This window comes from Pseudomonas versuta (genome assembly GCF_001294575.1).
Taxonomy (GTDB): Bacteria; Pseudomonadota; Gammaproteobacteria; order Pseudomonadales; family Pseudomonadaceae; genus Aquipseudomonas; species Aquipseudomonas versuta.
In genome coordinates, this window is sequence record NZ_CP012676.1 from 3,047,672 (window position 1) to 3,278,357 (window position 230,686).

General features: G+C 57.2%; 207 protein-coding genes, 10 tRNA genes, 4 pseudogenes and 1 riboswitch (2 of these 222 cut by a window edge). Of the genes and pseudogenes, 97 read left to right on the forward strand and 124 right to left on the reverse strand.

What is annotated here, in order from left to right:
- Nucleotides 1-607, reverse strand: the 5' portion of a protein-coding gene (locus AOC04_RS13570) for a Glu/Leu/Phe/Val dehydrogenase dimerization domain-containing protein (RefSeq protein WP_060694177.1). The gene continues 446 nt to the left of window position 1, outside the view; 607 of the gene's 1,053 nt are visible here — the first part of the coding sequence; it begins with the start codon at nucleotides 605-607; its stop codon lies off the left edge, out of view.
- Nucleotides 608-789: 182 nt separating this feature from the next.
- On the opposite strand from AOC04_RS13570, the gene AOC04_RS13575 reads away from it, so the two are divergent.
- The 3 genes and pseudogenes from AOC04_RS13575 (at nucleotide 790) to AOC04_RS13585 (ending at nucleotide 4,349) form a co-directional block, all read left to right on the forward strand.
- Nucleotides 790-1,257: an Lrp/AsnC family transcriptional regulator gene (locus AOC04_RS13575; RefSeq protein WP_016782348.1), complete on the forward strand. Its 468-nt coding sequence runs from the start codon at nucleotides 790-792 to the stop codon at nucleotides 1,255-1,257.
- Nucleotides 1,258-1,803: 546 nt separating this feature from the next.
- Entirely contained in the window at nucleotides 1,804-2,955 is a 1,152-nt protein-coding gene (locus tag AOC04_RS13580) for a M14 family metallopeptidase (RefSeq protein WP_060694179.1), read from the forward strand.
- An 84-nt stretch (nucleotides 2,956-3,039) separates the two neighbouring features.
- Nucleotides 3,040-4,349: pseudogene (locus tag AOC04_RS13585) on the forward strand (protein kinase).
- 109 nt (nucleotides 4,350-4,458) lie between these two features.
- Here the strand turns inward: AOC04_RS13585 and AOC04_RS13590 are convergent.
- The 3 genes from AOC04_RS13590 to AOC04_RS13600 form a co-directional block, all read right to left on the reverse strand.
- The gene (locus AOC04_RS13590) at nucleotides 4,459-5,163 is read right to left on the reverse strand and encodes a YebC/PmpR family DNA-binding transcriptional regulator (protein WP_060694185.1); all 705 of its coding nucleotides are present in this window, start codon (nucleotides 5,161-5,163) and stop codon (nucleotides 4,459-4,461) included.
- 107 nt (nucleotides 5,164-5,270) lie between these two features.
- On the reverse strand, nucleotides 5,271-6,662 hold the full coding sequence (locus AOC04_RS13595; protein WP_060694188.1) for an FAD-dependent oxidoreductase: 1,392 nt from the start codon (nucleotides 6,660-6,662) through the stop codon (nucleotides 5,271-5,273).
- Nucleotides 6,663-6,677: 15 nt separating this feature from the next.
- On the reverse strand, nucleotides 6,678-8,003 hold the full coding sequence (locus tag AOC04_RS13600; protein WP_060696958.1) for an MFS transporter: 1,326 nt from the start codon (nucleotides 8,001-8,003) through the stop codon (nucleotides 6,678-6,680).
- Nucleotides 8,004-8,289: 286 nt separating this feature from the next.
- Between AOC04_RS13600 and AOC04_RS13605 the strand changes: the two genes are divergently transcribed.
- Nucleotides 8,290-9,159 carry a LysR substrate-binding domain-containing protein gene (locus tag AOC04_RS13605; RefSeq protein WP_060694190.1) on the forward strand — a complete coding sequence of 290 codons (870 nt, stop codon included), beginning with the start codon at nucleotides 8,290-8,292 and terminating at the stop codon, nucleotides 9,157-9,159.
- A gap of 119 nt (nucleotides 9,160-9,278) precedes the next feature.
- Here the strand turns inward: AOC04_RS13605 and AOC04_RS13610 are convergent, their stop codons facing one another.
- The gene (locus tag AOC04_RS13610) at nucleotides 9,279-10,151 is read right to left on the reverse strand and encodes a LysR substrate-binding domain-containing protein (protein WP_060694192.1); all 873 of its coding nucleotides are present in this window, start codon (nucleotides 10,149-10,151) and stop codon (nucleotides 9,279-9,281) included.
- Between the two features lie 116 nt (nucleotides 10,152-10,267).
- On the opposite strand from AOC04_RS13610, the gene AOC04_RS13615 reads away from it, so the two are divergent.
- Both AOC04_RS13615 and phnX read left to right on the forward strand, forming a co-directional pair.
- The gene (locus AOC04_RS13615; protein WP_060694196.1) at nucleotides 10,268-11,377 is read left to right on the forward strand and encodes a 2-aminoethylphosphonate--pyruvate transaminase; all 1,110 of its coding nucleotides are present in this window, start codon (nucleotides 10,268-10,270) and stop codon (nucleotides 11,375-11,377) included.
- Nucleotides 11,378-11,446: 69 nt separating this feature from the next.
- Nucleotides 11,447-12,274: a phosphonoacetaldehyde hydrolase gene (gene phnX, locus AOC04_RS13620; protein ID WP_060694198.1), complete on the forward strand. Its 828-nt coding sequence runs from the start codon at nucleotides 11,447-11,449 to the stop codon at nucleotides 12,272-12,274.
- 72 nt (nucleotides 12,275-12,346) lie between these two features.
- Here the strand turns inward: phnX and AOC04_RS13625 are convergent, their stop codons facing one another.
- On the reverse strand, nucleotides 12,347-12,907 hold the full coding sequence (locus AOC04_RS13625) for an NADPH-dependent FMN reductase (RefSeq protein WP_060694200.1): 561 nt from the start codon (nucleotides 12,905-12,907) through the stop codon (nucleotides 12,347-12,349).
- Between the two features lie 196 nt (nucleotides 12,908-13,103).
- Between AOC04_RS13625 and AOC04_RS13630 the strand changes: the two genes are divergently transcribed.
- Both AOC04_RS13630 and AOC04_RS13635 read left to right on the forward strand, forming a co-directional pair.
- Complete coding sequence (locus AOC04_RS13630; RefSeq protein ID WP_060694202.1) at nucleotides 13,104-13,343, forward strand: hypothetical protein; 240 nt, start codon at nucleotides 13,104-13,106, stop codon at nucleotides 13,341-13,343.
- A 95-nt stretch (nucleotides 13,344-13,438) separates the two neighbouring features.
- Nucleotides 13,439-14,350, forward strand: coding sequence for a LysR family transcriptional regulator (locus tag AOC04_RS13635; protein WP_060694204.1), 912 nt, complete (start codon nucleotides 13,439-13,441; stop codon nucleotides 14,348-14,350).
- A gap of 52 nt (nucleotides 14,351-14,402) precedes the next feature.
- On the opposite strand, the gene AOC04_RS13640 is transcribed toward AOC04_RS13635, so the two are convergent.
- The 4 genes from AOC04_RS13640 to AOC04_RS13655 all read right to left on the reverse strand — a co-directional run bounded on the left by AOC04_RS13640 (nucleotide 14,403) and on the right by AOC04_RS13655 (nucleotide 17,067).
- Nucleotides 14,403-14,975, reverse strand: coding sequence for a GNAT family N-acetyltransferase (locus AOC04_RS13640; protein ID WP_060694206.1), 573 nt, complete (start codon nucleotides 14,973-14,975; stop codon nucleotides 14,403-14,405).
- A gap of 44 nt (nucleotides 14,976-15,019) precedes the next feature.
- Nucleotides 15,020-15,778 carry a DNA polymerase III subunit epsilon gene (gene dnaQ, locus AOC04_RS13645; protein WP_060694208.1) on the reverse strand — a complete coding sequence of 253 codons (759 nt, stop codon included), beginning with the start codon at nucleotides 15,776-15,778 and terminating at the stop codon, nucleotides 15,020-15,022.
- Entirely contained in the window at nucleotides 15,771-16,223 is a 453-nt protein-coding gene (rnhA, locus tag AOC04_RS13650; protein WP_003441387.1) for a ribonuclease HI, read from the reverse strand. Before rnhA ends, dnaQ begins: the two co-directional genes overlap by 8 nt.
- Nucleotides 16,224-16,308: 85 nt before the next feature.
- Entirely contained in the window at nucleotides 16,309-17,067 is a 759-nt protein-coding gene (locus AOC04_RS13655) for a methyltransferase domain-containing protein (protein ID WP_060694210.1), read from the reverse strand.
- A 122-nt stretch (nucleotides 17,068-17,189) separates the two neighbouring features.
- On the opposite strand from AOC04_RS13655, the gene gloB reads away from it, so the two are divergent.
- From gloB to AOC04_RS13705, 10 genes are all read left to right on the forward strand, one after another.
- Complete coding sequence (gene gloB / locus AOC04_RS13660) at nucleotides 17,190-17,969, forward strand: hydroxyacylglutathione hydrolase (protein WP_060694212.1); 780 nt, start codon at nucleotides 17,190-17,192, stop codon at nucleotides 17,967-17,969.
- A 98-nt stretch (nucleotides 17,970-18,067) separates the two neighbouring features.
- A complete protein-coding gene (locus tag AOC04_RS13665) occupies nucleotides 18,068-19,468 on the forward strand; it encodes a transglycosylase SLT domain-containing protein (RefSeq protein WP_060694214.1) in 1,401 nt (466 codons plus the stop codon).
- A 156-nt stretch (nucleotides 19,469-19,624) separates the two neighbouring features.
- Complete coding sequence (locus tag AOC04_RS13670) at nucleotides 19,625-21,454, forward strand: extracellular solute-binding protein (protein WP_060694216.1); 1,830 nt, start codon at nucleotides 19,625-19,627, stop codon at nucleotides 21,452-21,454.
- Nucleotides 21,451-23,292, forward strand: coding sequence for an extracellular solute-binding protein (locus AOC04_RS13675; protein ID WP_060694217.1), 1,842 nt, complete (start codon nucleotides 21,451-21,453; stop codon nucleotides 23,290-23,292). The genes AOC04_RS13670 and AOC04_RS13675 overlap by 4 nt, the downstream gene beginning before the upstream one ends.
- A complete protein-coding gene (locus AOC04_RS13680; RefSeq protein WP_060694218.1) occupies nucleotides 23,293-24,366 on the forward strand; it encodes a microcin C ABC transporter permease YejB in 1,074 nt (357 codons plus the stop codon).
- 1 nt (nucleotide 24,367) lies between these two features.
- A complete protein-coding gene (locus AOC04_RS13685) occupies nucleotides 24,368-25,387 on the forward strand; it encodes an ABC transporter permease (protein WP_060694222.1) in 1,020 nt (339 codons plus the stop codon).
- A gap of 1 nt (nucleotide 25,388) precedes the next feature.
- Nucleotides 25,389-26,999, forward strand: a complete 1,611-nt coding sequence (locus tag AOC04_RS13690; protein ID WP_060694225.1) for an ABC transporter ATP-binding protein — start codon at nucleotides 25,389-25,391, stop codon at nucleotides 26,997-26,999.
- A gap of 19 nt (nucleotides 27,000-27,018) precedes the next feature.
- The gene (fabI, locus tag AOC04_RS13695) at nucleotides 27,019-27,813 is read left to right on the forward strand and encodes an enoyl-ACP reductase FabI (RefSeq protein ID WP_003441378.1); all 795 of its coding nucleotides are present in this window, start codon (nucleotides 27,019-27,021) and stop codon (nucleotides 27,811-27,813) included.
- A 233-nt stretch (nucleotides 27,814-28,046) separates the two neighbouring features.
- Nucleotides 28,047-29,204 (forward strand): cytochrome P450, encoded by a 1,158-nt coding sequence (locus AOC04_RS13700; RefSeq protein WP_060694227.1) that lies wholly within the window; start codon nucleotides 28,047-28,049, stop codon nucleotides 29,202-29,204.
- On the forward strand, nucleotides 29,201-29,545 hold the full coding sequence (locus AOC04_RS13705; RefSeq protein ID WP_060694229.1) for an antibiotic biosynthesis monooxygenase family protein: 345 nt from the start codon (nucleotides 29,201-29,203) through the stop codon (nucleotides 29,543-29,545). Before AOC04_RS13700 ends, AOC04_RS13705 begins: the two co-directional genes overlap by 4 nt.
- A gap of 85 nt (nucleotides 29,546-29,630) precedes the next feature.
- Here AOC04_RS13705 and AOC04_RS13710 read toward each other — a convergent pair whose 3' ends face one another.
- The 10 genes from AOC04_RS13710 to AOC04_RS13755 all read right to left on the reverse strand — a co-directional run bounded on the left by AOC04_RS13710 (nucleotide 29,631) and on the right by AOC04_RS13755 (nucleotide 39,050).
- Nucleotides 29,631-31,502 (reverse strand): SurA N-terminal domain-containing protein, encoded by a 1,872-nt coding sequence (locus AOC04_RS13710; protein ID WP_060694231.1) that lies wholly within the window; start codon nucleotides 31,500-31,502, stop codon nucleotides 29,631-29,633.
- A gap of 228 nt (nucleotides 31,503-31,730) precedes the next feature.
- Nucleotides 31,731-32,003 (reverse strand): HU family DNA-binding protein, encoded by a 273-nt coding sequence (locus AOC04_RS13715; protein WP_003183171.1) that lies wholly within the window; start codon nucleotides 32,001-32,003, stop codon nucleotides 31,731-31,733.
- Nucleotides 32,004-32,153: 150 nt separating this feature from the next.
- Nucleotides 32,154-34,550, reverse strand: a complete 2,397-nt coding sequence (gene lon, locus AOC04_RS13720) for an endopeptidase La (RefSeq protein WP_060694232.1) — start codon at nucleotides 34,548-34,550, stop codon at nucleotides 32,154-32,156.
- A gap of 153 nt (nucleotides 34,551-34,703) precedes the next feature.
- On the reverse strand, nucleotides 34,704-35,987 hold the full coding sequence (clpX, locus tag AOC04_RS13725; protein WP_060694234.1) for an ATP-dependent Clp protease ATP-binding subunit ClpX: 1,284 nt from the start codon (nucleotides 35,985-35,987) through the stop codon (nucleotides 34,704-34,706).
- Nucleotides 35,988-36,093: 106 nt separating this feature from the next.
- On the reverse strand, nucleotides 36,094-36,735 hold the full coding sequence (gene clpP / locus AOC04_RS13730; protein WP_060694236.1) for an ATP-dependent Clp endopeptidase proteolytic subunit ClpP: 642 nt from the start codon (nucleotides 36,733-36,735) through the stop codon (nucleotides 36,094-36,096).
- Nucleotides 36,736-36,826: 91 nt separating this feature from the next.
- A complete protein-coding gene (tig, locus tag AOC04_RS13735) occupies nucleotides 36,827-38,137 on the reverse strand; it encodes a trigger factor (RefSeq protein WP_060694239.1) in 1,311 nt (436 codons plus the stop codon).
- A gap of 369 nt (nucleotides 38,138-38,506) precedes the next feature.
- Nucleotides 38,507-38,582 (reverse strand) — tRNA-His (locus tag AOC04_RS13740).
- A gap of 134 nt (nucleotides 38,583-38,716) precedes the next feature.
- Nucleotides 38,717-38,801 (reverse strand) — tRNA-Leu (locus AOC04_RS13745).
- Nucleotides 38,802-38,856: 55 nt separating this feature from the next.
- Nucleotides 38,857-38,932: transfer RNA gene (locus tag AOC04_RS13750), tRNA-His, on the reverse strand.
- Between the two features lie 41 nt (nucleotides 38,933-38,973).
- Nucleotides 38,974-39,050: transfer RNA gene (locus AOC04_RS13755), tRNA-Arg, on the reverse strand.
- Nucleotides 39,051-39,330: 280 nt separating this feature from the next.
- On the opposite strand from AOC04_RS13755, the gene folD reads away from it, so the two are divergent.
- A complete protein-coding gene (gene folD, locus AOC04_RS13760; protein ID WP_060694241.1) occupies nucleotides 39,331-40,185 on the forward strand; it encodes a bifunctional methylenetetrahydrofolate dehydrogenase/methenyltetrahydrofolate cyclohydrolase FolD in 855 nt (284 codons plus the stop codon).
- 116 nt (nucleotides 40,186-40,301) lie between these two features.
- On the opposite strand, the gene cysS is transcribed toward folD, so the two are convergent.
- Nucleotides 40,302-41,684, reverse strand: coding sequence for a cysteine--tRNA ligase (cysS, locus tag AOC04_RS13765; protein ID WP_060694243.1), 1,383 nt, complete (start codon nucleotides 41,682-41,684; stop codon nucleotides 40,302-40,304).
- A 21-nt stretch (nucleotides 41,685-41,705) separates the two neighbouring features.
- The gene (locus tag AOC04_RS13770) at nucleotides 41,706-43,403 is read right to left on the reverse strand and encodes a glutamine--tRNA ligase/YqeY domain fusion protein (RefSeq protein WP_060694245.1); all 1,698 of its coding nucleotides are present in this window, start codon (nucleotides 43,401-43,403) and stop codon (nucleotides 41,706-41,708) included.
- Between the two features lie 278 nt (nucleotides 43,404-43,681).
- Here AOC04_RS13770 and AOC04_RS13775 point away from each other — a divergent pair, with 278 nt between their 5' ends.
- Both AOC04_RS13775 and lpxH read left to right on the forward strand, forming a co-directional pair.
- Complete coding sequence (locus tag AOC04_RS13775) at nucleotides 43,682-44,185, forward strand: peptidylprolyl isomerase (RefSeq protein ID WP_060694247.1); 504 nt, start codon at nucleotides 43,682-43,684, stop codon at nucleotides 44,183-44,185.
- Nucleotides 44,182-44,934, forward strand: coding sequence for a UDP-2,3-diacylglucosamine diphosphatase (gene lpxH / locus AOC04_RS13780; protein WP_060694249.1), 753 nt, complete (start codon nucleotides 44,182-44,184; stop codon nucleotides 44,932-44,934). Before AOC04_RS13775 ends, lpxH begins: the two co-directional genes overlap by 4 nt.
- A gap of 110 nt (nucleotides 44,935-45,044) precedes the next feature.
- Here lpxH and AOC04_RS13785 read toward each other — a convergent pair whose 3' ends face one another.
- The 5 genes from AOC04_RS13785 to AOC04_RS13805 all read right to left on the reverse strand — a co-directional run bounded on the left by AOC04_RS13785 (nucleotide 45,045) and on the right by AOC04_RS13805 (nucleotide 50,655).
- Nucleotides 45,045-46,574, reverse strand: a complete 1,530-nt coding sequence (locus AOC04_RS13785) for a DHA2 family efflux MFS transporter permease subunit (protein ID WP_060694251.1) — start codon at nucleotides 46,572-46,574, stop codon at nucleotides 45,045-45,047.
- Nucleotides 46,575-46,636: 62 nt separating this feature from the next.
- The gene (locus AOC04_RS13790) at nucleotides 46,637-47,842 is read right to left on the reverse strand and encodes an HlyD/EmrA/EmrK family protein (RefSeq protein WP_060694253.1); all 1,206 of its coding nucleotides are present in this window, start codon (nucleotides 47,840-47,842) and stop codon (nucleotides 46,637-46,639) included.
- 15 nt (nucleotides 47,843-47,857) lie between these two features.
- Nucleotides 47,858-49,327 carry an efflux transporter outer membrane subunit gene (locus AOC04_RS13795; RefSeq protein WP_060694255.1) on the reverse strand — a complete coding sequence of 490 codons (1,470 nt, stop codon included), beginning with the start codon at nucleotides 49,325-49,327 and terminating at the stop codon, nucleotides 47,858-47,860.
- On the reverse strand, nucleotides 49,324-49,797 hold the full coding sequence (locus AOC04_RS13800) for a MarR family winged helix-turn-helix transcriptional regulator (RefSeq protein ID WP_060694257.1): 474 nt from the start codon (nucleotides 49,795-49,797) through the stop codon (nucleotides 49,324-49,326). Before AOC04_RS13800 ends, AOC04_RS13795 begins: the two co-directional genes overlap by 4 nt.
- A 249-nt stretch (nucleotides 49,798-50,046) precedes the next feature.
- Nucleotides 50,047-50,655, reverse strand: coding sequence for a MiaE family protein (locus AOC04_RS13805; RefSeq protein ID WP_060694259.1), 609 nt, complete (start codon nucleotides 50,653-50,655; stop codon nucleotides 50,047-50,049).
- A 221-nt stretch (nucleotides 50,656-50,876) separates the two neighbouring features.
- On the opposite strand from AOC04_RS13805, the gene AOC04_RS13810 reads away from it, so the two are divergent.
- Nucleotides 50,877-51,740, forward strand: a complete 864-nt coding sequence (locus AOC04_RS13810; RefSeq protein WP_060694260.1) for a universal stress protein — start codon at nucleotides 50,877-50,879, stop codon at nucleotides 51,738-51,740.
- 82 nt (nucleotides 51,741-51,822) lie between these two features.
- On the opposite strand, the gene AOC04_RS13815 is transcribed toward AOC04_RS13810, so the two are convergent.
- On the reverse strand, nucleotides 51,823-52,293 hold the full coding sequence (locus tag AOC04_RS13815; RefSeq protein ID WP_060696959.1) for a DUF1289 domain-containing protein: 471 nt from the start codon (nucleotides 52,291-52,293) through the stop codon (nucleotides 51,823-51,825).
- Between the two features lie 406 nt (nucleotides 52,294-52,699).
- Between AOC04_RS13815 and acnB the strand changes: the two genes are divergently transcribed.
- On the forward strand, nucleotides 52,700-55,300 hold the full coding sequence (gene acnB / locus AOC04_RS13820) for a bifunctional aconitate hydratase 2/2-methylisocitrate dehydratase (protein WP_060694262.1): 2,601 nt from the start codon (nucleotides 52,700-52,702) through the stop codon (nucleotides 55,298-55,300).
- 67 nt (nucleotides 55,301-55,367) lie between these two features.
- On the opposite strand, the gene AOC04_RS13825 is transcribed toward acnB, so the two are convergent.
- Both AOC04_RS13825 and AOC04_RS13830 read right to left on the reverse strand, forming a co-directional pair.
- Nucleotides 55,368-56,438: an AI-2E family transporter gene (locus tag AOC04_RS13825; RefSeq protein ID WP_060694264.1), complete on the reverse strand. Its 1,071-nt coding sequence runs from the start codon at nucleotides 56,436-56,438 to the stop codon at nucleotides 55,368-55,370.
- A 28-nt stretch (nucleotides 56,439-56,466) separates the two neighbouring features.
- The gene (locus AOC04_RS13830; RefSeq protein WP_060694266.1) at nucleotides 56,467-56,706 is read right to left on the reverse strand and encodes a sulfurtransferase TusA family protein; all 240 of its coding nucleotides are present in this window, start codon (nucleotides 56,704-56,706) and stop codon (nucleotides 56,467-56,469) included.
- 119 nt (nucleotides 56,707-56,825) lie between these two features.
- Between AOC04_RS13830 and AOC04_RS13835 the strand changes: the two genes are divergently transcribed.
- A complete protein-coding gene (locus AOC04_RS13835) occupies nucleotides 56,826-58,256 on the forward strand; it encodes a M48 family metalloprotease (RefSeq protein ID WP_060694268.1) in 1,431 nt (476 codons plus the stop codon).
- A gap of 126 nt (nucleotides 58,257-58,382) precedes the next feature.
- On the opposite strand, the gene nadA is transcribed toward AOC04_RS13835, so the two are convergent.
- The 5 genes from nadA to AOC04_RS13860 form a co-directional block, all read right to left on the reverse strand.
- Nucleotides 58,383-59,441 (reverse strand): quinolinate synthase NadA, encoded by a 1,059-nt coding sequence (nadA, locus tag AOC04_RS13840; RefSeq protein ID WP_060694270.1) that lies wholly within the window; start codon nucleotides 59,439-59,441, stop codon nucleotides 58,383-58,385.
- A 209-nt stretch (nucleotides 59,442-59,650) separates the two neighbouring features.
- Nucleotides 59,651-60,337 (reverse strand): type 1 glutamine amidotransferase domain-containing protein, encoded by a 687-nt coding sequence (locus AOC04_RS13845; protein ID WP_060694272.1) that lies wholly within the window; start codon nucleotides 60,335-60,337, stop codon nucleotides 59,651-59,653.
- A 190-nt stretch (nucleotides 60,338-60,527) separates the two neighbouring features.
- Entirely contained in the window at nucleotides 60,528-60,845 is a 318-nt protein-coding gene (locus tag AOC04_RS13850) for a hypothetical protein (protein ID WP_060694274.1), read from the reverse strand.
- Nucleotides 60,846-60,871: 26 nt separating this feature from the next.
- On the reverse strand, nucleotides 60,872-61,450 hold the full coding sequence (locus tag AOC04_RS13855; protein WP_060694276.1) for a hypothetical protein: 579 nt from the start codon (nucleotides 61,448-61,450) through the stop codon (nucleotides 60,872-60,874).
- Between the two features lie 73 nt (nucleotides 61,451-61,523).
- Nucleotides 61,524-62,024 (reverse strand): GNAT family N-acetyltransferase, encoded by a 501-nt coding sequence (locus tag AOC04_RS13860; RefSeq protein WP_060694278.1) that lies wholly within the window; start codon nucleotides 62,022-62,024, stop codon nucleotides 61,524-61,526.
- Between the two features lie 303 nt (nucleotides 62,025-62,327).
- Here AOC04_RS13860 and AOC04_RS13865 point away from each other — a divergent pair, with 303 nt between their 5' ends.
- Nucleotides 62,328-62,864 (forward strand): cysteine hydrolase family protein, encoded by a 537-nt coding sequence (locus tag AOC04_RS13865; RefSeq protein WP_060694279.1) that lies wholly within the window; start codon nucleotides 62,328-62,330, stop codon nucleotides 62,862-62,864.
- Between the two features lie 42 nt (nucleotides 62,865-62,906).
- Nucleotides 62,907-63,344, forward strand: a complete 438-nt coding sequence (locus AOC04_RS13870; protein WP_060694281.1) for a GNAT family N-acetyltransferase — start codon at nucleotides 62,907-62,909, stop codon at nucleotides 63,342-63,344.
- Between the two features lie 208 nt (nucleotides 63,345-63,552).
- Here AOC04_RS13870 and AOC04_RS13875 read toward each other — a convergent pair.
- The 16 genes from AOC04_RS13875 to AOC04_RS13950 form a co-directional block, all read right to left on the reverse strand.
- Nucleotides 63,553-63,628, reverse strand: a tRNA-Lys gene (locus AOC04_RS13875).
- A 74-nt stretch (nucleotides 63,629-63,702) separates the two neighbouring features.
- Nucleotides 63,703-64,395 carry a 7-cyano-7-deazaguanine synthase QueC gene (gene queC / locus AOC04_RS13880; RefSeq protein WP_060694283.1) on the reverse strand — a complete coding sequence of 231 codons (693 nt, stop codon included), beginning with the start codon at nucleotides 64,393-64,395 and terminating at the stop codon, nucleotides 63,703-63,705.
- Between the two features lies 1 nt (nucleotide 64,396).
- The gene (queE, locus tag AOC04_RS13885; protein WP_060694285.1) at nucleotides 64,397-65,044 is read right to left on the reverse strand and encodes a 7-carboxy-7-deazaguanine synthase QueE; all 648 of its coding nucleotides are present in this window, start codon (nucleotides 65,042-65,044) and stop codon (nucleotides 64,397-64,399) included.
- Between the two features lie 163 nt (nucleotides 65,045-65,207).
- A complete protein-coding gene (gene ybgF / locus AOC04_RS13890; RefSeq protein WP_060694287.1) occupies nucleotides 65,208-66,026 on the reverse strand; it encodes a tol-pal system protein YbgF in 819 nt (272 codons plus the stop codon).
- A 6-nt stretch (nucleotides 66,027-66,032) separates the two neighbouring features.
- A complete protein-coding gene (gene pal, locus AOC04_RS13895; RefSeq protein WP_003441254.1) occupies nucleotides 66,033-66,533 on the reverse strand; it encodes a peptidoglycan-associated lipoprotein Pal in 501 nt (166 codons plus the stop codon).
- Nucleotides 66,534-66,588: 55 nt separating this feature from the next.
- Nucleotides 66,589-67,839 carry a Tol-Pal system beta propeller repeat protein TolB gene (gene tolB / locus AOC04_RS13900; protein ID WP_060694289.1) on the reverse strand — a complete coding sequence of 417 codons (1,251 nt, stop codon included), beginning with the start codon at nucleotides 67,837-67,839 and terminating at the stop codon, nucleotides 66,589-66,591.
- Nucleotides 67,840-67,886: 47 nt separating this feature from the next.
- Nucleotides 67,887-68,981 carry a cell envelope integrity protein TolA gene (gene tolA / locus AOC04_RS13905; protein WP_003441249.1) on the reverse strand — a complete coding sequence of 365 codons (1,095 nt, stop codon included), beginning with the start codon at nucleotides 68,979-68,981 and terminating at the stop codon, nucleotides 67,887-67,889.
- The gene (gene tolR / locus AOC04_RS13910; RefSeq protein ID WP_162207799.1) at nucleotides 68,981-69,433 is read right to left on the reverse strand and encodes a protein TolR; all 453 of its coding nucleotides are present in this window, start codon (nucleotides 69,431-69,433) and stop codon (nucleotides 68,981-68,983) included. Before tolR ends, tolA begins: the two co-directional genes overlap by 1 nt.
- A 23-nt stretch (nucleotides 69,434-69,456) precedes the next feature.
- Entirely contained in the window at nucleotides 69,457-70,152 is a 696-nt protein-coding gene (gene tolQ / locus AOC04_RS13915; RefSeq protein ID WP_060694291.1) for a protein TolQ, read from the reverse strand.
- The gene (gene ybgC, locus AOC04_RS13920) at nucleotides 70,142-70,609 is read right to left on the reverse strand and encodes a tol-pal system-associated acyl-CoA thioesterase (protein WP_060694293.1); all 468 of its coding nucleotides are present in this window, start codon (nucleotides 70,607-70,609) and stop codon (nucleotides 70,142-70,144) included. The genes tolQ and ybgC overlap by 11 nt, the downstream gene beginning before the upstream one ends.
- A 138-nt stretch (nucleotides 70,610-70,747) precedes the next feature.
- The gene (ruvB, locus tag AOC04_RS13925; RefSeq protein WP_060694297.1) at nucleotides 70,748-71,806 is read right to left on the reverse strand and encodes a Holliday junction branch migration DNA helicase RuvB; all 1,059 of its coding nucleotides are present in this window, start codon (nucleotides 71,804-71,806) and stop codon (nucleotides 70,748-70,750) included.
- On the reverse strand, nucleotides 71,807-72,415 hold the full coding sequence (gene ruvA, locus AOC04_RS13930; RefSeq protein ID WP_060694300.1) for a Holliday junction branch migration protein RuvA: 609 nt from the start codon (nucleotides 72,413-72,415) through the stop codon (nucleotides 71,807-71,809).
- 111 nt (nucleotides 72,416-72,526) lie between these two features.
- Nucleotides 72,527-73,051, reverse strand: a complete 525-nt coding sequence (gene ruvC, locus AOC04_RS13935) for a crossover junction endodeoxyribonuclease RuvC (RefSeq protein ID WP_003441230.1) — start codon at nucleotides 73,049-73,051, stop codon at nucleotides 72,527-72,529.
- Nucleotides 73,052-73,179: 128 nt separating this feature from the next.
- Nucleotides 73,180-73,926 (reverse strand): YebC/PmpR family DNA-binding transcriptional regulator, encoded by a 747-nt coding sequence (locus tag AOC04_RS13940; protein ID WP_003441226.1) that lies wholly within the window; start codon nucleotides 73,924-73,926, stop codon nucleotides 73,180-73,182.
- A gap of 120 nt (nucleotides 73,927-74,046) precedes the next feature.
- Complete coding sequence (gene aspS / locus AOC04_RS13945; protein WP_060694303.1) at nucleotides 74,047-75,822, reverse strand: aspartate--tRNA ligase; 1,776 nt, start codon at nucleotides 75,820-75,822, stop codon at nucleotides 74,047-74,049.
- Nucleotides 75,823-75,931: 109 nt separating this feature from the next.
- Nucleotides 75,932-76,153 carry an FmdB family zinc ribbon protein gene (locus AOC04_RS13950; RefSeq protein ID WP_003441220.1) on the reverse strand — a complete coding sequence of 74 codons (222 nt, stop codon included), beginning with the start codon at nucleotides 76,151-76,153 and terminating at the stop codon, nucleotides 75,932-75,934.
- Between the two features lie 1,346 nt (nucleotides 76,154-77,499).
- Between AOC04_RS13950 and AOC04_RS24360 the strand changes: the two genes are divergently transcribed.
- Nucleotides 77,500-78,102 (forward strand): cold-shock protein, encoded by a 603-nt coding sequence (locus tag AOC04_RS24360; protein WP_060694305.1) that lies wholly within the window; start codon nucleotides 77,500-77,502, stop codon nucleotides 78,100-78,102.
- 66 nt (nucleotides 78,103-78,168) lie between these two features.
- Here the strand turns inward: AOC04_RS24360 and AOC04_RS13960 are convergent, their stop codons facing one another.
- Both AOC04_RS13960 and AOC04_RS13965 read right to left on the reverse strand, forming a co-directional pair.
- Complete coding sequence (locus AOC04_RS13960) at nucleotides 78,169-78,375, reverse strand: SlyX family protein (protein WP_003441212.1); 207 nt, start codon at nucleotides 78,373-78,375, stop codon at nucleotides 78,169-78,171.
- Nucleotides 78,372-78,803, reverse strand: coding sequence for an HIT domain-containing protein (locus AOC04_RS13965; RefSeq protein WP_060694308.1), 432 nt, complete (start codon nucleotides 78,801-78,803; stop codon nucleotides 78,372-78,374). Before AOC04_RS13965 ends, AOC04_RS13960 begins: the two co-directional genes overlap by 4 nt.
- A gap of 777 nt (nucleotides 78,804-79,580) precedes the next feature.
- On the opposite strand from AOC04_RS13965, the gene AOC04_RS13970 reads away from it, so the two are divergent.
- Nucleotides 79,581-80,864, forward strand: a complete 1,284-nt coding sequence (locus AOC04_RS13970; protein ID WP_060694311.1) for an OprD family porin — start codon at nucleotides 79,581-79,583, stop codon at nucleotides 80,862-80,864.
- A gap of 255 nt (nucleotides 80,865-81,119) precedes the next feature.
- Here the strand turns inward: AOC04_RS13970 and AOC04_RS13975 are convergent, their stop codons facing one another.
- A complete protein-coding gene (locus tag AOC04_RS13975; RefSeq protein WP_060694313.1) occupies nucleotides 81,120-81,962 on the reverse strand; it encodes a mechanosensitive ion channel family protein in 843 nt (280 codons plus the stop codon).
- Nucleotides 81,963-82,086: 124 nt separating this feature from the next.
- Nucleotides 82,087-82,572: a YajQ family cyclic di-GMP-binding protein gene (locus AOC04_RS13980; RefSeq protein WP_060694315.1), complete on the reverse strand. Its 486-nt coding sequence runs from the start codon at nucleotides 82,570-82,572 to the stop codon at nucleotides 82,087-82,089.
- Nucleotides 82,573-82,778: 206 nt separating this feature from the next.
- On the opposite strand from AOC04_RS13980, the gene AOC04_RS13985 reads away from it, so the two are divergent.
- From AOC04_RS13985 to AOC04_RS13995, 3 genes are read left to right on the forward strand one after another with little or no spacing between them, the layout of a single operon-like run.
- Nucleotides 82,779-83,648, forward strand: coding sequence for a putative 2-dehydropantoate 2-reductase (locus tag AOC04_RS13985; RefSeq protein WP_060694318.1), 870 nt, complete (start codon nucleotides 82,779-82,781; stop codon nucleotides 83,646-83,648).
- 46 nt (nucleotides 83,649-83,694) lie between these two features.
- Nucleotides 83,695-85,731 carry a sensor histidine kinase gene (locus AOC04_RS13990; RefSeq protein ID WP_060694320.1) on the forward strand — a complete coding sequence of 679 codons (2,037 nt, stop codon included), beginning with the start codon at nucleotides 83,695-83,697 and terminating at the stop codon, nucleotides 85,729-85,731.
- A gap of 2 nt (nucleotides 85,732-85,733) precedes the next feature.
- Complete coding sequence (locus AOC04_RS13995) at nucleotides 85,734-86,315, forward strand: cob(I)yrinic acid a,c-diamide adenosyltransferase (RefSeq protein WP_060694322.1); 582 nt, start codon at nucleotides 85,734-85,736, stop codon at nucleotides 86,313-86,315.
- A gap of 156 nt (nucleotides 86,316-86,471) precedes the next feature.
- On the opposite strand, the gene AOC04_RS14000 is transcribed toward AOC04_RS13995, so the two are convergent.
- Nucleotides 86,472-86,816, reverse strand: a complete 345-nt coding sequence (locus AOC04_RS14000; RefSeq protein ID WP_003441192.1) for a YggL family protein — start codon at nucleotides 86,814-86,816, stop codon at nucleotides 86,472-86,474.
- Between the two features lie 232 nt (nucleotides 86,817-87,048).
- Between AOC04_RS14000 and dacB the strand changes: the two genes are divergently transcribed.
- Entirely contained in the window at nucleotides 87,049-88,515 is a 1,467-nt protein-coding gene (gene dacB / locus AOC04_RS14005; protein ID WP_060694324.1) for a D-alanyl-D-alanine carboxypeptidase/D-alanyl-D-alanine endopeptidase, read from the forward strand.
- Between the two features lie 108 nt (nucleotides 88,516-88,623).
- On the opposite strand, the gene rlmKL is transcribed toward dacB, so the two are convergent.
- Nucleotides 88,624-90,894: a bifunctional 23S rRNA (guanine(2069)-N(7))-methyltransferase RlmK/23S rRNA (guanine(2445)-N(2))-methyltransferase RlmL gene (rlmKL, locus tag AOC04_RS14010; RefSeq protein ID WP_060694326.1), complete on the reverse strand. Its 2,271-nt coding sequence runs from the start codon at nucleotides 90,892-90,894 to the stop codon at nucleotides 88,624-88,626.
- 541 nt (nucleotides 90,895-91,435) lie between these two features.
- Here rlmKL and rmf point away from each other — a divergent pair.
- Entirely contained in the window at nucleotides 91,436-91,651 is a 216-nt protein-coding gene (gene rmf, locus AOC04_RS23560) for a ribosome modulation factor (RefSeq protein ID WP_019827662.1), read from the forward strand.
- A gap of 143 nt (nucleotides 91,652-91,794) precedes the next feature.
- On the opposite strand, the gene AOC04_RS14015 is transcribed toward rmf, so the two are convergent.
- From AOC04_RS14015 to ppsA, 9 genes and pseudogenes are all read right to left on the reverse strand, one after another.
- The gene (locus tag AOC04_RS14015; protein ID WP_060694328.1) at nucleotides 91,795-92,820 is read right to left on the reverse strand and encodes a quinone-dependent dihydroorotate dehydrogenase; all 1,026 of its coding nucleotides are present in this window, start codon (nucleotides 92,818-92,820) and stop codon (nucleotides 91,795-91,797) included.
- A gap of 163 nt (nucleotides 92,821-92,983) precedes the next feature.
- Nucleotides 92,984-93,961, reverse strand: coding sequence for an OmpA family protein (locus tag AOC04_RS14020; protein WP_060694330.1), 978 nt, complete (start codon nucleotides 93,959-93,961; stop codon nucleotides 92,984-92,986).
- Between the two features lie 106 nt (nucleotides 93,962-94,067).
- Nucleotides 94,068-94,658: an RNA polymerase sigma factor SigX gene (gene sigX / locus AOC04_RS14025; RefSeq protein ID WP_029612359.1), complete on the reverse strand. Its 591-nt coding sequence runs from the start codon at nucleotides 94,656-94,658 to the stop codon at nucleotides 94,068-94,070.
- Between the two features lie 90 nt (nucleotides 94,659-94,748).
- Nucleotides 94,749-95,573 carry a mechanosensitive ion channel family protein gene (locus AOC04_RS14030; protein WP_003441169.1) on the reverse strand — a complete coding sequence of 275 codons (825 nt, stop codon included), beginning with the start codon at nucleotides 95,571-95,573 and terminating at the stop codon, nucleotides 94,749-94,751.
- Between the two features lie 2 nt (nucleotides 95,574-95,575).
- Entirely contained in the window at nucleotides 95,576-95,821 is a 246-nt protein-coding gene (locus tag AOC04_RS14035; protein ID WP_060694332.1) for a hypothetical protein, read from the reverse strand.
- A gap of 63 nt (nucleotides 95,822-95,884) precedes the next feature.
- A complete protein-coding gene (locus AOC04_RS14040; RefSeq protein WP_060694334.1) occupies nucleotides 95,885-96,880 on the reverse strand; it encodes a CorA family divalent cation transporter in 996 nt (331 codons plus the stop codon).
- Between the two features lie 24 nt (nucleotides 96,881-96,904).
- A complete protein-coding gene (gene rraA / locus AOC04_RS14045) occupies nucleotides 96,905-97,396 on the reverse strand; it encodes a ribonuclease E activity regulator RraA (RefSeq protein ID WP_060694336.1) in 492 nt (163 codons plus the stop codon).
- 196 nt (nucleotides 97,397-97,592) lie between these two features.
- On the reverse strand, nucleotides 97,593-98,582 hold the full coding sequence (locus AOC04_RS14050) for an alpha/beta fold hydrolase (protein WP_060694338.1): 990 nt from the start codon (nucleotides 98,580-98,582) through the stop codon (nucleotides 97,593-97,595).
- Between the two features lie 104 nt (nucleotides 98,583-98,686).
- A pseudogene (ppsA, locus tag AOC04_RS14055) lies at nucleotides 98,687-101,062 on the reverse strand (phosphoenolpyruvate synthase).
- Nucleotides 101,063-101,239: 177 nt separating this feature from the next.
- On the opposite strand from ppsA, the gene ppsR reads away from it, so the two are divergent.
- Entirely contained in the window at nucleotides 101,240-102,058 is an 819-nt protein-coding gene (gene ppsR / locus AOC04_RS14060; RefSeq protein WP_060694339.1) for a posphoenolpyruvate synthetase regulatory kinase/phosphorylase PpsR, read from the forward strand.
- A gap of 128 nt (nucleotides 102,059-102,186) precedes the next feature.
- Here ppsR and prpD read toward each other — a convergent pair whose 3' ends face one another.
- Both prpD and AOC04_RS14070 read right to left on the reverse strand, forming a co-directional pair.
- Nucleotides 102,187-103,671: a 2-methylcitrate dehydratase gene (prpD, locus tag AOC04_RS14065; protein ID WP_060694341.1), complete on the reverse strand. Its 1,485-nt coding sequence runs from the start codon at nucleotides 103,669-103,671 to the stop codon at nucleotides 102,187-102,189.
- A 143-nt stretch (nucleotides 103,672-103,814) separates the two neighbouring features.
- On the reverse strand, nucleotides 103,815-104,753 hold the full coding sequence (locus AOC04_RS14070) for an iron-sulfur-binding ferredoxin reductase (protein WP_060694343.1): 939 nt from the start codon (nucleotides 104,751-104,753) through the stop codon (nucleotides 103,815-103,817).
- A gap of 352 nt (nucleotides 104,754-105,105) precedes the next feature.
- On the opposite strand from AOC04_RS14070, the gene AOC04_RS14075 reads away from it, so the two are divergent.
- Entirely contained in the window at nucleotides 105,106-106,629 is a 1,524-nt protein-coding gene (locus AOC04_RS14075) for a fumarate hydratase (protein WP_060694345.1), read from the forward strand.
- Nucleotides 106,630-106,762: 133 nt separating this feature from the next.
- On the opposite strand, the gene yiaY is transcribed toward AOC04_RS14075, so the two are convergent.
- Nucleotides 106,763-107,911 (reverse strand): L-threonine dehydrogenase, encoded by a 1,149-nt coding sequence (yiaY, locus tag AOC04_RS14080; protein ID WP_060694347.1) that lies wholly within the window; start codon nucleotides 107,909-107,911, stop codon nucleotides 106,763-106,765.
- A gap of 150 nt (nucleotides 107,912-108,061) precedes the next feature.
- Between yiaY and AOC04_RS14085 the strand changes: the two genes are divergently transcribed.
- Nucleotides 108,062-109,087: a DUF4917 family protein gene (locus AOC04_RS14085; protein ID WP_060694348.1), complete on the forward strand. Its 1,026-nt coding sequence runs from the start codon at nucleotides 108,062-108,064 to the stop codon at nucleotides 109,085-109,087.
- A 71-nt stretch (nucleotides 109,088-109,158) separates the two neighbouring features.
- On the opposite strand, the gene AOC04_RS14090 is transcribed toward AOC04_RS14085, so the two are convergent.
- Nucleotides 109,159-109,491: a YegP family protein gene (locus AOC04_RS14090; protein ID WP_060694350.1), complete on the reverse strand. Its 333-nt coding sequence runs from the start codon at nucleotides 109,489-109,491 to the stop codon at nucleotides 109,159-109,161.
- A gap of 174 nt (nucleotides 109,492-109,665) precedes the next feature.
- Here AOC04_RS14090 and AOC04_RS14095 point away from each other — a divergent pair, with 174 nt between their 5' ends.
- From AOC04_RS14095 to AOC04_RS14105, 3 genes are all read left to right on the forward strand, one after another.
- Nucleotides 109,666-110,202, forward strand: a complete 537-nt coding sequence (locus AOC04_RS14095) for an RNA polymerase sigma factor (protein ID WP_060694351.1) — start codon at nucleotides 109,666-109,668, stop codon at nucleotides 110,200-110,202.
- Nucleotides 110,199-111,137 carry a FecR family protein gene (locus tag AOC04_RS14100; RefSeq protein ID WP_060694353.1) on the forward strand — a complete coding sequence of 313 codons (939 nt, stop codon included), beginning with the start codon at nucleotides 110,199-110,201 and terminating at the stop codon, nucleotides 111,135-111,137. The genes AOC04_RS14095 and AOC04_RS14100 overlap by 4 nt, the downstream gene beginning before the upstream one ends.
- A gap of 114 nt (nucleotides 111,138-111,251) precedes the next feature.
- Nucleotides 111,252-113,801: a TonB-dependent receptor gene (locus tag AOC04_RS14105; RefSeq protein WP_060694355.1), complete on the forward strand. Its 2,550-nt coding sequence runs from the start codon at nucleotides 111,252-111,254 to the stop codon at nucleotides 113,799-113,801.
- Between the two features lie 56 nt (nucleotides 113,802-113,857).
- Here the strand turns inward: AOC04_RS14105 and AOC04_RS14110 are convergent, their stop codons facing one another.
- The 6 genes from AOC04_RS14110 to AOC04_RS14135 form a co-directional block, all read right to left on the reverse strand.
- Nucleotides 113,858-114,163: a ribbon-helix-helix domain-containing protein gene (locus tag AOC04_RS14110; protein ID WP_060694357.1), complete on the reverse strand. Its 306-nt coding sequence runs from the start codon at nucleotides 114,161-114,163 to the stop codon at nucleotides 113,858-113,860.
- Between the two features lie 15 nt (nucleotides 114,164-114,178).
- Nucleotides 114,179-114,760, reverse strand: a complete 582-nt coding sequence (locus AOC04_RS14115) for a DJ-1/PfpI family protein (RefSeq protein WP_060694359.1) — start codon at nucleotides 114,758-114,760, stop codon at nucleotides 114,179-114,181.
- Between the two features lie 115 nt (nucleotides 114,761-114,875).
- Nucleotides 114,876-116,093, reverse strand: coding sequence for a class I SAM-dependent methyltransferase (locus AOC04_RS14120; RefSeq protein WP_060694362.1), 1,218 nt, complete (start codon nucleotides 116,091-116,093; stop codon nucleotides 114,876-114,878).
- A 107-nt stretch (nucleotides 116,094-116,200) separates the two neighbouring features.
- Complete coding sequence (locus tag AOC04_RS14125; RefSeq protein WP_060694364.1) at nucleotides 116,201-116,815, reverse strand: TPM domain-containing protein; 615 nt, start codon at nucleotides 116,813-116,815, stop codon at nucleotides 116,201-116,203.
- 31 nt (nucleotides 116,816-116,846) lie between these two features.
- Nucleotides 116,847-117,590, reverse strand: coding sequence for a TPM domain-containing protein (locus AOC04_RS24355; RefSeq protein WP_060696960.1), 744 nt, complete (start codon nucleotides 117,588-117,590; stop codon nucleotides 116,847-116,849).
- A 124-nt stretch (nucleotides 117,591-117,714) separates the two neighbouring features.
- Nucleotides 117,715-118,323: a LemA family protein gene (locus AOC04_RS14135; RefSeq protein ID WP_060694366.1), complete on the reverse strand. Its 609-nt coding sequence runs from the start codon at nucleotides 118,321-118,323 to the stop codon at nucleotides 117,715-117,717.
- Between the two features lie 266 nt (nucleotides 118,324-118,589).
- On the opposite strand from AOC04_RS14135, the gene bglX reads away from it, so the two are divergent.
- From bglX to codA, 5 genes are all read left to right on the forward strand, one after another.
- Nucleotides 118,590-120,881, forward strand: a complete 2,292-nt coding sequence (gene bglX / locus AOC04_RS14140; protein ID WP_060694368.1) for a beta-glucosidase BglX — start codon at nucleotides 118,590-118,592, stop codon at nucleotides 120,879-120,881.
- Nucleotides 120,882-121,579: 698 nt separating this feature from the next.
- Nucleotides 121,580-124,453, forward strand: coding sequence for a ribonucleoside-diphosphate reductase subunit alpha (locus tag AOC04_RS14145; RefSeq protein ID WP_060694371.1), 2,874 nt, complete (start codon nucleotides 121,580-121,582; stop codon nucleotides 124,451-124,453).
- A gap of 429 nt (nucleotides 124,454-124,882) precedes the next feature.
- Entirely contained in the window at nucleotides 124,883-126,148 is a 1,266-nt protein-coding gene (codB, locus tag AOC04_RS14150) for a cytosine permease (RefSeq protein WP_060694373.1), read from the forward strand.
- A complete protein-coding gene (locus tag AOC04_RS14155; RefSeq protein WP_060694376.1) occupies nucleotides 126,145-127,368 on the forward strand; it encodes a PucR family transcriptional regulator in 1,224 nt (407 codons plus the stop codon). The genes codB and AOC04_RS14155 overlap by 4 nt, the downstream gene beginning before the upstream one ends.
- Nucleotides 127,365-128,606, forward strand: coding sequence for a cytosine deaminase (gene codA / locus AOC04_RS14160; RefSeq protein ID WP_060694378.1), 1,242 nt, complete (start codon nucleotides 127,365-127,367; stop codon nucleotides 128,604-128,606). The genes AOC04_RS14155 and codA overlap by 4 nt, the downstream gene beginning before the upstream one ends.
- Nucleotides 128,607-128,781: 175 nt before the next feature.
- Here codA and flgE read toward each other — a convergent pair whose 3' ends face one another.
- The 6 genes from flgE to AOC04_RS14190 all read right to left on the reverse strand — a co-directional run bounded on the left by flgE (nucleotide 128,782) and on the right by AOC04_RS14190 (nucleotide 133,834).
- Nucleotides 128,782-130,110, reverse strand: a complete 1,329-nt coding sequence (gene flgE / locus AOC04_RS14165) for a flagellar hook protein FlgE (RefSeq protein ID WP_060694381.1) — start codon at nucleotides 130,108-130,110, stop codon at nucleotides 128,782-128,784.
- Between the two features lie 20 nt (nucleotides 130,111-130,130).
- The gene (gene flgD / locus AOC04_RS14170; protein ID WP_060694383.1) at nucleotides 130,131-130,856 is read right to left on the reverse strand and encodes a flagellar hook assembly protein FlgD; all 726 of its coding nucleotides are present in this window, start codon (nucleotides 130,854-130,856) and stop codon (nucleotides 130,131-130,133) included.
- Between the two features lie 15 nt (nucleotides 130,857-130,871).
- Entirely contained in the window at nucleotides 130,872-131,315 is a 444-nt protein-coding gene (gene flgC, locus AOC04_RS14175) for a flagellar basal body rod protein FlgC (RefSeq protein ID WP_060694385.1), read from the reverse strand.
- Between the two features lie 3 nt (nucleotides 131,316-131,318).
- A complete protein-coding gene (gene flgB / locus AOC04_RS14180) occupies nucleotides 131,319-131,726 on the reverse strand; it encodes a flagellar basal body rod protein FlgB (RefSeq protein WP_060694387.1) in 408 nt (135 codons plus the stop codon).
- A 304-nt stretch (nucleotides 131,727-132,030) separates the two neighbouring features.
- The gene (gene cheR, locus AOC04_RS14185) at nucleotides 132,031-132,858 is read right to left on the reverse strand and encodes a protein-glutamate O-methyltransferase CheR (protein WP_060694389.1); all 828 of its coding nucleotides are present in this window, start codon (nucleotides 132,856-132,858) and stop codon (nucleotides 132,031-132,033) included.
- Between the two features lie 13 nt (nucleotides 132,859-132,871).
- Nucleotides 132,872-133,834: a chemotaxis protein CheV gene (locus AOC04_RS14190; RefSeq protein WP_060694391.1), complete on the reverse strand. Its 963-nt coding sequence runs from the start codon at nucleotides 133,832-133,834 to the stop codon at nucleotides 132,872-132,874.
- A gap of 76 nt (nucleotides 133,835-133,910) precedes the next feature.
- On the opposite strand from AOC04_RS14190, the gene flgA reads away from it, so the two are divergent.
- From flgA to AOC04_RS14210, 4 genes are all read left to right on the forward strand, one after another.
- The gene (gene flgA, locus AOC04_RS14195) at nucleotides 133,911-134,663 is read left to right on the forward strand and encodes a flagellar basal body P-ring formation chaperone FlgA (RefSeq protein ID WP_060694392.1); all 753 of its coding nucleotides are present in this window, start codon (nucleotides 133,911-133,913) and stop codon (nucleotides 134,661-134,663) included.
- A 149-nt stretch (nucleotides 134,664-134,812) separates the two neighbouring features.
- A complete protein-coding gene (flgM, locus tag AOC04_RS14200) occupies nucleotides 134,813-135,139 on the forward strand; it encodes a flagellar biosynthesis anti-sigma factor FlgM (protein ID WP_060694394.1) in 327 nt (108 codons plus the stop codon).
- Nucleotides 135,140-135,189: 50 nt separating this feature from the next.
- Nucleotides 135,190-135,657: a flagella synthesis protein FlgN gene (locus AOC04_RS14205; protein ID WP_060694395.1), complete on the forward strand. Its 468-nt coding sequence runs from the start codon at nucleotides 135,190-135,192 to the stop codon at nucleotides 135,655-135,657.
- 92 nt (nucleotides 135,658-135,749) lie between these two features.
- Entirely contained in the window at nucleotides 135,750-136,487 is a 738-nt protein-coding gene (locus AOC04_RS14210; RefSeq protein WP_060694397.1) for a flagellar brake protein, read from the forward strand.
- 84 nt (nucleotides 136,488-136,571) lie between these two features.
- Here AOC04_RS14210 and AOC04_RS14215 read toward each other — a convergent pair whose 3' ends face one another.
- Together AOC04_RS14215 and AOC04_RS14220 are read right to left on the reverse strand one after the other, a co-directional pair.
- A complete protein-coding gene (locus tag AOC04_RS14215; RefSeq protein WP_060694399.1) occupies nucleotides 136,572-137,891 on the reverse strand; it encodes an MFS transporter in 1,320 nt (439 codons plus the stop codon).
- 102 nt (nucleotides 137,892-137,993) lie between these two features.
- On the reverse strand, nucleotides 137,994-139,235 hold the full coding sequence (locus AOC04_RS14220) for a glutamine synthetase family protein (protein WP_162232804.1): 1,242 nt from the start codon (nucleotides 139,233-139,235) through the stop codon (nucleotides 137,994-137,996).
- A gap of 402 nt (nucleotides 139,236-139,637) precedes the next feature.
- Here AOC04_RS14220 and AOC04_RS14225 point away from each other — a divergent pair, with 402 nt between their 5' ends.
- The 11 genes from AOC04_RS14225 (at nucleotide 139,638) to AOC04_RS14275 (ending at nucleotide 152,321) form a co-directional block, all read left to right on the forward strand.
- Nucleotides 139,638-140,648, forward strand: a complete 1,011-nt coding sequence (locus AOC04_RS14225; protein WP_060694404.1) for a LacI family DNA-binding transcriptional regulator — start codon at nucleotides 139,638-139,640, stop codon at nucleotides 140,646-140,648.
- 149 nt (nucleotides 140,649-140,797) lie between these two features.
- Entirely contained in the window at nucleotides 140,798-141,640 is an 843-nt protein-coding gene (locus tag AOC04_RS14230; RefSeq protein WP_060694406.1) for an inositol monophosphatase family protein, read from the forward strand.
- A gap of 83 nt (nucleotides 141,641-141,723) precedes the next feature.
- Complete coding sequence (locus AOC04_RS14235; protein ID WP_060694408.1) at nucleotides 141,724-143,100, forward strand: MFS transporter; 1,377 nt, start codon at nucleotides 141,724-141,726, stop codon at nucleotides 143,098-143,100.
- A gap of 149 nt (nucleotides 143,101-143,249) precedes the next feature.
- On the forward strand, nucleotides 143,250-144,035 hold the full coding sequence (locus AOC04_RS14240; RefSeq protein ID WP_060694410.1) for an oligogalacturonate-specific porin KdgM family protein: 786 nt from the start codon (nucleotides 143,250-143,252) through the stop codon (nucleotides 144,033-144,035).
- 38 nt (nucleotides 144,036-144,073) lie between these two features.
- A complete protein-coding gene (locus AOC04_RS14245) occupies nucleotides 144,074-145,378 on the forward strand; it encodes a histidine-type phosphatase (RefSeq protein WP_060694412.1) in 1,305 nt (434 codons plus the stop codon).
- Between the two features lie 169 nt (nucleotides 145,379-145,547).
- Nucleotides 145,548-146,840: a histidine-type phosphatase gene (locus tag AOC04_RS14250; protein WP_060694414.1), complete on the forward strand. Its 1,293-nt coding sequence runs from the start codon at nucleotides 145,548-145,550 to the stop codon at nucleotides 146,838-146,840.
- 116 nt (nucleotides 146,841-146,956) lie between these two features.
- Complete coding sequence (locus AOC04_RS14255) at nucleotides 146,957-147,892, forward strand: LysR family transcriptional regulator (protein ID WP_060694416.1); 936 nt, start codon at nucleotides 146,957-146,959, stop codon at nucleotides 147,890-147,892.
- 141 nt (nucleotides 147,893-148,033) lie between these two features.
- Complete coding sequence (gene tcuA, locus AOC04_RS14260) at nucleotides 148,034-149,488, forward strand: FAD-dependent tricarballylate dehydrogenase TcuA (RefSeq protein WP_060694418.1); 1,455 nt, start codon at nucleotides 148,034-148,036, stop codon at nucleotides 149,486-149,488.
- Nucleotides 149,475-150,632, forward strand: coding sequence for a tricarballylate utilization 4Fe-4S protein TcuB (tcuB, locus tag AOC04_RS14265; RefSeq protein WP_060694421.1), 1,158 nt, complete (start codon nucleotides 149,475-149,477; stop codon nucleotides 150,630-150,632). Before tcuA ends, tcuB begins: the two co-directional genes overlap by 14 nt.
- 46 nt (nucleotides 150,633-150,678) lie before the next feature.
- Nucleotides 150,679-151,980 (forward strand): MFS transporter, encoded by a 1,302-nt coding sequence (tcuC, locus tag AOC04_RS14270; RefSeq protein WP_060694424.1) that lies wholly within the window; start codon nucleotides 150,679-150,681, stop codon nucleotides 151,978-151,980.
- A gap of 86 nt (nucleotides 151,981-152,066) precedes the next feature.
- Nucleotides 152,067-152,321 carry a hypothetical protein gene (locus AOC04_RS14275; protein WP_060694427.1) on the forward strand — a complete coding sequence of 85 codons (255 nt, stop codon included), beginning with the start codon at nucleotides 152,067-152,069 and terminating at the stop codon, nucleotides 152,319-152,321.
- 10 nt (nucleotides 152,322-152,331) lie between these two features.
- Here AOC04_RS14275 and AOC04_RS14280 read toward each other — a convergent pair whose 3' ends face one another.
- The gene (locus AOC04_RS14280; protein WP_060694430.1) at nucleotides 152,332-153,093 is read right to left on the reverse strand and encodes a FadR/GntR family transcriptional regulator; all 762 of its coding nucleotides are present in this window, start codon (nucleotides 153,091-153,093) and stop codon (nucleotides 152,332-152,334) included.
- 238 nt (nucleotides 153,094-153,331) lie between these two features.
- On the opposite strand from AOC04_RS14280, the gene AOC04_RS14285 reads away from it, so the two are divergent.
- From AOC04_RS14285 to AOC04_RS14320, 8 genes are all read left to right on the forward strand, one after another.
- Nucleotides 153,332-154,072 carry an SDR family oxidoreductase gene (locus tag AOC04_RS14285; RefSeq protein ID WP_060694433.1) on the forward strand — a complete coding sequence of 247 codons (741 nt, stop codon included), beginning with the start codon at nucleotides 153,332-153,334 and terminating at the stop codon, nucleotides 154,070-154,072.
- A 97-nt stretch (nucleotides 154,073-154,169) separates the two neighbouring features.
- Complete coding sequence (locus AOC04_RS14290; protein WP_060694435.1) at nucleotides 154,170-155,018, forward strand: fumarylacetoacetate hydrolase family protein; 849 nt, start codon at nucleotides 154,170-154,172, stop codon at nucleotides 155,016-155,018.
- A gap of 14 nt (nucleotides 155,019-155,032) precedes the next feature.
- Nucleotides 155,033-156,310: an L-fuconate dehydratase gene (locus AOC04_RS14295; protein WP_060694437.1), complete on the forward strand. Its 1,278-nt coding sequence runs from the start codon at nucleotides 155,033-155,035 to the stop codon at nucleotides 156,308-156,310.
- Nucleotides 156,311-156,334: 24 nt separating this feature from the next.
- Nucleotides 156,335-157,192, forward strand: a complete 858-nt coding sequence (locus tag AOC04_RS14300; RefSeq protein WP_060694439.1) for an amidohydrolase family protein — start codon at nucleotides 156,335-156,337, stop codon at nucleotides 157,190-157,192.
- Nucleotides 157,189-157,965, forward strand: a complete 777-nt coding sequence (locus AOC04_RS14305) for an L-fucose dehydrogenase (RefSeq protein WP_060694441.1) — start codon at nucleotides 157,189-157,191, stop codon at nucleotides 157,963-157,965. The genes AOC04_RS14300 and AOC04_RS14305 overlap by 4 nt, the downstream gene beginning before the upstream one ends.
- Nucleotides 157,962-158,294 (forward strand): L-rhamnose mutarotase, encoded by a 333-nt coding sequence (locus AOC04_RS14310; protein WP_060694443.1) that lies wholly within the window; start codon nucleotides 157,962-157,964, stop codon nucleotides 158,292-158,294. The genes AOC04_RS14305 and AOC04_RS14310 overlap by 4 nt, the downstream gene beginning before the upstream one ends.
- 132 nt (nucleotides 158,295-158,426) lie before the next feature.
- Complete coding sequence (locus AOC04_RS14315) at nucleotides 158,427-159,653, forward strand: sugar MFS transporter (RefSeq protein ID WP_060694445.1); 1,227 nt, start codon at nucleotides 158,427-158,429, stop codon at nucleotides 159,651-159,653.
- A 51-nt stretch (nucleotides 159,654-159,704) separates the two neighbouring features.
- The gene (locus tag AOC04_RS14320) at nucleotides 159,705-161,012 is read left to right on the forward strand and encodes an MFS transporter (RefSeq protein ID WP_060694447.1); all 1,308 of its coding nucleotides are present in this window, start codon (nucleotides 159,705-159,707) and stop codon (nucleotides 161,010-161,012) included.
- A gap of 115 nt (nucleotides 161,013-161,127) precedes the next feature.
- Here the strand turns inward: AOC04_RS14320 and AOC04_RS14325 are convergent, their stop codons facing one another.
- Nucleotides 161,128-162,408 carry an MFS transporter gene (locus AOC04_RS14325; RefSeq protein ID WP_060694448.1) on the reverse strand — a complete coding sequence of 427 codons (1,281 nt, stop codon included), beginning with the start codon at nucleotides 162,406-162,408 and terminating at the stop codon, nucleotides 161,128-161,130.
- Between the two features lie 116 nt (nucleotides 162,409-162,524).
- On the reverse strand, nucleotides 162,525-163,481 hold the full coding sequence (locus AOC04_RS14330; protein ID WP_060694450.1) for a LysR family transcriptional regulator: 957 nt from the start codon (nucleotides 163,479-163,481) through the stop codon (nucleotides 162,525-162,527).
- Between the two features lie 106 nt (nucleotides 163,482-163,587).
- Here AOC04_RS14330 and AOC04_RS14335 point away from each other — a divergent pair, with 106 nt between their 5' ends.
- From AOC04_RS14335 to nhaA, 8 genes are all read left to right on the forward strand, one after another.
- Nucleotides 163,588-164,328 (forward strand): SDR family oxidoreductase, encoded by a 741-nt coding sequence (locus tag AOC04_RS14335; protein WP_060694452.1) that lies wholly within the window; start codon nucleotides 163,588-163,590, stop codon nucleotides 164,326-164,328.
- 77 nt (nucleotides 164,329-164,405) lie between these two features.
- Entirely contained in the window at nucleotides 164,406-165,254 is an 849-nt protein-coding gene (locus tag AOC04_RS14340; RefSeq protein WP_060694454.1) for an ureidoglycolate lyase, read from the forward strand.
- Between the two features lie 45 nt (nucleotides 165,255-165,299).
- A complete protein-coding gene (denD, locus tag AOC04_RS14345) occupies nucleotides 165,300-166,274 on the forward strand; it encodes a D-erythronate dehydrogenase (RefSeq protein ID WP_060694455.1) in 975 nt (324 codons plus the stop codon).
- Between the two features lie 133 nt (nucleotides 166,275-166,407).
- Nucleotides 166,408-167,778, forward strand: coding sequence for an MFS transporter (locus tag AOC04_RS14350; RefSeq protein ID WP_060694457.1), 1,371 nt, complete (start codon nucleotides 166,408-166,410; stop codon nucleotides 167,776-167,778).
- Entirely contained in the window at nucleotides 167,775-168,659 is an 885-nt protein-coding gene (locus tag AOC04_RS14355; RefSeq protein WP_060694459.1) for an NAD(P)-dependent oxidoreductase, read from the forward strand. The genes AOC04_RS14350 and AOC04_RS14355 overlap by 4 nt, the downstream gene beginning before the upstream one ends.
- Before the next feature lie 16 nt (nucleotides 168,660-168,675).
- Entirely contained in the window at nucleotides 168,676-170,460 is a 1,785-nt protein-coding gene (locus AOC04_RS14360) for an IlvD/Edd family dehydratase (RefSeq protein ID WP_060694461.1), read from the forward strand.
- Between the two features lie 139 nt (nucleotides 170,461-170,599).
- Entirely contained in the window at nucleotides 170,600-171,781 is a 1,182-nt protein-coding gene (locus tag AOC04_RS14365) for a fumarylacetoacetate hydrolase family protein (protein ID WP_060694464.1), read from the forward strand.
- A gap of 184 nt (nucleotides 171,782-171,965) precedes the next feature.
- A complete protein-coding gene (gene nhaA, locus AOC04_RS14370; protein WP_060694466.1) occupies nucleotides 171,966-173,174 on the forward strand; it encodes a Na+/H+ antiporter NhaA in 1,209 nt (402 codons plus the stop codon).
- 182 nt (nucleotides 173,175-173,356) lie between these two features.
- On the opposite strand, the gene AOC04_RS14375 is transcribed toward nhaA, so the two are convergent.
- Nucleotides 173,357-173,433 (reverse strand) — tRNA-Arg (locus AOC04_RS14375).
- 651 nt (nucleotides 173,434-174,084) lie between these two features.
- On the opposite strand from AOC04_RS14375, the gene AOC04_RS14380 reads away from it, so the two are divergent.
- The 3 genes from AOC04_RS14380 to AOC04_RS14390 all read left to right on the forward strand — a co-directional run bounded on the left by AOC04_RS14380 (nucleotide 174,085) and on the right by AOC04_RS14390 (nucleotide 176,935).
- A complete protein-coding gene (locus AOC04_RS14380; RefSeq protein ID WP_060694468.1) occupies nucleotides 174,085-175,623 on the forward strand; it encodes an NCS1 family nucleobase:cation symporter-1 in 1,539 nt (512 codons plus the stop codon).
- 54 nt (nucleotides 175,624-175,677) lie between these two features.
- Entirely contained in the window at nucleotides 175,678-176,406 is a 729-nt protein-coding gene (locus AOC04_RS14385) for an aspartate/glutamate racemase family protein (RefSeq protein WP_060694470.1), read from the forward strand.
- Nucleotides 176,407-176,698: 292 nt separating this feature from the next.
- Nucleotides 176,699-176,935 (forward strand): hypothetical protein, encoded by a 237-nt coding sequence (locus AOC04_RS14390; RefSeq protein WP_060696961.1) that lies wholly within the window; start codon nucleotides 176,699-176,701, stop codon nucleotides 176,933-176,935.
- A 27-nt stretch (nucleotides 176,936-176,962) separates the two neighbouring features.
- On the opposite strand, the gene phnN is transcribed toward AOC04_RS14390, so the two are convergent.
- Nucleotides 176,963-177,544: a phosphonate metabolism protein/1,5-bisphosphokinase (PRPP-forming) PhnN gene (phnN, locus tag AOC04_RS14395; protein WP_060694473.1), complete on the reverse strand. Its 582-nt coding sequence runs from the start codon at nucleotides 177,542-177,544 to the stop codon at nucleotides 176,963-176,965.
- 368 nt (nucleotides 177,545-177,912) lie between these two features.
- On the opposite strand from phnN, the gene AOC04_RS14400 reads away from it, so the two are divergent.
- Nucleotides 177,913-178,239: an Arc family DNA-binding protein gene (locus AOC04_RS14400; RefSeq protein WP_060694475.1), complete on the forward strand. Its 327-nt coding sequence runs from the start codon at nucleotides 177,913-177,915 to the stop codon at nucleotides 178,237-178,239.
- Nucleotides 178,240-178,346: 107 nt separating this feature from the next.
- Here the strand turns inward: AOC04_RS14400 and mgtE are convergent, their stop codons facing one another.
- The 9 genes from mgtE to ltaE all read right to left on the reverse strand — a co-directional run bounded on the left by mgtE (nucleotide 178,347) and on the right by ltaE (nucleotide 186,296).
- On the reverse strand, nucleotides 178,347-179,789 hold the full coding sequence (gene mgtE, locus AOC04_RS14405) for a magnesium transporter (RefSeq protein ID WP_060694477.1): 1,443 nt from the start codon (nucleotides 179,787-179,789) through the stop codon (nucleotides 178,347-178,349).
- A gap of 413 nt (nucleotides 179,790-180,202) precedes the next feature.
- Nucleotides 180,203-180,279 (reverse strand) — tRNA-Arg (locus AOC04_RS14410).
- Nucleotides 180,280-180,349: 70 nt separating this feature from the next.
- Nucleotides 180,350-180,426: transfer RNA gene (locus AOC04_RS14415), tRNA-Arg, on the reverse strand.
- A 72-nt stretch (nucleotides 180,427-180,498) separates the two neighbouring features.
- A tRNA-Arg gene (locus AOC04_RS14420) sits at nucleotides 180,499-180,575 on the reverse strand.
- 108 nt (nucleotides 180,576-180,683) lie between these two features.
- A tRNA-Ser gene (locus AOC04_RS14425) sits at nucleotides 180,684-180,774 on the reverse strand.
- Nucleotides 180,775-180,835: 61 nt separating this feature from the next.
- Complete coding sequence (gene csrA, locus AOC04_RS14430; protein WP_003175645.1) at nucleotides 180,836-181,024, reverse strand: carbon storage regulator CsrA; 189 nt, start codon at nucleotides 181,022-181,024, stop codon at nucleotides 180,836-180,838.
- Nucleotides 181,025-181,211: 187 nt separating this feature from the next.
- Entirely contained in the window at nucleotides 181,212-182,447 is a 1,236-nt protein-coding gene (locus AOC04_RS14435; protein WP_060694479.1) for an aspartate kinase, read from the reverse strand.
- Nucleotides 182,448-182,526: 79 nt separating this feature from the next.
- Complete coding sequence (gene alaS / locus AOC04_RS14440) at nucleotides 182,527-185,145, reverse strand: alanine--tRNA ligase (protein ID WP_060696962.1); 2,619 nt, start codon at nucleotides 185,143-185,145, stop codon at nucleotides 182,527-182,529.
- A 146-nt stretch (nucleotides 185,146-185,291) separates the two neighbouring features.
- On the reverse strand, nucleotides 185,292-186,296 hold the full coding sequence (gene ltaE, locus AOC04_RS14445) for a low-specificity L-threonine aldolase (RefSeq protein ID WP_060694481.1): 1,005 nt from the start codon (nucleotides 186,294-186,296) through the stop codon (nucleotides 185,292-185,294).
- A 216-nt stretch (nucleotides 186,297-186,512) separates the two neighbouring features.
- Nucleotides 186,513-186,683, forward strand: a riboswitch (FMN riboswitch).
- 130 nt (nucleotides 186,684-186,813) lie between these two features.
- On the opposite strand from ltaE, the gene AOC04_RS14450 reads away from it, so the two are divergent.
- Nucleotides 186,814-187,308, forward strand: coding sequence for a 6,7-dimethyl-8-ribityllumazine synthase (locus tag AOC04_RS14450; protein ID WP_060694482.1), 495 nt, complete (start codon nucleotides 186,814-186,816; stop codon nucleotides 187,306-187,308).
- Nucleotides 187,309-187,366: 58 nt separating this feature from the next.
- Here the strand turns inward: AOC04_RS14450 and astE are convergent, their stop codons facing one another.
- The 14 genes from astE to acs form a co-directional block, all read right to left on the reverse strand.
- The gene (gene astE, locus AOC04_RS14455; protein ID WP_060694484.1) at nucleotides 187,367-188,377 is read right to left on the reverse strand and encodes a succinylglutamate desuccinylase; all 1,011 of its coding nucleotides are present in this window, start codon (nucleotides 188,375-188,377) and stop codon (nucleotides 187,367-187,369) included.
- Nucleotides 188,378-188,391: 14 nt separating this feature from the next.
- Nucleotides 188,392-188,679: a hypothetical protein gene (locus AOC04_RS14460; RefSeq protein WP_003440880.1), complete on the reverse strand. Its 288-nt coding sequence runs from the start codon at nucleotides 188,677-188,679 to the stop codon at nucleotides 188,392-188,394.
- A 66-nt stretch (nucleotides 188,680-188,745) separates the two neighbouring features.
- On the reverse strand, nucleotides 188,746-190,092 hold the full coding sequence (astB, locus tag AOC04_RS14465; RefSeq protein WP_060694486.1) for an N-succinylarginine dihydrolase: 1,347 nt from the start codon (nucleotides 190,090-190,092) through the stop codon (nucleotides 188,746-188,748).
- Between the two features lie 83 nt (nucleotides 190,093-190,175).
- Nucleotides 190,176-191,645, reverse strand: coding sequence for a succinylglutamate-semialdehyde dehydrogenase (astD, locus tag AOC04_RS14470; protein ID WP_171970612.1), 1,470 nt, complete (start codon nucleotides 191,643-191,645; stop codon nucleotides 190,176-190,178).
- Nucleotides 191,642-192,679 (reverse strand): arginine N-succinyltransferase, encoded by a 1,038-nt coding sequence (astA, locus tag AOC04_RS14475; RefSeq protein WP_060694490.1) that lies wholly within the window; start codon nucleotides 192,677-192,679, stop codon nucleotides 191,642-191,644. The genes astD and astA overlap by 4 nt, the downstream gene beginning before the upstream one ends.
- 54 nt (nucleotides 192,680-192,733) lie before the next feature.
- Nucleotides 192,734-193,753 carry an arginine/ornithine succinyltransferase subunit alpha gene (gene aruF / locus AOC04_RS14480; RefSeq protein ID WP_060694493.1) on the reverse strand — a complete coding sequence of 340 codons (1,020 nt, stop codon included), beginning with the start codon at nucleotides 193,751-193,753 and terminating at the stop codon, nucleotides 192,734-192,736.
- 174 nt (nucleotides 193,754-193,927) lie between these two features.
- Nucleotides 193,928-195,148, reverse strand: coding sequence for an aspartate aminotransferase family protein (locus AOC04_RS14485; RefSeq protein WP_060694496.1), 1,221 nt, complete (start codon nucleotides 195,146-195,148; stop codon nucleotides 193,928-193,930).
- Between the two features lie 259 nt (nucleotides 195,149-195,407).
- The gene (gene argR, locus AOC04_RS14490) at nucleotides 195,408-196,388 is read right to left on the reverse strand and encodes a transcriptional regulator ArgR (protein WP_060694498.1); all 981 of its coding nucleotides are present in this window, start codon (nucleotides 196,386-196,388) and stop codon (nucleotides 195,408-195,410) included.
- Between the two features lie 122 nt (nucleotides 196,389-196,510).
- Nucleotides 196,511-197,275, reverse strand: a complete 765-nt coding sequence (locus AOC04_RS14495; protein WP_060694501.1) for an ABC transporter ATP-binding protein — start codon at nucleotides 197,273-197,275, stop codon at nucleotides 196,511-196,513.
- Between the two features lie 23 nt (nucleotides 197,276-197,298).
- Complete coding sequence (locus AOC04_RS14500; RefSeq protein ID WP_060694504.1) at nucleotides 197,299-198,411, reverse strand: succinylglutamate desuccinylase/aspartoacylase family protein; 1,113 nt, start codon at nucleotides 198,409-198,411, stop codon at nucleotides 197,299-197,301.
- A gap of 3 nt (nucleotides 198,412-198,414) precedes the next feature.
- Nucleotides 198,415-199,113 carry an ABC transporter permease gene (locus tag AOC04_RS14505; RefSeq protein WP_060694506.1) on the reverse strand — a complete coding sequence of 233 codons (699 nt, stop codon included), beginning with the start codon at nucleotides 199,111-199,113 and terminating at the stop codon, nucleotides 198,415-198,417.
- Nucleotides 199,110-199,799, reverse strand: a complete 690-nt coding sequence (locus tag AOC04_RS14510) for an ABC transporter permease (RefSeq protein WP_060694509.1) — start codon at nucleotides 199,797-199,799, stop codon at nucleotides 199,110-199,112. Before AOC04_RS14510 ends, AOC04_RS14505 begins: the two co-directional genes overlap by 4 nt.
- A gap of 91 nt (nucleotides 199,800-199,890) precedes the next feature.
- Complete coding sequence (locus tag AOC04_RS14515) at nucleotides 199,891-200,676, reverse strand: ABC transporter substrate-binding protein (protein ID WP_060694511.1); 786 nt, start codon at nucleotides 200,674-200,676, stop codon at nucleotides 199,891-199,893.
- 511 nt (nucleotides 200,677-201,187) lie between these two features.
- On the reverse strand, nucleotides 201,188-203,143 hold the full coding sequence (gene acs, locus AOC04_RS14525; protein WP_060694515.1) for an acetate--CoA ligase: 1,956 nt from the start codon (nucleotides 203,141-203,143) through the stop codon (nucleotides 201,188-201,190).
- 406 nt (nucleotides 203,144-203,549) lie between these two features.
- Here acs and AOC04_RS14530 point away from each other — a divergent pair, with 406 nt between their 5' ends.
- From AOC04_RS14530 to AOC04_RS14545, 4 genes are all read left to right on the forward strand, one after another.
- Nucleotides 203,550-203,813 carry a DUF2790 domain-containing protein gene (locus tag AOC04_RS14530; protein WP_060694518.1) on the forward strand — a complete coding sequence of 88 codons (264 nt, stop codon included), beginning with the start codon at nucleotides 203,550-203,552 and terminating at the stop codon, nucleotides 203,811-203,813.
- Nucleotides 203,814-203,948: 135 nt separating this feature from the next.
- Nucleotides 203,949-204,284, forward strand: coding sequence for a hypothetical protein (locus AOC04_RS14535; RefSeq protein ID WP_060694520.1), 336 nt, complete (start codon nucleotides 203,949-203,951; stop codon nucleotides 204,282-204,284).
- Between the two features lie 495 nt (nucleotides 204,285-204,779).
- Entirely contained in the window at nucleotides 204,780-206,030 is a 1,251-nt protein-coding gene (locus AOC04_RS14540; protein WP_060694522.1) for a ribonucleotide-diphosphate reductase subunit beta, read from the forward strand.
- A 249-nt stretch (nucleotides 206,031-206,279) separates the two neighbouring features.
- A complete protein-coding gene (locus AOC04_RS14545; RefSeq protein ID WP_060694524.1) occupies nucleotides 206,280-206,597 on the forward strand; it encodes a helix-turn-helix domain-containing protein in 318 nt (105 codons plus the stop codon).
- Between the two features lie 2 nt (nucleotides 206,598-206,599).
- Here the strand turns inward: AOC04_RS14545 and AOC04_RS14550 are convergent.
- Nucleotides 206,600-207,645 (reverse strand): annotated as a pseudogene (locus tag AOC04_RS14550) (MBL fold metallo-hydrolase).
- Between the two features lie 207 nt (nucleotides 207,646-207,852).
- Between AOC04_RS14550 and AOC04_RS14555 the strand changes: the two are divergent.
- Both AOC04_RS14555 and AOC04_RS14560 read left to right on the forward strand, forming a co-directional pair.
- Nucleotides 207,853-208,926 carry a diguanylate cyclase gene (locus AOC04_RS14555; protein ID WP_060694526.1) on the forward strand — a complete coding sequence of 358 codons (1,074 nt, stop codon included), beginning with the start codon at nucleotides 207,853-207,855 and terminating at the stop codon, nucleotides 208,924-208,926.
- 11 nt (nucleotides 208,927-208,937) lie between these two features.
- Entirely contained in the window at nucleotides 208,938-209,486 is a 549-nt protein-coding gene (locus AOC04_RS14560) for a DUF1003 domain-containing protein (RefSeq protein ID WP_073514980.1), read from the forward strand.
- On the opposite strand, the gene AOC04_RS14565 is transcribed toward AOC04_RS14560, so the two are convergent.
- On the reverse strand, nucleotides 209,483-209,806 hold the full coding sequence (locus tag AOC04_RS14565; protein WP_060694531.1) for a DUF2025 family protein: 324 nt from the start codon (nucleotides 209,804-209,806) through the stop codon (nucleotides 209,483-209,485). The genes AOC04_RS14560 and AOC04_RS14565 overlap by 4 nt on opposite strands.
- 136 nt (nucleotides 209,807-209,942) lie before the next feature.
- On the opposite strand from AOC04_RS14565, the gene AOC04_RS14570 reads away from it, so the two are divergent.
- The 5 genes from AOC04_RS14570 (at nucleotide 209,943) to AOC04_RS14590 (ending at nucleotide 214,449) form a co-directional block, all read left to right on the forward strand.
- Nucleotides 209,943-211,076 (forward strand): glycerophosphodiester phosphodiesterase, encoded by a 1,134-nt coding sequence (locus AOC04_RS14570; RefSeq protein ID WP_060694533.1) that lies wholly within the window; start codon nucleotides 209,943-209,945, stop codon nucleotides 211,074-211,076.
- 97 nt (nucleotides 211,077-211,173) lie between these two features.
- Nucleotides 211,174-211,479, forward strand: a complete 306-nt coding sequence (locus AOC04_RS14575; RefSeq protein WP_060694535.1) for a PepSY domain-containing protein — start codon at nucleotides 211,174-211,176, stop codon at nucleotides 211,477-211,479.
- A 153-nt stretch (nucleotides 211,480-211,632) separates the two neighbouring features.
- The gene (locus tag AOC04_RS14580; RefSeq protein ID WP_060694537.1) at nucleotides 211,633-212,820 is read left to right on the forward strand and encodes a GAF domain-containing sensor histidine kinase; all 1,188 of its coding nucleotides are present in this window, start codon (nucleotides 211,633-211,635) and stop codon (nucleotides 212,818-212,820) included.
- A gap of 156 nt (nucleotides 212,821-212,976) precedes the next feature.
- On the forward strand, nucleotides 212,977-213,765 hold the full coding sequence (gene mddA / locus AOC04_RS14585) for a methanethiol S-methyltransferase (protein ID WP_060694539.1): 789 nt from the start codon (nucleotides 212,977-212,979) through the stop codon (nucleotides 213,763-213,765).
- A gap of 114 nt (nucleotides 213,766-213,879) precedes the next feature.
- Nucleotides 213,880-214,449, forward strand: coding sequence for a GNAT family N-acetyltransferase (locus AOC04_RS14590; protein ID WP_082363712.1), 570 nt, complete (start codon nucleotides 213,880-213,882; stop codon nucleotides 214,447-214,449).
- Here AOC04_RS14590 and AOC04_RS14595 read toward each other — a convergent pair.
- Nucleotides 214,433-214,924, reverse strand: coding sequence for a GyrI-like domain-containing protein (locus tag AOC04_RS14595; RefSeq protein WP_060694541.1), 492 nt, complete (start codon nucleotides 214,922-214,924; stop codon nucleotides 214,433-214,435). The genes AOC04_RS14590 and AOC04_RS14595 overlap by 17 nt on opposite strands.
- A 188-nt stretch (nucleotides 214,925-215,112) precedes the next feature.
- Here AOC04_RS14595 and alaC point away from each other — a divergent pair, with 188 nt between their 5' ends.
- Entirely contained in the window at nucleotides 215,113-216,321 is a 1,209-nt protein-coding gene (alaC, locus tag AOC04_RS14600; RefSeq protein ID WP_060694543.1) for an alanine transaminase, read from the forward strand.
- 56 nt (nucleotides 216,322-216,377) lie between these two features.
- Here alaC and AOC04_RS14605 read toward each other — a convergent pair whose 3' ends face one another.
- On the reverse strand, nucleotides 216,378-217,730 hold the full coding sequence (locus tag AOC04_RS14605; protein ID WP_060694545.1) for a GntP family permease: 1,353 nt from the start codon (nucleotides 217,728-217,730) through the stop codon (nucleotides 216,378-216,380).
- 85 nt (nucleotides 217,731-217,815) lie between these two features.
- Complete coding sequence (locus AOC04_RS14610) at nucleotides 217,816-218,349, reverse strand: gluconokinase (protein ID WP_060694547.1); 534 nt, start codon at nucleotides 218,347-218,349, stop codon at nucleotides 217,816-217,818.
- Nucleotides 218,350-218,577: 228 nt separating this feature from the next.
- Here AOC04_RS14610 and gntR point away from each other — a divergent pair, with 228 nt between their 5' ends.
- Together gntR and AOC04_RS14620 are read left to right on the forward strand one after the other, a co-directional pair.
- Nucleotides 218,578-219,609, forward strand: a complete 1,032-nt coding sequence (gntR, locus tag AOC04_RS14615; protein ID WP_060694549.1) for an HTH-type transcriptional regulator GntR — start codon at nucleotides 218,578-218,580, stop codon at nucleotides 219,607-219,609.
- A gap of 151 nt (nucleotides 219,610-219,760) precedes the next feature.
- The gene (locus AOC04_RS14620; protein WP_060694551.1) at nucleotides 219,761-221,200 is read left to right on the forward strand and encodes an MFS transporter; all 1,440 of its coding nucleotides are present in this window, start codon (nucleotides 219,761-219,763) and stop codon (nucleotides 221,198-221,200) included.
- Between the two features lie 53 nt (nucleotides 221,201-221,253).
- On the opposite strand, the gene AOC04_RS24500 is transcribed toward AOC04_RS14620, so the two are convergent.
- On the reverse strand, nucleotides 221,254-221,826 hold the full coding sequence (locus AOC04_RS24500; protein WP_418054950.1) for a methyl-accepting chemotaxis protein: 573 nt from the start codon (nucleotides 221,824-221,826) through the stop codon (nucleotides 221,254-221,256).
- 27 nt (nucleotides 221,827-221,853) lie between these two features.
- Nucleotides 221,854-222,573, reverse strand: a pseudogene (locus AOC04_RS24505) (PAS domain-containing protein); the annotation flags it as partial.
- Nucleotides 222,574-223,161: 588 nt separating this feature from the next.
- On the opposite strand from AOC04_RS24505, the gene AOC04_RS14630 reads away from it, so the two are divergent.
- Complete coding sequence (locus AOC04_RS14630) at nucleotides 223,162-223,566, forward strand: GNAT family N-acetyltransferase (protein ID WP_060694557.1); 405 nt, start codon at nucleotides 223,162-223,164, stop codon at nucleotides 223,564-223,566.
- 70 nt (nucleotides 223,567-223,636) lie between these two features.
- Here the strand turns inward: AOC04_RS14630 and def are convergent, their stop codons facing one another.
- The 3 genes from def to AOC04_RS14645 all read right to left on the reverse strand — a co-directional run bounded on the left by def (nucleotide 223,637) and on the right by AOC04_RS14645 (nucleotide 225,505).
- Nucleotides 223,637-224,176 (reverse strand): peptide deformylase, encoded by a 540-nt coding sequence (def, locus tag AOC04_RS14635; RefSeq protein WP_060694559.1) that lies wholly within the window; start codon nucleotides 224,174-224,176, stop codon nucleotides 223,637-223,639.
- 2 nt (nucleotides 224,177-224,178) lie between these two features.
- A complete protein-coding gene (locus AOC04_RS14640) occupies nucleotides 224,179-225,132 on the reverse strand; it encodes a YihY/virulence factor BrkB family protein (protein WP_060694562.1) in 954 nt (317 codons plus the stop codon).
- Nucleotides 225,133-225,313: 181 nt separating this feature from the next.
- Nucleotides 225,314-225,505 carry a CsbD family protein gene (locus AOC04_RS14645; protein ID WP_060694564.1) on the reverse strand — a complete coding sequence of 64 codons (192 nt, stop codon included), beginning with the start codon at nucleotides 225,503-225,505 and terminating at the stop codon, nucleotides 225,314-225,316.
- Between the two features lie 199 nt (nucleotides 225,506-225,704).
- Between AOC04_RS14645 and AOC04_RS14650 the strand changes: the two genes are divergently transcribed.
- Nucleotides 225,705-226,085 (forward strand): hypothetical protein, encoded by a 381-nt coding sequence (locus AOC04_RS14650; RefSeq protein ID WP_003440740.1) that lies wholly within the window; start codon nucleotides 225,705-225,707, stop codon nucleotides 226,083-226,085.
- 159 nt (nucleotides 226,086-226,244) lie between these two features.
- Here AOC04_RS14650 and fadD1 read toward each other — a convergent pair whose 3' ends face one another.
- Both fadD1 and fadD2 read right to left on the reverse strand, forming a co-directional pair.
- A complete protein-coding gene (gene fadD1 / locus AOC04_RS14655) occupies nucleotides 226,245-227,936 on the reverse strand; it encodes a long-chain-fatty-acid--CoA ligase FadD1 (protein WP_060694566.1) in 1,692 nt (563 codons plus the stop codon).
- Between the two features lie 360 nt (nucleotides 227,937-228,296).
- Nucleotides 228,297-229,985, reverse strand: a complete 1,689-nt coding sequence (gene fadD2, locus AOC04_RS14660; protein WP_060694568.1) for a long-chain-fatty-acid--CoA ligase FadD2 — start codon at nucleotides 229,983-229,985, stop codon at nucleotides 228,297-228,299.
- A 208-nt stretch (nucleotides 229,986-230,193) separates the two neighbouring features.
- Between fadD2 and AOC04_RS14665 the strand changes: the two genes are divergently transcribed.
- Nucleotides 230,194-230,686 carry the 5' portion of an alpha/beta hydrolase gene (locus tag AOC04_RS14665; RefSeq protein ID WP_060694570.1) on the forward strand. 452 nt of this gene lie beyond the right edge of the window, so the window shows 493 of its 945 coding nt (coding positions 1-493); the start codon lies at nucleotides 230,194-230,196; its stop codon lies off the right edge, out of view.

Genomic DNA, 230,686 nt, shown 5'->3' on the forward strand with positions numbered 1-230,686 from the left:
CGGCACCCGCAGCCCTTAACTGCTGCGCAAGGTTGAAACCCACTTGCCCCAGGCCCTGGACCGCCACTCGCAAGCCTGTCAGATCGGCACGACCCAGCCGTTGCAAGACCGCTTCACGCAGGCCGATAAACACCCCAAGGGCCGTTGCAGGGGACGGATCTCCGCTGCGAATGCCCCCTCCCAGCTGTTCGCGGGTACCTGCACCCACCACGTGGCGAGTGCGTTGGCCCATCAAAGCCATTTCGGCGACCCCGGTACCCGAATCTGCGGCCGTGATGTAACGCCCGCCCAAACTCTCGACAAACGCTCCCATGGCCTGAAACAACGCCGGGCTCTTGTCTTTACGCGGATCAGCAATGATCACCGCCTTGCCTCCGCCCAAGGGCAACCCGGCCAGCGCCGATTTGTAAGTCATGCCACGGGACAAGCGCAGTACATCGTTCAAGGCCTGCTGCTCATCGGCATAGGGCCACATGCGGCATCCGCCCAGAGCCGGGCCCAAACGCGTGTTGTGTACTGCAATGATGGCCTTGAGCCCGGTGGCTTTGTCGTGACAGAACTGGACTTGTTCATGCTGATCAAATTCTGGGTGAGTAAAAATCGGCATTTCATTTCTCTCTTGTTTTTAGCCTTGGAAGCAAGCCAGACCGGAAAGTCAGGATCTGACCCGACGCACAGTGCGAAGCAAAAGAGTGAAGGTTTTGCTTAGGATTTTTCTTTCTAAATTGAAGGAAATGTTCTGCTAGTCTGCATTCATCATTCGAAAACAATAAGAAATCAGCACAATTCATGCAGATCAAATTAAGCGCTATCGACCGCAAGATTCTTCGCTTGCTGCAGCACAATGCCGACCTCTCGGCTGCCGAAGTGGCGGAGCACGTTGAGTTATCGCAATCGCCCTGCTGGCGGCGTATTCATCGCTTACAGGAGGAGGGGCTGATCGAGCGCAAGGTCGCCCTGCTCAATCCGAAAAAGCTGGGGCTTAACGTGGTGGTGTTCGTCAATGTGCGCCTTTCAGGCCACGGGCGACGACATCTGACGGAGTTTGAGGAAGCTATCACTGACTACCCCGAAGTGATCGAGTGCTACACCATGGCCGGCGATATGGATTACCTGCTCAAAGTCGTGACCCACGACATCGACAGTTACGAGCGTTTTTTGCGCGACCACTTATTGCAGAAGCCACACGTCCAGGAAGCGCATTCAAATATCGCCATGAGCGAGGTCAAACGCACCACCGAGTTGTTGCTGGACTGAAAACTGCCTGACCGTGAGGCCACGAGATAGAGGGGTTCAGCGAGGAATGGATAAATAATCCAGGGAAAGCGAGGAAAATAATTTGACTTGCAAATAGGAATGATTATTATTGCATGCAGCTGGTCGCGAGATCAGTCGATAATTCAAGGGACCTTAGGTCGGTCTTTTGAATTAGCTCCTCATCAGGCTAATCACGGTTATTTGACCCGGCTTATGGCCGGGTCTTTTTTTTGCGGCCAGTTATCTGGCTCTGCGTGCTTCAGGCTAATGAAGTCTGGTGTGCGACCGGTTTTTTTCAGTGGCCGCTACGATGCGGGCGATGATAGCAAAAGAACATCGACGAACGGAAGCTTGAAGTCCCTGACGATGGCCGTAATGGCAATTTAGCACTTGAGAATCACTCGCAAATACACTATTCTTGCGCGGCGTCAAGGATGACGCCCCCCCTTCAGTTTTCCCCTCCCCGTCCTCCAAAATTCCGTATTGGCCCGGCGCCATTGCGAGGTAAAGTAACGCCCACAATTATCAGATTCCGGGACTTTGACGATGACCGTGGCGCCCTCTTCACTCCACATCAGCAGTGACTTTGACAGCGGCAATATCCAGGTGCTGGATGCCAGTGACCCCTTGCACGTCAAGCTTGCGATCAAACCCGATACCCGCAGCCCGCACTTTCAGTGGTTCCACTTCAAGACCGAAGGCCTGACACCTGGCCAGACCCATCATTTTCAGTTGAGCAACGCCAGCCAGTCCTCCTACAACAAAGCGTGGGATGGCTACCAGGCCGTGGCGTCTTATGACCACGAAACCTGGTTCCGGGTACCGACTGAATTCGACGGCAAATCGTTGAATTTCAGCGTGCAGGCCGAACACCCACACATCTGGTTTGCTTACTTCGAACCCTATAGCCGCGAGCGTCATGATCAATTGATCAAGAATGCACTCCAATGGTCGGGCTGCGAATTGCTGGCAGTCGGGAAAAGTGTTGAAGGCCGCGACATCCAGCTTTTGCGCAAAGGCAATGGCGCCAGCCACAAGCGCAAAATCTGGATCATCGCCCAGCAGCACCCCGGTGAGCACATGGCCGAATGGTTCATGCAAGGGGTCCTCGAGCGTCTGGAACAAGGCAGCGACCCGCAACTGCGCAAATTGCTGGACTTCGCCGACCTGTACCTGATCCCCAACATGAACCCCGACGGCGCGTTCCACGGCCACTTGCGGACCAACGCCAACGGCCAGGACCTGAACCGCGCCTGGCAAAACACCGACCCCAATGTCAGCCCTGAAGTGTTCTTTGCGCTTGAACAAATGACTCACTACGGCGTGGACCTGTTTCTGGATATTCACGGGGACGAAGAAATCCCTTATGTGTTCACTGCAGGCTGCGAAGGCAATCCGGGTTACACCGAACGCCTGGCCACTCTAGAAGAGCGTTTTCGCAACCATCTCAGCAACTTGACGCGAGACTTCCAGACCACCCACGGCTACACCCGCGATGAACCCGGCCAGGCCAATATGACCCTGGCCTGCAACAGCGTCGGACAACGCTTTGACTGCCTGTCGCTGACCCTTGAAATGCCGTTCAAGGACAACAATGACGCTCCTGCCCCACAAACCGGCTGGGATGGAAAACGCTCCATGCAACTGGGCAAAAGTGTGCTGAGCACCTTGTCGGACATGGTTCGCGAGTTGCGCTAAACCCCGAATAAGCGGCGGCGCGAGGTAAGTCTTCCCCGTTGCTGCCGCTTCCTGTCGATTTTCACGAGAACTCTAAGCCTGTTTATGGATACCCTCGCAAAACTGCGCGCTGGCCAATTGGCAGGCCACAAACGTCTTGATCTGTCCTGTGGGCTGACCGAGTTCCCGACCGAGATTTTTCAACTGGCAGACTCGCTGGAAATTCTCAACCTGAGTGGCAACGCTCTGAGCAGCCTGCCCGACGATCTCCATCGCCTGACTCATTTACGGATTCTGTTTTGCTCGGACAACAGGTTCACCGAGTTGCCCGAATGCCTGGGCCAGTGCACGCAGTTGAGCATGATTGGCTTCAAAGCCAACCGGATCGCGTCAGTACCCGGCACTTCACTCCCCCCCAGCTGCGCTGGCTGATACTGACCGACAACGGCATCGAGCATATGCCGGAAGAATTGGGTCAGCGACCGCTGCTGCAAAAGCTGATGCTGGCAGGTAATCGCCTGCAACAATTGCCCGCCAGCCTGGCTAACTGCGAACGTCTGGAACTGATTCGTCTGTCTGCCAACCACTTGCATGAAGTGCCCGACTGGCTGTTGACCTTGCCCGGGCTGAGCTGGCTGGCCTATGCCGGCAATCCGTTGCGAGAGGATGCCAGCGCTCATTTATCAGCCGACAACACGCCGGACATCGACTGGTCGCAACTTGAGCTTGAGCAAAAACTGGGCGAAGGGGCATCCGGCATTATCTCCAGAGCACAGTGGAGTGCTCCGGGGCAGGCAAGCAGATCCGTTGCCGTCAAACTCTACAAAGGCAGCATCACCAGCGATGGCTCGCCACTCAATGAAATGAACGCCTGCATTGCAGCCGGCCAGCATCCGAACCTGATCAAGGTGCTGGGCCGTGTCACGGGCCATCCTGACAACACTGCGGGGCTGGTGATGGAGTTGATCGACCCGTCATTCTCCAATCTCGCCGCGCTGCCAAGCTTCGACACCTGCAGCCGTGACGTGTATGCCGCAACTACCCGCTTTAGCGCCGACAGCGCATTACGCATTGCCCGCGGCGTGGCTTCGGCAGCCGGTCATTTGCACGCGCAGGGCATCTGTCATGGTGATTTATACGCGCACAATATTTTGTTCAATGCCCAAGGGGACTGCCTGCTGGGCGACTTTGGCGCCGCGTGCTTTCATGCCATTGACGACAGCCCGCACACCCGCGCCTTGCAGCGCATTGAAGTGCGTGCGTTCGGGATCTTGTTGGGGGAATTGCTGGAGCGGATCGACTCGGGGTTGAGCGATCAACAGCGAGATCGGCTGCAAGACTTACAGCAGCGATGCATACAGCCTGATGTACTTGCACGGCCAGCCTTTGTCGACATCACCCGGGCTCTGGGGTGAATGCCTGAAGCTGTAGCCGCCGGCGCTGGCTGCAATGGGGCACAGTGGCCCTCACGTTTGTGAAGGCCCTGCGGTCCTTATCGCAACCTGCGCCAGTGGCTACACGGAGTTAAGCCAACGCCACAAACATCTCTTGTACGTCGTCCTGCTCTTCCAGCTTTGCCAGGAACTCTTGAACTTCAGCCATCTGCTCGTCGGTCAAACCGCTGACCGGGTTTTTCGGCTGATAGCCCAGCTTGGCCGACAACACGGTGAAACCGTGCTCCGGCAGAGCTTTTTGCACGGCATCGAGGTCCGTCGGTTCAGTGATGAACAGCGTAGTGCCTTCCTCTTCACCTTCCTCAAAGTCCTGCGCACCAGCTTCAATCGCCGCCATTTCAGGATCGGCATCCGGGGTGTCCGGTTTGGCTTCGATCATGCCGACATGGTTGAAGTCCCACGCCACCGAACCCGAGGCGCCCAATTGGCCCTTGCGGAAGGCCACACGGATTTCAGCCACCGTGCGGTTAATGTTGTCAGTCAGGCATTCGATGATCAGTGGCACCTGATGCGGCGCAAAACCTTCGTACGTGACGCGGTGATATTGCACCGCCTCAGTACCGATACCGGCGCCTTTGTTGATGGCGCGCTTGATCGTGTCCGCCGGCATCGAGGCCTTTTTGGCTTGCTCATACACCAGACGCAGATGCGAATTCATGTCCGGGTCCGCGCCATTACGGGCAGCGACCGTCAGTTCCTTGGCCAGCTTGCCAAAAATCTTGCCGCGGCTGTTGGCGGCGTCCGCTTTGTGTTTAACCTTCCACTGTGCGCCCATTACTCACTCTCTCAATCTGCTGTGTCGCGGCGGGTAGGCCGTCGAATGGGCGCAAGTTTATACGGCCAGAAGTCGTCAATCGACCAAAAAATCCAATCGGTCTGCCCTCAGCCCTTGTCCGCCTTGCCCGCCGCCGCGGCAAATTTGGCCAAACGCACGTCCAGATGCCTTGGCCTGCGCCCGTGATCCTCTGCCCGCTCCTTGCGTCGAATGGCATTGCGCACCACCAACGAGCCCAAATAGCGAATCGGCTCGGGCGGGAAGTAACCCAGCGGGCCGTTGACCAGCGGCGAGCGCGTCCAGTCGTTGGCGTGACCCTGGACCAGCGACGCCAAAATCTGCCCGCCCATATGACAGGGCCCCACACCGCTTCCCGAGTAGCCAAAACCGTAGAACACATTGCCATGGCTGCTCATCTGCCCGAAAAACGGCAAGCCGGTCACTGAACGGTCCGACGGCCCGTTCCAGGTGGCCTCGATACCCACACCGGCAAACGCCGGAAAAAACTGCTGCAACCTTTTTTGCAGCGACCCGGCATAGGGCGAAGGCTGATCAAACACCGCCAGCATGCGCCCGCCATAGGCAAAGGTATTACCGCCCTTGCCGAGCATGATTCGACCGTCCGGGGTGTTGTGGTAGTAGTGCACAAAAATTCGCGAATCAAGCACCGTCACGCCACTGGTAAGGCCGATCTCTTGCAGTAAATCCGGGCGCGGCTCGGTAATCAGCATGTCGCTGGACACAATCGCCACACTGCGGGAGAACTGCGGGAACGCCCTGGCCATCCAGGCGTTCATCGCCAGTACCACACGGTCGGCGCGAATACTGCCGGTCGGGGTCCGGATCAGGGCCGGGGAACCTTCTTCCAGGCCGACCATGGGGGTGTTTTCATGAATCCGGACCCCCAACTGCAAAGCGACCCGACGCAACCCGCGCACCAGTTTGCCCGGCTGCACACTGGCAGCGGCCGGAGAGAACCAGCCCTCGGCATGTTGGGCCGAGCCGGCACGGCGCTGCACCTCATCCACCGCCAGCTTGCTGAACGAGTTTATGGACTGGCGCTCCAGCGCGGCAATCACCCCGTCGGTCGAGCCGACCTGGGCCTGATTGGTGGCGGTGTAGAGCGTGCCATCCAGCCGGTAATCGGCATCTACCCCGTACTTTTCGCAAAACGCGCCTATCGCATAGATGCTCTGCTCCGAGGCTTTCACCAGCCGCACCGCCTCCTCCACCCCGAACAGACGCTCAAGGGTGAAATACTTGGCCGACCACGACAGTGCGCAGCCCCCATTGCGCCCGCTGGCCCCGGCTCCGCAGATATCGGCCTCAATCAGCAACACGTCCAGCTCGGGGTTCTGCTCCTTGAGCATGATGGCCGTCCACAGCCCGGTATAACCGCCGCCTACGATGCAGACATGGGCACGGGCCTCACCCGTCAATGCTTCACAAGCCTCAGCATGTTCCAGGGCAAGCGCCTGTTCCAGCCAAAAAGGTCGCATGGATAGTTCTCCCACTCAGGTACGAAAAGGTTTGATCAACAACGGATGGTTGGGCACGAAGGCACATTCGCGTTTGTACCCGTCAGGACGGCTGTTCCAGTGCGGGACCAGCACCAGCGCACTAAAGAGTGCGCAGACGGCAAAGACGATAAACACGGTGACCGTATCGAAATAGCCCGGCAGCAGACCACCCAGCACCGCCCCGACCGAACCGCAGCCGTTTACAAAACCCGCCGCCGTGGCACCAGCTTTGGCCGTGCCAAAGTCAATCGCTGCGGCGCCACAGATCATCGAATCCGGTCCGTACAGGGTCAGCCCCATCACAAACAAGAGGGCAACCACCAACAGCACGCTGCCGGACTGCAAGGCCCCCATAAAGAAAGCCAGAGAAATGGTCAGCGCCAGCAGACTCAATATGCAGGCGGGCATACGCCGGGCACCGAAGATTTTGTCTGAGGCCAGACCAATCAGGACCGGCCCCAGCAAACCGGCCAACTCAAACGCCGTGGGAATAATCGCCGCGCCGACCTTGCCCACTTGGGGCATCTGTTCGAAGACAATCACCGGCCCCCACAGCAGAATCGCGTATCGCGCCGGCTTGAGCATGAAGTACGCAAGCCCCAGGGTCAGGACCGTTCGATTGCGCATGATTTCGCGCAGGGGAGCCCAAAGGCTGAGGCGTTTTTCGGCGGCCTGTTCTTCAGCCGTCATCCGGGGTTCGGGCTCGACCGCTGGTAAACCGACATCTTCGGGCTTGTTGCGCTGGAAGATAAAAAACAGCACCGCAGCCACCGCCACCACTGCTGCGCTTGAAATAAATGCCGCGTGCCACGTGCCCATCAGGGTGTAGGCCCACCAACCGGCAAACGGCGACGCCACCAACCCGCCAAAGGCGTAACTCGAACTCCACAGCCCCAGCACCCGACCACGCTGCTCTGCCGGAAAAAAACTGCCGATGTTCTTGCACAGTGCCGCCCAGCCCGTGGATTGCGCCAGCCCCTGGATCAGCATGCAGGTGGCGAATATCGGCAAGGTGGCAAACGTGCCCATCATCAACGCAGCCAACGCTGAAATGATCAAACCGCCCATCACTACCACTCGCGGCCCGTAACGGTCAGCGAGGATGCCCCAGGTAAACTGCCCGATCGCGTAGGCCGCAAGGTACACAGCATCGAGATTGGCCATTGCCATCTTGTCCAAATGGAAGTTGGGGTCTTCAGCTATGCCCAGCTTTGCAACCGAGAACGCTTTACGGGTGAAGTAGAAGGCCGCGTAAGCCAGCCATGTGATGGCAAAAACCTGCACGCGCCAACGCTTGATGGTGCCAATGGACTTGTTCATTTCGGGTCTGACCTCAGAGGTGGATGTGCCGGCAGAATCAAAAAATCTCGCCTGTTTTTTTATTGTGTTGAGCACTTCAATACCGCCTTCAGACATGGACGGCATCAATCAGACAAACCGTGGCGATCCCGTTTTTAGCGGGCTTGAGAATCGCACCGGTCGTGTCACAACCCGGTGCTATCGAGGACATAACGCCGGGCGGGATCGATCAAAGCAATTACTGACTAATAGGTAAAATCGATTTATCGTATTTCACTCATAAGCTCAGCTTGTAAGAGATAGCCCGATGCCGGTTTCCCATGCGCAGTTGAAGGCCTTTCATGCGGTTGCCGTCCACGGCAGCTTCACCCGGGCTGCCGAGCGGCTGTATTTAAGTCAGCCAGCTATCTCGGATCAGGTCCGAAAACTCGAAGATCGCTTCGGGGTTTTGCTGTTCCACCGCAATAAACGCTCGGTGCGCCTGACCGACCTGGGGGAGCGTTTGCTGAGCATCACCCAGCGCCTGTTTGTGGTGCAGGCCGAAGCCCAGGAATTGCTGGAGGACTCACAGGCTTTGCAAACCGGTAGCTTGGTGCTGGCCGTAGATGCCCCCGTGCATGTACTGCCGCAAATTGCCCGCTTCTGCGAACGCTACCCCGGGATCACGGTAAAAATCGAAACCGGTAACACCGACGAGTCTCTGGCCCGGCTGTTCAACTATCAGGCCGACCTGGCGCTGCTGGGGCGCGAGGTCAATGACCAGAGGCTGCTTAGCCTTCGATTGCGCAGTGACCCAATGGTGGCGTTTGTGGCCCGCTCCCATCCGTGGGCCAGGCGCAGCTCCATATGCCTGGCAGATCTGGAGGACACGCCGCTGGTGTTGCGCGAAGTTGGCTCTGTAACCCGCCAGACCCTGGAAGAGGAAATGAATCAGGCAGGCCTGCGGATGCGGGCCGCGATTCAGGTCGAAGGCCGCGAAGCCGCGCGTGAGGCGGTGGTGGTCGGGATTGGAGTGGGGGTGGTGTCAGCAGCAGAGTTCGGTTCTGACTCGCGGGTGATCGCCCTGCCCATCACCGACTGTACGCGGCGCCTGACCGAAACCCTGGTCTGCCTACGGGAACAAAGCTCCCGGCGGGTGGTGGCAACATTTCTGGAAATTGTGCGGGAGAGTTTGTAAGCCGTTTTTTGAAAGTGACCACAAACCCCGTGGGAGCCGGCTTGCCGGCGATTCAGGCGAAACAGTCCTGCAGTCGGACCGCGTATCAACCATCGCCGGCAAGCCAGCACCCACAAGGTTCAGACCGTTTCAAATGCCGGGGCCAGCTCCATAAACGCCTTGATCAGCCGCAACCCGGCGCGCCGCTCCAGGCAGCCGAGCATGTGCCGGTTGACCAGCCCCGCACCGTTGATCGGCACCGCTCGCACCCGGGGGTCATGGCTGACTTCTACCGACGACACAATGCCTACGCCCAATTGCGCAGCCACGGCTTCGGTCACTGCCTCGCGGCTGTCCAGTTCCAGCAATACCCGCGCAGTTACACCAGCACTCTCGCACGCATCATCAAAGGTGCGCCGAGTGATTGAGGTGGGCTCGCGCAACACCATGATCACCTGGTTCAACTGCGAAATATCGATACCATCCGCCAGCGCCAGCCAGGGATGTTCAAGGGGCACCAAGGCGCACATCCGTGATTCGGTGAGTGCGCGCAACGCCAGCCCTTTACGCGGCTCGACCTCAGTCAGCACCGCCACATCGGCATGCTCTGAAAGCAGGGCAGCCAGGGTCTCCTGAGCATTGCCCAGGCGCAAGTTGACGGTTACCCCGGGGTAACGCGCACGCAGGCTTGCCAGCATCGGCATCACCATGTGCGGGCCGTCCGCAGCCACTTCAAGCCGTCCCGTGAGCAACTGGCGATTGGCCTCCAGCATGACCTGGGCTTCATCCACCAGGCCAAACATGGCACGGGTGATGGCAGCCAGCCTGATCCCCTCTTCCGTCAGCTCCACACGCCGTGCCGTGCGCCGCAGCAAAGTAATCTGGTAGTGCTCTTCGAGGGTCTTGATATGCCCGGTCACTGCTGGCTGGCTGATGAACAGGCGGGCCGCTGCCCGGGTAAAACTGCCTTCTCGCGCCACGGCGTCAAATGCACGGAGTTGAAACAAATTCATAGTCATAAGTCTCGCTGATGGCTGGCATAACAATAAACAATTTGATTGATATCAACTCAAACTGCAACTTATGCCGTGTATCCAGTAGCCATCCCCAAGCTTGTGAGGAAACCAGAATGAGTACTGTCGCGCCGATCCTGCTGACCCCTGGCCCGTTGACCACCTCGGCGCGCACCCGCCAGGCGATGATGGTCGACTGGGGCTCATGGGATGACAGCTTCAACCAGCTGACCGCCAGCCTCTGTGAGCAACTGCTGGCCATCGTCAACGGCGCCGACAGTCATTACTGCGTGCCCTTGCAAGGCAGCGGCACCTTCGCCGTCGAAGCCGCCATCGGCACCCTGGTACCACGCGATGGGAACGTGCTGGTCCTGATTAACGGCGCATATGGCAAACGCCTGGCAAAAATCTGTGAAGTCCTGGGCCGGCGTTTCAGCACGTTCGAAACCGCCGAAGACCAGCCCACTACTGCCGCCGACGTTGAACGCCTGCTGCTCGCCGACCCGGGCATCACCCATGTGGCCTTGATTCACTGTGAAACCAGCACCGGAATTCTTAACCCGCTAGCGGACATTGCCGACGTGATTGCCCGGCATGGCAAACGTCTGATTATCGACGCCATGAGTTCTTTCGGCGCCCTGGCGGTCGATGCACAAAAGGTGCCCTTTGATGCGCTGATCGCGGCCTCGGGCAAGTGCCTGGAAGGCGTCCCAGGCATGGGCTTCGTGTTCACCCGTAAAGAGTCACTGGCCGCTGCCGCAGGCAACTCTCACTCGCTGGCCATGGACCTGCAGGACCAGCACGCCTACATGGCCAGGACCGGACAATGGCGGTTCACCCCGCCGACCCATGTGGTCGCCGCGTTGCATGAAGCCCTGCTGCAATACAACGAAGAAGGCGGCTTGCCTGCACGTCACCGGCGCTACGCGGACAACTGCCAGACGCTGCTCGACGGCATGGCCCTACTGGGCATTCGCAGCTTCCTGCCAGAGGCGATCCAGGCGCCGATCATCGTCACTTTCCACGCACCGAAAGACCCGCGCTATCAATTCAAGGCGTTCTACGAGCGCGTCAAGGCCAAGGGTTTCATCCTCTATCCGGGCAAATTGACCCAGGTTGAAACCTTCCGCGTGGGCTGCATCGGCCACGTCAACCAGGCCGAAATGCAAGCCGCCGTCAATGCTGTGGCCCAAGTGCTTGAGGAAATGGAAGTGCTTGAAATCTGAAGTTCGCAACGCTCAAAAAACCCGGAATTATTGCGTGCGGCCTCGGCTGCTCATACAGGAATTACTGACATGTACTACACCAACCCAAGCAAACTTCAGGCAGCCATTTTCGACTGGGCTGGCACCGTGGTCGACTTCGGCTCATTCGCGCCTACGCAGATTTTTGTTGAAGCCTTCGGCGAGTTCGACGTCCAGGTGTCCATCGAAGAAGCCCGCGGACCAATGGGAATGGGCAAGTGGGATCACATCCGCACCTTGTGCGATCAGCCCCAGGTCGCTGAGCGGTACAAAAAAGTGTTTGGCCGTACCCCGACCGACGAGGATGTGACCGCGATTTATGAGCGCTTCATGCCACTGCAAATTGAAAAGATCGCTGACCACTCGGCACTGATACCGGGCGCCCTGGAAACAATCAACGGGCTGCGCGAGCAAGGGATCAAAATCGGTTCATGCTCGGGCTATCCGGCGCAAGTCATGGCCAAGGTGGTCGAGCTGGCAGCCACCAATGGCTACATCGCCGATCACGTAGTTGCCACCGACGAGGTTCCCAACGGTCGCCCCTGGCCAGCCCAGGCACTGGCCAATGTCATTGCGCTGGGCATTGATGATGTGGGCGCCTGCGTAAAGATCGACGATACCGTACCGGGGATTCTCGAAGGTCGTCGCGCCGGAATGTGGACGGTGGCGCTGCTGTGCTCCGGTAACGCGCTGGGCCTGACCTATGAGCAGTACCAGGCACTGGACCCACACACCCTGGCCACCGAGCGCCAACGCATTCACAACTTGTTCGAAGGCTCACGCCCGCACTACATGATCGACACCATCACTGATCTGCCGGATGTGATTGCCGACATCAACAAACGCCTGGCCAATGGCGAGATGCCACAAAGCAGCTGAGTCCGCACAAACAAAACGCGGCAGCCTGTGATCAGGTCTGCCGCGTTTTGTTTGGGATCAACGCCTCAAGCTTCAGGCCTTGTGATGCTGTTCAACCCACTTGGCAAATTCGTCGATGAACTTCTGCAAAAACGGCCGGGTTTTCTCGGACAGCTTGCCGGACGCATCAAACGCATCGCCTGCGCCGCCCAGATAGGCTTCGGGCTGTTGCATGCACGGGACATTGAGAAACACCAGCGATTGACGCAAATGATGGTTGGCCCCGAAGCCACCGATCGCCCCCGGCGAGACGCTGATCACGGCTCCAGGCTTGGCATTGAAGACGCTTTGGCCATAAGGTCGGGATCCGACGTCAATGGCGTTTTTCAATACGCCAGGTACCGAGCGGTTGTACTCCGGGGTGACAAACAGTACGGCATCGGCCGGGCGGATCAGATCGCGAAAAGCTGTGTAGGGCGCAGGAGGCGGTGTCACATCAATGTCTTCGCTGTACAGCGCCAGTTCGCCAATCTCGACAATGTTCAGCTTCAAGTGCGCGGGAGCCAGTTCTGCGAGTGCCAGGGCCACCTTTCGATTCAGGGAGTCCTTCCTCAAACTGCCGACCAACACTGCCACGTTGTAGACCTTGCTCATAAAAAACCCCGAGTGTTTGGCGATAGGAAGACTAGTTATAGATGATCGGAGGCCTTTCTTGCACCCCGGTTCACCCTATCGGCTTGCAAGCCTGTAAAGTAGCCGGACTATTTTTTCCAAATCGTTAAACTTCCCCTACTGATCAACGGTCTACAGAACCGCAAATTGGGTGTTTATCTCCAGAGGTTCTCTACAAATGGCTGCAGTTCTCGTTGGGCAATTTCATGCAAGGGACGCGGAAGGTCGTGTCTATTCCGTGCATGAGTTTGAAAATTTAGATGCAACAGGCGACCAGCCCGTAACGACCTACAAACTGGCCATTGGCGATCGCGTCAAAAAGACTGATGACGACAACTTCGAGCTGGTGCAGTCGGGCGTCATTCTGATTCGCGAAACTGAATATGTCGCACCTGTAGTCCCGGTAATCCCTGCATAACCTGCTGCACTCGGCATACCGCTGAAGTCACAGGATGAGACTTGGGTCAGGCTTCACAACGCTGAAACCTCATCCGCTGAACATGGACTTCACGCATGCGCTTACGCCATATCGAAGTGATTCAGGCCATCTTGCAAACAGGCAGTCTCGAGCATGCTGGCGAGTTGTTGCAATTGCCAGTGGCCACTCTCAGTTCCACGCTGCATGACGCCGAGCAACAGCTCGGTTTCATGTTGTTTGCCAGCGTACGCGGACGCTTGCAAGCCAGCCGCGAAACCCTTCTGCTGCAACCCCTCGCCAATCAGCTGTATCTGGACTTCGAGCCGCTGCGCCGGTGTGCCGACGCCTTGCGCCAGCATCAGGAGCCTGTATTGCGCGTGGCCTGTAGCGAAACCCTGGCCCAGACCCTGCTGCCCTTCAGCATTGCGTTACTCAGACGCCGTTTTGCCGATACACCCACGAGCCTGAGCAGCGCGCCCTGCGCCGAAATCGCTCGCCGCTTGTTAATGGAGGAGTGTGATGTCGGCTTCAGCCTGCATCCGGCAGAACTGCCGGGCATCGAATGCCTCAAGCTGACGCAAGGCAAAGTGCAGTTACTGGCGCCCCACGGCTGGTTGGCACCCAAGCAAAAGTACATAGGCCTGCAAGATCTGGCTGGCCAGGCAATGATTGGGCTGCAACACCATGACCCGCTGAGCCGCGTACTGGACAGCAAGCTGCAAGCCTTGCGTCCGGCACCCGTGGTGCAGATTCAGGTACAGAATTATCAGATGATGCGCAGCATGGTGGAGGCTGGTGAAGGGCTGGCGCTGGTCGACCCGTTTACAGCCGCGGGCGCCAAAGCCGGCGGGCTGGATGTGTGTCCACTCTCGCCTGCGATCGCTGTGACGCTGTATGCGCTGACACGCAAGGACTCGCAGCCAGGCCCCGCGTTTCAGGCGTTGTTCGATATCGTGCGGCACAAGGCCGAGGCCTTACTGGCTGATCAGGGTGTGTTGGCGCTGTAGGTTGCCTGCAGGAGCGGGGTTGCTCGCGACAGCATCGCCTGCTCCTGCAACCTCAGCAGCGATTTTCAAACAACAGGTACCAGAAAATCGCCACCTCGCTGGTCTGCGGGTCAATCCCGCGATAACGCAGATGATCGATCCCCCCCACCTGATACCCACAACGTTCATACAGCCGGCAGGCGCCGATGTTGTTGTTCTGGGTTTCGAGCATGATGCCCGGCAGATTTTTCTTCAGGCTCCAGAACTTGACCACGTCCAGTAATGACTTGGCCACCCCATGGCGACGGGCACCAGCGGCGACAGCCAGCTCATCCACATGGGCAAAACCATTCCAGTTGGTGCTGACCACAACATGTCCGACCGGCTGTTTATCCAGATACGCCATGAAGATCGCGCTATCAGGCGCGCCCAGATAGCTTGCGAATTCGTCCGGGTCGATCCCGTAGCATTTGCGGTACGGCGTGACCATATCCAAAGGCCAGTGCTCGACCTTTTTATGCAGGTCGGCACGGGCATAGGCATTCACTTCAAAGCTGAAATCAGTGCCCCACACGTAGGGAGCAAAACCGTCATCAGCCAAACGCACAGAGACTTCCGGGTCCTTTGGATTCATAACCAGGTACATGAAAAATCCTTATTCGCGGGCAATATCCCCGGCGTCAATCTGAACTATTGCAGGGTCTGTCCTTTGGCTTCGAGGAGCTGGGTCCACAACGAAGGCCCACCTGCGGATTTGGCAATAGCTTCAAGCCGCGCCGCATGCTCGGCGAGGTCGCTTTCACTTGCACGAATAATCCGTCCTGGCTGGCGGTCCGCTGATAAACGGCGGATTTCGCTGGCCTGATTGCCTGAGCCTTCGCCGGAACCATTGCCGTCAGATGCATTACCGGCCAGCGACAGGCTTGTCTGGCCACCGGTCATGGTCAGGTAAACGTCTGCCAGAATCTCGGAGTCGAGCAGTGCGCCGTGCAGTTCGCGACCCGAGTTGTCGACGCCATAGCGTTTGCACAAGGCATCCAGACTATTGCGTTGCCCCGGGTGACGCGCTCGCGCCATCGCCAGGGTATCGAGGATGGTGCAGTGGCGGGTAATGTCGGCGCGGTCGGTCTGCCCGATCAGGGCAAATTCATTATTCAGAAAGCCGACGTCAAACGCGGCGTTATGAATGATCAGTTGCGCGCCTGTGATGAAGTCAAAAAACTCATCAGCGACTTCTGCAAAGCGGGGCTTGCCCACCAGAAACTCGTTGGTAATGCCGTGAACGCCAATTGCGCCCTCGTCACTCTCACGATCAGGTTGCAGATACACGTGAAAATGCCGACCGGTCAGACGGCGGCCCATCAACTCGACGCAACCGATCTCGATTACCCGGTGGCCATCGGTAACCGGCATACCGGTAGTTTCAGTATCGAGTACAACACTACGCATGCTTGATGCCCCTCATTTCGTCCACCCCGCGATTGGCCAGCTGGTCTGCACGTTCGTTGCCGTAATGGCCGATATGCCCGCGTACCCACTGCCATTTCACGGTGTGACGATTGACTTGCTCATCGAGCAACTTCCACAGGTCGGCGTTTTTAACCGGCTCTTTGGCGGCTGTTTTCCAGCCCCGTTTTTTCCAGTTGACCATCCACTCGGTGATGCCTTTCATCACGTACTGCGAGTCAGTCACCAGCAACACTTCACAGGGACGCTTGAGTTCTTCAAGACCACGAATCGCAGCCATCAGCTCCATGCGATTGTTGGTGGTAGCGGGCTCGCCGCCCCACAGCTCTTTTTCAACACCCTGGCAGACCAGCAAGGCACCCCAGCCGCCCGGGCCAGGATTGCCCTTGCAGGCACCATCGGTGAACATCTCAACGCTATCGCTCATTACAAACTATCCAGAAAAGGCTGCCCTGGCCTGCCAATCAAGGATCAGCAGCACCTGAGGCCGGGTGAACCCGGCCTGACATTAATTAAGGTTCAGTGTGACGCCGATTGACCTTGGCCATTTGCAAGGGAATCAGCTTGCCCATTGGTTCTCTGCGCATTGGGTTGACGGGACGCAAGCCCACTACCATTTTGCGCGCGACCAATACATAGAAGGCGCCGCCGGCCAATTGCCAGCTACCGGCCTTGCGCTCCCAGCCAGAAAATCGGCTTTGCCACGCTTTGGAGGCGAGCGGCGGACGATAGCACCCAAAGCGGCGTTTCTCCAGCGCAAAGCCCAGCAGGTTCAGCCAGTCGGCCACCCGCGAAGGTGAGATGCAACGGGCCTTGCCAAGAGCATCTTTGGCGAAAACATGGCGCAATCCCCAACTGCTCCAGGGGTTGATACCTACAATCAACAAATGCCCGCCGGGACGCACGCTACTGGCCGCTTCTCGCAGCAGACCGTGGGGCGACAGACAGAAATCCAGGCCATGCTGCAATACCACGACATCGGCAGCGTGCTCACATAAAGGCCAGGCCTGCTCTTCACAAATGATTTCGACCCCTGGCAGCGGAGCCCCAAGACGGACGTTGCGTTGCACTTGCGGTGCCTTGGGTGGGGTGTCTGCGCCTGGGCCGTAGTGCACCAGATAGCCGCCGAAATAGCGCCCCAGTTCCTCCTCGAGTACCCGCTGCTCGTCGTTAAGCAGCATTTGTCCAAGGGGGCCGGACAACCATTCACGCGCCGAACTGATCAGCGCCAGCCACTCAGGGTCTGCCTGAGCCAATGCTTTATCGGTCATTGCTCCTCCATCTCGCCATCTATCTATTACAAGACCCGGATCTGTTGCAGTTCATCGCGACTCGCCATGAAGCTGCAACAGACCCTAAGATGCGCCATTGTTTCGCACTTGGGAATTGCACCATGTTACAGATCGACGCCCTGCCCGCCTTCAGCGACAACTACATCTGGTTGTTACAGGACACGACTCACAAACGTTGTGCCGTGGTCGATCCGGGTGACGCCGCGCCTGTACTGGCCTGGCTGGCCCGGCACCCGGACTGGACTTTAAGCGACATTCTGGTGACCCATCACCACTTCGACCATGTGGGCGGTGTGGCTCAACTCCACGGGCACACTAATGCGAAGGTCTGGGGGCCGGCACTGGAGGACATCCCGGCCCGACAAGTGGCACTCAACGACAACGATCAAATCGAAATCCTGGGCCTGAAGTTCGATGTGCTTCTCGTGCCCGGCCACACCCTGGGGCACATTGCCTATTACCACGCTGACCCGTCGGCGCCTTTATTACTGTGTGGCGACACCTTGTTTGCAGCAGGTTGCGGCCGGTTGTTCGAGGGCACACCCGAACAAATGCACCTGTCTCTGAGCCGGCTGGCCGCACTGCCCGGCCACACTGGCGTGTACTGCACCCATGAATATACGTTGAGCAATCTGCGCTTCGCCCAAGCGGTTGAACCTAACAACCCGGATATTGCGGCCAGGGTCACTCAAGTCACTGAATGGCGGGCAGAAGGTCGCATCAGTTTGCCATCAACTATTGCCCTCGAATTGCTCACAAATCCTTTCCTGCGGGTCAACGAAACATCGGTTAAAGAAAAAGCTGACGAGTGGAACTCCCGCGACAATGACTCGCCCGGTGCGGTCTTTGCCAGCCTGCGCAGCTGGAAAGATAAGTTCTAAACCGGGTCGCGGTTGGCACAAAAATTCTGAACAGTTGACCGCGCCCCCCCTGCTTTCTAGAATCCCCCGACATTTTTGCCTGAACTATCTTCTAGCCAATGTCGTCATCTATAGGTAACTCCATCAATTCAGACACATTGACGCGCTTGGTAAAAGCCATCGCGGTGGCCGCGTCCGCCATTCTCGCGGGCTGCCAATCCATGGATCATTCGGCACAGCCAACCGAACGCGCCAGCCTTAAAATCACCAAGCGTATCCCTCAGGAGCCGCTCTGGCTCAGTGAAAAACCTGGCCCTGTTGCCCCACAAGATGTGTGGGAACGGATGCGCCAGGGTTTCAAGTTGCAAGACGGTCAGAACGTTAATCCGCGCATTGAACAGCAACGCTTGTGGTTTGCCAGCAACCCGTCGTTTCTCGAAAACGCCGGAGAGCGCGGCAGCCTCTATATCCATTACATTGTTGAGCGTCTCGAAGAGCGCAACATGCCGCTGGAACTGGCACTGCTGCCAGCCATCGAAAGCGCCTACAACCCTATGGCGTATTCACACGCCAATGCAGTCGGACTCTGGCAGTTCATTCCTTCAACAGGCCGTTACTTCAATTTGCGTCAAACCCGCGCCTATGACGGGCGACGCGATATAACAGCATCCACCATCGCCGCACTCGACTACCTCAACCGCCTTCACGACATGTTCAACGGTGACTGGCTGCTGGCTCTGGCCGCGTATAACTCCGGCGAAGGCACCGTTAGCCGGGCCATTGAACGTAACCAGAAACTCGGGTTGCCGACTGACTACTGGAACCTGCCCCTGCCGCAGGAAACCAAAGACTACGTCCCCAAATTACTGGCACTGTCCCAAGTGGTTCTGGCCCCCGAGGCCTATGGCATCAACCTGAACCCGATAGCCAACGAACCCTACTTCGAAGTAGTCGAAATCAAACAGTCCATGGACTTGTCACGCGTGGCAGCGCTGGCCGAGATCGACGAAGACGAGATGTTCCAGCTAAACCCTGCCTACAAGCAGCGCGCCACCATCGATGGCCCCCAGCATTTACTGGTCCCCACTTCCAAAGCGCAACTGCTGACAGCCAGCCTGTCCAACCTCAACCAGGAAGAGCTGATCAGCCTGCGCCCTAAAAAGCCGGTATTTGACAACGTTGCAAGCGCTTCACCAGCCAGGCTTAACCGCAAGTACCGGGTCAAGAGTGGCGACAACCTGACGCTGATTGCCAAAGCCAACAAGGTCAATGCCAAAGACCTGCAGCACTGGAACAAACTAAGCGGCAATAACCTCAAGGTCGGCCAGATTCTGGTCATGCAGGACACACGCAAGCCAACAGGCAAAAAACCTACGCAATACAAAGTCAAAAAAGGCGACTCGCTGTACATCGTTGCCAAGCGTTTCAACGTTGAAATGCAGCACCTCAAGCGCTGGAACCCGAGCAGCGCCAAAGCCCTTAAGCCAGGACAAATGCTGACGGTTTCCAAGCCTCGCTAAACACAGGCGGACAATACTGCGGGCAAGTTGTTTCCTACATAAATGTGAGAAACAACTTGCCCGTAGTGCTTTCCAGAGTGGCCTTTTTCCCGTAGATACAAGCTGTTACTGTACGGAAACCTTAAGCCCAACGCCTGGATCGGATCTCTTGCCTTGATGCGACCCCTCCTCCCGCTACTAATCAGCCTGGCCTTGAGCTTCCCCGCAAGCGCAACCCTGAGCGAAAGCCACGGTTATGCGCAGTTCGGCACCCTAAGGTATCCGGCCACGTTTACCCATTTCGATTGGGTCAACCCTGATGCGCCTAAAGGCGGGACGCTCAAGGTCATGGCGTTTGGGACCTTCGACACGCTCAACCCCTACACTTTCAAGGGCTCCAGCCCGGTGTCGACCGCAAATTTCCTGCAGTACGGGGTCAACGAGCTAAACGAAACCCTGATGGCAGGGACCGGCCAATATGCACCATCCGGCGATGAGCCGACCTCCAGCTACGGGCTGATCGCGCAATCAGTGGAGTACAACGAAGACCGCAGCTGGGTCGTGTTCAACCTGCGCCCCGAAGCCCGTTTTCACGACGGCACGCCGATCACCGCCTACGACGTTGCATTTTCGTACAACCTGCTGCTCAAGGAGGGGCATCCGCAGTACCGGACCAACCTTCAGGAAGTGCAGCGCGTGGATATCCTCGGGCCCAAGCGCATTCGCTTCGTGTTCAAGCGCGCGGGCAACCCGTTACTGATCTTGCGCTTGGGCGAGCTACCAGTCCTGCCACAGCACTACTGGGTAAACCGCGACTTTAAGGCCACCACCTTCGAACCTCCGCTGGGCAGCGGGCCGTATCGCATCACCAAAGTCACACCCGGCCGGCAACTGGTGTTCGAGCACGTCAAAAACTGGTGGGGGGCCAACCTGCCGGTCAACCGCGGCAAATACAATTTCGACAGGGTTGAAGTGGAGTTCTACCGCGACAGCGATGTTGCCTTCGAAGCATTCAAGGCGGGCGAGTTCGACATTTATATCGAACACCAGGCCAAGAACTGGGCCAATGGCTACAACTTCCCGGCAGTACGTCGGGGCGACGTGATCAAGACCGAAATCACTCACCAGATCCCGACGCAAACCCAGGGCCTGTTCATCAACAGCCGTCGCCCTGCTTTTGCGCAGGCCAAGGCCCGTGAGGCCCTGGGGCTCATGTTCGACTTTGAGTGGACCAACCGCACGCTGTTCAACGGCGCCTACAAGCGTGCCACCAGCTATTACCCCAACAGCGAGTTCTCGGCCAGCGGCATTCCACAGGGACATGAGTGGCTAATGCTCTCGCCCTGGCGCAGCCAGCTGCCCCCGCAACTGTTCAGTCAGGCCTTTGAGCTGTCGCAGACCGATGGCCGTGGTATTCCCCGGCACACCATGCGCCAAGCATTGGGTTTACTGGCTGAAGGTGGCTGGAAACTTTCAGGGCAGCGTCTGCTCGATAACGACGGCAAACCCTTACGGTTCGAAATACTGCTGGTAAACCCCAACCTTGAGCGCATCCTGCAACCCTATGTAGAGAACCTGGCCAGCATCGGCATCGATGCCCGGCTGCGCACCGTGGACCGCGCGCAATACAAGCAACGCCTGGATCAATTCGACTTCGACATGATCCTGATGACCCTGGATCAGACCTTGAGCCCCGGCCTTGAGCAGTGGCAGTACTTCCATTCCAGCCAGGCCAATGTCAAAGGCAGCAAGAACTATGCAGGCGTGGCGAACCCGGTGGTCGATAAACTGCTTGAACGATTGCTGGCAGCCCAGACACGCGAAGAACAACTGTCGGCAGGCCGGGCGCTGGATCGCGTTCTGCTGTGGCAGCACTACAGCATTCCTAACTGGTATCTGAATTACCATCGCCTGGCGTACCGCAACCGGTTCGCCTTCGTGACTACGCCGCCCTACACCCTGGGCCTTAGCGCATGGTGGCTCAAGCCTACGGAGAAAAACCAATGATGCCTTTGCGTACGCTGCTCAAACCTCTGACAGGCCTGTTGCTGGCCAGCCTTGCCTGCGCGGCACTGGCGGCCCCGCAACATGCATTGACGCTCTACGATGAACCACCCAAATATCCGGCCGGCTTCAAGCATGTCGATTACGTCAATCCGGACGCCCCCAAGGGCGGCACCTTCCGAAAGTCGGCACTGGGTACGTTTGACAGCCTTAACCCCTTTATCAACAAAGGCGTTCCGGCCGACGACATTGAGCTGACCTTTGACACCCTGACCCGCCAAACCCTGGATGAACCCTTTACGGCCTATGGCCTGATCGCCGAAAAAATCGAAAAGGCTCCGGACAACAGCTGGGTGCGTTTTTACCTGCGTCCCGAAGCCAGATTCAATGACGGTCACCCGATTCGCGCCGAAGACGTGGTGTTCAGCTTCGACACCCTGATGAAAAATGGCTCGCCGCTGTACAAGGGGTACTACAGCGATGTTGACCAGGCCATCGCGGAAAACCCGCTGCAAGTGAAGTTCACGTTCAAGCACAACAAGAACCGTGAATTGCCGCTTATTCTGGGTCAACTTCCCATTCTTCCCAAACATTGGTGGGAAAACCGCGACTTCGGCAAGGGTAATCTGGAAATTCCGGTAGGCAGCGGTCCCTATACCATCACCGAGATCAAGCCCGGGCGCTCTATTCGGTATGAAAGGAACAAGAACTACTGGGGCAAGGACCTGCCGATCAATAAAGGGCTGTACAACTTCGATACGATTACCGTCGATTATTTCCGCGACAACAGCGTGGCCTTTGAAGCACTCAAGGCCGGGCAGTTTGATTACTGGCTCGAGATCAGCGCCAAAAATTGGGCCGGCGCCTACAACGGTCCGGCATTCACCCAAGGCCGTCTGAAAAAAGAAGAAATTCGCAACCACAACCCCACAGGCATGCAAGGTTTTGTCTTCAACTTGCGCAAGCCAATGTTTCAGGACGCGCGAGTGCGAGAGGCGCTAAGCCTGCTGTTCGATTTTGAGTGGGCCAACAAACAGTTATTCAGCGGCGCGTACGCACGTACCGGCAGTTATTTTGAAAACTCGGAAATGGCCGCAAAAGCACCGCCCACTGCCGAAGAGCTGGCTATTCTGGAGCCCTTGCGCGGCCAGATCCCCGACCAGGTGTTTACCGACGTGTTCAAGCCCGGCGTCACCGATGCCAGCGGCATGATTCGCGACCAGCAGCGGCGTGCCTATCAACTGTTGCAAGACGCCGGATGGCGCATCGTCGATGACAAGATGGTCGACGCCCAGGGCAAGCCGGTCAAAATCGAGTTTCTGCTGGCACAGACCGAGTTTGAGCGAATCCTGTTGCCTTACAAACGCAACCTCAGTGACTTGGGCATCGACTTGCAAATCCGCCGGGTCGATCCTTCCCAGTACCTCAATCGCCTGCGCTCACGGGACTACGACATGATTGTCGGCAGTTTTCCGCAGTCCAGTTCCCCGGGCAGCGAGCAGCGTGAGTATTGGGAATCGCAAAGCGTCGACAAGCCCGGCAGCCGCAATTTCATAGGCCTCAAAGACCCGGCCATCGATCAACTGACCGAGGGCCTGATCAATGCCGAGTCCCGGCAAAGCCTGATCAACCATGCCCGCGCACTGGATCGTGTCTTGCAATGGGGCTTCTACGTGATCCCCAACTGGCACATCAAAACCTGGCGCGTGGCCTATTCAAACCATATTGGCCATCCCGCGGTTACCCCTATGTACGATATTGGTACCGCGACATGGTGGGTAAAACCTGACGCCAAACCCGTTACCCCCACTCAAACCGAAAGCGCAAACCTGGAGCCTTAAATGCTGGCGTATATATTCAGGCGACTGCTGCTCATCATTCCGACACTGTTCGGGATTTTGCTGATTAATTTCATCATCATCCAGGCGGCTCCGGGTGGGCCGGTTGAACAGATGATTGCCAAACTCGAAGGCTTCGATGGCGCCACCAGCCGTATCGCGGGCGGTGGCTCCGAGGTTTCGGTGGCGGGCTCCAACTATCGCGGAGCCCAGGGGCTGGATCCGGCACTGATCCAGGAAATCGAAAAGATGTACGGCTTCGACAAGCCCGCCCCTGAACGCCTGTGGATCATGATCAAGAACTACGCCCGACTGGATTTCGGCGAAAGTTTTTTCCGGGATGCCAAGGTCATCGACCTGATCAAGGAGAAGATGCCCGTGTCGATCTCGCTGGGACTGTGGAGCACCCTGATCATGTACCTGGTGTCTATCCCGCTGGGCATTGCCAAGGCCACGCGACACGGTAGCCAGTTCGACGTCTGGACCAGTTCGGCAATCATCGTGGGCTACGCCATTCCCGCCTTTCTGTTTGCCATCCTGTTGATCGTGGTCTTTGCCGGAGGCAGCTATCTGGACTGGTTTCCGTTACGGGGCCTGACCTCCAACAACTTCGAAGAGCTGAGCCTGGGGGGCAAGATTCTCGATTACTTCTGGCACCTGGCGTTACCCGTCACGGCACTGGTAATCGGCAACTTCGCAACCATGACCCTGCTGACCAAAAACAGCTTTCTGGATGAAATCAACAAACAGTATGTCGTCACCGCCAAGGCAAAAGGCCTGACCAACCACCGCGTGCTCTACGGCCACGTATTCCGCAACGCCATGTTGCTGGTGATTGCCGGTTTCCCGTCAGCCTTTATCGGGATTTTCTTTACCGGCTCATTGCTGGTCGAGGTGATTTTCTCGCTGGACGGCCTGGGCTTAATGAGCTTTGAAGCGGCGATCAATCGTGATTACCCGGTAGTCTTCGGCACCCTGTTTATCTTCACTCTGGTCGGGCTGCTGGTAAAACTGATCGGCGACCTCTCATACACCCTGGTTGATCCGCGCATTGACTTCGAAAGCAGGGAGCATTGAGATGAAACTGTCCCCCCTCAATCGAAGACGTTTTGAACGTTTCAAGGCCAACAAGCGTGGCTGGTGGTCACTGTGGATCTTTCTGCTGCTCTTCGGACTCAGCCTTGGCGCCGAGCTGATCGCCAACGATAAGCCGCTGGTGATCAATTACGACGGTGAGTGGTATTTCCCGGCACTCAAGCGCTACCCGGAAACGGATTTTGGCGGGGAGTTCCCGCTCGAAGCCAACTACAAGAGCCCCTATATCCGCGAACTGCTGGCCAAGAAAGACGCCTGGGTATTGTGGCCGCCCATCCCTTACAGCTATCAGAGCATTAACTACGATCTGAAAGTCCCCGCTCCCGCGCCACCCTCCGCCGAAAACTGGCTGGGTACCGATGACCAAGGCCGCGATGTGTTGGCCCGGGTGATTTATGGCTTCAGGATTTCGGTGCTGTTCGCCCTGACATTGACCATTTTGAGTTCGATCATTGGCGTGATCGCCGGGGCACTTCAGGGTTTTTATGGCGGTTGGGTCGACCTCGCCGGTCAGCGTTTTCTTGAAATCTGGTCAGGCTTGCCCGTGCTGTACCTGCTGATCATTCTTGCCAGTTTCGTACAGCCGAACTTTTGGTGGCTGCTGGGGATCATGTTGCTGTTCTCATGGATGAGCCTGGTCGATGTGGTGCGCGCCGAATTCCTGCGCGGACGCAACCTGGAATATGTGCGCGCCGCACGGGCTCTGGGTATGCAGGACATGGCAATCATGTACCGCCATATCCTGCCCAATGCGATGGTTTCGACCATGACCTTCATGCCGTTTATTTTGACTGGCGCCATTGGTACCCTCACCGCGCTGGACTTCCTGGGTTTCGGCCTGCCCCCGGGCGCGCCGTCACTGGGCGAGCTGGTTGCGCAAGGCAAGTCCAACCTGCAAGCGCCGTGGCTGGGCATCAGTGCCTTCGCCGTGTTGGCCATCATGCTCAGCCTGCTGGTGTTTATCGGCGAGTCCGCTCGCGATGCTTTCGACCCGAGGAAATGAGATGACGCAGAAAAATCTGATTGAAGTGCGTGATCTCTCCGTAGAGTTTGTAAGCGGGGAACAACCCCATCGTGTGGTGCAAGGCATCAGTTTCGACATCAAACGCGGCGAAACCCTGGCACTGGTAGGTGAAAGCGGCTCGGGGAAATCAGTTACCGCGCACTCGATTTTGCGACTGTTGCCCTACCCGCTGGCACGTCATCCCACGGGCAGCATCGTCTATGCCGGAGAGGATCTGCTGACTCTGCCGGAGAAAAAGCTGAGGCATATTCGTGGCAATCGCATTGCCATGATTTTCCAGGAGCCCATGACATCGCTGAACCCGTTGCACTGCATTGAAAAGCAAATCAATGAAGTGCTCGGCATTCACAAAGGACTAACCGGCAAGGCGGCCACACAGCGCACTCTGGAGCTGCTGGAGCTGGTTGGCATACCGGAGCCCCGCAAGCGTTTAAAAGCGCTGCCACATGAGCTGTCAGGGGGCCAGCGTCAGCGCGTGATGATCGCCATGGCCCTGGCGAACGAACCCGAACTCTTGATCGCAGACGAACCCACTACGGCACTGGACGTTACGGTGCAGTTGAAAATTCTGGAATTACTGAAGGAATTGCAGGCACGCCTGGGGATGGCGTTGCTCCTGATCAGTCACGATTTGAACCTGGTTCGACGAATTGCGCATCGGGTATGTGTCATGCAGCAAGGTTTAATCGTCGAACAGGCATCGTGTGAACAGTTGTTTCGTTCACCACAGCATCCGTACACCCGGGAATTGCTTAGTGCAGAGCCCAGCGGAGACCCTGCCAGGACAATCGCAGGGCCGCCATTGCTGGCAGTCGAGGACCTGAAAGTCTGGTTCCCGATCAAAAAGGGCCTGCTGCGCAAGACAGTTGATTACGTCAAAGCGGTCGACGGCATAAACTTCAGCCTGCTACAGGGACAGACCCTGGGCATTGTGGGAGAGAGCGGATCGGGCAAGTCGACACTGGGCCTGGCGATTTTGCGTCTGATTGCCAGCCAGGGTTTGATTCGTTTCGAAGACAAACGGCTAGACTGTCTGTCTCGTCAGGAAATCCGACCGCTGAGACGGGAAATGCAGGTGGTGTTCCAGGACCCGTTCGGCAGTCTCAGCCCACGCATGAGCGTCAGCGAGATTGTCGGTGAAGGTTTGCGCATTCACCGTATGGGCACCGCTGCAGAGCAGGAAATCGCAATTATTGAAGCCTTGCGAGAAGTAGGTCTGGATCCGGAAACCCGGCACCGCTACCCTCACGAGTTTTCAGGCGGGCAACGGCAACGGATCGCCATTGCCCGGGCACTGGTTTTAAAACCGGCGTTGATTCTGCTGGACGAGCCAACCTCCGCGTTGGACCGCACTGTACAACGTCAAGTAGTTGAGCTGCTGCGCTCACTGCAAGCCAAGTACAACCTGACGTATTTGTTTATCAGCCATGACCTGGCTGTCGTCAAAGCGCTTAGCCACCAACTGATGGTGGTCAAGCATGGCCAAGTGGTCGAACAGGGTGATGCGCAAAGTATCTTTGCCTCACCGCAACATCCATATACACAGCAGCTGCTGGAAGCCGCCTTTTTGGCGCCAGTGGCTGTCGATTAACCTGATAGAGGAACAACACATGGGTTTTCTCGCCGGTAAGCGCGTCCTGATCGTCGGTGTCGCTAGCAAATTGTCCATCGCTTCTGGCATTGCTGCCGCCATGCACCGTGAAGGCGCTGAACTTGCTTTCACTTATCAGAACGAAAAGCTTAAAGGCCGCGTTGAAGAGTTCGCTGCAGGCTGGGGCTCCAACCCTGAACTGTGCTTCCCTTGCGACGTTGCCAGCGATGAAGAAATCGCCAAGGTCTTCGAAGATCTGAGCAAAAAATGGGATGGTCTGGACTGCATCGTTCACTCCGTTGGCTTCGCACCTGGCGATCAGCTGGATGGCGACTTCACAGACGCGACGACTCGTGAAGGCTTCCGCATCGCTCACGACATCAGCGCCTACAGCTTCGTGGCTCTGGCCAAGGCTGGCCGTCCAATGATGAAAGGCCGCAATGGCAGCCTGCTGACCCTGTCCTACCTGGGCGCAGAGCGCACCATGCCCAACTACAACGTGATGGGCATGGCCAAGGCCAGCCTGGAAGCGGGTGTACGTTACCTGGCAGGCAGCCTGGGCCCGGAAGGTACTCGCGTTAACTGCGTATCGGCCGGCCCGATTCGTACCCTGGCTGCATCGGGTATCAAGAACTTCCGCAAAATGCTGGCGGCCAACGAAGCGCAGACTCCTCTGCGTCGTAACGTGACCATTGACGAAGTCGGCAATGCCGGCGCGTTCCTGTGCTCTGATCTGGCATCGGGCATCAGCGGCGAAATCATGTACGTAGACGGCGGTTTCAACACCACCGCAATGGGCAGCCTCGAAGAGTAACTTCTTCGCAGCAGCAACATTCCAGAACGCCCGGTGCATTGATTGCATCGGGCGTTTTGCGTTGCGGGCTTTAAAAGCGTGATTTCGGGACGGGCACCCGGGACCAGCACCCTGGCGGAACGAGGGGACTGCAAATGACTGCGCGCGTGCAACATTCATACTTCGCTCCTGAGCGAATCATCGGCCAGGAGGATGGGGGAAAGTAAACATTCTTAGTGAAAAGGACGCTCTGAATGACACCCTTCGAGGCTGTAACGCACGCCGCCCCCTATACCTGTTATGCGCAACTGAGACACCAGGCAGACGTGTACTTCGACACCCGTCTGGAATGCTGGGTCGCAAGCGGAGCAACTGTCATACAGGCCATGCTGCAACATCCAGATTTATTGGTACGCCCCTGCCATGAACCCGTCCCACCATTGATAGCTCAAACAGCTGCCGGCCAGGTTTTTGGCAACTTGATGCGTATGAACGAAGGGCAGCGCCATCAGTGCCCCAGAGCGGCTATCGAGCCGGTACTGGCAGCAGTGCCACCAGCAGAAATCGCAGCATTGGTTGCACAACTGGTCAAGACAGACTGCTCTGCCAATAGCCTGAACGCGCTCATGTTCACGTTGCCGGTTTCCGTGCTTTGCAGGTTGATGGGCTTTGGTGCGCAGCAGCTACCCACTGTTGCCGCTTTGACACGTGATTTCGTCGCGTGCCTCTCCCCTTTGAGCAATGAATTGCAGCTGCGCAATGCTGATATTGCTGCAACCCGGCTGAGTCAGATGTTTAACCACCTTTTGAAGGATGAATACGCCCCCGGCGCTTTGCTCAACGCTATTTGCTCAGGTGCACGATCGGGTACGCAGGAAGACCATGACGTATTGATCGCGAATTTGATCGGTTTGTTATCACAGACCTGCGAAGCCACCGCGGGACTGATCGGCAACACGCTGGTAGCTCTGCAACAAGACCCGGAGTTACTTGAAAAAGTCAGCCGAACCCCCGCACTCATACCCGAGTTGGTTACCGAGGTATCGCGCTTAGACCCATCGGTCCAGAACACACGGCGCTTTGTTGCCAAATCCTGCGTGATCGGCAATTGCACTTTAAAGGCAGGTGATCGGGTTTTGTTGCTGCTGGCATCTGCCAACAGAGACCCGGATATCAATCCAGATCCCGACTGCTTGTTGCTCAAGCGGTCTCAGCGCCAGAGCTTCAGTTTCGGGCTCGGTAGGCATCAGTGCCCAGGCCAGCAATTGGCACTGGTGATCACCTCTGAAACCATTGGCGCGTTACTTAAACGACAGGACTCGTCCTCAATCCGCACTTTGCAATGGCGCTATCTCTCATCAATCAATGGCCGGATCCCCCGATTTGGCCGGTGGCCGGAGATTGCGCAATGATTGCTGTTATTTTTGAGGCCAGGCCGCACACCGATCAATTGCAGCGTTATTTCGATCTTGCTGCCGAACTCAGGCCATTGCTCGCTGAACTGGAGGGCTTCATTTCCATCGAGCGCTTCCAGAGCCTCAGCGAGCCTGGAAAGGTGCTGTCATTGTCATTCTGGCGCGACGAAGAAGCCATACAGCGCTGGCGCCGACTGGAAGAGCATCGTCAGGCCCAGTCTGAAGGGCGCGCCCAGGTCTTCGAAGACTATCGCTTGCGCATCGCCCATGTACTGCGTGACTACTCCCTCACTGAGCGCTCTGAGGCCCCGGCTGATAGCCGAAAAGCACACTCGTAACGGCAGGGATTGTGTTGTTTGTATTACCGCAATAAAAAAGGCCGCTCAATGAGCGGCCTTTTTCTAGATGCGAGTAATCTAACGCTTAGTAGCGCTCGACCTTCGCTTCGTTTTGCAACTGCTTGCGATAAGCTTCGAAGTCTTGCTGGCCAACACGCGAAGCGAGGAAGCGACGATACGACGCCTTCTCTTCATCTGTCGGCTTGGCAGCATCGTTCACGCCATTCAAGCGCAGTACGACAACAGTGCCATCGGCCAGGGTCACGCTACCAAAAGTCGGCTTGTCCTTGGACACAGGCTTGGGCAAGCGGAATACGGCTTGCAGCACGGCAGGATCAATACCTTCCTGACCGCGGGCAACAGCCTCCTCAACCTTCCACGACAGACCATCGATTGGCTGATTCAACGGCAACTTGCCATCGCGCAGCCCTTTGATGATGTCTTCAGCCTTGGTTTTAGCAGCAGCACTGGCGTGCTCTTTAACCAATTGCGCACGAATGCTTGAGGCAACGGCTTCCAGAGGCAACTGCTCAGGCTTGAGGTGCTCCTTGACGCGCAACACAACCACCGTTTCCGGATCGAGCTCGATGGCAGTGCTGTTGGCCCCTTCATCCATCACTTCAGTGCTGAACGCAGCCTGGATCACGGCACGGTTGGCAGCAATACCTTCGCCACCCTGACGACCAAACGGTGCAGATGTGTGCACAGTCAGTTTCAGTTCTTGAGCTGGCTGAACCAGGTCGGATGCTTCGAAGGCAGAGTCTTCCAGCTGCTTGGTTGCATCAACAAAGCGGCGCTCAACCTGTTGGGTTTTCAGGTCATGCGTCAGCTTGCCTTTCAAGCTGGCGAAACTTGGCACTTCAGGAGCCTCTACGCCCAGCAGCTTGATCAGGTGGTAGCCAAAGCTGGTGCGAACCGGCTCCGACACCTGATCTTTTTTCAGTGCGTAAAGTGCTGTTTCAAACACAGGGTCGTAAACACCCGGACCTGCGAAACCCAAATCACCACCATTGGTAGCCGAGCCTGGATCCTGGGAGAACTCTTTGGCCAATGCTTCGAAGCTTTCACCCTTGGCCAGACGCTGCTGGATCTCGGCAATCCTGGCTTTGGCCTGCTCATCGCTGACCTTGTCGTTCACTTCAATCAGGATGTGCGACGCCCGGCGCTGCTCTGCCAGGTTGGCGGTTTCTTTCTGATAAAGAGCTTGCAGCTCATCATCCTTCACAGCCACCTGATCAAAGAACGAAGATTTCTTCAACTCGATGTAGTCGATCACGACCTGATCGGGAGTCATGAATTCTTTGGCATGCTCGTCGTAGTAGGCCTTGATTTCGTCATCGCTCACTTTCACCGCAGCCGGATCGGCCTTGATATTCAGAGAAGCGAAATCACGGGTTTGTTTTTCGAGACGGGCAAACGCATTAACTTGCTCATCGGTCACGAAACCACTGCCCGCCAAACCGGCACGCAACTGACCAATCAGCATTTCCTGGCCCAGCATGTCACGGAATTGCAGACGACCGTAACCCAGCTGGCGGATCACCTGATCGAAACGCTCAGCGCTGAACTGGCCATTTTCCTGAAACTCAGGCGTCTGCAGAATGACTTGGTCCAAAGCGGCTTCAGAGAAAGAGAACTTCGCCTGATTAGCGCCCTGTAGCAATAATTTGCGATCGATCAGCCCTTTCAGTGCTGCTTCACGCAGCATTTTCTCATCCAGCAAAGAGGCATCAAAATCTTTGCCGAGCTGTTGCATCAGTTGACGACGTTGCATGTCAACAGCTTGGCTGAGCTCGACTTGAGTGATTTCTTCACCGTTGACCTTGGCCGCATCCTGGCTGGTAGAGGTGGCTTTAAAAATAGCATCGAAACCGGTCAACGCCATTAACGCGACGATGACACCGATGATGGTCTTGGCAATCCAGCCTTGTGAATTGTCCCTGATATTTTGCAGCATGCTTCCCCCAGAAACGGTCTTGCATAATGAGCAACCGTGGAGCGTGGGTAGAGTCCGGATAGAAGAAAGGCGCATCCGAGGATGCGCCTTCTCGTAACTGGCGGAGCGGACCGGGCTCGAACCCGCGACCCCCGGCGTAACACGTCGATGAAACCACCGACGGCACTACCGCTCCGCTGCCAAGCCTGGCGTGCGCCTGACCCGGTTGGGTAAATGTGTTACAAAAACTTAGTTAACCGCTTCTTTCAGCGCTTTACCGGCTTTGAAGCCTGGTTTTTTAGCAGCAGGAATTTCCAGCGTTTTACCAGTCTGCGGGTTACGACCAGTGCGAGCCGGGCGATCAGTCACAGAGAAAGTACCAAAACCAACCAGTACCACAGAGTCGCCAGCCTTAAGAGCGCCAGTGACGGATTCGATTACTGCGTCCAGCGCACGGCCAGCTGCAGCTTTCGGGATATCAGCAGATGCAGCGATAGCATCAATCAGTTCCGACTTGTTCACTCTAAGTCCCCTTATATCTATCTGAGTATGTTTCTAAAGTTTTTTTGGTAAAAAGCAAAACGACTGCTGAAGCACTTACGGACACTTATAGAGCCGCTTTATAACAAGGGCTCTAAAAAGCGTCAAGAAAGCACGTCAGGCAAATCCGTATTAATGCGTGCTAATTCTTTCCTTAGAGTCAGACTCTCGCTTGTCATCCTTGGCAACGATCTCGGGAGCCACATCCGGCAAGGGCTCTGGCGCGTATTGCAGCGCAATTTGCAGGACCTCGTCAATCCATTTAACCGGTTTAATCTGAAGATCCTGTTTGATGTTGTCAGGAATTTCCTTCAGATCGCGGACGTTTTCTTCAGGAATAATTACAGTCTTGATCCCACCTCGATGGGCAGCCAGTAACTTTTCCTTCAAGCCCCCTATCGCCAATACTTGGCCACGCAAGGTGATTTCTCCGGTCATCGCAACATCGGCACGAACTGGAATCAGAGTAAGCGCCGAAACCAGGGCCGTGCACATTCCTACACCCGCACTAGGACCATCTTTGGGTGTAGCACCTTCTGGCATGTGGATGTGGATATCGCGTTTCTCGTGGAAATCCAACGGGATACCCAAGCTCTTGGCGCGACTGCGAACCACCGTCAATGCAGCAGTAATCGACTCAACCATCACGTCACCGAGGGAACCGGTCTTGATCAACTGGCCCTTGCCCGGTACTACCGCAGCCTCAATCGTCAACAGCTCGCCACCGACCTGAGTCCAGGCCAGACCGGTCACCTGACCAATTTGATCCTGCACCTCGGCCAGACCGTAGCTGTATTTTCGAACACCCAAAAAGTGTTCAAGAAGCTCTGGTGTGACCGTGATTGCAAAACGTTTTTCCATCGCGTGTTCTTTGACTGCCTTGCGGCAAATCTTCGCAATCTGGCGCTCAAGGCCCCGCACACCGGCTTCGCGGGTGTAATAGCGAATGATGTCGCGAATGGTTTCATTGTCGAACGCTATCTCGCCTTTTTTCAAACCATTGGCTTCAATTTGCTTGGGGGCGAGGTAGTTGACAGCGATGTTGATTTTTTCGTCTTCGGTGTAACCCGGCAGACGAATGACTTCCATCCGGTCCAGCAATGCCGGAGGGATATTCATCGAGTTGGAGGTACACAGGAACATTACATCGGACAGGTCGTAATCGACCTCAAGGTAATGGTCATTAAAATTGTGGTTTTGCTCGGGATCAAGCACCTCAAGCAGAGCAGAGGCCGGATCACCGCGCATATCACTGCCCATTTTGTCGATTTCATCGAGCAGGAACAGAGGATTACGCACACCGACTTTTGTCATCTTTTGGATCAAACGACCTGGCATCGAGCCGATGTAGGTACGACGATGACCGCGAATTTCCGCTTCGTCACGCACACCACCCAAGGCCATACGTACGAATTTACGGTTAGTCGCGTGCGCAATGGACTCGGCAAGAGAGGTTTTACCTACACCTGGAGGTCCGACCAGGCACAAAACCGGCCCGCGAATTTTCTTCACGCGTTTTTGCACGGCAAGATATTCGAGTATCCGCTCTTTGACTTCATCCAGACCGTAGTGATCGGCATCAAGAATGTCTTCAGCGCGCTTAAGGTCCAGACGCACCTTGCTCTGCGCTTTCCACGGCACCTGCACCAGCCAGTCGATGTAGGAGCGCACCACAGTGGCCTCTGCAGACATCGGAGACATTTGCTTGAGCTTGTTCAGCTCAGCCTGAGCCTTGGCCATTGCATCCTTGGGCAAACCCGCTGAGTCGATGCGCTTTTTCAGCTCTTCGATTTCGTTGTGACCTTCATCACCATCGCCGAGCTCCTTCTGAATGGCCTTCATCTGCTCATTCAGGTAGTACTCGCGCTGGCTGCGCTCCATCTGCTTTTTGACACGACCGCGAATACGCTTTTCAACTTGCAGCAGGTCAATCTCGGCATCAAGTAACGCCAATACGTGCTCAACCCGGGTTTGCAGGTCGATGATCTCAAGGATTTCCTGCTTCTGCTCGATCTTGAGTGCCATATGGGCAGCCATCGTATCGACCAGGCGGCTTGGCTCATCAATGCTGTTAAGCGACGACAGAACTTCAGCCGGGACCTTCTTGCCCAGTTGCACATATTGCTCGAACTGAGAGATCAGGCTGCGTACAAACACCTCGGACTCACGTTCCGGGGCAGCCACCTCATCAATCAAGGAAACTTCGGCACTCAGATAGCCATCAGCCTGGCCGAAACGCTCGACAGCACCGCGCTGCTCGCCTTCAACCAAAACTTTAACGGTGCCATCTGGAAGCTTGAGCAGTTGCAGAACAGTGGCAATGGTACCTACACGATAGAGCGCGTCTTCGCCCGGATCATCGTCGGCAGGATTTTTTTGAGCCAACAGCAGAATCTGCTTGTCACCCGTCATCGCAGCCTCAAGGGCCTCGATTGATTTCTCGCGTCCCACGAACAGTGGGATAACCATGTGCGGATAAACCACAACATCGCGCAATGGCAGGAGAGGCAATTCAATGGTTGTCTTCATGATTTCGCCTCTACGGCGGCCATAAGGCCGTAATCAGATGGAAGTAAGCTTGAAGCCAAGATGGGGGCAGTTCCGAAAAAAAACAAGCGTTGTACGACAGGGAAAAAAAAGGGGCCCGAAGGCCCCTTCTTTAACACGTAACACGTAATACACTTACGCGTCAGGTGCAGCCTTGGCAGTCGCTTCGTTGTTTTCATAAATCAACAACGGCTTGGACTTACCTTCTATAACGCTTTCGTCGATCACCACTTTACTCACCTCGGATTGCGAGGGGATTTCAAACATGGTGTCGAGCAATACGCTTTCCAGAATCGAACGCAAACCACGCGCGCCCGTCTTGCGCTCAAGCGCACGCTTGGCCACAGCTTTCAAGGCATCAGCCCGGAACTCGAGATCAACACCTTCCATCTCGAACAACTTGCCATACTGCTTGGTCAGCGCGTTCTTAGGCTCGGTCAGAATCTGCATCAGTGCAGCTTCGTCCAGCTCATCAAGTGTCGCCAGAACAGGAAGACGTCCAACAAATTCCGGGATCAGACCAAACTTGACCAAATCATCAGGTTCGACTTCTCGCAGGGACTCGCCAACCTTCTTGCCCTCTTCCTTGCTGCGTACCTCAGCACTGAAGCCGATGCCGCCACGAGTTGAGCGCGCCTGAACAACCTTCTCCAGACCCGAGAATGCACCGCCACAGATAAACAGGATATTACGGGTATCAACCTGCAAAAATTCCTGCTGAGGATGCTTGCGACCACCTTGAGGCGGTACGGAAGCAACAGTGCCTTCGATCAGTTTAAGCAGTGCCTGCTGTACACCCTCACCGGAAACATCGCGGGTAATGGAAGGGTTGTCAGATTTGCGCGAAATCTTGTCAATCTCATCGATGTAGACGATACCCATCTGGGCCTTTTCTACGTCGTAATCGCATTTCTGAAGCAGTTTCTGAATGATGTTTTCCACATCTTCGCCTACGTAACCCGCCTCAGTAAGCGTGGTTGCATCTGCAATCGTGAAAGGTACATTCAGCAAACGAGCCAAGGTTTCTGCCAGCAGGGTTTTACCCGAGCCAGTAGGACCGATCAGCAGGATGTTGCTCTTGCCGAGTTCGACATCGTCATTTTTCTTGTCACGCTGGTTAAGGCGCTTGTAGTGGTTATAAACCGCTACAGCCAAAACCTTTTTGGCACGCTCCTGACCAATGACGTATTGATCAAGGATGCCGCTGATTTCTTTTGGCGAAGGTAATTTATGCGCACTGCTTTCGGCCTGGGCTTCCTGCACCTCCTCACGGATGATGTCATTGCACAGGTCGACGCATTCGTCGCAGATAAAGACCGAGGGGCCGGCAATCAATTTGCGCACTTCATGCTGGCTTTTGCCACAGAAGGAGCAATAGAGCAATTTGCCGTTGTCCTCGCCGTTGCGGGTGTCAGTCATTCGATCGATCCAAATCCGATAGGCTTGCAACACAAGATGAAGGCAACTGCGGGCTTTTTCAAGCCCGCAAAGGGTTAGTAAATCCAACCGCCTACATTTGAGCTACTTAAGCGGGCATTTGACGCTTGCTGAACACAGAGTCGATCAAACCGTATTCGGTTGCACGCTCAGCGCTCATGAAGTTGTCACGTTCGGTATCACGCTCGATAGTTTCGAGAGTCTGACCGGTGTGGTGAGCCAACAGCGAGTTCAAACGGTGACGAATATTGAGGATTTCCTTGGCATGAATGTCGATATCCGACGCCTGCCCCTGGAAACCGCCAAGTGGCTGGTGAATCATCATGCGCGAGTTAGGCAAGCAATGACGCTTGCCCGGAGCACCACCTGCCAGCAGGAAAGCACCCATGCTGCAGGCTTGACCAATACAAATGGTCGATACGTCCGGCTTGATGAACTGCATGGTGTCGTAGATCGACATCCCTGCTGTTACAGAGCCGCCAGGAGAGTTGATGTAGAGATGAATGTCCTTGTCCGGGTTTTCGGCCTCAAGGAAAAGCAGCTGCGCAGCAACCAGGTTTGCCATGTAGTCTTCGACAGGGCCTACCAGGAAAATGATCCGCTCCTTAAGGAGGCGCGAATAGATGTCGTAGGAGCGCTCGCCACGGGCAGACTGCTCAACAACCATCGGGACCAGGCCGCCAGCGGCCTGAATGTCAGAGTTCTGCTGAATATAAGAATTGCGGGACATGTCCGGCAGTCACTCCCAAATAGTCTTGTCTGGAATACGCATAAGCCAGCTCGAGGCTGGCTTATGGTTGTGTTTTCTAACGAGTCAGAAATCAGTCGGCTTGTGGAGCTTCCACCGGCTTAACAGCTTCTTCGTAAGAGACCGCTTTATCGGTCACCTTAGCCTTCTGCAGAACAGTATCCACAACTTGCTCTTCCAGCACAACCGAACGAACCTCGTTCAATTGCGCGTCATTTTTGTAGTACCAAGCTACAACCTGCTCTGGCTCCTGGTAAGCGGAAGCCATTTCCTGAATCATTTCACGAACGCGATCTTCGTCAGGCTTGAGGTCGAACTGCTTGACCACTTCAGCCACGATCAGACCCAGAACTACACGGCGATTTGCTTGTTCTTCGAACAGCTCGGCCGGCAGTTGATCAGGCTTGATGTTGCCGCCGAATTGCTGAACAGCCTGAACGCGCAGACGATCAACTTCGTTGGACAGCAGGGATTTTGGCACTTCAATCGGGTTGGCAGCCAACAGACCGTCCATTACCTGATTTTTGACCTTGGATTTGATTGCCTGACGCAGCTCACGCTCCATGTTCTTGCGAACTTCAGCGCGGAAACCTTCCAGACCTGTTTCCTTGATACCGAACTGAGCGAAGAACTCTTCGTTCAGCTCTGGCAGCTTAGGCTCGGAAACAGTGTTGACAGTCACAGTGAACTCAGCGGCTTTGCCAGCCAGGTCCAGGTTCTGATAGTCAGCAGGAAAAGTCAGGTTCAGAACGCGTTCTTCACCAGCTTTAGCACCTACCAGACCTTCTTCAAAGCCAGGAATCATGCGGCCCGAGCCCAGAACCAGCTGAGTACCCTTGGCCGAACCGCCAGCAAATACTTCGCCATCAACTTTGCCAACGAAATCAATGTTCAACTGATCTTCGTTCTGAGCAGCGCGCTCAGTCAATTCAAAGCGGGTGTTCTGCTTGCGCAGTACGTCCAGCATTTTGTCCAGGTCAGCATCAGCCACTTCGGCGCTCAGGCGCTCGATAGCAATAGTGTCCAGACCGGTGACTTCGAATTCAGGGAATACTTCGAAGGTCGCAACGTATTCCAGATCCTTGCCTTTTTCGAAGACTTTTGGCTCTACCGAAGGTGCGCCAGCCGGGTTCAGCTTTTGCTCAACCACTGCTTCATAGAACGAAGCCTGGATCACGTTGCCCAGTGCTTCTTGACGCGCATCAGCTTCGTAACGCTGACGAATCACGCTCATTGGCACCTTGCCTGGACGGAAGCCCGGGATTTTGGCCTTTTGGGCGGTCTGCTGCAGACGCTTGTTGACTTCAGCCTCAATACGCTCAGATGGCACGCCAATGGTCATGCGACGCTCAAGAGCGGAAGTATTTTCAACAGAAACTTGCATGGATATTCCTCGTTGCACAGACATTAGCCGGCCGTTTCCGACCCCATAATCAAGGGCATGCATTCTAGTGGGTCAAACTCAAGAAGTCACCCTACCGCAATCGCGCACAGAAACAGCAGGCACATTATTAAGCGCAAGCAGTGATCTGCTCAAACACGCCAATACACAAAAAAGCTTACATAGCCCTAACTCAGAGCCTCTTGCCTTCTATATAGAAGAAGGCATTAACCAAGAGCACGACAACACCCGCAACCGACGCACGGGCGCAAGACAGGCATTATTCAGCAACACAATGTCGCACACCCATCACATCAAAAAAGCCGGAACGAAAAAAAACGCCAGATTATTAATCTGGCGTTTTTCTAAATATGGGGTGGACGAAGGGGATCGAACCCTCGACAACGGGAGTCACAATCCCGTGCTCTACCAACTGAGCTACGCCCACCATATTGCATTTGAAACTTTCAACATCACTACGAGCCACTCATGAAAGCGCAGCTTCGTAAAAGAATAAAGCCGCTCGGGGCGGCTTTATTCATCGGTTAAGCGAACCCTACAGAGAAATCGCCAAACCTTATTTGGTGCGGACGGAGAGACTCGAACTCTCACACCTTGCGGCGCTGGAACCTAAATCCAGTGTGTCTACCAATTCCACCACATCCGCATTCAAACTTTTGAAGCAAAGACGCCAGACTATTAATCTGGCGCCTTTCTAAATATGGGGTGGACGAAGGGGATCGAACCCTCGACAACGGGAGTCACAATCCCGTGCTCTACCAACTGAGCTACGCCCACCATATTGCCTTTGTAACCCTACTTGTGCCAAAGCTGCCTAATGGCGCACCCGGCAGGACTCGAACCTGCGACCATCCGCTTAGAAGGCGGATGCTCTATCCAGCTGAGCTACGGGCGCCTTGTTAATCTGTACTCTGTGACGACTACAAACTAAGTGCTTTCAGTATCACCAAGCCGGACATCAACTTCGCTCTACCTTCTTAACCAGTGCTAGGCTCTGCCCGACAAGTGCGACGAATATTATAGGCGACCCTGAAAGCCGTCAACTCTTTTTTAAAAAAAGTTTAGAAATATAAAGGAGTTAGGGGAATAAGCAGACCAAGCGCCTTTGCCCTTACGTCACGGCATGCGAGAATGCACGTCCTTTTTCCACCCTTTACGATGGTTAATCACGCGTAATGACTGCACAACTAATCGACGGCAAAGCGATCGCCGCCAGCCTGCGCAAGCAGATTGCAAAACGTGTCGCCGAGCGTCACGAGCAAGGCCTGCGCACTCCTGGCCTGGCAGTGATTCTGGTCGGCAGCGATCCTGCCTCCCAGGTTTATGTTTCGCACAAGCGTAAAGACTGCGAAGAGGTAGGCTTTCTCTCTCAAGCTTATGACCTGCCTTCGGATACTAGCCAGCAAGCACTGACCGACTTGATTGACCGTCTTAATGAAGACGCGAATATCGACGGCATTCTGTTGCAGCTGCCATTGCCCGAGCACCTGGACGCGTCCAAGCTGCTGGAGCGCATCCGCCCGGACAAGGACGTAGACGGATTCCATCCTTATAACGTCGGACGCCTGGCCCAGCGCATTCCACTGCTGCGCCCCTGCACCCCGAAAGGCATCATGACCCTGCTGGAAAGCACGGGACAGGACCTGTACGGAATGGACGCGGTAATTGTTGGCGCCTCCAACATTGTTGGTCGCCCGATGGCAATGGAACTGTTGCTGGCAGGCTGTACCGTAACGGTTACCCATCGCTTCACCAAGGATCTGGCCGGCCACGTGGGCCGAGCCGACCTGGTGGTCGTAGCCGCCGGCAAGCCGGGCCTGGTCAAAGGCGAATGGATCAAGGAAGGCGCTATCGTTATCGACGTCGGCATCAACCGCCAGGCTGATGGCAAGCTGGTGGGCGACGTAGTTTACGAAACCGCCCTGCCCCGCGCAGGCTGGATTACTCCGGTTCCTGGCGGTGTTGGCCCGATGACTCGCGCCTGCTTGCTGGAAAATACTTTGTACGCAGCCGAAACACTGCACAAATAAACACCAGCACATGTACCAACAACGGCACCTTCGGGTGCCGTTGTTATTGGCGTAGCCAAAAAGCCGGACAAACAAAAGCCCGCACAGGGCGGGCTTTTGTTCACACAGCGATAAACCTAGTCAGCCAGGCGCCAGGTCGTACCGCCCTTACCGTCTTCAAGCACAACCCCCATAGCCGTGAGCTGATCACGAATCCGGTCCGACTCAGCCCAGTCTTTACCGGCACGAGCCGCCAAACGTGCTGCAATCAACGCATCAACCTGCCCCGCATCCACGCGCCCTTCAGCGCCAGCCTGCAAGAAATCATCAGCCTCAATCTGCAATACACCCAGCACATCAGCCAATTCTTTCAAGCGCGCAGCCAGGCCCGCAGCCGCCGGCAGATCGGTTTCGCGCAACCGGTTGACCTCGCGAACCATCTCAAACAACACCGCACAGGCCTCCGGGGTACCGAAGTCGTCGTTCATCACCTGTGTAAAACGCTCAACGAACGCCTCACCACCGGCCGGTGCCACTTTTGGCAGCCCCTTGAGGGCGTGATAAAAGCGCTCAAGAGCCGCTTTCGCGTCCTTGAGGTTATCTTCGGAGTAATTGATCGAACTCCGGTAATGGCTGGACACCAACAAGTAACGCACCACTTCCGGGTGATATTTCTCCAGAACGTCGCGAATGGTGAAAAAGTTGTTCAAGGACTTGGACATCTTCTCGCCATTGATGCGAATCATCCCGCAGTGCATCCAGGCATTGGCGTAGGTCTTACCCGTCGCAGCCTCACTTTGGGCGATTTCGTTCTCGTGGTGCGGAAACTCAAGATCGCTGCCACCACCATGGATATCGAATGTTTCACCCAGACAGCAGGTCGACATCACCGAGCACTCAATGTGCCAGCCCGGTCGGCCCGCGCCCCACGGTGATTCCCAGCTTGGCTCGCCCGGTTTAACGCCCTTCCACAATACGAAATCCAGCGGATCGTCCTTGGCTTCATCGACTTCGATACGCGCACCGATACGCAGGTCTTCGATCTTCTTGCGCGACAGCTTGCCGTAGCCCATGAATTTGGCGACACGGTAATACACGTCACCATTACCCGGGGCGTAGGCATAACCTTTGTCGATCAGGGTCTGGATCATCGCGTGCATGCCAGGGATATGATCCGTGGCACGCGGCTCCATGTCCGGCTTGCGGATATTGAGTCGCGCCTCGTCTTCATGCATCGCAGCAATCATGCGCTCGGTGAGCACCTCAAACGTTTCGCCGTTTTCACGGGCACGATTGATGATCTTGTCGTCGATGTCGGTAATGTTGCGCACATACGTCAAATCGTAACCGCTGAAACGCAACCAGCGCGTGACCAGGTCAAAAGCCACCATGCTGCGGCCGTGACCCAGATGGCAATAGTCGTACACGGTCATGCCGCACACGTACATGCGCACATTGTTGCCGTCCAGCGGCTTGAAAACTTCTTTGCTCTTGGTGAGCGTGTTGTAGATCGTTAGCACGATGGCGCCCTCAAAACTTGATCACTGACCCCAGGAATCACGCAAGGTCACAGTACGGTTGAATACCGGCTGGCCAGGTTTCGAGTCCTTGATATCTGCGCAGAAGTAACCCTCGCGCTCGAACTGGAAACGGTCTTCCGGCTGTGCATTGCCCAGCGACGGCTCAGCACGACAACCCGTAAGAACCTGCAGCGAATCAGGGTTGATGTTTTCCAGGAAGCCGGCACCGTCCTCAGCCTTTTCAGGGTTCGGCGAGCGGAACAGACGATCGTACAGACGCACTTCGCATTCGACGCTGGCAGCAGCCGGCACCCAGTGCACAACACCCTTGACCTTGCGGCCTTCAGGATTCTTGCCCAGCGTTTCGGGATCGTACGAGCAATGCAGTTCAACGATGTTGCCATCGGCGTCTTTAATCGCTTCGTCAGCACGAATCACATAGCTGCCGCGCAGGCGCACTTCACCGGCAGGCTCAAGGCGCTTGTAACCTTTTGGCGGCTCTTCCATAAAGTCGTCACGATCGATGTAAATCTCACGGGCGAATGGCAACACGCGTACACCCATGTCTTCTTTAGGGTGGCGAGGCAGCTCAAGGTTTTCGACCTTGCCTTCCGGATAGTTGGTGATGATGACTTTCAATGGACGCAGCACACACATCGCACGCGGAGCGCTGTGGTCCAGATCGTCACGAATGCTGAACTCCAGCATGCCGAAGTCAACCACGCCGTCGGAGCGGTTAGTGCCAACCATGTCGCAGAAGTTGCGGATTGATTTGGGCGTGTAACCACGACGACGGAAACCCGACAGCGTCGACATGCGCGGGTCATCCCAGCCATGTACGTGCTTTTCATCAACCAGTTGCTTGAGCTTGCGCTTGCTGGTGATGGTGTAGTTCAGGTTCAGGCGCGAGAACTCGTACTGACGCGGCTTGCTCGGCACCGGCAAGTTATCGAGGAACCATTCGTACAGAGGGCGATGACCTTCGAACTCCAGGGTGCAGATCGAATGGGTAATGCCTTCGATGGCATCCGACTGACCATGGGTGAAGTCATAGTTCGGATAGATGCACCACTTGTCGCCGGTCTGGTGGTGATGGGCATGCCGAATGCGATACAGGATCGGATCGCGCAGGTTCATGTTTGGCGAAGCCATATCGATCCTGGCCCGCAATACACGCTTGCCGTCCTCGAACTCACCGGCCTTCATACGTGCGAACAGATCGATGTTTTCTTCCACGCTGCGATCACGGAACGGGCTGTTCTTGCCCGGCTCGGTCAAGCTGCCACGGTATTCCCGGGCTTGCTCGGGGGTCAGGTCGCAGACATAAGCCTTGCCTTCCTTGATCAGGTAAACCGCCCACTCATGCAACTGGTCAAAATATTGCGACGCATAGCGCACTTCACCCGACCACTCGAAGCCCAGCCACTTGACGTCACTTTCGATCGCATCAATGTATTCCTGGTCTTCCTTGGCCGGGTTGGTGTCGTCAAAACGCAAATGCGTGACGCCGCCAAATTCCTGAGCCAGCCCAAAGTTCACGCAAATGGATTTGGCGTGACCGATGTGCAGGTAACCGTTGGGCTCCGGCGGAAAACGGGTCACGATCTGTTTGCATTTACCCGAGTCAAGGTCCGCCTGCACGATAGGACGCAGGAAATTGGCCGGTGCAGCAGGGCCAGCCTTTGGATTCAAAGTAGGGTCGACAGTGGGCTTGCTCATAGGATCCTTGAACGTAACAGGTGCGCGGCCTGGGTCGGCCGACTAAATCAAAGCGCCTATCATAGCCGATGCTGTCAAGTCCCTGACAGAGCAGGCGCTCAATCAAACCATTTGAAATACGGCCTTTTCATCCCCATATGGGAAAAACAGCATCGAAATGCCGTGCGGGCACGCTAAACTGCGCCCCGCGGCTGTATCTACCCAGCCAGCTTTCGTCCTCTGGCCAACAGGCCGGGTTAAAAAGCTCACCGAATTCATCTGATAGAGCGATAGCAATCATGTCCAAAGTAAAACTGACTACCAACCACGGCGACATCGTGATTGAGCTGAACGCTGAAAAAGCGCCGATCACCGTCGCCAACTTCATCGAATACGTAAAAGCCGGTCACTATGAAAACACCGTGTTTCACCGTGTAATCGGTAACTTCATGGTTCAGGGCGGCGGCTTCGAACCTGGCATGAAAGAAAAGAAAGACAAGCGCCCAAGCATTCAGAACGAAGCTGACAACGGCCTGCCAAACGAGAAGTACACCGTGGCCATGGCTCGCACCATGGAGCCGCATTCGGCTTCCGCCCAGTTCTTCATCAACGTGGCTGACAACAGCTTCCTCAACCACTCCGGCAAAACTGCTCAAGGCTGGGGCTATGCCGTATTCGGTAAAGTGGTTGAAGGTCAGGATGTTGTCGACAAGATCAAAGGTGTCAAAACCACTTCCAAAGCTGGCCATCAAGACGTGCCGGTAGACGACGTGATTGTCGAGAAAGCAGAGATCATTGAGTGATACTGCTGATTTCAGATTTGCATCTGGAAGAGGAGCGCCCGGACATAACCCGGGCGTTTCTGGATTTCCTGACCGGGCGTGCGCGCTCGGCTCAGGCGCTGTACATCCTGGGTGATTTTTTCGAAGCCTGGATAGGCGACGATGCAATGACGCCCTACCAGCGCTCTATCTGTGAAGCGCTGCGGACACTGAGCGATAGCGGCACACAGATTTTTCTGATGCACGGCAATCGCGACTTTTTGCTTGGCCAGGCCTTTTGTAAAGCGGCTGGCTGCACCCTGATCAAAGACCCCACCGTTGTCGATTTCTACGGCGAACCGGTCTTGCTGATGCACGGCGATAGCCTGTGCACCCGCGACGAATCCTACATGCGTCTGCGACGCTACCTGCGCAACCCTGTGATCATGTGGATATTGCGCCACCTGCCACTGAGCACCCGTCATAAACTGGCGCGCAAGCTACGCAGCGAAAGCCGCGCGCAGACCCGCATGAAAGCCAACGACATTGTTGATGTGACCCCCGAAGAAGTGCCGCGGGTCATGGCGCGCCATGGCGTACGCTCGCTGATTCACGGGCACACCCACCGCCCGGCGATTCACAAATTGCAGATTGGCGAACAGGCTGCCAGGCGCATTGTGCTCGGCGACTGGGACAAACAAGGCTGGGCGCTGCAAGTGGATGAGCAAGGCATGCAACTGGCGCCGTTTGATTTCGCCACCCCGCCTTTATTGCAACACCGCGAACAGTAGGAATGTGGGAGCTGGCTTGCCGGCGATGGCATCACCCCGGCGGATCGACCAGACCCGGGCAACACCATCGCCGGCAAGCCGGCTCCCACAAGTTTCAGGCTTTAGCAGGTTTAATGTCCGCTCGCCGCCGGCCCGGGTTTCGCCGCAAACGGCGGCTTGGCCAGCCACACCAGCAAGATCAGCCCCATAAACATCCAGCCCATCAACGTGAAGTAGTCCACGGTCGACAGCATATAGGCCTGGCTGGTCAATACCTGGTCAAGCTGCGCGTAGGCCTTGGTACTCGCCCCGCCCAGATTCTCCAGCGCATGCCGGGTGACGGGATCATAGGTGCTCATGCTTTCACTCATGTAGGCATGGTGCTGATCCGCACGACGAATCCAGATCCAGGTGGTCAGGGATGCCGCAAAACTCCCCCCTAGCGTGCGCAAGAACGTCGCCAACCCGGCGCCATCGGCGATTTGATGCGGCGGCAAATCCGACATCAAGATACTCAGGGTCGGCATAAAGAACAGCGCAACGCCAATCCCCATAAACAGCTGCACCAACGCCACATGCTGGAAGTCCACCTGACTGGTGAAGTCGGCCCGCATAAAGCAACTCAGGCCAATCGCCAAAAAGGCCAGCCCTGCCAACAGCCGCAAATCAAATTTATGCGCGTATTTGCCCACAAACGGCGACATCAACACCGGCAAAATCCCGATCGGAGCCACCGCCAAACCAGCCCAGGTCGCGGTGTAACCCATCTGTGTCTGCAGCCATTGCGGCAGGATCAGGTTGATGCCGAAGAAACCGGCATAGCCCAATACCAGCACGATGGTGCCGATGCGAAAGTTGCGATAAGCAAATAAACGCAAATTCACGATCGGGTGCTTGTCGGTCATTTCCCAAATGATAAAAGCCGCCAGTGCCACCACTGACAATGCAGTGCCCAGCAGGATGAAGCTGGACTCAAACCAGTCCAGATCATTGCCTTTGTCGAGCACGATCTGCAGCGCTCCGACACCAATGATCAGGGTAATGAGACCTACATAGTCCATCGGCTGACGGGTGATAACCACAGGACGGGCCTTGAGCTGCTGGCGAACCACCATCACGGCAAAGAAGCCAATAGGAATGTTGATAAAGAAGATCCACGGCCAACTGTAACTGTCCGTGATCCAGCCACCCAATATGGGTCCGGCAATGGGCGCAACCACCGTGACCATCGCCAGCAATGCCAATGCCATCCCCCGTTTCGCGGGGGGGTACACCGCAATCAACAGGGTCTGGGTCATGGGATACAACGGCCCGGCGACCAACCCTTGCAGCACCCGGAAGCCGACCAGTTCGGGCATCGACGTAGAAATACCGCACAGGAACGAAGCCAGTACGAACAGAATCGTGGCCCACAGAAACAGCTTCACCTCACCAAAGCGCCGGCTCAGCCAGCCAGTCAATGGCAAGGCAATCGCGTTACTTACAGCAAATGAAGTAATCACCCACGTGCCCTGCTCCGAACTCACCCCCAGGTTGCCGGAGATGGTGGGCAAAGCAACGTTGGCAATAGTGGTATCGAGCACCTGCATAAAAGTCGCCAGCGACAGGCCAATGGTGGCGAGCACTAAGCTGGGCGGGGAAAAAGACGCGTTTGTACTCATCGCAAATCCTTTAAAACCTGGGTTGCAGCCCTACCGCACGGCAGGGCCTATGGATTGGCGAATCAGCGTTGAACGGCGGTTTTACCCGTCACAGCACTGTTGCTGTCAATCAAGCGCGTAATCATGGCATCGGCATCAGCCAGTTGCTTCTCGTACACATTGGTCGTGAACGACGCCTTTTGCGGGGGCTGCTGGGCCAGCACCGGGCCACTCTGATCATGCAGATTCACATCGACCGTGGTCGACAAGCCAACGCGCAGTGGATGCTTTTCCAGCTCATCGGCATTGATATGAATGCGCACGGGTACCCGCTGTACGATCTTGATCCAGTTGCCCGTGGCGTTTTGCGCCGGCAACAGGGCGAAAGCGCTGCCGGTACCGGAACCGATACTGTCGATGGTGCCGCTGTACTTCACGTCACTGCCATAGATATCAGACTCGATGTCCACCGGCTGACCGATGCGCATCTTGTGCAACTGGGTTTCCTTGAAGTTGGCATCAATCCATAACTGATTCAGTGGAATGACGGCCATCAAGGCGGTACCCGGCTGAACCCGCTGACCCAACTGGACGGTTCGCTTGGCCACATAGCCGGTCACAGGTGCAATCAACGTAGAGCGGGCATTTGCCAGGTACGCCTGGCGTAACTGCGCTGCAGCAGCCTTCACATCGGGATGATCGGCAATCGTGGTGTTATCCACCAGTGCACTGGTGGTATCAAGCTTTTGCTCGGCATTGCGCAAGGCACTTTGAGCAGAGGCCAGATCATCCCGTGCATGGGACAGCTCTTCCTGGGAAATCGCCCCGCCCGCTGCCAGGCTCTTGCGGCGGTTGTAGTTGTCCTGGGCCTTTTGTACTTCTACTTTTTGCGCCGAGACCTGGGCATTCATGCCGTTCACATCGCTGAACAGGCCCCGGACCTGACGCACAGTGCGGGCCAGATTGGCCTCGGCACTCTGCAAGCCAACCAGAGCATCGCTTGGATCGAAGTTGAGCAGCACCTGCCCTTCATGAACCAGATCGCCATCATCGGCGCCGATACTCACCACCGTCCCAGTGACCAGCGGGGTGATTTCCACCACGTTGCCGTTTACATAAGCGTCGTCCGTACTTTCACTCCAGCGACCATACAGTTCATGCCAGGCCCAGACGCCCAACGCGACCAGGATCACCAGAATTGCCAGCCCGCCGAGCCAGAGCTTGCGTTTGCGCTGATTGCCAGCGTCCTGGTTTTGTTGCGTTTCATTCGGTGTTTGCACAGTGGCCATGACGAGTACCTAAATTTATTCTGCCAGCGAGGCTTGAGTGGGAACGGCCGCAACCGTGTTACCGGGCTCAAAGCCACCGCCCAGGGCTTGCATCAGTTGAATCGAAAGGTCGATCTGCTCCGCATTCAGGTCCGCCAACTGGCGCTGGGCCTGGAGCAGTTGTTGCTCAATGCTGAGGACATCGAGGTAGTTGCCCACGCCCGATTCATAGCGCTGCAACCCGGTGTTGTAGGACTCTTGAGCAATATCCGCCGACCGCTGCTGAGCGCTGATCTGCTGCCCCATGGCTTTTAACTGCTCCAGGGTATCGCTGACATCACCCAGTGCCGCCACCAGGGACTTGTTGTATTGCGCCACGGCCAGATCGTAATTGGCGTCCTCGGCATCCAGGCCGGCACGCAGACGACCACCATCAAAGATCGGCAGTGAAACGGCAGGCGCAATATTGAAGAAGCGGCTGGCCGAACCGAACAAGGCATCGCCCAGCAACGACTGAGTACCCGCCACTGCGCTCAAGTTGAGATTGGGATAAAAGCGAGTTTTGGCAGCGGCAATATTTTTGCTGGCTGCCTCAACCCGCCAGCGGGCAGCGACCAGATCGGGACGACGGCCAAGCAAATCGGCGGGCAAGGTGCTCGGCAACGCCACCGCGCCAGGGGTCAGAATTTTCGGCCGGGCAATCTCTATGCCGCGATCCGGCCCCTTGCCCAACAACACCGCCAGCGCAATACGTGCGCTTTTGAGTTGTTTTTCAGCATTGATCACTTGCTCCTGGGAGCTGGCCTCAAGGCTTTCGGTTTGTTGGTATTGATAGTGGCTGTCGATTCCGGCTTGCAGGCGTCGCTTGCTCAAGTCGAGCATTTGGCGAGTACGCGCCAGATCGTCATTGGCCAGATCACGCACGCTGTAGGCATGCCCCAGGTTGCTGTAAGCCCGCGCCACATCAGCAGCCAGAGTCAGACTCGCCGCCTGGCCGTCGACCTCAGCGGCCCGGGCTTGACCCAGAGCGGCCTCCCAGGCATCGCGTTGACCGCCCCACAGATCGAAGGTGTAATTGAATGTCAGATTGACGTCGCGCACCGTGTCATAAACACCGCCCCGACCGCTCGGATCCTGGGAGCGTGACAAGCGTGACCGCGTGACATCAGCCTCGACATCGAGGGTCGGCATGCGCGCGGCATTGGCTGCACCCGCCGCCGCGCTCGCCTGATGAACCCGGGCACTGGCAATCTGCATATCAGGGCTGTCGCGCAACGCTTCCTGAATCAACTCGTCGAGTTGTCCGTCGCCCAGACGTTTCCACCAGTCTTTTTGCGGCCAGGCGGCTGGCGTCACGCTGACTCCGTTGAGCGACTGTGCCGCCTTGAGGTTTTTCGCCTCAAGACTGGCGCCATCGGTGCTCAACCCGCTGTAACTGGCGCAGCCGGCCAAAGCCATGGACACAAATACCAGGCTCAGGCCTGTACGTAGCGTTTTGTTGCTCATTTTTCACCCAAACGCATGACGGTGATCGGGTCACCGGCCGCCAGCAGTATTTTTTTGAGGATCTGTTCCAGGCTTTGCAACTCTTGCGGGCTGATAGCGCTTGCCAACTGGTTCATTGCATCGGCGCCAACCTGCGGCAGCAGGGCCGCCAATGCCTGACCGTCATCGGTGAGTACCAGACGTACCTGGCGGCGGTCAGACTCGGATCGCTGGCGTATCAATAGATTTTTCTGTTCCAGGCGATCAAGCATGCGAGTCATCGAGCCGCTGTCCAGTGACAGGTGACGGCAGAGCTCGGCCGGGGTATCGACGTCGAACTGGGCCATGATGATCAGCACTTTGAACTGCGCCGCCGTGATGCCGAAAGGCTCCATATGACGGTCAATAATGCGGTCTTTGAGCATCGCAGTACGCCCCAGGAGCAAGCCCAGGGTGCAATTTTGAAAAGTATCGGGATGGAAATGCTTCATGAGGAAGCTGCCTAGGCAGTAATGTTTCGAAATATTACTGTCTAGGCAGCTAATGTCAAGTCGATTATTAGGCAGCTATCTATCAGGCTATCCGAATCCACGTAGCAGCTGGCGAATAACGAGGCTGCGTCCGGCGACGAAGTCGCCGTAAAACAGGCCATGTGGCTCTACAGAAAAACCGCACGCTCAGACTTAATGATTACCTCGCCATCGAACGCAGCCTCGTTCCTTCTTCAGCTGCTACAAACTTTATGCCTGGCCTGGCACGCCGCTATGGAAACGGAATTCAACATCCGGCGATTCGATGAGTTCCTGCTCGGCCACCCTCACCCGCTCGATAACCTGAGCAATATCCTTGGCATCGCCGTATTGGTAGGCGAGTTTCAAGTAGCCTTGGAAGTGCCGTGCTTCGCTTTTGAGCAGCCCGAAGTAGAACTTGCCCAGTTCCTCGTCCAGATGCGGCACCAGGGCTTCGAATCGCTCGCAACTGCGCGCTTCAATAAAGGCACCCACCACCAGCGTGTCCACCAGCTTTACCGGTTCGTGATTGCGCACGACCTTGCGCAGCCCAGAGGCATAGCGCCCGGCAGACAACTGACGCAGTTCAATCTTGCGCTTTTTCATCAGGCGCATGACTTGCTCGTGGTGCACCAGCTCTTCACGGGCCAGACGCGACATCATGTTGATCAGATCGACATGGGAGTGGTACTTGGCGATCAGGCTCAATGCGGTGCTGGCGGCCTTGAATTCGCAATTTTTGTGATCGATCAGCAAGGTTTCCTGATCTGCCAGTGCGGCCGCAATCCAGCCGTCAGGGGTCCGACAGCCCAAAAACTCATGAATTTCAGGAAGAATCACGGGCGCGCTCCCGAACATAGGGGGTTGCACAGCAGACCGGCAGTGTTTTGAAAAATTGCTGACATGTGGCTCACAAAGACTGGATTAAGGCGAGGGGCGCCGATTATACGGCCCCTGCTGCGCAGTACCAGCCGCACGACTTGATATGCATCAACACGGCTACGACTGACGAGCAACTATAGTGACTTCAAATCGCCTGAAAACATTTGGAGTTACCGTTCATGCAAACCATACGCAGCCTTTTGGTCGTCATCGAACCCCAATTGATGGAAAGCTTCTCCCTCAAGCGCGCCAAGGAGATCGCCAACAGCACCAAGGCGCACTTGCATCTGTTGATATGCGATAAAGAAAACGACCATACGGCCTTGCTCAGCGTGCTGCAAAACAGCCTGAGCACCGAGGCTTACAGCGTGACCACCAACCAGACCTGGCACGAAAGCCAGCACGCCACCATCATTAGGGAGCAGCAGGCAAAGGGCTGTGCACTGGTGATAAAGCAGCACGTCCCCGACTCCATCCTGAAAAAACTGCTGCTCACGCCGGAAGACTGGAAGTTGCTGCGTGATTGCCCGTGCCCGGTATTGATGGTCAAACACGCCAGAGGCTGGAACGGCGGCGTGGTGCTGGCGGCGGTTGATGTGGGCAACAGCGATGAAGAGCACATGGTCCTGCACAAAACCATTATCGACCAAGGCTTTCGCGTCGCCAGCCTCGCCCATGGCCAGTTGCACGTGGTCAGCGCGCACCCGGCGCCGATGCTGGCCGCGGTCGATGCGGTCTACCCCGTGGACACCCAGTACGAAGCCAGTTACAGAGCTGCCTGCAAAGAGTTTCAGGACGAATACGAAATTGATGACAGTCGCCTGCATATTAATGAAGGGCCAGCAGACATCATTATTCAACAGGTGGCCAGAAAGCTGGATGCGGTAGTAACCGTGATCGGTACCGTAGCCCGCACCGGGCTGCCGGGAGCGCTGATCGGCAATACCGCAGAGGTGGTGATAGACAAGCTTGAATGCGACATTCTGGTGCTCAAGCCTGATGACATCATCCAGCACCTGGAGCAAAAAGCAGCCAAGGCGTGACCCTTATGGCAGCCATGTCACAACTGTAGGAGCCTGGCCGGCGATGGCTGCATCGCTGGCAGGCCAGCCCCTACAAGGATGCTTACTGCCCCATCGCATCCTTGAGAAAGCCCGGGGCTATATAGCGCTCGTAGTGGGCTTCGGACAGCAGGAAGAATTCCCGATCGATGGCGTCGCGCAACTCGGGCAGGCCCCAGTCACGAAACTCCGGCAGCAGCACCATGCCGTACATTTCCAGTTGATTGATCACCCGCGCGCCACGCGCAATCAATTGATACGCCCAGCAATATTCAGATTGATGGGGCACAAAACGGATCTTGCGGGCCACCAGTTGACCACGCAACGCAGCGGGGTCGAACACTTCCACCTTGCCCGTCATCACCTGTACCAAAAGCTGCTCCAGACGCAGCCAGACTGCACGCTTTGCCTGCTCGTCATAGCCATTCCAGTTGATCACTTCGTGATGGAAGCGCTTGCAACCGCGGCACACAAGGTCGCCGTAAACCGTTGAGCAAAGGCCGATACAGGGAGTCTTGATGGTTTGATTGGACATGGCGAAATAGAGCACTGCAGAGCGAAACAGGCGCACATGTTAGCCCTTTGTCTAACGCAGATCACCCCTCAACCTTCAGGGGCTAACTTACCTTTAACAATTTTTTACCGTAGAATCGGCCTGCCTTTTAAGGCGCCAATGTCCGTTAGAAGCTGTTTTCAAAGCGTCACGAGCACAGTTGATCCCGAAGAACGGTGTTGATGTGGGGTGTTTGCACTGCAAATGCCCGCATCAACATTCATTATCCTCCCCGTTCGGAAGGCGTAAAACTTTGAAAACAGCTTCTGTTGGGAATCCTTGAAACTCTGGCTAAGCGGCTCAAAAAGCCCCGCAGCGCATGAGTGCTCGGCATTCCTGGATGAGCGTCCCGGACACCCATTTGGGACCAATGATGAGGGTAATAACTGTGCTTGAAGCCTACCGCAAACATATCGAAGAGCGTGCAGCCCTGGGTATCGTTCCCCAGCCGCTTAACGCCGAACAAACCGCAAGCCTGGTCGAACTGCTGAAAAACCCGCCTGCAGGCGAAGAAGCATTCCTCGTCGACCTGATCACCAACCGTATTCCACCAGGTGTTGACGAAGCTGCCTACGTGAAGGCCGGCTTCCTGTCCGCCATCGCCAAAGGCGAAGCAACCTCCCCTCTGATCGACAAAAAACGCGCTGTTGAACTGCTTGGCACCATGCAAGGCGGCTACAACATCGTGACTCTGGTCGAGATGCTGGACGACGCAGAGCTGGCACCGGTTGCCGCCGCGCAACTCAAGCACACCCTGCTGATGTTCGACGCCTTCCACGACGTCGCTGAAAAAGCCAAAAACGGCAATGTCCACGCTAAAGCCGTGGTGCAATCCTGGGCTGACGGCGAGTGGTTCAAGAACCGTCCTACCCTGGCTGACAAAATCAGCCTGCGCGTGTTCAAGGTCACTGGCGAAACCAACACCGACGACCTGTCGCCGGCACCGGACGCCTGGTCGCGCCCTGACATCCCGCTGCACGCCCTGGCCATGCTGAAAATGGCTCGCGAAGGCATCGTGCCGGACGTTCAAGGCTCCATCGGTCCGATGAAGCAAATTGAAGAAATGCGCAACGCCGGCTTCCCTATCGCTTACGTCGGCGACGTAGTCGGTACCGGTTCTTCGCGTAAATCGGCAACCAACTCCGTACTGTGGTTCTTCGGCGACGACGTCCCTTATGTACCGAACAAGCGTGCCGGCGGTTTCTGCTTCGGCAGCAAAATCGCTCCGATCTTCTACAACACCATGGAAGATGCTGGCGCACTGCCAATCGAATTCGATGTCAGCAACATCAACATGGGCGACGTGATCGACCTGTACCCGCACGCTGGCAAGGTTTGCAAGCACGGTACTGACGAAGTCATCACCACCTTCGAAATGAAGACCCCGGTTCTGCTGGACGAAGTTCGTGCTGGCGGCCGTATCCCGTTGATCATTGGCCGTGGCCTGACCGAGAAGGCCCGTGCCGAACTGGGTCTGGGTCCATCCGACCTGTTCAAAAAGCCCGAAGCGCCTGTTGAAAGCACCAAGGGTTTCACCCTGGCGCAGAAAATGGTCGGCAAGGCATGCGGCGTGACTGGCGTTCGTCCAGGCACTTACTGCGAACCGAAGATGACCACCGTAGGTTCTCAGGACACCACCGGTCCAATGACCCGTGACGAACTGAAAGACCTGGCGTGCCTGGGCTTCTCGGCCGATCTGGTCATGCAGTCGTTCTGCCACACCGCGGCCTATCCAAAGCCGATCGACGTGACCACGCACCACACCCTGCCAGACTTCATCATGACCCGCGGCGGCGTTTCCCTGCGTCCGGGCGACGGCATCATCCACAGCTGGCTGAACCGTATGCTGCTGCCGGATACCGTCGGCACCGGCGGCGACTCCCACACCCGTTTCCCGATGGGCATTTCGTTCCCGGCCGGTTCGGGCCTGGTTGCGTTTGCCGCAGCCACTGGCGTAATGCCACTGGACATGCCGGAATCGATCCTGGTTCGCTTCAAAGGTGAAATGCAGCCGGGTATCACCCTGCGTGACCTGGTGCATGCCATTCCTTACGTCGCTATCCAGAAGGGTCTGCTGACGGTCGAGAAGAAAGGCAAGATCAACGAATTCTCGGGTCGTATCCTGGAAATCGAAGGCCTGGACAACCTGAGCATCGAGCAAGCGTTCGAACTGTCCGACGCCTCGGCAGAACGTTCGGCTGCAGGCTGCACCATCAAGCTGTCCAAAGAGTCCATCACCGAATACCTGAACTCCAACATCACCCTGCTGCGCTGGATGATCGGTGAAGGCTACGGCGACGCTCGTACCCTTGAGCGTCGCGCTCAAGCGATGGAAGCCTGGGTGGCCAACCCTGAGCTGATGGAAGCTGATGCCGACGCCGAATACGCTGAAATCATCGAAATCGATCTGGCTGACATCAAAGAGCCTGTGCTCTGCGCACCAAACGACCCGGATGATGCCCGTCTGTTGTCGAGCGTTGCCGGTGAGAAAATCGACGAAGTGTTCATCGGTTCGTGCATGACCAACATCGGCCACTTCCGCGCTGCGGGCAAGTTGCTGGACAAGGTCAAAGGTCAGCTGCCAACCCGTCTGTGGCTGTCGCCGCCGACCAAGATGGACGCTCACCAACTGACGGAAGAAGGCTACTACGGCATCTTCGGCAAAGCAGGCGCACGCATGGAAATGCCGGGCTGCTCGCTGTGCATGGGTAACCAGGCACGCGTTGAGCCGAACTCCACCGTGGTGTCGACGTCGACCCGTAACTTCCCGAACCGTCTGGGTGACGGCGCGAACGTTTACCTGGCTTCGGCCGAGTTGGCGTCGGTAGCCTCGATCCTGGGCCGTCTGCCTACCGTAGAGGAATACATGGTCTACGCGGCAGAGATCAACACCATGGCGGCGGACGTGTACCGCTATCTGAGCTTTGATCAGATCGCCGAATTCCGTGAAGCGGCAGCCAATGCCAATATCCCGGTTATTCAAGCGTAAGCTGATGCAGTAACGAAAAAGCCCCGGCTCTTGTGAGCCGGGGCTTTTTTATGGGCGGGATAAAAAACTAAAGCAGCGGTGCGACGATTTGCTGCTCCCGCGGCCAGGCATCAAGTACAGCCTTGAACAGGGTCGCCAGCGGTATCGCGAAAAACACCCCCCAAAAACCCCACAACCCGCCAAACAACAGCACCGCGCAAATGATTGCCACCGGGTGCAAACTCACGGCCTCAGAAAACAGCAAGGGCACCAGCACATTGCCATCCAGGGTCTGAATGATCCCGTAGACCGCCATCAGATAGATGAACTGGTCACTCCAGCCCCACTGAAACAGCGCAATCAGCAGCACTGGAACCGTCACCACCACGGCCCCCACATACGGCACCACCACCGAGACGCCAACCAATAGCGCCAGCAGCGCCGCGTAGTTAAGGCCCATGGTGACAAATGCGATGTAGGTCACCCCCCCGCAAATAATGATCTCGATGACTTTGCCGCGAATGTAATTGGCAATCTGGCGGTTCATTTCTTCGGCGACACGGGTAATCAACGCCCGCTCGCGAGGCAAATAGCCACGCACCCAACGACCGATCACTGCCCGGTCTTTAAGGAAGAAGAACACCAGTATCGGCACCAGCACCAGATAAATCATGATGTTGACTAACAGCGGCAAACTGGACAGGGAAAAGGTCAGTGCCAGTTGCCCGAACTTTCCGATTTCACCACGGGCCACTTCAATGGCCTGCAGCACCTGCTCATCGGACACCAGATGCGGATACCGCTCCGGCAACAGCAACAGGAGCGATTGCCACTTGGCCAGCATGCCCGGCAACTCGTTGAACAGCGTGATCAACTGATGCCACAACAGCGGCACCACCACCACGATGAATACCAGCAGCAGCCCCATGAACAGCGCAAACACCAGGCCAACCGCAGCGGCACCCGGCACCCGCAACCGCTCCAGAGCCACCACCAGGCCCTGCATCAGATACGCCAGCACCATCCCCGCCAGTACCGGCGCCAGCATGCCGCCCAAGGTCAGCACGGCGGTAAAGGCCAGAACCAGCAACACCGCCAGCACCACTGCCTCCTCATCAGAGAAATAGCGCTGAACCCAATCACGTAACACTTTGAACATCGATATTCCTCAGAACAAAGCCCGGTATTCAGGCCTTGCGTAACCAGTAGCAATAAATGCCGGCATCATTCTCTTCACGCAGCAGTTCATGGCCTGCCAAACGTGCAAAGGTCCGAAAATCTCGCTGCGAACCGGCGTCCGTGGCGATCACTTTGAGGGTCTGACCACTGACCAGACGATTGAGCTCCAGCTTGGCCTTGAGCAGTGGCAACGGGCAATTCAGGCCGCTGGCATCCACCAGCGCATCATGCGCCAACGCATCAGTCATTACGTGCTCCTCCAGGGTCGGCATTTTGCAGCCGGCTAGAATACCCCAAGCTGAGCCGCTACTGGTCGCCGGACACGCGGGCAGCTACAGTAAGCGCTTTACCGACCAGAGCTTTGTGCATGACTTTTCTGCGCCCGACCCTATTGACGCTCGCTTGCCTGCTCGCATCACCGAGTTTTGCCGACGATTTACCGTCTCTGGGCGACGCCAGTTCGTCCATTGTCTCCCCCCAACAAGAATACCAACTGGGTCGCGCCTGGCTGAGCATGCTGCGCGGGCAAGTGGCACAGCTCAACGATCCACAGCTTAAGGACTACGTCGAAACCAGCGTCTACAAACTGGTCGAAACCAGCCAGGTGCAAGACCGCCGGCTGGAATTCATTCTGATCGACAGCCCGCAGCTCAATGCCTTTGCCGCGCCCGGCGGGATCATCGGAGTCAACGGCGGCCTGTTCCTCAACGCGCAAACCGAAGGTGAATACGCCTCGGTGCTGGCTCACGAACTGGCTCACTTGTCGCAACGCCACTTCGCCCGGGGCGTCGAAGCCCAGCAACGCATGCAGTTGCCGATGATGGCGGCGTTGCTGGCCGGGATCATCGTCGCAGCTTCTGGTGCCGGTGACGCCGGGATTGCCGCCATAGCCGGGACCCAGGCCGCCGCGTTGCAAGAACAGCGACGCTTCTCGCGACAAAATGAACAAGAGGCCGACCGCATCGGCATCCTCAACCTGGAAAAAGCCGGCTACGACCCCCGCTCGATGCCGACCATGTTTGAACGTCTGATGCGCCAGTACCGCTTTGACGCAAGACCGCCAGAGTTTTTGCTGACTCACCCGGTCACCGAATCGCGTATCGCCGACACCCGCAACCGCGCCGAACAGGCAAAAATCGGCGGCACCGAAGACAGTTTGCGCTACCAGTTGATTCGCGCCCGCGTGCAGCTCAACTATGAAGAAACCCCGGGTATTGCCGCCAAACGCTTTCGCCAGCAACTGGATGAAAACCCGAAGAACGATGTGGCGCGTTATGGCCTGGCGATAGCCCAAATCAAGGGCAGCCAGTTCAACGAGGCCCGGGAAAACCTCAAGTTACTGCTGGACAAGGCACCGAACGACATCACCTATAATCTGGCGCAAATTGAACTGGATATAGACAGCAACCGCCTGGCTGATGCCCAGCAGCGGGTCGACAGAATGCGCACCCTGTACCCGGGCAACTACCCGCTCAATCAAGCCAGGGTTGATCTGTTGCTCAAGCAAAACCGCCCGGCCGATGCCGACAAAGCGTTGGAAGCACTGCTCAAGAGCCGCCCGGATGACCCGGATGTCTGGTACTCGGTCGCCGAGACACGGGGGTTGTCGGGCAACATCATTGGCCTGCATCAGGCCCGGGCCGAGTATTTTGCCCTGGTCGGTGATTTCCGCCAGGCCATACAACAGCTGGATTTCGCACAAAAGCTCACCAACAACTTCCAGCTGTCATCGCGACTGGATGCCCGCAAGCGCGAACTGATGGATCAGGAACGCGCGCTCAAAGACATGATGAACTAACCCTGCCCCCCGCCCCTGTAGGAGCGAGCTTGCTCGCGAGCTCTTTCCATGTGCCAACGAGGCGCTCACAAGCAAAAGCTCGCGAGCAAGCTCGCTCCTACGGTTTGTTTATATGTTTATTTGTTATCAGGCATTGCCCGCCAGCTTCAAACGCGCGGCCTGGGTGAAATCCAGCATGCGTTTAAGCGGACGAATTGCCTGAGGCACCAGCGCCGGATCGACAAAGATCTCATTGGTCCCCTGCTGCAGGCACTCAAGGGTGCGCTCCAGCGTGTTCATTGCCATCCACGGACAATGCGCGCAACTGCGGCATGCCGCACCGTTACCCGCGGTTGGCGCTTCAATAAACACCTTGTCCGGGCACAGCTGCTGCATTTTGTAAAAAATGCCGCGATCGGTGGCCACGATGAAAGTTTTATTCGGCAGGATTTGCGCGGCCGCGATCAGTTGGCTGGTAGAACCCACGGCGTCAGCCAGATCAATCACCGACTCCGGCGACTCCGGGTGAACCAGGATCGCCGCATCGGGGTACAGCGCCTTCATGTCTTCGAGTTGCTTGGATTTGAACTCTTCGTGGACGATACAGGCACCGTCCCACAGCAACATGTCGGCGCCGGTCTGGCGCTGGATGTAACGGCCAAGATGCTTGTCGGGACCCCAAATGATGGTCTCGCCGTTGTCCATCAGGCTTTCGACGATTTCCAGCGCGCAGCTGGAAGTCACTACCCAGTCCGCACGTGCCTTTACCGCCGCCGAGGTGTTGGCATACACCACCACGGTGCGCTCGGGATGCTTGTCGCAAAACGCCGAGAACTCCTCGACTGGGCACCCCAGGTCCAGCGAACAGGTCGCCTCCAGCGTGGGCATCAGCACACGCTTTTGCGGGGTCAGGATTTTGGCTGTCTCGCCCATGAAGCGCACGCCAGCAACCAGAATGGTTTTGGCTGGATGTGCCGCGCCAAAGCGGGCCATTTCAAGGGAGTCGGACACACAACCGCCGGTTTCTTCGGCCAGGGCCTGAATCACCGGATCACAATAAAAATGCGCCACCAGCACCGCATCGCGGGCTTTAAGCTCGGCCGCGATCTGCGCCCGCAAGCTCAGGGTTTGAGCCTCGGTCAAAGGCTTGGGCTGCCTTGCATCGAGGTGGGCTTGAACCAGAAGTCGTTCAGAAATTTGCGTCATGTTCGCAAGACCTGCAAGCGCTAGTGCGCGAAAGTCGAGTGTACCACCAGCTCTGGACCGTTCGAGTCCCGCTGGGAGAATGTGTGTTATCAGGCACGGACAAGCAATGAAGCGCGACAAGGCTACAGAATATCCTTGGGATTCAAAAGTTTAATCTGGCGAAGGGACGTGTAAGCGATGCCGCCCGGACTGGCCGGCATCGCTCGGGTTTACTGGATGGCTTGCAGCACCAGGTCAGCCACCGGGCCTCCGGACGCCGGGTTTTGACCGGTAATCAGCCGCCCGTCAGCAATCGCAAAGGGCGCCCAGGGCGTACCTGCCTTTAGATAGTGGGCGCCACGCTTCACCAACTCGCTCTCGGTCAAGTACGGCACAACGTCAGCCAGGCCTACCAGCTTCTCCTCTTCATTAGAGAAACCGGTAAGCTTCTTGCCCTTGATCAGCAACTCACCGTCAGACAGTTTGATATTGAGCAAGCCCGCTGCTCCGTGACAGACCGACGAAACCACCCCGCCCCTTTCATAGATATGGCGGCTCAATGCCTGCAACTGCGGGTTATCAGGAAAGTCCCAGATCACCCCGTGGCCGCCGGTGTAATAAATGGCGACGTAATCATCAGGGTTAACCTCACTCGGCTTGAGCGTCGCCCCCAGGCGATTCATGAACGCCTTGTCGTGATACCACTGCCAGTCAATCTGCGAGGCCATGTCCTTGGCAAGGCTGTGGGGATCAATCGGCGTGTAGCCGCCCTGCGGGCTGACGTAGTCAACGGCATAGCCCGCGGCCTCGACCTTGTGCACAAAATGCACCGCTTCGCCCAGCCACAACCCAGTGGCGCGATCGAGATCGGGGTATTTTTCGACACTGGTCAGCACCACTAATATTTTCTTGCTCATCGTTAACCTCCTGCTGAGTGAGACAACCCATAGGCACTGGAGGGTAGACCATGGTCAACGCTCAGCAGTTCAGTGCCTGCCGTCACCCAGGAGGCGGGCAATCGTCTGGACGAGCATCAAAACGCTCGGATCAATCTGATGGTTTAGCTGACTCGTTCGCTGTAAAACCCGACCTGATATGAAACGGGCTCTACAGCGCAGCCACCCCCGCGGGTCCACCCAAACTTGCAGCGCCGCTCACGAATGTCGCTACCTGGGCATGTGACAGCGCTTTTGCATCTGCCAGCATGAACAGCCACATCGCCAGCCGCGTCACGCAACCAGTCTCCCGTCGTGCGACCGGGTCCAGGTGCGCAAACAGATCTTGCACCAGCACCTCGGCCGACAGGCTCAGAAATTCCGACTTTATCGCCCCGGCAATTTGCCCGGCCAGTTGCGCCGCGTCAGGGGCACTGGCTTCAAGCTCGAGCAATCGCTGGTGGTACGAGGACGTGACGGGTAACGGCATAAAGGCTGTTCCAGGGTGATTGAGGGTTAATAGAATTCTTCTTGAGATTTCACCACGCTCACCGGCTTGCGCTCACCTGTGCCGGCAATCTCGTAAATCGTCATGACATAGTTATCTGCAATGACTGTTTCGATGAGGTAAGCGGTCTTGGGTTTAGGGGTAAAGACTTGAGTGTCGGGCTGCGCCGTTATGGCATAACCGAACATCGAATGCATGGGAATGCCGTTGAGGGTCGCAACCTGTTGCTTGACCTGCGCATTGACCTTGAGCGGTTTATTAGCCTCGACCAACGTGTCGATACTGGACGTACCACCGGCCATTTTTTTCAGGTAGCCGGGTATGCGCTTGAAATAAGCCGTGTCGTACACCCGTTCGCCAGCAGACTGCATGCCATATCGACCTGCGTCGGCAGGCCCGGTGGAGTAGCTGACGGGGTGGTCACCTGCGCCGCCGACCGTGCGCAACGCAAGGCTTGCATGCTGCTCATCTGCGGGCATCGTCACCAGCGGTTCTGGCGTGGATTGAACTGCAGACTGGCGGCTGCCGCAGCCGGTAATTGATATAGCCAGGGTTATTGCGAGGGTCAAAGCGAGAGATGTTTTCATTCGGTCCTTGAATTTTCATGCATCGTGAGGAGCAATGGACTGCAGTTTTTCCGAAAGGTGCCACAACTACGGATCAGTCTGCACCAAGCTGCAGCTCCATTGCCTGAGACATCAGGCCGGAGCCGTCACGCAGGGGTTCCATAGCCCCGACCGGACGAAAGCCACAGGCCTTGTACAGGCCCATCGCTGGAGTGTCCGCGGCCGTTACGCCCAGGCAAACACGGCGTACACCAACGCTCTTTGCCCACTCCAGCGCTTCATGGAGCAATGCACCTCCAGCGCCCTGGCCACGGAAGGCAGGATCTACCCACATCTGAAAAATCTCGGCCACACCGGCTTCCGGCAATTTGCACCAGACCAGCCCGCGCATTCGCTGGTGATCGAGCGCAACAAATATCCGGGCCCGGCCTGAGGAGACTGCACCTGCAAGCCGTGACGACCAGACCTCATCAGCCCTGCCCGCCTCTGACTCATAGGTACTGGCGAAGGCATCGGGAGAGTCTTGCAACGACTGCAGGCGAAGGTCACGGTAACTGCGCCACTCACCGGCCTCGATCGGACGTACTGAAATCATGCTGCGGCTCCTGCCTGTACCCATGTTTATAGGATGTGCCGCAGACTAACTTGGGCATGAACCTGGAACAACCTTGCACTGCACAGGTTTGCAGCGGCGCTTGCCAAGCTGTGGCCGGGTGACTACCTTGATGTCTATGAGCAAGCACCGTAGCGCCTCGACCACCACCACTACCACGACCGCACAAGGCGGGCCGTGAGAGGTGTCGTGAGCTGAAAACAAACGAACTTCAAAGGCCCGCCAGCAATGGACAGGGCCTTTTTTGTGCCTTGGTATCGCTGGCTCACACGCAAGGAGAGCACCATGTATGCACTGCTGATTCTCGATATGCAGGTAGGTCTGGTTCAGGGTCCGGACAAGCCCTGGCAGGCGCAAGCACTCATAAGCACATTGAACAGCTTGATGAGCGATGCCCGACAATCCCACACCCCGATTTTTCTGGCCCGGCACACTGGCCCCGCCGGTTCGCCAATCGAGCCCGGCAGCCCACTGACACAAATCGTTCAGGAGCTGGAGCTGCGGGGTAACGAAGTTATCTTCAACAAAAGCAGACCCAGCGCCTTTTTCATGACTGAACTGGCGCAACAGCTACACGCGCGGGGTTGCACAGGCATAGTCGTAACCGGAATGAAGACTCAATATTGCGTGGACAGCACCTGTCGGGCAGCAAAGGACCTGGGCTTTGATGCCGTGCTGATTGCAGACGGCCATACCTGCTCCGACACACCGCTGCTCACTGCCCGGCAGATAGTGGCACATCACAATGCGACTCTGGCCGAGCCGTTCTGCCGTGTAATCCTGGCAAAGGAATGGAGCTTTCAGGGCACGGGATCTGACTGAGTAGCAGGCACAAAAAAAACGCTGAAACCAAGGACACAGAACATGGAAAGGACCGTAAGAATCGCCAATCAGGCAGATATCGATGTGATATTCGACATCCGCACCAGCGTGAAAGAAAACCACCTGTCCCGTGATCAGTTAACACAAATGGGCATTACCCCAGAAACCATAGGACAGGCTATATCACGGGCGCCTTGCCTCTGGATCGCAGAGGCCGATGGCACCCCGGTGGGGTTTTCCATGGTGGATCTGGAAGACGGATGCGTGTTCGCAGCTTTCGTGCGTGCTGAATTCGAGGGCCACGGCTTCGGCCGTCGCCTGATGGAAAAAGCCGAAGACTGCCTGTTCCGCCATCACCCCACGATCTGGCTCGAAACCGCAGAGGCGAGCCGCGCCAGTGGTTTCTATCGCAAGCTCGGCTGGCTACCGGTGAAGAGACTGGGGCAAGGTGATGTGCGCTTTGAGAAGCAGCGCCACTAAGCCGCATCCTGCTGTTGAAAAGAGTGTCCCGGGGGCTTTCATCGCCCGAGCACTGGTTGATCATGCTTTCGATTCGACTAGAGGTGATCTGCGGTGTTGTCCCTAACGACTCAGTAGAGGCGACGGCGCGACACTCGAACCCCGAATCGCAGGCACAAAAAAGCCGGTAGACCCTAGGGTTCTGACCGGCTGTTTTGGTGTAGCTATATGGTGGGTCGTGTGGGATTCGAACCTACGACCAATTGGTTAAAAGCCAACTGCTCTACCAACTGAGCTAACGACCCGCTTCGTTGTGGGACGTATAATACTGATTTTTAACGAGAATTCAACACCTAGTTAAAAATAAATGCGAAATAATTCAAAAGTAGCGGGTTGGGTCAGTAATTCCGGCCGCTGCAAAGCCTTCTGCACGCAGACGGCAGCTGTCGCATTTACCGCACGCACGGCCCTGGGCGTCTGCCTGGTAGCAAGAAACCGTCAATGAGTAATCAACACCAAGCTTTACACCGGCCTGGACGATTTGTGCTTTGCTCAGGTTTTGCAGCGGGGCCTGGATGCGGAACCCATTCCCCTCTACCCCGGCCTTGGTCGCAAGGTTTGCCATGACTTCGAACGCCTGAACAAATTCAGGACGGCAATCCGGGTAGCCCGAATAGTCCACAGCATTGACGCCGATGAAGATATCCCGCGCTTGCAGCACTTCTGCCCAGCCCAGTGCCAACGACAAGAACACGGTGTTGCGTGCAGGCACGTAGGTGACCGGAATGCCTTCGCCCAGGGTCTCTGGAACGTCAATAGAACTGTCGGTCAGGGCCGAACCGCCAATGCCATCAAGGTTCAAGCCGATGACTTTGTGCTCGATCGCACCCAAGTCGCGAGCTACACGCGCAGCGGCGTCGAGTTCGGAGCGGTGACGCTGGCCATAATCAAAGCTCATGGTGTAGCAGCTATAGCCTTCGGCGCGCGCCATGGCGACTACCGTGGCGGAATCAAGACCGCCAGACAGCAGGATCACGGCCCGTTTTTCGGTGACAACAGTGTGTTCGGTCATTTCAGCGCCCCGGCTCGTCATTCCAAAGATATTTGTGCAGTTGCATTTGCAAGCGTACTGGCAGGTTATCCGCCACGATCCAGTCAGCCAGATCGCTGGCCTTCAGGTCATGGTGACTCGGCGAGAACAATACTTCGCCAGCCCGGCGCTCCAAACCGTACTCAATCAGCTTGGAAACCGCCCAGTCGTAGTCTTCCCGCGAACAGATCACAAACTTGACCTGGTCATTGGGTGTCAACAGCGCGATGTTCTCGTAGAGATTGCGGTGAGACTCTTTGGAGCCCGGCGTCTTCAGATCAAGCACCCGGCTTACACGAGGGTCAACAGCCGAGATATCCAGCGCCCCGCTGGTCTCGATCGAGACCTCGTAACCCGCGTCACACAGTTGCTTGAGCAGAGGGATGGCATTGGGCTGCGCCAGAGGCTCACCACCTGTTACACACACGTAGCGCGGACGAAATCCGGCCACTTGCTCAAGGATACTGTCGAGGGTGCGTACGGTGCCGCCACTGAAGGCGTAGGCACTGTCGCAATACTGGCAGCGCAAAGGGCAGCCAGTCAGACGTACAAAAACGGTGGGCAGGCCAGCCGTTCGCGTTTCACCCTGTAAAGAGTAAAAAACTTCGGTAATTCTCAATGTGTCTTGCATATCCGCCACGGGCGTAACAGCTAAACAGGCTGTCCGCCTCCGTCAGGCACTCCAAAGAATCTGCCTACGCAGGACTCAGAGGAGCGTATTTCATAAAAGGGCGTGGATTCTAACGAAAAAACCCGCGACAGGCGCGGGTTTCTCGATGAAAACATGGTCTTGCTTACATGCGCTGCAGATCACGCTGCGCCAGCTGTGCCGCTGAAGTACCAGGGTACTGGGCGATCACTTGCTGCAGAATGCCTTTTACCTTGTCGGTATGACCCAGGCGGCGCTCTACATCAGCGAGCTTATAGAGTGAATCCGGCACTTTGGCATGCTTGGGATACAGCTGACTGACCTTGGCAAAGGCTTGGCCTGCGGCCTGCAAATCGCCTTTGGCCAGGTTCACCTCACCCAGCCAGTACTGGGCATTGCCCGCGTACTGGCTGTTGGGGTATTTGCGCAGAAAGGCGGTAAACGCCTGACTGGCCTTGTCGAAGTCCTTGGCCTTGATCAAGTCGAAAGCAGCATCGTAGTAGAGCTTTTCTTTCGCCGGATCGCCAGGCTCCGAACTGGCAGCGACCTGAGGTGCAGGCGCTGCAGTATTACTGGCGGCATTAGCACCACCAGCAGAAGAATTATCAGGAGCGGCAGCAGGAGCAACGCCGGTTCCTATACGCCGATCAAGTTCCTGGTATCGCTCCAGGCTTTCTTGCTTCATGCGTGAGACATCATTTTGCAGAACTTCGATCACACCTTGTTGGCGTGCAATCTGCTCCTGCATTTGTTGCAACTGGTTGAACAGCTCGCCCTGTGCCGAGATAGGGGCCGAAACCCCTCCCCCGGCATAGGCGCCGCTCGCACCGTAACCCGTAGCCGGATTACTCCCCCCGCTATTGTTATAGCCAGAGTTGTCATCGACCACAGGAACCGCAGCCCATGCCGCTAGCGGCATGAGGCTGAGAGTCAGAATAGTTACAGCACGGCGGCACGTTCGCATGACGAATTACTTACGCAGTTCGACGCGACGGTTTTGAGCCCACGACTGTTCGTCGTTGCCAGTAGCGATTGGACGCTCTTTACCGTAGGACACCAGCTCCAGCTGTGCTGGAGAAACACCTTGCAGTACCAGGTAGCGTTGAACGGCTTTCGCACGACGCTCGCCCAGTGCCATGTTGTACTCACGAGTACCACGGGCGTCAGTGTTACCTTCCAGAACAACGCGAGCGCCGTTAGCTTTCAGGTCTTTAGCGTGTACGTCCAGAGCGCGCATTGCTTCTGGTTTCAGGTCCGAACTGTCGTATTCGAAGTAGAAAACAGTGATCGCGCGCAGAGCAGCTTCTTCACTCAGGGAGCCATCAACAGCGCCTGTGTTTGCGCCGTAACCAGCGTTTGGATCAACAGCAGCGCCTTCACCGGCATTGTCGCCGCCTTTGGACGAGCAACCTACAGCTACAGCCATGGCCAGTGCCAGCGCAGCGAATTTACCAAACTTCAGCATTTCCATCGTAAAACTCCTAATGAACCCCAAGTGTTATATGCAACGTAAAGCTATCACCACGTCAGTTCAGGTAAGGGGACCAGGAAGGTTCTCTGACTTCGCCTTGAGCGGTAGGAAGAGGGAGCCTTACGCGTCCGTTAATGGACACGAGCATCAAGACTCCCCGGCCCTGCTGGCGGGTGGCGTAGATTACCATGGTGCCGTTGGGTGCAACAGTAGCTGACTCATCAAGGTTGGTATCTGTGAGGATTTTCACGGTTCCACGCTGCAAATCTTGCGCTGCAACACGGAAATTAGTGAAACCGTCCTGACGATGGATCATTACCAGGGTCTTTTCGTCAGCCGAAAGCTTCGGACTGGCGTTGTAGTTCCCGATAAAAGTTACGCGCTCTGCATTACCGCTACCAACTGTGGTCTTGTAGATTTGCGGTTTACCGCCCCGGTCAGAGGTGAAATAGATGGTATTGCCATCTTTACCCCAGAACGGTTCGGTATCAATTGCCGGATTGTTCGTCACGCGAGTCAGCTGACGCGAAGCCAGTTCCATCACGTAGATCTCGGCATTACCGTCTTTGGACAATACAAACGCCAGCTTGGAACCATCCGGCGACCAGGCAGGCGCACCGTTCAGGCCTTCAAAGTTGGTGATCTGCTCACGACGGCCAGTATCAATGTTCTGCATGAAGATACGCGGACGCTTCTGCTCGAACGATACATAAGCGATACGCTTGCCGTCCGGAGCAAAACGCGGCGACAGAATAGGCTCGCGCGACTGCAGCAGGGTAACGGCACGGGCACCATCGTAGTCCGAACGCTGCAAGGTGTAGCGGGTGTTGGTCGCACTGGCACGTTCAGCCGTTACATAAAGCAGACGTGTAGAGAATGCACCTTTAATACCGGTCAGTTTTTCAAATGACTGGTCAGAGATGTAATGCGCCATGTCCCGCAGCTGATCAGTGGTACCCGACACGCTGCCGGTCAACACTGGCTGCTCGGTCGCCACGTTGAACAAGGCATATTGAACCTGCAGGCGACCGCCCGCCGGGATAATATTACCAACCATGACGTACTGGGCGCCCAGGGCTTTCCAGTCACGGAAAATGACTTCGCTGGCCTGGGTCGGCAAGCCAATCATGTTCTGCTTTGGAATCGGCGCGTAATAACCCGAATTGCGCAGGTCATTGCCAATGATTTCAGCCATGTCGTCGGGCAGGACGGTACCGCCCTGCCAGCCGAAAGGAACAACTGCAATTGGCGTTGCCCGGTCGCTACCACTGGTAACCAGAATGTTCTTTTCATCTGCTACCGCCATCCCTGCCACGCAGCAGACGATGACTAGCAGTCCTCGAAAAAATTTAATCACAAGGCTAGATCCTCAGGTGTGAATGTCATCTTGAATGATCGGTAAGGATTAAAATCGCTGGGCTTCATGCCCTGCATTTCCGTTAAACGGCCAATATTCTTGACCGCTGCCACAGCCGAGCTATCAAACGGGCCATCACCACTGGACTTGGCAACCGTCACCGACGTTACCGTGCCATCTGGCAACATGCCAATTTGCAGTACCACTGTCATATTCTTGCGGGCCGAAGGTGGACGAGCCCAGCCTTCTGCTGCTCGAGCACGAATCAAGTCATCGAAACTGCCGGCGACCTCATCGCCCTGCTCATCAGCCAGGGCTTGCTGGCGTTGTGGCGTATCGGAAAGCAAATCAGCCAGTGCTTGCGCCTTTTTGTCTTCGGTCGATTTACGCGCTGCTTCTACGGCCTTTTTCTTGGCAGCATCGGCAGCCGCCTTTTTCTTCGCATCTTCGGCGGTTTTCTTCTTCGCCTCGTCTGCTACGGCCTTTTTCTTGGCATCTTCAGCAGCTTTCTTCTTCGCATCTTCGGCCGCTTTTTTCTTCGCGTCTTCAGCGGCCTGTTTCTTGGCCTCTTCTTGCGCAGCCTTCTTGGCCTCTTCCTCAGATTTCTTCTTGGCTATATCCGCCAGTTTCTTCTCTTCGGCTTTTTTGGTTTCTGTAGCCTTTTTGGCATCGTCGGCTTTCTTGGCGTCATCAGCCTTCTTCGCCTCGTCTGCCTTTTTGGCTTCGCTCGCCTTGGCTTCATCAGCCTTCTTGGCGTCAGCCGCTTTTTCGGCAGCCTCTTCTTTCTTTTGTTCCGCGGCTTTTACAGCCTCTTGCTCAACCTTCTTTTGTTCCATCTGTTCGACTTCGGTCTGGCGTGCGGCGGATTTCTTCGCCTCACCCGCAATCTTTTGATTGGTCTGGGTGGTCGCCTGACTTTTGGACTTCAGTTGATACAAGGTTGCCTGAACAATCGGCTTGGACGGCGGCAGCTCCGGAGTCATGGCAAAGCTGGCGAACAGCATGCCAAAAATCAGGATGTGCAGCCCTACCGCCCAGACTGTAGGCCAAAAATAGTTTTCAGAGGCGGACGGCTCCCGCTGTTCGCGCATCAGGGAGCCTCGGTTATCAGGCCAACGTTACCGACCCCGGCCTTCTGCAGGCCACCCATGGCGCCCATTACCGCGCCGTAATCCACAGTCTTGTCACCGCGAATAAAGACTTGGGTATGCTTGCCGCCTTCATTGCCTGCGCGAATGATTTTAGTCACTGCGTCAGTCATCTGAGGCAAGGTCATGGCCTTGTCCATCTGCTTTTCGGTGTCGACTTCACTGCCAAGGTTCCAGAAGTAGGTCTTGTCAGCCTTGATCGAAATGGTCAGAACCTGGGTGTTGTTGTCCTGCGGCAAAGCCTCGCTGGAGACCTTGGGCAAATCAACCTTCACACCCTGGTTGAGCATCGGTGCGGTCACCATGAAGATGACCAGCAGTACCAGCATCACGTCGATGTATGGCACCACGTTCATCTCGGCAACCGGCTTGCGCTTTTTGCGCGCTCGAGCGATTAAAGCCATTGGAAATTACCTGCTTATTCTTCGCTGGTGTGCACTTTGCGGTGCAGGATCGCCTGGAATTCATCGGCGAAGGTGTAGTAGCGGCTAATCAAGGTTTCGCTACGTGCAGCAAAACGGTTGTAAGCGATAACTGCCGGGATTGCCGCGAACAGACCAATCGCAGTGGCAACCAGTGCCTCGGCAATGCCTGGCGCAACAGTCGCCAGCGTCGCTTGCTGGGCGGTGGCCAGCCCCCGGAAAGAGTTCATGATGCCCCAGACCGTACCAAACAAACCGATGTACGGGCTGACAGAACCTACGGTTGCCAGGAACGGCAGGCTTTGCTCCAGCTTCTCTTCTTCACGCGAGATCGCTACACGCATGGCACGTGCAACACCTTCCATAACCGCTTCCGGATCCACACCCGGCTGCTGACGCAGACGAGAGAACTCTTTGAAGCCGGCACGGAAAATCTGCTCAACGCCGGAATCCGGATCCGGGTTGCTACCCGCCTGACGATATAGCTTCGACAAGTCGATACCCGACCAGAAACGCTCTTCAAAGCTTTCCAGGGCACGTCGACCGGCGCGCAGCATGGTGCTGCGCTGAAAAATCATGACCCATGAGGTAACCGATGCGGCCAGCAGGATCAACATTACCAACTGCACAACAATGCTGGCATTGCTGACCAAGCTCCACATGGAGGAATGGTCGACGACGTTAGCTTCCACGCTTTATCTCCTGCTCTAAATGTTTACCCGCGCCGCTCACGTCGGCAAAGGCCGCACGTAGAGCTTCGGGAATGGCCCGGGGTTTAAAACTATCGGCGCGCACACAGGCCACCAAAAACTGCCCCTCACAGAGCAGCGTTGCATCTGACGCCCGCCAGACCTGCTGCTTGAAACGCAGACTGACACGGTTGAGCTCTATCACTTGCGCACTTACCAACAGTTCATCGTCCAGTCGCGCCGGTGCGTGGTAACGCGCCTGGCTGGAATGCACGACAAATAACAGGTTCTCGCCTGCCAGCTCGGATTGGGCAAAACCCAACTCCCGCAGCCTTTCGGTTCGAGCCCGCTCCATAAACTTTAGATAATTTACGTAATACACGACGCCACCCGCATCGGTGTCTTCGTAATAAACGCGACAGCGATGTGCGAACGGCTCCAGCCTGTTTTGCGCGCGCATACTCTAGTGCTTACTCCTCAGGTTGCCAATCCGCCAAACGACTGTTTTTTCATTCTTCATGGACTTTAAGACCCAGGATTTTCAGCGCCAGCCCTTGAGACAGCAAAAACGCCGAAAAAATCGACTGCCAACTGCTTATTAATCATCTAAAGCATTCAAAAACTCGTCTGCGACCGGCATCTCGCCCAGGCGCGACGGAATATTCAAACCGAAGTGCAAATATGCGTGACGGGTCACAACTCGACCACGTGGCGTTCGCATGATATAGCCCTGCTGGATCAGATACGGCTCCAGCACGTCCTCGATCGTATGACGCTCTTCACTGATTGCTGCAGCCAGGCTGTCGACGCCAACCGGTCCGCCATCGAACTTCTCGATCATGGTCAAAAGCAAACGCCGATCCTGATGATCGAAACCATGCTCATCGACATCCAGAAGATTCAACGCCAGGTCGGCCACCGGCTTGGTGATATGCCCTTTGGCCCGCACCTCGGCGAAATCGCGCACACGACGCAACAAACGATTGGCGATCCGCGGTGTGCCACGTGCACGCCGGGCAATTTCGTAAGCCCCTTCCGGGTCGAGGGGCAGGCCGAATATCTTGGCCGAACGACTGACAATCGTCGCTAGGTCATCCGTGCTGTAAAACTCCAGCCGCTGAACGATCCCGAACCTGTCACGCAGAGGGTTGGTCAGCATCCCCGCACGGGTTGTGGCGCCTACCAGAGTGAACGGCGGCAGGTCGAGCTTGATCGACCGCGCGGCAGGCCCTTCGCCAATCATGATGTCGAGCTGGAAATCCTCCATTGCCGGGTACAACACTTCCTCGACGATGGGTGACAAGCGATGGATCTCATCGATGAACAGTACATCGTGCGGCTCAAGGTTGGTCAGCAGCGCTGCCAAATCCCCCGGACGCTCCAGTACCGGGCCCGAGGTGCTTTTGATCGACACCCCCATTTCCTGGGCAATGATATTGGCCAGCGTAGTCTTGCCCAGCCCGGGCGGACCAAAAATCAGGGTGTGATCCAGCGATTCAGAGCGTCCGCGGGCAGCCTGGATAAACAGTTCCATTTGTTCACGCACCGTCGGCTGACCAATATAGTCGGCCAGGCTCAAAGGACGGATCGCGCGATCCTGCACCTCTTCGCGGTCTCGCCCGCCTGAGGCGGTTATCAAACGATCAGCTTCAATCACTTAAATCATTCCCTTAAGGGCACGACGAATCATATCTTCACTGCTCAACGTTTTGTCCTTGATCGCGGATACCGCCTTGCTTGCCTCCTGAGGTTTATACCCCAGAGAGATCAAGGCGCTGACCGCATCGCTTTCTGCACTGGCCACTTGCAATGGTGCATCAGGCTGATTGGGCACCAACGCAAACATGCTCGGCACTTGCTCCCAGGCCTTGAAACGATCCTTGAGCTCAACCAATAGCCGCTCGGCGGTTTTCTTGCCCACGCCAGGTACCTTGGTCAAAGCAGATGTGTCCTGTGCCTGCACGCAGCGCACCAGTTCGTCGACCTCCAGACTGGACATCAAGGCCAAAGCCAGTTTGGGACCGACACCGTTGAGCCGGATCAGCTCACGAAAGAAATCACGCTCGCGCTTGCCAATGAAACCATAGAGCAACTGAGCATCTTCGCGAACCACCAAATGGGTATGCAAGGTCAGCGGCTCGCCTATGGAGGGCAGCCGATACAGCGTAGTCATCGGCACTTCGAGCTCATAGCCCAGGCCATTTACATCAAGTATCAGGTGCGGCGGCTGTTTTTCAGCCAGAGTGCCGCGCAAGCGTCCAATCACGTTTTAGATCCTTTTCTCTGGCCAGATCAATGGCTCACAACTGGAGCGGGCAGGCCGCATCATTGCAGATAGGGCCCTGCCAGCAAGCTTAATTACATAAATAAACGTGTTTCAGAGCCGCAAACGCCCGCCGCGACTGCGCGCCGCACCCAGGCCGTGGGGTAGCAGACTGGAACGTGTGTGCGCATGGCACAAGGCAATCGCCAGCGCATCCGACGCATCGATTTGCGGCTTGGTCGTGAGCTTGAGCAAATGCATGACCATCATCATCACTTGCTCCTTGTTCGCGCCCCCCGTACCCGCCACGGCCTGCTTGACCTGAGTGGCAGAGTACTCGGCAATCTCCAGGCTTTCCTCGGCACCCGCCACAATGGCGGCGCCTCTTGCCTGGCCCAACTTGAGCGCCGAGTCGGCATTACGGGCCATGAACACTTTTTCGATGCCCATTGTTACCGGGCCGTAGGTCTGAATAACCTCGCGTACCCCGCGATAGACAATCTGCAGCCGCTCATGCAATTCGCCACTACCTGTACGAATGCATCCCGATGCCACGTACACGCAACCACGCCCGGTGTCTCGCACCACGCCATAACCGGTGATTCGCGAACCAGGATCGATACCAAGAATAAGAGTCATAACGCCTACAGCTTATGAAGTGACGCCCACGGGAACATGCCCGAACAGCTTAAAGGCAGAAGCCGGAGGTGCACAGCGCAGCGATCATCGCAACGTTGCACCTCCGGCCTCAGATTTGTAGCACGTTATCAGGCTAGCTGTTCCAGCACCGCATCAGGAATTTCGGCATTGGAATAAACGTTTTGCACGTCATCCAGGTCTTCAAGCATATCGATCAGCTTGAGTACCTTCTGCGCACCGTCCAGGTCCAGCTCGGCACTGGTGGTCGGCAGCATTACAATTTCAGCATCTGCCGGGGTGAAACCCGCAGCTTCCAGTGCATTGCGAACCGCGTAGAAGCTTGAGAACGAAGTGAATACATCCATGGAGCCATCTTCGTTGGTCACTACGTCGTCAGCATCGGCCTCCATCGCAGCTTCCATCAATGCGTCTTCATCAACGCCCGCGGCATAGGATATCTGCCCCTTGCGCTCAAACAGATAAGCAACAGAGCCGTCAGTGCCAAGATTGCCGCCACACTTGCTGAATGCGTGACGCACAGCGGCCGCAGTGCGATTACGGTTATCCGTCATGCACTCAACCATCACGGCAACACCACCCGGGCCGTAGCCCTCGTAGCTCAGCTCGACCATGTCATCGGTATCAGCGGCACCAGCACCGCGAGCGACGGCACGATCAATGATGTCGCGACTCATGTTTGCGCCCAGGGCCTTGTCCAGCGCCAGACGCAGGCGCGGGTTGGAGCCCGGATCAGCACCGCCCTGACGGGCAGCCACGGTCAGTTCACGAATCCACTTGGTGAAAATCTTGCCCTTTTTGGCATCCTGACGCTCTTTGCGGTGCTTGATGTTCGCCCACTTAGAATGACCTGCCATAACGCACTCCGAATCCTTTATAAAACCTTGCCGGCCCTGGCGCACGCCTCAGACCCGCAATAAAAATTCTCGACCCAAATAACAAAGGCGCATCCGGAGATGCGCCTTTGCAGGTCAGCTTTACTCAGCCTTAGGCTGTTCGCGCAAACGAATGTGCAACTCGCTCAGTGCCTTGGCATCAACCACACCAGGAGCCTGGGTCATGACGCAGGCAGCACTCTGGGTTTTCGGGAAGGCAATGACTTCACGAATCGACTGGGCACCGGTCATCAGCATCACCAGACGGTCCAGACCGAACGCCAGGCCACCGTGGGGCGGCGCACCATATTTCAGGGCGTCCAGCAGGAAGCCAAACTTCTCTTCCTGCTCAGCTTCACCGATACCCAGCAGGCGGAATACTGCCTGTTGCATTTCCTTGCGATGGATACGGATCGAACCGCCACCCAACTCAGTACCGTTGAGCACCATGTCATAGGCACGTGAAAGCGCGGTGGCCGGGTTGGCCTCCAGCTCTTCAGGTGAGCACTTGGGTGCAGTGAACGGGTGATGCAAGGCGCTGAAGCTGCCGTCGGTGTTCTCTTCGAACATCGGGAAATCGACAACCCACATCGGAGCCCATTCACAGGTCAGCAGGTTCAGATCGTTACCGACCTTGATACGCAGTGCACCCAGCGCTTCGCTAACGATCTTGGCCTTGTCGGCACCGAAGAACACGATGTCACCATCAACCGCACCAACGCGATCAAGGATCACATTGAGGTTGGCTTCAGGGATGTTCTTGACGATCGGAGACTGCAGACCTTCAACACCTTTGGCGCGCTCGTTGACCTTGATGTACGCCAGGCCACGGGCACCGTAGATGCTGACAAACTTGGTGTAGTCGTCGATCTGCTTGCGCGGCATGCTCGCGCCACCGGGAACACGCAGGGCGGCAATACGGCATTTAGGGTCATTGGCCGGGCCGCTGAACACCTTGAATTCCACATCTTTAAGCTGATCGGCAACATCAACCAGTTCCAGCGGGTTACGCAGGTCCGGTTTGTCGGAGCCGAAGCGGCGCATGGCCTCTTCCCAGGTCATGTGCGGGAACTCACCGAATTCCAGACCCAACACTTCCTTGAACAGGTTGCGGATCATTTCTTCAGTCAGACCCATGATCTCGGCTTCGTTCATGAAGCTGGTTTCGATGTCGATCTGAGTGAACTCAGGCTGACGGTCGGCACGCAGGTCTTCGTCACGGAAGCACTTGGCGATCTGGTAGTAGCGGTCAAAACCGGCAACCATCAACAACTGCTTGAACAGCTGTGGCGATTGCGGCAATGCGAAGAAGGAACCGGCATGGGTACGGCTTGGCACCAGGTAATCACGCGCGCCTTCCGGTGTGGCACGGGTCAGGATTGGCGTTTCAACGTCAAGGAAGCCGTTTTCGTCCAGGAAGCGACGGATGCTGGTGGTCATGCGCGAACGCAGACGCAATTTCTCGAGCATTTCCGGGCGACGCAGATCGATAAAACGATAGCGCAGACGGGTTTCTTCGCCGACGTCAGAGAATTCGTTGAGCGGGAACGGCGGGGTTTCCGCTTCGTTCAGGACTTCCAGCTCGTAGCCCAGCACTTCAATCATGCCCGAAGCCATGTTGGCGTTGCCGGCACCGGCCGGGCGCAAGCGCACCTTGCCGGTAACCTTGACGACATATTCGCTGCGCACGCGGTCTGCGGCGGCGAAAGTCTCGGCGCGATCCGGGTCAAACACTACCTGGGCCAGACCATCACGATCACGGATATCGAGGAAAATCACCCCACCGTGGTCACGGCGACGATGGACCCATCCGCAAAGGGTAATTTCCTGGCCTTCCAGGCTTTCGTTCAGTTGGCCGCAATAATGGCTGCGCATCATGATAGTGGTTTCACTTCTCGTAATTCGAAATTCGGTGGAGGTCTTGCGCACCGTCAGTGCTGGTAACAATGCAAGAGCCCGCTTGTGTTCTGACTGCTTTCGTTCAGCCTCAGTCGGATTTGTCGCCGCCGGCCAGATTCTTTTTCGAGCCTGTCTTGAAGTCTGTTTCATACCAGCCGGTGCCACTAAGGCGGAAGCCTGGCATGGACAGCATCTTCTTCAGCTCAGGTGCCTGACAGGCAGGACAATCAACCAGTGGAGAGTCACTGATCTTTTGAATGGCTTCCAGTTGATGACCACAGGAAGCGCACTGGTAATCGTACATGGGCATTGGCGTGTCTCGGCAATCCGTGAGCGGCAACCCATAAAGAGGGTTACGCGGCAAAGCCCGAGATTATATCTGGTAAATCGAGCCATTGCAGCCGCATGAGCAGCCATAACCCCTTAAAGGCACCATGAATTTCAAAAGATTACAAGCTGCCGGCAACTCAGCCCAGCCTCACGCCCCCATCCCTCGACAATCAGGTGTTTTGCTTGCGCATTGCACGAGGCTTGCTCGACTTCCGGCACATGCCGGACACCGGCAACCTCATGAAGCGGTTAAAGTTTCCACTCAACCGGCCCATGCCAAGTGCTCGATCAATACAGGACAACCAAGCTTTTATCGAACAACCGTCAATACGAAAAATAATGCCGCCTATGCCCTCACGGTTATTTCACCCCGCCTCCAACGCCCTCCTTCTCAATCACACCTGCCCAGAACAAGCGCCGGGCAGGCTCACACAAAAATCAAAAACAACAAGACCCAGCACTCCGGCAACTTACTGAACAGCCTGTTATCTCTGAACTAAAGCGAACCTCACGCCTTTAATATCAACCATTAAAGAAGTCACTATAAAAACATACAAAGTTCTTCTTAAAACCAGTCAATATGACCGAGCAAAACTAAAGACCAGACACACGGGCCTAACGAGCGGAAACCGCTATGCCAAAGCCTTCGCCAGCCCTCACGGCAATTAAAAAAAGTAAAACCAGCTAGCTCTCCAGCATATAAATACAACTGGTTCGTACGACACCCTGCACTGTGATGGCACCTCCCACCAGCGATCGAAAACTCAACACTCACTGTATCCAAACGCTCTTCAGCTTTTAAATAACAAGCTGCTGAAGATCGCACTTTAGATTCACACCAGCCTGTTTAAACGCCTCTTTGAACAACCCTCCATACGATAATCAGCACTAGAGCCACTCGCTCAATTTACAAACCCATAGAAAACAAAGCGACCAGCACACTCCCAAAACGCGGCGACCCTAAAAATATGACCAGCGGTCATTATTTCGCGGGCTCCGGCACACAGCGCTTGAAGCCTTCTCAGTCGCCCAGCATTTCCAGACACCGCTTGAAACAGACGACACACCTCTAGAACAAGGGTCCGGAAGTTAAAAAGAACGACCCATCGCTATGGCCAACACAATCTGTTCAGACACGCATCAATACGCTTAATTTGAGAAGCCCCAAGCTTTGCTGTTAAATAGGCAGCGTGTCGCCTTCGTCAAACCTCTGGCGACGGTGCATAGGCTGATGCCAGCACGTGTCTAACGCCTCCATTATTTTCAGAAGCGAACCGTGCACACCCAGCTCTTCCTTGCGATCCGTCTTAATGTGAGTTAATTGAAATGTTGAAAATCGTTCACCTGCTAACGGGCGCAGCTGCATTGCTGCTGTCCTTCATTCCTAGCCTGCAACCCGATGCAATACCTTACCTACAACACGCCGATGCTCTTTATCTGGCTTTTTTCGGTCTGCTTAACCTGACACTGGCCCCGGTCATTCCGTTCTGGAATAAAGGTCCTCGTCATCAACTGCAAAACCTGGTCAGCGCCCTACTGGTGCTTTCTGTTGTTCTGCAAACCCTTACCCTGTTCGGCCTGCTACTGCCAATCGGCGACCAACCTGCAATCCTGCTCAGTCTCGTACCTGCCGTGATTGCCGTGTTGCTGCACCTGGTAGTCAGCTTCTATAAATCATCACCTTCGTCAATTTCGCAAAGCTATGACATGACCAACCGCGATACAGGCACTGTAAAGTGGTTCAACACCTCAAAAGGTTTCGGCTTTATCTCCCGAGATTCTGGCGATGACATTTTTGTCCACTTTCGTGCCATTCGTGGCGAAGGGCACCGTGTATTGGTGGAAGGGCAACGTGTCGAGTTCTCGGTAATGAACCGCGATAAAGGCCTTCAAGCTGAAGATGTGATTGCAGCGTTACCACGCCGCTAATTTCAGCCATAAAAAACCGCGATCAAGCCCCGGCCTGATCGCGGTTTTTTATGGCCTGCTCAAAAATCAATAATGCGGCGGCGGTGCCTCTTCTTCAAATGACTCGAACTGCCCGCCCATTTCTTCCTGACGCTTGAGCAAGGCGGCCATCTGCATTTGCAAACGATCGACAGCGTTCTGCTGCATCACCAGCACATCATTCAATGCCTGAATGGTGTCGTCCTGAAAAGCCAAACGACTCTCAAGATCCATTACCCGAGCTTCAAGCGTCACAATTGCACCTCCGAAAAAATGAAGCCGCCATCAAGAACCGACTTTAGCTTGCCCCGGATCACGTCAACCTCAGCTTGCGTATACGGCTTCGCAGAGTGCTTGCCCCAGACAGGAGCGGGCCACGCAGCATCCGCCTGATATCGAACTATGACGTGCATGTGCAACTGACTGACGACATTACCCAGGGTCGCGACATTCATTTTATCTGCGCCGAACAGCCCCTTCAGTAGCCCTGCCAAGGCCGTCGTTTCGCTCCACATCAGTTGCTGATCGCGGTCATCCAATTGAAACAATTCGCTTATACCCTCGCGTCGCGGTACCAGAATAAACCACGGGTAATTCGAGTCATTGGACAGCAGCAAGCGGCACAAGGGGAAGTCCCCTATCAGCCAGGTATCCTCGTGAAGGCGTGTATCCAAAACGAACACTGAGTGCTCTCCTGTTTAACGGGTAGTTTCAGCTCGACCTGGCGAACAGGTATCAACCGCCAAGCGAAAGATCTGCAGGATACCCTTGATTGACCCACACATCACGACAGCAAGCACTGATTCGCAACTGAAATGAAACTGTCCTGCCGAATCAACAGCCCTCAAACACTTGTGCACCAAAAACGCACAACACGAATGTTTTTAGTGCACCAAAACGTCACCGACCAACCCAACAGGTGTTAACCGGTAACGCTTTAGGTGTTTCCATAGCCCAAACGCTGGCCGTTATCATAAAAAAACAGGAACCCAGCCCTGCAATATTTCCGTTTATTCCAGGCAGCCTCAGGATATTGAGACTGGAACGGCCTAAAAAAATATTTTTCAGGCTTCCTGGCGGTTTGAGCATGGTTGTTGCATCAAGCACAGATACAGTCGCCAAGGCATCTGCCGGAGTGCAATAGCCTGACGATAAATAACAATAGCCAAACTGCAAGGATCGGGATTTTTAATACGTGGGTACAACACAGTTTTCCAAGTGTCCACAGCTGTAGTCAGCACTTTAAACATGCAAAAAACGACATACAGCTACGTACTAGCGACATGCAGGCTGCAATTTTCGACACAGCTGTAAAGAAGCTGAAAGCTTTTGAGACCAAGTATCGCCAACATGGCCGGCGTGATATAAGTTTGCGCCGACACAAAAAGAAAGAGCCGCCCCAGATAATAATTCAGGTGGGGACGGCAGTACTCTTCCTAAAACCAAAGGAGCAAATCACGATGCGCGTGATGAAGTGGAGCATGATCGCCCTGGCTGTTTCAGCCGGTACTACTCAGTTCGCAATGGCCTCGTCGCAGGACGATGCTAAAGGTTTCGTTGAAGACAGCACGCTGACTTCCAAAACTCGCATGCTGTACATGAACCGTGATTTCCGTAACGGCGCCGGCAACATCGCCAAGCCTGGTGGCGGCTTCAAAAGCGGCTACCGCGAAGACTGGGGTCTGAGCGAACTGCTTAACTACCAGTCCGGCTTCACTCAAGGCACCATCGGTGTGGGTGTTGACGCTTTTGCCATGGGCACAGTACGCCTGGACGGCGGCGCCGGTCGCCAGGGCAACGGCCTGTTCGCTACCAAGAGCGACGGTTCTCCGGAAGATACCCAATCGAAAATCGGCGGCGCTGTTAAATTCCGTCTTTCCGATACCGTTCTGAAATACGGCAACCAGTTTGTGGCAAGCCCGGTTTTCTCCACCGATGACAGCCGTTTGCTGCCAGAAGTAGCCACCGGCACCTTGATCACCAGCAAGGAAATCAAGGGCCTGGAGTTGAGCGCCGGCCGCTTCACAGCGCTAAGCTCGCAGACTGGCATGGCTCGTGACAGCATCAACGGTCCAGGCCAGCCAGGCCTTACCGCTGCCAACATTGCTGGCGCGACCTACCAGTTCACTGACAACTTCGTCGGTGGCGTGGCCGCATCCGATGTTGATGACTACTTCAAGAAGCAGTACATCAACCTGAACTACACCCTGCCGATCGCAGACTCTCAAGCCCTGAACTTCGACTTCAACGGCTACAGAACTTCGAGCCAAGGCCAGGAACTGGCAGGTGACGTAGACAACAAAATCTGGAGCTTGGCAGCAGCCTATAGCCTCGGCGCTCACAAGTTCACCATTGCTCACCAGCGCTCTACCGGTGACAGCGCTTACTACTACGGCGTAGACGGCGGCGGCACCATTTTCCTCGCCAACTCCGTACAGTATTCCGACTTTAACGCCAAAGACGAGCAGTCGTGGCAGGGTCGTTACGACCTGAACATGGCTAGCTACGGCGTTCCAGGCCTGAGCTTCATGGCTCGTTACGTTCGCGGCGACAACATCTCCACCAATAACGGTGAAGGCAAAGAGCACGAATTCGACTTCGAAACCAAGTACGTGTTGCAGGAAGGCCCGGCCAAAGACCTGTCTTTCCGCCTGCGTAGTGCGATCTACCGCACCACCAGCAACAACGGCAATGATGTAAACGACGTTCGCGTGATTGCTGAGTACCCTCTGAACATCTTGTAATCGAGGCCTTCGGGCTTAATTACAAACACGGTGTTTAGCAAAAGCCACGCCCCTGCTTCAGGGGCGTGGCTTTTTATTTGCCAAGGCAAAAACACATATATAGCAAGCTAACTAATAAAATTGAAAAACAAACAACTCTATACCACGCTCAATTACACACCCGTACGGGTCTGCACCAAGGTACAAAAACAATTAAAGGGGCATTCGCCCCTTTAATATTTACCTGTCACCGATGGTCAGATGTGATCCGTGACTTTATTGAGCCGCCACTTCCTGAACCACCCGAATCACTCGTTGCGGAAATGGAATATCGACTCCCTGCGCCTTCAGGCGATCACGTGCGAACTCATTGAACATGAACAGAACATCCCAATAATTCGGGGTATCTACCCAAACTCGCAGCGACATCGTGATCGCACTCTCACCCAAGGTGGACACAACTACCACAGGGGCCGGCGCTTTCAGCACGCGAGGATCATCGGCCAGCGCCAGCAATACTTCACGTACCTTCTGCAAATCTGCTTCGTAGTCCACACCCACGTCAAACACCACTTTACGGGTCGGTTGACGGTTGTAGTTAGTGATGATGCCGTTGGACAGATTACCGTTTGGCACGATCACGGTTTTGTTGTCGCCGGTACGCAACACCGTGTGAAAGATCTGAATGCTATCGACGGTTCCGCTCACGCTTTGCGCTTCGATCCAGTCACCGATTTTGAACGGACGGAATAACAGAATAAGCACTCCGCCGGCAAAGTTCGCAAGGCTGCCCTGCAACGCCAGGCCAATAGCCAGGCCTGCCGCACCAATGGCCGCGACGAACGACGTGGTCTGGATGCCAATCATTGAGGCAACGCTAACAACCAGCAACACCTTGAGAATGATATTGACCAGGCTGCTGATAAAACCCTGCAGCGCCAGATCAGCCTTTCTCAACGCCAGCAAGTGCCCCAGTTTTACCGTCAACCGGTTGATTAACCACCAGCCTACCGCCAGCGTGATAACGGCCAGCAATACACGGCTGCCGTATTCCATAATCATCGGGATCCAGGCCTGTGAGGCCTTGATCAACTGATCAACTTCAGCATTCAAATCCACTTGTATCTCCTTGCACCCATATCCGGCGACGTCATTCGTTCAGCGAGACGATAGAACCGCTCAATCGTTTTTGCAGGTCCAGGGAAAATCGGACGTAGATAATCACCATAGGTTCCCCCCGTATTCAGTCACGGAAGTTATTGAACTGCAGCGGCATATCGAAGGTTTTGGCACGTAACGCAGCGATCGCATCTTGCAAATCATCACGCTTCTTGCCAGTGATGCGTACTTGCTCACCCTGAATAGAGGCTTGAACCTTGAGCTTGGCGTCCTTGACGTGAGCAACGATTTTCTTCGCCAACTCCTTGTCGATGCCTTCTTTCAAAATGACTTCCTGCTTCATCAATTTGCCAGAAGCGTAAGCATCCTTGATCTCGAGGCATTGCGCGTCAATCTTGCGTTTGATCAGGGCCAGCTTGAGAATCTCGATCATTGCTTCCAGCTGAAAGTCAGCCTCAGCGGTCAAGTTCACGGTCAGATCCTTCTCTTTGAACTCAAAAGTACCTTTACCTTTGAGGTCATAACGACGATCCAGCTCCTTGACCGCGTTTTCAACGGCGTTGGTGACTTCGTGCTTGTCCAGTTCGGATACCACGTCGAACGACGGCATGTATTTTTCTCCAATAATAAAGGGCGCGCTCAACACAGATGGAGCACGCCTGACCTGACAGTTAAAATGCGCGGGCATTATAGCGGTTCTTCGACTTCATTCACTTGCGAGCACACATGCCAAATTCGGCCTTGCCTCAAACCTGCTCCAACACGCCAGACCTTGCCTCTACCCCCTGGCACATTCTCGGTGCCGGGAGCATGGGGATGTTGTGGGCCACACGGCTGGCGCGAGCCGGCTTGCCGGTTACGCTGATCATGCGAAATGACGCCCGCCTGCAAGCTTATAGAGCGGCACAAGGGGTAACTTTAGTTGAAGGTGAACATTCGCAACTGATAACCCTGCAGGCTCAAACGCCGGACACCGACGAACCTGTCCAGCGCCTGCTGGTGACCTGCAAGGCTTATGACGCAGAGCACGCTGTCGCACAGATTGCCGGGCGTCTAACCCCTGATGCCGAAGTGATCCTGTTGCAGAACGGTCTTGGCAGCCAGCAAGCTGTCGCCAACCTTGTCCCACAAGCACGCTGCATCTTTGCCTCCAGCACTGAAGGTGCATTTCGTCAGAGCGACTGGAACGTGGTATTTGCCGGCCGTGGCCAGGTCTGGTTGGGCGATACCGGTGAAGCACCGCAGTGGCTTGAAGAGCTTGAGCGCAGCGGCATTTCTGCACAGTGGAGCCCGAACATACTGAGTCTTTTATGGCGAAAACTGGCGCTTAACTGTGCGATCAATCCACTGACCGTGCTGCACGACTGTCGTAATGGCGGTTTGCTCACGCACATTGATCAAGTAAACGCACTATGCGCCGAACTCGGCATCTTGCTTGAACGTTGCGGCCAGGCCGAGGCGGCAATCGATTTGCCTGCGCAAGTCAGCCGAGTGATTCAGGCCACCGCCAACAACTTCTCTTCGATGCATCAGGATGTCACACAAGGCCGACGCACTGAAATCAGCTACTTGCTGGGATATGCGTGTGCAGCCGCTCACAATCACCAACTCACCGTACCGCTTTTACAGGCACTGCAGCAGCGCCTCGAGCATCACTTGAAGCTGCGCGGATTGCCCTGCAACTGAGGCCCGCGCTACCCTGCGGGCTGGTCCTTATTAGTGCGACGCCCCCATGCCCTTGCGCCAGCGCCTTGAAAACCTCCCGGTAGGCCAGAAGTTGCTGGCCGCCCTCCTTGTATTGCTGGCCACCGTCTTGCTGGTGGCCAACCTGACGTTTATCAGTGCTGCGTACTGGATCTCCCATGAGAGCACCGCACCACAGGCCTTGCAGACACTGGGGCAGCTGGCATCGAAGCCCGATCTTATCGCTCAGGCGCTCGACTCGGCACACAACGCCCAAGCCCTGCTCGAAGAAGTCGGCAGCTACGCCCCTCTGCGAGCCGCCGCGGTGTATGACAGCACAGGTAACCTGCTGGCGCAGTTGCAACATGGCGAACACCTGCCGCTGCCCGAGCACTATCGTGAAATCGAGGCCTGGCGCCTGACCGAACTGCGCAGCAATCACCTCACGAAGCTCCCCCATGGCGATGGCCCTCCCGGACATTTGCTGCTAGTCGCCAGCAGCGAACTGCCCATGGCGTTTTATACCGGCACACTCACAGCCAGCCTGGGAATTCTGGTGTTTAGCGCCCTGCTGTGGTTCGTGGTTGCCCGGCAAATCAAACGGCTGATCACTCAACCCATTCACCGGCTAGAAGAGCTGTCGCGCCAGGTCACCCGGGAAGAGAACTACGCCTTGCGCGCAGCACCGGGCAACAATGATGAAATCGGCAACCTCGCCGAAGCGTTCAATACCATGCTGTCGCGCATTGAAGCACGCGAACAGGAACTCAAACGCGCGCGAGATGAAGCACAAGCGGCTTACGATCAGGCACAAACACTTGCCGAAGAAACCCGCCACACCAATCGCAAGCTGGAGCTTGAAGTTCAAGTACGTAGCAAAATAGAGAAAAAACTCACCGGATTTCAGAAATACCTAAACAGTATTATCGACTCCATGCCTTCAGCCTTGATCGCCCTGGACGAGCAACTCTATGTTACTCAGTGGAACCAAGAGGCCAGCGCACTCTCCGGTACGCAACTGGATGAGGCTTTGAATCAGCCGATTTATCTAGCCTTCGAGCCCCTCAAGCCCTTCCTGCCGCAGCTCAAAGACACCATCGAAAATCACCGGGTAGCTAAAATTGAACGTGTCACCTGGGGCCAGGGCGAGGAAGCCCGGCACTATGCACTGACGTTCTACCCACTGATGGGCGGTGCCGGCCGTGGCGTGGTCATCCGGATTGATGACGTTACACAACGCCTGTCACTGGAAGACATGATGGTGCAATCAGAGAAGATGCTGTCAGTGGGCGGCCTGGCTGCCGGCATGGCGCACGAAATCAACAATCCACTGGGCGCCATCCTGCATAACGTGCAGAACATTCGCCGGCGCCTGTCCAGCGACCTGCCAAAGAATCTCGAGCAGGCACAGGAGGCCGGCATTGAGCTGGAGGCCATAAACCGTTACCTGCAGGCCCGCGAAGTACCGAAACTACTGGATGGCATTCAACAGGCCGGGGCACGCGCTGCAAAGATTGTCACTCACATGCTCAGTTTCAGCCGGCGCAGCAATCGACAAATGAGCCCCTGCGATCTGTCGGCGCTGATTGATCAAGCCATTGATATTGCCAGCAATGACTTTGACCTGACCATTGGCTTTGACTTCAAGGGGCACGCCGTTACTCGCCAGTTCGACCCTCAGCTAGGCCCTGTCCCCGGCATCCCCAACGAGCTGGAACAGGTGTTGCTGAACTTACTGAAAAACGCCGCCCAAGCGATTCATCAGCGCAGTGACAAGAGCGAGCCGGGACGTATCACCCTGCGTACAAAACTCAATCCGCCGTGGGCGCAAATACAGGTTGAAGACAACGGCGTGGGCATGCCGGAACACGTGCGCAAACGGATTTTCGAGCCTTTCTTTACGACCAAGGAGGTGGGTCAGGGCACGGGGCTCGGCCTGTCCGTATCGTACTTCATTATTACCAACAACCATAAGGGCCAAATGGAAGTGCACTCAACCCAGGGCCAGGGTACCTGCTTTACCCTGCGCCTGCCGTTGGCTGGCAACCTGATGACCGCACATGAATCAACCAAGGTGGAACTCTAGACATGGGCTTTCGGTTATCGAAAATTTATACCCGCACCGGCGACAAGGGCGAGACCGGCCTGGGCGATGGTCGCCGCGTACCCAAGGACCATCCGCGTGTAGAAGCCATCGGCGAAGTCGATACCCTCAATAGCCAGGTCGGCCTGTTGCTGGCCGGCCTCACCGAACAGAGCGCCCTGTGTCCCGGGCTCAATGAGCTGATTGAAGTACTTGAACCGTGCCAGCATCGACTGTTTGATCTGGGGGGCGAATTGGCCATGCCGGTCTATCAGGCACTCGACATACGTGAAATCGAAAGGCTTGAAGCTGCGATTGATTGCTGGAATGAAGAGCTGGGCCCGCTGGAAAACTTCATTCTGCCAGGAGGTTCGAGCCTGATCGCGCAAGCCCACGTTTGTCGCAGCCTGGCACGCAGTGCCGAGCGCCGCTGCCAACAGCTCAACGCGATGGAGCCACTGACGGGGGTGGGTCTGGCGTACATCAACCGCCTGTCTGATCTGCTGTTCGTCGCTGCCCGCCTCATCGCCAAGCGTCAGGGGATTGCAGAAATTCTCTGGCAAGCGGCAGCAAAGCCCGAAGCGTGACGGCGGTTGCAAAAACCGTAAAACAGGCAGCCACGCAAAATCACGCACTAGGTTGCGGTCAACGACTGGAAAGAGTGTGAAGCGATGCCCGGGCGGGCAAGAAACAGGCGGGGTAAAACATGAAGGCAGCCACTGGGGCTGCCTTCACTTTTGACGTCAGGCTACCGGATTGATCGGCTTTTCCGGGTACCACACGTCCAACAGCGGGCTAACTTCAACGCTGGTCAGCTCTGGGCGAGCTTTTAACCAGGCTTCAACAGCGGCACGCTGCTCTTCGCTGACCGAACCGCGCTTCTGCAGGCAAACCAGACCGTAGTCGTCGCCGCCAACATAACCCAGACCGTTAGCTTCCATGGCTTCTTTCAAAAACGCTGCGAGGAATGCATCGATAGCCTCTTCCGACAGGTCTTCTTTGAAATCCAGGTTCAGCTCAAAACCCAGCTCCTGAAATTCATCAACGCACAGTTTTTTGCGCAGACGCTGGGAACGATTAGTAGCCATTGAACAATCCTCATAAGTAATTACGGGCGGCACTTTAGCAGCTTAAGGCCGCAGTTGCCCGGTTCCATGTGAACGGTTCATCGTTTTCTATATTTAATAAGCCAATACCGGCATTACGCGGATGCACACGCCCGCTGAGCTTGGGGCATAATGCCGATACTTTTATGACTATCGAAGGCCTTTTTATCATGCCTTCTTATTTTTCCCCCTCGCCTGCAGGGTTTTACTTCATATGATCAAATCTTTACGACCATTGCTTCTGGCCAGCCTGTTTTTACCGCTCGCCTTCGGCGCCAGCGCCGCCCCTGTCAACTCCACTCTTTCGCCAAAAGTCCAACAAGCACTCAAGACCAACAAGTTGCAAAACGATGCGCTGTCATTGGTCATGATCCCGCTCGATGGTCCTGGTACACCGACGGTATTCAATGCCGACGTATCGATGAACCCTGCCTCCACAATGAAGCTGGTAACCACTTACGCAGCTCTTGAAATGCTCGGCCCGACCCATCAGTGGAAGACCGAGTTCTATACCGACGGCACCCTGAACAACGGCATCCTGCAGGGCAACCTGTACCTCAAGGGCGGCGGCGACCCCAAACTGAACATGGAAAAGCTCTGGTTGCTGATGCGCGACTTGCGCGCCAACGGCGTGCAGCAAGTCACCGGTGACCTGGTGCTTGATCGCAGCTTCTTCGAGCAACCGCAGCTCCCGGTTTTTAACGACGACGGCAACGACAAGAACAAACCTTTCCTGGTTAAACCCGATTCGCTGATGGTCAACCTCAAGGCACTGCGCTTCATCGCACGCAACGACGCCGGTAAAGTGCTGATTTCAGTCGAGCCACCCATTGCCAGCATTCGGATCGACAACCAGGTAAAAGCCGTCAACAGCAAGCAATGCACAGGTGATGTCCGCTACAACCCCGTCACACAAGCCGACGGCTCGGTCCTGGTCACCGTCAGCGGCCAGCTGGCCGATGGCTGCAACTCGCAAACCTACCTGTCTTTACTTGACCACGCCACTTACACCGCCGGTGCAGTGCGCGCTATCTGGAAAGAGCTGGGGGGCAGTATCCAGGGGCAAGACCGTCAGGCCGGCGTGCCAAAAAATGCAAAATTGCTGGCCCGTGCCTACTCGCCGGATCTGGCCGAGATCATTCGCGACATCAACAAGTACAGTAACAACACCATGGCCCAGCAGCTGTTCCTGAGCCTGGGTGCGCAGTTCCGCAACGATGCCGATGGTGACGACGCCAAAGCCGCACAGCGTGTCATACGCCAGTGGCTGGCCAAGAAAGGCATAACCGCGCCACATCTGGTCATGGAAAATGGCTCCGGCCTGTCGCGCGCCGAGCGCGTCAGCGCACGGGAAATGGCGCAAATGCTCCAGGCCGCCTGGAAAAGCCCGTATGCCGCCGAGTTCATCAGTTCCCTGCCCATTGCCGGCAAAGACGGCACCATGCGCAAGCGCCTGAAAACCACGGCAATGAACGGTCAGGCCCACATCAAAACCGGCACCCTCAATACCGTGCGAGCGATTTCAGGCTTCAGCCGCGACAACAATGGTCATACCTGGGCGGTAGTGGCGATCCTCAACGATCCTCGCCCATGGGGCGCTTCATCCATTCTTGATCAGGTGCTGCTGGACCTGTATCGCCAGCCGGCTCTGGCCGACAGTTCGGTCTCCATCGCGCAATAAAGCCTGGTGATCGCCAGCTTGCCGCTGTAAACACATTTAGCACGCAATAAAAAACGCCCCCGGTCTTTCGATCGGGGGCGTTTTTATTTGTGCCGGTATCAACCGCCCTTAACGAGCCGTGATTTTCCATGCACGGTGGATTTTGCTGTTGCGGGCAAAGTCCGGGTCGATGGTACTGGCGGTAATTTCTTCTACCGCATAACGCGCTTCCAGATTTTCATCGAGGATGAATTTGCGGAAGTTGTTCGAGAAGTACAACACGCCGCCCGGCGCCAGTCGCGCCATGGCCAGGTCGAGCAACTGCACATGATCACGCTGGACATCGAAGATGCCTTCCATGCGCTTGGAGTTGGAGAAGGTCGGGGGATCGATAAAGATCAAGTCGTACTCTTCACGGCAGGCATCCAGCCACGCCATCACATCGCCCTGCTCCAGACGGTTCTTGTCCGAGAAACCGTTGAGGGACAGGTTGCGTCGCGCCCAGTCCAGATAGGTTTTCGACAAGTCGACACTGGTAGTGCTGCGCGCACCGCCCTTGGCTGCATGCACACTGGCGGTTGCGGTGTAGCAGTACAGGTTGAGGAAGCGCTTGCCGGCTGCCTCTTTCTGGATGCGCATCCGCATCGGGCGGTGGTCAAGGAACAACCCGGTGTCCAGATAGTCCGTGAGATTCACCAGCAGCTTGACGCCACCTTCATTGACCTCGGTGAACTTGCCCTGGGCACTTTGACGCTCGTACTGCTTGGTACCGCTCTGGCGCTCGCGACGCTTGACGATCACCCGGCTTTTGTCGATGTTCAGCGCCTGCGGAATGGCCGCCAGGGCATCGAACATACGGGCCGAGGCTTTTTCCGGATCGATGGACTTGGGGGCCACGTATTCCTGGACGTGAACCCAGTCGTGATACAGATCGATAGCCATCGAGTACTCAGGCATATCGGCGTCGTATACGCGGTAGCAATCAATACCTTCGCGCTTGACCCACTTACCCAGCGCCTTGAGGTTCTTTTGCAGACGGTTGGCAAACATCTGCCCGCCTTCGCTCAAGCGCGGCTGCTCGATCACCACAGGAGCCGGCTTGATCGGGTTACCATTCTTGTTGAATTTCTCGTACTTGCCCGGAGCTTCGATGTTGGATGGCAGGTCTGATTCGACCTGCTCACGCTCAGCCTGACGCTGTTCAGGCGTGCGACGCTCGCCAGTCACGAATTGATCCGGAACCACCTTGATTAGCAACAGCTTGCACGGCAAGGCACCGTTCCAGAACGAGTACTGCTTGTGACTACGAATACCCATGCGCTTGCCCAGATCCGGGGCACCAGTGAATACGGCCGCCTCCCAGTTCAGACAGGCCTGACGCAGGCGCTCGCCAAGGTTCTGGTAGAGATAGAGCAAGCTAGCCTCATCCCCCAGCCGCTCGCCGTAGGGAGGGTTACAGATGACCAGGCCTTTCTGGTTCTGATCCGGACGAGGTTCAAACGTCGCGACCTCTCCTTGATAGATCTTGATCCAGTGACTCAAGCCTGCACGCTCAATATTGTTGCGTGCCGGCTGGATCAGACGAGGATCGGCTTCGTAGCCACGAATCCACAGCGGCGGTTTGGCCATCCCGGCTTCTGCACGCGCAGTAGCCTCTTCATGAAGTTTCTTCCAGATTGCCGGAACGTGACCCAGCCAGGCGTCAAAACCCCAGTGAATACGATTGAGGTTTGGTGCCATATCGGCAGCAATCATCGCGCCTTCGACCAAAAACGTACCCACACCGCACATCGGGTCAGCCAGGGCAGCGCCTTCAGCGGCCATACGCGGCCAACCGGCACGGATCAGGATCGCTGCAGCGAGGTTTTCTTTCAGTGGCGCGGCACCTTGCTGCAGGCGATAACCACGCTGGTGCAAGCTGCTGCCCGACAGGTCCAGAGACAAAATCGCTTCGCCACGATCAAGACGCAAGTGGATGCGCATGTCAGGGCTGATCTTGTCGATGGAAGGACGCTCGCCAGACGGCGTGCGCAGTTTGTCGACAATGGCGTCTTTAACCTTCAAGGCACCAAAGTGAGTGTTGTCGATACCTGAGCCATGGCCACTGAATTCAACGGCCAGCGTGCCGTCCGGGACCATGTGATCCTGCCATTCAATATCCAGCACACCGTGATACAGGTCTTCAGCGTCCTTCATCGGGAAGCGCTTGAGTACCAGCAACACACGATTGGCAAGACGCGACCACAGACACAGGCGGTAGGCAGTTTCCATATTTGCCATGCCACGAATGGCCGAGGTGTGCTCGCGGGCTTCCTCAAGGCCAAGGCCGGTGGCCTCCTCAAGGAGAAGTCCTTCAAGGCCTTTGGGGCAGGTAAGGAAGAGTTCGTAACGATCCGACATGGGATTCCTGGGCTTTAAGCTATCAGTGAGCAGGCAACGCATTACCTGCTCCGTTTTCAATCAAGCGCTTTTCTTGAAGAGCGCTCGTGTGGCACGAAACTGTGCCGTTCCACCCCGGCGATCATCCATGCCCTGAGGCAGGAAGAGTTTAGACGCAGAGGCAGGTCATTCATCGAGAAACAAATGGTCATGTTCAGACCCTTCGTCGAATAGTAACCCAGCAAAACAGGTAACTATTCGCAGTAGAGAATGAAACACATCATCTTTGTAAACACTCGCCCTATCAGGCTTTGGTCGAAACCAATCCTGCAAAAGCAGCCGTTCTTATGGCCATAACACCATTATCGTTACGTCCTTATGACAAAACGATCATTCACACGCTTAGGCGCATTGGTTAGAACTGAACTCAGGTTGTCGCCGCACAGGTGACAACAAAATGCTCGCCACGCCGGCAGCGAGCATACCAACGGCAGAACACTCTGCCCCGACCCTTGGTAGGTCGACGCGATATAAAACAGTCAACAAGTGAGGGCAACACCCTATGAGAAGACTTAAGCGTGATCCGTTGGAAAAAGCTTTTTTACGCGGATATCAATACGGCGTTCATGGAAAGTCCCGTGAGCTTTGCCCATTTACTCTACCGTCGGTACGCCAAGCCTGGATTAACGGCTGGCGAGAAGGACGCGGCGACAACTGGGACGGTATGACTGGCACTGCGGGCATCCATAGACTCAACGAACTCCACGCCGTCGGCTAACTCTGGGCACACTCCGACATCACCTCGAAGCTACAACGACTTAACCATGCCGTCCTATCCGGGCGGCGGGCTTCGGCCCAAGGGCTCCTTTTGGGAGCCCTTTTTTATGCCTGCCTATCGACACTTCTACTTAGTGAGAGCGGTTATTTACGAGCCAACGCGGAAATGGCATCGACCGACTCTCGGATCAAGGCCGGGCCCTTGTAGATAAAGCCCGAATAGAGTTGAACCAGGCTAGCACCCGCAGCGATTTTTTCAGCGGCGTACTTGCCCTCAGTGATCCCGCCTGCGGCGATGATCGGCATGCGCCCTGCCAACTCTTGCGCCAGCACCTTAACCGTGTGGGTGCTCTTGTCGCGAACCGGAGCACCAGACAAACCACCCGCCTCGTCACCATGCTCCATGCCCTCAACCCCGACACGACTTAAGGTGGTATTGGTCGCAATCACTGCATCCATACCGGTCTCAAGTAACGCCTGTGCCACCAGCACGGTTTCTTCGTCAGTCATGTCCGGAGCAATCTTGATTGCTAGAGGGACACGCTTGCCGTGGAGCTTTGTCAGTTCGTTCTGACGCAATTGTAGGGCTTCAAGTAACTGCTTGAGAGAATCACCAAATTGCAAGCTGCGTAAACCAGGTGTATTGGGCGAGCTGACGTTTACGGTTACATAGCTGGCATGGGCATACACCTTGTCCAGGCAGATCAGGTAGTCGTCGACTGCGCGCTCAACCGGCGTGTCGAAGTTCTTGCCGATGTTAATGCCCAGGATACCGCTGTATTTTGCCGCCTGAACCCGTGTCAGCAGGTGGTCCACGCCGAGGTTGTTGAATCCCATGCGATTGATGATCGCCTGCGCTTCCGGCAATCGAAAGATGCGTGGTTTTGGGTTGCCTGGCTGAGGCCGCGGAGTAACCGTGCCGATTTCAACGAAGCCAAAGCCCAACTGTGCAAAGCCATCAATGGCCGCACCATTTTTGTCCAGACCGGCAGCCAAGCCGACCGGGTTCGGAAATTCGAGCCCCATGACTGTCACTGGCAGTTTTGCCGGCGTCTTGCACAACAAACCATTGAGCCCCAGACGGCCACCAGCGCCGATCAAATCCAAAGACAAATCGTGAGAGGTTTCAGGGGAAAGTTTGAAGAGCAACTGGCGGGCCAGGTTATACATGGGCTCAATAGTCTCGAAAATGACTTGAATAGGGCGCGATTATAGCCGCGCATGCCCTGCGCAAGCGAGGGGCAGACGTATCACAATGATCCGTACCCAGCTAAATCGCAGGCAAAGAAAAACCCGGCCTAAGCCGGGTTTTTCTGAACAGCCTAGCTAAAAATTACTTAGCTTCTGCTTGAACGGTAGCTTCTACGCGACGGTTCAGAGCACGGCCTTCTTCAGTTGCGTTGCTTGCAACTGGGTTAGCTTTACCGTGACCAACTGCGTCTACACGGTTAGCTGCAACACCTTGGTTAACCAGAGCTGCACGAACAGCGTCAGCACGACGTTGCGACAGTTTCAGGTTGTAGGCGTCAGTACCAACGCTGTCAGTGTAACCAGCAACAGTAGTGTTGGTCGCAGGGTACTGCTTCATGAAATCAGCAACGTTGTTGATGTCAGGCATGTACTGCGATTTAACAACCGACTTGTCGAAGTCGAATTTCACGTCAAGTTCAACGCGAACTACTTCAGCGATCGGAGCTTCTGGCTCTGGCTCAGCAACTGGTGCTGGAGCTGGAACTGGAGCAGGAGCTACTTTACCGCCGTTGCCGCCGAAGTTAACACCCAGGCCAACGGTAGGAGCGTAGTCCCACTTGCCGTTATCCAGTTTGTAGTCAGCTTCAACGCCTGCACGAGCGAACAGGTTGTCAGTGATGTACCACTTAACACCAGCGCCAGCTGTCAGGAAAGTCGACTTGTCGCGACCGCTGTGGCCGTCAGCTTCAACGTTGGTCATGCTCTTGTGAGCAACACCACCGGAAACGTATGGACGCAGAGCGTCACCTACGGTGCCGAAGTGGTACTGAGCGTTCAGACCAAAGTTGTCGCCTTGGATTTTCTGATGGCCAGTGCCGTCGTTCGAACGGGTGTGGTTAGTTTTGTCGTAGGTCAGGTTCAACGAAACGTCGTCGGTCAGGAAGTAACCGATCGATGCGCCTGGGTTGTAACCGTCTTCTACGTGCTTGACGCTGTCGTTGTACTGTTTTTTGTAGAACAGTTCACCCTCGACCGCGCCTTGGCCTTGTGCCAGGGCACCGAACGAAGTTGCGGCTACAAAGGAACCAATGGCAATGCCCAAGGTGTTTTTCAGTTTCATCCGTTAAATCCCCATCTGGTGATTGTAAAGCAGTCCCACATACCGGGGGACAACTCGGCGACAAGTCTATCAGACCTTGCCTACACGTAGAGCCATTTGCGCTGAACTAAGTTTCAGCAATACCTGCAAATTTCTCACGTAATTTATCTAGAGCGCGCTTGTATCGCATCTTCGTCGCACTCAAACCCATATGCATTATGTCTGCGATTTCCTGAAATTCCAGTTCTGCGACAAAACGCAGCACTAAAATCTCCCGGTCTATCGGGTTCACATGCACCAGCCAGCGATCAAGTCCGCCCTTTTCCTCAGGTTTCGGCGCCTTTTCTTCAGACGCTTCCTCGAGGGGGTCAATACTCAAAGCGTCCATCAAGCGACGCTTTCGCCGTTCCTTTCGATACTGTGTAATGCATTCGTTATAAGTGATGCTATATAGCCAGGTTTTGAATTTCGATTTCCCCTCGAAATTTTTCAGACCGTACAGCACCTTTAGCATTACTTCCTGACAGACATCATCCGCGTCCCTATCGTTCCCTAAATACCTTGAACAAACGTTGAACAGCGTACGTTGATAGCGACGCATCAGCTCTTCGTAGGCGCGCGTGACGTGAAACAACTCATCATGCGCGCGCGCCACCAACTCCTCATCAGAGAGCTCGCGGGGGTCGTAGCGCATGGATAGCGATTGGGCTTTATTCAAAACGAGTCGTGCCGACAGTCAGGTCAATGTCCGCCGCTGCCTTTGGAACAGGCTTTTTTGCGGTGGCATACATTAGCAGGGTTTGCCGCATCAGCGGCTGGTCACGTGCTGCTCCAGCAAGATCCGATTGGAGATGGAGACTAGCTCACCCTCATCGGTCAGCAACGTGGTTTTAACCGTGCCTATTTCTTCAATCTGACCTGCAACCTCACCCACTCGTACGTCCTGCCCAACCTGATACAACTCACGCACATAGATCCCGGCAAGAATCTGCCCCGCAATTTCCCTGCTTCCAAGCCCCATTGCCAAAGCCACAGCCAGGCCAACGGTAATCAACACGATCACAATCACATGGTTGAGCAGGTCAGTCTTGACCTCCAACTGGCTGATTGCCACGGAAATACTGATGATGATCACCAGCCCCTGCGCCACACGCCCCAGACCGCCTGCGTAATCAAACCCGACACTCTCGGCAGCGCCACGTACAAGACCGTTGAGCAACTGTGCAACCAGCACACCGACCAACAACACTAGCAGCGCACCAAAGACCTTGGGCAAGTACAGCGTAAAGATGTCAAGCGTAGCAGAGACGCGTTCCAGGCCCAGCGACTGGGCAGCGGAGACCAGGAAGATCAGAAGAATGAACCAATAAACAATTTTGCCAATCAGGGTCGAGATCGGGACTTGAATGCCTGCGCGCCCCAGGATCTTGGTAAGCCCGGTGCCGCCCATCAAACGATCGAGGCCCAACTTGGCAAGCAGCTTGGAAAGCAGGGTATCCAGCAGTTTGGCAACCACGAAGCCCAACAGCACCACCACCAACGCCCCGAAAAGATTAGGGATGAAGTTGGCAATTTTGGTCCACAAGGCAGTCATTGCCGTGACCAGGCTCTGGGTCCAGAGATCAAGTTCCATGTTCAATCAGCCTTATCAGCAGGGCGAGCAGCAGGTTTGCGCCGCGAAACGGGCGCAATATGAGCCGAACCGTTATTCAAAGCAATCATAAGTGCTTGCACCCAACGCCCCAGCAGACTGAAAAGATCACCCGCACCCACCTGACGGTTTGCGGTTTTCAGCACTCGGCCCAGGCAGGCGTCATCGTCACGGGTGGACGGCGGCGACTTGAGCATTTCACGTAGCGACTGTTCAAACGGATCGTGCATAAGCACCTCTCGGTATGTCTGTAAAAGACGCGAACAACTTTATCGGCGTCACATGTGCCCCGTTCAAAGCCACTGCAAACGACGATAAAACCACCATTGCCCTACGCCAATGACCAGCATCAAGATGCAGATCACGGCAAAGCCATAGGGATCATTGGAGAGTGGAACACCCCCCACGTTGATCCCGAGCAGACCGGTAAGAAAGGTGATGGGCAGGAATATCCCGGTGAGTACGCCGAACCGGTACATGATGCGACTCATGCGCACATTCAAACGTCGATCTTCAGACTCAAGTACCAGCCCCACGCGCTCGCGGGTCAACTCAAGCTCTTCCAGATAGCGGGTCAGGCTGTTGTTCAGTTCGTTCCAGTAATCGGCGTCATCCGAGCTGAACCACGGTAATTTTGTTCGCGTTAGCTGTCCGAAAATGTCCCGTTGAGGCGCCAGAAAACGACGCAAGGCAGCAGCCCTTCGGCGAATCTGCAAAATAGCCCCATGCTCCGGGGTATACCGTTCGTCGGCATCTATTTTATCTTCTTCGTCATCGACGATTTCCGACAGCTCGCTGATCAAGTCTTGCACTTTCAACGTCAGATGCTGAGCCAGATACAGGATCAATTCAGCAGGATTTCCAGGCCCTTCACCCAGCGAAAACTCACCGAGCAGCTCGTCAGTGGCCCGCAGCGGACGCATACGCAAGGAAATTACCCGCTGGGCACTGCCGAAAATACGCAGCGAGACCATGTCTTCCGGCTCAGCCCCCGGGTTCAGATTGACGCCACGCATGAACAACAACAGCTCATTGTCGGGCAGAGGCAGCAAGCGGGGGCGGGTATTTTCTTCCAGCAGCAAATCACAACTGAAGTCACTCAAGCCGCTCGAGTCGCGCAACCAGTTCTGGGTCTGAGGATGGCTGCGATCCCAATGCAACCAGATGCTTTCATGCGCTTGCAACTGCAGATCGTCCAGTTCGGTGCGTGCAATCGAACGCGCACCGCCTTTACCGTCCAGCACCAGCGCATGGACCAGTCCCCATTGAGCGTTTTCGTCCTCGAACATCCCTGATCCTTAATGGTGATACGTTTAGCCCGGCATTTTCAGAGCAGTTGGCGAAATGATAACGCCATTGTTATCGGCATAAATGAATTCTCCGGGGCGAAATGTGACACCTGCAAACGTTACCGGCACATTCACATCACCCAGACCGCGCCTGACGGATTTGAGCGGGTGACTGGCCAATGCCTGCACCCCCAGGTCGGTTTGGGCGAGAACATCCACGTCGCGGATACAGCCGTAGATCACCAGCCCTTCCCAACCGTTTTTCGATGCTTTCTCAGCAATCATGTCGCCCAGCAAGGCGTGGCGCAGAGACCCACCGCCGTCGACCACCATCACTTTGCCCGTGCCATTGAGCTCAGCCTGCTCCTTGACCCGGGAGTTATCCTCGAAGCACTTGATGGTCACGATCTCGCCGCCAAAGGAGTCGCGCCCGCCAAAATTGCTGAACATTGGCTCAAGCACCTGCACTGAATCGGGGTAGGCATCGCACAGATCGGGAGTGATGTAGTGATTCATGAAGTAACTCCTGTTTTGAGTCGCGCAGCAGGGGGAGGAAAAACAACACTAGCTTTATAGACGCTCTGAAGCAGGCTGACTGTATATGTTTACGCACCTATCAGCGAGAACACACCACAAGCCCAGACGCTTAATGTGACCATATTCACAGGCAGCGTCACATATTAGCCGCACTCGCACCACGCAAAACCCTGAATTAAAACCCGCTGACCTGTGCAAAACCGTCTTCAGCCACTGCCACGGAGTGCTGGGCCAGCCAATTGCGCACCAGCGGCCACACTTCTTCCCGGGCGGCCTGGCTTACCAGCATCTCAACGTGACTGAAATCAGAACTGAAACCCTGCTTGCACCCCAAAGTCACGAAAGTACGCTGCTCTGAGCCCAACTGGTCGTAGAGTTTTCGGCACGCCCATTCCGGAGTTTGCCGATCGCCCGCGGCAGCGACGGCCAGTACGGGCACACGGACTTCGGCCAGACCCGCCCACCAATCCTTTTCAGCATCTTTAAAGCCCCCCATAAAACCATTCCAGCGCAAGGTTTCCAGGGCGATGCTGACGGGCTCGTCTTCGGGACCTCGCTTGAGCCATGCACCCGAGAGTTGCGTAAAGCGCTTCAACAACAGATAAGCGCACCACTGCACCGGCGGGATTTTCAATGACCAATAACGACGATTGATCTGACAGCCAAAAAACGCCGCGGAGGCCACGTCTTCATCACCCAGATACTGACCGCCAAGGGCCGCTGCCAGACTGATTCCGCCTTGAGAGTGGCCGATCCAGTGCGGGATGCTCCCGCTCAACTCGCGTACAAAGGCGCCGATGGCCGGCAAATCATAACGGGCGTAGTCCGCCACACGGTTCTTGTTCCAGCTGATATTGCGCGCCGAAAGACCATGACCGCGCATTTCAGGAAGCCACACATCAAAGCCGGCCCGGGCCAGAAATGCCCCCAGCCCCACCCCTTTGGGCGAATACCAGAACCGCCGATTAGAAAAACTGCCGTGCAACAGGATAACCGGCACACCGCGCACCGGGCTGGCGTCAGCCATGCCCAGCCGGGTCACCACCAGCTCCACGGAAATGTCCGGGCTATTGGCGGGTTTCAAGCGATAAACGTCTTCGCTCAGATCACCCCGACGCTCAGCGCTAATCAGGGCAACGGGAAAAAGATGACTGCTGCTTTGCATAATGCTCTTGCACAAAAAAGGGCGACTCCACAGAGGAACTCGCCCTACCACTGCTTATAAAGAGCAGAGCAGCCAATTGGCTGCCCCGCCCTTCTCTCAACGACTCAAGCCTGGGCTTGACCTTCAGCCAGGAAGAACCAGGTTTCCAGCACGGTGTCAGGGTTCAGGGACACGCTTTCAATGCCCTGCTCCATCAACCACAGCGCCAGATCCGGGTGATCAGATGGGCCCTGGCCACAAATACCGATGTACTTGCCAGCCTTGTTGCACGCCTGAATGGCGTTGGACAGCAGCTTTTTAACTGCCGGATTACGCTCGTCGAACAAGTGGGCAATCACACCGGAGTCGCGGTCCAGACCCAGGGTCAATTGGGTCAGGTCGTTGGAACCGATGGAGAAACCGTCGAAGAATTCAAGGAACTCTTCAGCCAGAATCGCGTTGGACGGCAACTCGCACATCATGATGATGCGCAGGCCATTTTCCCCACGCTTGAGGCCGTTTTCAGCCAGCAGGTCGATGACCTGGCTCGCCTCACCCAGGGTGCGCACGAAAGGCACCATGATTTCGACGTTGGTGAAGCCCATCTCGTTGCGTACACGCTTAAGGGCGCGGCACTCGAGCTCGAAACAATCGCGGAAGTTTTCGCTGATTTAACGCGAAGCGCCGCGGAAGCCCAGCATCGGGTTTTCTTCTTCGGGCTCGTACAGCTTGCCGCCGATCAGGTTTGCGTACTCGTTGGACTTGAAGTCCGACAGACGCACGATCACTTTCTTAGGCGTAAATGCGCCAGCCAGAGTGCTGATGCCTTCAACCAGTTTTTCGACATAAAAACCGACCGGATCGTCATAGCCAGCGATACGCTTGTCGACGCTATCCTTGATTTCCTGCGGCAGGCCGTCGTAGTTCAACAGTGCCTTGGGGTGCACACCGATCATACGGTTGATGATGAACTCCAGGCGGGCCAGACCCACACCGGCGTTCGGCAACTGCGCGAAGTCAAAGGCGCGATCCGGATTGCCGACGTTCATCATGATCTTGAACGGCAGTTCCGGCATGGCATCGACCGAGTTCTTCTTGATATCGAAGCCCAGCTCGCCTTCAAAGATAAAACCGGTATCACCTTCGGCACAGGAAACAGTCACGCCCTGTCCGTCTTTCAACAGCTGGGTCGCGTTGCCGCAACCGACCACCGCCGGAATACCCAGTTCGCGCGCGATGATCGCCGCGTGGCAGGTACGCCCGCCACGGTTGGTGACGATTGCACTGGCGCGCTTCATGACCGGTTCCCAGTCCGGATCAGTCATGTCAGACACCAACACGTCGCCCGGCTGGACCTTGTCCATCTCGGACACGTCCTTGATGATCCGGACCTTGCCTGCGCCGATACGCTGACCGATCGCGCGGCCTTCAACCAGCACCGTGCCGGTCTCTTTCAACAGGTAGCGCTCCATGACATTGCCGGCACTGCGGCTTTTCACGGTTTCAGGGCGCGCCTGAACGATGTACAGCTTGCCGTCGTCACCGTCCTTGGCCCATTCGATGTCCATCGGGCACTTGTAGTGCTTCTCGATGATCATCGCCTGCTTGGCCAGTTCGCTGACTTCAGCATCAGTCAGGCAGAAGCGGGCACGGTCGGCCTTGTCAACGTCGATCACTTTGACCGACTTGCCGGCGCTGGCTTCTTCGCCGTAGATCATCTTGATCGCTTTGCTGCCCAGGTTGCGGCGCAAAATCGCCGGTCGACCGGCTTCCAGAGTCTGCTTGTGGACGTAGAACTCGTCCGGGTTGACCGCGCCCTGCACAACAGTTTCGCCCAGCCCGTAGGCGCCGGTGATAAACACTACATCACGGAAACCCGACTCGGTGTCCAGGGTAAACATCACACCCGCGGTCCCGGTTTCGGAGCGCACCATGCGCTGCACACCTGCCGACAGCGCGACCAGTTTGTGGTCAAAACCCTGGTGCACGCGGTAAGAAATCGCACGATCGTTGAACAAGGAGGCAAATACCTCCTTGGCCGCACGGATCACGTTTTCAACGCCACGAATATTCAGAAAAGTTTCTTGCTGACCGGCAAAGGATGCATCCGGCAAGTCTTCAGCGGTAGCCGAGGAGCGCACGGCAACAGCCATGTCCGGGTTGCCCTGGGACAAGGTTGCGAAAGCCGTACGAATTTCTGCGTTGAGCTTCTCCGGGAACTCGGCTTCCATGATCCATTGACGGATCTGGGCCCCGGTCCGGGCCAGGGCGTTAACGTCATCAACATCCAGCGCGTCCAGCGCCGCATGAATCTGATCGTTCAAGCCGCTCAGTTCAAGAAAATCACGATATGCCTGGGAAGTGGTGGCAAAACCACCGGGAACCGAAACACCAGCGCCTGCAAGATTACTGATCATCTCGCCGAGGGATGCGTTCTTGCCCCCCACATGCTCTACATCATGGACGCCGAGCTTATCGAGGGAAACTACGTACTCTACCAAGGTGATCTCTCCACTAACTGTGTTGGAAAAGCTCAGGGCGCTGAATGCTCATCTAGGGGGCATCGCAGCGATTGTGGCCTGGACCTGGAAAATAAGTGAAACTGCCGGCCATGTAGCGCGACAAAATCGCGCCTATCATATCCAACAATCGTCACCAGCTTAAGGCCCAAGGCGCAAATGAAACGATCTGCTTTCTTTATCTCCGATGGCACCGGCATTACCGCCGAAACCCTTGGCCAGAGTTTGTTGGCACAGTTCGAAAATGTGACCTTCAGCAAGTTCACACGCCCCTATATAGATAGCGTGGACAAAGCGCGGGCAATGGTACAACAAATCGATAACGCCGCCGAAAAAGACGGAGTTCGCCCAATCATCTTCGACACCATCGTCAATCAGGACATCCGCGAGATCCTGGCCACCTCCAATGGTTTCATGATCGACATCTTCTCAAGCTTCCTCGCACCGCTGGAGCAAGAGCTCGACGAGCACTCCTCTTACTCGGTCGGCAAGTCGCACTCCATCGGCCACAACTCCAATTACATGGAGCGCATCGAGGCCGTGAACTTTGCCCTCGACAACGATGACGGGGCCCGCACCCACAAGTACGACAAAGCCGACCTGATCCTGGTGGGCGTGTCGCGCTGCGGCAAAACTCCGACCTGCCTTTATATGGCAATGCAATTCGGCATTCGCGCGGCCAACTACCCGCTGACCGATGACGATATGGAAAGCCTCAAGTTGCCGGCAGCCTTGAGCGCGCACAAACACAAACTCTTCGGTCTGACCATTGACCCTGACCGCCTGACCGCCATTCGCAACGAGCGCAAGCCCAACAGCCGCTATTCAAGCTACGCCCAATGCGAATTTGAAGTGCGCGAGGTCGAGCTACTGTTCCAGCGTGAAAACATTCCGCACATCAACTCCACGCATTTCTCGGTAGAAGAAATCTCGGCCAAAATCCTGGTCGAAAAAGGCGTGGAGCGACGCTTCAAATAACCCCCCGCCTTATCCTGTGGGAGCTGGCTCGCCAGCGATGACATCAGTGCGCACGGCCTGATACCCCGGGCCGCCCGCATCGCTGGCAAGCCAGCTCCCACAATGATTGCTCTGTGGCTACGGCGGGTTTAAATCACCAACAAATCCACAAATGCATGAACCGGTGTCGCCTCCAGCGCCGCCTGGTCCTTGCACAGCGCAAAAATCTGCTTGCAACGCTGGCCCACAAACCGCGTCGCCAAATTGGCCTTGAACTTGTCTTCGAGCAACGGAATGCCTTCGGCACGCCGCCGACGATGGCCAATCGGATACTCCACAACCACTTGCCCGGTGCTGCTGCCATCGGTGAAAAACACCTGAATCGCATTGGCAATCGAGCGCTTGTCGGCCTCCAGGTATTCGCGGGTAAAGCGCGGATCTTCAACAATCACCATCTTCTCGCGCAGCTCATCAATGATCGGATGCGCGGCATGAAAATCATCCTCGTACTGCTCAGCCACCAGATTGCCAAAGGCCAGCGGTACAGCCGTCATGTATTGGATGCAGTGATCCCGGTCCGCTGAGTTGGCCAATTTGCCCTGCTTGGAAATGATCCGAATCGCTGATTCGTGGGTTGTAATCACAATTTTCTCGATCTCGTGCAGACGATCCCTGACCTGCGGATGCAAGGTTACCGCCGCCTCACAGGCGGTTTGCGCATGAAATTCGGCCGGGAAACTGATTTTGAACAACACGTTTTCCATCACATACGTGCCGTAGGGCTGTGACAGGCTGAACTGGCGCTGGCCTTCAGGCTTGAGCGCCAGGTCCTTGTTGGTATGGCTGAACAGCACATCGTAGAACCCCCACTGCGGCGCCGTCAGCACACCCGGAACACCCATCTCGCCGCGCATCGCAATATCAGCCAGGCGCACACCCCGACTCGACGCATCCCCGGCAGCCCAGGATTTTCGCGATCCGGCATTGGGCGCATGACGATAGGTGCGCAAGGCCTGGCCATCGACAAAGGCATGGGACAATGCCGACAGCAACTGCTCGCGGTCAGCCCCCATCAGCTTGGCGCAGACCGCTGTAGAAGCGACTTTCACCAACAGCACGTGATCGAGCCCTACACGGTTGAAAGAGTTTTCCAGGGCAATCACCCCCTGAATCTCATGGGCCATAATCATTGCCTCAAGCACCGCCCTCACCGTCAGCGGCGCCTCGCCATTGGCCACGCGCTTTTGCGACAGATGATCGGCCACCGCCAGAATGCCGCCCAGATTATCCGAAGGATGACCCCACTCCGCAGCCAGCCAGGTGTCGTTGTAATCCAGCCAGCGCACGATGCAGCCGATGTCCCACGCGGCCTTGACCGGGTCCAGCCGCAGCGAAGTCCCCGGCACACGGGCACCAAATGGCACCAGCGTGCCCTCCACTATCGGCCCCAGGTGCTTGGTGCACTCCGGAAAACGCAACGCCAGCAAGCCACAGCCCAACGTGTCCATCAGACAGTTGCGGGCAGTGTTCAGGGCTTCAGGCGAGGTGATGGTGTAAGTCAGGACGTAATCGGCAATGTCCTGCAAGACGCGGTCATAGTCGGGACGATTGTTGAGGTCGACGTTGGCACTCATTCGTAATTGCTCCAGTTCGGATAATTAAAAGGTGTGTTCCATCCTCAGGCTCGGCGTGATCATGCGGGTCTGGAGCGCCCGCTCAAGTAGGTTTCTACAGCCAGACAGCTCCCCACTGTAGAGGGCTTAAGTCGTACTTGCGTTCAGCTGCGGGTTAAAAAGGCGTCTGCCAGCAGCCGGTTGCGCGCCAGCCCCGCCAAAAACAAACGCTTGGCGAAAGCCTCGACACTGTCGGGGTGACCGCAGATCAAAGCGTGAGTCTGGCGCGACTCCACCCGTATCCCGGCCAGAAAGTCCGGTAACCGAGCGCGCTCGACCCGCTCGACCTGCAGATTTGGCTGCGCGACAGCCAGCACCTGCAGCTCTGCCTCCAGGTAGTGTTCGCTATGATCCCGGGCTACGTGCACCAGGCGTATCGGCCCGTGATGGTGCTGACGCAGCGCCTCGCGCAGTACGCCATATAAAGGCCCCAGCCCGGTGCCGGACGCCAGCAGCCAGAGAGGGTGCTCCTGCCAGTCGGGGTCGTAACGCAGGGCGCCGCCACGCAGCTCCCCCAAACGCAGCGGATCGCCAACCCGCAACTGACGCGCGGCACTGACAAACTCACCGGCATGGGCGCAATCGAGGTGAAACTCCAGAAACCGGTCTTCATCAGGCAGGCTGGCTAATGAATACGGACGCGCAACACCGTTGGCTGTCCACAACACCACATGCTGACCGGCGCGATAACGCAGCGAGCGCCCAGGCAACAAACGCAAGCGCAACACCGTCGGGCTCAACCAGTCGACACTCAGCACCTCGGCGGGCAAGCCGTCGCGCATCGGGTCAAAGGCCTCAAGCTGCAAGTCTTCCACCACCTGACACTGACAAGCCAGGCGCCAGCCTTGTTCACGCTGGGCGCGGCTCAATGCCTCGGGTTTGAGGTCGGCAGGCTCGCCACGCACACAACGCACCAGACAGGCATGGCAACTGCCGGCACGGCAGCTGTAAGGCACCGCCACACCGGCCTGATTGAGGCTATCGAGCAAATTGGCATCCTGGCAAACCGACCAGCGCCGGTCAGCGACGTGTAACTCGGGCACTTCATATGTCCTGTAAAAGATTCAGTGTGGCGGGTAGCAGTTGCCGCAGGCTACGGCCGATTGCAAAGCGATCGTAAATGCTGAGCGTGCGCCTGAACTGAAGGATCGCGGTAGCTGATTCTACGACGGCTTCGCCGCCGCACGCAGCCTTCGCCAGCGGCTACAAATCCACCCGACGTTCGTTTATACCCCCCGCAGGTGTATCAAGACGTGCACCGCGTTATACTGCCGCGCCTTTTTGGTGCCGGTCATCCGTGCCCGGTATGCCCAGCAAAGATGTTTTCGACAGACCGATAGACCAAGGTCGCAAACACCTTATTGAATGTTCCCGTCTTATAGAGGAGCGCGACCCATGACCGTGATCAAGCAAGACGACCTGATTCAGAGCGTTGCTGACGCCCTGCAATTCATTTCCTACTACCACCCCGTGGACTTCATCCAGGCCATGCACGAGGCTTACCTGCGCGAAGAATCGCCAGCGGCCCGTGACTCGATGGCGCAAATCCTGATCAACTCGCGCATGTGTGCCACCGGCCACCGCCCGATTTGCCAGGACACCGGCATCGTCACCGTATTCGTGCGTGTGGGCATGGATGTGCGCTGGACCGGCGCCACCATGGGCCTGGACGACATGATCAACGAAGGCGTGCGTCGCGCTTACAACCTCCCGGAAAACGTCCTGCGGGCTTCGATCCTGGCCGACCCGGCCGGTGCTCGCCGCAACACCAAGGACAACACCCCGGCAGTTATCCACTACTCCATCGTTCCGGGCAACACCGTGGAAGTGGACGTAGCGGCCAAGGGCGGCGGCTCCGAAAACAAGTCGAAAATGGCCATGCTCAACCCGTCCGACTCGATCGTTGACTGGGTGCTCAAGACCGTTCCGACCATGGGTGCGGGCTGGTGCCCACCGGGCATGCTCGGCATCGGTATCGGCGGCACGGCTGAAAAAGCGGCGGTGATGGCCAAGGAAGTGTTGATGGAGTCCATCGACATTCACGACCTGATCAAGCGCGGCCCGTCCAGCCGTATCGAAGAGATGCGTATTGAGTTGTTCGAGAAGGTCAACCAGCTGGGCATCGGCGCCCAGGGGCTTGGCGGCCTGACCACAGTACTCGACGTAAAAATCATGGACTACCCGACCCACGCCGCTTCCTTGCCGGTGTGCATGATCCCGAACTGCGCGGCCACCCGCCATGCGCATTTTGTGCTCGACGGTTCCGGCCCGGCCGAGCTGGAGGCACCACCGCTGGACGCCTACCCGCAAATCGTCTGGGAAGCAGGTCCATCGGCGCGCCGTGTAGACCTGGACACCCTGACCCCGCAAGACGTGCAAAGCTGGAAGCCGGGCGAGACCGTTTTGCTCAACGGCAAAATGCTCACCGGTCGCGACGCGGCGCACAAGCGCATGGTCGAAATGCTGAACCGTGGTGAAACCTTGCCGGTCGACCTCAAGGGTCGCTTCATCTATTACGTGGGCCCGGTTGATCCGGTCGGCGACGAAGTCGTTGGCCCTGCCGGTCCGACCACAGCCACGCGGATGGACAAGTTCACCCGCCAGATCCTTGATCAGACCGGCCTGCTGGGCATGATCGGCAAATCCGAGCGCGGCCCGACCGCTATCGAAGCGATCAAGGACCACAAAGCCGTGTACTTGATGGCGGTTGGCGGTGCAGCGTATCTGGTGGCTCAAGCCATCAAGAAATCGCGCGTCGTGGCCTTTGCCGAACTGGGCATGGAAGCGATCTACGAGTTCGACGTTAAAGACATGCCGGTGACCGTGGCTGTCGACAGTAAAGGCGAGTCGGTACACATCACCGGCCCGGCAATCTGGCAGAAGAAAATCAGCGAAAGCCTGGCCGTTGAAGTGCAGTAAGCCCTTCTAAGCCAGACACAAAAAAACGGCCGGGTTAATCACCCGGCCGTTTTTTTATGCCATTTACCTGTAGGAGCGAGCTTGCCTCGCGAGCTTTTCGTTGCTGCGCTAAAAAGCTCGCGCCTACAAGACGTTAAAACGCATTACGGAAGATCTCTTCAATCTGCCCCTGGTCCGCCTTGCGCGGGTTGGTGAAACCACAGGCATCTTTCAGCGCGTTGGTTGCCAACATCGGGATGTCATCCACCTTGGCCCCCAGATCCCGAAGACCCGCTGGAATTTCAACATCCTTGGCCAAGGTGCGAATTGCCGCAATGGCTGCTTGCGCGCCCTCTTCCGGGCTCAAACCCCGTATATCGGCACCCAGCGCGTGGGCCACATCGGTCAGGCGAGCCGCACACACATGAGCGTTAAAGGTTTGCACATGGGGTAGCAGTACCGCGTTGCACACCCCGTGCGGCAAGTCGTAGAAGCCGCCCAACTGGTGCGCCATGGCGTGAACAAAACCCAGCGACGCATTATTGAACGCCATGCCTGCCAGGAACTGCGCGTAGGCCATGTTCTCCCGAGCGGTGAGGTCTTTGCCGTCGCTTACCGCCTGACGCAAGTTCTGGCTGATCAGCTGCATGGCTTTAATTGCACAGGCATCGGTAATCGGGTTGGCCGCGGTCGACACATAGGCTTCCACAGCGTGGGTCAGCGCGTCCATACCGGTCGCAGCCGTAAGCCCCTTGGGCATTGCCACCATCAGTTGCGGGTCGTTGACCGACAGCAGCGGTGTTACGTTGCGGTCGACGATCGCCATTTTCACGTGGCGCTCTTCGTCCGTGATGATGCAAAAACGCGTCATCTCACTGGCCGTACCCGCCGTGGTATTGATCGAAACCAGCGGCAGTTGGGGCTTGGCCGACTGATCCACGCCTTCGTAATCGCGAATATGCCCGCCGTTTGTCGCACACAACGCAATGCCTTTGGCACAGTCATGGGGCGAGCCGCCACCCAGCGATACAACAAAGTCACATTGATGCTGCTTGAGGACCTTCAAACCCGCCTCTACGTTGGCAATGCTCGGATTCGGCTTGGCGCCGTCGAAAATCACCGAGTCAATATCCTGCAATGCCAGCTTTTCTGCGATCAGCGTCGCTACCCCGGCCTTGGCCAGCCCGGCATCAGTCACGATCAGCGCCTTGCGAAATCCATAATTGCTAATCGCGGTCATGGCTTCATCCAGACAGCCGTTACCCATAATGTTGACGGCGGGAATAAAAAAAGTGCTGGTCATGGCGAGTCCTCTAAAGCGGGGTGTAGCCCGCGACGCTGAATAAGTCCATGAGCATAGCTTCAACTTATTTATGCACACCGATGTTGATCTGGCTCAACACTTGAGCGTGATAAAGTCCTGCTTTGCCCCCGCCTTGAGACGATATTTGCCATGACCCCCTTCCAGGAATTTGATGCCGAACTAGAAGACTGGAATGCCTTGAGCACCGGCACACCGTGCAGCGGGCTGCTGATCGGTAACGGTGCGAGCATGGCCGTGTGGCATGACTTTTATTACGACTCGCTGTTCGACAAAGCCAAAAGTGTCGCCGAAAAGCCTCTGAGCCAGACCGAACTCAGCGTGTTCGAAGCCCTGGGCACGCGCAATTTCGAGCACGTGTTAAGCGCACTCAAAACCGCAAGCAAGGTCAACAAGGCCCTGGCGATCAATTCAGCCTCGCCGCGCAAGCGCTACTACGCCATCAAGGAAGCGCTGATCAACAGCACACAGGACGTACACATCCCCTGGCGCCTGATGCAACCCGAAACCCTGGCATGCTGGAACCGGGAACTGGCGCGCTACGCCACGGTGTACTGCTCCAACTACGACCTGCTCACCCCCTGGGCGGTGATGCAGGCGCCGAAACAGTTCAATGATCTATTCGACACGCCGGGGGCTACTTTCGAACTGGCTGGCGCACTGGGCAAGAGCAAGTCCACACGCGTGCTCTACCTGCACGGTGGCCTGCATCTGGTGAAAAATCAGGAAGGCAAGGCTCGCAAGATCAACGCCACGCCACCCGTGCTACTGAGCAACTTCGCGATCAATCACTCAATCAGCGCGCTGGACGATGTGCCGCTGTTTGTCAGCGAGAGCAGCAGCGACGACAAGCGCAAATCCATTCGCCACTCGGATTACCTGTCGTTTTGCCATGAACAGCTGATGACCCACAAAGACACGTTATGCATCTTTGGCCACAGCCTGGCAGAGCAGGACCAGCACCTGATTGATGCTTTGCGTCAGGCACCGCTGAAAACGCTGTGCATCTCGATTTACCCGCGCAACGAAGCGTTTATCCGCTTCCAGAAACACCACTACTCGGCGCTATTTGCAGACAAGAAGCTGACATTGCGCTTCTATAATTCGAAAACTCACCCGCTGGGTTACACCAGGCATTCGGTACCGGTAGAGGTGTAGCCCTGCAACAACGGGCCTGCTCACGGGGCAATGACACCACCGCCAGCAGGCCTGTATCTATACAACCATCCTCAAAACTTTTCTTTGACCAGGGTTGTCGGCCCGTTGGTTTTGACGCTGGCGATGCCTTTGTCCCGCGCCGCTTCGGAGCTGTATTGCTCGCTGGTGCCAATGATCTGGTGATTCGCGGCCTTGAGGTTGAAGTACGGTTTGCCGTCTTTGGCGACCTTCTTCTCATAGCGCTCATCATGCGGGCTGTTGACCTGCACCGAGGCTATCCCGCCTTTGGCCGCGGCCAGTGTGGTGTAGTGCTCACTCACCAGAATCGTTTCGGCATTTGCCGCCTTCAAGACAAAACGGAACTGTCCGTTACTGGTTTTGCTCAACTCGTACCAACCTGACATAACCACTCTCCTGATGCAGTAGGTGTTTTTCCCCTCCTCAGTAAAGCGGCCACAGCCTATTTATCCATTTATCCGTCGAAATAAGCCCAGGCATGAATTTCCCGCAAGACAAATAGCAATAATTCTCGATAACATTCGTGAATTATTTGCATCGCTACATCCTTAAGGATCTCCATGTCCCGTTCCAAACCTGATCCGCTGGCCGAATCCTTGCGCGAGTTCTACACGCAGATTCTGCACTTCCTGCGCAAACGTACCGACAACGCCAGCGATGCAGCCGACATGACTCAGGATGTATTCACTCAATGGCTGGGTTATCAGGACCGTGCCAAGGTTGAACAACCAAGGGCATTTTTGTTCCAGATGGCACGCAACCTGTTACGTGATCACTGGCGACGTCAGCACGTGCGACACGGGCTGCACAGTGAACATATCGAGCGTCAACCCGAGCCACTGAGCGACGAGAGGGATGAACCAATGGCCGCGGCACAACGCCAGCAACGAATGGAGCAACTCAAGGTCGTGCTCGCAGAACTCTCGCCCAGACGCCGCGAAGCCCTTATGCTGCATCGTTTTGAAGGCTTGAGTCAGGCGCAGATTGCCGAACGCATGGGCATCTCCGTCAGCATGGTGGAAAAGCACATCGCCTTTGCCTTGTTGCACTGCAAGCAACATTTACAACGGGACAGCGGCAAGGAGCAGCCACAATGACCCCCTTTCAAACGATCACCAACGACAGCATCGACGCGCAGGCCGCCACCTGGTTTGCGCGCAACCGCAATCAACCTGACAGACATTGCCGCGAGCAATTCAACGCCTGGAAAGCCATCCCGGCGCATGCCCGCGCGTATGCCGAATTTGAGTCACTCTGGGCCGAACTCGGTGAACTCCAGCCACGGAGCAAACCCGCCCCCCAGCCGGTGCGCCGGCGTTCGGCTTTTGCCCTGGCAACGGCAGCAGCGGTGTTATGCGCCGTGTTTGCACTGAATATCGGGACCCCGATGGCATTGCACCAGCAACAGGTTGCCACCCAAAGCCAGAACCCGAAAACCCTGACACTGCCCGACGGCAGCAGCCTGACCGTCAATGCCAACACCCGCCTGCGCATCGACTTCAGCTCCCACCAGCGCAATATTTATCTGGATCAGGGCCAGCTCTATATCGAAGTGGCCGCCAATAAAGAACAGCCTTTGGTGGTACATGCCGGCGATGCACTGATCCGGGTCGTGGGAACCGGTTTTGATGTACGCCGCAGCCAGCGCCAATTGGTGGTGAGCGTCGCCCACGGGCAAGTCGCCTTTATCCCCGACGGCAAGTCGTCTGCCTTGCTGGGCGCCCGGCAGCGCGCCTCTTACGATTACGCCAAAGGCACGCTTGCAGAACAAATCCTCAACCCGGGGGAAGTGGCTGACTGGCGCAGCGGCCATCTGTCCTTTCGCAACCGGGAGCTGGCCAGCCTGGTGGATGAACTGGATTTGTACCGCCCCGGGGTGATTGAACTGGCAGACGGACCGCTTGGCCGCTACAAAGTCTCGGGCAATCTGGATGTCAGCGACCCGCTGGCACTGGTCAAGGCGCTGCCCGCGCTGATCCCGGTGAAAAACCATCTGCTGGAAAACGGAAAAATCCGCATCGAACCCCGCTAAAACCACATATGCGAATATTTTTCATTCGCATATGTGGTTTTCTCGTTGTGCTGCGTCTTCCTTCGGTCTGCTAACGCATGTCTTTTTTGGCCTTTGGCCACACCGGGGGATTTCATGTTTCGCGCACCACATCACTTCTCGCACCTGTGCACACGTCCGGGCCTGCTGGCGGCATGCATGGCGATCAGCCTGCACGCCCATGCCGAATCGATCCAGCTACACCTGCCGGCGCAATCACTGGCCAGCTCCCTGAGTGATGTGGCACAGCAGGCAAAAATCCAGCTGCTGTTTGACGAAGCCCTGCTGCGCAATGTGCAGGCCCCGGCGCTCAGTGGCACCTTCAGCCCGCAGGAGGCCATCAACCAGCTGCTCAACGGCACGGATTTCAGTCTGATCCAGGTGGATCGCACCTATGTTGTGCGCCCCCGTGAACAAGGCACCACCACCAGCAACAGCCTCGAACTGGGCGCGGTCAGCGTGGTGGGCAACGGTAACGAAGTCGACTCCAGCAACGTCGGCAAGTCGACCATGACCCAAACCGAAATCAATCGTTACCAGGCCAATAACATTCCCAGCCTGCTGGCCACCTTACCGGGCATCAACCTCGGCGGCTCCCTGAAACCTGGCGGCCAGACCATCAACATCTGGGGCATGGGCGAAGCCGAAGACGTGCAGATGACCGTTGATGGCGCGACCAAAAGCGGCTTTGAGCGGTACAAACAAGGCACCATTTTTATCGAGCCCGAGCTGATCAAACGCCTGGAAGTCGAGAAAGGCCCCCACGATTTTCGCACCGGCAATGGCGGCTTTGGTGGCGTCGTGCACATGGAAACCAAAGATGCGCCGGACCTGCTGGAAGAAGGCAAAGACGTGGGCGCCATGCTCAAGTACGGCTACAGCAGCAATGACCATCAACAGGTCTACAGCGGTGCCGCGTACGGCCGTACCGAAGATGGCCGCGCCGATGCGCTGGTGTACTACACCAAACGCGACGGCGACGACATGAAGCTGGCCGATAACATGCCCAACCCCGGCAATGTTTACCCGGTAAACCCCTTGCGCCTGCCCAACACGGCCCAGGACCTGGACGCACAACTGCTCAAACTCAACCTGCACCTGACCGACGAGCACAGCGTGGGGATGTCTTACTCGCGCTCGAATAACTATCTGTGGGTGCCTTTCTCGGCGGTCAGTTACCCCGCACCGCCGAGCCAGGCCAACATCGACAAGTACGGCTTTGACATCGCCTCGCGTCGGTACCTGGCCAACCGCTCAACCATCGACACCACCTGGTCGGCCAAATATAACTACGAGCCGGTCGATAACCCGCTGGTGGACCTGGAAGTGAAGTACTCGCACTCCAATACCGAGCAGACCGACAAACGCAGCGAACAGGCCTTCGTCCAGCCCACCACCGGCGGGCGCAAGATGGAAACCGGCTATACCGACGACATGCTCCAGATCGAGAACGTCAGCCTGTTTGCCAGCGGTCCGCTGGACCATGTGCTGACCACCGGCGTGCAATTTCGCAAACATCAGCGTGATGTGAACATGTGGATGCCAGGCACGACCTACGAGGTAGAAAAATACAACTACGGCCACTACCAGCCCAACTTCATGCCCGCGGGCAAGGTCGATACCAACAGCTTCTATATCCAGGACGCCATCACCCTCGCCAACTTCACCCTGACTCCTTCGATACGCTACGACCATGTACGCAATCGCGGCCAGGAAAATGACGCGCCCTACTACAACCATCCGGAACTGGGTCACGACTACAGCGATAAAACCTACACCGGTTGGTCGCCTCGTCTATCGGCATTCTGGAAAATCACTCCGCAGACCGCCCTGTTTGCCGACTTCAGCAAAACCTGGCGCGCCCCGGTAATTGACGAGCAGTACGAAGTCCAGGGACTGGGCAACCGCACATCCAGCAGCCTGAACCTCAACCCGGAGCGCATCACCGGCTGGCGTGCGGGCAACATCACCACTTTCGACCAGATATTTGGTGACAACGACCATGCGCTGATCCGCACTACCCTGTTCAGCAACAAGATCGACGATGAGATTTTCAAAGCCACTGGCGTCGGCTGTGCCGCCCAAACCGCCGCGGGCAGCATGTCCAAAGATTGCGGATCCGCTCCCATGCCCAATTACCGCAACATTGGCAGCGTGACCATCAAAGGCTTTGAGATTGAAAGCTTCTATGACGCCACCTATCTCTTCGGTTCGCTGTCATACGCATGGATGACAGGCAAGCACCAAGGCGCCTACACCAATCCCTGGGGGCCCGACGTATGGGCGCGGGACGTTCCTGCGCCGAAGTGGGTTGCAGTACTGGGAACCAAAATTCCGGCCTGGGATGCCCGCGTCGGCTGGAAGGGAGAGTTCGTACGCAAAACCGACCGTTTACCGAGTGACAAGTATGGCGCCGGCCCACTGACAGCCCTGGGTGACCGCTACTGGGACCAGTACCCCAACGACGGCTACAACGTGCAGGGCCTGTTTGCCAACTGGAAACCGACACAGCCGTACCTCAAAGGCACTGAAGTCAACCTCACAGTGGATAACCTGTTCAACAAGAGCTATCGCCCGATGCTCAGCGGAGAGAACGCCTACAGCCAGGGCCGTAACGCCAAAGTCAGCGTAACGCGATTCTTCTAAAGCTGGGGATACTCCGACCCGTAGCAGCCTGTCGGCAGCGGCTACAAGAGAGCGAGTCAGCCTTGCTTGCGCCCCACCAGATTCAATTCCGGCGCCTGCACCCGCCGCTGGCTCAGGTAGCGGGTGCAACTCACACGCAGGAACGAGGCGAAGTTGACCACTTCGCCCCGATAATCCATCACTTCTTCGTACAGCTTGGCCACCAACTGGTTGGTGGTCATGCCATCGGCTTGCGCAATTTCGCTGAGGATGTCCCAGAACTGGTTTTCCAGGCGCAAGGTGGTGACCACGCCGCAAATACGCAAGGAACGCGAGCGCGACTCGTACAGAATCGGATCGGCTTTGACATATAGCTCACACATGGTCGCGCCCTCTTCTTACAACGTAATGGTCGTACCCAACAGCCCAAGAAACGCCGCCAGCCAGGCAGGATGTGCCGGCCAGGCAGGCGCCGTCGCCAGGTTGCCTTGCACGTGGGCCTTGGTCACGTCGATATCAATGTAAGTCCCGCCTGCCAATCGCACTTCCGGAGCACAGGCCGGGTAAGCACTGCACTCACGGCCTTCCAGGGATCCTGCTGCAGCCAGCAATTGCGCGCCATGGCACACAGCCGCAATCGGTTTGCCGGCCTTATCGAATTCACGTACCAGCTCCAGCACCTTTTCGTTCAACCGCAGGTATTCCGGAGCACGGCCACCTGGTACCACCAGTGCGTCATAGTCACCGGCCCTGACCTTGTCGAAATCGAAATTCAGGGCAAACAGATGGCCTGGCTTTTCGCTGTAAGTCTGATCGCCCTCGAAGTCATGAATCGCCGTGCGAACGGTCTGCCCCGAGGTTTTGCCGGGGCACACTGCGTGAACCTGATGACCGACCATCAACAGCGCCTGAAACGGCACCATTGCTTCGTAGTCTTCAACATAATCGCCAACCAGCATCAGAATTTTTTTCGCCGCCATGGTGGGTGCTCCTCTGGGGTAAACCGTGGGCTGATAAGAGTAGCCAAGGTAACCCTTGAGCGCCCACGCGGGTAATAGCCTGATACTACGTACCCGCTGAGTACGCCTTACACGCTTACTTCAACAAACCGTCCGCCTGCAGCAAGGTTTCCAGGCAGTGTTCCTGAATGTTGTAAAACGCCTTGAGCTCCTGGATTTTCACCAGCAACTGCGCCGGGTCCAGCGGTTCGGCGCGTTTGACCGCAAGGATCATTTTGTTTTTGTTGGTGTGCTCCAGGGAGATGAACTCAAACACTTTGGTTTCATAACCGCAGGCTTCAAGGAACAGGGCACGCAAGCTGTCGGTGACCATTTCGGCCTGCTGGCCAAGATGCAATCCATATTGCAGCATCGGCTTGAGCAGCGCCGGGCTCTGGATCTGCAGGCGGATCTGTTTGTGGCAACACGGCGAGCACATGATGATGGCTGCCCCCGAACGAATGCCCATATGGATCGCGTAGTCGGTGGCAATGTCACACGCATGCAACGCGATCATCACGTCGATCGGGGTCGGCGCGAAGCTGCGTACGTCACCATGCTGAAAGGACAGGCCCGGGTGCTCCAGCCGCTGGGCGGCGTTGTTGCACAGCGTGACCATGTCTTCACGCAGCTCAACCCCGGTGACCACGCCTTCAGCCTTGAGGCTGTGACGCAGGTAATCGTGAATGGCAAAGGTCAGGTAGCCCTTGCCCGATCCGAAATCCACCACCTTGACCGGCTGATCGAGCTTGAGCGGCGAGTTGCTCAAGGCATGGGAAAACACTTCGATAAACTTGTTGATCTGCTTCCACTTGCGCGACATCGCCGGAATCAGTTCCTGCTGCTTGTTGGTGACCCCCAGGTCCGCCAAAAACGGGCGCGACAGGTCCACAAAGCGATTCTTTTCACGGTTATGCTCAGCCGACGGCAGTTCACGTTCCTGCTGGCTTTTACCCTTGAACAGCGAGCTTTTGCCTTTTTTGCTGTATTCCAGCTGCACTTCATCGGTGAGGGTCAGCAAGTGCGCATTTTTGAACGCTTCCGGCAACAGCCCGGCGATATTGGCCACGGCCTCTTCCAGAGGGAAGTTCTTGGTGATATCGCGGGTTTTGTAGCGGTATACAAACGACAGGCAAGGCTGATCCTTGACCGTGACTTGCTTGATGATGATCCGCTGCAACTCGGCCTCGGGCCCGACGTACTTGGCCAGCACCAGCTTGATGAAGGAGTTCTGGGCCAGGCCGGTTTCCAGCAAGTTCAAAAATTGCGCACGATGATCCGGCACAGACGGGGCGGTGGTAGCAGTCACTGACATTGAAAAAGGTGCCTCGGGGGATGCAGGAGGGAGAATCAGAAAAGCAATGGCGACTATTTTAGGCGTGTTCGCCGCCGGGGGCACGGGGTTATTTCAGCCATAGTCGATTACAGCATCACCAGCCGATTGGGCAGTTGATTGCGCGGATGGGTTTTAGGGACATGCCGCTCCAGCAGTTCGGCGCAGGCATCAATGCAGGCAATAAAGCCTTCAGCCGTATGACCCAGCGCCACCCGGCGCGTGAAATCACTGACGATGGTGCCCCAGTCACTGTTATCCAGATGTCGCGATATGCCTTCATCCACCAGAATTTCGACATAGCGCTCGGCTTCGCTGACAAAAATCAGCACACCGGTACGGTCCTGGGTGTGGTGCAGCTTTTGTTCGAGAAACTGGCGCCGGGCAAGATTGCTCGCCCGCCAGTGCCGAATGCGCGGCGGGATCAAACGGGTGGTTATGGCCGGCAGGCGAAAGATCAGGCTGAGAAAGACAAAGCAGGCCCATTGCAACATCAGCAAGCCGTAAATCTGCAGGCCGCCGATCAAAAAATGCACCAGCGCGGGCACCACCAGGGCGATCAGGCTGGCCCAGAGCAAGGGGATGTAGCTGTAATCGTCCGCGCGGGGGGCCAGTACAGTGACAATTTCGGCGTCGGTACGTTGTTCGGCGCGGGTCACCGCGTCGGCGACCTGCTGCTGTTGCTGTGGGGTGAGTAAAGCCATGAGTGTCGATGCCCGTTAAATTAAGAGTGAGTTACCAGCCGCCGGAAGCTCCGCCGCCACCAAAACTGCCGCCGCCACCGCGAAAGCCGCCACCGCCGCCACCAAAGCCCCCGCCGCCACTGCCAAACCCGCCGGAGCGCGTGCCACCGCCGCCGCCCGAGTTGCAAATGCCGTAGAACTGGCAGGCAGCCACGACCACCACGAACAACAGAAATAGCAGCAGTACCACGCCGGGGTGCTCGCTCATCAAGTCGTTGCCATCGCCCTGCCCGCTGGCGTAGGCCGGCTCAGGCACGGGATCGCCACCCAGCACTTGCAGGATCGCGGCAACACCGTCGCTGATGCCCTGACTGAAATTTCCGGCTTTAAAGGCCGGGGTAATGATCTGATTAATGATGACCGAGGATTGCGCGTCGGTAAGACGGCCCTCCAGGCCATAGCCGACCTCGATCCGCAGTTTGCGGTCATCACGCGCGACAATCAGCAGCGCGCCGTTGTTCTTATCCTTTTGCCCAATCCCCCAGGCCCGCCCCAACTGGTAGCCGAAATCCTCAATGGGAGTCCCTTGCAAATCCGCCACCGTGACCACCACCACTTGCTCGCCGGTGGCTTTTTCGTGGGCTTCGAGTTTTTGCGCCAGCTGCTGGCGAGTGGCGGGGTCGAGCATGTGAGCATCATCCACCACCCGCCCGCTCAGCGTCGGAAAGGTGAGCGCCTGTGCAGTGGCTATAAATAGCCAGAGCAGCAGGCCCAATCCCAGTTTTGATACGCGCATCAGCACCTCGGCAGGTTGCAATCCCCCCACTTTGCAGGTGTAGGAGCGAGCCTGCTCGTGAGCTGTTCGTGAACCAAAAAGCTCGCGAGCAAGCTCGCTCCTCCAGAGTGGGGTCAGGCGGTTGTTAGAACTTCACTTCCGGGGCTTTGTCGGCATCCGGTGCGGTGGCCTCGAAAGTCGGGCGAATCGGCAAGTCGCTGTACATCACGGCATGCCACAAACGACCCGGGAAGGTGCGGATTTCGGTGTTGTAACGTTCAACCGCCTGGATGAAGTCGCGACGGGCCACGCTGATGCGGTTTTCCGTGCCTTCAAGTTGCGACTGCAAGGAGAGGAAGTTTTGATTGGATTTCAAGTCCGGATAGCGCTCGGACACCACCATCAGACGGCTCAAGGCTCCGGTCAGCTGGTTCTGTGCATCCTGGAACTGTTTGAGTTTTTCCGGGTTGTTCAGGGTGCTGGCATCCACCTGGATCGACGTTGCCTTGGCCCGCGCCTCAATCACCGCCGTCAGGGTGGCCTGCTCTTGCTTGGCCGCGCCCTTGACCGTTTCCACCAGGTTGGGGATCAAGTCGGAGCGCCGCTGGTATTGATTCTGCACTTGCGACCAGGCCGCCTTGACCTGCTCGTCCAGGGTCGGAATGGTATTGATCCCGCATCCCGCCAGCAGACTGCTCAACGCCAGCAGCGCGATGACTTTCCAGCCCGAGGACCTAACGCTTTGTAATTCCATGCTTGTGACGCTCCGAAATAACCCGATTGAGTTTATTGACCGCATACCCTGTGGAAAAACTCCCTCACCGTGACTGAATATCTCCCGGCAACACTGGATTGCTGGTAGCTAATCAGCTAAAAGACTGCCTGCCATGTGGGAATACTTACTCTTAAAGATAGGGTAATTTTTAAGTTAAGTAGTCCTTACATCCCCCACAGAACAATATCGCTTCAAAAGCGCGGGCCATCCCTCGCTTTAAGAGAGCGGCCGCGTAGAAGAATGTCATGAGAAATATGTATTTGCTGGGCTTGGCCCTTAGTCTGGCCAGCCACTCGGTTTTAGCCCAGAACCCGCCGGCACCGCTCCCGCCCAAAGATGTATTTGTGGCTGATCTGCTCAAACAAATGACGGTCGATGAAAAGATCGGCCAACTGCGCCTTATCAGTATCGGCCCGGAAATGCCCCGCGAACTGATCCGCAAGGAAATCGCCGCAGGCCGCATCGGCGGCACGTTCAACTCGATCACCCGCGCCGAAAACCGCCCGATGCAAGATGCAGCTCAACGCAGCCGTCTGAAAATCCCGATGTTTTTTGCCTACGACGTGATTCACGGCCATCGCACCATTTTCCCCATCAGCCTGGCCCTTGCGTCCAGCTGGGACATGGACGCCATCGCCCTGAGCGGCCGGGTAGCCGCCAAGGAAGCCAGCGCCGACGGTATTGACCTGACATTCGCGCCGATGGTCGACATCGCCCGTGACCCGCGCTGGGGGCGTACCTCGGAAGGTTTTGGCGAAGACACCTACCTGGTATCGCGCATTGCCAAAGTCATGGTCCACGCCTATCAGGGCGTTTCACCTGCCCTGCCCAGCAATATCATGGCCAGTGTCAAGCACTTCGCCCTGTATGGCGCAGTGGAAGGCGGCCGGGACTACAACATTGTCGACATGAGCCCGGTGCGCATGTTCCAGGATTACTTGCCACCCTACCGCGCCGCCATTGATGCCGGTGCGGGCGGGGTGATGGTGGCGTTGAATTCAATCAATGGCATCCCGGCCACCGCCAACCTGTGGTTGATGCAGGATCTGCTGCGCAAGGACTGGGGCTTCAAAGGGGTCGCCGTCAGCGACCATGGCGCGATTATCGAGCTGATCAGGCACGGCGTTGCCAAGGACGGGCGCGAAGCCGCGAAGCTGGCAATCAAGGCCGGCATCGACATGAGCATGAACGACAAGGTCTATGGCGAAGAGTTGCCGGGTTTGCTGAAGTCCGGCGAAGTGCCGCAAAGCGATCTGGACAACGCGGTGCGTGAAGTACTCGGGGCCAAATACGACATGGGCCTGTTTGCCGACCCGTACCTGCGTATCGGCAAGACCCAGGATGACCCGGCCGACACCAATGCCGAAAGTCGCCTGCACCGAAGTGAAGCGCGCGAAGTGGCACGCAAGAGCCTGGTCCTGCTGAAGAATCAGAGCGAAACCCTGCCGCTGAAAAAACAGGCCCGCATCGCGTTGGTCGGTCCGCTGGCCAAGGCTCCGATCGACATCATGGGAAGCTGGGCAGCCAATGGTCAGCCGGCGCAATCTGTCACCGTGTTCGACGGCATGCGCAACGCGCTCGGTCAGCAGGGCACGCTGATTTACGCCCGCGGCGCCAACATCACCGACGACCAGAAAATCGTCGATTACCTGAACTTCCTGAACTTCGACAACCCTGAAGTAACCAACGACCCGCGCCTGGCCCGGGAGATGATCGACGAAGCGGTCAAGGCTGCACAGCAGGCCGATGTCGTGGTGGCGGTGGTGGGTGAATCGCGCGGCATGTCCCACGAATCGTCAAGCCGTACCAGTCTGGACATTCCAGCCAGCCAGCGCGCCCTGATCACTGCACTCAAGGCCACTGGCAAGCCGTTGGTGCTGGTGCTGATGAATGGCCGTCCGCTGTCGATCGACCTGCAACAGCAACAAGCGGATGCGGTACTGGAAACCTGGTTCAGTGGCACTGAAGGCGGCAATGCCATTGCTGATGTCCTGTTCGGCGACTACAACCCGTCCGGCAAGCTGCCCATCACCTTCCCGCGCTCTGTGGGGCAGATTCCGACCTACTACAGTCACCTGACCATTGGCCGCCCCTTCACCCCGGGCAAGCCGGGTAACTACACCTCGCAGTACTTCGACGAGGCCAACACCCCGCTCTACCCGTTTGGCTATGGCCTGAGCTACACCGACTTCAGCCTGTCCGATGTCAGCCTGTCCGCCAAAACCCTGAAACCGGGCGCATCACTGACTGCCAGCGTGACGCTGAAAAACACCGGCAAGCGCGATGGAGAAACCGTGGTCCAGCTGTACCTGCATGATGTCGCCGCCTCCATGAGCCGTCCGCTCAAGGAGCTGAAGAACTTCCAGAAAATCATGCTTAAGGCCGGAGAACAGAAAATCGTTCAGTTCACCCTCGACGAGAACGACTTGAAGTTCTACAACGCACAATTGAAGTACGCCGCCGAGCCGGGAGAGTTTGAGGTGCTGATCGGCCTTGATTCGCAGAACGTGCAGCAAAACAGCTTCCAATTGTTGTAATTTCCCGCATCTGCCGCAAAGGCCGCCCAAGGCCTTTGCGGTGTCGCAAAACCCCAATATCCGCTTGACCTTTCCTATCTTTGCACTCGCCTGAAAATGCGTTCGGACAGCGCTGTTTTTTATGGTAGGGTTCGCGCCCTCAAAATTCAGTACGGGCCGTTTGTTCCGGCCAAATTTGGTGACAAACGGTCTGAAGCCGAGCCCATGGGGCCTACACGGTTTTTTACGCTTTCATACACAAAACCAGCATTGATTCAAGCCAAGATCCTACGTTGCAGAGACTCAGCAAAACGCATATCTTGTATCTATTCCGCCAAACAACCCTACATATAGGGTTTATGGCCAAAAACCCAACACAACTCAAACGAGAATTTCAAGTCCTTTTCTCGCGCCTGTCGGGTTTGAGCAAACACGTTATTAAAGTCCAAACCGCGCATGCGGATGGCAGCCGGTTTCCAGCGTAAAAGCCGGAAAGCGGCCCGGGTGTTGCAGTAAAAATACTGTCACCCATCAGGACCAGGGTTTGAGGCGGCACGCGCAAACCCATGACTTCGGCACGGAAGCGGCTTAACCCCCCCTTTCTGTACGTCCCGAGGTTGTTATGCCCGGTTTGATCGCCGGTTGTAGTGCTTCAGGACGGAACGGTGGGCACCCAAAAGGTGCCCAAACAAACATAGAGAATGTGGAGACACCCCCCCATGCAAACCGACACAACTCGCGAGAACTCGCAGGGTTCCGATTCAAATCTGGATCTGTCTGCGACCGCGCCAGGCCAATTGCGCGTGATCAAACGTAACGGGACTGTAGTTCCTTACACTGATGACAAGATCACCGTCGCCATCACCAAAGCGTTTCTCGCAGTTGAGGGTGGCAAAGCTGCCGCCTCGTCCCGCATTCACGACACTGTTGCGCGCCTGACTGAACAAGTCACCGCAACCTTCAAGCGTCGCATGCCATCGGGTGGCACCATCCACATCGAAGAAATCCAGGACCAGGTTGAACTGGCCCTGATGCGCGCCGGCGAGCAAAAAGTGGCTCGCGACTACGTGATCTACCGCGATGCCCGCTCCAAGGAGCGTGCTACCCGCGCCCCGGCCGAAGACGCTGTCCAGGCTCACCCGTCGATTCGTATCACCCGCGCTGACGGTACTTTCGCGCCGCTGGACATGGGCCGCCTGAACACCATCGTCACCGAAGCCTGCGAAGGCCTGGCCGAAGTTGACGGCGACCTGATCCAGCGCGAAACCCTGAAAAACCTCTACGACGGCGTAGCACTGAGCGACGTCAACACCGCCCTGGTGATGACCGCCCGCACCCTGGTAGAGCGTGAGCCGAACTACTCCTTCGTAACCGCTCGCCTGCTGATGGACACCCTGCGTGCCGAAGGCTTGAGCTTCCTCGAAGTGGCAGAAAGCGCGACTCACCACGAGATGGTCGACCTGTACGCCAAAGCCCTGCCGGCCTACATCGCCAAAGGTATCGAGTTCGATTTGCTGAACCCGGTTCTGGCGACCTTTGACCTGGAAAAACTGGGCAAGGCGATCAACCACGAGCGCGATCAGCAGTTCACCTACCTGGGCCTGCAAACCCTGTACGACCGTTACTTCATCCACAAGGATGGCGTGCGTTTCGAACTGCCGCAGATCTTCTTCATGCGCGTGGCCATGGGCCTGGCGATCGAAGAGAAGCAAAAAGAAGACCGTGCCATCGAGTTCTACAACCTGTTGTCGTCCTTCGACTACATGGCTTCGACTCCGACCCTGTTCAACGCCGGTACCCAGCGTCCGCAGCTGTCCAGCTGCTACCTGACCACCGTGCCGGACGACCTGTCGGGCATCTACCACGCGATCCACGACAACGCCATGTTGTCCAAATTCGCCGGTGGCCTGGGCAACGACTGGACTCCGGTACGTGCACTGGGTTCATGGATCAAGGGCACCAACGGCAAATCCCAGGGCGTGGTTCCGTTCCTCAAAGTAGTGAACGACACCGCCGTAGCCGTTAACCAGGGTGGCAAGCGCAAAGGCGCTGTGTGTGCCTACCTGGAAACCTGGCACATGGACATCGAAGAGTTCATCGAGCTGCGCAAGAACACCGGTGATGACCGTCGTCGTACCCACGACATGAACACCGCCAACTGGATCCCTGACCTGTTCATGAAGCGCGTCTTCGATGACGGCCCGTGGACCCTGTTCTCGCCATCCGAAGTCCCGGACCTGCACGACCTGACCGGCAAGGCCTTCGAAGAGCGTTACGAGTACTACGAAGCGCTCTCCCAGTACCCGGGCAAGATCAAGCTGTTCAAGACCATCCAGGCCAAAGACCTGTGGCGCAAAATGCTGTCCATGCTGTTTGAAACCGGCCACCCGTGGCTGACCTTCAAAGACCCGTGCAACCTGCGCAGCCCGCAGCAGCACGTAGGCGTGGTCCACAGCTCGAACCTGTGCACCGAGATCACCCTGAACACCAACAAGGACGAGATCGCGGTCTGCAACCTGGGCTCGATCAACCTGCCGAACCACATCAAGGACGGCAAGCTCGATACCGAGAAGCTCAAGCGCACCATCGACGTAGCCGTACGCATGCTCGATAACGTCATCGACATCAACTACTACTCGGTGCCACAAGCCCGCAACTCGAACTTCAAGCACCGTCCGGTCGGCCTGGGGATCATGGGCTTCCAGGACGCGCTGTACCTGCAGCACATTCCTTACGCCTCGCAAGCGGCCGTGGAATTTGCCGACAAGTCGATGGAAGCGGTCAGCTACTTCGCAATCCAGGCGTCCTGCGACCTGGCTGACGAGCGTGGCGCTTACGAGACCTTCCAGGGTTCGCTGTGGTCCAAAGGCGTACTGCCGCTGGACTCGCAACAGATCCTGATCGAACAGCGCGGCCAGAAGTACATCGACGTTGACCTGAACGAATCCCTGGATTGGGCACCGGTTCGCGCCCGTGTTCAGAAAGGCATCCGTAACTCCAACATCATGGCCATCGCACCGACCGCGACCATCGCCAACATCACCGGCGTATCGCAGTCGATCGAACCGACTTACCAGAACCTGTACGTGAAATCGAACCTCTCGGGCGAATTCACCGTGATCAACCCGTACCTGGTTCGCGACCTCAAGGCCCGCGACCTGTGGGACTCGGTCATGATCAACGACCTGAAGTACTACGACGGTTCCGTGCAGCAGATCGAGCGCATCCCGCAAGAGCTCAAAGAGCTGTATGCCACTGCGTTCGAAGTTGACACCAAGTGGATCGTTGACGCCGCCAGCCGCCGTCAGAAGTGGATCGACCAGGCTCAGTCGCTGAACCTGTACATCGCTGGCGCTTCGGGCAAGAAGCTGGACGTGACCTACCGCATGGCCTGGTACCGTGGTCTGAAAACCACTTACTACCTCCGTGCCCTGGCCGCGACCAGCACCGAGAAGTCCACCGTCAACACCGGCAAGCTCAACGCCGTGTCCAACGGCAACAACAGCGAAGACGTCGTTGCAGCGCCTGCCGGTCCTGCACCGGTGCCAAAGGCTTGCGCCATTGACGAGCCGGATTGCGAAGCTTGCCAATAAGCTGAGCCGTCAGACGGCCTGACCGAAACCCCCGTTAAACCCTGGCAACAGTTGGGTTTAGCGGGGGTTTTGTTTTGTGGGCCCGTATCCCGTGTAGGAGCGAGCTTGCTCGCGAGCTCTTCGTTGCGGCGCTTAAAAAGCTCGCGAGCAAGCTCGCTCCTACAACGCTGGTTGAGGCCCCCCTCAACTATGGAATCTTCCACATGGCTGTAAGCACCCACAATGGTGCGCCAGCGCTACAAAATGAATCACTCTGCACATCCCTCCCCGCCAATCCCCTCAATACCTGTGCAACCTGCACATAGAGCGTTATGCCCTCTGCCCGCTTTTTTCTGTTTCAGACCCCGGGCCAAAACAGGCCCGCTTATTGCTCTAGCCCCAGGGTGCCACTGACCACGGCCCTACCCATTCGAGGCGGAGAAATACAACATGAGTGCACCCGGCGAATTTCCTTTAAGCGAAGCCCCGCGTTCTGCGCGCAAGGGGCTGCTATCGATTTCCATGGTGTTGTTCAGCTTCACGTTCTTTACCGGCACCATGTTCGCCGGCGGCAAACTGGGCATGGCGTTCAACTTCGTCGACATGCTGTGGATTGCCGCCATCGGTAACAGCCTGCTGGCCCTGTATGCCGCCGCATTGGCGCTGATTGCCGCCCGCAGCGGCCTGAATACGGTATTGATGGGGCGCTTTTGCTTTGGCGAGGTCGGCAGCCGTCTCTCGGACTTTCTGCTCGGTTTTGCCGAACTGGGCTGGTTCGCCTGGGGCACGGCCACCGTGGCCATCGTGCTGGTGAAAATGCTCGGCCTGGCTGAAGGCTTCACATGGCCGCTGATGGTGTTTTTCGGGCTGGGTTTCAGCATCACCGCGATCATCGGCTACAGAGGGCTGGATGTACTGTCACGCGTCTCGGTGCCGCTGATGTTCATCCTGTTGATCGTTTCCATGTACATCGCCACCCGCCATGTCGGCGGCTTCAAGGGCCTGGCCGCGGTAATCCCCCATGAAGCAATGACCTTCTCGGCCGCCATCACCATGGTCTTCGGCACCTTCGCCAGCGGTGCGACTCAAGCCACCAACTGGACCCGGCTGTCGCGCACCGGGCGGATTGCCGTCATCGCCAGCGTCGTCAGTTTTCTGCTGGGTAATGGCCTGATGATCGTGGCCGGCGCATGGTGCGCCATGGTTTATCAGCAGGCCGACATCGTGAGCGTGATGATGCTCCAGGGCTTGTCGTTCGCCGCGGTAATCATGCTGTGCCTGAACCTGTGGACGATTCAGGGCCCGACCATCTACAACGTATCGGCGGCGGCCTGCCACCTGGTGCGCAGCGAACGGCGCCGCACCATGACCCTGATCGCCGCTGCCGTCGGCGTGGTGCTGGCCATTGGCGGCATGTATGAAATGCTGATCCCGTTTCTGGTCCTGCTGGGGTCCATCATCCCGCCCATCGGTGGCGTGATCATGGCCGACTTCTGGTACCGCCACCACGGCAAATACCCGGCGCTGGCCAGTGTGAAGCTGGCGCGCTACAACGTGCCGGGCCTGAGCGCATATGCCTTCGGCGCACTGCTGGCCTATTGCTCACCCTGGATTGCACCACTGGTGGGAATTGCCGCCTCTGCCGTGTGCTACATCCTGCTGCTGGAAATCAGCCGCCCCCGCGCCGTGCTGCCGGTCGTGCAGGAGGACATTTGAGCCTCACGGTTGAAGAGATTCTGGGGCTGGCCGGCCTGGAAGAAATGACCCTGCGCGCCGGTGCCTGCAACCTGCAACGCAATGTGCGCTGGCCCTACGTGGCCGAGAACGAAGGCCTGGCGCAATGGGTCATGGGCGGCGAACTGGTATTCGTCACCGGCATCAACCATCCCCGGGACGAGGCCAACTTGCTGCGCCTGGTGCACGAAGGCGACGCCAGTGGCATTGCCGGGCTGGTGATCCTGACCGGGGATGCCTTTATTCAGCGCATTCCGGACTCGGTCATAGCGCTGTGCGAGGATTATGGCCTGGCGCTGATCGAACAGCCGTACCTGCTGAAGATGGTGATTGTCACGCACCTGATCGGCACTGCGCTGGTTCAAATGGCGCAGACCCGGCGCTCGCGCCACGACATTCTGGCGCAGTTGCTCAGCGGCGATTATCCGAGCCTGACCACCGCCCGCCAGCGCGCGGCGCATTTGAAACTGCCTCTGGACGGCCCGCGACGCCTGGTAGCACTGCGGCTGTCTGCCGTCAGCGAGCTGTTCGACAACCATGCACCGGATGCGGCAGAACGGTTATTGCAACACACGCGGCAGGCGGTACAGGATCATCTGGATAGCTGGAGCCGTGCCCTGCCCCGCGCGCTGCCGGTTATCGTTCAGGGCGATCTGTTCATCCTGCTCCTGAACGAGCGCGATACCATTCGCGCGGAGCTGGGCTGCCTGTATCGCGACTTGCATGCCATGATCGGTGACATGGCGCTGTTCATGGGGGTGGCGGGCAAGGCAGAGGATTGCGGGCACTACCATCAGGCACTGAACGAGGCACGTCAGGCACTGGATGTTGCAGAAAATCTGCGCCCGGCCAACGGTCTCTGTGATTTCAGTGAGCTGGGGGTACTGCGCCTGTTACAGGCCATTGGCGAACGCTCGGTGATCGAGGCATTCGTGCAACAGACCCTGGGCCCCATGATCGAGCCCCGTCGCAAACACCCCCACAGCCTGCTTGAAACCCTGGACGCCCTGCTCCAGGAAAACGGCAATGCCCTGCAGGCGGCCCGGCGCTTGAATATTCACCGCAACACCATCAACCAACGGATACAACGCATCGAGCAGCACAGCGGACAATCGCTCGATGACCCACTTTTCAGAATGAATGCTTCGGTTGCCCTCCTCGTGTGGCGCATGACCGAAGCCCAACGACAGGACCGACCATGAACATCATCAATGCCACGCTACGTAAAACTCCAGGCCTATATACGGTCAGCTGCGAAGGCGAGCGCATTAGCGCCATCACCTTGCAGTCCGCCCGTGTGATGGCGCAGGCGGGCGATATCGACGCTCAAGGCCAATTGCTGATCGCGCCCCTGGTTGAACCGCATATCCACCTGGATGCAGCCCTGACTGCGGGCCAGCCCGAGTGGAACCTCAGCGGCACGCTGTTCGAAGGCATCGAGCGCTGGGCGCAGCGCAAGGAAACCATCACCCACGAAGACACCAAACAGCGCGCCCACACCACCATCCGCATGCTGGCCGAGCATGGCATTCAGCACGTGCGCACCCATGTCGACGTAACGGACCCGACGCTGGCCGCGCTCAAAGCGATGCTTGAAGTCCGCGAAGAAGCACGCGGGCTGATCGACCTGCAAATTGTGGCGTTCCCCCAGGAAGGTATCGAGTCTTACGCTGGCGGCCGCGAGCTGATGACTCGCGCCGTGGAGATGGGCGCCGATGTGGTCGGTGGCATTCCGCACTTTGAAAACACCCGCGAGCAAGGCGTCAGCTCGATCAAGTTCCTGATGGACCTGGCTGAGCGCACCGGTTGCCTGGTGGATGTGCATTGCGACGAAACCGACGACCCGCACTCGCGCTTTCTTGAAGTGCTGGCCGAAGAGGCCCGGGTCCGCGGCATGGGCAGCCGGGTGACCGCCAGCCATACCACGGCCATGGGCTCCTACGACAATGCCTACTGCTCAAAACTGTTCCGCCTGCTCAAGGCTTCGGGGATCAATTTTGTTTCGTGCCCCACCGAAAGCATTCACCTGCAAGGGCGCTTTGACAGCTTTCCAAAACGCCGCGGAGTGACGCGCGTGGCCGAACTGGATCGCGCCGGGATGAACGTGTGTCTGGGCCAGGATTCGATCAAGGACCCTTGGTACCCGCTGGGTAACGGCAACATTTTGCGGGTGCTGGACGCGGGCTTGCACATCTGCCACATGATGGGGTTCGAGGACCTGGCACGCTGCCTGGACCTGGTCACCGACAACAGCGCCCGCACCCTCAACCTTGGCGAGGGTTATGGCATTGCCGTCGGCCGGCCGGCGAACCTGGTGGTACTGGACGCCGACAGTGATTACGAAGCCGTACGCCGCCAGGCCAAGGCCCGGGTGTCGATCCGGGCCGGCAAGGTGCTGATGACCCGGGTGCCGGAGCGGGTTGAATTCAACAGACCCTGAAGCCATTGTGGGAGCTGGCTTGCCAGCGATACAAACGACGCGGTACAGCTGCAATACCGCACCGCTGCCATCGCCAGCAAGCTGGCTCCCACAAATATCAGGAAGCCGCCTGCTTCAACAACAAAAAAGCCCCGGCATTGGCGTGCCGGGGCTTTTTTTATTGTGCGGCCCGCTATCAGGTCATCTGGATAATGGTCTGCATGATGGTGCTTTGGGTCGAGATGGTTTTGGCGTTCGCCTGGTAGTTGCTCTGCGCCTTGATCAGGTCCACCAGCTCACTGGTCAGGTTAACGTTGGAATCTTCCAGCGAGTTGGACTGGATGGAACCCAGGGTACCCACCTTCGGCGCATCGTAACCGGCCAGGCCGGAAGCGAAAGTCTCTTTCCAGGCTGTACCGCCCGCAGGCTGCAGGCCTTGCTCGTTGGTGAAGCTGGCCAGCGAGATCTGGCCAATGGCACGGCTCTGGTTGTTGCTGAAGTTGGCGAACATCACGCCCGAACCATCGATGGTCAGGTTGTTGATCTGGCCGGTCGCGTAGCCGTCCTGGGTTGGCGGGTTGCGCGAGGTGTCGGTGTTGTACTGGGTGGTACTGGCCATGTTGATGCCAAAACCGAGGTCTTTGGCCTTCGCGCCGTTGGACACCCATGCACCATTGACGGTGGCGCCCGGCATCCAGTCCGCGACAGTCAAAGTGCTGCCGATAATGTCAGGTTCGCCGGCAACCGGGTTCGGAGTCGTGACGCTGACCAGGGCACCGGTCGAATCAAAACTCATGGTCGAGGCCACCGGGTCTTTAGCCCCGGTGCCACTGACCGGGCTGCCATCAGGGTTGCGGCCGTCAATCAGGGTGTAGGTCTTCCAGGTGTTGGAACCGGTCTTCACCATGTACTGATCCATCGGGTGCGGGTTGCCCTGGGTATCGTAAACAGTGGTGTTGAATTTTTTGCTGTAGCTGGCGGTCTCGCCTGGGTCGAACTTGTTCGCGACCTGATCAATCGTGTCGGCGTTGGAGTTCAGGTTGATCGTGGACTGCACCGAGCCGGTCGGCTTGGGCGCCAGGTTGGAGGTATCGATGCGCAGGTCGGTCAAGGTGCCGTTGACGATATTGCCGTTTGCATCCACGCCATAGCCCTGCAGGCGCGCCGTGCCGTCAGTGCTGGTCACGTAACCGTCCTTGTCGGACTTGAAAGTACCGGCACGGGTGTAGCTCAAGGCGCCATTGTCACTGAGCACGAAGAAGCCGCTGCCCGAAATGCCCATGTCCAGCAGGTTGCCGGTGTTATTGATCGCCCCCTGACCGAAATTTTGCGAGACCGCCGCCAGGTTGACGCCGCTGCCGACCGTCTTGCTGCCGGTCCCCAGCTTGCTGGCCGAGTAGATGTCCGCGAACTCTGCGCGCGATGCTTTAAAACCGGTGGTCGCGACGTTGGCAATGTTGTTGCCGGTAACGTCGAGTTGCTTGTTGGCCGCATACAGGCCGCTAAGGCCGATATTGAATGACATGTTTATCTCCTTGAGTCGGCTTAGAGGCCAATGGTCTGGACTTTGGATATTCCAATGCTGCCCAGGCCTGCGAGGTTGAGCATGATTTCGCCCCCGGTCTTGCTCAGGGTCACGCTATTGACCGTGGCTGGCAGGTAAGTAGTGAGCGCGGTGGTGGCAGTGTCGGTTTTGCTGGAGGCGGTAAAGGTATAGTTGCCCTTGTCCAGCAACAGGCCGTCGCTATCCTTGCCATCCCAGGTGAAGTCCACATTACCGGCTTTCTGGGTGCCCAGGTCGAGGGTCCTGACCACCTCACCGTCCGCATCGGTAATGGTGATGGTGGGTTTGGAATCGGCGTCCTGTACCACCACGGAACCGTTAAACGGTTTGCCGCTGGAAGGGTCGACATAGGCTTCGCCGGTTTGCACGATCACCGAACGGCCCACCAGCGACGACGCCTGCAAGGCTTGCGAAGACTGCAGGCCACCTGTGATGGAGTTCACCGAATCGTTGAGCGTGGTGATGCCTTCCAGGCTGCTGAACTGCGCCAGTTGCGCCACGAACGCAGTGTTGTCCTGGGGGTCCAGCGGGTTCTGGTTTTTCAGCTGGGTCACCAGCAATTGCAGGAATGAATCCTTGCCCAGAGAACTGCTGCCGGCAACGGCCTTGGACGCCCCGGCCAGACTGGTGTCGGTGGTCTTGGCCTGAGCAGAGTTGGCGAGTACCTGATTCAGGGTCAGGCCGCTGGTGGAATCGGTCACACTCATTTGCGTCGTCCCTTATCACTGACCGAGGGTCAGGACCTTCTGCATCATGGTTTTGGCGGTGTTCATCATTTCCGCGTTGGTCTGGAACGAACGGCTGGCAGAAATCATGTCAGCCATTTCTTCAACCACATTGACGTTGGGGTAGTACACGTAGCCCTTGGCGTCGGCAGAAGGATGGTTAGGTTCATAACGGGCCTGGAGTTCGCTCTGGTCCTCGACCACGCCCAGTACTTGCACACCGTTGCCGGCGCCGTCCTGGTTCTGAAACAGCGAGCCGTCGGTGCCGTTTTGCGCGCCCTGAAACATGGTGGCAAACACCGGGTGCCGTGCGCGGTAAGTCTGGTCGATGCTCGACGACACGGTCTCGGCGTTGGCGATGTTACTGGCGACGGTGTTCAGGCGCGTGGTCTGTGCACTCATGCCGCTACCGGCGATATTGAAAACACTGGCTAGAGACATGAATTACTCCCCGCGCAGGGCTGACATCAGCCCTTTGAATTTGCTGTTGAGCAAGGTGAAGCTGGCCTGGAAGTTGACCGCATTTTCTGCGTAGTTCGACTGCTCCAGTTGCGCGTCCACCGTGTTCTGGTCGATCGACGGCTGCATCGGCACACGGTACTGCAGGGACTCGTCGCCGCTGCTCAGGCCCTGGGCTTCGATGTGCCGGCTGTTGGTCTTGTTCAATGCAAACGTGCCGTTCTGGTTTTTGTCACTCTGTGCGGCGAGCACAGAAGCAAAATCCAGGTCCCGGGCCTTGTAGTTCGGGGTGTCGGCATTGGCAATGTTGTTCGCCAGCACTTCGGCACGCTGTGCGCGAAAGCCCAGGGCCTGTTCGTGGATACCGAGCGCTTTATCGAAGCTGATGCTCATGTCGGGAAACCTTTGTGGGCTGACCTGAATGTGATTCAGGCTTTTCATGACATGAACTGAGCAAACCCCGTGCCAATTACTCGAGAGCCGTATTGGCGGGGTTTGCAGGGATGCGGGGAGCGGCAATGCCATAAAAGCGGCAATGCCTGACCGCCGACTGCCGCTTTTCTGCCGCCCCCCTGACCGCCCCTCCCCATGTAGGAGCGAGCTTGCTCGCGAGCTGTTGCGGCCACTGAAAAGCTCGCTCCTACAGGGAAAGATTGGCGGACATAAAAAAGGAGCCGTATGAGGGCTCCTGTTTTGCCTACTTGGCCTGGTAAATAATCCCCGGGCTGCATTGCACCATCCGGTAATGATCCGGCAAGCCATTGAGCGCTTCGGAGGCGCCCAAAAACAGATAACCACCCGGTTTCAAGGTGCTGTGAATGCGCAGCAAGATGTCTTTCTTCACTTCAGCCGAAAAGTAGATCAGCACGTTCCGACAGAACACGATGTCGAATTTGCCAAACCCGGCGTAGCTGTCCAGCAGGTTGAAGGAGCGGAACTCGACCCGATTTCTGATCGCCGTCTTGAGTACCCAGCGCCCCGGCCCCTTGGGCTCGAAATAGCGTTGCAAACGCTCTTGCGACAGACCGCGGCCAATCGCCAGGTTGTCGTATTCGCCCGTTCTGCAAGTGTTGAGCATCAAACTGGACAGGTCGGTGGCAACAATCTGCACGCCCAGCTTCAACTGGCCAAGGTTGCTGCGCTCGAACTCGTCAATCGCCATCGACAGCGAGTACGGTTCCTGCCCCGAAGAACAGGCCGCCGACCAGATACGCAGGCGCTGGCCGGGGTTGGCCTTGATCTGCTCGGGCAGGACTTTGTTCTTCAGCACCTCAAAGGGATAGGTGTCGCGAAACCACAGGGTTTCATTGGTGGTCATGGCATCGACCACCTGCTCGCGCAGCCCGCTGCGGGGCTGGCTCTGAATACGCTGAATCAGCTCGCCCAAGGATTTGATCCCTTGCTGCTCCATCAGCTTGTTGAGGCGACTGGAGACCAGGTACTGCTTGTTCTCACCCAGCAAAATGCCACAGGCTTTTTCCAGGAAAACCCGGAACTGTTGAAAATCCAAATTAGCCGTCGACAAATGATCAAGCCTCTTAAATCGTGTTGACCGCCAGGGGTGAACCCTGGCTATGGTCTGCTGCGTTGATCCGGTCAACGACCCGGGATGCCAGGTCATCAGGGCGAAACTTGGCCAGAAAGTCATCGGCACCGACTTTCTTGACCATTGCCTGATTGAATACGCCGGACAATGAAGTATGCAGAATGATGTGCAGATTTTTCATGCGTGGATCGTTACGAATTTCGGCGGTCAGGGTGTAGCCGTCCATTTCCGGCATCTCGATGTCCGAGATCATCATCAGAAACTCTTCAGACGGGTCTTTACCCTCATCTACCATTTTGCGCAGGTAATCCAGCGCCTGACGGCCGTCGTTCAGTGATACCACCTCGACCCCGACCGTTTGCAGGCAACGGGCAACCTGTTTACGTGCCACCGACGAATCATCAACCGTCAGCACCCGTAAAGACAGCGCTTTGGCTTGAGTCTCGACATCCACGACACCCTGTGAAATGGCTTCCGGGGTAGGCGAAACTTCAGCCAGGACCTTTTCCACATCGATGATCTCGACCAGTTGCTCATCCAGCCGCGTCACGGCCGTCAAGTAATGGTCGCGACCGGCACCTTTGGGCGGCGGATGAATGTCTTCCCAATTCATGTTGACGATACGCTCGACCGAGCGCACCAAAAAGCCCTGAGTCTTGGTGTTGTACTCGGTAATGATGACAAACGGGCTGCTTTGGTCCTGCAGCGCCCCCGAACCGGTAGCCATCGCCAGATCGAGAATCGGAATAGTCGCCCCGCGAATGCTCGCCACACCGCATACCACCGGATGGGATTTGGGCATCATTGTCAGTTTTGGGCATTGCAGCACCTCCCTGACTTTGAACACGTTGATCCCGTATAGCTGTGGCCCGTCCAGACGAAACAACAACAGTTCAAGGCGGTTTTGCCCTACCAGTTGAGTGCGCTGGTTAACCGCATCCATCACTCCGGCCATACACAGCTCCTGTTAAAACTTTAAGTTACGACACACATTGCCCGGCAAACGGCACGGGCTTTGCTATTTATCTGCCATGAACGCAAAAACGACAAAATCCTGCCACGTGTCACACAGCTATTTCAGACTGCTTGCGGCCTTGTGCCTGACGATTATCGGCATGCCGTCCTACGCGGAGGAATTCACATCTCCTGATCAGCTTATCGGCGTGACCCAGGGCTTTCTTGAATTCACCGTCGAAGACTACCTTGCCACTGGTCAGATTGAAGGCCGCTATCAAATTCAGGTCAACAATCTTGATCCCCGCCTGCGCCTGGCCAATTGCGACAAGGAATTGACAGCCAGCCTCGAGAGCCCTGCCCAGCCCATGGGGCGCGTGATTGTGCGCGTGCGTTGCGAGGGGCTCTCGCCCTGGACCATCTTTGTTCCGGCCCAGGTCAAACTGTTCCGCGATGTCGTCACCGTGACCCATCCCCTGCAGCGCGGCATGGTTATCGACTACGCCGATGTCACCCTGCGCGAGCGCGATATCAGCCTGATCAACCAGGGTTACCTGACCGCGACCGAGCTGGCAGTGGGTCAAAAGCTGCTGCGGCCCATGGTCGCTGACCAGGTGCTGACCCTGACCCATCTGGAACAGGCTGCTGCCGTACGCAAAGGCGATCACGTAGTCATCAGCGCCCGTAGCGGCACATTAAGTGTCAAGATGCCCGGCGAAGCCCTGTCAGACGGTGGCCTCAGCGAGCAGATCCGGGTGAAGAACCTCAACTCCAAACGCATCATCCGGGCCCGGGTTACCGCGCCGGGGCAGGTTGAGGTGGCACTGTAGGAAAATTGGCATAGTTGGGTGACTTTCCTACACTGTGCCTTGACGCAGGTCAGTACAGACAAGCATCAAGCCGTGATTAATCGCGCCTAAAGTTTTCCCGGGTATGGCCGAAAACATGGCAAGCGTCCAAATATCCAGAGGTTTTCGTCATGGTCATCGACTTCAGTCGACTCAACAGTGCCCCGCCCCTAACCGGCAGCACCCGCAGCAATGCCAACCAGCAAGCAGGCAGCGCCACGCAAGCGGCCCCTGCAGCCAGCCCGGAACAAACCAGTGTCAGCGCCCCAAGCGGTGAATCTGTGCACCTCAGCCAAGAAGCTCAACAGTTGCAGAAAATCGGTGACTCGTTGCGTGACCAACCGGTGGTGGATAAAAACCGGGTCGCCGAACTGAAGCAAGCCATTGCCGATGGCAGTTATAAAGTCGACAGCAATCGTGTCGCCGGCAAACTGCTGAATATAGAAGCTCAGCGCTAGGCCCACGGCCAGTGCCAGGCTTTTGGACGCTTAAAACCCTTGAGCCCGACATGCACGACGAAAATTTGCTGCAACTGATCAACGATGACCTGGCACCGGCCACGCAGCTGCTCGGCCTGTTGCAGGACGAGTCCATCGCCCTTAAAGGACGCGACATGCCGGTGCTGGAAAAAATTCTGGCGCGCAAACAGTCGTTGATCATCCTGCTTGAGCAACATGGCCGCCGACGCAGCGAGATACTGGCAAGCCTGGGCTTGCCCACCAACCGCAGCGGCCTTGAAAGCCTTGCCAGCCATTCCAGCGTAGGCGAGCAATTACTGGCGCAAAGCGATGTGCTGAACCAATTGCTGGCGCAGTGTCAGGCCGCCAACCTGGTGAATGGCCAATCGATCCAGACTCAACAGGCGATCACCGCCAATCAATTGCGCATCCTGCATGGCGGCGAAGCGCCTTCGCTGTATGACGCGCGCGGCTCAACCTCAATGCTCAACAAGCCCCGCGCTTACAGCCAGGCCTGAGCCGGCACGGTCACGCTATCTAGACTCGCCACATAATGGCAAAATGCTACCAATTGCGTGTTGCTGTTCTTTTGTCCGGAGACTGCTGAACCGTGTTCGATTCCCAAGATGCTCCGCAGCTACCCAAGGTGCTCACCACACCTCTGGAAGTGTCCTCCAGCCTGCGCCTGCTGCAAGAGAGCCATGACCCGCTGATCATTACCTTCCAAGACCGCAGCCAGCGCTTTCAGAGCTATGTCGTCGAAGTGGATCGCGCAGGCAATTGCATGGCCCTGGACGAAATGATCCCCCGCGATGGCGAACGTTTTCTTCAGGAGGGCGTACCGTTTCGGGTTGAAGGCTTCCATGAGGGCGTAAGAATTGCCTGGGAATGCAGCACCCGCCTGACCATCGACGACACCCAGGGCCACCGTTGCTACCGCACGGCCCTGCCGGGCGAAGTGCTGTACCACCAGCGGCGCAACGCCTTTCGTGCAGCGCTCAAACTGGTCAATCTGGTCAATGTGCAAGTGGCCGGCGAAAAGCTCAAGGCACCGCTCCAGGGCAAGTTGCTGGACGTATCGGCCACTGGCTGCAAGTTGCGCTTTGAAGGTGACATCGGCGAATGCATGCAACTGGGCCAGGTGTATGAGCGCTTCAGTGCAGCCCTGCCCTTCGGTTCCATGACCACGCCCGTGGAGTTGCGCTACCTGCACTTCGAGGAACACCTCAATATCACCTTTGCCGGCATGCGCTTTCACAACATCAGCGGTGGTGTGCAGCGCCAGGTCGAACGCTTTGTGTATCAATTGCAGCGTGAAGCGCGCCAGTTTGATAAAGACGACTATTAGAAACCTGTAGGAGCGAGCTTTTTGCTCTCTCGTTGAAGAGCTCGCGTGCAAGCTCGCTCCTACAGTCAAGCTCGCGCCTGCAGGTCAGGGCTCTGGCTTGATTTCAGGCTCTGAATGCTCAGCTTCAGGCTCCGGCGCGATGTTATCCACCATCTGGTCCTGCACCACCTGTTCATCCACCCGCGGGTCAAGCGCTGCCACCAGCGGAGAGCTGGACATGCTGTCAGGCATGGCCACGTGATGCAGAGGTGCATCGTCAACCTGGTGCAAGTTGGTGACCGCATTCGGCCGTATGCGCCAAACCAGCAATAACCCCGCCACGCTGAAAAACGCGTAGAGCATATGGCTGCCAAACAGCTTCATCAGCACGCCGGTCACCAATGGGCCGATACTCGCGCCAATGCCGTAGGTCACCAGCAACATGGCGGTCAGCGAAACGCGGCGCTCACCTTCAATGTGGTCGTTGGCAAACGCCACCGCCAGCGGATAGATACAGAACTGCACCAAAGCACTCAAGCAGCCTGCTGCGAACAATACTTGCAGCGGCACGGAGGGCAAGATTGCTAGGGGCAATGAAACCACCGCCAGGATGAAAGCAAAGATACGGATCAGTAACGGCCGGTCATAACGGTCCGACAACCAGCCCAACGGCCACTGCACCAGCAGACCGGCGAAAATGCAGCAGCCCATGTACAAGCCGACCAGTTCGGTGGACAGCCCTTGCTGCGACGCATACAACGGCGCCAGGCCATAGAAGGAACCGACCAGCGAACCGGCGCCAAGCACCGCAATCAAAGACTGCGGAACCCGCTTGATAAAAAATTTCGGGTCCATCGGTGCCGGGTGCAACGGCGCCGGGTGAATGCGCCGGGTCATGGCCACAGGCACCAGGCACAAGGCAAAACACAAGGCTACCAGCATCAGCAGTTCAGGGCCCAGGGCCGGGTGAATCACCAGTATCAGCTGGCCGAGCACCAGGCCCAGGTAGGAGGCGATCATGTACAGGCTGAACACCACGCCACGCTGCTTGTCCTCTGCCTGCTCGTTAAGCCAGCTTTCGATGACCATGTACTGGCACATCATGCCCAGGCCGACGATCACCCGCAGCAGTAGCCACATCGGCAGCCAGTCCGTCAGACCATGGCACAGCACCGCCGCCCCGACGATACCGGCGCACGTGGCATACGCCCGGATATGTCCAACCCGGGCAATCAGCCGGTGGCCGATCTTGCCGCCCAGCACCAGGCCAAAATAGTTGGCGGCCATCAACGCGCCGATCCACAAGCCATCGACATCGTCGGCAGCCAGGCGCAGGGCCAGGTAAGTACTCAATAGCCCGGAGCCGATCAACATCATCAGCGAGGCAAAATACAAGGCTCGAAAAGACTTCCAGATTTGATGCATGGCGTTCCGTGCGACTCCTTGTACGGGCCGCCGGCGATCCTTCGATAGCCGGCGTCCACAGTGTCAAACGCTCATGCCGACGGGCACTGAAGCGTTTAACGATTAAGCCTGAGCCGCCAATACACGGCGTTCCCAGGGGGTGATTTCATCATAGAAGCTGGTCAATTCCAGGGTCTTGGACGCAACGTAACCTTCGATGAACTCCTTACCGAACAGTTCCATCGCCAAGTGACTGCGTTTGAGACGCTCAAGGGCCGCATGCAAGGTACATGGCAGGGACAAAGAATCCGGCACGTCGAATTCACCCTGGATCGCAGCCGTCGGTTCCAGCTCGTTTTCAATCCCGTACAGGCCTGCCGCAAGGCTCGCGGCAATCGCCAGGTACGGGTTGGCGTCAGCCCCCGGCAAGCGGTTTTCGACCCGTCGTGCGACGGGCGAACTGGCCGGGATCCGCAACCCCGCCGCCCGGTTGTCATGGGACCAGCAGGCATTGTTCGGCGATGCATACGGGTGGCACAGGCGCTGGTAGGAATTGACGTTCGGTGCAAACAGCGCCGTAAAGTCGGCCATGCCCGCCTGTTGCCCGCCGATAAAGTGACGGAAGGTGGCTGTCGGCTCCCCCGCCTGATCGCTGAACACGTTGCGGCCGCTGTGCGCCTCCACCACGCTTTGGTGAATGTGCATCGAGCTGCCGGCAGTGTGTGCCAGAGGCTTGGCCATGCACACCACGGTCAGCCCGTGCTTGAGGGCGACTTCTTTGAGCAGGTGCTTGAACAAAAAGGTCTGGTCGGCCAGCAGCAGCGGATCACCATGCAGCAGGTTGATCTCGAACTGGCTGACGCCCATCTCGTGCATGAAGGTGTCACGTGGCAGGCCCAGGGCCGCCATGCATTCATAGACTTCACTGAAGAACGGACGCAGACCGTTATTGGAGCTGATGCTGAACGCCGAAAAGCCGTCCTCGCGACGACCGTCCAGACCCACAGGCGGACGGAACGGGTGGGTCGGATCCGGGTTGGGGGCAAACACAAAAAACTCGAGCTCGGTGGCCACCACCGGTGCCAGGCCACGAGCGGCGTAACGGGCGATCACCGCCTTCAACTGACCCCGGGTCGACAGGCGCGAACTTTCACCGCTGAACTCAGCGGCATCGCAAATGGCTAGCGCACGAGGCTGCTGGCTCCAGGGCAAAGGGTAGATGTGTGCCGGGTCCGGCACCAGCGCCAGGTCACCGTCATCGCTGCCGTAAAAGCGCGATTCGGGGTAACCGCCCATGATGCATTGCAGCAGCACGCCCCGGGCCATTTGCAGGCGCCGGCCTTCGAGGAACCCCGCGCCAGTCATCACCTTGCCGCGCGGCACACCGTTCAAATCGGGGGTTACACATTCAATTTCGTCAATGCCGGTCAATCGCTGTGCGAGAGAACGCTGGTCATCGGTCGTCATGACACTTTCCTTGTTGTTTTACGGGCCGCGAACGGCAACCTGTACAAAATACGCACCACCCGTTCGGGATTTCAAGCAGGCGCCGAACAATTCCTGCATTAGCGCCGTAGTCGCTACCGAGGAACGAAGGCTGCGAAAAGGGCCGCAGGTGTTCAGGTCGCTGAATCTCCCCTCGCAGCCTTCGTTCCTTGGCAGCGACTACGTAGAGCGTGCGCCATAGCGCGAAAAAACGCCGATGCCTATGCAACCGCAACACAAGCCATTAGGGTGACGATTCTATTTTTCCTCGCAGTGCCCGGCATGCCTAAAGACGACACTCACTTGATCACCGCCCACGATGTTGCTCGCCATGCCGGGGTCTCGCGCTCGGCGGTTTCACGCACGTTCACTCCGGGCGCCAGCGTGTCGCCGCATACCCGCGACAAGGTCATGGCTTCCGCCCGAGCACTGGGTTATCAGGTCAATCTGATCGCCCGCACCATGAACAAGGGTTACAGCAATTTCGTCGGCGTGGTCACCGCAGGCTTTGAAAGCCCGTTCCGGGCCAGCCTGTTGAGCCCGATCACCGTGGCCCTGAACAGACAAGGGTTGATGCCGCTGTTGATGAACGCCGATGACCCGCTGCAACTCGAACAGTCACTGCATGAACTGCTCAGCTATCAGATTGCCGGGGTGATTCTGACTTCGGCATCGCCGCCGCTGTCGGTGGTCCAGCATTACCTGAAACACCAGATCCCGGTGGCCATGATCAACCGCGGACACGAACTGGAGGGCGCCGAAGTCATCGGCAGCGACAACCGCGGCGGCGGTCGCCTGGCAGCCGACACCCTGCTCGCCGGCGGCGCAAAGCGCCTGGCTTTTATCGGTCAGGGCACACACAACTACAGTAGCCGGGAACGCTGGGAAGGCTTTCGCGACCGGCTCGCCGAAGTCGGCCTCAGCCCGGTGGCGGTGCTGGATGCCGCACCCGGCTATGACGGCGGGCTCGGCGCAGTCCAACAGTTGTTCAGCGCCAGTGAACGGCCCGATGCACTGTTTTGTGCAACCGACATGCTGGCCATGGGCGCGCTGGACGGGCTGCGTTTCAAGTTGCAGCTGTCCGTTCCCAACGATGTACAAGTCATAGGTTTCGACGATATTCCCCAGGCGGCAAACCTGGCCTACAACCTCACCACCCTGCGCCAGAACAGCAATGCACTGGCAGCAAGCGCGGTAGCTGCCATTGTCGCCCGTCGCAAAAATTTTCAGCAACGAAGCGTGCACGGCTCTATTGCGGTGTCCTTGGTCAGTCGCGGCAGCACGATAGAATAATTTGTGTATTTTTATGTTGAATTGAATTTTTATTTCGTGTTGTATGAACCCTAACAGTGAATCGCCCCCTGCCCGCGTGAAGGCAAAAAGGTCCATTCACTTTTTTTAAACAGCAGATTGCACACGTGTGCAAACCAAGGGAATAAAGCATGTCGGCCAACCTCACTGCTCACCTGGACCTCTCTCAACACCAGCCGTTAGCCCTCGAGCATCGCTACATGCAAGCCCAGCGCATCGCGGTTCAGGCCGCGCAGCTGGGGCTTGAATACTATCGCCAGCGCGAAACCCTGGAAGTCCTTCACAAGGACGGTGTTGGCCAGGACGTCGTCAGCATGGCCGACCGTGAACTGGAAGATTTCATCAAGGGGCAATTGGCCGAACAGTTCCCCGAAGATGGCTTTCTCGGTGAAGAAACCGGGGCCAGTGACTTGCAGGCGCGCTGCATCTGGGTGGTCGACCCGATTGACGGCACCAGCTGTTTCGTCAACGGCTTGCACACCTGGTGCGTGTCCATTGGCTTGCTGGTGGATGGCGTGCCGTACCTGGGCGCCGTGGCCGATGCCAACCACGATGAACTGTTTCATGCCTGCAAAGGCCTGGGCGCCTACGTCAACCAGACGCCGATCGTGGTCAACCCGGCTGCCGATCTGACCCTGGGCGTGACCGGTGTCGGCACCTCCCATCGGCGCGGCAAGGAGCACTTTGTACCGTTCCTCAAACAGCTGCTGGATGAGGGCGGAATGTTCATTCGTAATGGTTCGGGTGCGTTAATGATTGCGTACGTCGCCGCCGGACGCCTGCTCGGCTACTACGAAACCCATATCAACAGCTGGGATTGCCTGGCGGGCCTGGTGCTGGTTAGCGAAGCCGGTGGCCAGTGCAGTGATTTTTTAAAGGACCAGGGTCTGACTGAAGGCAACCCGCTGCTGGTGGCTGCCCCTCAGCTTTACCCGGCTCTGGCCCGCATGATCGGGCCGTCCTTGAACGGGTAAATGCTGCGGCCGCTGGCAGGCCGGCGCCCACACAAGTTTTGAAAGCAGGCCCCAAGAAAAACAAAAACAGGAAATCTTGCGCCATGACATCTCTACTCAATGCCTTCAAGGCAGCACCTGCCCGCGAGGGTGCCCCCAGCCATGACATGCAACGGTTCAAGGTATTGCGCTGGCAGACCTTCTTGTCCATGTCACTGAGTTACGCCTTGTTCTACGTATGTCGCCTCTCGTTCAACGTGGTCAAGCCGGCACTGGTATCGAACAACATACTGACCCCCACTCAACTGGGCATCATCGGCTCGGCGCTGTTCTTCGCCTATGCGGTCGGCAAACTGGTCAACGGCTTTCTGGCCGACCACTCCAATGTCCGGCGCTTCATGATGCTGGGCCTGCTGCTCAGCGCAATCGTCAACGCCTGCATGGGCATGACCACCAACACGATCATCCTGACCCTGATCTGGGGCCTCAACGGCTGGGCCCAGTCCATGGGCGTCGGGCCGTGCGTGGTCTCGCTGTCGCGCTGGTACACCGACAAGGAACGCGGCACGTTCTATGGCTTCTGGTCGATTGCCCACAGCCTGGGCGAAGCCTTGACCTACGTGGCCGTGGCCGCCGTGGTGGTGACCTGGGGCTGGCAGTTCGGTTACTGGCTTGCCACCCTTATGGGGCTGGTGGGGCTGGCCCTGATTTACTTCTTTATGGCCGACTCGCCACAAAGTTGCGGCTTTGCTCCCGTGCAAGCCCCCGAGCCCCATGACAAGGCCGGGCCAAGCATCCTCGGCAAACAGCTGGAACTGCTGAAAAACCCGGCCCTGTGGCTGCTCGCCCTGGCCTCCTGCCTGATGTACATCGGGCGCTATGCGGTGATTTCCTGGGGCGTGTTCTTCCTTGAAAACGCCAAGGCCTATAACACCCTGAGCGCCTCGACACTGATCTCCATTACCGGAGTTTTCGGGATTATCGGTACCGGCCTGAGCGGTTTGATTTCGGACCGTTTCTTCAAGGGCAAGCGCAACGCCCTGGCGATGATTTTCGGCTTGATGAACACCGCGTCGCTGACCGCGTTCCTGTTCGTTCCGGCCGGCCATTATTGGCTGGATGCCACAGCCATGATGTTCTTCGGCCTTTCGATGGGCGCGCTGCTGTGTTTCCTCGGCGGGCTGATGGCCACGGACATTGCCTCCAAAAGCGCTTCGGGCGCCGCGTTGGGCATGATCGGTATCGCCAGCTATGGCGGCGCAGCAGCAGGTGAAATTCTCACCGGCGTGCTGATCGAGCACGGCACCACAGTATTGAGCAATGGCAGCAAGTTGTATCAATTCCAGACCCTGTCGATCTTCTGGGTCAGCGCTTCACTGATTTCGGTACTCATGACCGCCCTGTTTGCCCTGTACATCCAGAAGCGCACGCCACCGCCAATGGGTAAAACAGCAGCGTTTCCTGAACCGACAAAGATATAAACCAACGGTTGGTTTTGAAATAAACAGTGACATATACCTGCAATATTCATCCCGCATAGTTGGCGACTGGCCAGCAAGGAGTTGTTTGTTTCCCAAGAGCAATACCGCCGTGTCTTGGAACTAACAACAACAATAAATGAGCAAACAAGATGACCTACCCATTGAATGAAGCCCTGAACACCGGTTTTTTTTCACCGCAGGTTGCACACGTGTGCAAATCCGGTCGCTACAACGGCCTGATCGCCGCCCTGTGCTTCACCGCGCTGGAAGGCGCGCTCATGCTGATGCCCACTGCGTCCCACGCGCTGGATCTGGACTACCAGCATCAGTACAACGAAAAGGATCGTGACCACACTGACAAGGTGATGATCACCCAGGCCCTGGACAATGGCCTGGCGTTCTCCTTCCAGATGGTCGCCAGCCCCGCGGTCAAGGAAAACGGCCAGCCCGGCCAGCCGTTTGAACACATGACCAAGGATGCCCTGAAAGGCAAGGTCAAGTACTCACACAAACTCACCAAGCGCTTGAAGTTCAAACCCAAGTTCACCTACTCCCAGGGCAAGGATAAAAAGTCCTATAAACCGGCGTTCAAATTCCCCTACGAGTTGAACAAAAGTTTTTCCGTGATCCCCGGTTACTACTACAAAGTCACCACTTATAAAGATGACGGCAAGGACACCAAAAGAGACAACGTCTGGTCACTGGGCGGTAAGTACCGAACCGACCGGATGTCCATCGGCATCGCGCGCAAAGAGATTTACAGCAACCAGATAGCGTTTGACGGCAAGAAACGTAACTACAGCAACAAGTTCGTCATCGACTACAAAGTGACCCACCGGTTCATTCCGTACTTTGAAGTGGCCGACGTGTACGTCGACAAAGACACCGACGAGCGTCAGGCCCGCTATCGCGTGGGCTTTAAATACAAATTCTGATCGCGCCCTTCCCTTCAAGACCCTTCAGGAGACTGTGAATGAACGTTTCTCTTTCGGCCCTTTTTCGTGTCACGGGCCCGTTGCTGACTGCCGCACTAAGCATCAGCGCCCCCCTGATTGCCCACGCCCAGGACAACGGCCACTACGTACTGGAAAAAGCCGTACAGGTCAGCCGCCACGGCGTGCGCCCACAGACCGACACACAAAAACTGGTGGACGCCACCCAGCGCCAGTGGCCCACCTGGCTGGTGCGTGACGGCGAACTTACCGGCCATGGTTATCTGGCAGCCAGCCTGATGGGCGCCTGGCAAGCCGGGCATTATCGTCATGCCGGGTTGCTCCCGGCGGGTTGCCCGGACAACACCACGGTGTACACCCTGTCCAGCCCCAAACAACGCACTCGCGCCACGGCCGCTGCGTTGCTCGACGGCATGTTCCCCGGCTGCGGACAAAAGGCCCTGGCCAGCACGGAAAAACTCGACCCGCTGTTCCAGACCGACAAGATGGACTTTGCCCGCATCGATCCGGTGATCGCCAAAGGTGAAATCCTCAAGGCCCTGGGCGGTGACCTGCAGGCGGCGAAGGCCCGACTGCAACCGGACCTGGACCTGCTCAAGGCCGCAGCCTGTATAGAAGGCAAACCATGCCCGTTCTACGAAGCCGAATGGGTGCTTAAACAGAATGATGAGGGGCGTCTGAAGATCAAGGGCCTGGACAAGGCGTCATCCCTGGGCGAAACCTTTCGCCTGCAATACAGCGAAGGCAAACCTTTGTCCGAAGTCGCTTTCGGCCATGCCGCCAACGCCAAACAGGTGATGGCCCTGACCCGACTGCACCGCGCCAAGTACGACTTCGTCAATGACACGCCGCACATTGCCAAACGCGGTGGTTCGCAGTTGATGAACCAGTTGCTGCTGGCACTGGAACAAGGCACCGCACTGGAAAAATCCGACCCGCTGGGCAATCCGCCCAAAGCCCCGTTACTGGTGATTGTCGCCCACGACACCAACCTCTCGCACTTGCGCACCCTGCTCGGCTTTCACTGGGCCCTGGGCGAGTACCAGCCCGGCAACATCCCGCCAACCGGCACCCTGGCCTTTGAACGCTATCGCGACGCAAACAGTGGTGAACGCTTCATCCGCACCACCTTCCTGACCCAGTCACCGGATCAGATCCGCAACCTGACTCCGCTGACCGGCAACAACGTGCCGCTGCAGGTGGACTTCGAACAGCCCGGCTGCAAAAAAACCGCGGTTGGCACCCTGTGCCCGCTGGAGAGTTTTGCCAGCACCCTGAGCAAAGCCATTGACCGCACCGCGATGACCACGGCGCGCTATCCATAAACCACAGACCTGTAGTCGCTGCCGCAGGCTGCGATGGGGCCGGACAGAGACGAAGGTCCTTCAGCCCTTATCGCAGCCTTCGCCAGCGACTATATGATTCAGAGTGCTTGAGTCATTTGCCGACTAGACTCTGCGCCCATTGTGTCCAGCAAGACCAAAAGGAACCCCCATGAAGACCTCGCTCTACGCCAGCCTGCTACTGGCCGGCATGCTCAGCCCTCCAGCCTTTGCCCAAACCGCGTCCAGTGACGGCTACGTACTGGATAAAGTGGTACAGGTCAGCCGCCACGGGGTACGGCCGCCGACCGAGTCCAATGAAAAACTGCTCACCCGCGTGACCCAGCGTCAATGGCCAACCTGGCTGGTGCCGCTGGGCAATCTGACCGGCCACGGCTACACCGGCGCCGTCGAAATGGGCCGTTATCGCGGCCAGGTCCTGCGTACTGCCGGGCTGATCCCCAAAGGCTGCCCGGACGCCCGCCAACTGCTGGTCCATGCCAGCCCCCTGCAACGTACCAAAGCCACGGCCCAGGCCTTGCTCGACGGCATGTTCCCCGGTTGCGGGTTCCAGCCGACCTATGTTGCAGGCGAACAGGACGCCCTGTTCCAGGCCAATGAAATGCCATTTGCCGCCCTTGACCCGGCAAAAGCCAAGGCCCAAATCCTCAAGGCTCTGGGCGGCAGTGTTGAAGCCGCACAAGAGCGCTACAAACCCTTTGAAGAAAAACTCCGGGAAGTCGCCTGCCTGCCTGCCGCCGATTGCCCGTACGGCAAACAGCCCTGGGTACTCGAAGAAAACGCCAAGGGCCGCTTCTCGATCAAGGGCCTGAGCGCCGGTGCCAACATGGGTGAAGTGTTCCGCCTGGAGTACAGCCAGGGCCTGCCACTGGACAAGGTCGCCTTCGGCAATGCCCGTACCCCGGCCGAGGTGTCGAGCCTGATGGTACTGACCAAAGCCAAATACGACTTCCTCAATGACATCCCCTACATCGCCAGCCGTGGCGCGTCCGAGCTGATGAACCAGATTTCCCTGGAGCTCAAGCAAGGCACCGCCTTCGCCAGCAAGGATCCACAGGGCGCCCCGCCCGATGTACCGCTGATGCTGCTGGTGGCCCACGACACCAACATCTCGTACCTGCGCACCATGCTCGGCTTCGGCTGGAAGCTGGGTGACTATCTGGAAAACAACATCCCGCCGGTAGGCACATTGCAGTTCGAGCGTTACAAGGAAGTCAAAACCGGCGACTACTTTTTGCGCATCGCCTTTGAAGCCCAGTCGATGGATCAGATCCGCAACCTGACCCGGCTAGACGGTGCCCAAACACCGCTCAAGGGTGATTTCGCAAGCGCCAAAGACTGCCGCAAAACCAGCGTCGGCCTGTTGTGCCCGCTCAAAGAGGCGCTGGTCAAAGTCGATCAGAACATTGATCCGACCGCGCTCACGCCTTACAGCTTCCAATAACCGGCGCCCTGGCGTAAAAGTCGCTTTCTGCGTTGAACCCGGGATGGGCACAATAGCGGCTCGACTCGCCAGGCATTTCCCGGCGTCTGAATCAGCATTTGAGGGAGCGGTATCGTTTGGAGTTGAGGCAACTGCGCTATTTCGTAAAGATTGTTGAACTGGGCAGTCTTGGACGTGCCGCTCTTGAACTGGAGGTCGGGGTTTCGGCCCTGAGCCAGCAAATCTCCAGGCTCGAAAACGAGCTGTCGACCCGCCTGCTGAATCGCACCTCCACCGGCGTCACCCCCACCAGCGCCGGTGTCGCCTTTTTACATCACGCCCAACTGACCCTGCGTCAGGCCGAAAACGCCGTGATGGCTGCCCATCGCGGCCGTATGAGCGGGTACGTCAGCGTCGGCCTGGCCCCCACCACGGCTACCGTGCTCGCGCTGCCCTTGATCAATGCGATGCGTGAGCGCTATCCGGACATTCAGTTGCATCTGGTGGAGATGCTGTCGGGCCATTTGGCCACGCAGCTCAATGCACGACAGATTGACCTGGCCATCCTGTTTCAGCTCGAAGGCGGGAAGCGCTGGAGCATCACCCCCCTGCTCGATGAAAAACTGTTTGTCATCGCCTCACCCGAACTGCCCAATGCTCCTCGCGGTGATGGCGTGCAGATAGCCGACCTGGGCGGCTTGCCGCTGGTGATGCCAAGTTCGCAACACGGGCTGCGTTCAACCTTGATGACGGCATTCGAGCGTTCGGGGATCACCCCCAATATCGTGATGGAAGTCGACGGTCTGGCAATCTTGATGAACGCCGTGCGGGCCGGGCATGCCGCCACGATTCAACCCGGCGCGGCTGCGGCGCTTAAAGGCGAGTCAGGGCTTTCACTGGTGCAAATCACTGACCCCCATGTGGGCCGGCGTAATCTTCTGGCGACCCTGGCCGATGACGAACTGTCCCCGGCGGCGCTGGCCACGCGGCTGGTGATGGTAGAGGTGGCAAAAAAACTGGTGCAGGATCACCAGTGGCCCGGCGCAACCCTGATTGAAACCGCCGACGACTAGCAACCCGAACCGGCCTACCCTTTAGTAAAACTAAACACCCCGCGTCGAATCCTGTCTTTCGGCGCTTTGGGCGCTCACCTACCTTCTCCCTCCTTTGCAAGGCGCAATTGTTCCGGCTGCCTTGCGAACCGAGGAGAAATAATGATCGATGTACTCATCATAGGTGGCGGCAATGCAGCCCTGTGTGCCGCACTGATGGCTCGGGAAGCCGGCGCCAGCGTCATGCTGCTTGAAGCCTCGCCCAAGGTATGGCGAGGCGGCAATTCTCAACACACGCGTAACCTGCGCTGCATGCACGATGCCCCTCAGGACGTGCTGATCGATGCCTATCCCGAAGAGGAATACTGGCAAGACCTGCTGAAGGTCACCGGCGGTATCACCGATGAGAAACTGGCCCGCATCGCCATTCGCGCGTCTTCGACCTGCCGCGACTGGATGCGCTCCCATGGCGTGCATTTTCAACCGCCGCTATCGGGCGCGCTGCATGTGGCGCGGACCAACGCCTTTTTCATGGGCGGCGGTAAAGCCCTGGTCAATGCTTATTTCCGCAGTGCCGAACGCCTGGGCGTCGAGATCCGCTACAACACGCAAGTGACCGACATTGAGCTCAAGGACGGCAAATTCATCGCCGCCCACATTGGCGCACATGAGGTCGATGGCCAGGCCGTGGCCGCGCAACGCATTGAAGCCCGGGCCTGCGTACTGGCGGCAGGCGGCTTTGAGTCCAACCGTGAATGGCTGCGCGAAGCCTGGGGGCAGAATGAACGGGGGGAATGGCCTTCGGACAACTTCCTGATCCGTGGCACACGGTTCAACACCGGTATCCTGCTGCGGCGCATGCTTGATCACGGTGCTGATGGGATCGGCGATCCGACCCAGGCGCACATGGTCGCCATTGATGCTCGCGCCCCCCTGTATGACGGCGGTATTTGCACGCGCATCGATTGCGTATCCCTGGGTGTGGTCGTCAACCGTGACGGCGAGCGGTTCTACGATGAGGGCGAAGATTTCTGGCCCAAGCGCTATGCCATCTGGGGACGGCTGGTGGCGGGCCAACCGGGTCAGCAGGCGTACTCGATCATCGACCAGCAAGCCATCGGCCGCTTCATGCCGCCGGTGTTCTCCGGTACCCGGGCCAACACCCTGGAGGATCTGGCCCGCCAGCTGCAGCTGCCCCAGGCGGCGTTCGTGAAAACCGTGGAGGACTACAACAAGGCCTGTCACGTCGGCACCTTCGACCACACCGCGCTGGACGATTGCCACACCCGGGGGCTAACCCCGGCCAAAACCCATTGGGCACGGCCGCTGGTGCAGCCACCGTTCTATGCCTATCCGCTCAAACCGGGCGTTACCTTCACCTATCTGGGCCTTGCCACCGACGAAACCGCTGCCGTGCATTTCAATGGCAAGCCCAGCCCCAACCTGTTCGTTGCCGGCGAAATGATGGCCGGCAACGTACTGGGCAAGGGCTACACCGCGGGTATCGGCATGGCCATCGGTACCGCGTTCGGGCGTATTGCCGGCGTACAGGCCGCCGCCTCCGTGGGCTATGGCCCTTCCTCCACGATTTCGGAATCTCGACATGCAACTGTTTGATCCCAAGGCATCCGGCGAATTGATCCCGGTATTGAACCTTGATGAAACCGAAGTCCAGCGCCAGCTGGCGATCTGCAACTCCTGCCGTTACTGCGAGGGCTTCTGCGCGGTGTTTCCGGCCATGACCCGGCGTCTTGAATTTGCCCAGGCCGATATCCACTACTTGGCCAACCTTTGCCACAACTGTGGTGCGTGCCTGCATGCCTGCCAATACGCAGCCCCCCACGAATTTGCAATCAATGTGCCCAAGGCCATGGCCAAGGTACGCCTCGACACCTACGCCGAATACGCCTGGCCCAAGGCCCTGGGCACTTTGTATCAGCGCAACGGCCTGACCCTGGCCCTGGCCACTGCGGCGGGGCTGGCGTTATTTCTGTGCCTCATGCTGATGGTGATGGGCAATCTCTTGACCCCTATGGCCGGGGGCAATTTCTACGGGATTTTCCCGCACAACACACTGGCACTGATGTTCGGGCCGGTGTTCGGCTTTGCAGTGCTTGCCCTGACCCTGGGCGTACGCCGCTTCTGGCGCGATATTTCACCTGCCAGCGCCCCTCTGGGGCTTAAAACCTCAGCGGCCCTGGAAGCGACGTCCAACGTTGCCCGGCTCAAGTATCTGGACGGAGGGCACGGCGAGGGCTGTAACAATAGCGACGACGCGTTCACCCTGTGGCGTCGGCGCTTCCACCACTTGACCTTCTACGGCTTCATGCTGTGCTTCGCAGCTACCGGCGTCGCCACCCTCTATCACTTTGTCCTGCACTGGTCGGCTCCGTATCCCGTGTTCAGCCTGCCCGTGATGCTGGGCATCGTCGGTGGTCTTGGCCTGCTGGTCGGCCCGGCCGGGTTGTTATGGCTGAACCTGCGCCGTCATCCGGATCAGGGCGACGAACAGCAAAAGCCCATGGACCGCGGCTTTATCGCATTGCTGCTGTTGATCAGTGCCAGCGGGCTGGCGTTACTCGCCCTGCGTGACACCAGCGCCCTGGGGCTGGCCCTGGCGATCCACCTCGGCCTGGTCATGGCGTTCTTCCTGACCATGCCGTACAGCAAATTTGCCCACGGCATCTTCCGCAGCGCAGCCCTGCTCAAATACGCCATCGAAAAGCGCCAGCCCAACCCGATTAACGCCGCAAGCGACTGACACGCGAACACTCATTCCAATAACAATATCCAGCAAGACGGTAGCCATGATGAAAACAACAATAGAAACAAGCCGCAAAAAGGGGTCCAAGCTAGGCGCCATTTTGCGGGTCACCAGCGGTAACTTCCTCGAACAGTTCGACTTCTTCCTGTTCGGTTTTTACGCCACCTATATCTCCAGGACCTTCTTTCCTGCGACCAGCGAATTTGCCTCGCTGATGATGACTTTTGCAGTCTTTGGTTCCGGCTTTTTGATGCGCCCGCTGGGCGCCATCATTCTGGGTGCCTACATCGACAAGGTGGGACGGCGTAAAGGGCTGATCGTAACGCTGTCGATCATGGCCGCGGGCACGGTACTGATTGCACTGGTGCCGGGCTATGCCAGCATCGGCATTGCCGCCCCGGTTCTGGTGTTGCTGGGACGGCTGCTGCAAGGGTTTTCTGCGGGTGCAGAAATGGGCGGTGTTTCGGTGTATCTGGCCGAAATCGCCACGCCCGGGCGAACGGGTTTCTACACCAGCTGGCAATCAGCCAGTCAGCAGGTGGCGATCATTCTGGCCGCTGCACTGGGATACTCGATCAATGCATTTATGGAGACGTCCGAGATTGCCGCCTGGGGCTGGCGCATTCCGTTCTTCATCGGCTGCGTGATTATCCCGTTCATCTTTGTCATTCGCCGCTCGCTGGAAGAAACCGAGGCCTTCAAAGCCCGGCGCCACCACCCAAGCGCCAGCGAAGTGTTCCGCTCCATGCGTGAAAACTGGCGGACCGTGCTGGCGGGCGGCCTGCTGGCTTCCATGACCACCACCACCTTCTACCTGATCACGGTCTACACCCCGACCTTCGGCAGGACCGTACTCAACCTGAGCACCACCGACAGTCTGGTGGTGACCCTGTTCGTCGGCCTGAGCAACTTCATCTGGTTACCCATTGGCGGCGCCCTCTCCGACAAAATCGGCCGTCGGCCCCTGCTGCTGGGCATTTCCCTGCTGTGCATGCTCACCGCCTATCCGGCCATGCATTGGCTGGCCGAAGCCGCGAGTTTTGAACGGCTGCTCATCGTGCTGCTGTACTTCTCGTTCTTCTTTGGTCTGTACAACGGCGCAATGGTGGCAGCCCTGACCGAAGTCATGCCGCAAAACGTACGGGTGGTGGGGTTCTCTCTGGCCTTCAGCCTGGCCACGGCGCTATTCGGCGGCTTCACACCTGCCATTTCGACCATTCTGGTACAGGCTACCGGAGACAAGGCATCCCCTGCGTTCTGGCTGATGTTCGCGGCCTTTTGCGGGTTCTGCGCAACGATGGCGCTGTACCGTCAGCAAAAAGCGCCGGTGCTCAACGTGGCATAAGCAAATAGCCATGCCCCCTGTGTAGAAACGCTCACGTGAGCTACATTGAGCTCGCTTCTAATAACAACACTCCCACAGGGGGAAACTTGAACACTAATCAAAAGCTGAGAACCTTCGACCTGATCCGTGAAGCCGTTCTGCCGGAGTATCGCGACCGGGTAGCCGAATACCTGGTCCTGTATGAAGAAGCGCTGCACGACGCTAACGCTAGTCCCGACGAGGTGCGTTGCGCCGCCAATCAGCTCAAGGGCTACCTGCGCGGCCTGAACACCACCCGGGTGTTGGGCATGGCTGATCTCGAAGAGCTGGAGCGGCGTATCAGCGAATCATGGCTGCAGTGAGCGCCGCGACTCACTGAGCGCTGCGACTGAAAATCCTGATCACTTCATCCAGATGCTCGGCCATCGCCTGACGCGCGGCGCCCGGATCGTGTTGCTCCAGCGCCTGCAGCACCCGCCGGTGTTCGTCTTCCGAACGATGGGGCATGTCACCCGAGCCGTAATGACTTTGCAGGCGCTGGAACATGCTGCCGTAACGATGGCCCAGCAGGTGCTGGATCATCAACGCGTAGGCCGGGTTGTCCGAGGCCTGGGCGATGCGGATATGAAACAGGCGGTCGCCGGGATGGGTGTGGGAACCCTCGCGGTTGTCCTGCACGTTGCGCTCGAACGCTTCGCGGATGCCTGCCAGTTCTTCATCGCTGGCATTCAACGCCGCCAGTGCCGCGGCCTCGGGTTCGATCAGACGGCGCGCCTGGAGCAAGGCGAAGGGCGGGATCTCGGCACTGAAATCCACCTCAATCCCCAGCTCGGGGTCCAGTTCCTTCCATTGATTGCGCGTGACCTGGGCCATCACCGGCTCACTCGATACCGCTTGCACCGGCGGCTCGCAGACCAATACCCCGTTACCGACCCGCACATCCACCAAGCCAATCACTTCCAGAGCAATCATCGCCTCGCGCACAGATGCCCGGCTCACGCCCAGCAACTTGGCCAACTCGCGCTCAGCCGGCAAACGGCTGCCCGGCGGAAATTCACCGCTGTCGATCAAGGCCCGTAGCTGATCGGCGATCTGCCGGTAAAGTCTTTGGTTATCAATAACTTGAAATGGCATTGTGAAATAAGCTCTGGTCTGGACGGCGTTCGACGAGCACTTTTGTGGAAAAAAGACGCTTGTTGACGCTTGAGGTGCATGCTACAAAAGGCCCAATGGCCTGACCATTGAACGGATAACGTAAAGCGATCATAGCAAACCTTATCCCGATACTTGCGTCGTTTTGCCATTTGCTACGCCCACAATGGCCTGACCATTGGGCCAAAATAAAAATAATGAATCGCGACACGGAGCACCTATGGATCTTTCCGGCAAACGCGTGCTGATCACGGCAGCCGCTCAGGGCATTGGCCTGGCCAGCGTCCAGGCGTACCTCGCCGCTGGCGCTGAAGTCTTCGCCGCCGACATCAATGCCGCTGCCCTCGACGCCATCGAAGGGGCACAGCCTCATCTTTTAGACGTTACCGATGCCGCTGCAATCGAGCGCCTGGCCAGCAAACTTGGCCCGCTGGATGTGCTGTTCAACTGCGCCGGCGTGGTGCACAGCGGCAACATTCTGGAGTGCAGCGAAAAAGACTGGAACTTCGCCCTGGACCTCAACGTCACCGCCATGTACCGCATGATCCGCGGCTTCTTGCCGGGCATGCTGAGCAATGGCGGCGGCTCGATCATCAACATGGCCTCGGTGGCGTCCAGCGTCAAAGGCGTACCCAACCGCTTTGCCTACTGCGCCAGCAAGGGTGCAGTGATTGGCCTGACCCGTTCGGTGGCGGCCGACTTTGTGAGCCAGAACATCCGCTGCAACGCCATCTGCCCCGGCACCGTCGACTCCCCTTCCCTGCGTCAGCGCATCAGCGAACAGGCCCTGTGCGAAGGCCGCAGTGTCGACGAGGTGTACGCCGCCTTCGCTGCACGCCAGCCCATGGGCCGCATCGGCAGTGCCGAAGAAATCGCCCAGCTGGCGCTGTATCTGGGGTCGAGTGCCAGCGGCTTCACCACCGGCACCGCACAAATCATTGATGGCGGCTGGAGCAACTAGCCCCCTCCACATCTGTAGGAGCGAGCTTGCTCGCGAGCTGTTGATCTTGAAAAAAGCTCGCTCCTACAGGGACTTCATAGTTGATAAAGGAATTTTTATGAAACTGCTGCGCATCGGTAACAAAGGCCAGGAACGTCCCGCCCTGCTTGATAACAACGGTCAATTGCGCGACTTGTCCGCAGTGGTCACTGATATCGCAGGCGCTACCCTGAGCCCGCAAAGTATTGCCCGCCTGCAAGAGATCGACCCGTCAACCCTGCCGCTGGTAGAAGGCTCGCCACGCATTGGCGCCTGTGTCGGCCAGGTCGGCAAGTTCATTTGCATCGGCCTCAACTACGCCGACCACGCCGCCGAAACCGGCGCCGCCATCCCGGCCGAACCGGTGGTTTTCAGCAAGTGGACCAGCGCCATCGTCGGCCCCGACGACGATATCGAAATCCCGCGCAACTCCCGCAAAACCGACTGGGAAGTCGAGCTGGGCGTTGTCATCGGCAAGGGCGGGCGCTATATCAGCGAAAGCGACGCCCTGGAACATGTAGCCGGTTACTGCGTGATCAATGACGTGTCCGAGCGCGAGTTCCAGCTGGAGCTGGGCGGCACCTGGGACAAAGGCAAAGGCTGCGACACCTTTGGCCCGCTCGGCCCGTGGCTGGTCACCCGGGATGAAATCGCCGACCCGCATCAGCTCGACCTGTGGCTGGAAGTCGATGGCAAGCGCTACCAGAACGGCAACACGCGGACGATGATTTTCCAGATCCCGAAAATCATCAGCTACCTCAGCCAGTTCATGAGCCTGCAACCGGGCGATGTGATTTCCACCGGCACCCCGCCTGGCGTCGGCCTGGGCATCAAGCCCGAGCCGGTGTACCTGCGCGCCGGTCAGCAGATCCGCCTGGGCATCGCCGGCCTGGGCGAACAAAACCAACGCACCGTGAATGCCGAGTGACAGGGAGCTGCGCCATGACCACCATTACTGCCGTACGCGTTGAAGACATCCGCTTCCCCACTTCGCAATCGCTGGACGGTTCGGATGCGATGAACCCGGACCCGGACTACTCCGCGGCCTATGTGATTCTCGACACCGATACCCCGGGCCTGGAAGGCCACGGCCTGACCTTCACCATCGGCCGCGGCAACGAAATTTGCTGCGCTTCGATCAAGGCCCTGGCCAGCCTGCTGGTGGGCTTGAAGCTGGAGTGGATCGCCGAAGACATGGGGCGTTTCTGGCGCCACGTCACCAGCGACAGCCAACTGCGCTGGATCGGCCCCGACAAGGGCGCGATTCACCTGGCCACCGGGGCGGTGGTCAACGCCGCCTGGGACCTGTGGGCCAAAGCCGAGGGCAAGCCGGTATGGCGCCTGGTGGCGGACATGAGCCCCGAGCAATTGGTGCGCTGCATTGATTTCCGTTACATCACCGACTGCATCACCCCCGCGCAAGCCCTGACCTTGCTGCGCGAACGCGCCCACGGCAAAGCCGAGCGCCTGGCACTGCTCCAAGCCAACGGCTACCCCTGCTACACCACCTCGGCCGGGTGGCTGGGCTATGCCGACGACAAGCTGCGCCGCCTGTGCCAGGAAGCGGTCGATGCCGGTTTCTCCCACGTCAAACTCAAAGTCGGCCACGACCTGCAGGACGACATTCGCCGCGTACGCATAGCCCGTGAAGTGCTGGGCCCGGACCGCCAGTTGATGATCGACGCCAACCAGGTCTGGGAAGTCGATACCGCGATCGACTGGGTGCGTGAACTGTCGTTCGCCAACCCGTGGTTTATCGAAGAGCCCACCAGCCCGGACGACGTCGAAGGCCACCGCAAAATCCGCCTGGGCGTGGCCCCGGTCAAAGTGGCCACCGGCGAGATGTGCCAGAACCGCATCGTGTTCAAGCAACTGATCATGCGTGAAGCGATTGATGTGGTGCAGATCGATGCCTGCCGCCTGGGCGGGGTCAACGAAGTGCTGGCCGTGATGCTGATGGCCGCCAAGTACAACTTGCCGGTGTGCCCGCACGCCGGCGGGGTTGGCCTGTGCGAATACGTACAGCACCTGTCGATGATCGATTACCTGTGTATGGCCGGTACCCATGAAGGCCGGGTGGTGGAATTTGTCGATCACCTGCATGAGCACTTTGAAGACCCGTGCGTGATTCGCAACGCGGCGTATATGCCGCCACAGGCACCGGGGTTCTCGATCCAGATGAAGGCCGCGTCCCGCGAGCAGCACCGGTATCGGGGCTAAACCAGCGGACGGAGCACAATAATAATGTCGTCCTTACTTCGCCTCGATGCGCACCAGCACTTCTGGCGCTATGACGCTGCGGCCTATCCCTGGATAGGCCGCGACATGACCGGTTTGCGCCGGGATTTCCAGCCCGCTGATCTGCGCCCGTTGCTGGACGCAGCCGGGTTCGACGGCTGCATTGCCGTGCAAGCCCGGGCCTGTGAAACAGAGACCGATCAGTTGCTGGCACTGGCTGAACGCTACCCGTGGATTCACGCCGTGGTGGGCTGGGTCGACCTGTGCGCCGACGACCTTGAACAGTCGCTGGAACGCTGGGCGCAAGCGCCTGCCTTGCGAGGCTTTCGTCATCAGTTGCAAGACGAACCCTCGCCGGCCGCCGTCATGCAAAACCCGGCGTTTAACCGGGGGTTGAACACCTTGCAACGCCGGGGGCTGGTCTATGAAGTGCTGATCAAAGCGCCGGATTTACCCGCTGCAACAGCGTTGTGCCAACAGCACGACCAGCACGCCATGGTGCTCGATCACTTGGGCAAACCGGATGTGCAGGCCAACGATTTAACAACCTGGACCCGGCAACTCGCCCCCTTGGCCGCCCTGCCCCATGTCAGTTGCAAGCTGTCGGGGCTGATCACCGAAGCCCATTGGCAGCACTGGCAAAGCGCGCAACTGACCCCCTACCTGGAAACCGCACTGCAACTGTTCGGCCCCGAACGCCTGATGTTCGGCTCGGACTGGCCGGTGTGCCTGCTGGCGAGTGAATACGCCGACACCTGCAGCCTGGTCGACAGCGTATTGCACCGTTTGAGCACGTCGCAGCAAGCCGCGATTCGGGGTGGCAATGCCTGCGCCATCTATGGGATTAAAGGAGTGAAACAATGAATCTGTACCTGCAGGACAAGGTTTTTATCGTTACCGGCGGCGGCTCGGGTATCGGCGCTGCCATCTCTTTGGGCCTGGCTGACGAAGGCGCGATCCCGGTGATTTTCGGCCACAGCCCGCTGTCCGATGAACTGGCTCGACAACTGGATCAGCGTGGCTCACAAAGTGTGTTCATTCAGGTCGAACTGCGCGATGAAGACGCCTGCCGCGCCGCCGTGGCCAGCGTGTTACAGCGTTTCGGGCGCATCGACGGGCTGGTCAATAACGCCGGGGTCAACGATAGCGTGGGGCTTGAAGCCGGGCGTTCGGCGTTCGTCGAATCGCTGGAAAAAAACCTGATCCACTACTACCTGATGACCCACCTGTGCGTGGACGCGCTGCGGGCCACCCGCGGTTCCATCGTCAATATCAGCTCCAAAACCGCCCTCACCGGGCAAGGCGGCACCAGCGGCTACACCGCGGCCAAAGGTGCGCAACTGTCACTGACCCGGGAATGGGCCACCTCTTTACTGGCTGACGGCATCCGGGTCAATGCCGTGATCCCGGCCGAAGTCATGACCCCGCTCTACGAGCGCTGGATCAACACCTTTGCCGACTCCGAGGCCAAGCTGGCGAGCATCGTCGAAAAAATCCCCTTCGGCCAGCGCATGACCACCAGCGAAGAAATCGCCGACAGCGTGCTGTTTCTGCTGTCCTCGCGCGCCTCCCACACCACCGGCCAATGGTTGGTGGTGGACGGCGGCTACACCCACCTCGACCGGGCCCTGACATGAACCGCCAGTGCCTGGCCCTGGACCTGATCGACGACCCGGCGCTGATTGCCGAGTACGAACGCTTGCATCAACAGATCTGGCCACAGATCAGCGCACACCTGCGCCAGTACGGGGTGCTCGACATGCAGATCTGGAGGCTGGGTACACGGCTGTTCATGGTCATGGACACCGCGCCTGACTTCAATTCCCTGGCGTTTGAACAGGCCAGCGCCAGCGATGCCCGAGTACAGCAATGGGAAGTGCTGATGTGGCGCTTTCAGCAACGTACGCCATGGACACAACCGACAGAAAAGTGGGCACCCATGACCCGAATCTTCAGCCTCACCTGACCCTGTAGGAGCGAGCTTGCCTCGCGAGCTGTTGATCTTGAAGAGCTCGCGAGCAAGCTCGCTCCTACAGGTGATTTGGTGATTCATGCCGGCAGATACACCGCTCTAAAAACAATAAAAAGGAGATGCGCCATGTCACTCAAGCACTCGAACGTCGCAACAGCGCCGGTTTCCCGGGGCGTTACGTCCTACCGCTGGGCACTGATTCTGGTGACCTGCCTGTTCTTTCTCTGGGGCCTGTCCTATGGCCTGCTGGACGTGCTGAACAAGCACTTTCAGGAAACCCTGCACGTCAGCAAAGCGCAGTCGGGCTTGCTGCAAAGCGCGTACTTCGGGGCGTATTTTCTGATCGCCCTGCCCGCCGGTTTGCTGATGGACAAATACGGCTACAAGGCGGGCATCCTGCTCGGTCTGTGCCTGTACGCCACCGGCGCGTTGCTGTTCATGCCGGCCGCCGCCGCACAGAGTTTTCAGTTCTTCTTGTTCGCGCTGTTTGTGATTGCCTGTGGCCTGGGCTGTCTGGAAACCGCAGCCAACCCCTATGCCACGGTGCTCGGCTCACCAGCCGGAGCAGAACGACGCCTGAACCTGGCGCAATCGTTCAACGGCCTGGGGCAGTTTTTCGGGCCGCTGATTGGCGGCGCGCTGTTCTTCAGCGGTGCCAACAGTGTCGACACCACCCAGTCGCTGCAAATGACCTACCTGGTGATTGCCGCAATGGTGCTGCTGGTTGCGGTATTGATCGCCCGCACCCCGCTGCCCGACTTGCGTGAACAGGAAGCGCAAGTCCAGCAACACAACGCCAAAACCCTGTGGCAGCACCGCGAGTTCGTCACCGGGGTCATCACCCAGTTCTTTTATGTCGGCGCACAGGTTGGCGTCGGCGCGTTCTTTATCAACTACGTCACCGAACACTGGGCACAGATGAGCAGCCAGCAAGCGGCGTACTTGCTGTCGGTGGCAATGCTCAGCTTCATGTTTGGCCGCTTTTTCAGCACCTGGCTGATGGGCCGGGTCAATGCCCAGCGCCTGCTGCTGATTTACGCATTGATCAACGTGGTGCTCAGTGCCGTGGTGGTGATGGGGTTTGAAGGCATCTCGGTAGTGGCGTTGGTGGCCATATTTTTCTTTATGTCGATCATGTTTCCGACCCTGTTCGCCATGGGCGTGAAAAACCTCGGTGCCCATACCAAGCGCGGCAGCTCATTCATGATCATGGCCATTGTCGGCGGCGCGCTGCTGCCTTACGTGATGGGACTGGTGGCCGATCACTCCTCAACTGCCGTGGCCTATCTGCTACCGATGGGTTGCTTTCTGGTGGTCGCTGCCTATGCCCGGGCGGCCCTGAAAAAGCTGTAACTGCTGGACCTATGTCGCTGCACTCCACAAAAAAAACAATTGGAGCACTTCATGTCTAACCCCGCGTTGAAACAGGCGCTCAGCAAAATTCGCTGGCGCATCCTGCCCTTTGTCGCACTGATGTTTGCCATGGCAATCATCGACCGCTCCAACATTGGTTTTGCCAAACATGCCTTCCAGGCAGACACCGGCCTGAGCAACGCGGCGTTTGCCTTGGGTGCGGGTATTTTCTTTATCGGCTATGCCGTATTTGAAGTACCCAGCAACCTGATGCTGCACAAGGTCGGCGCGCGTATCTGGCTGAGCCGGATCATGGTCACCTGGGGCCTGGTGTCGGCAGCGATGATGTTTGCCCACGACGAAACCAGCTTCTACATTCTGCGTTTTCTGCTGGGGGTGGCCGAAGCCGGCCTGTCGCCGGGGGTGGTGCTGTACCTGACCTACTGGTTCCCGCAGAACCAGCGCGGTTCGGCCTATGGCATTTACTACTTCGGGGTGCCGGTGTCGTTAATGGTGGGCGGTCCGGTGTCGGGCTGGCTGCTGGAGACCGCCCAGTTCGGCCTCGCCGGCTGGCAATGGATGTTTGTCACCGAAGGCCTCGCGGCCTCGATCATCGGCGTGTTTGCGTTCTTTTACCTGACCGACAAACCGCGGGATGCCAAGTGGTTGAGCCGCGATGAAAAGGCAGCCATCGAGCACGAGCTTGAAAAAGAACAACAGCTCAAAGCCAATAAAGGCCCGTCTTCGTGGCGCGCCGCGCTGATCAACCCCAAGGTCCTGTACTTCACCCTGATCTACTTCACGATTCAGGTCAGCGTGTATGGCGTGCTGTTTTATCTACCGACCCGGATCGCCGAACTGCTGGGGACCGGCATTGGCCTGAAGGTTGGCCTGCTGACCTCCATCCCGTGGATAGCCACGGTGTGCGTGCTGTATGCCGTGACCCGGCATGCCGACCGTAAAGGCCAGCAAACCCGCTTCGCGGCGATCATGCTGGCACTGGCGGCCGTGGGCATGGTCGGTTCGACCCTGAGCGCCAGCCTGCCACTGGTAATCCTCGCGTTCTGCCTGGCGGCAGCCGGGTTCATCACCGTGCAACCGTTGTTCTGGACCCTGCCGACCCGCTTTCTGGGTGGTGCTGCAGCGGCCAGCGGGATTGCGGTGATCGGCGCCCTGGGCAACCTCGGCGGGTTCCTCGCGCCGACGGTGAAAACCTGGGCCGAACAGCAGTTCAATAACCCCCATGCCGGGATGTACTTTCTGGCGGTAACGGCATTGATTGGTGCCTTGATGCTGATGCGTTCGGCCAGGGCGGGCAAGCAGGCCGGCGGCGCGCAGGCGTTACAGTCACCGGGTTAGAGCAACCCCATAACCCCGTAGGAGCGAGCTTGCTCGCGAGCTTCTCAAAAATATCGAGTTCACTGGGTAATCAATGTGGGCTCGATTAAAAGCTCGCTCCTACTGAGGTTCGCTTTTAGGCCACTGCTGGTGCTCCATCAAGCTTGGCCAGCGGTTCTACGGGTATACCCGGCTCTTTGAGCAGCGCGAAGTATGCAAACGCTGAACACACCGCCACCACCGCACTGATCACAAACGCAGTGGAAAACGAGCCGCTCTGCTGCACGCTGAAGCCGGTCAGGATCGGCGCCACGGAGCCTGCCAGGTATCCGCCAAAGTTCTGGATCGAACCGAACGACGCCACCCGCTCCGAGGGCACGATGGTGTTGACGATCATCCACGCCGTGGCACTTGAGATGTTAATGAAGAACATGGTCAGGCACAGCAGCACCACGCACGCCACCACGTTGGTGGTGAAGGCGACGATCAGGGTGAACAGCGCCCCGCCGAGCAAGCCAAGAATGACCATCAATTTGCGACTGGCCAGCACCCGCATGCCGCGCGCCACCAGGCGGTCGCAGCATTTGCCCGCAACGATGGTGCCCACTGCACCGAACAGATAAGCCAATGATACTACCCAGGCCGTGCGGTACAGGTCCAAGCCGTGCTCGCGCTCAAAGTAACCGGGCAACCAGGTGAGGTTGAGCCAGATCATGTAAATCACGCCCATGAATCCGAGAAACGCGCCCCAGGTGTTGCGGTCTCTGAACAGTGAGGTCCAGGCCACCTTCGGCGCCTTGTGCTGTTGCACCGCCACCGGCTCGGCACGGCCCGTCTCAGCCATGTACTGGGCTTTGCTTTTGTAGAATTTGAACCAGCACAGTGCCAGCAACAGCCCCATGATTCCGGTGAGGATGAACATCCCGCGCCAACCCAGATGGACCATGAATACGGTCAGCAACGGTGGCGCCAGGCATGGCCCGATGCAGGTCGATGACCAGACCCAGCCGGTGGCCGTGCCACGCTCCTGGGTGTCGAACCATTCGGACAGGGCCTTGGCCGCCGAAGGAAATACCGGCGCCTCGCCAATCCCCAGCAATACCCGCAGCCCCACCAGATGCCCGTAGCTGCTGAACAGGCCGAAAGCCGCCTGCGCCACCGACCACACCACCAGCGATCCGCCCAGCGCCAGCTTGCTGCCGAGTTTGTCGATCAAGGCGCCAAGGGGTAACTGCGAAAAGGCGTAGGCCACGGAAAAGGCCGAGAGCATCACCCCCATCTGCATGGGGCTGATTGCCAGGTCGTGCTGAATGGTGGTGTTGGCGATCGACAAGGCGCTGCGGTCCAGGTAATTGACTACGCCAATCAGGAACAGGAAAAAAATCGTCAGCGTTTTGTAGGTTTTTATTGTTCTCATACGCGCCTCTCATGAGCGGTTGCGCTCCTGCCCGACAGGCGGAGCGTAGCTCACTCTAGTTGGCGTCCTGCTGGCTGCCCAATCACATGATGCGATCGGCTAATAACCTCGGGTTATCAAGGCGTCTGGGGTGCTCCGCGCAAGGCATCGGGACCGCTCAAGAGCGCGTCAATAAAGGCCTTGGCTGACCATTGGGGCACTTCGTTGCGCCGGGTAATGACCCCGTAATCGGCCAGCACCAGCGGAAACGGCAGCGCCAGACGGGTCAAGCGCCCGGCGCGGATTTCCGGCTCCGCCATCGACTCAGCCAGCATCGCCACGGCCGGGGTTGTTTGCAGCAGTTGCATGGTGGTCTGCAGGGATACCGTTTCTACCGTGTTCTCCGGTGTCTGCATGCCCGCTTCGACAAAGGCCTGCTCCACCCGTACCCGCATCGGCGTGCCGGTGGGGTAGATCACCCAAGGCCAACTGCCCAGATCGGCCAGCGGCACTTCACTGGCACCGGCCAACGGGTGCTGACTGCCCGTGACCAGGCACAGCGGCTCCGGCGCCAGGGCCTGGAATTCAAACAGTTCACGATGACGGTCGAGGGTGAACCGTGCCACCACTACGTCCAGTTCCTTGTGTTCGAGCATGGCCAGCATGTTGGCGCTGGTGCCCTCGAGCACCTGCAAGGTGAGCAACGGCCACTGTTGTTTGACCCGCACAATGGCCGCCGGAACCGCCAGTGCGGTGGCGGCATAGATGGTGCCGACTTTCAGCAGGCCATGGCCGCCCTGGCGCAAATGGTTGATCTGACCGACAAACTGGCCGGTGTCATTCAACGCGATCTGGGCAAACCGGGCCACATGACTGCCCAGGTCGGTCAGCGACATGCTGCGTGGCAAACGCGCAAACACTTCAAAGTCCAGTTGGTGCTCGATCTCACGCAACATCTTGCTCACCGCGGGCTGGCTGATGTTCATTTCATGAGCGGTGGCATGCATGTTTTGCGTGCGCGCCAGCGTGTCTATAAGCACCAAGTGGCGATAACGCAGCCAGTTGCACAATTGATTAAATCCGACATCAGCCATCCGATAACCTCCGGTTATTGAGACTTGAGAATATCTCATTGGCGATTATCGCGAAGCACTATTAGGGTGATCCGGTCGCGCCACATAATAACAATGGAAACCGCCCATGAATCTTGCCAGCAAACGCGTAGTCATCACCGCTGCGGCCCAGGGTATCGGCCTGGCCTCGGTACTCGCGTTCCGTGATGCAGGCGCAGAGGTCATTGCGACCGACCTGCACATTCAGTCCCTGCAGGACATCCCCGGGATCCGGGTGTTGCAACTGGACGTGACGCAACCTGCGGCCATCGCTGCTGTCAGCCAGCAGATCGGCCCGGTGGACGTACTGTTCAATTGCGCCGGATACGTTCACAGCGGCGCACTGCTGGACTGCGACGAACAGGCCTGGCAGTTCTCCTTCGATCTCAATGTCACGGCCATGTACCGCATGATCAGCGCCTTCCTGCCCGGCATGCTGGCCGCGGGCGGTGGCAGCATTATCAACATGGCCTCGGTGGCTTCCAGCGTAAAAGGCGTACCCAACCGCTTTGCTTACACCGCGAGCAAGGCCGCGGTGATCGGCCTGACCAAATCAGTGGCCGCGGACTACGTGCGCCAGGGTATCCGCTGCAATGCCATTTGCCCCGGTACGGTGGACTCGCCGTCCTTGCGCCAGCGCATTGCCCAACAGGCGCTGGAACAGGGCCGCACAGAGGCCGAGGTGTATCAGGCGTTCGTCGACCGCCAGCCCATGGGCCGTATCGGCACCGCCGAAGAAATCGCCCGCCTGGCCTTGTATCTGGCCAGCGACGCCAGCGCCTACACCACCGGCACCACCCAGGTGATTGATGGCGGGATGAGTAACTGACATGCATAAACCCTCTGCAGGAGCGAGCAAGCTCGCTCCTGCAGACACAGTTTTTCTTATTGGATGAAGGAGTTTTTATGAAACTGCTGCGCTACGGCGAGAAAGGTCAGGAAAAACCGGGGCTGCTGGATGCCCAGGGCAAAATTCGCGATTTGTCGGCGCACATCGCCGATGTAGCCGGCAAGGCACTGGATGCCGCAAGCCTGGCCGCCCTGGGCAAAATCGACCCTTCCAGCCTGCCGCTGGTCAGCGGTTCGCCACGCATTGGCGCCTGTGTCGGCCAGGTCGGCAAGTTCATCTGCATCGGCCTCAATTATGCAGATCATGCCGCCGAGTCGGGCCTGGACGTGCCATCGGAACCGGTGGTGTTCAGCAAATGGACCAGCGCGATCTGCGGCCCCAACGACAACGTCGAGATCCCTCGCGACTCAACCAAGACCGACTGGGAAGTCGAGCTTGGCGTGGTGATCGGCAAAGGCGGACGCAATATCGATGAACACAATGCCATGGACCACGTGGCCGGGTTTTGCGTGATCAACGATGTCTCCGAACGCGAGTGGCAGCTGGAACGTGGCGGCACCTGGGACAAGGGCAAGGGCTTTGACACCTTCGGCCCCCTCGGCCCGTGGCTGGTCACCCGCGACGAAATCAGCGACCCGCACCAGCTTGACCTGTGGCTTGAGGTCGACGGACAGCGCTACCAGAACGGCAACACCCGCACCATGGTGTTCCAGATCCCGGCCCTGATTGCTTACCTGAGCCGCTGCATGTCGCTGCAACCGGGTGATGTCATCTCCACCGGCACCCCGCCGGGCGTGGGCCTGGGGGTAAAACCGGCGCCGGTCTACCTGCGCCCCGGGCAGGAAATACGCCTGGGCATCAGCGGCCTTGGCGAGCAACGCCAGCGCACGGTACAGGCTGACTGACCCACAGCAGGCCTTGAAAATAATCATAAGAAACAGGAGCAAGACATGCGGATTCTGATCACTGGCGGCACCGGCTTTATCGGCAAACAACTGACCCAACGCCTGCTCGACCTCAACAGCCTGACGCTTGAAGGCCAGGCCCCCCGCGCGATCGATCGCATCGTGCTGTTCGACACTTTTGCCGGTGAAGACCTCCCCGTCGACCCGCGTATCGAACTGGTGACCGGCGATGTAGCCGACCCCGAAGTGATTGCCCGGGTGACCGACGGCGTGGACCTGGTATGGCATTTGGCAGCGGTGGTCAGTTCAGCCGCCGAGGCCGACTTCGACCTGGGGATGCAGGTCAACCTGCATGGCCTGATGCTGTTGCTCGAAACCCTGCGCAAACAGGGCAACGCCCCGCGCTTTGTGTATGCCAGCGGCTTCGCCGTATTCGGTGGCGAGCTGCCGGACGTGGTCGACGACAACACGGTACTCACCCCGCAATCGTCCTACGGCATGCAAAAAGCCGTGGGCGAACTGCTGGTGGCCGACTATGCCCGCAAGGGCTTTGTCGATGGCCGCGTACTGCGCCTGCCTACGGTGGCGGTGCGTCCCGGCAAACCGAACAAGGCGGCATCGACGTTCTTCAGTTCAATCATCCGCGAACCGTTGGTAGGGCTGCCTGCGGTGTGCCCGGTACGCCCGGACACCCAGGTGTACCTGACCTCGCCACGGCGGATCATTGAGTCAATGCTGCTGGGCATGACCTTGTCGCCAGAGACCCTGGGCAATCAACGGATCATCCCGCTGCCGGGCGTGACCACCACCGTTCACGACATGGTCTCGGCGCTGCAACGGGTCGCGGGCGAGGAAGTGACCAAACTGATTCGCTGGGAACCGGATGCCACCATCCAGCGCATCGTCGAGAGCTGGCCAAGCAAGGTCCAGGCGCCCCGCGCCCGCGCCCTGGGCTTCACTGCCGACGCGGATTTCGACGCCATCGTGCGTGCGCATATTGAAGACACTGCCACCCGATAACACTCTGCCCCTGCAGGAACGAGCTTGCTCGCGATCTTTAGATCTTAAAGAGCTCGCGAGCAAGCTCGCTCCTACAGAATACTGCACAACAGGTTCACGCTACTCACAACAATAAAAACTGAGGCCGTGCGATATGACCACTCCACTCACCGATGTCTCGGACATCGAACAACAGACGATCAAACGCGTTACCAAACGCATGATCCCCTTTCTGATTCTGCTGTTTGTGGTCGCTTTTCTGGACCGCAATAACGTCGGTTTCGCCGCCCTGCGGATGAACGAAGACATCGGTATCAGCCAGACCATTTATGGCCTGGGCGCCGGGATTTTCTTCCTCGGTTACTTCATGTTCGAAGTGCCGAGCAACATTCTGCTGCACCGCTACGGCGCCCGGGTCTGGATCGCGAGGATCATGGTGACCTGGGGCATCATCGCCGGGGCCATGGGCTTCCTGCAGACGCCGGTGCACTTCATCTCGCTGCGCGTATTGCTGGGCATCGCCGAAGCCGGGTTCTTCCCGGGGGTGATTTATCTGCTGTCGCTGTGGTTCCCGAGCCGTTACCGCGCCCGCATGATCGCCACCTTTTACCTGGGCGTACCCATTGCACAAATTATCGGGGCCCCGCTGTCGGTGGGCCTGATGGAGCTGGGCGATGCCTGGGGCTTCGTCGGCTGGCGCCTGATGTACATCGTCGAGGCCGTACCCGCGGTGATTCTCGGTGTGGTCTGCTATTTCTACCTCACGGACCACCCGGCCGATGCCCATTGGCTGACCGACAAACAGCGCAACTGGCTGATCGGCACCCTGGAACAGGAAGAGCGCAACAAACCGCTGGTGGTGGGCCTGCAACCGACCAAGGGCCAGATGATCCGCAAGGCACTGTGCAACCGCCAGGTGTGGCTGCTGGCGCTGGTGTATTTCGGCATCACCTCGGGCTCCAACGCGATGAACTTCTTTATGCCCACGGTCCTGGCATCGTTCCGCGGCTCGTTCGGGCTGGAGATCGGCCTGATGCAGAACGGCCTGATCACGGCCATCCCTTACGCCGTCGCCGCCGTGGCGATGATCTGGTGGAGCCGTCGCTCGGACCGCCTGCAAGAACGCCACTGGCATGCCGGCGGTGCCGCCATGCTGGCCGCCGTGTCCATCGCCGTGGCGCTGTGGCTCAACCAGCCATGGATCATCGTTATCGGTTTCATCCTCCTGGCCATGGGTGTGTACAGCGCCATTAACGTGTTCTGGGCAGTGCCGGGGCAAGTGCTGACCGGGGTCGGAGCCGCCGCCGGGATTGGCCTGATCAACTCCATCGGCAACCTCAGCGGTTTTGTCGGTCCTTACCTGACCGGTTACCTGTTCACCGTAACCGGCAGCTATACCCCGGGCTTCCTGGTGATTGCCGCACTGGTGGGCGCCGGTGGCCTGGGCATGGTGCTGATGCCGCGCAACAAGGTGTCGCAGATTGGCACCGCCATCCCCGCAGCCGCCGCAGGAGGTAAAGCATGAGTCTGGCGACCGTAGCGTTTATCGGCACCGGGATCATGGGTAAACCCATGGCCCGCAATCTGTTGCAGGCCGGTTATCCGGTACGTGCATGGAACCGCTCCCCGGCCAAGGCTCAGGAGCTGGCGGCCCACGGCGCCGACATCCTGTCGACCCCGGCGCTGGCGGCAAAGGGTGCCCAGGTGCTGGTTTGCATGCTCAGCGATGGTCCGACCTGTGATGAGGTGCTGTTTGGCGAAGGGGGGGCTGCGCGGGTATTGGCCCCCGGTGCGCTGGTGATTGTGATGAGTTCGATTGCGGTCGACAGCGCCGTCGAACAGGCTCGTCAGTGCGCGGCCCTCGGGCTGCGCTACCTCGATGCGCCGGTGTCGGGCGGTGAGCGCGGGGCGCGTGAAGCCAGCCTGGCGATCATGGTCGGCGGTGAAGTGGCGGCCTTTGAACAAGGGCGCGAGGTGCTGGCGGCCATGGGCCGTCCGGTCCACGTAGGCCCGGCCGGAACCGGCGAACTGTCAAAACTGGTCAATCAGTTGATCGTCGCCAGCACCATCGCCACCGTCGCCGAAGGCCTGCTGCTGGCCGAACGCGGCGGCGCCGACCCGAGCAAGGTCCACGAAGCGCTGATGGGAGGCTTTGTCGATTCTCCGATCTGGCGCCAGCACGGCCAGCGCATGCTCGACAACGATTTCACCCCCGGCGGCCCCGCCAAATGGCAACTCAAGGACACCCGCACTGCCCTCGCCCAGGCGCAAAAACTGGGCCTGAGCCTGCCGGTCGGCAGTCTGGTGGATGGCCTGTTCCAGGCCATGATCGAAGCCGGTGACGGTGAACTCGACCACGCCGGGCTGATCCGCCAGTTACGCCGTCACAACCAATTGCCTGAATAATCTGCTGGAGCCTGTCATGACCGAATCAACCCCTCGCCGCCTGCGCAGTCAGCTGTGGTTCGACGATCCCAGCCATGCCGATCTCACCGCGCTGTACGTCGAGCGCTACATGAATCAGGGCCTGACCCGCGCCGAATTGCAATCGGGGCGGCCGATCATCGGGATCGCCCAGACCGGCAGCGACCTGACGCCCTGCAACCGGCATCACATCGAACTGGCCAAGCGGGTCAAGGATGGCATCCGCGATGCGGGCGGCATTCCGATGGAGTTTCCGGTGCACCCGATTGCCGAGCAGTCGCGCCGACCGACCGCGGCACTGGATCGCAACCTGGCGTACCTGGGCCTGGTGGAAGTGCTGCACGGCTACCCGCTGGATGGCGTGGTGCTGACCACCGGCTGCGACAAAACCACCCCGGCGTGCCTGATGGCGGCGGCAACCACTGACTTGCCGTCCATCGTGCTGTCCGGCGGGCCGATGCTCGACGGTTGGCACAAAGGCCAGCGTATCGGTTCGGGCACTGTGCTCTGGCACGCGCGCAACCTGCTCAGCGCCGGGGAGATCGATTACGAAGGGTTTATGACCCTGACCACGGCGTCATCGCCCTCGGTCGGACACTGCAACACCATGGGCACCGCCCTGTCGATGAATGCCCTGGCCGAAGCCCTGGGCATGTCATTGCCCGGTTGCGCGAGCATTCCGGCGCCTTATCGCGAACGCGGGCAAATGGCCTATGCCACCGGTATGCGCATTGTCGATCTGGTGCGTGAAGACGTACGCCCTTCGCACATCATGACCCACGCGGCATTCGAGAACGCCATTGCCGTGGCCTCGGCCCTGGGGGCTTCCACCAACTGCCCGCCGCACCTGATTGCGATAGCCCGCCACAGCGGCATCGATCTGTCGCTGGAAGACTGGCAGCGGGTCGGCGAAGACGTGCCGTTGCTGGTTAACTGCATGCCGGCCGGTGAATACCTGGGTGAAGGTTTCCACCGTGCGGGCGGCGTGCCGGCGGTAATGCATGAACTGGACAAGGTGGGCCGCCTGCACCGCGACTGCCGTTCGGTGAGTGGCCGCAGCATGGGCGAGATCGTGGCTGACGCCGTGACCGGCGACCGCGACGTGATTCGTTCGTACGAAGACCCGCTGATGCATCGCGCCGGTTTTATCGTGCTAAGCGGTAACTTCTTCGACAGCGCGATCATGAAGATGTCGGTGGTGGGCGAAGCCTTTCGCAGAACCTACCTCAGCGATCCGTTGCAACCCAACAGCTTCGAAGCGCGGGCCATTGTGTTCGAGGGCCCCGAGGACTATCAGGCGCGGATCAACGACCCGAGCCTGGACATCGATGAGCGCTGCATTCTGGTGATTCGCGGCTGCGGTACCGTCGGTTTCCCGGGCAGTGGCGAGGTGGTCAACATGGCCCCCCCTTCAACGCTGATCAAGGCCGGCATCGACTCGCTGCCCTGTATGGGTGACGGTCGCCAGAGCGGCACCTCGGCCAGCCCGTCGATTCTCAACATGTCCCCGGAGTCGGCAGTGGGCGGCGGTTTGTCGTTGCTGCGTACCGGCGACCGGCTGCGCGTCGACCTCAATGCACGCAGCGTCAATTTGCTGGTGGACGAAGTCGAACTTGATGCCCGTCGCCAGGAACCGCTGCCGCCGCTGGCACCTTCGCAAACACCGTGGCAGGAACTCTATCGCCAGCTGGTCGGCCAGTTGTCCACAGGCGGCTGCCTGGAACCGGCCACCCTGTACTGGCGCGTGATCCCGGAAAACGGCCCGCCGCGCCATTCCCACTAAACAATGAAGCCCCTGGAACCCTGAACCCTGTAGGAGCGAGCTTGCTCGCGATCTTTTGATCTTGAGAGCTCGCGAGCAAGCTCGCTCCTACAGAGGTGGAGTGGAAGGGAGATCGACCATGAATTCAAGGATTGACCTTATGAAGCCGCTGCAATTGAACGTTGAGAACTCCCTGCCTGAGGACTGGCAGCGTGCAACCCTGATCGGTCGCGTGTGGCTGCCAGGTGAGCGCGGCGGGCCGGCGGTGGTTGTGATTCGTGACGGTGATGTCATTGACTGCACTGCACACTTCCCGACCCTGAGCCTGCTGCTGGATCAGCAAAACCCGTTACAGGCGGTCCGCGAAATCAGCGGTCATTCGCTGGGCACGGTCCAGGACCTGCTGGTCAACAGCAGTGAACAGCGCGACCCGGCCAAACCCTTCCTGCTGGCGCCCACTGACCTGCAAGTGATCAAGGCGGCAGGGGTAACGTTTGCCGCCAGCATGATCGAACGGGTCATCGAGGAAAAAGCCGGTGGCGATGCCCTGCGGGCCGAGCAGATACGCGGCCTGGTGCAGGAAGTCATCGGCGACAACCTGCGCGACCTGCGCCCCGGCTCCCCCGAGGCGATGCGTCTCAAGCAGGTATTGATCGAGCAGAACATGTGGTCGCAGTACCTGGAAGTCGGGATCGGGCCCGATGCCGAAATCTTCACCAAGGCGCCGATTCTGGCTGCCGTGGGCAGCGGCAACGCAATCGGTGTCCACCCAGGCTCCAGCTGGAACAACCCGGAGCCGGAAGTGGTGCTGGCCGTCGACAGCCGGGGGCAGATTCATGGTGCAACCCTGGGTAACGACGTCAACCTGCGTGATTTCGAGGGGCGCAGTGCACTGCTGCTGAGCAAAGCCAAGGACAACAACGCCTCTTGCGCACTCGGTCCGTTCATTCGTCTGTTCGACGAACATTTCAGTCTTGACGACGTACGCCGCTGCGAAGTGACCTTGCGCGTCGAAGGGCGGGACGGTTACGTGCTCAATGGTAAAAGCTCCATGAGCCAGATCAGCCGTGACCCGGCCGATCTCGCACATCAGACCCTCAATGAGAACCACCAGTACCCGGATGGATTTGTCTTGTTCCTTGGCACCCTGTTCGCCCCCACCGACGACCGCGACCAGCCCGGCCAGGGTTTCACCCACAAGGAAGGCGATGTGGTGAGCATTGCCTGTACCAGCCTGGGCGCCCTGCACAATCGCGTGACCCGTAGCGACCAGGCCGCACACTGGTCGTTCGGGGTGGCAGCACTGATGAAGAATCTGGCGCGCCGGGGTTTGCTGGCGTAAATGAAGGCTAGCGCCGCCTCGAGTGCATGCACACCATGCACTTGAGGGCGTCGCCATGACGGCCCGGGTGTTACCTGCTGCAACCCTTTTCGTGTAGTATCCGGCGCTGGGTGCCACCGCAACAACGCGGCAGGGCAGGTTAATTTAGCGAAGGTCGGGCCGCCATCGCGGAGTCGCCACACCTATGAGTCTTGAGCCCTCGCGTCTGGATAAAGCCGCAAACACCCGCAAGTCTGCATCCTCCCTCGCTTTTATTACGCGCTTTTTCGCCGCGGAATCTGCGGGCGGCTTGATCCTGATGGCATCAGCCCTGGCAGCACTGCTGCTGGCAAACTCCCCTTGGTCTGCTGCTTACTTCTCCACTCTGCACGTCAAGTTCGCCGGGCTCTCGATCGAGCACTGGATCAATGATGGCCTGATGGCGATCTTTTTCCTGTTGGTGGGCCTTGAGATCAAGCGTGAAATGCTTGCCGGCCAGTTATCCAGCTGGAGCCAGCGCGCGCTTCCGGGTTTTGCCGCACTGGGCGGCATGCTGCTTCCGGCCTTGATCTATATCGCCATCAACTGGGGCAACTCGCAAACTATCGGCGGCTGGGCCATTCCGGCAGCTACCGATATCGCGTTTGCACTGGGGGTACTGTCACTGCTGGGCAAGCGGGTTCCCGTTTCGTTGAAGATCTTTCTGGCGGCGCTGGCGATTCTCGATGACCTGGGGGCGGTACTGATCATCGCCCTGTTCTACACCAGCGGCCTGTCCATCAGCATGTTGCTGGCATCGGTGGCTGTGGTTGCGGTACTGGTGGTGCTGAACCGCTGCGGTGTACGCCGACTGGCCCCGTACCTCATAGCAGGCGCCCTGCTCTGGTTCTTCATGCTGCAATCGGGCATCCACGCGACACTGGCCGGAGTCATCCTTGCCCTGTGCATTCCAATGGGTGATCCGCAAAAGAAACACAAGTCGCCCCTGCTCCACCTCGAAGAAAAACTGCATCCGTGGGTCGCTTTCGCCGTGGTACCCATCTTTGGTTTTGCCAATGCCGGTGTATCGCTGGCCGGCATTTCGCCACGCGACCTGCTGGACCCGGTACCGCTCGGGGTCACGCTGGGCCTGTTGCTGGGTAAACAACTGGGTGTGTTCGGCCTGGCGGCTCTGGCCATACGCTTTGGCCTGGCAAAACTGCCCGAGGGCAGCAACTGGGTCCAGCTCTATGGCGTTGCCTTGCTGTGCGGCATCGGCTTCACCATGAGCCTGTTCATTGGCGCCCTGGCCTTCCCGGGTGCCCCGCATCTGGTGGATGAAGTGAAGGTCGGCGTGCTGATGGGCTCCATCCTGTGTGCCATCCTGGGAGTGGTGGTACTGATCAAGGCTGGTCGTCAAAAGGCGTCAGCCTGATCCGGACTGAGGTGCGTCCGATCAAGGACGCCCCTGCCGGGTAATTCGCTCACGCACAAAAAAGCCCCGCCAAGTCGAACTTGAGCGGGGCTTTTTGTTGCCTGAAGCCTGCCTGATGCACCCGCCCTGCCCCGTGGGGAATTAGCGGGAAAATCAGGGATCACTGGAGGCTTTGAAAAATATGGTGTCCCAGGCGGGGTTCGAACCTGCAACCTTCCCCTTAGGAGGGGGATGCTCTATCCAATTGAGCTACTGAGACAAATCATGGGCACTGCACGCGATGTGCGGTGCGATCAACGGCGTGCATGGTAACGGGCATGCCTTTATTTGTCATGTCGCGCGTTGGCTTTTTAACGGTCACAAGCATCGCGGGCAAGCCACGCTCCCACTGAGTTCCTGCACTGGGTCGCTGCCCAGGTACAAGGCTGCGCTCAGCAGGTGGCGACCCGCTGTTGATAACGGGTATCAATACGACCTGAAAAATCGTATACAAAATGTCACATAAAGGTGCGCTAAAAATCCCCGCACAGGTTTTATGCATCAAAAAGTAACAGACATCCTGACGATAAAAGCTGACAGCTGTCCGCGCGCTCATTCCCCCCCTAATCCCCCCGCCTTAAATATTTAAAATTAAAATACTTATTTTTCAATGCATTAATAAAACCCCCTGAGAACAACATTCACTTTTACCTGCACACAATTTATGTCTGGCATGAATATCGCTTAAGTCCACACGCCACTTGTATACAAAATAAACAAAAACTAAGTACACGTTATTTCGTGGCCTGCCACAAAAAGCAGGCATACCGCGGACTTTCATAACCAGTGATTCTCGCTAGCCGTGACGAAGATTTGTCGAGCCCGTGCTCATGAACAGTCATCACGCTGCAGGTATCAGGAGCTTGCCAGAATGCGTTCAAGACTCTCCCCTACCATCGCTCTGGATTTACCTTCCCCGGTTTCAACCCCCATCCCTGCTCCTGACAGCGTCGCGTCAACGCTGGCGCTCAGTCCGCGCTTGCATAACAGTGACCTGGCCCCCACCAAAACCGAAGGCCGACGCTGGGGCCGGTACAGCATTTTTGCGCTGTGGACCAACGATGTGCACAACATTGCCAATTACTCGTTCGCCATCGGGCTGTATGCGCTGGGCCTGAACGGGTGGGAGATTTTGCTTTCGCTAGGGATCGGGGCGGCGCTGGTGTTCAATTTCATGAACCTGTCCGGCTATATGGGTCAACGCACCGGTGTGCCTTTTCCGGTCATCAGCCGTATTAGCTTCGGCATTCACGGGGCACAGATTCCGGCGTTGATACGTGCAGTTATCGCTATCGCCTGGTTCGGTATTCAGACGTATCTGGCCTCGGTGGTCTTGCGCGTGTTGCTGATCGCGGTTCATCCGGGTTTTGCCGCCTATGACCACAACTCGATTCTTGGCCTGTCGAGCCTGGGCTGGTTATGTTTTGTGGCGATCTGGTTCGTACAACTGGCGATTCTGGCCTATGGCATGGAAATGGTCCGACGCTATGAAGCTTTCGCCGGGCCGGTGATTCTGCTGACGGTGATCTGTCTTGCCGGCTGGATGTATTTTCAGGCCAACGGCACCATCGCCTGGTCGAGCCGCGAGCCACTGAGCACGGCTGAAATGTGGCGCAATGTATTTGCCGGTGGTGCTCTGTGGCTGGCGATCTACGGCACGATGATCCTTAATTTCAGCGACTTTTCCCGCTCGTCCCCCTGCTGCAAAACGATCAAGGTCGGTAATTTCTGGGGCTTGCCCGTCAATATTCTGGTGTTTGCCGGGATCACTGTCCTGCTGTGCGGCGCGCAATTCCAGATCAATGGAACAATCATTGAGAGCCCGACGCAAATCATTGCCTCGATTCCCAATACCTTGCTTCTGGTGCTGGGGTGCCTGGCGTTCCTGATCGTAACGGTGGCCGTGAATATCATGGCCAACTTTGTCGCTCCAGCATTTGTACTGAGCAACCTGGCCCCCCGGTACCTGACCTTCCGCCGCGCCGGGCTGATCAGTGCCACCATCGCGGTGCTGATCTTGCCGTGGAATTTGTATAACAGCCCGCTGGTGATCGTTTACTTCCTGTCCGGCCTCGGCGCTCTGCTCGGCCCGCTGTATGGCGTGATCATGGTCGACTACTGGCTTGTACGAAAAGGTCAGGTCGATGTGCCGGCCTTGTACAGCGAAGACCCGAGCGGCGCGTATTACTACTCCAATGGCGTCAATTTACGTGCGGTCGCCGCCTTTGTTCCTGCAGCACTCATCGCCATCGTGCTGGCGCTGGTACCTGGTTTCCACACGGTCTCGCCATTCTCCTGGCTGATAGGCGCCGGCATCGCGGCAATGCTTTATCTGATTATCTCCAAGCGCCAGCCCTACTACGCCCAGGTCAGCGGCGAATCGATTGCCGTCGAGAACGCCAGCCATTGATCCGTCTGCGGCCCGCCTGATCCGGGCCGCCCCCACTCACTTCAAGGAGAGCCAATGCGAATTCTCGTGGTTAACGTCAACACAACCGACAGCATCACCCAGGCCATCGCTCGCCAGGCACAAGCGGTGGCAGCACCGGGCACTGAGATCATCGGTCTGACCCCCGCATTCGGGGCAGAATCGGTTGAAGGTAATTTTGAGAGTTATCTGGCAGCGATCGCAGTGATGGACTGCGTGATGTCCTATGACCGGCCGTTCGATGCGGTGATTCAGGCCGGGTACGGGGAGCATGGCCGCGAGGGGCTGCAAGAGTTGCTCAATGTGCCCGTGGTGGATATCACTGACGCGGCGGCGAGTACGGCGATGTTTTTGGGGCGGGCTTATTCGGTGGTCACGACTCTGGATCGCACCGTCCCGCTGATTGAGGACCGTCTGAAGCTGTCGGGGCTGTGGGATCGCTGTGCATCGGTGCGGGCCAGTGGCATGGCAGTGCTGGAGCTTGAGTCTTCGCCGCACAAAGCATTGGAGGCCATTGTTCGCCAGGCTGAACTGGCCGTCAGAGAAGACAAGGCGGAGGTGATTTGCCTGGGTTGTGGCGGGATGGCCGGGCTTGATGAGCGCATTCGTCAGCTCACGGGGGTGCCGGTGATTGATGGCGTGTCGGCAGCCGTGACCATTGCCGAATCACTGGTGCGCCAGGGTCTGTCCACGTCCAAGGTGCGTACTTATGCTACGCCACGGCCCAAGGCAATTGCGGGCTGGGCGGCCCGGTTCTGCCGGTAGCGACAAGCACTGACATGCTCGCGAAAGCATCACTGGCGAGGTATCGAACTACCTCACCAAAGCCATCGCGGGCATACCCGGTTCCCGCAGGTTGTTTGAGACCCTCGGGACGCGACACAGCGATATCGTGCAATTTGCACTACAGCAAAAAGCCATCATTGCATTTTGCAATTTAGACCTCTTTTAAACACCTATCAACATACTGATTTATAAGGGTTTTATACCAAAAAGCAGTTGGCACGATCACTGCTATAACAACAGTATTCCGTCCATGCCCTCAGAGATGACCGCCATGAACAGCACTCTTTTACTGTTGAATGCCCTTGCGCTTGCGGTACTGGTAGTTTTCCACTTTCAACCTGAACCCGCCGCCTCCGCGCAGACTGCCGGGCTGGCCGGCACTTACAACAAACCGCTCACCCCCATGCCACAACTGGCCGTGATGACAGAGAACGATCAGGTTGCACCTCGTTTGACCGCCGAACGCCCTGTGGCCGCAACTATTCAAGGCGAACGCTGGTTCTTTTAAAGAGAGACCTGGGCCCTCGACTCACCGTTATGCCGAGTGGGCAGCAAGGACCAGGCTGGCATCAATAAGCGCCAAAAAGCCTTGAACCCCCAGTGACAGCGCAGCCGAATTGTTCAGCACTGACACAGGCTCAGACCGCTGCTCATCGATTGAATCGATAAATGATTGGTTGCGCTGGAGCCGGTCGCTGATTTCAGCCGGCGTCTCCCGACCCCGAGCCTGTAAACGCTGATGCAGCACCCCGGTATCGACGTACAACATGATCGCCAGCAAATCCGGGTAACGCTCGCGGGCCTGCTTGAGGTACCCCCGGGAGCCGTTCACCAGTACATGGCGCCCGCTATTGAGCCATTGGTCGATTTCTACCGGGATGCCGTACTCAAGGCCGTTGGCCTGCCAGTGCATGGCAAAGGCCCCCTCCTCCTTGAGTGACTGAAAGCACTCATGGGAAACACCCAGCGCATCCTCGCCCACCGCTTCGCTGGAGCGGGTGATCATTCGCCGGACAACCTCGCATCCGCGCTCGGGCAGATAAGGGCGTACGGCATCAATCAGGCTATCCTTGCCTGAGCCCGAAGGGCCCATCAAATAAATCAATTTGCCTGGCATGACTTGGATCTCCCGGGAGTTGAGGTCCCGTCAAACTGCACCCGCTATCAGATTCTGCTAACAAGTAAGGCCCGACTGCAGGCTTTCGAGCCTTCGATGTCGTGAAATACCTTTTATGGGCGTGCAGGGATGAGAAAAATCTCTATCCGCTTTTCATTGAGACGCATATTTCCGATAATCGTTACTGGCATAACGCCTCTATCCGGTTCAATATTTGTCACAGAATTGACGCCAGGGAAGTGGCGGATTTGAGGCATGATGCGCGCCTCTTAACAATTCAGGTTGAACATTTGGTCGTAGATACGGTCTTAAACACATCCTGCGGCCAATTCCGAGAACCGCTCCCCTGAACTAACCGGTTAACTATAATGCGCCCATTGAAACAGGCAATTTACTCAAGCCGTACGGCCGACAAGTTTGTCGTACGCCTGCCAGACGGAATGCGCGAACGCATTGCCGAAGTGGCTCGCGATCATCACCGCAGCATGAACTCAGAAATCATCGCCCGACTGGAGCAAAGCCTCATACAGGAAGGCTCTCTGGGTGAAGAACTCAGCATGCGCCTGGACAGCCCCGAGCTTTCCCTGCATGAACGCGAGTTACTGCAACGCTTCCGCCAACTCTCGCATCGCCAGCAAAATGCTCTGGTGTCCCTGATTGCTCACGACGCTGAAGTTGCATCGAACGCGTCCTGATTCAAGCCAGATATAAAAAAGCCAGCACTGCGCTGGCTTTTTTATGGGCGCTATTCACGCCTGACATTCAAACGGCCTGATCAGACCGGGGTCCGATCAGGCAGCAATCAAAGCAGGAAGATCGTTGCCAACCCCAGGAAGATGAAGAACCCACCACTGTCAGTCATGGCGGTGATCATCACGCTGGCCCCCATTGCCGGGTCTCTTCCCAGCCTGGCCAGCGTCATGGGGATCAGCACTCCCATCAACGCTGCCAGTAACAGGTTGAGGGTCATGGCGGCCGTCATCACTACGCCCAGCGACCAGCTGCCATACAGCAGGTACGCCACGACACCTATCACCCCACCCCACACCAGGCCATTGATCAGGCCCACGGCAAGCTCTTTGCGCATCAAGCGCGAGGTGCTGCCGGTGTTGACCTGGTCAAGCGCCATGGCGCGCACAATCATGGTGATGGTCTGGTTACCGGAGTTGCCACCAATACCCGCAACGATAGGCATCAGTGCTGCCAGGGCTACCAGTTTTTCAATCGAGCCTTCAAACAGCCCTATCACCCGCGATGCAATAAATGCAGTCACCAGGTTGACCGCCAGCCAGGCCCAGCGGTTACGCAGGGATTTCCAGACTGAAGCGAAGATGTCTTCCTCTTCACGCAGACCGGCCATGTTGAGGACTTCGTTTTCGCTTTCTTCACGAATCAGATCGACCATTTCATCGATGGTCAAACGGCCGATCAGCTTGCCGTTCTTGTCGACAACCGGGGCTGAGATCAAGTCATAACGTTCAAACGCCTGAGCCGCATCGTAGGCATCTTCGTCCGGGTGAAAACTCACCGTGTCGCTGGCCATGACGTCAGCGACCTGCTTCTCAGGGTCGTTGACCAGCAAGCGCTTGATCGGCAATACGCCTTTGAGCACGCCGTCGTAATCAACTACAAACAGTTTATCGGTGTGCCCCGGCAATTCTTTGAGGCGGCGCAGATAGCGCAACACCACTTCAAGGCTGACATCCTCACGGATTGTCACCATCTCGAAGTCCATCAGGGCGCCGACCTGGTCCTCGTTATAGGACAGTGCGGAGCGAACGCGCTCACGCTGCTGGCCATCCAGAGTCTCCATCAGCTCATGGATGACGTCTCGCGGCAGCTCGGGGGCCAGGTCAGCGAGTTCATCGGCATCCATCTCCTTGGCCGCAGCCAGGAGCTCGTGATCGTCCATGTCGGCGATCAGGGTTTCACGTACCGAATCCGAAACTTCAAGCAGGATGTCGCCGTCGCGATCAGCCTTGACCAGCTGCCAGACCGTAAGGCGATCGTTGAGCGGCAATGCTTCAAGGATGTAGGCAACGTCTGCAGAGTGCAGGTCTTCCAGCTTGCGCTGGAGCTCGACCAGGTTTTGCCGGTGGACCAGGTTTTCAACCCGGTCATGGTGATGGCCTTCCTGACGATGAGTCAGATCCTCGACCACACGCTGGCGGTTAAGCAGCTCAATCACTTGAGCGAGGCGGCTTTGCAGGCTGTCTTGCGTTTTCTTTACTTCAACTTCGGTCATAGGCGAACTCCACTCCCAGCAGCAGGGCACGCCGGAAGGATCAATCAGTCAATTCATGATTGGAAAAACGGGATGCTGAGTTTCTACTGGGTAAGTCCATGGAGGTCTTCCACAAGCCCCGGCGGGGCTGACGGGCGCAATCATACACGGCTTAAAAATTAATGACGCTAAAAATCTCGGAGATAACAATTGCTTGCGGCACACTGGCGAAACTGAATCTGCGACGCCGAATGATTCACGCAGAACACATACTGCGGCAAAAAATCATGAATCTTCAGTTTTTATCAGAGGGCCAGAGTAATCAGGAGAGAAGTCTGCAGCATGACAAGAGGTTGCGGCCGGCGGACGCAATTGAACATGACTCAAATCGCAGAAAGCAAAAAGCCCGCACAATGTGCAGGCTTTTTGGTGTTTGGTGCACTCGACAGGATTCGAACCTGTGACCGCTCGGTTCGTAGCCGAGTACTCTATCCAGCTGAGCTACGAGTGCAAGTTGTGTTTGTTAAACCAGACCACCCTGGTTGAAGCAAAGTTAACTGCCGAAGCAACTAACTCTTAAATGGTGCACTCGACAGGATTCGAACCTGTGACCGCTCGGTTCGTAGCCGAGTACTCTATCCAGCTGAGCTACGAGTGCAAGTTGTGTTTGTTAGACCAGACCACCGCTGGTTGAAGCAAAGTTAACTACCGAAGCAACTAACTCTTTAAATGGTGCACTCGACAGGATTCGAACCTGTGACCGCTCGGTTCGTAGCCGAGTACTCTATCCAGCTGAGCTACGAGTGCATTTGAAGCTGCGTATTATAGACCGTTGAATCTCTCTGCCAAGTACTTTTTTCAGTAATTTCAACAACTTACCGAAATGGCTAGATTCGAACGTGCTACTTGAATAAATGGCGGAGAAGGGGGGATTCGAACCCCCGACACCCTTTTGAGATGTACTCCCTTAGCAGGGGAGCGCCTTCGGCCACTCGGCCACCTCTCCGCAACACGGGGCGTATAATAACCAGCCTTTTCCCCGTATGCAACTAAAAACTTAAATAAAATTAGAGACTTGGTTCTTCATCCTTTTCTTTCTTGATCCGCAGGTAGATTTCCTCGCGGTGTACAGCCACTTCCTTGGGGGCATTCACACCAATTCGCACTTGGTTTCCTTTGACGCCGAGCACGGTCACAGTAATTTCGCCATCGCCTATGATCAGGCTTTCCGCACATCGGCGAGTCAAAATCAGCATACGTTTCTCCTCACGCTATTCATTTCAGGGACAACAGTCTGCAAAAAAAAAGGGCTTCGGCCTACTAGCTAATTAGCTATAGGCCGCCGCGCCTTTAGTATTGACCAACATGACGAAAGCAGCAGTCTTCGTTTATGCAAATCAAAAAAACAAAGGGCGCGGATCAACCGCGCCCTAAGGCAACGCTTTACTCACCCTGTCGGGCAGGAGCGTCCAGTTCAAAAGCGGTGTGCAACGCACGCACGGCCAGCTCCAGGTACTTCTCTTCGATCACGACCGAGACTTTGATCTCGGAAGTCGAGATCATCAGGATGTTGATGCTCTCCTTGGCCAGCGATTCAAACATGCGGCTGGCAACACCCGCGTGTGAGCGCATGCCAACACCGACAATCGACACCTTGGCAATCTTGGCATCGCCGACCACTTCACGCGCGCCAATTTCACGGGCCGTGTTTTCCAGCACCGTCTGAGCCGCAGTGAAGTCATTGCGATGAACGGTGAAGGTGAAGTCGGTGGTGTTATCGTGCGCCACGTTCTGCACGATCATGTCGACTTCAATGTTGGCCGCACTGATCGGGCCCAGGATCTTGAACGCAACGCCCGGAGTATCTGGCACGCCACGGATGGTCAGCTTGGCTTCATCGCGGTTGAAAGCGATGCCAGAAATGATCGGCTGTTCCATGGATTCCTCTTCATCAATAGTAATCAGGGTGCCAGGACCCTCTTTGAAGCTGTGCAATACGCGCAGCGGGACGTTGTACTTGCCTGCGAACTCGACCGCCCGGATCTGCAACACCTTGGAACCCAGGCTGGCCATTTCCAGCATTTCTTCGAAGGTGATCTTTTCCAGACGCTGAGCCTGCGCCACAACCCGCGGGTCTGTGGTGTAGACACCATCGACATCGGTGTAGATCTGGCACTCGTCCGCCTTCAAGGCAGCCGCCAGCGCCACACCGGTGGTGTCAGAGCCGCCACGGCCCAGCGTAGTGATGTTGCCGCTCTCATCCACGCCCTGGAAACCCGCGACCACAACCACGCGCCCGGCCTTGAGGTCGGCACGAATCTTCTGGTCGTCGATTTTCAGGATCCGGGCTTTAGTGTGCGAGCTGTCCGTAAGGATCCGCACCTGGCTGCCGGTGTAGGACACCGCTGGCACGCCGCGCTTGTTCAGCGCCATCGCCAGCAGACCTATTGTCACCTGCTCGCCCGTGGAGAGGATCACATCCAGTTCACGCGGCAATGGCTGATCGCTGATTTGCTTGGCCAGTTCGATCAGGCGATTGGTCTCGCCGCTCATTGCGGACAGAACAATCACCAGATCATTGCCGGCTTCACGGAACTTCTTAACTTTCTCGGCGACCTGTTCGATTCTCTCGACAGAGCCGACCGAGGTGCCTCCGAATTTTTGTACGATCAAAGCCATTTCAAAGCAGCCTCAGCCCATAAAGGGCGCCCATTTATCATTCAAACCACGCGCCGTAGACGACGGCGCGTACTGGACCTCAGATACCTTGCTCGACAAATGGCACAGTCAGGGCCAGCGCGGCGTCCAGGGCTGCAGCATCAACACCGCCACCCTGCGCCATGTCCGGACGACCACCGCCCTTCCCGCCCACTGCCGTAGCGGCTTGCTTCATCAAATCACCGGCTTTGAGTTGGCCAGTCAGGTCCTTGGTTACGCCTGCAACCAGTACAACCTTGTCTTCATGAACACTGCCGAGCAGGATCACTGCACGGCCGAGCTTGTTCTTCAGCTGATCTACCAGCGCCAGAAGCGCCTTGCCATCCTGACCGTCCAGGCGGGCGGTCAACACTTTCACGCCTTTTACATCCACTGCAGACGACGACAGATCATCGCCGGCAGCACTTGCGGCCTTGGCCTGCAATTGTTCGAGTTGTTTTTCCAGCTGGCGATTGCGCTCCAGCACAGCCGACAGTTTGTCGACCAGGTTTTCACGCGAGCCCTTGATCAGGCTGGCGGCTTCCTTGAGCTGCTCTTCAGCGGCGTTCAGGTAAGCCAGTGCGGCGGCGCCGGTTACCGCCTCGATACGACGGATACCGGAGGCTACACCACCTTCACTGGTAATTTTCATCAGACCGATATCACCCGTGCGATTGGCGTGGATACCGCCACACAGCTCGACCGAGAAATCACCGCCCATGCTCAGCACGCGCACGTTGTCACCGTATTTCTCGCCAAACAGCGCCATGGCGCCTTTTTGCTTGGCGGTGTCGATGTCGGTTTCTTCAGTCTCGACCGGGGTGTTCTTGCGAATCTCGGCGTTGACGATATCTTCCAGCGCCTTGATTTGCTCAGGCTTGATCGATTCGAAATGGCTGAAGTCAAAGCGCATGCGCTGACTGTCAACCAGCGAGCCCTTCTGCTGAACGTGCTCGCCCAGTACCTGGCGCAAAGCAGCGTGCAACAAGTGGGTGGCCGAGTGGTTCAGCGCCGTGGCGTGACGAACTTCAGCGTCGACCTGGGCTTCAACAGTTTCGCCGACCTTCAGGCCGCCCGCTGCAACCACACCGTGATGCAGGAACGCGCCGCCGGTTTTAGTGGTGTCGCGCACGTCAAAACGGGCAGTGCCCGCCTGCAGATAGCCGCAGTCGCCGACCTGACCGCCAGATTCGGCGTAGAACGGGGTTTGATCGAGAACAACCACGCCCTCATCACCTTCATTCAGGCTGGCAACAGACTGGCCATCCTTATAGAGGGCAACCACCTTGGCCGGGCTGTGGGTGGCGCTGTAGCCGATGAACTCGGTCGGAACGTCGACTTTGACCAGGGTGTTGTAGTCCAGGCCGAACGAACTGGCCGAACGCGCACGCACGCGCTGGGCTTCCATCTCGCGCTCGAAGCCTTCTTCGTCAACGGTCAGGTTACGCTCACGGGCGATGTCGGCCGTCAGGTCCATCGGGAAGCCGTAGGTGTCATAGAGCTTGAACACCACGTCGCCCGACACCACGGTGCCTTTGAGGTCAGCCAGATCCAGCTCAAGGATTTTCAGCCCCTGCTCCAGGGTCTTGGAGAACTGCTCTTCTTCGGCTTTGAGCACGCGCTCAATGTTGGCCTGCTCGCGCACCAGCTCCGGGAAGCTTGCGCCCATCTCGGCAACCAGCGCCGCGACGATCTTGTAGAAGAAGTTGCCGGTAGCACCCAGCTTGTTGCCGTGGCGGCACGCGCGACGAATGATGCGGCGCAGCACATAGCCGCGGCCTTCATTGGAAGGCAGCACGCCATCAGCGATCAGGAAGCTGCACGAACGAATGTGGTCAGCCACCACTTTGAGCGACGCCTGACCTTCGTTGGCACAGCCAATCGCTTCGCCGGCAGCTTTCAACAGGCTCTGGAACAGGTCGATGTCGTAGTTGGAGTTAACGTGCTGCATCACCGCACTGATCCGCTCCAGGCCCATGCCGGTGTCTACCGACGGCGCAGGCAACGGATGCAACACGCCATCGGCGGTGCGGTTGAACTGCATGAACACGTTGTTCCAGATTTCGATGTAACGGTCACCGTCTTCATCCGGCGAGCCCGGTGGGCCACCCCAGATTTCAGGGCCGTGATCGTAGAAAATCTCGGTGCACGGGCCGCACGGGCCGGTATCACCCATGGTCCAGAAGTTGTCCGAAGCGTACGGAGCACCCTTGTTGTCGCCGATGCGGATCATACGCTCGGCGGGTACGCCGACGTCTTTGGTCCAGATGTCATAGGCTTCGTCATCGCTGGCGTAGACCGTCACCCAGAGCTTGTCTTCAGGCAGTTTCAAGACACCGGTCAGGAACGTCCAGGCGAAATTGATCGCGTCTTTCTTGAAATAGTCGCCAAAGCTGAAGTTGCCCAGCATTTCGAAAAAAGTGTGGTGACGGGCGGTGTAGCCGACGTTTTCCAGATCACTGTTCTTGCCACCGGCACGCACGCATTTCTGGCTGCTGGTAGCTCGGGTGTAAGCCCGTTTTTCCTGACCCAGGAAACAGTCCTTGAACTGGTTCATCCCCGCGTTGGTGAACAGCAGGGTCGGATCGTTGTTCGGGACCAAGGAGCTGGACGGGACACGGGTGTGACCTTGCTCCTCGAAGAAGCGAAGGAAGGCTTCACGGATTTCTGCGCTTTTCATAGGTTCTTCCACGGAGGCTGCGGCCAGAGGCAAGTCAATCACGTCCATCGACAGTGCGACTCGCAAAGGGCCGCATTATATCGGCCCTTCGCCTTGGGTACAGCGTGTTTATACGATAGGCGCAGGCAATTGGACGGCCTGCACACTCATTGTTGGTTAAATTCGGTTAAAACCGAGATTACCTGCTCTATCTGCTGGCGACTGACATCCATGTGCGTGACCATTCGCAGACGCGGTGCGGCACTCAGTTTGATACCACGTTCGCCGGCAAATATCTTGAGCGCTTGCGCCCGCTCCCCCAGTTGCGCATAAACCATGTTGGTCTGGACCGGCTCAACCTCATAGCCGCCAGCACGCAACCCCTCGGCCAGTAACTGGGCGTGGTCATGGTCATCCAACAGGCGCTCGACCTGGTGGTCCAGCGCGTACAGGCCCGCAGCCGCCAGCTGTCCGGCCTGACGCAGGCCGCCACCGACCATTTTGCGCAAACGCCGTGCCCTGCCAATAAAGTCCGCAGCACCGCACAACACCGAGCCCACTGGAGCGCCCAGCCCTTTGGAGAGACATACCGAGACCGAATCGAAATGCCGGGTGATGTCGCCCGCATCCACCCCCAGCTTGACTGAAGCGTTGTACAGCCGCGCGCCATCAAGGTGCAGCCCCAGCCCGTGCTCACGGGTCAGGCGACTGGCTGCGGCCAGATACTCCAGTGGCAGGACCTTGCCTTGCATGGTGTTTTCCAGCGCCAGCAAGCGGGTCCGGGCGAAATGAAAGTCGTCAGGCTTGATCGCCGCGGCGACCTGATCCAGGTCCAGCGAACCGTCCGCCTGCACCTCCAGCGGCTGCGGTTGAATGGAACCCAATACCGCCGCACCGCCGCCTTCATATTTGTAGGTGTGGGCCTGCTGCCCGACGATGTATTCCTCGCCACGTCCGCAATGGGCCATCAACGCCAGCAAGTTGCTCATGGTCCCGGTAGGTACAAACAACGCTTCGGCAAAGCCCAGACGCACGGCCAGTTCCGACTCCAGCTTGTTCACCATTGGATCTTCGCCATACACATCGTCGCCCAACGGCGCATTTGCCATGGCTTCGCGCATACCGCTGCTGGGGAGGGTCACTGTGTCACTACGAAGATCGATATCAGTCATTGAACAAGCCTCGGCAATGGGGAGTCAGCACCGGATGCTAATCGCGGACTTCCCTTTCGAACAAGTGGACTGCGCACCGTATCGCTCATATTCAAGCAGTTACATCACGATCGACCGCTAAAACCATCCGGGAATTTGATGGCTATTAGCAAAAAGCAGCGATGCATCCTTGAAACATATGTGATACAAAATGCCCGCCGCCAGAAACACTGGTGGCAACGTTCTCAGGGCGGGGTGCAACTCCCCACCGGCGGTAATTGCGCGCAATGCGCATAGCCCGCGAGCGCTTGGCAGGTCCTAAGGTTTCGGCTGGAGGGCGGTCAAGGTCAGCAGACCCGGTGTGATCCCGGGGCCGACGGTCATAGTCCGGATGAAGAGAGAACGGGATTGGCGCCAAAGGGCCGTCAACCAGGCGCGATTGTGTTGCTGCTGATAGCCGTACATGACCCGCTTGAACGTACCCTTAAATCCCATTCGATTCATATGCCCTGTTTTTCACACAAACAGGAGTCAGAACATGCAACCCACCGCAATTCACCACAACGAGCGCGTAGCGTTTATCCAGGCCTCCTGGCACAAAGAGATCGTCGACCAGAGCCGTAAAGGTTTCCTGGCCGAAATGCTGGTGCAGGGTTATCAGGAAAGCGACATCGATTTCTTTGAAGTCGGCGGCGCGTTTGAAATCCCGCTGCACGCCAAACTGCTGGCCAAGACTGGCCGCTATGCCGGTATCGTCGGCGCAGCACTGGTTGTCGACGGCGGCATTTATCGCCACGATTTCGTCGCCCAGTCAGTGGTCAGCGGCCTGATGCAGGTTCAACTGGAAACCGAAGTTCCGGTCTTCTCGGTCAGCCTCACCCCGCATCACTTCCACGCAGGCGAGGAGCATCAGAAGTTCTTCTTCGACCACTTCGTGCACAAAGGCCAGGAAGCTGCAAAAACCTGCGTCGATACCCTGCAGAAAATTCGCACTATCAAGCGTATGGATAACCAGCAAAAACGCGCGGTGTAACAACACCACGAACAAAACAGGCCCTGATCAGGGCCTGTTTTGTTTGTAGCCATCGCGGCTAAACGAGCACCGCCGCGTTCGCCGGCTCGATGATCATTGCGGCCCTCAAACCATTCTTCACCTTGGGATTGGGGAAGATGATACGCGCACCCTCCTCTTCGACGATCCAGCGTGTCTTGGCTGTGTCTTGCGCCAGCAAATAGCCCTTGGGCAACTCGCAGAAATTCTCGACATCCACCGGCAAGTGCAAGACGAACGCATCACTGTGTTTGATCACTTCGCGGGCCACGCTGAACAGCTGCAAGCCTTTGAGCGAAGCATCAGCCAGCGGCGGTTCGGTGCCCTCGATGATCTGCTTCAAACGCAGCTCAAGACGCTCGACGTTAACCCCGCCGTTTTGCCCGAAAGGTCGGGCCTTGCCCAGCTCGAGGGTAAACGCCTCGGCGCCCAGCTGATCGTAGGTGTAGGCACTGAAGACGATTGAAGGCTTGTTCTGCAGCAGCACCGCCTCCATGCCGGCAGCGCGCAGGCGGGCCAGCTCGTCACGGGAATGGACCCGACCTTCTTTGTAGGGATAGAGCGCAAACTGCTCGATCCTCGAACCGCGAATGGCGGTGTGCAGATCGTAGTGAAGGCGAGTACGTTCGGGGAGGCTGAAAAATGTTTCGGCCAGATGTTCAAGCTCGCACGCGCGCAGGGCCTCGGGGCCGCTGCTGTTTTCGTGACGACCGTTGAACAGCCGGTTCAGGTCCTCTTCGACAAACCGCGCGCCGGTGCGCATGGCGCCAGGGTTGCCAAACAGGAACAGGATTCGGGCCCGGGGCTTGATGTCGCCGCGGGCAATGTCATTCAACAGGCGATCGAGCAACTCGATCGGCGCTGTTTCATTACCGTGGATGCCGGCCGACAACAGCAGATCCATACCGTTATCGCGACCTTGCGCAGGGCGCACTTCAAGTGCGCCCTCGGCCAGCCAGCGCATCCGCACGCCGTCGACAGTCAGTTGAGTCTTCTCGGCCGGTTCACGTCCGGCCAGGGTCAGTTCAAGCAGTTTGCCGAGGGCGAGCATAAAACATCCTTTTATCAGTGGTTACAGTCCGGACCGTGTACGTGACCGTCTTCGTCATCGCCCAGGTCTGCCGGTTCCATTTCCAGTTGCAGACTTACGAGGTTAGTTGCCAATGGACGCAGCAACAGGTTGGCGTATTCGGCATCGCCCTCTTCAACGTCAACACCGATCAGCAACTGGCCACGGCCGTCTTGCTGAATCCACAGCTCTTTGCCCTGCCACATGACCGCGACGCGGGTGCAGGAAGTTTCCAGCTGGGTGCCGTCGGTATCTTCAAGGATCAGCTTCAGGGTATCGGTCATTATTCAGCTCTCATTTGCAGGTGACGTTGCGCGCCCGGGGCGAAAAAACCGCAGGCACGCACGTGTTCAATTGATCTGGAAGGGGTAAACCGCGCCCAGTTTAAGGATTTGCGTCAGTTCATCCAGTGCCGTACGGCATTCAAGCAACAATTGCGGGTCTGCCAGATCGCTTTCACGCAAGGCATCGCGGTAGTGCTTGCTTACCCAGCGGGTCAGCGTGTCGTACAGACCGGGGGTCATGATAACCCCTGGGTTGACGGCCGCCAGCTCAGTTTCATTAAGGGCAACCCGCAGCCGCAGGCACGCCGGGCCGCCACCGTTCTGCATGCTTTGCTTGAGGTCAAACACCTTGACCTCGCGGATCGGCCCGCCCGCGGCCGTCAGCCCTTGCAGGTACTGCCAAACGCGGGGGTTGCTGCGGCACTCTTCGGGCACGATCAACAACATCGAGCCGTCAGCGCGACTGAGCAGCTGGCTGTTGAACAGATAAGAGCGCACCGCATCCTCTACTGCCACCTGATCACGGGGCACGCTGATCGACTGGAAGTTGCCACCGCGGGCCGCCAGTTTGCCGTGCAGTTCGGCCAGCATCTGTTCGGTGTTGAGGAACGCATCCTGGTGATGGAACAACAACTCGCCATTGCCCACTGCGATCACGTCGTTGTGAAACACCCCTTGATCGATCACGGACGGGTTTTGCTGGGCAAACACTACGCCCTCTTCGCTCAAGCCGTGCAGACGCGCCACGGCTTGCGAAGCTTCGAGGGTCTGGCGGGCCGGGTATTTTTGCGGCGCCGGGTAGCGGCTGTCGAACGCACTGCGCCCGTATACAAAAAACTCCACCCCCGCCTCGCCATACTCCCGGCAAAACCGCGTGTGGTTGGCGGCCCCTTCATCGCCGAATTGAGCAACCGCCGGCAACGCCGCGTGGTGCGCAAAATGCTGCTGATCGGCAAACATCGCCCCCAGTACACGGCTGGTGGTCGGATGCTCGATGCTGCGGTGGAATTTGCAGTTGAGGTTGGCGGCGGTGAAGTGCACCCGGCCGTCTGCCGTATCAGCGCTCGGGCTGACCGTGGCCGCGTTGGCCACCCACATGCTCGACGCCGAGCAACTGGCGACCAGCAATGGCATCGCTTCCTTGGCGGCACGCTGGATGACCTGCGCATCGGTGCCGCTAAAACCCAGGCTGCGCAAAGCGCCGACATCAGGACGCTCTTGAGGCGCCAGCACACCCTGGACAAAGCCCATGTCCATCAGCGCTTTCATTTTTTCCAGGCCCTGCAGCGCGGCTTCCTTGGGATTGGAGGCCTGCTGGCTGTTGCTTTGGGAAGCGACGTTGCCAAACGACAGGCCGCCATAGTTATGGGTCGGCCCCACCAAACCGTCAAAATTGACTTCAAAGGACTTCATCAGCGAGGCTCCGGCAAACGGTTGTAATAGGCATGAATCAAAATTCTGGGGCTAACTGGCCAGCTCCCACAGGAATTGACGCTTCAGGACATTCGCACGCCTGGAGTCAACGCCGCCGGCAACGCCAGGGTCGGTGTCTCCAGGGAGGCAACCGGATACGCGCAATAGTCAGCGGCGTAGTAGGCACTGGCGCGATGGTTGCCCGACGCCCCGATACCGCCAAACGGTGCACTGCTGGCTGCGCCTGTCAGCTGCTTGTTCCAGTTCACGATCCCGGCCCGGCTTTGCAGCCAGAACTGCTGATAACGCGCTTGGGAGTCAGACAACAGGCCTGCAGCCAGACCGAACGCGGTGTTGTTGGCCTCGGCAATCGCTGCGTCGAAATCGGCGTAACGAATCACTTGCAGCAGTGGCCCGAACAGCTCTTCATCGGATCGGTCACTGACCTCTGTGACGTCAATGATGCCCGGAGTCAACAACGCGGCATTGGTGTTCGGCTGAGTCATTTCCAGCAGCGCCACAGCGCCTGAACCCAGCAAGACTTCCTGAGCATCCATCAGGGCCCGGGCAGCACCCAAGGAGATGACCGACCCCATGAACGGTGCCGGCTGCTGATCAAAAGCACCCACTTCAATGCTCTGGCTGACCTCAACCAGACGCGTCAACAGGCTGTCACCCCAGGCACCTTGCGGGACCAGCAAGCGCCGGGCGCAAGTGCAACGCTGCCCGGCCGAGATAAAAGCCGACTGAATGATGGTGTACACCGCAGCGTCCAGATCGGCCACCTGATCGACCACCAGCGGGTTATTGCCGCCCATTTCCAGGGCCAGGATCTTGTCCGGACGACCGGCGAACTGCTGATGCAGCGCATTGCCGGTGCGACTCGAGCCGGTGAAGAACAAACCGTCTGTGCCCGTATGGGCCGCCAGGGCGATACCGGTTTCGCGCGCGCCCTGCAGCAGGTTCAACACACCCGCCGGCAAGCCGGCTTCGATCCAGCACTTGACCGTCAGTTCGGCAACCGCGGGCGTCAGCTCGCTGGGTTTGAACACCACGCTGTTACCGGCCAGCAAAGCCGGAACGATATGCCCGTTCGGCAAATGGCCCGGAAAGTTATACGGACCAAATACCGCTACCACTCCGTGCGGCTTGTGGCGCAGCACGGCGGTAGCATCGCCCAGCGGGCCGCTCTTCTCACCCGTACGCTCGCGATAGCTTTGTACCGAGATTGCCACCTTGTTGATCATGCTGGTGACTTCGGTGGCCGACTCCCACAGGGGTTTGCCAGTCTCTTCACCGATGCAGCGCGCCAGTTCATCGGCGTGACTCTTGAGGCTGGCAGCGAACGCTTCGAGTACGCTCAGGCGCTCCTCGAAAGAACGCGTCGCCCAGGCCGGGAAGGCCTCGCGCGCAGCCTTCACTGCAGCATCGACTTGCCCAGCATTGGCACCCTTACCTGCCCACAACACCTGCTGGGTGACCGGGTCCAGCGATTCAAATGCTTCGCCCTGCCCGTTCTGCCAGGCGCCTGCGATATACAACGTGCTCATTATTTCGACTCCCGTGGGGCCACTGGTTGGGCCGACAACGCAACCGCGCGGACTTGATCGCCAGCAGTCAGTTGCAAGCGTCTGGCGGTCAATTGATCGACCACCAGCGTGCCTGCGGCCAGACGCGCCGGTGCCGCCGTAATACGACACTCTTCGCGCTTGCGGTTGTGGATCAGGTAAGGCGTGGCATCGTCACCCGGGGTGCCGATGGCCAGCACCAGTGCTTCACTGTCGCGTACAGCGCGGATCTTGCTGGTTTCGCACTCAACCGCCGGGCCTGCGTCGAAAATGTCGACGTAACCCTGGTAGCTGAAACCCTCGCTTTTAAGCATGTTCAATGCAGGTTCAGTGTGGGTATGCACTTTACCGATCACGGCACGGGCATCTTCAGACAGGAAGCAGGTGTAGACCGGAAACTTGGGCATCAACTCGGCAATAAAGGCCTTGTTGCCGACGCCGGTCAGGTAGTCGGCCTGGCTGAACTCCATTTTGAAGAAGTGCCGGCCCAGGCTTTCCCAGAACGGCGAGCGGCCCGCTTCGTCGGACATGCCACGCATTTCAGCAATGATCTTGTTGCCGAACAGCTCAGGAAATTCGGCGATAAACAGCATCCGCGCCTTGGCCAGCATGCGGCCGTTGAGGCCGGTACGGTAATCGGCACTGAGGAACAGGGAGCACAGTTCAGAGTTGCCGGTCAGATCGTTGGCCAGAAACAGGGTCGGGATTTCACGATAAATATTCAGCTCCTGGGAGGCGCTGACTGTCAGCCCCACCCGGAAGTTGTACCAGGGTTCGCGCAGACCTACAGCGCCGGCAATGGCAGAAATGCCGACCACCTTGCCTTCGTCGTTTTCGAGCACAAACAGGTAGTCCGCATCACCACGCCCGGCTTCGCCACGGAAGGTTTTTTCAGCCCAGGTGACACGGTGCAACAGGCGCTCTTCATTGGCCGGCAAGGTCGTCAGGCCGGTACCAGTGCTGCGGGCCAACTCAATCAGGGCCGGTAAATCGCTATTGCGTACAGGACGAACGATCATGCTATCTCCTCAGACGGGGCTCGCTGACGAACCCCGCGAAACTCGCTAAACGCGTTAAACCGCCACCACTCGTACGCTGGCACCTTCGCCAACACCGAGTGCTTCGGCCGCTTCCAGATCCAGCATGACCGGCTTGCCCGGTGCCCAGTCGAGCTCCAGCAATACCGCGCGGTAATCCTGCAACTGGGCGTTGGCCACCAGATACTGACGACCGCCGCCTTTGACTGGCGCCCCGATCTTGACCGGTACAACACGGCTCTGAGCAATCGAGCGAATGCCTGAAACCCGCGCATGCAGGGTCGGGCCGCCGTCGAAAATATCGATGTAGTGATCGGTCTCAAAACCCTCGCGCATCAGGATGTCGAAGGTAATCTGCGCCCGCGGATGCACTTGCCCCATCGCCTCTTGCGCGGTGTCAGGCAGCAATGGCACGTAAATCGGGTAATGCGGCATCAGTTCAGCGAGGAAAGTACGGCTTTTGAGCCCGCACAGGCGCTCGGCGGCGGCGTAGTTCAAATCAAAGAAGTTGCGGCCAATGGCGTCCCAGAACGGCGAGTCGCCGTTTTCATCGCTGTAACCGACGATCTCGGTGACCACCGAATCGGCAAAGCGCTCAGGGTGATTGGCCACAAACAGCAGGCGTCCGCGGGAGTTGAGCTCGGACCAGGCCGAACCCACCCATTCAGGAAGCACATAGAAGCTGGTCAGCAGGCTATTGCCGGTCAGGTCATGGCACTGCGACAACACGTGAATCTTGTTGTGAATCTTCAGCTCGCGGGAGGCGTGAACGAAGGTCTCGTTACGAAAGCTGTAGAACGGCTCCGAGTAGCCGGCCGATGCCACGATGGCCGAGCAGCCCACCAGCTTGCCGGTAGCGGTATCTTCGAGAACGAAGAAATAGCTCTCCTCGCCGTTGAAGCTGACTTCAGCGGCAAACGAAGTTTCAGAGGCAGCGATCTTGTCGCGCAGACGTTCGATATCGTCCGGCAGTGAAGTGACACCAATCGGGCTGTCCGCAGCCAGACGCTGTACCTCGCCCAGATCAGCCATTTGCGCAGGGCGCATCACCAGCATGGTGTCACTCCTTAATCCTTGAACAACACAGAAGAAAATACCGAACCTGCCCCCTGCAGGAGCGAGCTTTGTGGAAACACGATGAAAAGCTCGCGAGCAAGCTCGCTCCTACAGGGGTTACGGTTCAGCATATAAAAGAGTCAACGCCTGAAAAACCAGGCGTTGAAATCACGATCAGGCTTGCGTCAGCTTTTGTACGGCGCGCTCGAAGCGGTTCAGACCTTCTTCAATATCGGCCTCTTCAACCACCAGGCTCGGGGCGAAACGCACCACGTCCGGACCCGCCTGCAAAATCATCAGATTTTCTTTCTCGCAGGCGTTGAAGATGTCTTTAGCCTTGCCTTTCCAGGCATCGCTAAGAACACAACCAATCAACAGGCCCATGCCACGTACTTGCGTGAAAATGCCATATTGCTGGCCGATTTTTTCAAGGCGGGTTTTGAACTGGTCATGTTTGGTCTTCACACCGCTCAACACTTCAGGGGTGTTGATCACGTCGATGACCGCATTGCCCACCGCGCACGCCAGCGGGTTGCCGCCGTACGTAGTGCCGTGAGTACCGACAACCAGATGCTTGGCCAATGCTTCAGTGGTCAGCATGGCAGCGATCGGGAAACCGCCGCCCAGGCTCTTGGCGCTGGTCAGGATGTCGGGGGTCACGCCGTAGTGCATGTAGGCAAACAACTCGCCAGTACGGCCCATGCCGGTTTGCACTTCGTCAAACACCAGCAACGCATTGTGCTGATCGCACAGTTCGCGCGCGCCTTGCAGGTAAGCCTGCTCGGCCGGGAGCACGCCGCCTTCACCTTGAATCGGCTCCAGCACAACAGCGCAGGTCCTGTCCGAAATAGCCGCTTTCAAAGCGTCCAGATCGTTGAACGGGACATGGGTGATGCCGGTGATTTTCGGCCCGAAGCCGTCGGAGTACTTCGACTGGCCACCCACGTTTACGGTGAACAGCGTGCGCCCGTGAAAGCTGTTGAGCGCAGCGATGATTTCGTATTTCTCGGGGCCAAAACGGTCATGCGCAACACGACGGGCCAGCTTGAAAGCGGCCTCGTTGGCTTCTGCGCCGGAGTTGCAGAAGAACACCCGCTCAGCGAATGTCGAATCCACCAGTTTTTTGGCCAGACGCAATGCCGGTTCGTTGGTGAACACATTGGATACGTGCCATAGGGCGTTCGCCTGTTCAGTCAACGCGCCGACCAGTGCCGGGTGTGCATGACCCAGAACGTTAACGGCGATGCCGCCTGCGAAGTCGATCAGTTCTCGGCCCGCCTGATCCCAAACCCGGGAACCGGCACCGCGCACAGGAATAAAGGCAGCAGGTGCGTAGTTAGGAACCATGACCTGGTCGAAATCGGCGCGTTGCACCGGGGCTTGCTCAACGGACATCGGAGTCTCCTGAAGAGGATCGCCTGCCTAGACTGGCAAGCGATGGGGGGATTGTAAGGACACGCGGAGGGCAAGCCTTGTCGCCAAGCGACAACTTCTTACAGCGTCCAACCACGATTTTTCAAGGCTTGCGGCAATGCGACATATTCCGTCACAAAGGCGCAGTTTAAACGCTGGGCCGTATTTTCGGCAGCACCAACACGCTGTGATTAATCGTCATGGTGCGTGATGCCCTCAGGCAAACCGAAGCTGCTGGATTTCAGCCGCGCTCGGCAGGTGCCGATGACAACTCAAACGGGCTGCTGCTGCGACGTTGATTGCGATCTTCCCGAGGCGTTGCGCCAAAGAAGTTGCGATAGGCGCTGGAGAAATGCGGCCCCGATGAAAAACCGCACGACAGGCCGATCTGGATAATCGACTTGCTGGTTTGCATCAGCATTTGACGGGCCTTGTTCAAACGCAACTCCAGGTAGTACTGGCTCGGAACGCGATTGAGGTACTGCTTGAAAATCCGCTCCAGTTGCCGGCGAGACACGCACACGTGCTGGGCAATCTCGTCTGTGGTCAGCGGCTCTTCAATATTGGCTTCCATCAGCAACACGGCCTGAGTCAACTTGGGATGGCTCGACCCCAGGCGGTTTTGCAGAGGAATGCGCTGGCGCTCGCCGCCTTCACGAATGCGCTCTACTACCAGCTCCTCGGAGACCGCGCCCGCCAGCTCGGCGCCATGGTCACGGGCCAATACTGCAAGCAACAAATCCAGCACCGACAAGCCGCCACAGGCACTCAGGCGATCGCGGTCCCAGTCAAACAAATGGCTGGTGGCAATCACTTTAGGGAAGCGCTCGGCAAAGTCATCCTGCCAGCGCCAGTGCACAGCCGCACGATAACCGTCGAGCAAACCTATTTGCGCCAGCGGATAAACCCCGGCGGACAGACCACCAATCACACAGCCCGCGCGCACCAATTGCTTGAGCGCGCTGCTCAGGGCCGGCGCGATGGTGGTCGGCGGTTCGTCCGCCAGCAAAAACAACTTTTGGCAGCCTTCCAGCTTGCCGGTCCATGGTTCACCGGGCAGCTGCCAGGCGCCTTCGATCGCAGGTTCCGCCTGCAAAAACAGCAACTCGTAAACAACGTCAGGATGCACGCGCTGAGCAACACGCAACGCTTCCTCAGCCAGCGCCAGAGTCAAGGCTTTGGTACTGGGCCAAATGAGGAAACCAATTCGATGGGCGGTCATAGCGTGCTATCCGGAACGAAAACAGGAGAAAAACCAAATGCGCCAACACCCAGCCTGGGCCAGCAGCGCGAAACGCGGAGCATGACCTATTTTGGTGCACAGAGGCAGTCTTAAAGCTGCAGTTATTTAAGGCTGCCTGACAGGAACTGCTGCAAACGCTCGCATTGCGGGTTTACCAGTACTTCACGCGGATCACCGCTTTCTTCAACGATGCCTTTGTGCAGAAACACCAGCTGGTTGGACACTTCACGGGCAAAGCCCATTTCGTGGGTCACCACAACCATAGTCCGCCCTTCGAGAGCCAGATCCTGCATCACTTTCAATACATCGCCCACCAGCTCAGGGTCGAGGGCTGAAGTCGGCTCGTCAAACAGCATGACTTCAGGCTCCATCGCCAGCGCCCGGGCAATGGCCACGCGCTGCTGTTCGCCACCGGACATATGCCCCGGGTAGGCATCCTTGCGATGGGACACGCCCACTTTGTTCAGGTAATGCTCGGCTTTTTCCCGCGCTTGGGCCTTGGACATGCCCAGCACATGCACCGGCGCTTCCATGATGTTTTCCAGCGCAGTCATGTGCGACCACAGATTGAAATGCTGAAACACCATCGACAGGCGTGAACGCATACGTTGCAGTTGCTTGGGGTCAGCGGCCTTGAGCGCGCCGTCCTTGTTGGCAATCAGCTTGAGTTCTTCGCCATTGAGCAGGATTTTGCCCGCATGCGGCTGCTCAAGCAGGTTGATGCAACGCAAAAAGGTACTTTTCCCGGAACCACTGGAACCGATGATGCTGATCACATCGCCTGCCTTGGCGGCCAGCGAAACGCCTTTTAGCACTTCGTGACTGCCATAGCGTTTATGCAGGTCTTGGACTTCAAGCTTGTACATGTTGTCGGTTCTCACAAAAACAGTCAGTCGTTGAGCAAGCGCCCGTGACGCAGAGACTCACGCCCTGCCACTTTAGCCAGCCAGAAACCGGGTTGGGCATAACGCAGTCGCTCAACGGCAAATAACACGCCGGCCGTGCCCGCGCATACCGTACTGACCCGGTCAGATAAAGGATCAATCACTTCAAACAGCGGCTCGCCGGCTTCAACCCAGGCGCCCGCCGGACGTAAAAAACTCACCACACCGGGGTGCGGTGCATACAACAGTTCGGTGCCTTCAAACGGCATGCCTTCGCAGGCCTCGTGCTGCGCAGCTGGCCAGTCGCCCGTAATCAGGCCCTGCTCGGCCAGGAATGCCAGGATACCTTCTGCATAAGCCTCGGCCTGCGGACGCCCGGTGTCGGGCTGCCCGCCCAATTCCAGGGTGGTCGCCATACAGGCCAGGGGAATCTGCGCATCGGTGAACTGGCGCTGCAAGCGTAGCCACGGTAACGAACAGGCCTCATCGAACGAGCTGCCGCCCGAGTCTTCGGCCAATAATCCAACCCTCATGTTCAGGTGCGCGGCCAGCGAGCGCCACTGCGGCCAATGCTGAGGCAGGGCGTACATGTGCAATGCCGCTTCGGCATCGCAATGCAGATCAAGCACGATGTCCGCATTACAGGCATGGCTCAACAGGACCCGCTGCATGCCCTGCAACTGGCTTGTAGCCGGTGGCAATTGCTCCAGCACATCCAGCATCACCTGACGGATCAGCCGGATATTGGCATGGGGGTCATCACCCAGTTGCCCTTGCAGCGCAGCAACCACAGGAGCGCTCAACTCAGTGAAATCACGGTTGAAGTTCTTGCCGCTGCCGGACTCAAAACGCCCCTGATGGTTGCCTTGCAGCAACTGGCCCAAGCCCAGCGGGTTGGCCACAGGCACCAGCTCGATCACGCCGTTCAGGGCGCCCCTGGCTTCAAGTTCCACCAGGCGCTTTTTCAGTTCCCAGGCGCAGCGCATGCCCGGTAACTCATCGGCATGCAGGCTGGCCTGAATATAGGCTTTACGCTCGCCAGTGCCGAAACGAAACACCGTTAACTGGCGTTCGGTTCCCAGGCTGCTCCACGGCAGTACATGATCGATGCGCTCCATGGGTCAGGCCTTGCGCGGGGCCATGTAGCCCAGCCAGCGGCGCTCGGCCAGTTTGAACAGGCGCACCAGAATGAACGTCAGGCACAGGTAGAACACACCGGCGGTGATATAGGCCTCAAACGGCAGGTAGTACTGCGCGTTGACGGTCCGTGCGGCCCCCGTGATGTCGATCAGGGTCACGATGGAGGCCAGACTGGTGGTCTGCAACATCATGATCACTTCGTTGCTGTACTGCGGCAGCGCCCGGCGCATGGCCGACGGCAGCAGGATACGGCGATACATTTTGTAGCGCGACATGCCCATGGCCTTGGCCGCTTCGATCTCGCCATTGGGTGTGGCCTTGAGGCTACCGGCAATGATTTCAGCGGTGTAGGCGCTGGTGTTGATGGCAAACGCCAGACACGCACAGAAGGTCGCACTGGACAGCAGCGGCCACAGGAAGCTGTCACGCACTGATTCGAACTGAGCCAGGCCGTAGTAGATCAAAAACAGCTGAACCAGCATCGGCGTGCCGCGAATCACATAGGTGTACAGCCAGGCCGGGAAGTTGACCCAGGAACTCTTGGAGACCCGCATCAACCCCAGCGGTATGGCCACCAGCAAACCGAAAAACAGCGAGATACCCAGCAGCTTCAGGGTTTCAAGCAGCCCGCTCAGGTACAGCGGCATGCTGTCCCAAATGACGTTGTAGTCGAAGATCATAGATCAGCCGCCCTTACGCCTACCGAGTAGCGCTTCTCAAGTTGTCGCAACGCCAGCAGCGAAACACTGGTCAGCACCAGGTACATCGCGGCCACGGCCAAAAAGAAAGTAAAGGGTTCGCGGGTGGCATCCGCCGCCTGCTTGGCCTTGAACATCATGTCTTGCAAGCCGACCACCGAAATCAGGGCCGTCGCCTTGGTCAGTACCAGCCAGTTATTGGTGAAGCCCGGGATCGCCAGGCGGATCATCTGTGGCACCAATACCCGGAAAAACACCTGAAAACTGCTCATGCCATACGCCATGCCCGCTTCGGCCTGACCTTTGGGGATGGCCATGAAGGCACCGCGAAAGGTCTCTGACAGGTACGCACCAAAGATGAAGCCCAGGGTGCCAATACCCGCAGCCAATGGGTTCAAGTCAATGTAATCGTCATGACCCAGCATCGGCGCAACGTTGTTCAGCAAATTCTGACCGCCATAGAAAATCAGCAGGATCAACACCAGATCGGGTATCCCGCGGATAACCGTCGAATACAAATCGCCCAACCAGGCCAGCCAGCGCACCGGCGACAGGCGCAAGGAAACACCGATCAGACCTAGAACAATGGCCAGGGCCATGGACGACAAGGCGAGCTGAAGCGTCAGCCAAGCGCCATCGAGGATGACAGCCCCGTAGCCTTTCAACATGATTCAGGTCCTCGAAAATTAGGATGAAAAAATGGCGCAAACTTCAGAGATCCTGTTGCTTGCGCCATTTCGGACTTACCGCTGCGACGGTTTACTTGGCTTCTGGGCCGTAAATATCGAAGTCGAAGTATTTGTCCTGGATTTGCTTGTATTTACCGTTGTCACGAATAGCCGTGATCGCGGTGTTGATCTTGTCTTTCAGCTCTTTGTCGCCCTTGCGCACCGCGATACCCACGCCGTCACCAAAGTATTTGACGTCGGTGAATTGCGGACCCACGAATGCATAGCCTTTGCCAGCCGGGGTTTTCAGGAAACCGTCATTGAGCAGCGTGGCGTCGGCCACGGTGCCATCAAGGCGACCGGCTTCGATGTCCAGGTAGATTTCGTTTTGCGAGCTGTAAGGCACGACGGTTGCGCCTTTGGGTGCAAAGACTTCCTTGGCGAAACGGTCGTGAATCGAACCGCGCTGCACGCCGATTTTCTTGCCCTTGAGCTCGTCAAGACTGTCGCTGACCACAGCACCGTCCTTCATCACCAGACGCGCCGGAGTGAGGTAGTACTTGTTGGTGAAGTCGACGGACTTTTTGCGGTCTTCGGTAATCGACATCGAGGACAGGATGGCATCGATCTTGCGCACTTTAAGTGCCGGAATCAGACCGTCGAATTCTTGCTCGACCCACACACATTTGACCTGCATCTGCTCGCACAGAGCATTACCGATGTCATAGTCAAAACCTACGATGCTGCCGTCCGGCGCCTTGGAGGCAAACGGAGGATAGGCGGCTTCAATACCGATTTTCAGCGGTTTTTGATCAGCGAAAGCCTGCAGGGACAGCACGGACAGTGCCAGGGCGCCAAGAAGCACGAGTTTCTTCATCTTAGGACTCCATCGGTAAAGGGCAATAAATGCAGAATGAGCGTTAGCCCAAGATGCGGAGGTTAAACCGGGAATGCGGCGCCACGTCCTACTGGCGTTATGCTGGGATCAGCACAACGACGACGAGCGAGTGATCGGCATTCTAACGACAGGCTTCAAGCCGTTATTTCTCCAATGCGACAACAAATTACAGATGCACCGAGAAAAGCGACTCCAGTCATTGACAGCTCTTCAAATTCATGCAAGAGCAAAAGACATAGAACCTATGTGAGTTGCAAATAGCGGGCCTATTATTCGCAAAGCCTTCTATTCCGGCAAGTGTAGCGTTTCATCTTATTTTTCAACCCGGTAAAAACAGCTCTAAAACGGTGCTTTTGGTGTCACAAGGCCCCGTTTTCGTGCGCGTGGTTACATCCGCGGTAACACTGCCCCAGGTTTATGCCCCTCTCTAGCTGCCAAATAAAAACCCCGCCAGGCAATGCCGGGCGGGGTTCTGTGAGGCGAAGAAGGATTATGCGACCTTCATACTCTTGTGGGTTTCGATCAAATGCTGCACCACCCCCGGGTCGGCCAGGGTGGAAATATCACCCAGACCGTCATATTCGCCGGTCGCAATCTTGCGCAGGATACGGCGCATGATTTTGCCGGAGCGGGTTTTAGGCAAGCCCGGCGCCCACTGGATGACATCCGGCGAGGCAATCGGGCCGATCTCTTTACGTACCCAGTTTTTCAGTTCAAGACGCAGCGCCTCACTTGGCTCTTCACCGCCATTAAGGGTGACATAGACATAAATGCCCTGCCCCTTGATGTCATGGGGCACGCCGACAACAGCTGCCTCGGCAACTTTAGGGTGAGCCACCATCGCGCTTTCGATCTCGGCGGTCCCCATGCGATGGCCTGACACGTTAAGCACGTCATCCACGCGACCGGTGATCCAGTAGTAACCGTCTTCGTCGCGACGGGCACCGTCGCCAGTGAAATACATGCCACGGAAGGTCTTGAAGTAGGTATCGACAAAGCGGTCGTGATCGCCGTACAAGGTACGCGCCTGACCCGGCCACGAGTCCAGGATCACCAGGTTACCCTCGGCCGCCCCCTCAATCAGGTTGCCCAGGTTATCTACCAGGCCAGGCACCACGCCAAAGAATGGGCGCGCCGCAGACCCCGGCTTTAGTGCGTGAGCCCCCGGCAGCGGGCTCATCATGCAAGCCCCGGTTTCGGTCTGCCACCAGGTATCGACGATAGGGCAGCGCTCTTTGCCCACGGTGGTGTAGTACCAGTTCCAGGCCTCCGGGTTGATCGGCTCCCCCACCGAACCCAGCAGACGCAAGCTTGAACCGTCAGCATCCTTAACGGCGGCCTGACCTTCGGCCATCATGGCGCGAATGGCCGTTGGCGCGGTGTAGAGGATGTTGACCTTGTGCTTGTCGACGATTTTCGACACCCGAGTGATGTCCGGATAGTTCGGCACACCTTCGAACAACAGCGTGGTGGCCCCATTGGCCAGCGGCCCGTAGACGATATAGGTGTGACCGGTAACCCAGCCAACGTCCGCCGTACACCAGAACACTTCGCCGGGGCGATAGTCGAATACGCGCTCATGGGTCAGCGCGGCATACAGCAGATAGCCACCCGTGGTGTGCTGCACACCTTTGGGCTTGCCGGTGGAGCCGGAGGTATAAAGGATGAACAACGCTTCTTCGGCGCCCATTTCTTTTGGCGCACAGTGCGTGGAGGCCACGGCCATCAAGTCGTGGTACCAAATGTCACGGTGCTTGTACCAGGCAATATCGCCACCGGTGCGCTTGAACACGATGATCTTCTGCACGCTTGAAGTATCAGGGTTGGTCAGTGCCACATCGACATTGGCCTTGAGCGCTGTACGCTTGCCGCCGCGCACACCTTCGTCGGCAGTGATCACCACCTTGGATTTGCAGTCGATGATGCGTCCCGCCAGCGCCTCGGGCGAGAAGCCGCCGAACACTACCGAGTGAATTGCCCCGATCCGGGTGCACGCCAGCATGGCGACCACGGCTTCGGGCACCATCGGCATATAGATAGTCACTACGTCGCCACGGTGAACGTCCTGACCGCGCAAAGCGTTGGCAAGCTTGCACACTTCTTCGTGCAGTTCGCGGTAGGTAATGTTGCGCTGCTCGGTAGGGTCATCGCCCTCCCAGATGATCGCAACCTGATCGCCGCGTTCGGCAAGGTGGCGATCCAGACAGTTATAGGAAACGTTAAGAGTGCCGTCCGCAAACCATTTGATATCGACATGGTGATCGTCGAATGAGGTTTGCTTGACGCTGGTAAACGGCTTGATCCAGTCGAGACGCTGAGCTTGCTCGCGCCAGAAGCCATCGGGGTTGACGACGGACTGCTGGTACATCGCCTTGTAGGTCGCCTCATCGGTCAGCGTATTGGCTGCTACTTCAGGGCGTACGGGATACAGGGAAGCGGCACTCATGTTTCATACCTCGATGTTTGTAGTTGTTGTTTTATGACCCTGTTGTAGCCGGGCCGTGGCCTGAGATCCATTCGACGTTGGTAGTAAGAAATCCCCGGAAAAACCATGGTTTTTCTGCCGAAGGCTCAAGAACAATACTTACAGCGCTTTGCCAGTCAATGCCTCGCTCAATACAGGCTCTGTTTTCGACGATTGTTGCAGAATCTGTCAACAGTCTTTATCAAAACCCCCTCTTTATGCCTGCCTGGCCGGGGCCTAAAATTGACCTCGCCAACCAAGGCACTGCGATTGATACAAGTTACAGCCCCCACGAAGGCATATTTAGTCGCTCTTAACTCATTAAGTTTCACACACAGCCTCACAAGGGCTGTGTGACCCCTCTCGACCATAGACAGGTAATTGCGAAATGAAAGCGTTGTTAGTTCTGGCCCTCAGCAGTGTGTGTTTAACCGCCATGGCGGATGAAACAAGTACCGCCGCTGCACACCAGCAACCCGCTGTTGAACAGTATTCTTACTCTTCCGAACTGGATATTGCCAAGGTGATTTCCATGAGCGAAATCCCCAGTGTCTGCGAAGTGGTGCCGGCCCAGATGGTCTACGAAGACTCGCACGGCGCCCAGCACACCCTTGAATACCGGGTAATGGGCAGCGGCTGCTCGAACGGCTGATTCATAACTTTCGTTTGTTCCGCTACTTAATCACATCATTTGTTAACGCGATTCAACGCGGCACTTTATTGCAACTTTCAAACTTACATATTGAAGCGTTGCCCGCCTGCGCCTATATCGCCAGGAATTAATTACATGAAACGCGCCTTAATATTGGCCCTCAGCATATCCGTACTTGCAGGTAGCGCCTTTGCAGCTGACGGTTATGACCACACCCCCTCGGCGACCTTTGCTGAAGACGGTTACGACAACACCCGCTCAGCCACTTTCGCTGAAGACGGTTATGACAACACCCGCTCGGCCACCTTCGCTGAAGACGGTTATGACAACACCCGCTCGGCCACCTTCGCTGAAGACGGTTATGACAACACCCGCTCAGCCACTTTCGCCGAGGACGGTTATGACAACACCCGTTCAGCCACTTTCGCCGAGGACGGTTACGATCGCACCAACGGCCATCGACTGAGCTAACACCGCACCGACTTGCCGCCCGGTTTCGACCGGGCTTAGCCTGCCCCGCGCCGCGCCTCGCGTCACTAAAGCCACACCACATCCGTGGCCCCCGGCTTGCCTCAGAAAAACTTCCTGCCAAGCAAACCCTCGCCCAGTAACGGCCATGCTTAAGTCCAGGCCAAATTTAGGGCATTTCGTCGCATCGGCTGAAAAAAAACTGGCTGAAATACCCTGTACAAAAGCCGTATACTGCCCCCTTCCAAAGGGTGCTCCATAACCCTTGAGCGGGCTGTAAACCACGCAGCTGCGGCCTTCCGGGCCAGGGTGAGATGCCGAACAGACAGCATCCCCTTAGCGACAGCCGGGTCAGCCCCCGAATATATTCATGTTTTTGCGTGCGTACATCGCTACTGCAGCAACATTTCTTAGATCCAAGTGGCCTATGGCCGTGTGACAACCAAACAATCAGTGTTACCACACGGGCACAGGCCCTCACGCAGGAGACGACACGTCATGCTGAGCTGGGACGAATTCGACAAAGAAGAGGAAGGCGAAGTCGCTGTTAAAGGCGCCAATGCCGGCCACGCAACCGAAGCCAACATGGACCGCCTTGACGCTGCTGGCGGCGTTGCGGCCCAGGAAGCCCGTGCAGTCACTGCCAACGACTCCGCTGCAATCCAGCGCGCCAAGGCAGCCCTGGATGATCTCGACATCGCGGAAGGCCTGGCCGAACTCGAAGGCGCCAGCGCTCGCGTTGCTGTCGACGAGAAGATGATGATCAACTGCCGTGCCGACCTTAACCAGCTTGTACCGTTCAAGTACGACTGGGCGTGGCAGAAGTATCTGGACGGTTGTGCAAACCACTGGATGCCGCAAGAAGTCAACATGACCGCCGACATCGCCCTCTGGAAAAACCCAGAAGGCCTGACCGACGACGAGCGTCGCATCGTGATGCGCAACCTGGGCTTCTTCTCTACCGCCGACTCCCTGGTTGCCAACAACCTGGTGCTGGCCGTGTACCGCTTGATCACCAACCCGGAATGCCGCCAGTACATCCTGCGCCAGGCCTTCGAAGAAGCGATCCATACCCACGCCTACCAGTACTGCATTGAATCTCTGGCCATGGATGAAGGCGAGATCTTCAACATGTACCACGAGATTCCGTCGGTCGCTAAAAAAGCTACCTGGGGGCTGAAGTACACCCGTTCGATCTCCGATCCGAAGTTCGAAACCGGCACGGTAGAAACCGACAAGGAACTGCTGCGCAACCTGATCGCTTACTACTGCGTTCTGGAAGGCATCTTCTTCTACTGCGGTTTCACTCAGATCCTGTCGATGGGTCGCCGCAACAAGATGACCGGTGTCGCCGAGCAGTTTCAGTACATCCTGCGCGACGAATCCATGCACCTTAACTTCGGCATCGATGTGATCAACCAGATCAAAATCGAAAACCCGCACCTGTGGGATGCTGAAATGAAGGAAGAGGCCACGCAGATGATCCTGCAGGGTACTCAGCTGGAAATCGAATACGCACGTGACACCATGCCACGCGGTGTACTGGGCATGAACGCGGCCATGATGGAGGACTACCTCAAGTTCATCGCCAACCGCCGCCTGTCGCAAATCGGCCTGAAAGAAGAATACCCGGGCACCACCAACCCATTCCCATGGATGAGCGAAATCATGGACTTGAAGAAAGAGAAGAACTTCTTCGAGACACGGGTTATCGAGTACCAGACTGGCGGCGCGCTGAGCTGGGACTGATTCCGGTTTAGTCATACGCTGTTTAAAAGGGCTGCCGCGAGGTGGCCCTTTTTATTGGGCAGAATATTTGTCGGGGACGTATCGAAATTTTCGACTGTTACCTGCAATGCAAAATGCCTGAAGCGGGGCTTTTCGGCAGAGGTTTCCGCCCCCGGAACCGATCAGAAAAATGAGTTTGATCGCCTTCAAAAACAACTGTATAAAAACACAGTATATTTTCAAGCACTGACTCAGCCCCGGAGAATCCCCATGCCCAATGCAGCCATGCGCAGTACGTTTGAACGCATCATCATCAATCAATTCACCGCGCTGCACTGCGCCCAGGCCCGGCAAATGCTCGACTGGAGTTTCGAGCAACTGAGTCAGAAATCCAGGGTATCAGTCCCCGCCATCCAGCGTTTTGAAGCTGGGGAGCCGATTCGCGATGTCACTCGGCTGGCTCTGGCTTATTGCCTGGAAGCAGAAGGCCTGGTGTTCTTTCCGGGGTTCGCACCAGGTCGCGGCGGTAATATTCGCGGCACAACCCCTGATCCGACCGGGCGTGAAGACTTCGCACAGCTTGAATAAGCTCATTTGCCCTTGTTGCCCGGGGCGTCCTGCATGGTTTGCACGTCGAGCCACCAGGCACGTCCCGGGTGAGGCTGCAACAGATTGAACGCCTCCCCCATTAATGGCGTTGTGATCAGAATATTTCGTTGCTCTGCCAGCGCCACGATGCGGTCAAAAGGCTCATGCCAGGCATGAAATGCCAGATCGAAGGTGCCATTGTGAACAGGCAACAACCAGCGACCTTTCAGATCGATATGGGCCTGCAAGGTCTGCTCGGGTTGCATGTGCACGTCAGGCCAGTCGACGTTGTAGGCCCCGGTTTCCATCAGGGTCAGATCAAACGGGCCAAATTGTTCGCCGATCAGTTTGAAGCCGTCGAAATAACCGGAATCGCCACTGAAGAAAATCCGTACCTCGTCAATGATCATGACCCACGACACCCAGAGCGTCTGGTTGTGATCAAACAACCCTCGACCAGAGAAATGCTGGCACGGGGTAGCTATAAAACGAATGCCTGCCAGCTGTGTTTCCTGCCACCAGTCGAGTTGCTGAACTTTACTGGCGGGGACGCCCCACTTGACCAGCAGGTCACCCACACCCAGCGGGGCCAGAAAGTGCCTGGTTTTGGCGGCCAGCTGCAACACCGTCTTTTGATCAAGATGATCGTAGTGATTGTGTGACAGGATCACTACTTCCAGGGACGGAAGCTCATCAAGGCTGATGGGGGGGCATGAAAACGCTTGGGCCCCGCCCATTGGAACGGCGATGCTCGCTCGGCATACACCGGATCGGTGAGCCAGAATTTTCCTTTGAGCTTTAGCAGCAGTGTTGAATGCCCAAGACGGTACACACTGAAGTCCGGAGCGTCCGCCAATTGCTGGCGGCTCAATGGCTTGACCGGGACCACCCCTGCCGGACGAGTATTGGCGGGTTTGAAAAGCATTTTCCAAAAAATGCCCAGTGTCTTGCCCAGGCTGGAGGGCGGCCTTGCCTGCTGGTTTCGAAATGCACCTTGATGACGCTCAGCGGGTCTAAGCGCCTCTGCACTGCGCGATTCAAGTGCCATGTTTTAAAACCTCAGTGAAAAAAGATTATTACGCTTGCTTTTTGGACCACAGAATGCAATTCGTCATGTAACTATAAAATAACAACACGGCCGGACGATGGCTTAAGAGCTAGTGTAAAGCTGACCACGCAGATGATTTCGAAAAAATGCCAGTGCGATACCAACCGGTAGACAAGCGCTGAGTCCAAACATCTTGAGCAAATAACCATGGACAATCAAAGAGGCAAAGGCCTGTCGTTTGCCCGGCGCATTTACGGGCCGCGAACCATTGGCTCAGGGTTTGGCGGTCTGGCCTTAATGGCAGCACTTGTCCCGCTTGATGTCCCTGTATGGGTATGGTTTCTACTACTGTTCAATGCATTTTTGTGGCCGCATCTGGCATATCAACTGTCATCACGATCGAGATATCCGTATCGCGCTGAACGGCGCAATATTTTAATCGACTCACTGGGTGGGGGCTTCTGGGCCGCAACCATTCAATTTAACCCCCTCCCTACAGTGACAATCGTTTCCATGATGATGATGCATAATGTCGCGGCAGGCGGACCACGACTACTGCTGCGCGGACTTTTGGCTCAGGCAACAGGCGCACTGATAGCATTTCTGTTGCTGGGTGCGGCCTTCACCCCAAACACTACAACCCTGCAAGTTTATGCCTGCATCCCCGTACTCATCCTCTACCCCTTGGCAGTAGGCATGGTCAGCTATGGGCTAGCGATCAAACTGGGCGAACATAAACTGGCCTTGAGAACCCTTAGCCGTACGGACAGCCTTACCGGTCTGTTAAACCACGGGTCATGGAAAGACGTGCTGGAGATCAATTTCAAAGAATGCAAACAGACGCAATCAACCGCCACCCTTGCACTGATTGATATCGATCATTTCAAACACATCAATGACACCTATGGGCATATCGTGGGCGACAATGTGTTGCGTACGCTGAGCAACAAACTCAAAGAAAACTTGCGCACTGAAGACTTGGCTGGACGCTATGGCGGGGATGAGTTTTGCGTGATTTTGCCCAATCGGACACTGGCTCAAGCGCGTGAAATCATGGAGCGATTAGGCCGCGTATTCAGCCACTACCAACACGCAGATGAACCTGAACTGCACGTCTGCCTGAGCATTGGTCTGGCGTCTTGCCGGCCGGAGTATCAGGACGCCTCCATGTGGCTCAACGAAGCCGACAAAGCGTTGTACATCGCCAAGAACACCGGCCGTAACAAGGTCAGCATCGGTGCCGCAGACACGCTTATGGATTCAGTCTTGAGCAAACCATAAGGTCCGTAATAATGAGAGAGAGCCCAGTGAGCACAGACAAGAGCGACGCAACACCCGCCCCAGAAAAAGTCGACCACCTACGCTTTCATCGTGCCCATGCGCATCTGGAACCCACCTTCGGCAGTGACAAGTTCGCCTTGAGAGCCGAAGCGTTTGCCCGCTTCTTCGGCACGCCCACCTTTCTCGGCGCCCAGACATTGATCGTGTTGATTTGGATATGCCTGAACCTGTTTGGCGTCACCCACTTTGATATTTACCCGTTCATTCTGCTGAACCTGGCTTTCAGCCTGCAGGCGGCTTACGCCGCGCCTTTGATTTTGCTCGCGCAAACCCGCCAGGCTGCACGGGACAAAGCCCAGGCCGATGCCGACGCCCGGCACCGTGAAGCACTGGCCGTGGCCAACACCGAGCGACAAGCCGCTGCCGCCCAGACCAATGAGCGGATTATGCAGTTGCTGGAACAAAACACCCGATTGACCGAAATGACCAAGACTTTAACCGAGCGAATTGAAAACCTGACCTCGGAAATGCACCAGCACTTGGTACACAAGACGCCTTAACCGAGGCAGCGGCGCACGGCCAGGATCTCCGGCACATCCTGGCGCTGCATGTACACACGCAATGGCTCAGTGATGTTCAGGCGATCGTCGATATTCTGATCCATTAATAACTGAATCAGCTCGCGTTTAAGGATCATGGTGTCTTGCGCGCCGGGCTGCCAGACGAACTCACTGGTGGGCGTGATGTTGTCGTCGGCGACATCCATTCCGAAAGAATCTTCGCTGAAGCGAACAATATGCTGCTCTGTCTTACGATTGAAACCAACAAAACCATTAAGTAGATCGGCAGCCTGGCAGATTAACTGTGATGTGATGCGCATGGTAAACCTCACTGACGAGCCCGGGAGGCTCAAGGATCGATGGTTTACACGCAAGATTGAACACGCATCCCTCTGCCGGGGACGCTGATAGAACCAAGAGTACTGCACAACTTTTCTAATACCAAGGACCTCAACAATGCCTGTTACTTTTTCCAAAAGCACCCTGCTGCTGAGCTTGCTACTAGGAATGGGTGGCGCATACGCCGCCAACGCATCGAACGCACCCGAAGCAGCTGTGGCCAGCGCTCAAGGCATCCCTCATCCGGCAGTCATCGCCCATCGTGGGGCATCTTTCGACGCACCGGAGTCTACTGCGGCGTCCTACAAGCTTGCCCGGGATCTGGGCGCCGACTACCTGGAGATGGATCTGCAGCGCAGTAAAGACGGTGTGTTGTTTGCGCTACATGACAACGGCTTGTTGCGCACCACGGACGTAGCGAAAAAATTCCCGGAGCGCAAAGACAGTCCGGCCAGCGCCTTCACCCTGGCAGAACTTAAAACACTGGATGCCGGGAGCTGGTTCAACCAGGCCTACCCGCAGCGTGCCCGCCCTTCCTTCGTCGGGCTGCCAATCCTGACGCTGGACGAAATTATCGATATTGCCCAGGGCAACCCGCAACACAAGCCCGGGTTATACATCGAGACCAAAGAGCCCAAGCAGTTTCCGGGTATTGAGCGTGACCTGAAAAACAAGCTGACCGAACGCGGATGGCTAAAACCCGTCACAACCACTGCCGGCAACGTTGCACCTCAAACAGGCGAAGGCAAAGGTCGCGTGATTCTGCAAACCTTTGAAAAAAACAGCCTTGAATTACTGCAAAAAGAGATGCCTGACACGCCAAAAATCCTGCTGCTCTGGATCGGCGAAGGTGGCATGGCAGCCAGTTCCGGCGTCAGTTTTGCCGACTCCGGCGAGAAGGACAAAGCAGCGTATTACGCAAAACTGCAGCCCAAGGACAAAGACGAGTTCCTGCACTGGCTGGACGTTGCCAAAGCCAACGGCGCCATCGGTACTGGCCCGTCAGCAGCCCTGACCCACGGTGGCGCCCAGAGCTATTTCGACCTGATACAGCCCTGGATGAACAAGGCCACCCATGACAAAGGCCTGCTGGTACATGTCTACACCCTTGATGAGCCGGTGGATTTCAAGAAGGCAACGGACGCCGGCGTCGACGGCATTTTCACTAACCGTGCCAGCGAACTGCTCAAGTACTACCAGCGCCCGGCGGCAAAGAGCGTCAATCAACTACTGGAGCAAAACGGCTACTGAGATTCGACATTCAGGAACAGGGCGAAAATTAAGGGTGAGTTAAGTTGCCATGGTTAATCTAATCCCACTTAAACAGTTGACCCAAAAGGGATTAAACATGAAAACACTTAACGTAATGCTCACCGCTACTGCCCTGATCCTGACTGCCGGCATAGCCCAGGCTGATGTCCGCCCTGACCATATTCCTGGCCTGCTCAAGTCGGGCGAGATCAGCTCGTTTGAGAAGTTGAACCAGGCCGCGCTGGATAAACACCCGGGCGCAACTATTGTCGACACCGAACTGGATCATTCCTACGGCAAACTGGTTTATGAAGTTGAATTGCGCGACAGCAAGGGCATCAAGTGGGATGTAGACCTGGATGCTAAAACCGCTGAGGTGCTGCAAGACAAACAAGATACTTAAGTTGCATGTTTAAAAAACCGCGCCCCTCATCATGAGCGGCGCGGTTTTTTATTGGCTATTACTCTGCAAGTACGCCACACAAAAACAGTATGCATTTGTACCGGTCGCAATGGTTCTGGCTAAAATCAGCTTTTTCCTGCGAGAGTATCTTCCATGGGGCGAAGCACGGCTGCCGATATCGCGACAATTGACCGGATCAGTGCCGTGCCGGCAATACTTCAAGTCATCACGGAGATGACAGGCATGCGCTTTGCCGCCGTTGCTCGTGTCACCCAGCAAACCTGGACCGCCTGCGCGGTGCTCGACAACCTGGGGTTTGGTTTGCAGGCCGGCGGGGAGCTAGACCTGGTCAGCACCTTGTGCTTTGAAACCATGACCTCACATCTGCCGATCGTAATCGACCAGGCCAGCACAGATCCGTTGTATCAAAGCCATCACACGCCAAAAATGTATCGTTTCGAGAGTTACATTACGATTCCGGTATTTCGCACCGACGGTGCTTTTTTCGGCACCCTCTGCGCGCTGGACCCTGAACCTGCAAGTCTTAAAGACAGCCCCATACAATCCACGATGGAGTCCTTTGCGCGCCTGCTCTCGCTGCAAATTGAAGCCGAAGAAAACTTGCAGCGCACAGAAATCGAATTGATCAAGGAGCGCGAGAATGCAGAGTTGCGCGAACAGTTCATTGCCGTCATCGGCCATGATTTGCGCAACCCGTTATTCGCTATTACCACCGCCGCCGAGCGGGTACTGCGTAAGCACCCCGACCCGCAAACCGACGGCCTGGTGCAACATATTCTGAGCTGCGGCAATCGCGCCTCTCAACTGGTTGAGGATGTGCTGGACTTCGCCCGGGGGCGCCTCGGTAGCGGAATTCCTTTAACCTTGCGCAAATGTTCCGATCTCGACAAGGTGTTAAGGCATGTCATTTCGGAAGTACAAAGCGTTCACCCCCACCGCCAGATTCTGTCGACGATAAAAACATTCGAGCACATTGAATGTGACAGCGGCCGTTTGGCACAACTGCTGTCCAACCTGCTGGCCAATGCCATCACCCATGGATCAGCCACCGACCCTGTTCGAGTCGATGCCCTGTGCATTAACGGGGTGTTTACCCTCAGCGTCACCAACCAGGGCCCGCCCATCCCGGCAGACGTCATACCCAACCTGTTCCAGCCCTACTCCCGCCCCCCTAGCGACATGCCCCAGGCCGGTCTTGGCCTGGGCCTGTACATTGCCAGCCAGATTGCCTTGTCCCACGGCGGCCAAGTCGACGTGGTTTCGAGTGAACAGCAGGGCACGGTCTTTACCTTCAGATTTGCGTCGCAGCCCGGGCATTGAAGGCCGGTTGGACCCGCAACCGACTGCTCGCATTACGCATGGGATGAGGAGCGTTTTTTTGCACCGACCACTGGTGCGGTCCACTTCGCTGACGTGAACTAAGGTAGCAGTGGAAAATATGAAGCCCTGTTTTGTCATGCTCGAAAGGAGTCGTTCATGCTAACCAGAACCGAACTGAAATCCCGCCCGCTCAGTCATCCGAAAAAAATTGCCTGCCTGCTCTACAGCCTGTTCAGCTACCTGTTTTTCCTGCTGACTTTTCTGTATTTCATAGGCTTTTTGGGCAATGTCGGGGTCCACAAAAATATTGACTCAGGTTCGGGCCTCACTTGGCCGTGGGCACTGCTCGTCGACGTCTTGTTGATCAGCCTGTTTGCCATACAACACAGCTGCATGGCCCGCAAAAGCTTCAAAAACTGGTGGCAAAACTTCATCCCGCCAGCGATTGAACGTGCCACCTATGTACTGGCTTCCAGTGTGGTTCTGGCATTGATGTGCTGGTGGTGGCAGCCGATCGACATCATCGTCTGGGAGGTCAAGTCGCCGGTGGGCAAAGGGGTGCTCAGCGGCCTGTTCTGGCTAGGATGGGGCATCCTGTTCCTCGCCACCGTGCTGATCAGTCACTTTGAGCTATTCGGAGTGAAGCAGGCCTTTGAGGCATTGCGCCAGCAAAAAACCGTGGACTGTACCTTCAAAACGCCTCTGCTCTATAAAGTCGTCCGCCACCCGATTTACCTGGGGTTTTTGATCTCTTTCTGGGCCACACCCAACATGACTGTCGGGCACCTGGTATTCGCCCTGACCAGCACGCTTTACATCGTGATTGGCACGCATCTGGAAGAAAAAGACCTGGTGGAGTTGTTTGGAGAAAAATACCGCCACTATCAAAAAACCGTCGGCATGTTGCTGCCCTTTCCACGGCGAAAGGCCGGCTCTCAAGACTGATATCCGGATAATTTCTGTATTTGAGCAACAGATGGGTAGACACTGGCGAGCTGTTCAAACGGCCACTGAACCAAGGGTTCAGTGGCCCCCATAACGCTGCAACAGAACCTCAGCATGAACACCCGACTCTGTGCCCATGAAAACCTCACCCCCGGCCAACGCGAGCAATTGCAGGCGCTTGAAGTTCATACCGAACAAATCGCCTTCTCGGGCAACATCGAGTCTGCCTTGCATTCGCTGCCCGCCAGGCCCCACCCGGGGATAAAAGCCTTCGTTCTGTTGGCAGATGAGCGACCAGTGGCTTTTTTACTGCTCAAGCGCCAACCATTTTTGGCCCATTGGGCTGAAGCTGAGAGCGCCACCTTGCACGCACTGCAGGTGGACAAACGGATGCAAGGCCAGGGGCTGGGTAAAGCCTGCCTGCGCGAACTGCCCCGGGCCGTGTCTCAGTTATGGCCCGAGATTCGTCAGTTGATGCTCTCAGTCAGCCCTTTTAACACCGGCGCCCTGGCCTTTTACCTGAGCCAGGGCTGGAGAGAATGCGGCGAGGCATATCGTGGTGAACGGCGTTTGGTAATGCCCCTTGGCGCTACTCACGGCGAGCATCCGCAAGCGTGCCAGGGTCTGGCGTTTGAGGGTGGCCGCGACGCTGGCTCACAACCAGGCGCTAAACCCGCGGTTTGACCGGCAACCAGATTTCCAGCAGCCCGGCACGGGTGTTCGGGTTGAAGTCAGCACTGTAACGCTCAAATTCAGGTGCATCCGCTGCCTCATAAGCAGATTGGGGTAACCAGTCGTTCCAGATCGCCTGAAAGGTCTGGCTCAGATTGGCCAATGAACCTCTATGTTCAAAAACGGCGTAATCCTGTTCTTGCAGCTCAATCCAGCGATAGCATTCAGGCAAGTCATCAAGCTTGCTGATGGCAACCCCGGCGATATATTCGAAGCCACCGTGGCCGTCCGGATTACAGCAGACACCATAGGTTTCTTCGCCGATCTTGCAGGGAATATTAGGTATCTCTGGTACGAACTGTTCCCATAATTGCGGAATCCGGTCAGCGTTCTCCTGAGTAAAGCGCCCGCCCAGACCGGCAATCAATTGAAAATGGCCTTTGGCAAATCGCGGCGCTGGCAATTCAAACTTCGGTGTTTGGTCCATAAGAGCGTGCTCATTGAGTAAGTAGGCAGCATAGCTGTTCAGTATAGGAACAAAAAAACAGGGGTGTTAAGGCGCCAAAAACTTGTATCTGGACAAAAGGCCATCAGCCCCTTTATTGTTCCGCCCGGACCACCGCAGTGGTCCACGTCGCTCGGACGGTTCCGGGCGCTTACGTATCAGAGGCACACATGGCCGAACCACGTTCGCCGCGTCGCTTTGCGCGCATAGATCGACTTCCCCCTTATGTTTTCAATATCACTGCCGAGCTAAAAATGGCGGCACGCCGGCGTGGCGAAGACATTATCGATTTCAGCATGGGCAACCCTGACGGCCCGACGCCACCGCATATAGTCGAAAAGCTCTGCACCGTCGCACAGCGTGAGGACACCCACGGCTACTCGACTTCCCGCGGTATCCCACGTTTGCGCCGGGCAATTTCCCGCTGGTATGCCGACCGATACAACGTTGAAATCGACCCTGAACACGAAGCCATTGTCACCATCGGCTCCAAGGAAGGCCTGGCGCATTTGATGCTCGCCACCCTGGATCAGGGCGACACGGTACTGGTGCCGAACCCCAGCTATCCGATCCACATTTATGGTGCCGTGATTGCCGGCGCCCAGGTGCGTTCGGTGCCGCTGATCCCGGGCGTGGACTTTTTTGCCGAGCTGGAAAAAGCCATTCGCGGCTCGATCCCCAAACCCAAGATGATGATTCTGGGGTTCCCGTCCAACCCGACGGCGCAGTGTGTAGAACTGGATTTCTTCGAGCGCGTGGTGGCCCTGGCCAAGCAATACGATGTGCTGGTGGTTCACGACCTGGCCTATGCCGACATTGTTTATGACGGCTGGAAAGCCCCCTCGATCATGCAAGTGCCCGGCGCCAAGGACATCGCGGTGGAGTTCTTCACCCTGTCAAAAAGCTACAACATGGCAGGCTGGCGTATCGGTTTTATGGTGGGCAATGCGGAGCTGGTCAACGCTTTGGCGCGGATCAAGAGCTATCACGACTACGGTACGTTCACCCCGCTGCAAGTTGCAGCAATTGCCGCGCTCGAAGGCGACCAGCAATGCGTGAAAGATATCGCCGAACAGTACCGTCAACGCCGTAACGTCCTGGTCAAAGGCCTGCACGAACTGGGATGGATGGTCGAAAACCCGAAAGCATCGATGTATGTCTGGGCCAAGATTCCCCAGGCCTATGCGCACATGGGCTCGCTGGAATTTGCCAAAAAACTGCTGGCGGACGCCAAAGTATGTGTCTCACCAGGCGTAGGATTTGGTGAGTATGGCGATGACCATGTGCGTTTTGCCCTGATTGAAAACCAGGACCGCATCCGGCAGGCCCTGCGCGGTATTCGCACGATGTTCAGGGCCGACGGTTTGAGCGCGAGTTAAGTCTTGCCGTCTGTTTGCGGGAGCGAAATTGCTCGCTCCCGCACACTCAGAGGGGCTTAAACCACCAGCGACAGCAGCAGGATAAAGACCAAGGCTACGATCGACAGGATGGTTTCCATCGCTGTCCAGGTCTTGAAGGTTTCAGCCACGGTCATGTTGAAGTACTGCTTCACCAGCCAGAAACCCGCATCGTTGACGTGAGACAAAATCAACGAGCCGGCACCTGTTGCCAGTACCAGCAATTCACGGTTCACACCTGGAATCAGGTCCACCACCGGCAACACAATCCCCGCCCCGGTAATAGTCGCGACCGTTGCAGAGCCGGTTGCAACACGGATGACCGCTGCCACCAGCCACGCCAGCAGGATCGGCGAAATTTGCGCGTTGACCGCCATGTGGCCGATTACATCACCCACACCGCTGGCTACCAGCATTTGCTTGAAGCCGCCGCCCGCACCAATGATCAGAATGATCGCTGCGGTAGGAGCCAGACTCGCGTCGAGCAACTTCAGAATGCGCTTGGAGTCGATACCCTGCCGGGCGCCGAAGGTGTACAGCGCCAACAGCAATGCCAGCAACAGGGCACTGATCGGGTGACCGATCATGTCCATCCAGCTACGGAAGAAGTTACCGTCCGGCAACGCAACGTCCGCGAACGTCTTGAGCAACATCAGGAATACCGGCAACAGCACGGTGATCAAGGTGATGCTAAAGCTCGGCAGACTGCTGGATTCAGGCTCGCTCGCCAGTTGGTCCATCAACTCCTGAGACGGGTTGCCGGGAATGTATTTGGCGATGAAAGTACCGTAGATCGGGCCGGCAATGATGGCCGTCGGCAAGGCTACGATCAGGCCATACAGGATGGTTTTACCGATATCGGCACCGAATACACCGATGGCCAGCAACGGCCCCGGGTGCGGCGGTACCAGACCGTGTACTGCCGACAAACCGGCGAGCAGCGGGATACCGATTTTAATGATCGAAACCCCGGTACGGCGCGCGACAATAAATACCAGCGGGATCAGCAATACAAAACCGATCTCGAAAAACAGCGGAATACCGACCAAAAACGCGGCAAACATCATTGCCCACTGCACCCGCTCCTTGCCGAATGCACGGATCAGCGTACGGGCAATCTGGTCAGCACCGCCGGAGTCAGCCATCATTTTGCCAAGCATGGTGCCCAGCGCCAGGATGATCCCGACAAAGCCCAGCACGCCGCCAAAACCATCCTGGAACGATTTGATGATCAGGTTGGCAGGCATGCCGGCAGTCAGGCCCAGAAACGCAGAGGCAATAATCAAGGCAATAAAGGGGTGCAGCTTGAATCGGGTGATCAATACGATCAGCCCGATAATGGTCACCACTGCATCAAGCAGCAGAAAGGTGTTGTGGGACATGCCTAGCATGGGGCGTCTCCTGACTTGTTGTTGTTATCAAGTACGTGTGTGCTGCCATTGCCGAGGCGGATAGCGCTGTCTGTCTGCAACAAAATCATGAGGTTACCAACACCGACTGCTCACACCACCAGTCACGGGCAGCGTGTGCCAACTGGTCGATGTCCATCTGTGCAGCATTCAATGTCAGCACCAGAGGCTCATCGGCGGGCGATTCAAGCGTCGCGAACTGACTGTCGATCAGGGTCTTGGGCATAAAGTGCCCCGGACGATGAGCCACACGATCAGCGGCCACCTCAGGTGTCAGCTCCAGAAACACAAAGCCCAGACCGTCGACAGCACTGCGCAAGCGCTCGCGATAACGCAGCTTGAGGGCCGAACAGGTCAGCACCGGACGCTGGCCCTTGGCAACAGCACGACGCAGTTCTTGACACAGGCTGTCGAGCCAGCCGGCACGGTCTTCATCGGTCAAGGGGATACCGGCACTCATCTTTTCAATGTTGGCCGCAGGGTGAAACGCATCGCCTTCAATCGGGGTCGCACCATTAAGCTGGCACAAGGCCTGGCTCACGCTGGACTTGCCGCAGCCGGCAACACCCATGATGACCAGGGCAGTGATAGGTTGACTCATGAAACACCTCAGTCCGTAGACAGCGCTGTCTTTGTTGATGCGTTCAATAGTTGAAAGCAAAGCACAAAGCCTAGGCTACCGACGTCTATTTCTCGTTTTTATGGGGAGACGCGGTGGCGCTCTCGACATACAAAGCTGGGGTAACTGCCCCGGGCGCAATCAGGCAATTGCGGGGATCCCAGGACAGCGCTACCTTAGTGACTTGTTTTTTGTTTGGCAAGCCGCCCGATGACCTCCTTTAAAAACGATAAAAACACCCGAACCACGGGTCGCCCCACCCTTAATGAAGTCGCCCGCCTTGCCGGCGTCAGCCCGATTACCGCCTCGCGGGCCCTGCGTGGGATCAGCAGTGTGGCCACTGAGCTTGCTGAAAAGGTGCGCAAGGCTGCCGACGAACTGAACTATGTGGTCAATCCGGCGGCACGGGCGCTGGCCTCGGCGCAGAGCCATTCCGTGGTGGTACTGGTGCCATCACTGTCCAACCTGCTGTTTATCGACACGCTCGAAGCTATTCATTCCGTCTTGCGGCCCAAGGGCTTTGAAGTGCTGATCGGCAACTTTCACTACTCCCGGGACGAAGAAGAAAACCTGCTGCGCAACTACATGTCCTACCAGCCACGGGGGTTATTGCTGACAGGTTTTGATCGTTCCGAAAGCTCGCGCCGGATGATCGAGAACAGCAATGTGCCCTGCGTATACATGATGGAACTGGACGCCGCTGCAGGCCTCAATTGCGTAGGCTTTTCACAGATAAAAGCCGGAGAGACCGCTGCACACCACTTGATTTCACGCGGGCGTCGTCGCCTGGCCTATATAGGTGCACAGCTTGACCAGCGCACTCTGTTGCGCGGCGAAGGGTATCGCCTTGCCTTGCAGCAAGCCGGCCTGTACAACCCCGATCTTGAAATGCTGACGCCTCGCCCCTCCTCTGTCGGCCTGGGCGGCGAAATGTTTTTGCAGTTGCTGGCCAACCATCCACAAGTGGATGCCATATTTTTCGGCAATGACGACCTGGCACAGGGCGCCCTGCTGGAAGCCGCGCGCATCGGCATTAAAATCCCCGAGCAAATTGCCATCCTGGGATTCAACGATCTGCCCTCCTCCGAGTTTATGGTGCCGCGCCTCAGCAGCATTCGCACACCGCGAGAAGCCATTGGCCGTCACGCCGCCGAGCAGATGCTCACTTTGATGGCAGGAAACCGGGTCGCCAATCCGGTCCAGGACATGGGCTTTGACTTGATGGTGCGTGAAAGTACTTAGGTCCGGTAAAGCAGTCGCAGCATAGAGCACTAATTTGTAACCACTTATGGCAACAAGACGCTGTATTTCTCCAGTCCAGGCCCAAACTTAACAAGCAATAACCTTAGTAAGCGAACTACCCTTTCTGACTTATAGAAAGGGTAGTTCGCCAATGCCTGAAGTCTCCTCTACCTACACTGCCGGACCAGCGTCGCCAGCGGACGGAATTGATCCTTCCCGTGCGGCCTGGATCAGCGCACGCATTGATCGCCTGCCTGCCGTGGCCAGTGTCTGGAAATTAGTAGCCCTGCTTTCAATAGGCGGATTTTTTGAGCTTTATGACCTGTTCCAGACGGCCTATATAAGCCCGGGCCTGATTCGCGACGGTATTTTCGCGACGGGGGCACAAGGGGTGTTCGGCTTTTCGGATCAGGCCGCTTTCGCCTCGGCCACTTTTCTTGGCCTGTTCCTTGGCGCCAGCATGCTCAGCCCCTTGGCCGACCGCTTCGGACGGCGCGCCATTTTCACCTTCGCCTTGATCTGGTACACCATCGCCACTGTTTTGATGGGCGTTCAGAGTTCGGCACTGGGTATCATCCTCATGCGTTTCCTGGTGGGCATTGGCCTGGGGATTGAGCTGGTCACGATTGACGCCTACCTGTCAGAACTGGTGCCCAAGCGCATGCGCAGTTCTGCTTTTGCCTTTGCGTTCTTTATCCAGTTCTTGTCAGTACCGGCGGTGGCATTGATGTCCTGGTGGCTGGTACCACAGGCGCCGTTTGGAATTTCGGGCTGGCGTTGGGTGGTATTGGCCAGTGCCGTGTTTGCGCTGTTTATCTGGTGGTTACGCTCAAGCCTGCCTGAGTCCCCACGCTGGCTCGCGCAAAAGGGTCGCTTTGAAGAGGCCAATAAAATCCTGGGTGACCTGGAATCGCGCTGCCTGCGCGATCATAAAAAACCATTGGATATTCCAGAGCCCGAACCCGTGAACCTTGAGGGTGAAGGGCGCTTTGCCGATATCTGGAAACCGCCGTACCGCCGACGCGCCATCATGCTGATCGTGTTCCACGTATTTCAGGCCATCGGGTTTTTCGGGTTCGGCAACTGGTTGCCCGCATTGATTTCAGGTCAGGGGGTCAGCGTCACCCACAGCTTGATGTATGCCTTCATCATTACCCTGGCCTACCCTCTGGGGCCGCTGCTGTTCATGCGCTTCGCCAACCGCTTTGAAAACAAATGGCAGATTGTCGGCTCGGCACTGGGAGCCATGATTTTCGGCACCTTGTTTGCGTTTCAGACCAGCGCCTTGGGCCTGGTCTTTTGTGGGGTGATGATCACCTTCTGTAACGCATGGCTGAGCTTCAGCTATCACTCCTATCAAAGCGAACTTTTCCCCACCAACATCCGGGCGCGCGCCGTCGGCTTTTGCTATTCCTTCAGCCGTCTGTCCACTGTATTCAGCAGCTTGTTGGTCGGTATTTTCCTGGAGCACTTCGGCACCCCGGGAGTTTTGGCGTTCATCGTCAGCAGCATGCTCATCGTGATGATCACCATCGGCGGTTTTGGCCCGCGCACCCGCAACCTGGCGCTGGAGAACATTGCCCATCGCTAAGAGCCATAGGGCTTGGGCAGCGAGTACGCAGCAATCGAGGGAGTGATTGGGCTTTAGTGCAACTGCAAGGTCGAATTGAACTGGCTGATGGCATCAACCACATGCCTGGAGCCCTGCTGGATCTCCAGAATCGCTTCGCCAGCCTCGTTCGCCAGCGAAACCCCCAGCCCAGTCCGGCTCAGGCTCGACTGCATGCTGTTCACCGCGCTCAGTGACAAATCATGGTTCTTGCGTACCACCTCGACAATTTCCACCGTTGCCGCGCTGGTACGTGCCGCCAGGCTTCTGACCTCATCGGCCACCACTGCAAAGCCCCGTCCGTGCTCGCCAGCCCTGGCCGCTTCAATCGCAGCATTGAGTGCCAATAGATTGGTCTGGTCGGCAATACCGCGAATGGTCTGCACGATTTTGCCAATGATGTCGGACTGCTTGCTCACGGCATCAATGCTTTGCGCGGCTTCATTGAGATCTTTGGAGATGGCTTCGATGATCTGTACGGTTTGCTGAACCACCTGCGAGCCCTTCTGTGCACAGGCGTCGTTTTGTACCGAGGTGCTGTGGGCCGATTCAGCGGCGGTTTGCAGGCTGATCACTTGAGCGGTGATGTCGCTGGCGAACTTCACCACTTTATACAGTCGACCCTTGGCATCAAAAATCGGGTTGTAGGACGCCTCCAGGAAAACCGTATGACCGTATTTATCAACCCGTTCAAAGCGCCTGGAATGATATTCGCCACGGTTCAGAGAGGCCCAAAATGCTTTATACCCGGCTGACTCACTCTCACTGCGCAGGCAAAACATGCTGTGATGCTGGCCTACAATCTCAGCCAATGAGTAATGCATGGTGTCGAGAAAGTTCTGGTTGGCGCTCATGACATGACCGTCGGGAGAGAATTCAACCATCGCCATGGCGCGGCTCAACGCATTCACAATACTTTGGTTTTCATGCTCTTTATTGATTCGTTCGGTAATGTCGCAAGCCACTTTCAATACCCGGACAACTTCACGATTCTGGCCTGTAATCGGCATATAACTGGCTTCGAGCCAAATCTCGCGACCGGCTTTATCAAGCCGCAAGAAAGTGCCACTCACGGGTACACCGCTCGCAAGTCCGCTCCAGAACTGCGCGTACTCTTGACCCCGCAGATAGTCCGGCTCACAAAAAAGTCGGTGATGTTTTCCGCGAATCTCGTCGGCTGAGTAGCCCATGACGCGACAGAAGTTTTCGTTGGCATCCAGAATGACACCTTCGGGCGTGAACTCGATCATTGCCATGGAGCGATCAACGGCCATCAATTTGGCCTTGATATCATCCAGAGAACCGCTAAGGCGCTGGTTCTCGAGCAGATCGGCTTTGCGGTGCAAATTGAACATGGCGAAATCCCGAAAGATGCTTTCTATTGATAATTCAAACGCGTCAAGACACAACAATGACTGTGTCTGTAGCCCTTAATATAGAGTCGTTCGCACTTCGGGGATGTTAGATAGAGTTGCTCGGCCCCAAGACCTGAAGCATAGCCAACCAAATAAAGCGTGCAAGCAAATCGCCACCAGCCTGCGACAAAGCGCTCACGGGTGAAAAATGATCCAATTGGACGATGCGGGAATTTAAAACAGAAGGAGCCCGGTCTACGGGCCCCTGTCAATCACTCAGTGGCCAAACAATCCGACTTCGGATTTTTTGGTTTTCTTGTCTGCGCGTTTCTCATCGGCTGTTTTAGCCGGTTTCTTCTTCGCGGCTTTCTTTGAATCCATACCTTTGGCCATTTTAAGCGCTCAACTGTTCAGGGGTGTGGCCACAGGTATAACACCGATCCATGGCTAACTAATATTTAAAATCCTTTATTCAGAAAACCACGACAAATAAAGCCTTTTAATTGCCAATAAGCGGCAACAGCCAAGGTTTAATAAGTAAGCCCTCAATTGTTTATACTGGCGCCCCCTGTTCAAGCCTGTGGACTTATGACTGCCATTACTTATTCTTTGCTCGAAGCGCCGCTGTGGCCTTTGATGAACAAGTTTTACCGCGCTCACCAATCGTCGATGAAAGCGAGCAAGGACGCTCAATTGTGGGTAGCCCGCCAGGAACAGATCATCGCCGGGTTATGCCTTCGGCCTATGGCCAGTGGCTACTGGTTGACCGGCCTGTTTGTCGATCCGGCAGTGCGCGGGCAAGGCATAGCGCCAGCACTGGTCAACGCGGCAATTTCATCGTGCGAAGGGACGGTCTGGTTGTTCTGCGACCCCGAACTGCAAGGGTTCTATGAAAAGCTGGGGTTCGGGCTGGATGTCGACTTGCCGCATGCCCTGCATGAGCGGCTGGTCCGCTATCAACGCAACAAGGCGATGATAGCGATGTGCCGTTGAACCCGATGCCCCTGCAGGAGCGAGCTTTTCGAAGCGCTTTCAAAGAGCTCGCTCCTACAAGGTAGGGCAGTTATTCTCCGGCGCCCGGCTCCAGATCAGGAAACAAGACTTCAATAAAACCAAATTTGCTGAAGTCCTTGATGCGCGACGGATACAGACGACCGATCAGGTGGTCGCATTCATGCTGCACCACTCGCGCATGAAAACCTTCTGCCACACGTACGATCGGTTCACCTTTAGGCGTGAAGCCTTCGTAACGGATCTTTTGAAAACGCTCGACTGTCCCGCGCAAACCAGGCACCGACAGGCAGCCTTCCCAATCTTCTTCAAGCGCAGGACTGAGCGGGGTGATCAACGGATTGATCAGGATGGTTTGTGGTACAGCTTCAGCATCCGGGTAGCGTTCGCTGTGCTCGAAACCGAAGACCACCATTTGCAGGTCAACGCCAATCTGCGGAGCCGCCAGCCCGACACCCCCCGCGTGCTCCATGGTTTGCAACATGTCGTCCAGTAACTGCCAGAGTTCCGGGGTATCGAACATGTGCTCCGGTACAGGCTGAGCGACACGCAGTAAACGCTCATCGCCCATTTTCAGAATTTCACGAATCATAGTCAGGCTTCATCTGGAGTGGATGGAATGGAATGGTCACGCCCCAGCCCGGAGACGTGTTGCTTGGGATCAGGGTCGTCGGATCCATCGAAGGTTTTTTCGCCCGGATCCTTGCCCTCTGCCGACATGTGCTCGATCACGGCGTTCATTTCAGCCCCCAGCAGCAACACCGCGGCGGAAATGTAGAAGTACAGCAACAGCACGATGATCGCACCGATGCTGCCATACATGGCGTTGTAGTCAGCAAAGGTTTTGACATAAAAGGCAAAGCCCAACGAAGCAACGATCCACACCACCACCGCCAGCACCGAGCCTGGGGTGATGAAACGGAATTTTTGCTCCACATCCGGCATCACGTAATACATCACCGCCACCGCCACCATCATCAGCAATACGATCACGGGCCAACGCAGGATGGTCCATAGCGTCACAACGAAATCTTCGAGCCCCACCTGCCCTGCCAGCCAGCTCATGACCTGCGGCCCGAGTACCATCAACGCGGCAGCCGCCAGTAGCATGCCGGCAATACCGATGGTGTAAAAAATCGACAGCGGAAAGCGCTTCCAGATCGGCCGGCCTTCGACTACATCGTAGGCAGCATTCATCGCGCTCATCATTAGCCGTACACCGGCCGAAGCGGTCCACAAGGCAATGACGATACCCACCGACAGCAATCCGCCCTTGGACTGCTGCAACTGATCAATGACCGGGTTGACCTGCTCCAGCGCCTGGGGCGGCAGTACCAGTTCGGATTGCAGTCGCAACCAGGTGAAAAAGTCGGGCAGATGCAGGAAGCCGATCAAGGCAATCAAAAACAGAATGAAGGGAAATAACGAAAACAGCATTTGATAGGCCAGCGCCGAGGCGTAGGTCGACATTTCGTCGTCGATAAACTCCTTTACCGTACGGATCAGGACTTTGCCTATCGGCAGGCCATTCAAGACCGGGAAAAACATAGCGTCTCCTTTCGCCGCTTGGAAATTGAGTTCTACAAGCCAGCCAACAGCTTAAGGTAGGGGTTGTACCTCAAATGTAGCCGCGTTGGCGACTTTGGAAACACTTATGCAAAAACGGCCATCACCAGGATGGCCGTTCATTTCGCAACAGGCGCCCGACGCGCCTCATGCAATTAGCCTGTCAGGCCTTGTCTACGGTTTTCTTGACCGTATCTTTCACTTTGCCTACAGCCTGCTGGCCTTCGCCTTTGAGCTCTTGAGCCTTACCTTCAGTACGTAGCTTGTCATTGTCGGTCGCTTTACCGACTGCTTGTTTGACATTACCTACCGCTTCGTTCGCTTTGCCTTTGATCTTATCGCCAGTGCTGCTCATGGGATTTCTCCTGATGAAATTTCGGATGTCATTACATCGACAAAATCATTGACTCGTCCGCCACCAAGAGAGTTTCATTTATTTTCAGGCCATCATTTCGTCGTTCCGCGCAGGTTGAGCTTTATGTTTGCCGCCTAACCCCGAGAATGCGCAACGTATTCAGGCTATGGCGCTGAAGATCAGCAATTGTAGGAAGGTTATGAAACTCGATAAAAAGCTGGCCATTGCCCGCAGAAACCAGGAACTCGGCGGCGCGGTGCTTGGCGTCAACAACTGCCATTTCGCCACACTGAACACCAACAAGAACATCTGGTGGTTCGATATCCCTCTGGCTCGACTGGCCGTCGGCCAGTACGAATGGGTGCATCTGCTGCTGCACACCCCAAGTACCGATGAACTGCTGCACTTGAAAGTAACGACTGCATTCCTGCGTGAGAAACGCGAAGGTATGGTGGTACGCGCGACGCACAAGCGTACGCCAACCATGAGCCTTGAGCTGAGCGCGGACAAAGACTCCTTCCTGCAAGATGTGCGTCCGACAGGCACAGGCGTCAATTTCTCGCAGTTTCTACAGAAATAACCACTCAAACCCTGCAGGAGCGCTCTTGCTCGCAATGAAATCGATGCAGTGGATCAGACACTGCGCGGCCTGAATCGCGAGCACCCTCCTGCAGAGTGGCGGACACCAGCTAAAACAACAAAGCCCCGCAATGAGGGGCTTTGTTGTTTGCGGAGCAACTTACTTTTTAAGGCCCAGCTTCTTCATTTCTTCGTCACGCAACTCACGGCGCAGGATTTTGCCTACGTTAGTGGTCGGCAAACTGTCACGGAACTCGACGATTTTCGGCGCTTTATAAGCGGTCAGGTTAGCGCGCATATGCGCCATCACCTGCTCTTTGGTCAGGGTCATGCCCGGCTTGACCACGATAAACACCTTGATCAGCTCGCCGGTTTTTTCATCTGGAATACCAATCGCCGCTGATTGAAGCACCTCAGGCAGGGAGGCCATTACATCTTCCAGCTCGTTCGGGTACACGTTGAAGCCAGAGACCAGAATCATGTCTTTCTTGCGATCAACAATACGCATATAGCCATCAGGTTGAATAACCGCGATATCACCGGACTTCAACCAGCCATCGCTGTCCATGATCTCGGCGGTGGCATCAGGACGCTCCCAATACCCTTTCATGACCTGCGGGCCTTTGATGCACAGCTCGCCGACTTCACCCAGCGGCAGCTCTTCACCCGCATCGTTGATGACTTTGCACAGGGTCGAAGGCATCGGAATGCCAATAGTACCGATCTGAATGTTTTGAATCGGGTTGACCGAGGCCACCGGGCTGGTCTCAGTCATGCCGTAACCTTCACAGATCGCACAACCGGTTACAGTCTTCCAGCGCTCGGCCACAGAGAGTTGCAAAGCCATTCCGCCCGACAACGTTACTTTCAGCGACGAGAAGTCCAGCTTGCGGAAACCCTCGTTGTTGCACAGCGCAATAAACAGGGTGTTAAGGCCCACGAAGCCGGTGAACTTCCACTTCGACAGTTCTTTAACCATCGCAGGCAGGTCGCGCGGGTTGCTGATCAATACATTGTGATTGCCCAGCAGCATCATCGCCATGCAATGAAAGGTGAACGCGTAGATGTGGTAAAGCGGCAATGGCGTAATCAGGATTTCACAACCTTCATTAAGGTTGGAGCCCATCAGCGCCTTGCACTGCAACATGTTGGCGATCAGGTTGCGATGGGTCAGCATTGCCCCCTTCGCCACCCCGGTGGTACCGCCAGTGTATTGCAGTACAGCGACGTCACTGCTGGCCGGGTGGGCCTCGTTCACTGGCTGGCCGTGCCCCTTGCTCAGCACATCATTGAACTTGATGGCCTTGGGCAAGTGATAGGCCGGGACCATTTTTTTCACGTATTTGATAACACTGTTGATCAATACGCGCTTGAAGGGCGATAGCAAGTCAGCCACTTCAGTGACAATCACATGCTTGATCGAAGTCTGCGGCACGACCTTTTCGGCCAGGTGCGCCATGTTCGCCAGGCATACCAGGGCCTTGGCGCCGGAGTCATTAAACTGGTGTTCCATTTCCCGCGCGGTATACAGCGGGTTGGTGTTGACCACGATCAAGCCGGCGCGGATGGCTCCGAACACAGCGATCGGGTATTGCAGCAAGTTGGGCAACTGCACGGCGATCCGGTCGCCGGGTTGCAGATCGGTGTGCTGCTGCAGGTAGGCAGCAAAAGCACCAGACTGCTCGTAAAGCTCACCGTAAGTGATGGTTTTACCGAGGTTGCTAAAGGCTGGTTTATCAGCAAAACGCTGGCAAGATTGGCGCAACACCGTCTGAATATTAGGGTATTCGTCCGGGTTGATTTCAGCAGCAATCCCAGCTGGGTACTTATCCTTCCAAAAGCCGTCAATCATGGAAGCCCGCTCCTCAGCGTTGCGAATTCTTCACCGCATTTTATGCGGTTATTATTTGTTTGATTTTGTAATGGATAATTCTGGCTTTTTACTTATCGAGAAGTCACAAAGCGCGCCGAGAGTAGCAGCTTTGCCAGAGGCCGCCTAGAGCCAAAAATGCCCCCCAGAGTCACAAACCTGACTGTAGGACAATCCAAAGTCATCATTAGTACAAAAACTCTATTGCCGCCAAAACCTCTCTATCCCGGGCATTACAGCCAACCTTGCAGGGATTTCAATCAAACACTGCACCTTGTTATAGACGAATAAAAACGCCCGCTTGCTCAAAGCAAACGGGCGTTTGTCGCCAGGCTGAACGAATCAGGCGTTATCACGTAACTCTCGGCGCAGGATTTTACCCACGGCGGTCATGGGCAAAGCATCACGAAAGACGATCTGTTTGGGCACTTTATAAGCGGTGAAGTTCTCTTTGCAGTACGCCTGAAGTTCTTCAACACTAACCCCGCCTGCGCGCGCGACCACAAACAGTTTGACCGCCTCCCCGGTGCGCTCGTCAGGTACGCCAATCACCGCGCAACTCGCCACCTTCGGGTGGGCCATCACGATGTCTTCGATTTCATTGGGGTACACATTGAAGCCTGAAACGATAATCAGGTCTTTTTTGCGATCGACAATGCGCACAAATCCGTCGGGATCAATCACCGCAATATCCCCCGTCCTGAACCACCCCTCAGCGTCCAGCACTTCAGCGGTTGCCTGCGGATTTTGCCAGTAGCCCTTCATGACCTGCGGGCCTTTGACACATAGCTCGCCGCTTTCACCCAAGCCCAGGTCGCTGCCGTCATCGCCGACTACTTTCATCGCCGTGCCCGGAACAGGCATGCCCACGGTCCCCAGCCTTGCCAGAGAACCGCACGGGTTGGCGCTGGCCACAGGCGAAGTTTCAGTCAGACCGTAGCCCTCTACGATCCGGCACCCCGTGAGTTTTTCCCAACGCTCAGCCGTAGCCCTGACCAGTGCGGTGCCGCCCGAATTGGTGATTTTAAGTCCCGAGAAATCCACACTCTTGAAGTCCGGGTGGTCCATGAGCGCGACAAACAGGGTATTGAGCCCCAGAAAAGCAGTGAATCGCCAGTTCTTCAACTCCTTGATGAAACCTTTGATATCACGCGGGTTGGTGATCAGGATGTTGTGGTTACCAGTGACCATCATCCCCATGCAATTGGCCGTGAATGCATAGATATGGTACAGCGGCAAAGGCGCCACCATGATCTCGCGGCCGTCTCTGAGGAAGGGTTGACCATCTTCGTCCAGTTGGGAAAGGCAAGCGCGGAGCTGCTGCATGTTGGCGACCAGATTGCCATGACTGAGCATTGCCCCTTTGGGCAGCCCCGTCGTGCCTCCGGTGTATTGAATGACGGCGGTATCATCCAGTGTCACCGGTACCGGGTGGATAACCTGACCAGCTCCACGGTGCAACACACTTTTAAACCCAATGGCCTGGGGTAGTTGATAGGCCGGCACCAGCTTTTTGACCTTGTCGACCACCAGGTTGGTGACCCAGCCTTTGGCTGCCGGCATCATGTCGCCCATTTTGGCTTCAATCAGGTAATCGATTTCGGTATCTGCCAGCACTTCCTGCACGCGTTTGCCAAACATATTCAAATACACCAGTGCCCTGATTCCGGCACTTTTGAACTGATGGCGCATCTCGCGCGAGGTGTACAGGGGGTTGGTATTGACCACTATCAGGCCTGCACGCAACGCACCAAATACCGCGATCGGGTATTGCAGGACATTGGGCATTTGTACGGCAATGCGGTCGCCGGGCTTGAGGTCTGTGCAGTTTTGCAGATAACCGGCGAACGCTGCGCTGTAGCGCTCCAGTTCGGCATAAGTGATGGTCACACCCAAATTGCTGAAGGCCGGGCGATCTGCAAATTTCTTGCAGGAGCGTTCAAACACATCTACGACCGATCTGAAGGCCGTCATATCAATATCCAGTGGTACACCGGCAGGACGTTTGTCGTTCCAGAAATCAGGTTGCATTATTTTTATCCTCGTACCTGAGTGTGTCTGGCCGCTTCTCTGGGCGTTGAAAAGCGGAGCTAACGGACGTTAACAGTTATCAAGTTGTAGGCAAATACAGCGATATTCGCCATTTACATCTTGAATCTTATTACTGCGGCATAGCGGGTTAAGTGGCTTGACTGCGAATGCGCTATACACTGCTCCTACTCCGTGTAAAGGAATGGCCATGATTCATGAGACTTTCTGGCTGGACGCGAATGACCGCAGCGGCCTGTTCGTTAACCAGTGGCTGCCTGCCGGCACCCCCAAGGCCATTGTGTTGCTTGCCCATGGCATGGCCGAACACAGCGCCAGATATGCGCGCCTGGGCCAGGTTCTGTGTGATGCCGGCTTTGGCCTTTATGCCCATGACCAGCGCGGCCACGGCAAGACAGGTGAACGTGGAACATTGGGCTACTTCGCTGACGAAGAGGGCTGGTGCGCAGTAGTCAGTGATGTCGCCAGTCTTAATCAGCACATTGGCCAGGCCCATCCAGGGCTACCGACTTTTCTGCTCGGCCACAGCATGGGCAGTTATATCGCCCAGGCTTATTTGCTGCACCACAGCAAGAGTTTGCAGGGTGCGATTCTGAGCGCCTCCAACTTCCAGCCTGTCGCCTTGTATCGCAGCGCCAGCCTGATAGCCCGGATGGAACGTTGGCGCCAGGGTCCAAAAGGGC

Bases quoted from the DNA above. Each gene is read 5' to 3' on its own strand.
- queE (WP_060694285.1), bottom strand. From the start codon at position 65,044: ATGCAAGACACATTGAGAATTACCGAAGTTTTTTACTCTTTACAGGGT.
- AOC04_RS14610 (WP_060694547.1), bottom strand. From the start codon at position 218,349: ATGAGTCAACCTATCACTGCCCTGGTCATCATGGGTGTTGCCGGCTGC.
- AOC04_RS14400 (WP_060694475.1), top strand. From the start codon at position 177,913: ATGCGCCCATTGAAACAGGCAATTTACTCAAGCCGTACGGCCGACAAG.
- AOC04_RS13810 (WP_060694260.1), top strand. From the start codon at position 50,877: ATGCAAACCATACGCAGCCTTTTGGTCGTCATCGAACCCCAATTGATG.
- AOC04_RS14320 (WP_060694447.1), top strand. From the start codon at position 159,705: ATGTCTAACCCCGCGTTGAAACAGGCGCTCAGCAAAATTCGCTGGCGC.
- AOC04_RS13635 (WP_060694204.1), top strand. From the start codon at position 13,439: ATGCGCTTACGCCATATCGAAGTGATTCAGGCCATCTTGCAAACAGGC.
- AOC04_RS13605 (WP_060694190.1), top strand. From the start codon at position 8,290: ATGCCGGTTTCCCATGCGCAGTTGAAGGCCTTTCATGCGGTTGCCGTC.
- AOC04_RS14090 (WP_060694350.1), bottom strand. From the start codon at position 109,491: ATGTCAGGTTGGTACGAGTTGAGCAAAACCAGTAACGGACAGTTCCGT.
- AOC04_RS13665 (WP_060694214.1), top strand. From the start codon at position 18,068: ATGTCGTCATCTATAGGTAACTCCATCAATTCAGACACATTGACGCGC.
- AOC04_RS14630 (WP_060694557.1), top strand. From the start codon at position 223,162: ATGACTGCCATTACTTATTCTTTGCTCGAAGCGCCGCTGTGGCCTTTG.
- clpP (WP_060694236.1), bottom strand. From the start codon at position 36,735: ATGTCCCGCAATTCTTATATTCAGCAGAACTCTGACATTCAGGCCGCT.
- AOC04_RS13710 (WP_060694231.1), bottom strand. From the start codon at position 31,502: ATGCTGCAAAATATCAGGGACAATTCACAAGGCTGGATTGCCAAGACC.
- dnaQ (WP_060694208.1), bottom strand. From the start codon at position 15,778: ATGCGTAGTGTTGTACTCGATACTGAAACTACCGGTATGCCGGTTACC.
- AOC04_RS13610 (WP_060694192.1), bottom strand. From the start codon at position 10,151: ATGAATTTGTTTCAACTCCGTGCATTTGACGCCGTGGCGCGAGAAGGC.
- AOC04_RS13795 (WP_060694255.1), bottom strand. From the start codon at position 49,327: ATGAGCAACAAAACGCTACGTACAGGCCTGAGCCTGGTATTTGTGTCC.
- AOC04_RS14040 (WP_060694334.1), bottom strand. From the start codon at position 96,880: ATGTTCGAGGACGAAAACGCTCAATGGGGACTGGTCCATGCGCTGGTG.
- AOC04_RS14620 (WP_060694551.1), top strand. From the start codon at position 219,761: ATGCCTGAAGTCTCCTCTACCTACACTGCCGGACCAGCGTCGCCAGCG.
- AOC04_RS14580 (WP_060694537.1), top strand. From the start codon at position 211,633: ATGGGGCGAAGCACGGCTGCCGATATCGCGACAATTGACCGGATCAGT.
- AOC04_RS14340 (WP_060694454.1), top strand. From the start codon at position 164,406: ATGAAACTGCTGCGCTACGGCGAGAAAGGTCAGGAAAAACCGGGGCTG.
- AOC04_RS14355 (WP_060694459.1), top strand. From the start codon at position 167,775: ATGAGTCTGGCGACCGTAGCGTTTATCGGCACCGGGATCATGGGTAAA.
- AOC04_RS13990 (WP_060694320.1), top strand. From the start codon at position 83,695: ATGCCCTTGCGCCAGCGCCTTGAAAACCTCCCGGTAGGCCAGAAGTTG.
- AOC04_RS14500 (WP_060694504.1), bottom strand. From the start codon at position 198,411: ATGGAGCGCATCGATCATGTACTGCCGTGGAGCAGCCTGGGAACCGAA.
- clpX (WP_060694234.1), bottom strand. From the start codon at position 35,987: ATGACTGACACCCGCAACGGCGAGGACAACGGCAAATTGCTCTATTGC.
- AOC04_RS14095 (WP_060694351.1), top strand. From the start codon at position 109,666: ATGTCCCGTTCCAAACCTGATCCGCTGGCCGAATCCTTGCGCGAGTTC.
- AOC04_RS14235 (WP_060694408.1), top strand. From the start codon at position 141,724: ATGACATCTCTACTCAATGCCTTCAAGGCAGCACCTGCCCGCGAGGGT.
- AOC04_RS14450 (WP_060694482.1), top strand. From the start codon at position 186,814: ATGCAACCCACCGCAATTCACCACAACGAGCGCGTAGCGTTTATCCAG.
- AOC04_RS14120 (WP_060694362.1), bottom strand. From the start codon at position 116,093: ATGTCAGTGACTGCTACCACCGCCCCGTCTGTGCCGGATCATCGTGCG.
- AOC04_RS13700 (WP_060694227.1), top strand. From the start codon at position 28,047: ATGACACCCTTCGAGGCTGTAACGCACGCCGCCCCCTATACCTGTTAT.
- ybgC (WP_060694293.1), bottom strand. From the start codon at position 70,609: ATGCGCGCGCAAAACAGGCTGGAGCCGTTCGCACATCGCTGTCGCGTT.
- tig (WP_060694239.1), bottom strand. From the start codon at position 38,137: ATGCAAGTTTCTGTTGAAAATACTTCCGCTCTTGAGCGTCGCATGACC.
- AOC04_RS14570 (WP_060694533.1), top strand. From the start codon at position 209,943: ATGCCTGTTACTTTTTCCAAAAGCACCCTGCTGCTGAGCTTGCTACTA.
- AOC04_RS14495 (WP_060694501.1), bottom strand. From the start codon at position 197,275: ATGTACAAGCTTGAAGTCCAAGACCTGCATAAACGCTATGGCAGTCAC.
- AOC04_RS14280 (WP_060694430.1), bottom strand. From the start codon at position 153,093: ATGCCATTTCAAGTTATTGATAACCAAAGACTTTACCGGCAGATCGCC.
- AOC04_RS14555 (WP_060694526.1), top strand. From the start codon at position 207,853: ATGGACAATCAAAGAGGCAAAGGCCTGTCGTTTGCCCGGCGCATTTAC.
- AOC04_RS24355 (WP_060696960.1), bottom strand. From the start codon at position 117,590: ATGCGCGTATCAAAACTGGGATTGGGCCTGCTGCTCTGGCTATTTATA.
- flgD (WP_060694383.1), bottom strand. From the start codon at position 130,856: ATGAGTGTGACCGATTCCACCAGCGGCCTGACCCTGAATCAGGTACTC.
- AOC04_RS13680 (WP_060694218.1), top strand. From the start codon at position 23,293: ATGCTGGCGTATATATTCAGGCGACTGCTGCTCATCATTCCGACACTG.
- acs (WP_060694515.1), bottom strand. From the start codon at position 203,143: ATGAGTGCCGCTTCCCTGTATCCCGTACGCCCTGAAGTAGCAGCCAAT.
- AOC04_RS13825 (WP_060694264.1), bottom strand. From the start codon at position 56,438: ATGTTCAAAGTGTTACGTGATTGGGTTCAGCGCTATTTCTCTGATGAG.
- AOC04_RS14290 (WP_060694435.1), top strand. From the start codon at position 154,170: ATGAAACTGCTGCGCATCGGTAACAAAGGCCAGGAACGTCCCGCCCTG.
- dacB (WP_060694324.1), top strand. From the start codon at position 87,049: ATGATCAAATCTTTACGACCATTGCTTCTGGCCAGCCTGTTTTTACCG.
- AOC04_RS14245 (WP_060694412.1), top strand. From the start codon at position 144,074: ATGAACGTTTCTCTTTCGGCCCTTTTTCGTGTCACGGGCCCGTTGCTG.
- AOC04_RS14105 (WP_060694355.1), top strand. From the start codon at position 111,252: ATGTTTCGCGCACCACATCACTTCTCGCACCTGTGCACACGTCCGGGC.
- AOC04_RS13655 (WP_060694210.1), bottom strand. From the start codon at position 17,067: ATGACCGATAAAGCATTGGCTCAGGCAGACCCTGAGTGGCTGGCGCTG.
- AOC04_RS14530 (WP_060694518.1), top strand. From the start codon at position 203,550: ATGAAAGCGTTGTTAGTTCTGGCCCTCAGCAGTGTGTGTTTAACCGCC.
- AOC04_RS14030 (WP_003441169.1), bottom strand. From the start codon at position 95,573: ATGGAACTTGATCTCTGGACCCAGAGCCTGGTCACGGCAATGACTGCC.
- lon (WP_060694232.1), bottom strand. From the start codon at position 34,550: ATGAAGACAACCATTGAATTGCCTCTCCTGCCATTGCGCGATGTTGTG.
- ltaE (WP_060694481.1), bottom strand. From the start codon at position 186,296: ATGACTGATATCGATCTTCGTAGTGACACAGTGACCCTCCCCAGCAGC.
- AOC04_RS13770 (WP_060694245.1), bottom strand. From the start codon at position 43,403: ATGAGCAAGCCCACTGTCGACCCTACTTTGAATCCAAAGGCTGGCCCT.
- AOC04_RS13785 (WP_060694251.1), bottom strand. From the start codon at position 46,574: ATGAGTACAAACGCGTCTTTTTCCCCGCCCAGCTTAGTGCTCGCCACC.
- AOC04_RS14285 (WP_060694433.1), top strand. From the start codon at position 153,332: ATGGATCTTTCCGGCAAACGCGTGCTGATCACGGCAGCCGCTCAGGGC.
- AOC04_RS13870 (WP_060694281.1), top strand. From the start codon at position 62,907: ATGGAAAGGACCGTAAGAATCGCCAATCAGGCAGATATCGATGTGATA.
- AOC04_RS14515 (WP_060694511.1), bottom strand. From the start codon at position 200,676: ATGAAGAAACTCGTGCTTCTTGGCGCCCTGGCACTGTCCGTGCTGTCC.
- queC (WP_060694283.1), bottom strand. From the start codon at position 64,395: ATGACCGAACACACTGTTGTCACCGAAAAACGGGCCGTGATCCTGCTG.
- AOC04_RS14390 (WP_060696961.1), top strand. From the start codon at position 176,699: ATGAACAGCACTCTTTTACTGTTGAATGCCCTTGCGCTTGCGGTACTG.
- AOC04_RS14595 (WP_060694541.1), bottom strand. From the start codon at position 214,924: ATGGACCAAACACCGAAGTTTGAATTGCCAGCGCCGCGATTTGCCAAA.
- AOC04_RS13950 (WP_003441220.1), bottom strand. From the start codon at position 76,153: ATGCCCATGTACGATTACCAGTGCGCTTCCTGTGGTCATCAACTGGAA.
- AOC04_RS13800 (WP_060694257.1), bottom strand. From the start codon at position 49,797: ATGAAGCATTTCCATCCCGATACTTTTCAAAATTGCACCCTGGGCTTG.
- AOC04_RS13845 (WP_060694272.1), bottom strand. From the start codon at position 60,337: ATGAGCAAGAAAATATTAGTGGTGCTGACCAGTGTCGAAAAATACCCC.
- folD (WP_060694241.1), top strand. From the start codon at position 39,331: ATGACTGCACAACTAATCGACGGCAAAGCGATCGCCGCCAGCCTGCGC.
- AOC04_RS14605 (WP_060694545.1), bottom strand. From the start codon at position 217,730: ATGCTAGGCATGTCCCACAACACCTTTCTGCTGCTTGATGCAGTGGTG.
- flgC (WP_060694385.1), bottom strand. From the start codon at position 131,315: ATGTCTCTAGCCAGTGTTTTCAATATCGCCGGTAGCGGCATGAGTGCA.
- gntR (WP_060694549.1), top strand. From the start codon at position 218,578: ATGACCTCCTTTAAAAACGATAAAAACACCCGAACCACGGGTCGCCCC.
- AOC04_RS13790 (WP_060694253.1), bottom strand. From the start codon at position 47,842: ATGGCCACTGTGCAAACACCGAATGAAACGCAACAAAACCAGGACGCT.
- rmf (WP_019827662.1), top strand. From the start codon at position 91,436: ATGAGAAGACTTAAGCGTGATCCGTTGGAAAAAGCTTTTTTACGCGGA.
- astA (WP_060694490.1), bottom strand. From the start codon at position 192,679: ATGATCGTTCGTCCTGTACGCAATAGCGATTTACCGGCCCTGATTGAG.
- AOC04_RS14190 (WP_060694391.1), bottom strand. From the start codon at position 133,834: ATGGCCGGAGTGATGGATGCGGTTAACCAGCGCACTCAACTGGTAGGG.
- AOC04_RS13670 (WP_060694216.1), top strand. From the start codon at position 19,625: ATGCGACCCCTCCTCCCGCTACTAATCAGCCTGGCCTTGAGCTTCCCC.
- phnX (WP_060694198.1), top strand. From the start codon at position 11,447: ATGTACTACACCAACCCAAGCAAACTTCAGGCAGCCATTTTCGACTGG.
- astB (WP_060694486.1), bottom strand. From the start codon at position 190,092: ATGAAGTCCTTTGAAGTCAATTTTGACGGTTTGGTGGGGCCGACCCAT.
- tcuA (WP_060694418.1), top strand. From the start codon at position 148,034: ATGATCGATGTACTCATCATAGGTGGCGGCAATGCAGCCCTGTGTGCC.
- AOC04_RS14485 (WP_060694496.1), bottom strand. From the start codon at position 195,148: ATGTCCGTTGAGCAAGCCCCGGTGCAACGCGCCGATTTCGACCAGGTC.
- flgE (WP_060694381.1), bottom strand. From the start codon at position 130,110: ATGTCATTCAATATCGGCCTTAGCGGCCTGTATGCGGCCAACAAGCAA.
- AOC04_RS14215 (WP_060694399.1), bottom strand. From the start codon at position 137,891: ATGCATCAAATCTGGAAGTCTTTTCGAGCCTTGTATTTTGCCTCGCTG.
- tcuB (WP_060694421.1), top strand. From the start codon at position 149,475: ATGCAACTGTTTGATCCCAAGGCATCCGGCGAATTGATCCCGGTATTG.
- AOC04_RS24360 (WP_060694305.1), top strand. From the start codon at position 77,500: ATGTTGAAAATCGTTCACCTGCTAACGGGCGCAGCTGCATTGCTGCTG.
- AOC04_RS14225 (WP_060694404.1), top strand. From the start codon at position 139,638: ATGCCTAAAGACGACACTCACTTGATCACCGCCCACGATGTTGCTCGC.
- alaS (WP_060696962.1), bottom strand. From the start codon at position 185,145: ATGAAAAGCGCAGAAATCCGTGAAGCCTTCCTTCGCTTCTTCGAGGAG.
- tolB (WP_060694289.1), bottom strand. From the start codon at position 67,839: ATGGCGGTAGCAGATGAAAAGAACATTCTGGTTACCAGTGGTAGCGAC.
- AOC04_RS13970 (WP_060694311.1), top strand. From the start codon at position 79,581: ATGCGCGTGATGAAGTGGAGCATGATCGCCCTGGCTGTTTCAGCCGGT.
- AOC04_RS14325 (WP_060694448.1), bottom strand. From the start codon at position 162,408: ATGAGAACAATAAAAACCTACAAAACGCTGACGATTTTTTTCCTGTTC.
- AOC04_RS14535 (WP_060694520.1), top strand. From the start codon at position 203,949: ATGAAACGCGCCTTAATATTGGCCCTCAGCATATCCGTACTTGCAGGT.
- fadD2 (WP_060694568.1), bottom strand. From the start codon at position 229,985: ATGCAACCTGATTTCTGGAACGACAAACGTCCTGCCGGTGTACCACTG.
- AOC04_RS14135 (WP_060694366.1), bottom strand. From the start codon at position 118,323: ATGGAATTACAAAGCGTTAGGTCCTCGGGCTGGAAAGTCATCGCGCTG.
- AOC04_RS14330 (WP_060694450.1), bottom strand. From the start codon at position 163,481: ATGGCTGATGTCGGATTTAATCAATTGTGCAACTGGCTGCGTTATCGC.
- AOC04_RS14360 (WP_060694461.1), top strand. From the start codon at position 168,676: ATGACCGAATCAACCCCTCGCCGCCTGCGCAGTCAGCTGTGGTTCGAC.
- AOC04_RS13575 (WP_016782348.1), top strand. From the start codon at position 790: ATGCAGATCAAATTAAGCGCTATCGACCGCAAGATTCTTCGCTTGCTG.
- AOC04_RS14250 (WP_060694414.1), top strand. From the start codon at position 145,548: ATGAAGACCTCGCTCTACGCCAGCCTGCTACTGGCCGGCATGCTCAGC.
- AOC04_RS14565 (WP_060694531.1), bottom strand. From the start codon at position 209,806: ATGCGCATCACATCACAGTTAATCTGCCAGGCTGCCGATCTACTTAAT.
- tcuC (WP_060694424.1), top strand. From the start codon at position 150,679: ATGATGAAAACAACAATAGAAACAAGCCGCAAAAAGGGGTCCAAGCTA.
- AOC04_RS13815 (WP_060696959.1), bottom strand. From the start codon at position 52,293: ATGTCCAATCAAACCATCAAGACTCCCTGTATCGGCCTTTGCTCAACG.
- rraA (WP_060694336.1), bottom strand. From the start codon at position 97,396: ATGAATCACTACATCACTCCCGATCTGTGCGATGCCTACCCCGATTCA.
- fadD1 (WP_060694566.1), bottom strand. From the start codon at position 227,936: ATGATTGACGGCTTTTGGAAGGATAAGTACCCAGCTGGGATTGCTGCT.
- AOC04_RS13830 (WP_060694266.1), bottom strand. From the start codon at position 56,706: ATGACTGATGCGTTGGCGCATGATGCGCTGGTGGATGCCAGCGGCCTG.
- gloB (WP_060694212.1), top strand. From the start codon at position 17,190: ATGTTACAGATCGACGCCCTGCCCGCCTTCAGCGACAACTACATCTGG.
- yiaY (WP_060694347.1), bottom strand. From the start codon at position 107,911: ATGACCAGCACTTTTTTTATTCCCGCCGTCAACATTATGGGTAACGGC.
- AOC04_RS14640 (WP_060694562.1), bottom strand. From the start codon at position 225,132: ATGTTTTTCCCGGTCTTGAATGGCCTGCCGATAGGCAAAGTCCTGATC.
- flgM (WP_060694394.1), top strand. From the start codon at position 134,813: ATGGTCATCGACTTCAGTCGACTCAACAGTGCCCCGCCCCTAACCGGC.
- AOC04_RS13850 (WP_060694274.1), bottom strand. From the start codon at position 60,845: ATGCCGTTACCCGTCACGTCCTCGTACCACCAGCGATTGCTCGAGCTT.
- tolA (WP_003441249.1), bottom strand. From the start codon at position 68,981: ATGCGCGAACAGCGGGAGCCGTCCGCCTCTGAAAACTATTTTTGGCCT.
- AOC04_RS14385 (WP_060694470.1), top strand. From the start codon at position 175,678: ATGCGAATTCTCGTGGTTAACGTCAACACAACCGACAGCATCACCCAG.
- AOC04_RS14335 (WP_060694452.1), top strand. From the start codon at position 163,588: ATGAATCTTGCCAGCAAACGCGTAGTCATCACCGCTGCGGCCCAGGGT.
- alaC (WP_060694543.1), top strand. From the start codon at position 215,113: ATGGCCGAACCACGTTCGCCGCGTCGCTTTGCGCGCATAGATCGACTT.
- AOC04_RS13705 (WP_060694229.1), top strand. From the start codon at position 29,201: ATGATTGCTGTTATTTTTGAGGCCAGGCCGCACACCGATCAATTGCAG.
- AOC04_RS14315 (WP_060694445.1), top strand. From the start codon at position 158,427: ATGTCACTCAAGCACTCGAACGTCGCAACAGCGCCGGTTTCCCGGGGC.
- bglX (WP_060694368.1), top strand. From the start codon at position 118,590: ATGAGAAATATGTATTTGCTGGGCTTGGCCCTTAGTCTGGCCAGCCAC.
- mgtE (WP_060694477.1), bottom strand. From the start codon at position 179,789: ATGACCGAAGTTGAAGTAAAGAAAACGCAAGACAGCCTGCAAAGCCGC.
- AOC04_RS14115 (WP_060694359.1), bottom strand. From the start codon at position 114,760: ATGGCGGCGAAAAAAATTCTGATGCTGGTTGGCGATTATGTTGAAGAC.
- AOC04_RS14145 (WP_060694371.1), top strand. From the start codon at position 121,580: ATGCAAACCGACACAACTCGCGAGAACTCGCAGGGTTCCGATTCAAAT.
- AOC04_RS14545 (WP_060694524.1), top strand. From the start codon at position 206,280: ATGCCCAATGCAGCCATGCGCAGTACGTTTGAACGCATCATCATCAAT.
- AOC04_RS14220 (WP_162232804.1), bottom strand. From the start codon at position 139,235: ATGACTGGCGCGGGGTTCCTCGAAGGCCGGCGCCTGCAAATGGCCCGG.
- AOC04_RS13775 (WP_060694247.1), top strand. From the start codon at position 43,682: ATGTCCAAAGTAAAACTGACTACCAACCACGGCGACATCGTGATTGAG.
- AOC04_RS14510 (WP_060694509.1), bottom strand. From the start codon at position 199,799: ATGTTGAAAGGCTACGGGGCTGTCATCCTCGATGGCGCTTGGCTGACG.
- fabI (WP_003441378.1), top strand. From the start codon at position 27,019: ATGGGTTTTCTCGCCGGTAAGCGCGTCCTGATCGTCGGTGTCGCTAGC.
- astE (WP_060694484.1), bottom strand. From the start codon at position 188,377: ATGCTCGCCCTCGGCAAACTGCTTGAACTGACCCTGGCCGGACGTGAA.
- flgA (WP_060694392.1), top strand. From the start codon at position 133,911: ATGAACGCAAAAACGACAAAATCCTGCCACGTGTCACACAGCTATTTC.
- ybgF (WP_060694287.1), bottom strand. From the start codon at position 66,026: ATGCGAACGTGCCGCCGTGCTGTAACTATTCTGACTCTCAGCCTCATG.
- argR (WP_060694498.1), bottom strand. From the start codon at position 196,388: ATGACCGCCCATCGAATTGGTTTCCTCATTTGGCCCAGTACCAAAGCC.
- denD (WP_060694455.1), top strand. From the start codon at position 165,300: ATGCGGATTCTGATCACTGGCGGCACCGGCTTTATCGGCAAACAACTG.
- AOC04_RS14100 (WP_060694353.1), top strand. From the start codon at position 110,199: ATGACCCCCTTTCAAACGATCACCAACGACAGCATCGACGCGCAGGCC.
- AOC04_RS14050 (WP_060694338.1), bottom strand. From the start codon at position 98,582: ATGCAAAGCAGCAGTCATCTTTTTCCCGTTGCCCTGATTAGCGCTGAG.
- AOC04_RS13640 (WP_060694206.1), bottom strand. From the start codon at position 14,975: ATGTACCTGGTTATGAATCCAAAGGACCCGGAAGTCTCTGTGCGTTTG.
- AOC04_RS13630 (WP_060694202.1), top strand. From the start codon at position 13,104: ATGGCTGCAGTTCTCGTTGGGCAATTTCATGCAAGGGACGCGGAAGGT.
- AOC04_RS14075 (WP_060694345.1), top strand. From the start codon at position 105,106: ATGACCGTGATCAAGCAAGACGACCTGATTCAGAGCGTTGCTGACGCC.
- AOC04_RS13685 (WP_060694222.1), top strand. From the start codon at position 24,368: ATGAAACTGTCCCCCCTCAATCGAAGACGTTTTGAACGTTTCAAGGCC.
- codB (WP_060694373.1), top strand. From the start codon at position 124,883: ATGAGTGCACCCGGCGAATTTCCTTTAAGCGAAGCCCCGCGTTCTGCG.
- aruF (WP_060694493.1), bottom strand. From the start codon at position 193,753: ATGCTGGTGATGCGCCCTGCGCAAATGGCTGATCTGGGCGAGGTACAG.
- AOC04_RS14365 (WP_060694464.1), top strand. From the start codon at position 170,600: ATGAAGCCGCTGCAATTGAACGTTGAGAACTCCCTGCCTGAGGACTGG.
- AOC04_RS13580 (WP_060694179.1), top strand. From the start codon at position 1,804: ATGACCGTGGCGCCCTCTTCACTCCACATCAGCAGTGACTTTGACAGC.
- AOC04_RS14305 (WP_060694441.1), top strand. From the start codon at position 157,189: ATGAATCTGTACCTGCAGGACAAGGTTTTTATCGTTACCGGCGGCGGC.
- AOC04_RS14035 (WP_060694332.1), bottom strand. From the start codon at position 95,821: ATGCACGATCCGTTTGAACAGTCGCTACGTGAAATGCTCAAGTCGCCG.
- AOC04_RS13625 (WP_060694200.1), bottom strand. From the start codon at position 12,907: ATGAGCAAGGTCTACAACGTGGCAGTGTTGGTCGGCAGTTTGAGGAAG.
- AOC04_RS14460 (WP_003440880.1), bottom strand. From the start codon at position 188,679: ATGACCGATACCCTGAAGCTGATCCTTGAAGATACCGACGGCACCCAG.
- AOC04_RS14380 (WP_060694468.1), top strand. From the start codon at position 174,085: ATGCGTTCAAGACTCTCCCCTACCATCGCTCTGGATTTACCTTCCCCG.
- AOC04_RS14240 (WP_060694410.1), top strand. From the start codon at position 143,250: ATGACCTACCCATTGAATGAAGCCCTGAACACCGGTTTTTTTTCACCG.
- AOC04_RS13985 (WP_060694318.1), top strand. From the start codon at position 82,779: ATGTTGTGGGCCACACGGCTGGCGCGAGCCGGCTTGCCGGTTACGCTG.
- pal (WP_003441254.1), bottom strand. From the start codon at position 66,533: ATGGAAATGCTGAAGTTTGGTAAATTCGCTGCGCTGGCACTGGCCATG.
- AOC04_RS13865 (WP_060694279.1), top strand. From the start codon at position 62,328: ATGTATGCACTGCTGATTCTCGATATGCAGGTAGGTCTGGTTCAGGGT.
- rlmKL (WP_060694326.1), bottom strand. From the start codon at position 90,894: ATGTCGGATCGTTACGAACTCTTCCTTACCTGCCCCAAAGGCCTTGAA.
- phnN (WP_060694473.1), bottom strand. From the start codon at position 177,544: ATGCCAGGCAAATTGATTTATTTGATGGGCCCTTCGGGCTCAGGCAAG.
- AOC04_RS13690 (WP_060694225.1), top strand. From the start codon at position 25,389: ATGACGCAGAAAAATCTGATTGAAGTGCGTGATCTCTCCGTAGAGTTT.
- AOC04_RS13860 (WP_060694278.1), bottom strand. From the start codon at position 62,024: ATGATTTCAGTACGTCCGATCGAGGCCGGTGAGTGGCGCAGTTACCGT.
- AOC04_RS13675 (WP_060694217.1), top strand. From the start codon at position 21,451: ATGATGCCTTTGCGTACGCTGCTCAAACCTCTGACAGGCCTGTTGCTG.
- AOC04_RS14230 (WP_060694406.1), top strand. From the start codon at position 140,798: ATGTCGGCCAACCTCACTGCTCACCTGGACCTCTCTCAACACCAGCCG.
- AOC04_RS14015 (WP_060694328.1), bottom strand. From the start codon at position 92,820: ATGTATAACCTGGCCCGCCAGTTGCTCTTCAAACTTTCCCCTGAAACC.
- AOC04_RS13835 (WP_060694268.1), top strand. From the start codon at position 56,826: ATGACTTTTCTGCGCCCGACCCTATTGACGCTCGCTTGCCTGCTCGCA.
- def (WP_060694559.1), bottom strand. From the start codon at position 224,176: ATGATTCGTGAAATTCTGAAAATGGGCGATGAGCGTTTACTGCGTGTC.
- AOC04_RS14350 (WP_060694457.1), top strand. From the start codon at position 166,408: ATGACCACTCCACTCACCGATGTCTCGGACATCGAACAACAGACGATC.
- AOC04_RS14000 (WP_003441192.1), bottom strand. From the start codon at position 86,816: ATGGCTACTAATCGTTCCCAGCGTCTGCGCAAAAAACTGTGCGTTGAT.
- AOC04_RS14590 (WP_082363712.1), top strand. From the start codon at position 213,880: ATGAACACCCGACTCTGTGCCCATGAAAACCTCACCCCCGGCCAACGC.
- AOC04_RS14125 (WP_060694364.1), bottom strand. From the start codon at position 116,815: ATGGCTTTACTCACCCCACAGCAACAGCAGCAGGTCGCCGACGCGGTG.
- AOC04_RS13590 (WP_060694185.1), bottom strand. From the start codon at position 5,163: ATGGGCGCACAGTGGAAGGTTAAACACAAAGCGGACGCCGCCAACAGC.
- AOC04_RS14205 (WP_060694395.1), top strand. From the start codon at position 135,190: ATGCACGACGAAAATTTGCTGCAACTGATCAACGATGACCTGGCACCG.
- AOC04_RS14540 (WP_060694522.1), top strand. From the start codon at position 204,780: ATGCTGAGCTGGGACGAATTCGACAAAGAAGAGGAAGGCGAAGTCGCT.
- AOC04_RS13595 (WP_060694188.1), bottom strand. From the start codon at position 6,662: ATGCGACCTTTTTGGCTGGAACAGGCGCTTGCCCTGGAACATGCTGAG.
- nhaA (WP_060694466.1), top strand. From the start codon at position 171,966: ATGAGTCTTGAGCCCTCGCGTCTGGATAAAGCCGCAAACACCCGCAAG.
- codA (WP_060694378.1), top strand. From the start codon at position 127,365: ATGAACATCATCAATGCCACGCTACGTAAAACTCCAGGCCTATATACG.
- AOC04_RS14645 (WP_060694564.1), bottom strand. From the start codon at position 225,505: ATGAGCAGCACTGGCGATAAGATCAAAGGCAAAGCGAACGAAGCGGTA.
- AOC04_RS13855 (WP_060694276.1), bottom strand. From the start codon at position 61,450: ATGAAAACATCTCTCGCTTTGACCCTCGCAATAACCCTGGCTATATCA.
- AOC04_RS14085 (WP_060694348.1), top strand. From the start codon at position 108,062: ATGACCCCCTTCCAGGAATTTGATGCCGAACTAGAAGACTGGAATGCC.
- AOC04_RS13615 (WP_060694196.1), top strand. From the start codon at position 10,268: ATGAGTACTGTCGCGCCGATCCTGCTGACCCCTGGCCCGTTGACCACC.
- AOC04_RS13980 (WP_060694315.1), bottom strand. From the start codon at position 82,572: ATGCCGTCGTTCGACGTGGTATCCGAACTGGACAAGCACGAAGTCACC.
- ppsR (WP_060694339.1), top strand. From the start codon at position 101,240: ATGAAACGATCTGCTTTCTTTATCTCCGATGGCACCGGCATTACCGCC.
- csrA (WP_003175645.1), bottom strand. From the start codon at position 181,024: ATGCTGATTTTGACTCGCCGATGTGCGGAAAGCCTGATCATAGGCGAT.
- AOC04_RS14295 (WP_060694437.1), top strand. From the start codon at position 155,033: ATGACCACCATTACTGCCGTACGCGTTGAAGACATCCGCTTCCCCACT.
- AOC04_RS14560 (WP_073514980.1), top strand. From the start codon at position 208,938: ATGAGAGAGAGCCCAGTGAGCACAGACAAGAGCGACGCAACACCCGCC.
- AOC04_RS14435 (WP_060694479.1), bottom strand. From the start codon at position 182,447: ATGGCTTTGATCGTACAAAAATTCGGAGGCACCTCGGTCGGCTCTGTC.
- AOC04_RS14110 (WP_060694357.1), bottom strand. From the start codon at position 114,163: ATGTGTGAGCTATATGTCAAAGCCGATCCGATTCTGTACGAGTCGCGC.
- ruvC (WP_003441230.1), bottom strand. From the start codon at position 73,051: ATGACTCTTATTCTTGGTATCGATCCTGGTTCGCGAATCACCGGTTAT.
- AOC04_RS14020 (WP_060694330.1), bottom strand. From the start codon at position 93,961: ATGAAACTGAAAAACACCTTGGGCATTGCCATTGGTTCCTTTGTAGCC.
- mddA (WP_060694539.1), top strand. From the start codon at position 212,977: ATGCTAACCAGAACCGAACTGAAATCCCGCCCGCTCAGTCATCCGAAA.
- AOC04_RS13995 (WP_060694322.1), top strand. From the start codon at position 85,734: ATGGGCTTTCGGTTATCGAAAATTTATACCCGCACCGGCGACAAGGGC.
- AOC04_RS14650 (WP_003440740.1), top strand. From the start codon at position 225,705: ATGAAACTCGATAAAAAGCTGGCCATTGCCCGCAGAAACCAGGAACTC.
- AOC04_RS14505 (WP_060694506.1), bottom strand. From the start codon at position 199,113: ATGATCTTCGACTACAACGTCATTTGGGACAGCATGCCGCTGTACCTG.
- AOC04_RS14300 (WP_060694439.1), top strand. From the start codon at position 156,335: ATGTCGTCCTTACTTCGCCTCGATGCGCACCAGCACTTCTGGCGCTAT.
- nadA (WP_060694270.1), bottom strand. From the start codon at position 59,441: ATGACGCAAATTTCTGAACGACTTCTGGTTCAAGCCCACCTCGATGCA.
- prpD (WP_060694341.1), bottom strand. From the start codon at position 103,671: ATGAGTGCCAACGTCGACCTCAACAATCGTCCCGACTATGACCGCGTC.
- aspS (WP_060694303.1), bottom strand. From the start codon at position 75,822: ATGATGCGCAGCCATTATTGCGGCCAACTGAACGAAAGCCTGGAAGGC.
- AOC04_RS13940 (WP_003441226.1), bottom strand. From the start codon at position 73,926: ATGGCAGGTCATTCTAAGTGGGCGAACATCAAGCACCGCAAAGAGCGT.
- AOC04_RS14575 (WP_060694535.1), top strand. From the start codon at position 211,174: ATGAAAACACTTAACGTAATGCTCACCGCTACTGCCCTGATCCTGACT.
- AOC04_RS14310 (WP_060694443.1), top strand. From the start codon at position 157,962: ATGAACCGCCAGTGCCTGGCCCTGGACCTGATCGACGACCCGGCGCTG.
- flgB (WP_060694387.1), bottom strand. From the start codon at position 131,726: ATGAGCATCAGCTTCGATAAAGCGCTCGGTATCCACGAACAGGCCCTG.
- AOC04_RS13600 (WP_060696958.1), bottom strand. From the start codon at position 8,003: ATGAACAAGTCCATTGGCACCATCAAGCGTTGGCGCGTGCAGGTTTTT.
- rnhA (WP_003441387.1), bottom strand. From the start codon at position 16,223: ATGAGCGATAGCGTTGAGATGTTCACCGATGGTGCCTGCAAGGGCAAT.